Raw genomic sequence first — 226704 nt, 5'->3', positions numbered from 1 at the left:
CACCCGCTGCGCGCACAGCTCGTTGTCCGCGCCGCCGGGCACGATCAGCTGCGGCACGCCGTAGTGCAGCGCGGAGGCCGTGGTGCCCGATCCGCCGTGGTGCACGATCAGCGAGCAATCTCGCAGAATCCCGGAAAGCGGCACGAAACCCGCCGGGTGCACGTTCTTCGGCAGCGGCTCGAACTGCGACAGATCCGTCTCCGCGTCGGCGAGCACGATGTCGGCGTCCAGCTCGGCCAGCGCCTGGATCAGCGTGCCGAGCCCGCCGCCGCCCGGCAGCAGCGGCGCGACCGTGCCCAGGGTCAGGCAGATCCGCGGCCGCTGCGGGCGGCGCATCGCCCAGGACGGCAGCAGCGCGCCGCCGTTGAACGGGACGTACCGCATCGGCAGCCACGGCACACCGTCGACGGCGTCCGGTTCCTCGCCGGCCAGGCCGCCGAGGCTGGGCGCGCGCGGATCGATGCGCGCCAGCAGGTGCGGTTGCCGGTCGCCCAGGCCCAGCTCGTCGCGCAGGGCCCGCACCACCGGGGCGTCGTCGGGCACGATCCCCATGCGCGCGTTGAGGTTCTTCCCATCCCGGAACCCCTCGTCGCGCATCGACCAGGACACCCGGTTGCCGACCTCCAGCGAGGGGAGGCCCAGCGCCGTCGTGGCCAGCTTGCCCGCCGCGTGGTCGGAGCAGAAGACGACCAGATCGGCGCCGAACTCGCGGCCGGCGGCGATGGTGCCGCCCGTCATGGCCAGCGTGAACAGCTCGAACGGCCGCATCCCGCGAACCAGGTCCCAGTAGCCCGGCGGGACGGCGTCGTCATCGGCGCCTGCCTCGCCCGCCGCGCCGGCCACCAGGTCCTCACCGACGTCCCGGGCGGGGAACACGTCGGTCACCGGCAGCCCCGACTCCGCCGCCACCCTGGTCATGTAGGCGGTGGTGGCCAGCAGGACCTCGTGGCCCGCCGCCCGCGCCGCCCACGCCAGCGGAACCAGCGGCAGCATCAGCCCGTAGCCGGGTGCCGCCGGGAAAAGGATTCGCATGTCCGTTTCCTTTCCAGGGGAGTGCGCGGACCGGTCCGCTCAGCGGACCTTCTGGATGCTGCGGTAGGTGGCCTCGATGAGCCGGCGGATCCGCGCGTCCATGCTGCCCATCACCTCGGAACCGGCATTCGGGATGTAGGCGAACGCGAGGTCGTTCGCCGGATCGGCGAACGCGAACACGCCGTTCGCGCCGCTGAAGCCGAACGCGGTGCCCAGCCCCGCCGACGCCGGGAACACCGGGCTGTCGGACACCTGCACGCCCAGGCCCCAGGTGCACGGCGAGAGCATGACGAGGCAGTCGCCGGTGGAGTGCACCACGCGCATCTGCTCGGTGATCTCCGGGCTGGTCAGCCGGAAGCAGTCGACCTCGCCGATGAACGAGGCGAAGTACCTGGCCAGCGACTGCGCGCTGGCCAGCCCGCCGTAGGAGGGTTCCTCCACCGTCGGATCGGCGGGATCCTGCGACATGCTGGCCATCGTCGCGCGGTAGGTCAGCGTGGCCGCGTCGCGCAGCTCCTCGATCTCGCCCGGATCGGCGCCGGCCATCAGCTCCTCGGCCTTGCACTCGATCATGGTCGCCAGGTGCGCCGTGTCCGGGGTGGGCAGGCCGATGTAGCAGTCCAGCCCGAGCGGGTTGGCGATCTCCTTGGCGAAGAACTGCCCGACGGTCAGCCCGGTGCAGCGCCGGATCAGCTCGCTGATCAGGTGCCCGTAGGTGGTGGCGTGGTACCCGTGCGCGGTATCGGGCTCCCACTCCGGCCGGGCGGACTCCAGCGCCGCCACGATCGGCTCGTGCGCCCGCAGCTTGTCGTTGGTGATCGGGTCGTGGTCCAGGCACACGACGCCGGACCGCTGGCTGAGCACCATGCGCAGCGTGATCCCGCCCTTGCCGTTGGCGGCGAACTCCGGCCAGTGCTCGGCTATCGGGGCGTCCAGGTCGAGCACCCCGCGGTCGACCAGCAGCAGCGCCGCGCCCGTGACCAACGACTTCGTCGGCGAGGCGAGCACGCCCAAGGTGTCCGCCCGCCACGGATCGCCGCGATCCGCATCGGCGTACCCGCCCCACAGGTCCACCACCGGACGACCGCGGTGGTACACGCACACCGCGGCGCCCACTTCCGCGCCGGTGGCGAAATTCGCCCGGAAGGCCAGGTTCACCTCGGCGAAGGGATGGGTGGCCACCCCTCCCCGCGGGAATTCGTTCACTGCGCCATACCCCCATGCCCGATCTTGCCCATACTGCGATGATCCGGTTGGGACTCGGGACTCGCTCAAATCTGGGTACTGCCGCGCTCGCGACGAAAAGTAATGTGGCGCAAGAGGGTTAACCAACGGCTCGGTCTTCTGGCAGTCTCCTCGGCATGCGATTCTGCGGAAAACCCTTGTTTCGCGGAGGATACGCCGCGTTCCCGCACCGGTGGTGGCCGAATGTTCGCTGACACGGCCGAATTCCACGCCTGGTTCCAGGACCGGTGCCGCGCGCAGGACTACCGGGCGGCGAAGGTGCCGCTGGACCGGCTCGACGGCTGGCACACCGATCCGGACTCCGGGAACATCGTGCACCGCACCGGGAAGTTCTTCACCATCGAAGGGCTGGACGTGAGCCGGTCCGGCCGCGAGGTCGAGGCCTGGCGCCAGCCGATCATCGTGCAGGCGGAGCAGGGCGTGCTCGGCATCCTGGTCAAGGAGTTCGGCGGCGTCGCGCACTGCCTGCTGCAGATCAAGATGGAGCCGGGCAACATCAACGGCTTCCAGCTCTCGCCGACCGTGCAAGCCACGCGGAGCAACTTCACCGGCGTGCACGGCGGCAAGGCGGTGCCGTACCTGGAGTACTTCACCGCGCCGCGCCCCGGCCGGATCGTGTCCGACGTGCTGCAGTCGGAGCAGGCGTCCTGGTTCCTCGCCAAGCGCAACCGGAACATGATCGTGCAGGTCGAGGACGACGTCCCGGTGCTGGACGACTTCTGCTGGCTGAGCTTCGCGCAGATCGCCGAGCTGCTGCGGGTGCCGGACCTGATCAACATGGACACCCGCACCGTGCTCTCCGGCGCGGTGGTGCGGCGCGCCGGCGGCACCGATCCGGCCGCCGACACCTTCCACGGCGCGCTGACCCGGTCCTGGGACCGGGACGGCGCCTCGCTGCACGCCACGGTGGAGCTGCTCAGCTGGTTCACCGAGGCGAAGGGCCGCTGCACCCTCACCCGGCAGCTCATCCCGCTGTCCAAAGTGGATGGATGGTCGTGGCGGGACGGGACGATCTGCCACGACCGCGACCAGCACTTCGCGGTCGTCGGCGTGGACGTGCACGCCAGCAACCGGGAGGTGACCGGCTGGCAGCAACCGATGTTCGAGCCGCGCAGCCGCGGCGTGATCGCCTTCCTGACCAGGCGCATCGACGGCGTGCTGCACCTGCTGGTGCAGGCGCGGACCGAGACCGGCGCGTTCGACGGCGTCGAAATGGCCCCGACGGTGCAGTGCCAGCCGGAGAACTACCGGTTCGTGCCCGCCGACCGCAAGCCGCTGTTCCTCGACGAGGTCCTCGGCGCGCGACCCGAGCAGATCCGGTGGGACAGCATCCACTCCGAGGAGGGCGGGCGCTTCTACCACGCGCAGAACCGCTACCTGCTCGTGGAGGTCGACGACGACTTCCCGCTGGAGGTGCCGGAGAACTACACGTGGACGACGCTGCGCCAGCTCACCGAGTTCGTGCGCTACGGCAACCACCTCAACGTGGAGGCCCGGAGCCTGCTGACGTTTTTCCGCTTCTACCAGGAGGACGACCGATGACCACCTATGTCTGGGACTACCTGCCCGAGTACGAGGCGGAACGAGCCGACATCCTGGACGCGGTGCAGAAGGTGTTCGCCAGCGGCCGCCTCGTGCTCGGCGAGAGCGTTCGCGGCTTCGAGGCGGAGTACGCCGCCTACCACGGCGTCGGGCACTGCGTCGGCGTCGACAACGGCACCAACGCGGTGAAGCTCGCATTGGAAGCGGTGGGCGTGGGCCGCGGCGACGAGGTGATCACGGTCTCCAACACCGCTGCGCCCACGGTCGTGGCCATCGACGAGGTCGGCGCGACACCGGTGTTCGTCGACGTGCGCGCCGAGGACTACCTGATGGACACCACGCTGGTCGAAGCGGCGATCACCCCGCGCACCAAGGCGATCCTGCCGGTGCACCTGTACGGGCAGTGCGTGGACATGGCGCCGCTGCGGCGCCTCGCCGACGAGCACGGCCTGAAGATCGTGGAGGACTGCGCGCAGGCACACGGCGCGCGGCACAACGGCGAGCTCGCGGGCACGATGAGCGACGCCGCGGCCTTCTCCTTCTACCCGACCAAGGTGCTGGGCGCCTACGGCGACGGCGGCGCGGTCATCACCGCCGACGCCGAGGCGGACCGGGCGCTGCGCAGGCTGCGCTACTACGGCATGGAACAGACCTACTACGTCGTGGCCACGCCCGGGCACAACAGCCGGCTCGACGAGGTGCAGGCCGAGATCCTCCGCCGCAAGCTGACCCGCCTGGACGACTACGTCGAGGGGCGCCGCCGGATCGCCCGCCGCTACGCCGAGGAGCTCGGCGACCTCTGCGGGCCCGGCGGCCTGCAGCTGCCTTCGGTGACCGAGGGCAACGAGCACGTCTACTACGTCTACGTGGTCCGGCACCCGCGGCGCGACGAGATCATCCAGCGGCTCAAGGACCGGCACGACATCTCGCTGAACATCAGCTACCCGTGGCCGGTGCACACCATGACCGGGTTCGCGCACCTCGGCGTCGCGAAGGGGACGCTGCCGGTCACCGAGGCGCTCGCCGAGCAGATCTTCTCGCTGCCGATGTACCCGGCCATGCCGGAAGGCTTGCAGGACAAGGTGATCAGCGCGCTGCGCGAAGTGCTGCGCGAACTGTGAGGAAAGGGCCCGAGATGGCAACCGACACCGGAATCTACCAGCGCGCCGACATCTACCACGACTTCTACCACGGTCGCGGCAAGGACTACCGGGCCGAGGCCGAGCTGGTGCGCGACCTGGTCCGGGAGCGCACCCCGGACGCGGCGTCCCTGCTGGACGTCGCCTGCGGCACCGGCGCGCACCTGCGGGAGCTCGCCGGCTCGTTCGGCGAAGTGGTCGGTGTCGACCTCGCCCCGGAGATGCTCGCCGTGGCCGAGCGGCACAACCCGGAGCTCCAGCTGCACCAGGGCGACATGCGCGACTTCCGGATCGACCGCCGGTTCGACGCGGTGACCTGCATGTTCAGCTCCGCCGGCTACCTGCCCACCGCCGCCGACCTGGACCGCGCGGTGCAGAACCTGGCCGACCACCTGGCGCCCGGCGGCGCGCTGCTGCTGGAACCCTGGTGGTTCCCGGAGAACTTCCTCCCCGGCTGGGTCGGCGCGGACGTGGTCACAGTGGACGGACGCACGATCGCCCGGGTCTCGCACACGGTGCGCCAGGGCGGCGCGAGCCGGATGGAGGTGCACTACACCGTCGCCGCGCCGGACACCGGCATCGAGCACTTCACCGACACGCACGTGATGACCCTGTTCGACCGCGAGACCTACGAGACCGCGTTCCGCCGGGCCGGGCTGACGCCCGAGTACGTCAAGCACGACCTCGTCGCCCCCGGCATCTTCGTGGGCACCGCGGAAGGCGGCCGGGCATGAAGGTGCGCGAGCTCGGCATCAGCGGCGCGTACGAGTTCACCCCGCAGGTCTTCGGCGACGACCGGGGCGCGTTCTCCTCGCCGTTCCAGGAGCAGGCGTTCGGGGAGGCGCTGGGCCGGCCGCTGTTCCCGGTCGCGCAGGCCAGCAGCAGCCGCTCCCGGCGCGGCGTGGTGCGCGGAGTGCACTTCACCGCGCTGCCCGGGTCGATGGCCAAGTACGTCTACTGCGCCAGCGGGCGGGCGCTGGACTTCGTCGTCGACGTCCGGGTCGGCTCGCCCACCTTCGGGCGCGCCGAGGCCGTGGAGCTGTCCGCGACCGAGTTCACCGCGCTGTACCTGCCGATCGGGGTGGGACACCTGTTCGTCGCGCTGGAGGACGACACGGTGATGGTGTACCTGCTCTCGGCGGGATACGTCGCCGAGAAGGAACGCGCCGTGCACCCGCTCGATCCGCAACTGGGGTTGGCCATCCCGGACGGCCTCGACCTGGTGCTGTCCGAACGGGACCGCAATGCGCCCACGCTGGCCGCCGCGGCGGCAGATGGCCTGCTCCCGGACTACGCCGCCTGCCGGGCGGCCGAGCTCGCGATGGAGAACACCGATGCCTGACAAGCCGCTCGTCGTCGTGCTCGGCGCGTCGGGCTTCCTCGGTTCGGCCGTGACGGCGGCGCTGGCCGGGCGGCCGGTGCGGCTGCGGGCCGTCGCCCGCCGAGAGGTCGCCGCACCGGCCGGTTGCACAGCGGATTTCGAGTCCCGCCAGGCGGATCTGACCGAACCCGGAGCGCTCGCGGAGGCGGTCGAGGGCGCTGCCGCGGTGTTCCCCTTCGCCGCGCAGATCCGCGGGGCATCGGGCTGGCGGATCGCCGAGGACGACGTGGTGGCCGAACGCACCAACGTCGGCGTGATCCGGGAGCTCGCCGAAGTCCTGCACGGCGATCCCGTGCCGGTCGTGGTCTTCCCGGGCAGCAACACCCAGGTCGGCAAGCACGTCGAAGGCCGCCTGGACGGCACCGAGGAGGACCGTCCCGAAGGGACGTACGACCGGCAGAAGCTCACCGCGGAGCGGATCCTCAAGGAGGCCACGGCGGCGGGGCGGCTGCGCGGCATCAGCCTGCGGCTGCCGCCGGTGTTCGGGCCGCCCGCGGCAACCGCGGACGACCGGGGCGTGGTGTCCACCATGATCCGCCGGGCGCTGGCCGGTGAGCCGCTGACGATGTGGCACGACGGAACCATCCGGCGCGACCTGCTGAACGTCTCCGACGCGGCCCGCGCCTTCGTCGCCGCCATGGACCACGCCGACGCGCTGGCCGGGCGGCACTACCTGATCGGCACGGGGAAATCAGAGCCGCTCGGCGACGTCTTCCGGCTGATCGCCGGGGCCGTCGCCAGGCACACGGGAACCGATCCGGTGCCGGTGGTCTCGGTGCCCCCGCCGCCGCACGCGGACGGCACCGACTTCCGCAGCGTCGACGTCGACCCGTCCGCGTTCGCGGCGGCGACCGGATGGCAGTGCGAGACCCCGCTGGCGGCCGCCATCGAGCAGACCGCGGTCGCACTGGCGACCGGCTGAGCTGATTTCGCGCGAAATCACCGCTCCACGTAAGGGCAGGGCGGCGATTTCGCGCGAAATCGCCGCCCCACCGGCATCTAGTGCGAGAGCTTCTCCAGCACGGCGACCACTTCGGCCGGGGTCGGTTGCGTGGCGATCTCGTCGCGCACCGACCCCGCTCTCTCCCGGAAGGACGGCGTGGCCAGGATTTCCGCCGCCGCGGCACCGAGCCGCTCCGGCGCCTGGTCTTCGCCCAGCAAGGTGATCGCGGCCCCGCGCTCCGTCATGCGGGCACACGGCGGAACCATCTTGGGGATGTTCGGGATCAGCAGCTGCGGAACCCCGGCGTGCAGCGCGTTGAGCGAGGTCTGCCCGCCGCCGTGGTGCAGGATCAGATCGCACGTGGTGAGCAGGGTGTCCAGCGGGAACCACCCGACCCGCACGTGCTCGCCGGCGCGCAGCTCGTCGGCGACCGCCTCCGGCGCGGCGATGGCGATCTCGGCGTCGAGCGCGCCGAGGCTGCCGACGAGCTCCCGCAGGAACTTCAGGTCGGCATCATGGGCGACCCGGCTGCCCGCGGTCACGCACACGCGCGGCCGGTCGTCGCGGCGGTACATCCACGGCTGCAGCGCGCGCTGCTGGTTGTACGGCACGAAGCGCATGTCCTGGCGCTCACCCAGCCCGGGCGCGCGCAGGCTCGGCGGGCAGATGTCCACCCACAGGTCGGCTCCCGGCAACTCGCCCAGCCCCAGCTCGGAGAGCTCCGCGGCGAGTTCCGCGGCCGCCCCGGCATCGATCCCCGGCGGTTCGCCGAGATCCCACGTGTGCCGCACGAACGGCACCCCGAGCTGCGCGGCGAGCAGACCCGCCGCGTAGCAGAGCGAGCCGCCGACGATCAGGTCCGGGCGCCAGTCCGCGACGAGGTCGCGGAGCGCGGGCAGGCTCGCGGCCGCCAACCGGCCGAAGCCGCGGCCGTTGAAGAAGAGCCGCTCGTCCGGGTCCTCGGGCAACGGAAGCTTGCCGCCGTCGCGGTCGGTGAACATGAACTCCAGCATCTTCCGGTCGGTGACCGGAACCGTTGGCAGGCCCGCCGCCGCGACGAACGAGGTCATGTCCTCGGGCGAGGCCACGATGACCGTGTGACCGGCCAACCGGGCCGCGGTTGCCAACGGGGACAGGGCGAAGACCGTCGCGGGGCTGCCGCCGGTGAGGAAGAGGAACTTCACCGCGCCGAGAGTGGTTACCGCACCTAGAGAAACGCTGGACCCACTGTGGAGGGCAAGAGCAGGTGTTCCAGGCTCGTTTTGCGTGGCGGTGCGGGTGGCGGAACCTCAAACGCCGTCTGGACTGTGGGAGCCCCGACTTGCGTATGACCAATACGCGGCGTCGGGGCTGTCCTCGCCAGACGACGTCTGAGAACCCGCGGCGGTGCGAGTTGTGAGGGTGGGCTAAGCGGCTTCGCCGCTTCAAGAACCACGATCCCCCACAGCAGCTCGAACCGCCTCAATAGCCGGTGTTGAGCGCTCCTCGAGCGCGCGTTGGCAACGTGGGCATGCGAAGGCGCTGTGTCAAGGGAGGAACGGATATCCGATGTCCCGTCGTGTGGTGATAACCGGGATGGGGGTGCGCGCACCCGGCGGAGCGGGCACCGAGGGGTTCTGGGACCTGCTGACCTCGGGGCGCACCGCGACCCGCCGCATCAGCTTCTTCGACCCCGCGCCGTTCCGCTCGCAGATCGCAGGCGAATGCGACTTCGACGCCGAGGCCGAAGGCCTGAGCGCGCAGCAGGTCCGGCGGATGGACCGGGCCACGCAGCTCGCCGCGGTGTGCGCGCGGGACGCGGTCTCGGACAGCGGGCTGGACGTGCCCGGCCTCGACCCGCACCGGGTGGGGGTGAGCCTCGGCAGCGCGATCGCCGCCTCCACCAGCCTGGAGAACGAGTACCGCGTGCTCTCCGACTCCGGCCGCGACTGGGAGGTGGACCACCGGTACCTGTCGCCGCACATGTTCGACTACCTGACCCCGGGCGTGATGCCCGCGGAGATCGCCTGGACGGTCGGCGCCGAGGGGCCGGTGACGATGGTGTCCAACGGCTGCACCTCGGGCCTGGACGCGGTCGGCAACGCCGTGCAGCTCATCCGCGAGGGCACCGTCGACGTCATGGTCACCGGGGCCACCGACGCCCCGGTCACGCCGATCGTGGTGGCCTGCTTCGACGCGATCAAGGCGACCTCGCCGCGCAACGACGATCCGGAGCACGCCTCGCGCCCGTTCGACCTGACCCGCAACGGGTTCGTGCTCGCCGAAGGCGCCGCGATGTTCGTGCTGGAGAGCTACGAGCGGGCGAGCGCCCGGGGCGCCCACATCTACGCCGAGGTGAGCGGATATGCCAACCGCGCCAACGCCTACCACATGACCGGGCTGAAGAAGGACGGCCGCGAAATGGCCGACGCGATCCGCGACGCGCTCGACCAGTCGCGGCTCAACCCCGACGCCGTGGACTACGTCAACGCGCACGGCTCGGGCACCAAGCAGAACGACTGGCACGAGACGGCGGCCTTCAAGGACTCGCTGGGCCAGCACGCCTACCGGACCGCGGTGAGCTCGATCAAGTCGATGGTCGGGCACTCGCTGGGGGCGATCGGTTCGATCGAGATCGCGGCCTGTGCGTTGGCGATCGAGCGCGGTGTGGTGCCGCCGACGGCGAACTTGCACGAGAAGGACCCGGAGTGCGACCTCGACTACGTGCCGCTGACCGCCCGCGAGCAGCGGGTGGACGCGGTGCTGAGCGTCGGCAGCGGGTTCGGCGGATTCCAGAGCGCGATGGTGCTCAAACGGCCGGGAGGAGCGCGATGACCGTGGCGGTGGTGACGGGTCTCGGGGTGGTGGCGCCCAACGGGCTCGGCGTCGAGGAGTTCTGGAAGGCCACCGTCGACGGGGTCAGCGGGATCGGCGAGATCACCCGCTTCGACGCCACCCGGTACCCGGCGCGGCTGGCCGGGCAGGTGCAGGACTTCACGGCCAAGGAGCACCTGCCCGCCCGGCTGCTGCCGCAGACCGACGTCTCCACGCAGATGGCGCTGGCCGCCGCGGACTGGGCGCTGACCGACGCCGCCGCCGACCCGGCCGCGCTGACCGACTTCGACATGGGTGTGGTGACCTCGAACGCGCTGGGCGGATTCGAGTTCACCCACAAGGAATTCCGCAAGCTGTGGGCCCAGGGGCCGCAGTACGTGAGCGTCTACGAATCGTTCGCCTGGTTCTACGCGGTGAACACCGGCCAGATCTCCATCCGGCACGGCATGCGCGGCCCCAGCAAGGCGCTGGTGGCCGAGCAGGCCGGCGGGCTGGACGCGATCGGCCACGCCCGCCGCACCATCCGCGGCGGCACCCGGCTGGTGATGACCGGGGGAGTGGACTCGGCCTTCGACCCGTGGGGCTGGGTGTCGCACCTGTCCAGCGGCCGGGTGAGCCCGACCGCCTACCGGCCCTTCGCCGCGGACGCGACCGGCTACCTGCCCGGCGAGGGCGGGGCGATCCTGGTCCTGGAGGACGCCGACGCGGCGCGGGAGCGGGGCGCGGCCGGGGCGTACGGCGAGATCGCCGGGTACGCGTCCACCTTCGACCCGCCGCCCGGATCGCCGCGCCCGCCGGGGCTGCGCCGCGCCGCCGAGCTGGCCCTGGCCGATGCGGGTCTCGAACCCGGGGAGATCGACGTGGTCTTCGCCGACGCGGTCGGCGTGCCGGAACTGGACCGGCAGGAAGCCGAGGCGATCGCCGGCGTGTTCGGGCCGGGCGGAGTGCCGGTGACCGCGCCGAAGGTGCTGACCGGGCGGCTGTTCGCCGGCGGCGGGCCGCTGGACGTGGTCGCGGCCCTGCTGTCGGTGCGGGACGGGGTCATCCCGGCCACGGCGGGCGTCGACGGAGTTCCGGCGGACTGCCGGATCGACCTGGTCTGCGGGCAACCGCGCTACCAGCCGGTGACCAACGCGCTCGTGCTGGCCAGGGGCAAATGGGGTTACAACGCGGCGATCGTCGTTCGCGCCGCGGCGCACTGAGAGGGAGAAGCACGATGAGCAACCTGATAACGCTCGACGACCTTCGCCGGATCCTGGCCGGCTGCGCCGGGGCCGCCGAAGACGTCGACCTGGGCGGCGACATCCTGGATCTGACCTTCGCCGACCTCGGCTACGACTCGCTGGCCCTGATGGAGACCGCCGCGGTCATCGGGCGCGAGTTCGGAGTGGTCATCCCGGACGACGAACTGGGCGGCCTCGAAACCCCGCGAGCGATGCTCGACCGGGTCGCGGCGGTCTGACAGGCGAACCGACCGGGACGGACCGGTCTGAAGTGGACGGACAGCGGAGGGAACATGGCTGAGGTCGACCAGGTGGCGCTCGTGACGGGTGCCACCAGCGGGATCGGACTGGAGATCACCAGGCGGCTGGCGAGCAGCGGCCGGCGCGTCTACATCTGCGCGCGCAACGCGGACACGCTCGCGAGCACCGTCAAGTCCTTCCAGGACGAGGGCTTCGAGGTGGACGGGCAGACCTGCGACGTCACGTCGCAGGAGGACATCAAGGCCTTCGTGAAGGCGGGCACCGAACGTTTCGGGCCGGTCGACATCCTGGTCAACAACGCGGGCCGCTCCGGCGGCGGCGTCACCAAGGACGTGCCGGACGAGCTGTGGTTCGACGTGATCAACACGAACCTCAACAGCGTCTTCCTGATGACCAAGGAGGTCCTGAACAACGGCGGCATGTTGGAGAAGGGCTGGGGGCGCATCATCAACATCGCCTCCACCGGCGGCAAGCAGGGCGTGATCCACGGAGCGCCGTATTCGGCGTCCAAGCACGGCGTGGTGGGCCTCAGCAAGGCGCTCGGCCTGGAACTGGCCAAGACCGGCGTCACCGTGAACGCCGTGTGCCCGGGCTTCGTCGAGACGCCGATGGCCGAGCGGGTTCGCGAGGTCTACTCCGGGATGTGGGACGTGTCCGTCGAGGAGGTTCGCGAGCGGGTCAACGCTCGGGTGCCGATCGGCCGGTACGTCGTTCCCGAGGAGGTCGCCGCCATGGTCGAGTACCTCGTCGGGCCCGGGGCCAACTCCGTTACCGCTCAGGCTTTGAACGTTTGCGGGGGGCTTGGGAACTACTGATCTCTTGGCTTCTCACCCCGGCGGTGCTCCTTTGGGGCGTCGTCGGGGTTTTTGCTTTCGTGGTGGGCTGGGTTGGGGCTTTTTCTGGTTTGGTTTTGGGTGGGGCCATCCCCGCGGTTCGGTGGATTGTGGGGGCTGTGACCCGGATGTCAAGCCCGGCCTTGCGGCCGCCCCTTCGGGGGTGAACGGCTTGACATCCGGCCCACAGCCCCGTTCGGCTTCATATCGCGGGGATGGCCCGGTGTGGGATCGACATACGTCGGGATTTTGGGCGGCGGATCTTGAGGTGGCTGGTTCCGTTTCTGGTTGTGTGGCGGCTTGTTTGGTGGTTCCGGGGGCCTTGGTCGTGGGCTTGGTGGCGTTGCGGGCCGCCTGTTCTTGTCGCGGCTTGGGCTGGTCTTTCGGTCTTGGTGTAGGTCGCCTGGCGGCGTGTGGTTGTTCGTGTTGTTGGGGCGGCTTGGAGGCTTGGATTGGCTTGTGGTTTCTGAAAAATCCTTGTGTGTAGGGGGTTTTCGTCTTGATGATCACCTGATCTAGCGACCTATATTTGCTCGAAAATGCGTTCGATGCTTGGAATACTTGAAGCATGACACCGCTTCTGCACACCTCTGGTTTGGCCCTCGGCCTCAGTGCCGACGTGGCCGCGAGCTCGGCTGGCGCCGTTGCTCCGGCCGTGTCGGCAGCTGTGGCCGGCGGGTCCCTGGTAGTGCGTTCGGCGGAGTCGTACAGCGATGCCGAACTTGTTGGCGGCATTGCCGAAATTGAGCAGGCGATTCGCGCGGCACGGATGGAGCAGCTGAGGTTGATCGCCGAGGCGGAGCGTCGTCGTTTGTTCGTCGAGCAGGGCGCTCGGTCTATGAGTGTGTGGTTGCAAGGCCTGCTCAACGTCGATTCCCACGACGCCAAGACCCGGATCAGGGTGGCGGGCGACGTGCAGGAAGCGGACTCGGAGGGAGGGGCGCAGCTGCCGGATCTGCCCGCCACTGCGGCGGCTCTCGCCGAGGGATCCATCGGCCTGGAGCATGCCAAGGTCATCTCGAAGTGCAAGCAAAACCTGCTCGAAAGCTCTCGTGATCACGACCTGGCGAAGGTCGAGGCGATCCTTGCCGACCACGCCACGCGAATGTGCCCGCGAGATCTGGCGAAGCTCGCCGACCGCATCCGCTACCTGCTCGACCAGGACGGTGCCCGCCGAGACGAAGAAGCCCAGCACGAGGCGCGGGAACTGCACTACGCCACGGCCCGCGACGGAATGCTGGTGATCAAGGCGCGTCTGGACAGGGAAACGGGGGCGAAGTTCGTCGAAGCGATCCGCCCGCTCTCTGCGCCTCGTCCGGAGACGGACGGGGAGAAGGACCCGCGCACGGCGGGGCAGCGAAACGCGGACGGATTCGCGGCGATGGTCGACATCGTGCTCGACTCCGACCAGATGCCCCGCACGGGAGGCCAGCGGCCCCACCTGAACGTCACGATCGACTTCGACGACCTCAAGCGCACCCTGCTGAAGGCGGCCGACGAAGGAATGCCCGGCACGCTGGGAGCCACCGAGCAGTCCATCACGGCGGAGAACATCCGCCGTATCGCCTGCGACTGCGAGGTGCTGCCCACGGCGCTCGGCGGGGACAGCCTCCCGTTGGACGTGGGAATGTCCCAGCGAACGGCGCCGACTCATATCCGAGCGGCCCTGCTGCACCGAGACGGCGCGTGCGCATTCCCGGGCTGCGACAGGCCGCCGGGAACACCCCAGGCGCATCACATCGTGCACTGGGCGGACGGTGGCCCCACCGAGATCAACAACATGGTCATGACGTGCGCCCATCACCACAGGGTGATCCACAACCAGCACTGGAAGATCGAAATGCAAGACAGCAGGCCGGTCTTCATCCCACCAACAAGCGTGGACAGAAGCAGAACTCCCAGACCAGGAGGCAAAGCCCTGCCTGCTGCGTACCGGGACAACCTCCGAGACCTGATCCCCAAACCACGGGACCCGGAGGGCGCCCCATGATGCCCACTCGCAGGCAGCACGACCCGACCACGCCGCCTGCGAGCAGCTAAACCACCACACGCCGCCAGGCGACTCCTAGCAAGGCCCCAGCACCTTGAAAACTCAAGAGAGGAAGCAAGAACAGGTCACCAGGAGACGAGAAGCTCCCGAGGCCCCCGGATCAGAGTGTCCTTACCCCGCCAAGGAATCTCGGATGCGGGCAAAGCAAGGCGCAAACCGGGAAAGGCGCGAAGAAGAGCGGTGAGAGCAACACGGAGCTCCATCCGAGCGAGCTGAGCGCCAAGGCAGTAGTGCGGCCCGAAACCGAAGGCCAGATGAGGGTTGTGAGGCCGATCCAGATCGAGGACGTCAGGAAAGGAGAAGACGTCCTCGTCGAAGTTGGCCGAGATCATCGCGGGAAAGCAGGTGTCGCCCTTGCGGATCAGGGTGCCACCGACCTCGACGTCCTCGGTCGCAACCCGGGGCATCGCCTCGCTGCCGCCGAGCGGCACGAACCGCAGCAGCTCGTCCAGGGCGGTGTCGACGCGCTCCGGGTGAGCCACCAGCCCGGCCCACAGGTCGTTGACCAGCAGGGTGTGGACGATGTTGGCGATCTCGTTGGCGGTGGTCTCGTGCCCGGCCACCAGGATCGTCACGCCCAGGGTGACCAGCTCCTCCTCGGTGAGCCGGTCCTCGTCCTCGTCCCGCGCGGCGATCAGCTGGGAGAGCAGGTCGTCCTGGGGTTCGGCCCGGTGCCTGGCGACGTGCTCCGCGAGGTACGTCGCCAGGCTGGTGGAGGCGTTCTCGACGGCCTCGGCGGACACACCGGCGCCGCCGAACACCAGCTCGGAGAAGTGCTGGAAGAAGTGCCGGTCGGCCACCGGAACCCCGAGCAGTTCGCAGATCACCGTGATCGGCAACGGCATCGAGAACAGCTCGACCAGGTCGGCCGGCGCCCCGGCCGAGCGCACGTCGTCGATCAGGCCGTCGACGATCTGCTCGGTTCGGGGGCGCCAGCGCTCCACGTTCTTGCGGGAGAACGCCGCCGCGACCAGCCTCCTGAGCCGGGCGTGCTCGGGCGGATCCATCGCCAGCAGATCGCCGCCGCCTTCGGTCTTCCACGGCGTTGTGCGGGGAATGTCGGCGTCCACGGTGGCCGCGCGGGAGAACCGCGGGTCACCCAGGACGGTCTTGACGTCCGCGTGCTTCGTCATCAGCCAGCCGTCGCCGCCGTACGGCAGCGTGATGCGCTGCACCGGGCACTTCGCCCGCAGTTCCGCGAACTCGGCTGGGATCGTCAGGCGGTGATCGTCCTCGAACGGGTACTTCATCGGCTCGTCCTGGGGCGTGGTCACGCTGGCTCCTGGATCTTCGAGTCCTGCGGAGGAACCTGCCTGGGCTTGCGCGGCGACCCGAACCGCCGCATCAGCGGGCGTTCGATGTACTGGAACATCAGGATCCCGAGCAGCTGCGTGACGACGAACAGTGCGAACACGATCAGCAGACCGGTGCCGACGTCGAACATCTCGTTCTCGCCCACCAGGTAGCGGGTCAGGCCGAGCGCCGGGAAGTGCACCAGGTACGCGGCGTAGGACGCGTTCCCGAGCAGCACCATCGGCTTGTTGTTCAGCCAGCACGGCTTGCCCTGCAGGTCCCGCATCGCGATCACCGGCACGAACAGGCAGATCCCGATCGTCAGGATCCCGCTGATCCGGTACGTCGGCGGCAGCACGTACATCACCGCGCACAGCGGGATCGAGATCAGCGCCACCCACCACGAGTTCAGCCGCGGCCACCGCCCGGTCTGCACGATGCGGGCCAGGAACACCCCGAGCAGGAACTCCGTCATCCGGCTCAGCGGGAAGAAGTTCGTCAGGTACACCTGCGCGAAGGACATCTCGCCCCCGCCCCACAGCTCCCCGCCGACGAAGAAGTGCGTCACCGTGGGGATCGCGACGATCAGGGCCGCGATGCCGGCGAACCACGCCCACAGCCGGTCGTCCCGGATCCGCAGGATCGGCCGGATCAGCAGCGGCAGCGCCAGGTAGAACAGGATCTCGCACGAGACCGACCAGTTCACCCCGTACACGCTGAACAGGTACTGCTCGTCCGGGATCCACGTCTGCACCAGGAAGAGGTTCGCCAGGATCGGCCCCGGCCCCACGCCCTCCAGCGTGCCCATCATCGACATCGGCCCGATCACCACCAGCATCAGCAGCGTGGCGGCCCAGATGATGATGTGCCCCGGGTAGATCTTCACCACGCGCCGGCGCCAGAACAGGCCGATCGACGTGCGCCACGGCTCGCCCCAGGTCAGCACGAAACCGCTGAGCACGAAGAACGTCGCCAGCGCCGCCGTGCCGTAGGGGAGGATGGTGCCCAGCTCGTTGATCGACTGGTCGGCGAAGAAGTACCCCGCCCCCAGCGCGTGGGTCAGGAACACGGCGATGAAGAGGATCGCGCGATAGCCGGTCAGCGACGGCAGCTGCCGCACCGGCGGTGATTCAGCGGTCATTTTCCTACTCCTGAAGTGTGTGAAAACCTCTCGGTCGCCGCGAAATCAGGCGAGGTGCTCCCGGGCCCGCTCCAGCGTCGTCAGGCTGTTGCGCCGCAACAGCTCGCGCACCTTCGTGCGGGCCTGCAGGATCGTGGTGCCCGCGCCGAAGTAGTCCTCGATCTCGTCCGGGGCGAGCGCGACCTGGTGGCGGGCCACCACGCGGACACCGCTCTCGACCGGGCTGATCAGCCACTCGCCGCAGTGCGCCTGCAGCGGGCGCGGCACGGCGGTCTGCTTGTACAGGATGCGTTCGTGCGGGAAGCACAGCCGGATCGAGCGCGTGGTGTGGGTGCTGCCGTCGTGCCCCTTGGTGGTCATCGCCATCGTCTGGACCTCCGCGCCACCGGTGAGCTCGGAGGCCTCGACGGTCTCCAGGTCCAGCTCGGTGACGTGCGGCAGCCTGCTCGGCCACAGGTCCGACCGGTGCAGGAAGTCGTAGACCGCCGACGCCGACGCCGGGATCGAGACCTCGTCGCTGAACGCGAACACCAGGCCGTCGAAGTCCGCGCCGTACTCCGCCCAGGTCCGCACCGCGGCGGTCTCGGCGTTGCTGTTCTGGTCCAGCGCATCGGCGGCCCAGCGCTCGGCTTCCGGCGTGGGATCGCTGAGCGACCAGTGGTGGGCGAGCACCAGCCGGCCGTCGTCCACCCGCCAGCTGCCGCCCATCGACGCCAGCGGCGGCTTGCTGTTCTCCTGCTCGAAGTCGATCCGCGGCGCGGCCGAATCCAGCAGGCGGCGGGAGGTCCAGCTGCGCACCGAGTCCCCGGTCCGGGCCCACAACCGGATGCGGTCGAAATCGGGTCCGTGGTCGAGGACCTCGGCGTGCACGCAGGGCGCGAACATCAGCGGCCAGCGCGTCACGTCCGCGATCAGGTCGTACACCCGGGCAGGCGGTGCGTCGAGCGGAGTTTCGTGCTCGACGTGGTTGACGGAGATCTCGGTGTCGGTCATGGTCACCGAGACTTCCGCAGCCCGCTTGAGCTGACCTCAAGGTACCGTCGAATCATCCGGCCACACCGGACATTTCGAGTGCCTCCGCGGCCTTCCGGAGGATGTGCAGCCGCCCGTCGAGCGTGGTGTCGTTGGCCGACACCATGATGCTGAGCACCGTCACGCCGGCCTCGGCGAAGGCCTGCATCCGCTCGGCGATGCGGCCGAGCGGGCCGATCAGCGCGGTGCGGTCGATGAACTCCAGCGGGATCGCCGCCGCGGCGCCCCGCCGGTCGCCGCTCATCAGGCGCTCCCGGAACTCGGCGATCTCCTGCTCGAACCCCATGGTCCGCGCGAGCCCGCAGTAGAAGTTGTCCGCCGGGTCGCCGACGCCGAGCAGGAACAGGTAGTGCCCGCGCAGCGCGTCGGCGGCCGACGCGATGTCGGCGCCGTCCTCGCCCACCTGCATCGCCACGAACGGCACGACCTCGAAGCCGGCCAAGTCCAGCCCCGCCCGGTCGCGGCCGATGCGGATCTCGCCGATCGACTTCGCGACGTGCTCCGGCGTCGTGAACCCGCTCAGCCAGCCGTCGGCGAGCTCCCCGGCCAGTTGCAGGCTCTTCGGGCCGACCCCGGCCAGGTACAGCGGGATCTGGGTGCTCGGCCGTTCGGTGAACAGGTGCAGCGGCGCGTCTTCCTTGCCCCACGCGGGAAGTGCGAAGTGGTCGCCCGCGTAGCGCACCGGCCCGCCCTGCATGGCCTTGCGCACGATCTCCACGTACTCGCGGGTGCGGGCGAGCGGGTTGTCGAACCGGACGCCGTACCAGCCGTCCGAGACGTGCGGGTTGGACACGCCTAGGCCGAGCCGGAACCGGCCGCCGCTGAGCGAGTCGAGCGTGGCCGCGGTGAGCGCGGCGGTGCCCGGCGGCCGGGCCGGGATCTGCATGATCCCGGAGGCCAGGCCGATGCGTTCGGTCTGGCCGGCGACCAGCCCGAGCACGCTGGGTGCGTCGGCCCGGTAGCCCTCGGCGGCGAGCACGAGGTCGTAGCCGAGCCGTTCGGCTTCCTGCGCCAGTTTCCCGGCGCCCTGGTAGACGAGGTTCGCGCCGAGGCGCATGGCTTTCCCCTTTCGTCGTCGGTGGTTCAGAGCAGGTGTGCGCCGCCGTCGACGAGCAGCACCTGGCCGGTGGTGTAGGTCGAGTCGATGAGGGAGTGCACGGCCTCGGCGACGTCGTCGGGCCGGCCGACGCGGCGCAGCGGCGTGGTGTCCCGGACCTGTTCGACGATGGGCTTGAAGAAGTCCTTGCCCTGGATCCACGGCGTCTCGATCAGCCCGGGGGCGACGGCGTTGACCCGGACGTCCGGGCCGACGGCCTTGGCCAGCAGCCGGGTCATGTGCTCGATCGCGGCCTTGCTGACCGCGTAGGGGATCGAGCTGCCCGCGGGACGGCTGCCCGCGATCGAGGAGATGTTGACGACCACGCCGTTGCCGCTCTCGCGCAGCGCCGGCATCGCGGCGACCGTGGTCTGCCAGGTGCCGAACACGTTGACGCCGAAGATCTCCCGCCACACCACGAGATCCGCGGCTTCCAGGTCGTGGTGCGGGATCGGGCGCGACGTCCCGGCGTTGTTGACCAGGACGTCCAGCCGGCCGAAGCGCTCGACGGTCGCGTCCACCAGCTGCCGGGCCTCGTCCTGCTGCGCGATGTCGGCCCGCAGGTACACCGCGCCGGGCAGGGCGGCGGCCAGTTCCTCGCCGGCCTCGACCGATCGCGCCGAGTTGATCACGACCCGCATGTCGTCGGCCGCGAGCCTCCTGGCCACCTCGGCGCCGATGCCGGACGACGATCCGGTTACCAGCGCGACTCGTTCCTCGCTCACCACGATCCTCCAATGTGGGCTCCGCTTGCCTGGGCGAGGCTGGCGCGCGCTGTTCGAGATCTGCTAGAGCGGGGCTCCAGCCGGGTTCCACAGTGTGCGGTCAGGCTTCGCGAATGCGTTGGGACGACATCTATTTGCGCGCCTGCGCGAGCTGGCTGCCGCCGGCGATGCCCGCGGCGGAAGCGGTCGAGCGCGGACTGGTGGAGGCCGAGGCGGTGCGGCGGGCGCAGGTCACCGGTGTCACCGTGGCCGAGGAAGCCCCGCCGGACATGGCGGTGGCCGCCGCAGCGGAGGCGTTGGTGCGTTCCGGCTGCGAGCCCGACGAGATCGCGCTGGTCCTGCACGCCTGCTCGTACCACCAGGGTCACGACATGTGGGCGCCCGCGTCCTACGTGCAGCACGAGGCGGTCGGCACCCGGTGCCCGGCGATCGAGCTGCGGCAGACCTCCAACGGCGGCATGGCATCGCTCGAACTCGCCGCCGCGCACCTCACCGCGACGGGCGGCCGCGCGGCGCTGCTGACCACGGCGGACCGGTTCTGCGCACCGGGCGTCGACCGGTGGCGGTCGGATCCGGGCACGGTGTTCGCCGACGGCGCGACCGCGGCGGTGCTGGCGCGGGATTCCGGTTTCGCCCGGCTGCGTTCGCTGGTGTCGGTGGGAGAACCGGGACTGGAGCGGATGCACCGCGGCGACGACCCGTTCGGCCCGGCGCCGCTGTCGGCCCGAACGCCGATCAGCATCGACGAGACGACCAGGGCGTTCCTGCGCAGCCCGGCCGGGCAGCGGTCGGTGGTGCTGATGGCCGAGCGGCACACCGAATCGGTGCGGCGCGCGCTCGACGAGGCCGGGGCGGCGCTGGCCGACGTCGACTGGTTCGTGCTGCCGCACTTCGGGCGGCGGCGGCTGGACGTCAACTACTTCCGCCGCTTCGGCATCGACCCGGACCGGTCGCTGTGGTCGTGGAGCCGCGGCGTGGGGCACCTCGGTGCGGGCGACCAGTTCGCCGGCGTCGCGCACCTGGTGGAGAGCGGCCGGGCGCGGCCGGGGCAGTTGGTGGCGCTGCTCGGCGTCGGCGGCGGGTTCACGTGGTCCGCGGCGGTCCTGGAGATCGTCGAGGCGCCGCAATGGCGACCGCAGGAGCACCACCGGAGCTCGAGCGGGTCTGTAGCGCGGGAACGCAAAGTCGATCGTGCACAGCGCACGGAACTGGAGGGCTGAGCCACATGACCATCGACGATCTCCGGAGAATTCTCACGGAATGCGCCGGTGCGGACGAGAACGTCGATCTGCACGGCGACATTCGTGACACGCCGTTCGCCGACCTCGGCTACGACTCGCTGGCGCTGATGGAGACCGCGAGCCGGATCAAGCAGGAGTTCGGCATCGAGATCTCCGACGAGGAGATCGCGGTCGTCGAGACGCCCCGGCTACTGCTCGATCTGGTTGCCAAGTCGGCATGAGCGCACAAGGCGAACGACGCGCGGTGATCACCGGGATCGGGGTGGTGGCCCCGGGTGGGGGCAACACCAAGGAGTTCTGGGACCTGCTCACCGCCGGCCGCACCGCGACCCGGCGAATCACCGCTTTCGACGCGAGTTCCTTCCGCTCCCAGGTCGCGGGCGAATGCGACTTCGACCCGGCCGAGCACGGATTGACCCACCGGCAGCTGCGCCGGATGGACCGGGTCACCCAGTTCGCGATCGTGTGCGCGCGCGAGGCCGTCGACGACAGCGGGCTCGAGCTCGGCGCGGTGGATCCGGGCGGCCTCGGCGTGAGCGTCGGCAGCGCGGTCGGCGCGGCCACCAGCCTGGAGCAGGAGTACCTGGTGCTCTCCGACACCGGGCGGAACTGGTTGGTGGACCACGAATACGCGTCGCCGCACCTGTTCAACCACCTCACGCCGACGACCATCGCGACCGAGCTCGCCTGGGAGGTCGGGGCGGAGGGCCCGGTCGGGTTGCTGTCCACCGGCTGCACGTCGGGCATCGACGCGGTCGGCTACGCCCACCAGCTCATCGCGGAGGGCAGCGCGGACGTGATGCTGACCGGGGCGACCGAGGCCGCGGTGTCCCCGCTGGCCGCGGCGTGCTTCGACGCGATCAAGGCGACGACGCCGCGCAACGACGACCCGGAGCACGCGGCACGGCCGTTCGACCGCACCCGCAACGGGTTCGTGCTCGCCGAAGGCGCCGCCATGTTCGTCGTCGAGGAGTACGAGCACGCGCGCAAGCGCGGCGCGCGGATCTACGCCGAGATCGGCGGATACGCGACGCGCTGCAACGCCTACCACATGACCGGGCTGCGGGTGGACGGCCGGGAGATGGCCGAGGCGATCGGCGCGGCGTTGGACGAGGCGCGGATGCCGACCACGGACATCGACTACGTCAACGCGCACGGCTCGGGCACCAAGCAGAACGACCGGCACGAGACGGCGGCTTTCAAGCGGGCGCTCGGCGAGCACGCCTACCGGACCCCGGTGAGTTCCATCAAGTCGATGATCGGGCACTCGCTGGGCGCGATCGGCTCGATCGAGATCGCAGCGTGCGCGTTGGCGATCGAGCACGGTGTGGTGCCGCCGACGGCGAACTTGCACGAGAAGGACCCGGAGTGCGACCTCGACTACGTGCCGCTGGTCGCCCGGGACCACGAGGTCGGTGCCGCACTCACGGTGGGCAGCGGCTTCGGCGGCTACCAGAGCGCGATGGTGCTGCGGAAGTGGCGAGGAGTCCAGTCATGACAGCGGTTTTCACCGGACTGGGCGTGGTGGCGCCCAACGGGATGAGCGCGGCGGAGTTCTGGTCGGCGACGCTGGAGCAGCGCAGTGGCATCGCCGAGCTGGAGCGGTTCGACGCGACGCGCTACCCGTCCCGGCTCGCCGGGCAGATCCGGGACTTCAAGCCCGAGCAGTTCCTGTCCAGCCGCCTGCTGCCGCAGACCGACCGGGTCACCCGGCTCGCGCTGGTCGCGGCCGATCAGGCGCTGGCCGACGCCGAGGCGGACCCGAAGTCCTTCGCGGACAAGGAACTGGGCGTGATCAGCTCCAACGCCACGGGCGGCTTCGAGTTCACCCACCGGGAGATCCAGAAGCTGTGGACCAAGGGGCCGGAGCACGTCAGCGTGTACGAGTCCTTCGCGTGGTTCAACGCGGCCAACACCGGGCAGATCTCCATCCGGCACGGGATGCGCGGCCCGGGCAGCGTGGTGGTCGCCGAGCAGGCCGGCGGGCTGGACGCGGTGGCGCACGCGCGTCGGGTCGTCCGTGACGGCGTCCGGCTTTCGATCACGGGCGGCGTCGAATCGTCCTACGACCCGTGGGGCTGGGTTTCCCACCTGGCCACCGGCCGGATCAGCACCACGCCCGATCCGCGCCGGGCCTTCCTGCCGTTCGACGCCGCGGCCTCCGGCTACGTGCCGGGCGAGGGCGGGGCGTACCTGGTCCTGGAGGACGAGCGGTCGGCCCGCGAACGCGGGGCGCCCCAGGTGTACGGGCGGTTGGCCGGTCACGCGGCGACGTTCGACCCGAAGCCGGAATCCGGGCGGCCGCCGGCCCTGGCGCGTGCCATCCGTCGCGCCCTGGCGGACGCGGGGCTAGAGCCCGGCGAGGTCGACGTGGTCTTCGCCGACGCTGCCGGGATCCCCGAGCTCGACCGGGCCGAGGCCGCCGCCATCACCGAGGTGTTCGGCCCGCACGCGGTTCCGGTCAGCGCACCCAAGGCGCTGGTCGGCAGGCTCTACGCGGGCGGCGGCCCGCTCGACCTGGCGTGCGCCCTGCTGGCGCTGCGGGACGGCGTCATCCCGGCCACCGCGCACACCGCGGACGTGCCGCCGGAGTACCGGATCGACCTCGTGCTCGGCGAGCCGCGGGCGGTCCCGCTGCGGACCGCGCTCGTGCTCGCGCGGGGCAACGGCGGTTACAACTCGGCCATCGTCATTCGCAAGTGAAGGAGAGGGAAGTGCCCGTTTCGCTGGATGCAGCCACCATTCGGGACGAGCTGCGCTCGCACCTGGCGGAGGTCCTCTACGTGGAGGTCGCCGAGGTCGAGGACGACGCGACGTTCCAGGACCTCGGCCTGGACTCGGTGCTGGGCGTAGAGCTGGTCTCGGTCATCAACGCCAAGTACGGGCTCAGCGAGGTCGTCGACGCGGTCTTCGACCACCCGACGCTGAACAAGCTCGCCGACTACGTCCGCGAACGCGCGGCCGAGGCGGCATGATTCGCCAGGTGACGATCACGCCGCACATGTGCGGCGGCAGCTCGTCGATCTTCGCGCAGCTCGGGGACTGGACCTGGGAGGCCGTCGCGGCCGACTGCGGGACCAACGTCTACGACGCGCGCACCGCCGACGGCCACCCGGCCTACCTGTCGTTCTACTACTTCCACGTGCGGGGCAGCGCGGAGCGGCACCCGCACGGCCTCACCTTCGGCGACGAGCTGACGGTGTCCTCGCGGGTGTTCGACTTCGGTGGTGAGTCGGTGCTGACGCTGCACCGGCTGTCCACATCGGACGACGAGATCGATCCGGTCGAGTTCTACGAGAACCCCCGGCCGGACGGCATCTACGTGCAGAACTTCAACCGCTGGATATCGCGTTCGCGGCCGGACAGCAACGAGGAGCTCGTGCGCTCCGCGCCGCCGGACTTCCGGCACGAGCACCTGCCCCAGTTGCCGCCGCAGTACTCGCCGCGCGGAATCGCTTCCCAGGCGCGGAAGAACGGCACCTTCCACCCGTCGGGCGTGCCCGGCCACACCCTGGCCGAAACGTTCGACACGACCTACGAACTCGACGTCGTGCACGACTTCAACGGGGTCGGGCTCGTGTACTTCGCGTCCTACTTCTCCATCATCGACACCGCGCTGCTGCGGCTGTGGCGGCGGATGGGCCGCGACGACCGGCAGTTCCTCGCCCGCCGGGTGCTGGACCACAAGCTCGGCTACTTCGGCAACGCCGACCTCGACTCCCGGCTGCGCATCGCGATCCGGTTGTGGCGGGACGACTCCGGGGGCGGCGCGGAGGTCGCCGACGTCGCGGTCCGGGAGATCGAGTCCGGCCGGCTGCTCGCGGTGGCCGCGATCAGCCTTCTCGTGGAGGAAGCATGAACCAAGTCGAGCAGGCGGTGCGGGCGGCGATCGTCGAGATCCTGCCCGACCTGCCCGCCGCCGAGATCACCCGCGACAAGAGCCTCCGCGATCTCGGCGCGGATTCGGTGGACCGGGTGGAGATCATCAGCCTGCTGCTGCACCGGCTGGAGCGGGCGGAGCCGATCTCGAACTTCGCGCACATCCCGGACATCGGGGCCCTGATCGAGCACCTGAGCAGGGGGAACAGCTGATGGCGCACGCCGGCATCGACGGCCTCAACGCCTACTGCGGGTTCGCGCGGCTCCCGGTGCGGGAGTTGTTCGAAGGACGAGGCCTGGACACCGACCGGATCGGCAACCTCGGGCTCGAACACCGCTCGGTGCTGCTGCCGTGGGAGGACCCGGTCACCAACGCGGTCAACGCGGCCAAGCCGCTGGTGGACGCGCTCGGGGACGCGGCGGAGGACATCGAGCTGCTGGTCACCTCCACCGAGTCCGGTGTGGACTTCAGCAAGTCGATCGCCTCCTACGCGCACCGCTACCTCGGCCTGTCGCGGCGCTGCCGGATCATGGAGGTCAAGCAGGCCTGCTACGGCGCGACGGGAATGCTGCAGCTGGCGGCCGGATACCTCGCCGGATCGGCGAATCCGCAGGCCCGGGCGCTGGTCGTCGCCACCGACATCAGCCCGATGGACGAGCGCGCGAAGTACGCCGAACCGACGATGGGCAACGGCGCCGTCGCGGTGCTGCTCTCGGCCGATCCGCGGGTGCTGGCGCTGGACGCGGGCCGCAACGGGCTGCACAGCTTCGAGACGATGGACACCGCGCGGCCCGCGCCGGACTTCGACTACGTCGACGCCGACCTCTCCCTGCTGAGCTACCTGGAGTGCCTCTCGGGCAGCTACGCCGACTACCGCCGGCTCGCGCCGGGCGCGGACTTCGCCACCACCTTCGACCACCTGGTGATGCACACGCCGTTCCCGGGAATGGTGAAGGCGGCGCACCGCAAGCTGATGCGCGAGGTGGCCCCGGGCCCGCCGAAGGCGATCGAGGCGGATTTCGCCCGCCGCATCGCCCCGTCCCTGGTCTACCCGCGCACGGTGGGCAACCTGTGTTCGGGCTCGATCTACCTGGCGTTGGCGAGCCTGATCGACAACGCCTCGGCGGAGGGCACCAGGGTCGGCCTGTATTCCTACGGCTCCGGCTGCGCCAGCGAGTTCTTCAGCGGCGTCGTCCAGCCCGGTGCGAGCCGGGAGCTGGCGGCCGCGGGCATTGCGGACCGCGTGCGCAGCCGCCAGGAGATTTCGTTCGCGGAGTACGAGAAGTTGCTGCCGTGGGCCCGCGAATGCCTGCTGCCCCGGCAGCACCTGCGCACCGATCTGTCCACATGGGACGAGTACGCCGAACCATCGCGGGCGCACGGCCAGGTCCTGGTGCTGACCGGCATCGAGAACTACCACCGGAGCTACGAGTGGCGGTGAACGCGGTGTCCGTGGACGCCTCGCGGCCGCCGGTCGTCCGCGTGACGCTTTCCAGCCCCGGCACCGGAAACCGCCTCGACGAGCCGCTGCTCGCGCAGCTTTCCGCCGCGCTGACCGAGGCCGAGGCCACGCAGGGCGCGCAGGTGCTCGTGCTGGACGCCGCCGGGGACGCGTTCTGCGCCGGGATGGCGCTCGACGAGCTGGAGAGCGTCTGGCGCCCGCGGATCGAGGCGGTCGGCGAGCTGCTGGCCAGGCTCACCGCGTCGCCCCTGGTGACGGTCGCGCTCGTGGACGGGGCGGCGCTGGGCGGCGGGGTGGGTTTGGCGGCGGCCTGCGACCAGGTCATCGCCGGGCCGCGAGCCGAGTTCCGGATGACCGAGGTGCTGCTGGGACTGCTTCCGGCGACGATCCTGCCGGTGGTGGCCAGGCGGATCGGCGCACACCGCGCCTACGGGCTGGCGTTGACCGCGCGCGAGGTGCCCGGCGCGGAAGCGGTCGGGCTCGGCCTGGCCGACGCGACCGGCGGCGAGGACGAGCTGCGCCGCGTCCTGCGCCGGCTGCGCGCGGCAGACCCGGGGGCGCTGGCGGCGCTCAAGTCGTACTACGCGGAACTCTTCCCCGCGCTGCCGCCGGAAGAACTCGTCGTGGAAGCCCTAGGCCATCGGCTGGCGGATGCCCAGGTCCACCAGCGGATCGCCGGATTGCGGAACCAGGGGTTGATCCCGTGAACACGGCAGTTGTGGTCGACGACGTGGCGGCGCCGGTGGCCACGATCCGCCTGGCCGATCCGGCCGGGCGCAACCGGCTCTCGGTCGAGCTGCGCGCCGAGGTCATCGCCGCGCTGCGGGAGGTGGCCGCCGATCCGGCGGTGCGGGCCGTCGTGCTGGCCGGGCTGCCCGACATCTTCTGCGCGGGCGCGTCCGCGGAGCAGATGCTCGGCACGCGCGAGCAGCGGATCGTCGCGATGTGGGAGTTCCTGAGCGCGGTGATCGACTGCCCGGTCCCGGTGGTCGCCGCCGCGCGGGGCCACGCGCTGGGCGGCGGTTTCCTGCTCGCGCTCTACTGCGATGTCACGGTGCTCAGCGAACGTTCCCGGTACGCGGCGAACTTCCTGACCTTCGGGTTCACCCCGGTGCTGGGCGCAACCCACCTGCTGCCGGCCAAGCTGGGCCAGGCGCTGGGCACGGAGATGTTGTACGCGGGCCAGAGCTACCGGGGTGGCGAGCTCGCCGCGCGCGGTGCCGGCGTGCGGGTGGCGGCGCACGACGAAGTCGATGCCGAGGCGCAGCGGCTCGCGCTGCGGATCGCCCAGGCGCCGCGCGAGGCCGTCGAGCTGCTCAAGGCGCAGTTGCGCGAGCAGGCGCGTGCAGCGGCGGAAACCGCGCTGGCGCGGGAGATCCCGGACCACGAGGCGACGATCGGCAGCGCCGAGGCGCGCCGCCGGATCCGGGGCTTGCACGGCGAGCGGCTCGCGGCCCGCAGCGGCCGCACCAGGTTCACGGACGAGAGCTGAGGTTGTTCCCGATGACCAACGATCCGATCGCGATCATCGGCATGTCCGCGCGAGCGGCAGGCGTCGATACCCTCGCCGAGCTGTGGGACATGCTCAGCCGGGGCCGGCGACGCTTCGCCCCGGTGCCGGAGGACCGCTGGCACGGCCTCGAACCGGGCGTGGACCTGCCGAACCCGCCCACGGCGTCGCTGCTGGAGCGCATCGACACATTCGACGCGCGCTTCTTCGGCATCGCGCCGCGGATGGCGGCCTGGATGGATCCGCAGCACCGGATGATGCTGGAACTGGCCTGGCACGCCGTGGAGAACGCGGGGCTCGACCCGGACGCGCTCGACGGGGAGCCGATCGGCGTGTTCGTCGGCACGTTCCTGTCCGACTACCGGGAGCGGATCAACGCGCACGGCCTCGCCGACGGTGCGGCGTTCCCGGGCGGCATGACGGCGTTCAGCGCCAACCGGGTCTCTTACCAGTTCGGCTGGACCGGCCCGAGCATGGTGATCGACTCGGCGTGCTCGTCGAGCCTTTCCGCGCTCGGCATCGCGGTGCAGGGGCTCCAGCAGGGCGAGTACCCGATGGCGCTGGTCGGCACGGCGAGCGTGATCAGCAACGGGTTCTACGCCAACACCGCCTACCGTGGCGGCGCGCTGTCGCCGACCGGTGATTCGGTGCCCTTCGGCCCCGACCGCGACGGCTACGTGCGCGGCGAAGGTGGAGCTTGCGTGCTGCTCAAGCGCCTGGACGACGCGCTGGCCGACGGCGACCCGGTGCACGCGGTCATCCGCGCGGTCGGCACCGCGCACAACGGCCGGGGCGGCGGGCTGACCGGCACCGACGTCGAATCGCAGGTGCGGCTGCTGAGCCGGACCGCGGCGGCCGCCGGTCGTTCGGTGGGCGAGCTGGGCTATCTCGAAGCGCACGGCTCGGGAACGCCCAGCGGGGACGCGGTCGAGGTCGCCGCGCTCGCCCGGGCGCTGGCCGATTCCGGCGCGACGGAGGGAGCGGGGCCGGACGGCAAGGTGTGGGTCGGTTCGATCAAGGCCAGCATCGGCCACCTCGAAGCGGCGGCGGGCCTGATGGGCGTGGTCAAGGCCGCGCTCGTGCTGCGGCACGGCCGGATTCCGCGGATCGCGGGCCTGACCGAGGCGGACCCGCGACTGCCGATCGAGGGCACGAACGTGGCGATCGCGGTGGGCGACGTGCCGTGGCCCGCCGGGCAAGCGCCTCGCCTGGCCGGGATCAACTCCTTCGGCCTCGGCGGCGCCGTTTCCCACGTGCTGCTGGAAGAACCGACGACACCGCCGCACCAGGAGGAGCAGGCACCCGAGCCGCACTTGTTCCCGCTGTCCGGCCAGGACGAGGACTGCCTGGCGGAGTTCGCGGGCGGCCTGCTCGCCGAGCTCGACGCGTCGACGGCACCCGGCCTGCCGAGCCTCGCCTGGACGTTGCAGACGGGTCGCCACGACCACCGGGCCCGCGCGGTGATCGCGGCCGCGGCGCCCGGCGAACTGCGCTCGGCACTGTCCGAAGTGGCCGCCGGAAAGCCCGCCGGGATCCCGGAATCCGGGCTGGCACAGGCGTGGCTGCGCGGCGAAGCGGTGGACTGGGCGAGCCGCTGGGGCGGCGACCGGCCGCCCAGGAGTCACCTCCCGGGCTCGCCGCTGCGCCGCCGCTCCCACTGGTACGACAGGACGCCACCGGCCCCGGTGACCTGGTGACGGGTCACCGGGAGCCGAGGCTCTGGTAGGTGGCCTCGGTGAGCCGGCGGGCGCGGTCGTCCATGTCGCCGATCTCGCGGGCCCCGCCGTTCTGCACGTAGGCGAACGCCAGGTCGTGCTCCGGGTCGGCGAAGGTGAAGTTGCCGTTCGCCCCGGCCAGGCCGAAGGCCGTGCCGAGCCCGGCCGACGCCGGGAAGATCGGGCCGCCCGCCAGCTGGAAACCCAGGCCCCAGGCGCTCGGCAGCAGGGTGACCAGGCAGGTGCCGGTGGAGTGCACCCGGCGGGTTTCGGCGAGCGTCTCGGGGCGGATCAGGCGGTAGCCGCCCACCTCGCCGATGAACGCGGCGTACAGGCGGGCCAGCGATTGCGCGCTGGCCAAGCCGTCGTAGGACGGGTTCTCCAGCACCGGGTCGGGCGCGGTGTCCAGCGACATGCTGCCGATCACCGCGCGGAAGGTCAGCGATCCCGGGTCGCCGAGCGCGACCAGCATGGCCAGCTCGTCGCCGGGGTCGGCGCCCGCCATCAGCTCCTCGGCCTTGGACTCCACCATGGTCGCCAGGTGCGCGGACTCCGGGTCGGGCAGGCCGATGTGGCAGTCCAGGCCGAGCCGTGCCGCGATCTCCTCGGCGAAGAACCGGCCGACGGTGCGGCCGGTGCGCCGCCGCACCAGCTCGCTGATCAGGTGTCCGAAGGTGGTCGCGTGGTAGCCGTGCGCGGTGCCCGGCTCCCATTCCGGGCGCGCCGCCGCGAGCGCATCGGCGATGGGGGAGTGCGCGCGCAGGTGGTCGGCGGTGATCGGGTCGTGGTCGAGGCACACCACGCCGGAGCGCTGGGCGAGCACCATGCGGAGCGTGATCCCGCCCTTGCCCTCGGCGGCGAATTCGGGCCAGTGCTCGGCGATCGGCGCGTCGAGCTCCAGCAGCCCGCGCTCGACCAGCACCAGCGCCGCGGCGGCGACCATGGCCTTGGTCGGCGACGCCAGCACGCCCAAGGTGTCCGGCCGCCACGGATCGGTGCGCTCCGCGTCGGCGTAGCCGCCCCACAGATCCACCACCGGCCGGCCGCGGTGGTAGACGCAGACCCCGGCGCCCACCTCCGCGCCGATCGCGAAGTTCTCCCGGAAAGCTCGCGCCACCCCGGCGAAAGCGTCCTCGGTCCACCCGCCGTGCGGGAACTCGATCACTGACCCAACCTCCAGTGCGCAGGCCGCGCCGGCCCGTCCGGCACCGCACCCAGCCTGCGCGGGACGGCTAAACCACGGCTCGAGGACCGCTGTGGCGGAACCGGATCACGGTGCCGCGCAAGGGGAAGCGGGCGCGGCGTCCGGCCCGGTGGCCCAGTCGCTGGGCCGGTCGGCGAGGCGGTGCTCGATGGTGCCGCCCGACCGCAGCCGTTCCAGGTCCACGGACACCTTTTCCTGCGGGGTACCGGAGATCCGCACCTCGTCGATGTACTGCAGCTTCGAGCCGTCGGCCCCGGGCGCCTCGATCTTCAGCGGCGGACCGCCCGGCAGCTCCACGACGGCGCTGGCGAACCGAGGCGCGTTCAGCACGAACTGTCCGGTGCCCGGCGTCGTCGGGTACAGGCCCAGGGCGCTGAAGACGTACCAGGCCGACATGGTGCCCAGGTCGTCGTTGCCGGTCACGCCGTCGGCGGCGTTGGTGAACAGGGTTTGCTGCGCCCGCACCACCGCGGAGGTCTTCGCGGGCTGCCCGACGAGCGAGTACATCCACGGCGAGTGCAGGTCGGGCTCGTTGTTCGGGTTTTGACGTCCTCGCCCGCTTGAAGGCGGGTGATTCCTCGATGTCATGCTGCGGTGACATTCGAGGATGGTTCACGCAACCGGCTACCCGTGCGGGTGCCTTGCCCATGTGGACTGCGCGTGCTCTGTGAACTGCCGCGACCGCTCGCGGCAGTTCCCGCCTCCCACGCGGTGGTGGGTTTCCGTCCGGCGGTGCTGAATGCTCGAGCAAGGATGATCATGGCGGCGTTGCGGTCGGCGTGGTCGGTGTGCCCGCAATGCACGCACGCGAACAACCGGCCGCAACCCTCACGAGACTCGGGGTCTCGGGTGTGGCACTTCGAGCACGTCTGCGACGAACCCACTGCCGGAACCGCAACCAGCTCACTACCGTACCGCTTGGTCTTGTAGCCGAGCTGGCGGCGGATCTCGAACCATCCTTGGTCGGCGATGCTTCGGTTCAACCCAGCCTTCTGGCGTACACCTCGACCGGGTTGCTCGGTAGTGCCTTTGGCGGAGCGGAGCATGTTGGAGACCTTCAAGTCCTCGACCGCGATCAGGCCGTGGTTTTTGGCCAGGTCGGTTGTGAGCTTGTGGTTCCAGTCCGTCCGCCTGCGGGCCTGCCGAGCCTTCACCGCAGCTATCGCCGCGATGGTCTTGCGGAGCCTGTTGGAGTACTTTCCTGCGTTGTGCTTTTTGGCGTACTTGATCTGCCGGGCTTTGCGTTGCTCCAAGCCCCGCAGGCGCTCCCGTTCGCCGGGAGTCAGGATGTCGGGTCGTTGACGCTCGGTGTCTTCGCCTGAGACGAACACCGAGCAGGCGATTCCTACGTCCAGCCCGACCGCAGCGCCGGTGTTGACCGGGCGCTGGGCTGGTTCGGGCTGGTGGATGCCGAACGAGATGTGCCATCCCAGGCCGTCGCGGGACACAGTGGCGTTGCGGACGGCGCCGCCCAGTGGGCGAGACAGCCGGAACCGTACCCACCCCAGCTTGGGTAGCTTCACGTGCGCCATGCGTCGCGACACCCTACGGACCTGCACTGCCTGACCGGGGAACGTCACACCCTGCCGGTGATGCTTGCGCTTGAACCGCGGAAACCCAGCTGGATGGCTGGGGTTCCAGAAGTTGTCATAGGCGGTATCGAGCCGCCGGAGAACTTGCTGGGCGCACTGCGCGGGAAGATCCCGAAGCCATGCGTGTTCCTTACGTGCTTCGGTTAGCCCGATGCACTGCTCCACGGAGCGCACGGTGGCTCGCCGCGCGGACTTGTATGCCCAGATGCGCTGCGCGAGCGCAATGTTCCACACCGCTCGACAGGTATGCGACCACGCCGTGAGCCGCTCCGCCTGTACCTGGTTTGGGTACAGGCGGAACCTCGCCGCCGTGTTCGCCTTCATGCTGATCACATTACGGCTGGGGTATGACAGCGCGGTTCGCGGAAGGTCCGGCCTGCAGGCCAGCGGCCAGACTCCAGTCCTAAAAGGACGGAGGGGTCGGCAATCCGCCGTGCGTGTTACGCGCCGCGGAGCACTTCGATGCGATCCGAACCGGGCCGCGACATGACCCAGCTCGAACCGGACAGCGACTTGGCGCGCTGCTTCAGCGGCGCGAGCCTGCTGGAGGCCTCGTCGTAGCCGTGGACCGTGGTCGGCGTGCACACGAGTGTCGCCAACGAGATGGTCACGTCGAGATCACCCGCCGAGCGCGGCGGGTCGAGCACCAGGCTCGCCAGCTGCACCAGGTCGTCGAGATTGCTCACCAATAAGAAATCGTCGCCGCCGACGTGGCCGACCTGCACCGACCGCAGCGACGTCGCCGCATCGGTGAGGCTGCGGCCGATCGCGCGGATCAGGTCGTCGCCCGCGGAGAACCCGGCGGTGTCGTTGACCTTCTTGAAGCTGTCGATGTCCAGCCAGCTCACCGCGAAGATCTCGCCGGCGGCGATCCGGCGCGCCACGTCGCGGGCGATCGCGTCGCTGCCCGGCAGCCGCGTCAGCGGGTTGAGCGCCGCCGCCTCCTCCACCTTCAGCTCCGCCATGCCGCGGATCAGGTCGCCGGCCCGCACCGCGCCCAGGCAGCGGCCCGACTCGTCGACCACGATCGCGTCGTCGTACATCCGGTACTGGTCCGAGCGGGTCACCAGGCTCAGCGCTTCCATCGCCGTGGTCGCGGTGTTGACCACTCGCGGCTCGTCGGCCAGCCGCGAGGCCGCGCGCTTGGCGTGCAGCGCGTGCCCGTACGGGCCGGTCACGGCGAGCAGGAAGCGGTTGCGGTCGATGGTCCACCGCGGCCGGTTCTGCTCGTCGACCAGCACCACGCCGCTGATCTCGGGGTGGTCGGCCAGCACGCTGCGCACCTTGTCGGCGGTCGCGTCGGTCGGCAGCATCGTCGCGGGCGACAGGAACTCCGTCACCCGGGGCCCGGTCGCGAGGGTGCTGATCGACGGGCCCTGCGGGTCGGTCACCTCCGCCGCCACGCCGGGCACGCTGCTCGCCGTCGGAGGTCGCCGGGCCGCCGGGGCGAGCAGGTTCCCCTGCACCAGGCGAATGCCGTTGCGGCGCAGGGCGGTGAGCTGGCGCTCGTTCTCCACGCCCTCGGCGACCAGTTGGCTCTCGGTCGATTCGCACAGGTGGCGGACCGCCTCGACCACCGCGACCCGGGCGGGGTTGTCCGGCAGCCCGGCGACCACGGCGCGATCGAGCTTCACCACGGCGGGCCCGATGTCGGCGATCAGGGTCAGCGGCACGTCGCCCTCGCCGACGCCGTCCAGGGCGACCTGGAAGCCGTCGGCGCGCAGCTTCTCGACCCCGCTGAGCAGCTCGGCGGAGTCCAGCCGGGCGAACGGCGGGCCGATCTCCAGCGTCACCTCCTGCTCGCGTCGGCCGATCTCGCGGAGCTTCTCGCGCAGCAGGTCGAGCCGGGGGAGGTCGTGGGTGACGGTGCCGCCGAAGATGTTCAGGTGGAGGGGGAGCAGGGACTCGTGCTCCGCTGCCGAGTTCAACGCGGACGTCGCGAGTTCCACGTCCAGCTCGGTCAGCCGCCGCTGCCGGGCGGCCTCCCGGAAGAGGTCCTGGACGTGCGCGCCCACCGGCCGGGCCAACGCCTCGATCGCGACGATGGCACCGGTCTTGATGTTGATCAACGGCTGGAACGCGAAGCGCACTTCGTCAACCAACGCGAGCACGGAGTCGATGTTGCCCGGACTCATGCCGCTCCATCGACGGTGTTCACGACCTGTTCACCGACATCTCAGTTCCTCATCCCCGGCGGAGGACCGCCTCTCCCCGCGGCCCAACCTAGCCTGTTCGGCCAGCTCGAAGCATCGGCCAGTCGGCGACCCTGTGGCCATCGACACAACGAAACGAAGGGGTTTCGCTACAGGTGGTGTGCGGGTTCAGCTGCCGCCGAGTCCGTGCCGGGCGGGCGGGTGTCCCACGGTGAGGCCACCGAGCACCAGCCTGCGCCGGATCCGCCACGGCGCGTTGCGGAAGAGCGCCGACATCGCGGCCGTCGTCCCGGCGGCGCTGCCCTCGGTTGCCAGGAACGCCGTCCGGTGCGGCTCGTCCAGCCGGAAGAACACCTCGAAGAACTCCGGCACCAGGTCCGGGGGGAGTGACAGCAGGGCCTGCAGCGCCCGATGCCGCAGCGAGTGCGCGGCCACCGCGCGCGGCGGCCACAGGATCGAGAAGCTCGCCCTGGCGGCGGAGGCCGGGCCGGCTGGGAGCGCGGCGTTGATCGCCGCCGCCAGCCACGGTGCGCGTTGCAGGGAGCCCGCCACGCTGAAGCCGGTCGCCGGGTGCACGAAGCCCGCCGCCGCGCCGAAGGGGATCACCCGCCCTGGTCGGGGCAGCGGATCGTCCACCGGGAACCGGACCCGCTCCTCGCCGATCCGCTCCCGCTCGGCCACCCCGGCGGCGGCGAGCCGTCCGGCGAGCCGCCTGCGCAGCAGGGCCAGCGGCAGCGCCGGGCGGCGCGCGAGCGAGGTCTCCTCGAGCAGCACCCGGTCCGGGCCGAGGCGGACCGCGTAGAGGAACGTGGGCCAGCCGCCGCGGGTCTGCGGTGCGGGATGCCAGTCCATGAACACGCCCGCGTCCGGGTCGCAGAACGGTTCCGCGGCCGCGGCGTCGACCACCCAGCCCACCGCGGACTGCAGGGCCGCGGGGTGCGCCGGGCGTCCGCCGGAGAGGGCCCGCGCGGCGCCGGTCGCGTCGACCACCACGGCCGCCGCGATCCGCCGGCCGTCCTTGAGCACCACCGTCGAGCCCGTCGGCCCGTGCTCGGCGGCGGTCGCGCGCCCGGTCACCTCGACGACGTCGGGACGCCAGAGGTACTTCCACAACGCCGTGTTGTCCAGCACCGCGTAGGGCCGCCGCCATTCGTGCCGCTCGGTGCCGCGCACCGCCATTCGCGGCATCACTGACGCCAGCACCGCTGGTGGCACCGACGGCGGCAGCTCGTCGCGCCAGGTTCCGTAGGTGTGCGGCCAGACGCGTCGCGGTGCGGGATCGACGAGCGTCACCTGCAGGCCGGTGTCGCTGCAGGCAGCCGCCGCCGCACGACCCGCCGGGCCGCCGCCCACGACAACGACATCCACCGGAGCATCAGATCACGTCGGCCACCGATCGCGCCGCCAGGGCCGCTAACGTGAGCCCATGCAGGATGTGCAGCCAACCCGGACCGGTCGGCGCAGCGGCCGCTCCGGATCCGCCCACGGCCCAGGTGACCTCGCCGCCAGCCCGTTCCGCGCGGACCGCGACCGGGTGTCCAGCTCCGCGTTCTTTGCCCGCCTCGGCGGCGTGACGCAGGTCGTCAGCCCCAGCGGCTCCGGGCTGCTCCTGCACAACAGGCTCACCCACAGCCTGAAGGTCGCGCAGGTCGCCCGGGCGATCGCCGAGCGGCTGATGGCCGACCGGGAGAACGTGGCGCGCCTGGATCGCCTCGGCGGCTGCGACCTGGACGTGGTCGAGGCCGCCGGACTCGGCCACGACCTCGGGCACCCGCCGTTCGGGCATCTCGGCGAGAGCGTGCTGGACAGGCTCGCGCGGCAGCGGTTCTCGCTGCCGGACGGCTTCGAGGGCAACGCCCAGACCTACCGCGTGGTCACCCGCATCGACGTGCGCGGCGTCGGCGGCGAGGGCCTGGACCTGACGGCGGCGGTGCGGGCCGCGCTGCTGAAGTACCCGTGGACCCGGCTGTCCCGCCCGCAACCACACCCCCGGCACCTGGCCTCGCCGCCGCGCGGCGCGTCCGAGCCGGCGGACCAGCCGGGCACCGGATCGGCGAAGTTCTCCTGCTACAGCAGCGAAATCGCGGATCTGATCGATGCCCGCGCGGCGTTCGGCGGCCGGATCGAGGACTGGCAGCAGACCGTCGAGGCGTCGATCATGGACACCGCCGACGACATCGCCTACGCGATCCACGACCTGGAGGACTTCCACCGCGTCGGGGTCCTGCAGCACACCAGCGTCTCGCACGAGCTGACCGAGTGGCTCGGGCACGCCGCCGAGTTCGCCGCCCGCTCCGACGCCGAGCTCGCCGGCGACGGCATGCGCCCCGGCTGCTCGCTGGAGGGGCTGCGCCGCCGGCTGCACGCCAAGGACGACTGGATCGCCGACGACGAGGCGTTCGTCAGCGCGGTGAAGAAGGTCGTCGCGAACCTCGTCAACAAGCTGCTGGAGGTGCCCTTCGACCGGTCCCAGCTCGCCGAGCGGTCCATCGCGGCCTTCTCCGGGGAGTGGACGCAGCGCCTGGTCGAGGGCATCCAGGTCGACGAGCACCCGAACACCAGGTCCGGGCACGTGGCGCTCGCGGTGGAGCAGTGGCACGAGGTGCAGGTGCTGAAGTTCGTGCACCGCCGGTTCGTGCTGCAGCGCCCCGACCTCGCGCTGCACCAGCGCGGCCAGGACCGGCTGCTGAGCAAGCTCGTCGAGGCCCTGGACAACTGGCTGATCGACCGCAGCGAGGCCGCCCGGCTGCCGCACCGCCTGCGCGACCTGTTCGACCGGGCCCGCGCCGAGTTCGCGCAGCTGAGCAGCGACGACCCGGAGCTGCTGCTGGCTCCCGGCGACACGGAGCCGGTCGACGCGGAGCGCCTGGAGCGGATGTCGCGCGGCCGGGCGGTGATCGACTTCGTCGCCTCGCTGACCGACGACCAGGCCGCCGCGCTGCTGGAGGCCCTGTCGGGCCGGACCACGCAGCTGTGGAGCGACACGTTCGTGCTGTGAGCAGGAGCACCGCCGGTTGTGACCGACGTGATGAGGTCTGCGATCAAATCGGTGGACAACGCCCGATACACTGGGTTCGTGGTTAGCAAGCGCTACGTGGTTCGCGTTCCTCGCGCCACTCCATCGCTGGTTCGCCCGGTCGTCGTTTAGCGACCGAGCCGCTCAGCAGTGCCCACGCCCACCCGGCCCCGCCGGTGGGCGCGTTCATGGAATCGCTTGACCACCGACTTTCGGAGTTTCCCTTGATTTCTGCCACCGGCCTGGAACTGCGCGCCGGCTCCCGCATCCTGCTCTCCGACGCGACCCTGCGCATCCAGCCCGGCGACCGGATCGGCCTGGTCGGCCGCAACGGCGCGGGCAAGACGACGACGCTGCGCGTGCTCGCCGGCGAGGGCCAGCCCTACGCCGGTGAGGTGATCCGCCGCGGCGAGATGGGCTACCTGCCGCAGGACCCGCGCGAAGGCGACCTCACCGTCACGGCGAAGGACCGGGTGCTCTCCGCGCGCGGGCTGGACCAGCTGCTCCGCGACATGGAGAAGGCCCAGACCGCCATGGCCGAGCTGGTCGACGACCGGGAGCGGGACAAGGCGATCGCCCGCTACGGCCGGCTGGAGGAGCGCTTCGCCGCGCGCGGTGGCTACGCCGCGGAGAGCGAGGCCGGGCGCATCTGCAGCAACCTCGGCCTGCCCGACCGGGTGCTCAACCAGCCGTTGCGCACGCTCTCCGGTGGTCAGCGCCGCCGCGTCGAGCTGGCCCGGATCTTGTTCGCCGCGTCGGAGTCCGGGCCCGGCGGCGGTTCGGCCAGCACGCTGCTGCTCGACGAACCGACCAACCACCTCGACGCCGACTCGATCAACTGGCTGCGCGACTTCCTGAAGAACCACGACGGCGGCCTGGTGGTCATCAGCCACGACGTGGAGCTGCTGGCGGCCGTGGTCAACAAGGTGTGGTTCCTGGACGCCATCCGCGGCGAAGCGGATGTGTACAACATGGACTGGGACCGCTACCAGGACGCCCGCGCCGCGGACGAGAAGCGCCGCCGCCGCGAGCGCGCCAACGCCGAGAAGAAGGCGTCGGCCCTGATGGCGCAGGCCGACAAGATGCGGGCCAAGGCGACCAAGGCGGTCGCGGCCCAGAACATGGCCCGCCGGGCGGAGAAGCTGCTGGCCGAGGCCGAGACGGAGCAGTCCCAGGAGAAGGTCGCCAAGATCCGCTTCCCGGAGCCGGCCGCGTGCGGGCGCACCCCGCTGACCGCCGACGGGCTGTCCAAGTCCTACGGTTCGCTGGAGATCTTCAGCGGCGTCGACCTGGCGGTGGACCGTGGCGCCAAGGTCGTCATCCTCGGCCTCAACGGCGCGGGCAAGACCACCCTGCTGCGCCTGCTCGGCGGCATGGAGAAGCCCGATTCGGGCGAGATCGTGCCTGGTCACGGGCTGCGCATCGGGTACTTCGCGCAGGAGCACGAGACGCTGGACCACGACGCGACGGTGTGGCAGAACGTCCGCAGCGCCGCGCCGGACACCCCCGAGCAGCAGCTGCGCACCCTGCTCGGCGCGTTCTTGTTCCAGGGCGAGCAGTTGCAGCAGCCCGCCGGCACCCTCTCCGGCGGCGAGAAAACCCGGCTCGCGCTCGCGGGCCTGGTCTCCAGCGCGGCGAACGTGCTGCTGCTGGACGAGCCGACCAACAACCTCGACCCGGCCAGCCGCGAGCAGGTGCTCGACGCGCTGCGCAGCTTCGCCGGTGCCGTCGTGCTGGTCACGCACGATCCCGGCGCGGTTCAGGCACTCGAACCGGAACGGGTCATCCTATTGCCGGATGGGACCGAAGACCACTGGTCGGACGACTACTTGGACCTCGTCCAGTTGGCGTAGCAGAGGTTGCACTAGCAGTGTCCGCTACTACGGATGGATTAGTGCATTCCGGTGATCGCCGTGCGGTCATCTCGACCGTTGGCCGATCTTTTTTCCATGATCGCCTGGCGTTCCCGCGTTTCCTGTTCGATCATTGCGCTGACAGGGGTCGCGAGGCCCGACCTGCTCAGAGGGAAGGCGGGGACACCGTGGCTGAGCTGAAGAAAGGCGCGCGCATCACGGGTAGCGCGCGGGACAAGCTTGCCAGTGACCTGAGAAAGAAGTACGAGAAGGGGGCGAGCATCCGCGCTCTGGCCGAGTCGACCGGCCGGTCCTACGGGTTCGTGCACCGCGTCCTGAGCGAATCAGGCGTGCAGTTGCGGGGACGCGGGGGCGCGACGCGCTCGAAGAAGAAGTGAGCACGACGGCCACCGGCCGTCTGCACCGACGACATAGCACGACTCCAGAGATCTGCTCAGATCTGCGATGGAGGTCCGCTTGGCGGATTCGATAGTGGACGCCGGCCTGTTGGATCGTGGCGGTGTGGGGTTCACGATCCACGGGCGGCGGGCCACGATCACCTTGGACCGCCCGGACAAGCTGAATGCGCAGACACCGCACACCTGGCAGGCGCTGCGGGAGATCGGACGATCCCTGGGCCCTGAGGTCCGGGTAGTGGTGGTGCGCGGCGCGGGTCGGTCGTTCTCGGCCGGCCTGGATCGCCGGCTCTTCGGTTTCGCCGACGTCGACGGGGCGCCCGGGCTGGCGGCGCTGGCCCGGCGCCCCACCGAGCAGGCCGATGCCGAGATCGCCGGCTTCCAACAGGGGTTCAGCTGGCTGCGCGAACCCGATCGGGTGACCATTGCGGCCGTGCGGGGGCACGCCATCGGCGCTGGTTTCCAACTCGCCCTGGCGTGCGACCTGCGCGTGCTCACCACCGATGCCCGGCTGCGGATGGCGGAGACCGGCCTGGGGCTCGTGCCGGATCTTGGCGGCACGTTGCCCCTGGTCAGAACCGTTGGTTACGCAAAGGCAGTGGAAATCTGCCTGACCGGGCGGGAAATTCAGGCGGACGAGGCCCTGCGGCTCGGCTTGGCCAACTCCGTGGTCGAGCCCGACCGGCTCGACGCCGCCGTGGACCAGCTCGCCGATGCCGTCGCGCAACCGCCGAACGGCGCGGTCCGCGAGACCCTGGCGCTGCTGGTCCAGGCCGACGAGGCCGTCGACCCGGAGCAGCAGCTCGCCGCCGAACGCGCCGCTCAGCTGCGCCGCATCGCGGAACTGGCCGAGCAGCTCGGCTCGGACTAGTTCAGGCCGGGCACCCGCGCTCCGTAGTGCGCGAGGTTGGCGGCGTTGGCTTCGTCGCCGCCGACCGTGTTCGAGCTGCGCCAGACCGGCAGGTCGACGCCGGCCGCGCCGGCCAGGTCGTACATCCGCACCAGCAGCATGTTCCACAGGAACGCGTTCGCCATCGATGACAGCGGCGCCGTCACCGGCTCCGCCGGTGGGTAGCTCGCGTCGCCGCCCGGGACCAGGGTGTCCAGCACGATCTCGGCTTCTTCGGCCAGCGTCGTGCCCGCGCGCTTCGGGGCCTCGGCGCTGGCCGTCGGCGAGGTGATCGCCACGACCGTCGAGCCCGCCGCGCGGGCGAGTCTGGCCAGTTCCACCGGGTAGGGGTTCACCCCGGAGTTGGAGAACACCACCAGCGCGTCCGCGCCGCCCCGGAAACCGGCCGCGGTGAGCACCTCTTCGGCGAGGCCGGTGCGGCGTTCGGTCCTGGTGCTGGCCACCGCGCCGTGCAGGGGCAGCAGGTCCGGGTGGTACAGCGGCCGCACCGCCGCCAGGCCGCCCGCCCGGTAGTACGACTCCATCACGCCGGCCAGCGAGTGGCCCGCGCCTGCGGTGAACACGAGGCCGTCCGCCCGGACTGCGGCGAAGAGGCGGTCGGCGGCGGCCCGCAGGGCCTCGGCGTTGTGCGCGCCGATCTTTCGCAGGTGTTCCAGCGTTTGCTCGGCGTGAACCGGGCCTGTTTCCGACATCTTGCGCTCCCGTGGCGAGGTGATCGCGGACATGAGGTCTATACCAATCCGGGGAGTGCCGGTCAAGGCGTGCGGCGTGCCCCTGCCCACCACTGGTGTGGTGTGCGGGCTAGGCTGTTGATCAGCCTGCAAGATCGAACAGCCAGGGGATGCATGCCGCAACGAGGCAACCGCCGGGAACTGCTCGCCGACGCCGCCATCGAGGTGCTGGCGCGCGATGGAGGCCGCGGGCTGACGCACCGCGCCATCGATCGCGAGGCCGAGGTTCCAGAGGGCACGACCAAGAACTACTACCCGACGCGCAGCGCGGTGTTCCTGGCCGTTGCGCGCTACCTCGCCGCCCAGCACACCGAGGCGCTGCGCAGCCTGCGCAGCCAGGTTCCCGCCGACGTCACCGGCGAGGACATCGCCGCGCTGTACGCGGCGATGCTGCGGCGGATGTCGACGAGTGCGCGATCTCAGTTCCTGGCGCTGTTCGAGCTGCACCTGGAGGCGGTGCGAAACCCCGAGGTGCGCGAGGCGCTCGGGGACATCACCGAGGCCAATGTGGACACCGCGGTGCAGCTGCAGACCGCGGTGGGGCGCCGGATGAGCCGCCGCGGCGCGGGATTGCTCGACGCGGGCATGCTCGGCGTCGCGCTCTCGATGCTCAGCCTGCCCGACGATCTGGTCGAGGAACTCGGGTTCGACGACCCGGACGGGCTCGCGCGGGCGTTATTGTCCCTCGCCTCGGTGCGGGACGAACCGGCGATCAGCGTGCTGCGGGACCACGCCAGCTGATCGCCGGGCGACCGTGCGGTGGCGCTGAGGGACCGCCGGATGACGCACGGTAGCCTTTGGGGGGAACGAGATCTGGGCAGGGCGTCCTGGGGGTCGCCCACGATCGAAGTGGATGCAGGGAACGCATGTCGAATCCAGCACCGGACGAGACCGGCCCGCTCGAACCGCCTGCGGTCGTGTTCGCCCGCCTCACCGATGTCCCGGTGGACGCCTTGGACAAGCTGATCGAGGCGACGCACGAGGTGTACGCCGACCTCAACAAGGTGCTCGGCCACCCGTACTGGGGAGACCTGGTGTTCCACCAGGGCGCGGCGATCAAGGCGCTGAAGGAGGCGCGGATCTGCCTGGAAGGCCTGCGTTCCGAGGCGATCGGGGCCCGCAACACCGAACTCGGGATCACGGTCGCGACCGCGGTGGCCGACGGCGAGCGCTACTACGCGCAGACCGAGGACGACAAGGCCGAGCTGGTGGATCGGGTGCTGCGGCCGCAGCAGCCCGGCGCCAGCCACCTCTACGTCTGGGACCGCCCGCACGAGGACCCGGACGCCGCCGGGCCCTACCAGCAGATCCGGATCGTCACCGACGCGGAGGCCGAGGTCGGCGTCCTGAACTTCACCGAGGAGTCCGAGGAAGGCGACCTCGACTCCTGGCACACGCTCAACCCGGAGCCGCCGGCGGACGCGCCCGCACTGCCGTTCGACGCGGGTAGCACGCTGAAGTTCCCGCGCAACGCGGTGCTGCCGTTCCGGGAACTCCGCGCGGCGCTGGACGAATTCACCCGAACCGGGCAGCGGCCATCGGCCGTGCAGTGGCAGGCTGCGCGCTGGGGCGATCTGTAATCAGCCGTAGATGCCCTGGACGGCGCGCGCGGCGATGGTCGTCACGATCTTGAACGCCTTCATCGCCTCGGTCATGTTCGGCGCATCGAACCCGACCCGCCGCACGTCCAGCTGATCGACGGTCGGGATCACCGCGGCGGCCGCGGCGAGGTGCGCTGCGTCGAACTCCACCTCGATGCGGTGCGGGCGGGCCGCGCCTTCGGTCCGCCCGGCCCGGCGCAGGCTTTCGCTTGCCGCGGCGCGGATGTCGGCCGCGGTGCGGGCCGGCGGGCGGCAGATCGCCGCGTAGCGGCTGACGCATTCCTTCACCACGACCGTCGTCGCCGCGGGCGCGTACCCGGCGGCTTCGGCGCAGGCCCGGTCGTCGCCGGTGACCAGCAGGACCGGCACCCCGTACTCGGCGGCGAGCGCCGCGTTGAGGCCGCCCTCCCCGGCGGGCGCGCCGTCGAGCCACACCCCGGTGATGGAGTTCTCCAGGTAGGTGTGGGAAAGGACGCCTTCCTCGCCCGCCCTCGCGTGGTAGCCGACGAACGCCACACCGTCCACATCAGACTCGATGCCCTGCATCATCGACAGCGGTTTGTGCCGCCCGGTCAGCAGCACCGCCCGCTCGTCGAGGTCTTCCAGCAGCAGGTTTCGCTGGGACGAATGCGCTTCGTTCACCAGCACGCCGGTGGCGCCGGCCGCGCAGAGCCCCTCAACGCACGCGTTGACATCGCCGGTGAACAGGCGCCGGAAGCGCTGCCACTGCTCGGTTCCGGGCACCACGTCGTCGGTCCAGGTGACGCCGGTGACGCCTTCCATGTCCGCTGAGAGCAAGATCCGCACGCCGCCCAATCTATGCCTCACGACCGGACGTTCGAGGCGGGGCTCGCCGATCGGGTAACGGTTCGGTACCTGTGGGTGACGCCGCTCGGAGACAACCTTCGGTTAACCATTGACGAACAGCGCCTGAAGGTGGTTCCTTCTTCTCACTCGCCACGAAGGAGGGGTCGCCGTGGGCAGACGATTCGCCGTGCTCTGGACTGCGCTGCTGGTCGCTTTGTTGGTGCCGATGCCGGCAACCGCGCAGCAGGACGGCGCGCGTCAGGAGGGCGCGACGCTGCGGATCGGGCTGCAGCAGCAGATCGACTCGCTGAACCCCTTCCTGGGGTACACGTTGGCCTCCACCGACATCTTCCGCTCCATCTACCCGACGCTGACCACCTACAGCCCGGACGACTTCTCGGTGATGCCGGAGCTCGCCGAGAGCTGGGAGCCCTCGCCGGACAAGCTCACCTGGACCTTCCGGATCCGGTCCGGCGTCAAGTGGTCCGACGGGCAGCCGGTGACCGCCCGCGACGCGGCCTACACGTTCAACCGGATGATGACCGATCCGGCCGCGAGCACCGCCAACGGCAACTTCGTGGAGAACTTCGAGACCGTCACCGCCCCGGACGACACCACGCTGGTCGTCCGCACCAAGACGCCGCAGGCCACGATGCTGGCGATCGACGCGCCGATCGTGCCCGAGCACGTGTGGTCGAAGGTCGCCGACGTCGCGGGCTTCGCCAACGACCAGATGCCGGTGGTCGGCAGCGGGCCGTTCACGCTCACGGGTTACCGCGCGGAGCAGGACGTCACGCTGACCGCCAACCCCGATTTCTGGCGCGGCGCGCCGAAGGTCGCGGGGCTGCAGTTCATCCAGTTCAAGAACAGCGACGCCGCGGTGCAGGCGCTGCGCAAGGGCGACGTCGACGTCGTCCAGAAGCTCACCCCGGCGCAGTTCGACGCGCTGGCGGGAGAGGCCGACATCGAGCAGGTCAAGGGCCAGGGGCGGCGGTTCTTCGAGCTGTTGCTCAACCCGGGCGCGACCAACAGCGAGAACGAGGCGATCGGCAGCGGTCACCCGGCGCTGAAGGACGTGCGGGTGCGGCAGGCCATCGACCAGGCGATCGACCGGAAGGTCCTGGTGGACCGGGTGCTCGGCGGCTACGGCCAGGAGGGCGGCGGGTACCTGCCGCCGATCTTCTCCGACTACCAGTGGACGCCGCCGCAGCCGCGGACCTTTGACCCGGCCGCCGCCAACCGCAAGCTCGACGAGGCGGGTTACGCCCGCGGCGCGGACGGCATCCGCCGCACCCCGCAGGGCGAGCCGCTGGAGTTCGACCTCGTGCTGCACGGATCCCGGTCGGAGGACACCCAGGTCGGCGAGTTCGTCAAGCGGTGGCTGGCCGATCTCGGCATCAACGTCGAGCTCCAGCCGGTGTCGGACAACCAGCTCAACGACCGGACCACCAGCGCCGAGTACGACATGGTGATCAGCGGCTGGTCGGCCAACCCGGACCCGGACTACGTGCTGCGGCTGCAGACCTGCGCGTCCCGGCCGACGCCCAGCGGCGGCGGGAACCCGGACTCGTACCTGTGCGACCAGCAGTACGACGAACTGTACAACCGGCAGCTCGGCGAGTTCGACAAGGACAAGCGCGTCGACCTGGTCCAGCAGGCGCAGGCCCGGTTCTACGACCAGGCCGCCGGGCTGGTCCTGTGGTACCAGAACTCGCTGGAGGCCTACCGGGCCGACCGCTACAGCGGGTTCACCCTGCAGCCGAAGACCGATGGCGTGATCGTGGCGCAGCAGGGCTACTGGGGCTACTACGGCGCCCAGCCCACGGACAAGGCGCTGAGCGGCTCGGGCACCGACTACACCGGCGTCGCCTGGGTGCTCGGCGGGGTCGTGGTGCTGGTCGGCGTCGTCGTGGCGCTGGTGGTGGTCCGCCGCCGGGCGACCGCCGACACCCGGGAGTGAACCGTGTCCCAAGCACTCGCGACAGTCGCAGAACCGGCGCCGCCCACCGGCGGCGGTCGCCGGGCGGTCCGCTACGTGGCGGGCAAGCTGGGCGGTGGCCTGGTGAGCCTGTTCCTGGTGGCGGTGCTGGGCTTCTTCCTGTTCCGGGTGATGCCCGGCGACCCGGTGCGCACCATGACCCACGGCGCGCCGGTCACCGAGCAGCAGATCGCCGTGCTGCGCGAGCGGTTCGGCCTGGACCAGCCGCTGTGGAAGCAGTTCCTGGACTTCCTCGGCAACCTGCTGCGCGGTGACCTCGGCACCTCCTACACCTACAGCCGCCCGGTGGGCGAGCTGATCCTCGACCGCATCGGTCCGACCGTGCTGCTGGTGGGCACGGCGACCCTGATCGCCGTGCTGCTGGGGCTGTGGATGGGCTCGCGCGCGGCGTGGCAGCACGGCGGCGCCTTCGACAAGACCTCGACGTCGATCGCGCTGACGCTGTGGTCGGTGCCGACGTTCTGGCTCGGGTTGATCGTGCTGATGGCCTTCGGCGTCGGCGTCGGGCCGATCCCGGGCATGTTCCCGGTCGGCGGGATCTCCTCGCCGGACACGCCGCCGGAACTGCTGCCGCAGGTCCTCGACGTCGCCCACCACCTGGTGCTGCCCGCGCTGACGATGGTCGCGGTGATCTACGCCGAGTACCTGATGGTGATGCGCTCGTCGCTGCTGGAGGAGATGGGCGAGGACTACCTGACCACCGCGCGGGCCAAGGGGCTGCGCGAGGACATGGTGCGGCGGCGGCACGCGGTGCCCAACGCGCTGCTGCCCACCGTCACGCTGATCTTTCTGCGGCTCGGTCTGGTGGTCGGGGGCGCGATCACGGTGGAGACGGTGTTCTCCTGGCCTGGTCTCGGGTTGCTCACCTACGAGGCGCTGCGGGTGCCGGACCTTCCGTTGCTGCAAGGCATTTTCATCGTGCTTGCGGGGAGCGTGGTGGTGATGAACGTGCTGGCCGATGTGCTCTACCGGGTGCTCGATCCGAGGGTGCGGGAATCATGACGGCCACCGCAGGGCAGATCGTCCGGGCCCGCCGCCGGGCTAGGGCGGCCGAGGCGTGGCGCGTCTTCCGCGCGGACCGGGCCGGTTTGGCGGGCCTCGTGGTGCTGGTCGTGGTCGGCCTGCTGGCGCTGTTCGCACCGCTGCTCACCGACGCCGGCGGCTTGGACGTCACGCGGGCGCCGGGCCGCCCGCTGCAGGCGCCGAGCGGCGAATTCTGGCTCGGCACCGACGAATCCGGGCGTTCGGTGCTGCTGCTGACCTGGTGGGGCGCGCGGGTGTCGCTGGTCGTCGGCCTGTCGGCGGCCGTGCTGTCGGTGCTGATCGGCACCGTGGTGGGGGTGCTCGCCGCGCACTTCGGCGGCTGGACCTCCCGGGTGCTGCTGCGCTTCACCGACTTCTTCCTGGTCCTGCCGTCGCTGGTGCTGGCCATCGCGCTGTCCACGGTGCTCGCCCGCGGGCTGTGGACGATCGTGCTGGCCATCGGGGTGACGGCGTGGCCGCCGACGGCGCGGATGGTGCGCGCGCAGACGCTGACGATCGAGGCCCGCCCCTACATCGAGCGGGCCCGGGCGCTGGGCGCGGGGCACGGCCACGTCATCGGCCGCCACGTGCTGCCCGCCGTGCTGCCGCTGGTGTTCGCCAACACGACGCTGTCGGTGGCCAGCGCGATCATCGCCGAGTCGACGCTGTCGTTCCTGGGCCTGGGCGATCCGAGCATGGTTTCGTGGGGCTCGATGCTGAAGTCCGCGATGGACACCGGCGCGGTCACCGGCGGCGCGTGGTGGTACCTGCTGCCGCCGGGCCTGGGAATCGTGGTGGTGGTGCTGGGCTTCACGCTCTGCGGCCGGGCGTTGGAGGCCGTGTTCAATCCGAGGCTGCGGGGGCGCCGGTGACTCCGATTCTGCAATTCCGGGACGTGTCGGTGACCTACCGGGGCGCTCAGGAGACCTCGCCGGGAACAGCTGCCGTGTGCGGCGTCAGCCTGAGCCTCGGCGAGGGCGAAACCCTCGGCCTGGCGGGGGAATCCGGCTGCGGCAAGACGACGCTGGCGATGTCCGTGCTGCGGCTGCTGCCGAGTTCGGCGCGCATCGACGGTGAGGTCCTGCTGGACGGGCAGGACGTGCGCGAGATGACGTTCGGGCAGCTGCGCGCGGTGCGCTGGGCGAGCGCGTCGGTGGTGTTCCAGGGCGCCATGCACGCGTTGAACCCGGTGCGCACCATCGGCGAGCAGATCGCCGAGCCGATCAAGCTGCACGGCCGGGCGAACGGCGACCTGCGCATGCGGGTCGCGGAGCTGCTCGCGCAGGTGGAGCTGCCCGCGGAGCGGGCCGACGCCTATCCGCACGAGCTCTCCGGCGGGCAGAAGCAGCGGGTGATGATCGCGATGGCGCTGGCCTGCGAGCCGCGCCTGGTCATCGCCGACGAGCCGACCACGGCGCTGGACGTGGTGGTGCAGGCCCAGATCCTGGACCTGATGGGCCGGCTGGTCGCCGAGCGCGGCATCGCGCTGTTGATGATCAGCCACGACCTGTCGGTGCTGTCGGTCAGCTGCGAGCGGCTGGCGGTGATGTACCAGGGGCAGGTCGTCGAGCACGGCCCGTCGGGGCAGGTCATGACCGAGCCGCAGCACGCCCACAGCCAGGCGTTGGCGAGCGCCTTCCCGACCGTCGGCGACCCGCGGTTCCGGCTCACCGAAGGGGCGCCGAGCGGGCCCGCGCTGCTGTCGGCGGAGGCGGTGTCGGTCGACTTCACCAGCCGCTCCGGGCAGACCGTGCGCGCGGTGCGCGGGGTGGACCTGGCGGTGGGCGAGAATGAGATCGTCGCGCTGGTCGGCCAGTCCGGCTCCGGCAAGACGACGCTGGCCCGGACGATGCTGGGGCTGCAGCAGCCGACCGGCGGTGCGGTGCGCTTCGACGGCGTGCCGCTGCCGACCGGCAGCGCGGGGCTGCGCGAGTACCGCAAGCAGGTGCAGCTGGTGCTGCAGGACCCGACCGGCGCGCTCAACCCCCGGCACACGGTTTACGAAGCGGTGGCGGAAGGTCTGCGGATCCACGGCATCGCCGACGACGAGCGCGGTCGGGTCACGGCGGCGCTGGAGGCGGCGGAGCTGCGGCCGGCGGAGAAGTTCTTCGGCCGCCTGCCGCAGGAGCTCTCGGGCGGCCAGCGGCAGCGCGTGGTGATCGCGGGCGCGCTGGTGCTGGAACCGCGGGTGCTGATCGCGGACGAGCCGGTGGCGTCGCTGGACGCGACGGTGCGCGGCGAGATCCTGGCGCTGTTGCTGCGCCTGCGGGTCGAACGCGACCTGTCGACGCTGGTGATCACCCACGACCTCGGCCTGGCCTGGAACATCGCGGACCGGGTGGCGGTGATGTACCAGGGCGACCTGGTGGAGGTCGGCCCGGTGGAGCAGGTCCTGCTCGATCCCAAGCACGACTACACGAAGGCGCTCCTGGCCGCCGTGCCGTCCGTGGAGCGCCGCGTGGCGTAGCCGTCAGTCCAGGCTGTCGACGACTGCGGGGCGGCCCGGGCGGTCGACCCGGATCACGTAGTCCGCGAGGCGTTCCGGGGCGACTTCTCCGGTGTAGCGCCCGAATGCGGGCAGCGTCCAGCGGTCCGGTTCCGGGGTTCGCCGCTGGAGGGCGGCTTCCGGGAGCCAGAGGTGGATCGCCAGGTCGAAGTCCAGGCCCGCGCCGAGCAGCAGTGGTCCGTCCACAATGGCCACTCCGCGCGGCGGGAGGGCGATGCGGGCGAGGCGCGGCGAGCGGTCCGCCTCGGCGTCCCAGAAGGCCGGTAGCACCTGGCCGTTTCCGCCCGCGGACAGCGGGGCCAGCACCTCGCGGGTCAGGGCCTTCAGGTCGAACCAGCTCTCGTAGAACGAGTCCGGGTCTTGGTGGCCGTGCTCCAGCCGCAGCGAGGCCGGGCGCAGGTAGTCCGCGGTGCGCACCCGGACCACCTCGCGCCCCAGTGCCCGCAGCGGTTCCACCAGTGCGTCGGCGAATTCGCCGGTGCCGGCGGCGGGGGCGCCGTCCACCGCCACCCGCGCCCAGCGCCCCTGCAGGGCGTCGATGCGTTCCACCACCTCCGCCGCCAGCAGATCGGGGGAGATGGGGCGGACGCGCATGGGCCCGAAGGTATCAAGCCGCCTTCAGGAACTCCCGCAGGTGCGTCAGCACCGCTTCCGGGCGTTCCTCGGGCAGGAAGTGGCCGCATTCCGGGATTTCGGCGCTGGTGAGGTCCTCGGCGTAGTCGAGCCAGATCTCGCGCATCGGCAGCCGGGCGGGCAGGCCGGCCGAGCCCCACAGCGCCAGCACCGGCATGGTCAGCTTCCGGCCCGCCGCCGCGTCGACGTCGTCGTGCTCGCTGTCGTGCGGGAACGACGCCCGGTAGTCGTCGAAACCGGCGCGCAGCGCGCCGGGCGCGGAGAAGGCGCGCACGTACTCGTCGATGGCCGCCGCGTCCAGGCCGTGCCGGTTGACCGTCCAGCGCTCGAAGAAGTACCCGAGGTAGCCCGCGACGTCGGCGCCGGCCAGCCGTTCCGGCAGGTCCGGCTGCATGTGGAACAGCCAGTGCCAGTAGGCCATGGCGGATTCGGCGTTCAGCCGCCGCCACATCTCGCGGGTCGGCACGACGTCCAGCAGCGCCAGCCGGTCGACCTGCGCCGGGCGGTCCAGGCCCCAGCGGTGCGCCACCCGCGCGCCCCGGTCGTGGCCGACGACGCTGACCGACTCGAAGCCCAGCGATTCGGCCAGCGCGGCCACGTCGGACGCCATCGTGCGCTTGTCGTAGCCGGTGCGGGGCTTGTCGGTCCGGCCGTAGCCGCGCAGGTCCGGCGCGATCACGGTGTGAGTGCGGGCCAGCTCCGGGATCAGCTTCCGCCAGCAGTGGCTGGTCTGCGGCCAGCCGTGCAGCAGCACCAGGCCCGGGCCGCTGCCCGCCCGCGTGTAGTGCACGCGCAAACCGTTGATCAGGGCGACTTCTTCGGTCGGCATCCGGAAAACTCCAATTCTAACCGTCTTGGAGGGTTAGAACATAGAATGCCATATCGACGGCCGGCGGAGGAGACGAGAATGGGTGATTGGACCTGGGACGGCGGTCGTCCCAGCCTCGATCTGGTCAACACGCTGCGCGACCGCTACTGCGGAGGTCGCGAACTGCTCGTGACGCCGGATCGGCTGGCCGAATGGCTGCGCGAAGCCGGGCTCCGCGCCGACGCCGAGGCTGGGGATGTGCACGTTGAGTTCGCGCGCGAGCTGCGCGAGGCGATCGACCGGGCGCTGCAGGCGCGGGCCCGGGGGCTCGGCATCGTGGAGTCCGATGTGGACCTGATCAACGAGGCCGCCCGCGCGGAGAACCGCGCCGCGGCTCAGCTGCTGGTGCGCCCGGACGGGTCGGTGGAGGCCCGGCGACCGCCGCCGGACGACCCGGTGCGGGCCGCGCTGGCGACGGTCGCGGTCGACGCGATCGACCTGCTCGCCACCGAGCCGTTCCCGCGCGTCGCCGTCTGCGCCTTCCACCTCTGCGGGATCCGGTTCGTCGACGTTTCCCCGGCGCGGAACCGGCAGTGGTGCTCGATGGCGCGGTGCGGCAACCGCGCGAAGGCCCGCCAGCACTACGCGCGGAAGAAGGCGAACTAGAGAGACAGTTTCCAAACTCGTTCTGCGTAGCGGTGCGGGTGGCGGCCCCCCTGCGGGAGTTACAGACGCCGCCTGGTCTGTGGGAGCCCCGGCTTACGTATGTCCAATACGCGGCGTCGGGGCTGTCCTCGCCAGGCGGTGTCTGAGAACCCGCGGCGGTGCGAGTTGCGTAGGTGGGCTAAGCGGCTGCGCCGCTTCAAAGACAAGTGGCCGCGAACTAGAGCAGCGCCGGCTGCAGGATCGAGAGGCGCTGCGCGTCGGTGTCGAGTTCCGCGGCCACGCCGAGCGGGATGGTGCGCTGGGCCGTGCAGTGGCCGAAGCCCAGCTCCCACAGGATCGGCACGCCCAGGCCGCCCAGGCGGTCCGACATCACCGCGCGCACCTGCTCCAGCGGCCCGCACTCCGTCCAGGAACCGAGCGCGATCCCGGCGGCGTGGTCGAACCAGCCCGCGCGCAGCAGCTGCGTGACGAACCGGTCCAGCTGGTACGGGTCCTCCGTGACGTCTTCGAGCATGGCGATGCCGCGCTCCGGCGGCGTCGGTGCGTCCGGTGCGCCGAAGGAACCCGCGACGATGCTCAGGTTTCCGCCGTAGGTGATGCCCCGCGCCCGCCCGGGCACGAGCGCGTCCGCGGTGGAGCGCGTCAGGATGGTGACGGACTCGGGCTGGAACAGCGTGCGGCGCAGGTGCTCCCGCGCGGCCGCGTCTTCCGTGAACGCCTTCGTCGCGGCCATCGGCCCGAACACCGTGACCAGGCCGAGCTGGGTGGCGAACGCGTCGTGCAGGGCCGTGATGTCGCTGGAGCCGGTGAACACCTTCGGCCCGGCCGCGGCCATCTCGGTCCAGTCCAGGAGGTCGAGGATCCGCATGCTGCCGTAGCCGCCGCGCACGCAGAACACCGCGCCGACGTCCGGATCGCACCACGCCTCCTGCAGGTCGGCGGCGCGGTCGGCGTCGGTGCCCGCGAGGTAGTCCAGGCGCGGGTGGCGATCCCGGACGTGCTTGCCGACCCTGGTGTTGAGGCCCCAGGAGCGCAGTTGCTCCAGCCCGGTTTCGAGCAGGTCCTCCGGCACCGGTCCGGCGGGCGCGACGAGCGCCACGGTGTCCCCGCTGCGCAGCCGGCGCGGGCGACGTAGTTCGCGCATGGTCATGACTGGTCCGCCTCTCCGCGATCCACAGTGGTGGTCGCGTCCAGCCCAATCTCCCGTTGCGTGGTTTCTTGTGGCTGGCTTGCGTCACGGTCCCCTGGGGTGCGGTTGAGGAGGACTGAGGTTGAGACAGGGCTACTCATGCCTGCTCCATCCCGCGATCTTGACCACCGCCCGTGAGAGTATCCGCACCAGGCGTGACGCGCCGGAGTTCGCCGATGGCGAACAACGCTGAAACAGGTGGTCGACGGGCCTGTTCAGCGAGTAAACCGGCGGATGACCCGGCGGCAGCCGGGCCGGTTCGAAACGGTGATGAAGGAAACGGGGGCCAGCCGCGCACGCGTGGCGCGCGGTGGCCTAGGGTCGGAGGAGTCATGGCTCGTGTCATCCACGTCTTCCGTCAACCCGACCGATTCGTCGCCGGAACGGTCGGGGAACCCGGCGATCGCACCTTCTACCTGCAGGCGTCCGAGGACGTCCGCACGGTCAGCGTGCAGCTCGAGAAGCAGCAGGTGTCGGTGCTGGCCGAACGCATCGGCGCGCTGCTGGAGGAAGTGCAGCGCCGGTTCAACACCGACCTGCCCAGCCAGATCCCCGACGACCTCGTCGACACCGACCCGCTCGCGGTGCCGGTCGACGAGGAGTTCCGGGTCGGCACCATGGGGCTGGGCTGGGACGCCGAAACCGAGGCGGTGGTCGTCGAGCTCCTCGCGGTCACCGAGGAGGAGATCGACGAGTCGGTGGTGCTCGACGACACCGAGGAAGGGCCCGACGCGCTGCGGGTGTTCCTCAGCCCCGCGCACGCGCGGGCGTTCGCCGAGCGCGCCGAGCGCGTCATCAACGCGGGCCGCAAGCCGTGCCCGCTGTGCGCCGAACCGCTGGACCCCGCCGGGCACATCTGCCCGCGGCAGAACGGCTACCGCCGCTCGGAAGAGGTCTGACGGTCGTGCGCGCGGGCGATCCCGCGGTCGCGGAGCTGCTCCGGCACGGCAGGCTGGACGTGCAGGGGCGGCTGGTGGAGGCGTCCAACGCGACGCTGTTCTGCGGGATCGAGTCCGACGGTGTGTCCGCCGAGTGCGTCTACAAGCCGGTGCGCGGCGAGCGGCCGTTATGGGACTTCCCGGACGGCACGCTGGCCGGCCGCGAGGTCGCGTCCTACCTGCTGTCCGAGGCCACCGGCTGGGGGCTGATCCCGCCGACGATGCTGCGCGACGGCCCGTTCGGGCCGGGCATGGTGCAGCTGTGGGTGGACACCGAGGAGGACTCGCAGCTGGTCGACATCGTCGCCCCCGGTGAGGTGCCGGACGGCTGGCTGGCGGTGCTGCGCGCCCAGGACCACCGCGGCGACCCGGTCGTGCTCGCGCACGCCGACCACGAGCAGCTGCGACTGCTGGCGGTGCTCGACATCGTGATCAACAACGCCGACCGCAAGGGCGGGCACATCCTGCACGCCCCGGACGGCCGGGTGCTCGGCGTCGACCACGGCGTGAGCCTCAACACCGACGACAAGCTGCGCACCGTGCTGTGGGGCTGGATCGGGCAGCCGCTGCCGGACGACGTCGTCGACCGGCTGGGCGAGCTGCGCGCCCTGATGGACGGCGGATTGGCCGCTGAGCTGGCCGAACACGTCACGCCGAAGGAAGTCCAGGCGGTCAACGCGCGCATCGAGCGGCTGCTGGCGGACGCCATGTTCCCCGCGCCGTCCGGGGAATGGCCTGCCATCCCCTGGCCCGCGTTCTGACGCTGCGGGTGCGGACCCGCGGCCGCGCAGGGCAATCTGGTCGGGTGCGACCCGAGTACCAGCAGCCGATGATCCAGTCCTCCTACGCGGACCGCCTCCACGAGCCGCTGCCCAGCTTCCGAGACGTGATGCGGCTGATGTGGACCGGCGGGTTCCGCGGCCGGGTGGAGGACGCCGACCGGATTCCGGTGCTGCGCACCGGACTGCCGCCGGTGACGGCGCGGGACACCTCGGTCACCTGGGTCGGGCACGCGACGTACGTGGTGCGGATGGCCGGGGCGACGGTGCTGACCGACCCGGTGTGGTCGTCCCGGATCCCCGGCGTGCCGCGACGGCTCACGCCGCCGGGCGTCGCCTTCGGCGAGCTGCCGCCCGTCGACGCGGTCGTGATCAGCCACAACCACTACGACCACCTGGACGCGCCCACCGTGCAGCGGCTGCCCCGCGCCACACCGGTGCTGGTGCCCGCGGGGCTGGGCCGCTGGTTCCGGCGCCGCGGCTTCACCGAGGTCGTCGAGCTGGACTGGTGGCAGTCGGCGGAGGTCGCCGGGCTGACGTTCGACTTCGCGCCCGCGCGGCACTGGAGCCGCCGCGGCCCGCGGGACACCTGCCGCAGCCTGTGGGGCAGCTGGGTGATCACCGGGCCGGAGCACCGGGTCTACCACGCCGGGGACAGCGGCTACGGGCCGCACTTCGCCGAGATCGCGCAGCGCTACCCGGGCATTGACGTGGCGATGGTGCCGATCGGCGCGTACGACCCGCGCTGGTTCATGAAGCCGGTGCACATGGACCCGGAGGAGGCTGTGCAGGCGGTGGCCGACCTGGGCGCGGAGCACGCGGCGACCATGCACTGGGGAACATTCGTGCTGACCCGCGAGCCGGTCACGGAGCCGCTGATCCGGATCCGCAAGGCCTGGCGCGACGCGGGCCGCGACCCGGAGCAGCTGTGGGACCTGGCGGTCGGCGAATCCCGGGTGCTCGGCGCGTGAGGGCGATTTCGCGCGAAATCGCCGCACTCCACACCTTCTAGTCCACCAGCGCCTGGTAGACGAGTTGGTGCAGCTGGGAGCGGATGGGGTGGGTGCTCGACGGCATCAGCTGGGTCAGGAACAGCACCGTCAGGTCCTCCGCCGGGTCCACCCAGAACGCCGTGCTGGCCAGGCCGCCCCAGGAGAACTCGCCAGGGGAGCTGATCACCTTCGCCGCCATCGGGTCGTCGATCACCGCGAAGCCCAGCCCGAAGCCCTTGCCCGCGTTGGCCACCTCCGAGAACGCGCCGAGCGCCAGGGTTTCCAGGTCCGCGCCGCCGGGCAGGTGGTTGCGGGTCATGTACTGCACCGTGCGGCTGCCGAGCAGGCGGACCCCGTCGAGTTCGCCCTCGCGCAGCAGCATCTGCGTGAACCGGTGGTAGTCGTGCGCCGAGGAGAACAGCCCGCCGCCGCCGGAGAGGGCCTTGGGCAGCTCGAACGCCGCCGCGCCCAGCTCCGCCTGCTTCGGGTGCGGCCGGGCCTTGCCCTGCGGGTCGGCGACGTAGAGGGTGGCGAGCCGGTCGGCGTCGGCGCGGTCCACCGCGAAGCCGGTGTCGGTCATGCCCAGCGGCTCGAAGATGCGGGTGCGGAAGAACTCGTCCAGCGTCTGCCCGGACGCCACCTCCACGATCCGGCCCAGCACGTCGGTGGCCACCGAGTAGTTCCAGGCCGTGCCGGGGTCGAACAGCAGCGGCATGCTCGCCCACTCGTCGCAGCAGCCCGCCAGGTCGAGGTCGTCGGCCATGCCGTACTCGAAGCCGGCGCGGCGGTAGAGCTCGTCGACCGGGTTCAGGTAGTGGAAGGCGTAGGTGAGGCCGGCGGTGTGGGTCAGCAGGTGCCAGATCCGCATGTCCTCGCCCGCCGGGCGGGTCTGCGGGGCGCGGGCGGTGCCGCCGCTGTAGACGCGCAGGTCGGCGAACGACGGGATGAAGTCGCTGACCGGGTCGGTGAGCTCGAAGGCGCCCTCCTCGTGCAGCATCATGATCGCCACCGAGGTGACCGGTTTGGTCATGGAGTAGATCCGGAACAGGGTGTCGGTCCGCACCGGGGCGCCGGCGGCGACGTCGCGCATGCCGTGCGTCGACAGGTGCGCGATCTTGCCCTGCCGGGACACCAGCGCCAGCCAGCCCGGCAGCTTGCCCGCCTCGACGTACTTGGCGAAGTGCTGGTCGATTCGGTTCAGCCGGGTGGCGTCGAACCCGGCCTCGGCGGGGTCCACCTCGATCTCCAGGGCCACTTGATCCTCCTGCGCGTGCCGTCGCGGGTTACCTGGTTTTTCTACTCTCACGCAACCGCATGCGAAATCCTTTCTGCTATGGCAGCGCGTGTCGGTGCGTGCCGGTAGCGTCGAGGGGGTGACGACCCCGACTTCACCCGAAGGCCTGCCCCGCACGGCGGGGGAGCTGCGGTCCAGTGGCCACGCACCGCGCAGCGTCAAGGCGGAGCTGCGCGCCAACCTGCTGACCGCGCTGCGCTCCGGCCGCTCGCTGTGGCCCGGCATCGTCGGTTTCGACCAGACCGTGCTGCCGCAGCTGGAGCGTGCCCTGATCGCCGGGCACGACGTCGTGCTGCTCGGGGAGCGCGGGCAGGGCAAGACGCGGCTGCTGCGCAGCCTCACCGAACTGCTGGACGAGTGGACGCCGGTCATCGAGGGTTCGGAGCTCGGCGAGCACCCGCTGCAGCCGATCACCCCGGCCTCCCGCCGCCGCGCCGCCGAACTCGGCGACGACCTGCCGGTGGCCTGGCGGCACCGCAGCGAGCGGTACGTGGAGAAGCTGGCGACCCCGGACACGTCGGTCGGCGACCTGGTCGGCGACGTGGACCCGGTGAAGGTCGCCGAGGGCCGCTCGCTGGGCGACCCGGAGACGATCCACTTCGGACTGGTGCCCCGCGCGCACCGCGGCATCGTCACCGTCAACGAGCTGCCCGACCTGGCCGAGCGGATCCAGGTGGCGCTGCTGAACGTGATGGAGGAGCGGGACATCCAGATCCGCGGCTACAGCCTGCGGCTGCCGCTGGACGTGCTGCTGGTCGCCACCGCCAACCCGGAGGACTACACCAACCGCGGCCGGATCATCACGCCGCTGAAGGACCGCTTCGGCGCGGAGATCCGCACCCACTACCCGCTGGACGTCGACGACGAGATCTCGCTGGTGCGCCAGGAGGCGGACCTGCCCGCGGAGGTCGGCGACCACCTGCTGGAGGTGCTCGCGCGCTTCGTCGGCCACCTGCGCGAGTCCAACGCCGTCGACCAGCGCTCCGGCGTGTCGGCCCGGTTCGCCATCGCCGCCGCCGAGACGGTCTCGGCCGCCGCGCTGCACCGCTCCGCGGTGACCGGCGAGCACCCGGCGGTGGCGCGGCCGGTCGACCTGGCGGCGGTGCCCGCCGTGCTGCGCGGCAAGATCGAGTTCGAGGCCGGCGAGGAGGGCCGCGAAGACGAGCTGCTCGGCTACCTGCTGCGCCGCTCGGTGGCCGACACCGCCCGCGGCCTGTTCGCCGGGCTGGACCTGCAGTCGCTGGCCCGGGCCGTCGTCGACGGCCACCCGGTGGCCACCGGCGAGCGCGTCGCCGGGCACGACGTGCTCACGGCCCTGCCGGAACTGCCGGTGCTGCACCAGGTCGCGGAGCGGCTCGGCGTGCGCGCCGGGGACCCGCCGGGGCGGATCGCCAGCGCCGTCGAGCTCGCGCTGGAGTCGCTGTACCTGGCGAAGCGGCTCGGCAAGGACGCCGAGGACGACCGGTCGGTGTACAGCTGATGAGCCGCCGGTTCCGGTACGACGCGTGGCACGGCGGGTCGGATCCCCTGGCCCCGCCGGTGGATCTGCGCGCCGCGCTGGACCAGATCGGCCGCGACGTCATGGAAGGCGCATCGCCGCGCTCCGCGCTGGAGGAGATGCTGCGCACCGGAACCCGCGACACCGCAGGGCTCGACGAGCTGACCCGGCGGTTGTGGCAGCGGCGCAGCGAGCTGCAGCGGCGGCACCGGCTGGACGGGACGCTCTCCGAGGTTCGGCGGCTGCTGGACCGCGCGCTGCAGCAGGAGCGGCTCTCGCTCGCGGCCGACACCGGTGAGGACGCGCGGTTCCGCGAGCTTCAGCTCGACGCGCTGCCGCCGGACGTCGCCGGTCAGGTCGCCGAGCTGGCGAACTACGACTGGCGTTCGCCGGACGCGCGGGAGACCTTCGAGGAGATCCAGCAGATGCTGGGCACCGAGTTCCTCGAACAGCGCTTCCAAGGCATGAAGCAGGCGATGCAGCACGTGACGCCCGAGGACGTCGAGCGGGTGCGGCAGATGCTCGACGACCTGTCGGCGCTGCTGGCCGCGCACGCCCGCGGCGACGCCGACGTCCAGCAGAAGTTCGAGCAGTTCATGGCTCAGCACGGCGAGTTCTTCCCGGAGAACCCGCGCAACGTCGACGAGCTCGTCGACGCGCTGGCGGCCCGCTCGGCCGCCGCGCAGCGGCTGCTGAACTCCATGAGCGAGCAGCAGCGCGCGGAGCTGATGTCGTTGTCGCAGCAGGCCTTCGGCGATCCGCGGATCGCGCAGGCGTTGCAGCGGCTCGATCAGCAGCTGCAGGGGCTGCGGCCGGGCGAGGACTGGGCGGGCCAGGCGCGGTTCCGCGGCGACCAGCCGATGGGCCTGGCCGAGGCGACGGCGGCGATGGCCGAGCTCGGCGAGCTGGACCGGCTGGCGGAGCAGCTGGGGCAGTCATATCCGGGCGCGAGCCTGGAGGACATCGACCTGGAGGCGCTGGAGCGGCAGCTCGGGCCGCAGGCGGTCGTCGACGCGCAGCGGCTTTCGGAGATCGAGCAGCAGTTGCGGCAGCAGGGCCTGTTGCAGCGGGCACCCGATGGCAGCCTCCGGCTGTCGCCGAGAGCGATGCGGCGGCTCGGGGAGACCGCGCTGCGGTCGGTGATCTCGCAGCTGCGGTCGCGGCGCGGCGAGCGCGACACCGATCGCGCGGGCGCGGCGGGGGAGCTGACCGGCACCACGCGGCCGTGGAGCTACGGCGACGCGGAGCCGTGGGACGCCGTGCGCACGGTGCGCAACGCGGTGCTGCGGCGCGCGGGTGAGGGCCCGGATTCGGCGCTGCTGGACATCTCGGACCTGGAAGTGGCGGAGACCGAGCAGCGTTCGCGCGCTGCGGTGGTGCTGTGCGTGGACACGTCGTGGTCGATGGTGCAGGACGGCCGCTGGGTGCCGATGAAGCGCACCGCGCTCGCGCTGCACCACCTGGTCGCGACCCGGTTCCGGTCGGACGCGCTGCAGCTGGTCACCTTCGGTCGCTACGCGTCCACTGTGGATGTGGGTGAACTCGCGTCGCTGGAAGGGGTTTGGGAGCAGGGCACGAACCTGCACCACGCCCTGCTGCTCGCGGGCCGCCACCTGCGCCGCCACCCGGACGCCCAGCCCGTGGTGCTCGTCGTGACCGACGGCGAACCGACCGCCCACCTCGAACCCGACGGCGAAGCGGTGTTCCAGTACCCGCCGACGCCGCACACCCTCGGCGTGACGCTGTCCGAAGTGGACGCGCTGCACCGGTTGGGCACCACGTTGAGCGTCTTCATGCTCGGCGAGGACCCGCGCCTGAAGGCGTTCGTGGACATCGTCGCCCGCCGCGGCGGCGGCCGGGTTCTGTCGCCCACCGCGGACGGCCTCGGCGCGGCGGTCGTCGGCGACTACCTCCAGACCAAGCGCCACCGATGAACGAAGATCCGCTCCGCGCGCTGGCTTCGCTGCGAGCAACCCGGTGGTTCACCGGCGAAGACGTCGACGACGCCGCGTTGCGCCGGATCCTGGACGCGGCGCGGTGGACCGGTTCGGCACGCAACAGGCAGCCCTGGCGGTTCCACACCGTCCGCGACGCCGCCACGCGGGAAGAGCTGAGCCGCTGCGGCGCCTACGCGGTGCACCTGCGGTCCGCGCCCGTGGTGGTGCTGCTGGCGCTCGATCACGGCTGGGCCGACTCGGAGTTCGACGGCGGCCGGGTCGCGCAGAACATCATGCTCGCCGCGCACCTGCTCGGGCTGGGGTCGTGCCCGGTGACGTTCTTCCCCGCGGAGAACGCCGAACGCGTCACGGCCATCGCCGGGTGCTCGCCGCCCTGGCAGGTGCGCACCGGCATCGCGCTGGGGCATCCCGCGCCTCCGCCGCCGGGAACCTCGGCGATCCCCACCGGCCGCCACCCGCTCGACGTCCTCTGGACCTCGGACTAGCGCCGCCGCTGCCGGGCCAGGTTTTCCGATTTTGCCTAAAATTGGGAGCTCCACGCGTACCGGAAGGGCTCCAATTTTAGGCAAAATCGGGCGTCTCAGACCGGGTGCGTTCAGCCGTTGACCACGATGTCGGCGAGCGGCACCGCGGATCCCCTGGCGTGCTCGGCGTCGAATGCCTCGTCGCCCAAGGCTTTCCGGGCGGCGGACTCGATCCGCTCGACGTCCAGGCGTTCCGCGGGCGGGAGCGGCGTGCGGACGGAGTCGCGCGCTGCCGCGGCCGCACCGAGGAGGCGGGCCGCCCGCGCCGCGTGGCCAGCCAGGGCTTCGGTGCCTGCCAGGCCCTCCAAGGTCAGGGCGATCGCCCGGGGGTCGGTGCCGCGGCGGGCGATCCGGTAGGCCGACAGGTGCAGTTCGCGGGCCTTGTCCGGATTTCCGCGCTGTTCGGCGGCGAAGCCGAGTTCGGCCAGGATCAGGGAGTTCCCCGGCTCGAACTCCACGCGGCGGTGCCATTCGAGCACCCTGCGCAGGTGCCGCTCCGCCTCGTCGAACCGGCCCTCGCGGCGCGCGCCCAGCGCCAGGCCCGTTTCCGCGTACATCTCCGCCGGGGTGAAGCCGCGCTCGGCGGCCACGCGCATCGCGCGGGTGTGCAGCTCACGCGCCCGCGCGTAGTCGTGCCTGAGCAGCGCGACCCGGCCCAGCCAGGACGTTTGGTACGCCACCTCCGCCCACAGGCCCAGGGCTTCCGCGCCGCGCAGGGCTTCGGTGTGGTGGCGTTCGGCGCTTGCGTAGTTGCCGGTGATCCCCGCGACCGTGCCGAGCCCGTACGAGGCCTGCGCCAGGCCCCAGACGTCGCCCAGTTCCTGGAAGAGCTCGGCGCTGCACTCGGCGTCCCGCCGCGCTGAGGCCATGTCGCCGCGCGTCAACCGGTGAGTCGTCCGGTCGCTGAGCGCGACGCCGAGGCCCCAGCGGTCGTCCAGCTCCTGGAACTCCGCCACCAGCTCGTCGACGTCCCGCTCGGTGCTGGAGAGGTCGGCGACGGTGGTCTTCGCGTGGATGAGGAACCAGCGGGCGCGGGCGCGGTCCGTGCGATCGGTGATGGTCCGCCACGCGTCGACTTCCTCGACGGGTTCCCCGGTCAGCAGCCCGATCCCGGCGTACCAGGCCGCCGCCTTCGCCCGCGTTTCCCCGCTGCCGCCCGCTGCGAGGGCCGCGGCCAGCGAGCGCTTGGCCTCGCTGAGCCTGCCGCGCAGGAACCAGTACCAGAACAACGCGTTGACCAGTCGCAATGCCGCGTCGGGCGAGTGCTGGACGGCGTCCTCCAGCGTCGACCGCAGGTTCACCGCCTCCGCGTCGAGCCACTCCAGCCACTGCCGCTGCTCGCGACCGCGCAGCCTCGGGTCGGCTTGCTCGGCCAGCGCCAGGTAGTGCTCGCCGTGCCGCCGGCGGAGGGTTTCGTGCTCTCGGGCCTCCTCCAGCCGCTCCAGGCAGTACGCCGCGACCGATTCCAGCAGGCGGTACCGGCGGCCTCCGGCGGGCGTCTCCGTCGCGACGACCAGCGACCGGTCCACCAGCCGCGACAGCAGGTCCAGCACCTCGGTGGGGCGGACGCCGTCGCCGGAGCACACCGCCTCGGCACTGTCCAAAGTGCACCCACCGCGGTGGATCGCCAGGCGGCGCAACACGGTGCGCTCGGCGGTCGGCAGCAGCTGCCAGCTCCAGTCGATCACGTCGTGCAGCGTCCGCTGCCGCTGCGGGGCGTCGCGCGGCCCGGAGGTGAGCAGCCCGAAGCGATCGTCCAATCTGGACTCAAGGGTCTTGGCGCCGAGCACGCGCACCCGGGTCGCGGCCAGCTCCAGCGCGAGCGGGATGCCGTCCAGCCGGCGGCAGATCGCGGCGACCGATTCGGCGTTGTCGGCATCGACGTCGAAGCCGGGCGACGTCGCGGCGGCGCGGGCGGTGAACAGCCGCACCGCGCCCGATGCCCGCACGTCGTCGAGCCCGGAACCGGGCGGCGGAACGTCCAGCGGCGGCACCGGGAGCAGCGTCTCGCCCGAGATGCCGAGCGCTTCCCGGCTCGTGGCGAGGATCCGCAACCCGGGCAGCGTCCGCAGCAGGCGCGCGGCCATCCCGGCGGCGCCGATGATCAGGTGCTCGCAGTTGTCGAGGACGAGCAGGATCTCCTTGCCGCGCAACGCATCGACGAGCGGATCGGCCGGTGCGACGGGCGCTGCTCCGGTTTCCTGCACGCCCAGCTCCGCCAGCACGGCGTGCTCCAGCGAGCACGTCGCGTCCCCGTCGGCCCGGATGCCGGCCAGCTCGACGAGCCGCACGCCGTCGCGGAACGCCGCGCTGCGGGCCGATTCGATGGCCAGCCGCGTCTTGCCCACCCCGCCGGGCCCGGTCAGCGTCACCAGCCGCGACGCGCTCAGCAACGCCTTGACCTGTGCGAACTCCCGGTCCCGGCCGACCAGGTCGGTGACCGGCACCGGCAGGTCATGCACCGGCGCGGTGGGTGCGGCGAGGGCGGCGTCCTGCGTCAGGACGGCCTGCTGCAGCTCGGCCAGCTCCAGGCTCGGGTCGACGCCCAGCTCGTCGGCCAGCCGCTCCCGCAGGTCCGCCAGGCTCGCGAGCGCCTCGCCCTGGCGCCCGGCGCGGTACAGCGCCCGCACGTGCACCGCGCGCAGCCGCTCGCGCAGCGGATGCGCGCTCACCAGCTCGCCGAGCTCGCCCGCGAGCGCGGCGTGTTCGCCCAGCTCCAGCCGGGTTTCGGCAAATTCCTCTTGCGCGGCGAGGCGTTCTTCGGCCAGCCGCTGGATGGGGGCCTGCGCGAACGGCTCGTCGGCGAACTCGGCGAACGCGCAACCCCGCCACAGCGCCAGCGCGTCGGCCAGCAGCGTCCGGCGGGCCGCCGGATCGGCGGCTTGGCGGGCCTGCGCGACGAGGCGGCGGAAGCGGTGCACGTCCACCGCGTCGGGCTCGACGTCCAGTGCGTACCCGGGGGAGCGGTAGGTCACCAGGCCCCTGCCGATGGCCTTGCGCAGCTGGGAGACCTTCGTCTGCAGCGTGTTCGTCGGGTTGCCGGGCGGCTCGACGCCCCACAGGTCGTCGATCAGCCGGTCCGCCGACACCGGCCCGTCGTGCGCGAGCAGCGCCGCGAGCAGGGCACGGACCTTCGCCTCCGGTACCGCGACGGCCTCGCCGTCGGCGGTCCGCACCTCCAGCGGGCCCAGTACTCCGAAACGCACGTCCGCAACGTTAGTCCGCGCCCGTGACACCACCCCCAGCCGATCGTGCGCGGTTCGTGCGCGGCCTCCAGCAGGGTCGATGTCGACGAAGGGGAGTGAGATGACCGACCAGAAAGCAGTCAGCGTCCTCGGGCTCGGCGACATGGGCGCGGCGCTGGCCGAAGCGCTGCTCGCCGCGGGGCACCAGGTGACCGTCTGGAACCGCACCGCGGCCAAGGCCGATCCGCTGGTGGCGAAGGGCGCCGCCCGCGCGGGCACGGCCGCCGACGCGATCCTCGCGAGCCGGCTGGTGGTCGTGTGCCTGCTGGACTACGACTCGGTCAGCCAGGTGCTGGCCCCGCACACCGACGTGCTGGCCGGGCGGACGCTGGTCAACCTGACCAACGGCACCCCGGGGCAGGCCCGCGAGATGGCGACCTGGGCGGCCGACCACGGCGCCGACTACCTCGACGGCGGCATCATGGCCGTCCCGCCGATGATCGCCACCCCGGCGGCGTTCGTGCTCTACAGCGGGCCGAGCGGAACCTTCGACGCCGGGCGGCCGGTGCTGGACGCCTTCGGCGAGAGCATCTACCTCGGCGACGACCCGGGCTCCGCCGCGCTGCACGACCTCGCCCTGCTCAGCGGCATGTACGGGATGATCGGCGGCGCCCTGCACGCCTTCGCCCTGGTGAATTCGGCGGGCGTGTCGACGCGCGAGTTCGCGCCGCTGCTGAGCCGGTGGCTGCAGGGCATGAGCGGGTGGCCGGTCGGCGCGGCCGCGCAGATCGATTCGGGCGACTACGGCAAGGACGTCGTGTCCAACCTCGGCATGCAGGAAGCCGCGTACGTCAACCACTTCACGGCCGCCGACGAGGCGGGCATCAGCGCCGAACTCCTCGCGCCGCTGCACGCCCTGATGCAGCGCCGCGTCGCCGACGGTCACGCCCACGAAGACCTCACCGGCGTCATCGAACTCCTCAAGAAGTGACGATCCCGGCTCATCGACGGGATCCGCGAACCCGCGTGAATCCCGCGCAACATCCCAACGAAATCCCTTTGGAGCACAACATGAATCAGCACGTCACCCTGGTCGGTCTGGGGCCGATGGGGCAGGCGATGGTCGGGGCCCTGCTCGACGGCGGGCACCCGGTGACGGTGTGGAACCGGACCGCGAGCCGCGCGGACGACGTGGTCGCGCGCGGTGCCGTGCTCGCCGCCACCCCCGCCGAGGCGGTTGGGGCCAGCGACGTCGTGATCCTGAGCCTCACCGACTACCAGGCGATGTACGACATCCTGGGCCAGGTCGAAGACCTGGGCGGCAAGGTGATCGTCAACCTCAGCTCGGACACCCCGGACAAGACCCGCGAGGCCGCGAAGTGGGCCGAGCAGCGCGGCGCCCGATTCCTCACCGGCGGCGTCATGGTGCCCGCCCCGGTGGTCGGCACCGAAGGGTCCTACGTGTACTACAGCGGGCCGAAGGACGTCTACGACGCGCACGAGAAGACATTGGCGCGCATCGGGGAAACCCACTACATGGGCGAGGATCCCGGCCTGGCGCAGCTGTTCTACCAGGCCAACCTGGACGTCTTCCTGACCGCGCTGTCGGCCTTCATGCACGGCGCTGCGCTGCTCGGCTCGGCGGGCGTGCCGGCGAAGGAGTTCGCGCCGTGGGCGGTGAAGGTGCTCCAGCTCGCCGCCCACTTCCTGCCGGAATCCGCCGAGCAGGTCGACAGCGGCGAGCACCCCGGCCTCCTGAGCACAGCCAAGATGATGGGCGCGACCGCCGACCACATCCTGGCCGCCAGCGAGGCCGCGGGCATCGACCTCGAACTGCCGCGCGCGATCAAGGCGCACTACGACCGGGCCATCGCCGCCGGCAAGGGCGGCGACAACTGGACCCGACTCATCGACGGCATCCGGAATCCCCAGTAGCGGCAACGCGAAAGGCCGGTGGTCGCGCCCACCGGCCTTTCGCCCGCGGTGGTTTCAGGGGGTGAAGAAGTTGGCCACCACGGCCTGGTTCTCCGACACCCACTTCCGCGCCGCGTCGTCCTCCTTGCCCTTCTCGGCGCTGTTGATCGCGTTCTCCAGCGACGCCAGCTGCGCGTCGTCCAGCTTGAACTTCTTGACCATCTCGGTGACCTCGGGGAAGTCCCGGCTGAAGTTCTGGCGGCCAATCGCGTGGATCTGCTCCGCCTTGCCCATCGCGCCCAGCGGGTCCTGCAGGTCCTTGATCGGGTACCGGGCGTAGGCCCAGTGCGGGTGCCACAGCGTGACCACGATCGGCTTCTGGTCCTTGGTGGCCTTCTCCAGGGACGCCAGCATCGCCGTCGTCGACGAGGTCTGCAGGGTGAATTCGCCGCCGAGGCCGTAGGCCGGGATCGCGCTGTCCTTGGTGATGCGGGTCAGTCCGGCGCCCGGGTCGATGCCGGTGATCACGTCGCCGAACTCCGGGCCGCGGCCCTTGAGGTCGGCGATCGAGTTGACGTCGGTCATGTACTTGGGCACCGCGATGTTCAGCGTCGCCTGGTCGTACCAGACGTTGAGGTCCTCCAGCTGCGGGCCGTACTGCTTCCAGTAGTCGGCGTGCGTCTGCGGCAGCCAGCCGTCCATGAACAGGTCGATGTTGCCCTGCGCGAGCCCGGCGTACATCGGCCCGGCCTCCAGCTCCTGGGTGTTGACCTTGTAGCCCTTCTGCTCCAGGAGAACCTTGTAGAGGTGGGTGACGGCGATGTCCTCGTCCCACGCGATGAAACCGATGTTGATCGCTTTCGCCTGCTGGCCGGTCTGCGCTTCGCGGCCCCCGCACCCCGCGGCGACCAGAATCAGGGCGGCCAGCGCGGCGAGGAGAGCGAACAGCTTTCGGGATCTTCTTCCGGTCGACATTCGTGCCCTGCCTTTCTGCGACAACTGCGCCGGAGACGGGGCCGCCTCACATTGCCTTGGCCGCCGCCCGGTGCTCCGCCCGCGCCACCGGCGAGCGGTCCGACAGCACCGCGGTGATCCGGTCCAGGTAGACCGCGAGGATCACCACCGACAGGCCGGCCTCGAAGCCCAGGCTCAGCTGGACCCGGGTGACCGCCTGGTAGATGTCGGTGCCCAGGCCCTGGGCGCCGACCATGCCCGCGATGACCACCATCGACAGCGACAGCATGATCACCTGGTTGATGCCCGCCATGATCGACGGCATCGCGAGCGGCAGCTGGATGCCGGTGAGGATCTTGCGCTCCGGCGCGCCGAACGCCTCCCCGGCCTCGACGACCTCCTTGTCCACCTGCCGGATGCCCAGCTCGGTGAGCCGGACGCCCGGCGGCAGCGCGAACACCACGGTCGCCAACACGCCCGGCGTCGTCCCGATGTTGAAGAACAGGATGGCCGGGATCAGGTAGACGAAGGCGGGCATGGTCTGCATCAGGTCCAGCACCGGCCGCACGACCATGCTGACCCGCGAGTTGCGCGCCGCGAGGATGCCGACCGGGATGCCGATCAGCACCGCGATGACGCTGGCCACCAGCACCAGCGACAGGGTCTGCATCGCGGCGGTGAACTCGCGCATGCTCGAGATCAGGCCGAAGCCGATCAGGCTGAACAGCGCGAACCGCCAGCTGCGCAGCCACAGCCCCAGCGCGCTGAACAGCACCACCATGACCAGCTCGGGCAGGAAGGTCAGCGCGTAGGTCAGGCCCGAGACAGCCGAGACCACCACCAGGATGATGAAGTCGAACACCGGGCCGATGTTGTTGTTCAGCCAGTCGACCAGGGCCGTGAACATGTCGCCGATGGGAATCCGCGGCAGCTCGAACTCGGCCGCGAGCCGGAGTGCCTCAGACATCGGACGCCTCCTCGATCGCGGGCGCGGCGCCGGGCACCCTGGCCTCGCGGCACAGGGCCTCGAACACCGCGGCCGGGGTGACCACGCCGATCACCCGCTGCTGCTCGTCGACCACCGGGACCGGTGCCGCGCGGGCGCTCATCCGCACGAACAGGTCCTTCATCGGGGTGTCGGCGGGCACCGGTTCCCCGTCGGGCGGCGCGGTGCCCGGCGGCTCGGCGATGGATGCCGCGGTGAGCACCCGGCTGCGGTCGACGTCCTTGACGAACGTGGCGACGTAGTCGTCCGCGGGCTCGTTGAGGATCTGCTCGGCGGTGCCGATCTGCACGATCCGGCCCGCCCGCATCATCGCGATGCGGTCGCCGAGCCGCATCGCCTCGTTCAGGTCGTGGGTGATGAAGATGATGGTCTTGGCGAGCTTGGCGTTGAGGTTGAGCAGCTGGTCCTGCATCTCCCGCTTGATCAGCGGGTCCAGCGCGCTGAACGCCTCGTCCATCAGCAGCACGTCGGTCTGCGCCGCCAGGGCGCGGGCGAGCCCGACGCGTTGCCGCATGCCGCCGGAGAGCTGCTGGGGGTAGCGGTCCTCCCAGCCCTCCAGCCCCACCATGTTCAGCGCCTCGCGCGCCTGTTCGGCGATCTCGGGCTTGCTCGCGCCCCGGATCTGCAGCCCGTAGCCGGCGTTGTCCAGCACGGTGCGGTGCGGGAACAGGGCGAAGTGCTGGAACACCATGCTCATCTTCTGCTGCCGCATCGCGCGCAACGCCGCGGCGGACATCCCGGTGATGTCCTCGTCGTCGACGAGGACGCTGCCCGAGGTGGGTGTGAGCAGCCCGTTGAGCATCCGGATCAGCGTCGACTTGCCGGAGCCGGACAGCCCCATGACGACGAAGGTCTCGCCCTCCTTGACGTCGAACGACGCGTCCACCACCGCGGCGGTGGCGCCCGCCGCGTTGAGCTCCTGCTGGTCGGCTCCCGCCTCCAGGCGGCGAACTAGCTCCGTCGGTTGCGGCCCGAAGATCTTGTAGAGCCGTTCCACGCGTACCGATGTCACCGATCGCCTCCACTGCTTCGCCGGTGCCGGGAGCTTCGCCCGGGCGCCGGGGGCCGCGTGAATCGCCGGATCCGGCCGATCAATTCAGGCGGGCCGCGGATTCGCGTTCGAGTCCTTTCGTGCGGGCATTGATCATACGTAGTGAGTTGGCCTTGTCCAGTCATTCGGGCGCGGACTTGATCGCGGTACGGGCGTTCTATTTAGAGTTCGCGGCCGGATGGCTGGGTTATTGCCGGTCCTCTGACGTGCGAATATTCAACTTTTACAACTGAATGATCCCACCTCGGCGGCGGCGGTGCGACGCGGCGATTTCACATGATCACGGCGCGTGGATATGCGTTGTTTCGACCGGTTTCGCGGGCCGTCTAATTGATCTTTTCCGGCGTCGGATTTGGTAAGTTCCTGGCCGGAATCCGAATAGTTCCGACAAGATCTGGTTTCCGCGTCCGCGTCGGCGGGCGGCCGATCTTCCCACGATGTGATACTGCCGATGACCCGGGTGGGGGCGTCCACCGGCCCCGGGCGTTTAAGGTCGGATGCATGCAACCCTGGTCATCGGTTCCCGTGCCTCAGGTGCCGGGCACACCAAGCCCTCTGCGCCTCTTCGACACCGCCGCCGGTGAGATCAGGCCCACCGAACCCGGGCCCGTCGCGCGGATGTACGTCTGCGGCATCACGCCGTACGACGCGACCCATCTCGGCCACGCCGCGACCTACCTGGCGTTCGACCTGGTCCACCGGGTTTGGCTGGACAACGGTCACCAGGTGCACTACGTGCAGAACGTCACCGACATCGACGACCCGCTGCTGGAGCGCGCCGAGCGCGACAGCGAGGACTGGATCGTGCTCGCGATGCGCGAGACGGCGCTGTTCCGCGAGGACATGGAGGCGCTGCGGGTGGTGCCGCCGGCCGACTTCGTCGGCGCGGTCGAGTCGATCCCGGAGATCGTCGAGGCCGTCGGCAAGCTGCTGGCCTCCGGCGCGGCCTACCGGGTCGACGACGAGTACCCCGACATCTACTTCCGGCACCAGGCCTCCGGCCGCTTCGGCTACGAGTCCAACTACGACGACGCGACCATGCTCGCCTTCTTCGGTGAGCGCGGCGGCGACCCGGATCGCAGCGGCAAGGAGCACCCGCTGGACGCGCTGCTGTGGCGGGCCGCCCGCGACGGCGAGCCGTCCTGGGAGTCCGAGCTCGGCGCCGGCCGGCCGGGCTGGCACCTGGAGTGCTCGGTGATCGCGCTGAACCGGCTCGGGCTCGGCTTCGATGTGCAGGGCGGCGGCTCGGACCTGATCTTCCCGCACCACGAGTTCAGCGCCGCGCACGCCGAATCGCTCACCGGCGAGTTCCCGTTCGCCAAGCACTACGTGCACGCCGGGATGGTCGGCCTGGACGGCGAGAAGATGTCGAAGTCCAAGGGCAACCTGGTGTTCGTGTCCCGGCTGCGCGGCGACCGGGTGGACCCGATGGCCATCCGGCTGGCGCTGCTGGACGGCCACTACCGCGCCGACCGCGAGTGGACGGCGGACGCGCTGACCGGCGGCGCCGCGCGGCTGGCGCGCTGGCGGGAGGCCGTCGCGCTGGAGTCGGCTCCGGAGGCGGAGAAGACGCTCGCGCGGCTGCGCGAGCGGCTGTCCGACGACCTGGACACCCAGCAGGCGCTGAGCGTGATCGACGCCTGGGCCGACGAGGCGCTGACCGCCGGTGGTTCCGACAGCGGCGCGCCGCGGCTGATCCGCACCGCCGTCGACGCGTTGCTCGGCGTCGAGCTCTGAAACCGACGATCAACACGGAGAGTGAACGGAAGCCGGTTGTTCGGCTTCCGTTCACTTTTTGGTGGATCTGTTCGATCCGGGTTCCGCAATTCGTGAAATCCGGCAAAAGGTGCCGGTCAGCGCGTGGTATCTACCACTCGTAGAACGTTTCCGCATGCCGCATGGACTTCGCCAACCCCGTCTGGTTGGATCTTCCTCGGTTACTGGGAGCGATGGACCAATCCGCTGCGACGAATGGTGGATTGGGTCTGTTGTGCCCGGAAGTTCGGGGAAACCAAGGGAAGGTGGTCGGGGAGATGCGGAAGGTCCTGATCGTCGGGGCGGGACAATCCGGGTTGCAACTGGGGCTCAGCCTGCAGGCGCTGCGCTACGAGGTGACGTTGATCTCGGCGCGGACGCCGGCGGAGATCCGGGGCGGCCGGGTCATGTCCACGCAGGTCATGTTCCGGACCGCGCTCGGGTACGAACGGGAGCGCGGCCTGAACCTGTGGGAGGAACGGGCGCCGAAGATCACCGGGCTGCGGCTGTCGGTGGGCGGCCCGGACGGCTCCCGGGTGCTGGACTGGCGGGGCGAGCTGACGGACTTCGCGCAGTCGGTGGACCAGCGGGTGAAGCTGGCCGGTTGGCTGGAGCTCTTCGCCGAGCGCGGCGGCGCCGTCGAGTACCGCCACATCGGGGCGTCGGACCTGGACGCGCTGAGCCGGGGCTACGACCTGGTGCTGGTCGCGGCGGGGGCCGGGGAGCTCGGTCGCATCTTCGAACGGGACTCGGCGTGGTCCCCGTTCGTCGAGCCGCAGCGAGCGCTGGCGGTGTCCTACCTGCGCGGCGCCGCGTGGTCGTCCGATGTGGACGATTCGGGGCTGGTCCGGTTCAACTCGGTGCCGGGCGTGGGCGAGGTCTTCGTCATCCCCGGCTACACCGAGGGCGGGCCGTGCGACATCCTGTTCTTCGAAGGCGTCCCGGGTGGGCCGCTGGACTGCTGGGCCGATCGCCCGGGTCCGGCGGAGCACCGGGCGCGGATGCTGGAGCTGCTCCGCGCTCACCTGCCGTGGGAGTACGAGCGGTTCGCCGACGCGGAACTGACCGACGACCGGGCGGTGCTGGCCGGCGGGGTGACCCCGGTGGTGCGCAAGCCGGTCGCGCGGCTGCCCTCCGGGACGGCGGTGCTGGGCATGGCGGATGCGGTGGTGGTCACCGATCCGGTCACGGGGCAGGGCGTCAACAGCGCGAGCAAGGCGGCGGAGTCCTATTTGGACAGCATTGTGCGGCGGGCGGACCGGCCGTTCGACCGCGAGTGGATGCAGGACACCTTCGACCGGTTCTGGGACTACGCCCGGCACGTGGCGGTGTGGAGCAACGCGATGCTGAAACCGTCGCCGCCGCACGTGCTGCGGCTGCTCGGCGCGGCGGTGGAGATCCCGGCGATCCGGAACCGCTTCGCGAACGGCTTCGACGACCCGGCGGACTTCGAGTCCTGGTTCCTCGACCCGGCCGGGGCCGAGAACTACCTCGAATCGCTCACCGCATGACACCGGGCGCCTGCCGCCGAGCGGTTCGGCGGCAGGCGCCCGGCGCCCGGGTCAGTAGGCGTCGTGGGCCTTGGCGAACTCGTTGTCGTGGTAGGCGTCCCAGTTGATCGACCACGCCATCAGGCCGCGCAGGGCCGGGTAGGTGCCATGCGGCTGGTACGGGCCGCAGCCGGTGCCCGCGCGCAGGCAGTCGAGCGCCTTGTGGACCTCCGGGACCGGGGTGAAGCCGTTGCCCGCCGGGTTGGCCGCGGGCAGGCCGATGGCGACCTGTTCCGGCGCCAGCGGCGCGAAGGCGTTGTCCGGGTTCTTCGCCAGCGGGAAGCCGGTCAGCAGCATGTCGATCATCGCCACGTGGAAGTCCGCGGTGCCCATCGTGTGGTACTGGTCGTCCAGGCCCATGATCGGGCCCGAGTTGTAGTTCTGGACGTGCAGCAGGTCCAGGTCCGCCCGCAGCGCGTCGATCACCGGCAGGTACGAGCCGGCACGCGGGTCGGCGCCGGTACCGCCGCCGTAGTGCTGGTAGCCGAGCTGCACGAAGAACGTCTCCGGAGCCATGGTCAGCACGAAGTCCGGGCCGTAGCGCTCGTTCAGCGCCCGGAGCGCGGCGATCAGGTTGACCACGACCGGCGTGGTCGGGTTCTTCAGGTCCGTGTCCCCGGGGGCGAGCTCCAGCGAGTGGCCCTCGAAGTCGATGTCGATGCCGTCGAGGCCGTAGCGGTCGATGATCGCGGCGGCGGATTCGACGAAGGCGTCGCGCGCGCCCTCGGTCTCCAGCCGCACCTGCCCGTTGGCGCCGCCGACCGACAACAGCACCTCCTTGCCCTCGGCCTGCTTGGCCTTGATGCCGGCGATGAACTCCTCGTCGGTCTCGACGTTCGGGCATTCGGCGGCCGGGCAGCGGTTGAACTCCAGCCGGCCGGAGGTGGGGGAGGTGGGTTCGGCGAAGGCGAGGTCGATGACGTCCCATTCGGCGGGCACGTCGGCGATGCGCACGTAGCCGGAGCCGTTGGCGAAGCTGGCGTGCAGGTAGCCGACCAGGGAGTGGGCCGGGATGTCCGGCGCGGCGGGTTCGGGGGCGGCCGCCGCGGTGGCGGGCAGCGCCAGCCCGACCAGGCCGACCAGGGCGGCGAGCGCGGTGCGCATCCGTGGCATGGGAGTGCTCCGATCCGTTGGAAGTGATCTGGGGCACAACAAAAAATGGACTAGACCACTACGCGAGTCAAGGTCCAGTCCATTTGTCGCCAACGGTCGCGAAAGCGCCGGTCAGCCCGGTCCGGGGCCCAGCGGTCCCTTGCCGCCGGGGCCGCCCGGGCCGCGGCGGCGCAGGTAGCGCTCGAACTCCGCCGCGATCGCGTCCCCGCTGGCCTCGGTCAGCTTGACCTCGGCGTCCCCGCGCTCCTCCAGCGCGCGGACGTAGTTGCGGACGTCCTCGTCCTCCTCCGCCATCTCGCTGACGGTCTGCTCCCACTCCTCGGCCTGCTCGGGCAGGTTGCCCAGCGGCACCTCCACGTCGAGCGCCTCCTCGACCCGGTGCAGCAGCGCCAGCGTGGCCTTCGGCGACGGCGGCTGCGACACGTAGTGCGGCACCGCCGCCCAGAACGAGATCGCCGGGATGCCGGCCTGCACGCAGGCGTCCTGGAACACGCCGACGATCCCGGTCGGGCCCTCGTAGCGGGAGCGCTCCAGCCCGTAGCGGGCCGCCGACTCGGTGTCGTAGGCCGCGCCGCTGACCGGCACCGGCCGGGTGTGCGGCGCGTCCGCGAGCAGAGCGCCGAGGGTGACCACGGTGCGGGCACCGATCCGCTCGATCTGCTCGACGAGCTCGGCGCAGAACGCCCGCCAGCGCATGTTCGGCTCGATGCCGTGCACCAGCACCACGTCGTGATCGCAGCCGGGCGGGCGGCAGACCGTCAGCCGCGTGGTCGGCCAGGAGACCTGGCGGGTGATGCCGTCCACCAGCTTGACCGTGGGCCGGGTGACCTGGAAGTCGTAGTACGGGTCCGGGTCCACCTCGCTGAGCGGCTCCGCGTCCCAGATGAGCTGCAGGTGCTCGATCGCGGAACTGGCGGCGTCGCCTGCATCGTTCCAGCCCTCGAAGCCCGCAATAACAATGGGGTTCTCCAGCTGCGGAAGGTCCTGCTTCTCGCTCACGCGAACCTCCCTCCGAAGCTGCGGTTCGATCGCGTCGGTTGTGTAAGCCCAGCGTTCCAGCCCTCGAAGGCGCTGACGACGATCGGGTCGGTCAGCTGGGGCAGTTCGGCGCGCTGTTGTCCGGTGAGGTGTGCGTCGCGATCGGTCACGGCGCCAGCCTACGACGCCACGCCGACGTGAGCGCCCGACGTCCCCGCCGAACATCATCCGCCTCGCGCGAACACCCGGAAGCCCCGGTTCCGGTTTGACGAGAGGAGGTAGGGGCCAGACCCTTTACTCGAGTCACCGTGGGGTGCCAGCGGCCGAGGGAAGCCGATCCAGCCAGTGGACAGCACCGGAGCGTCACCGAGCGAGGGGACCGGGATATCCCCGAGATCCCGGCTGCGGTTGTCGATCGGCCGCCGCCCGAAGGACCTGGCCAAGCTGGGCCTCGTCGGCGGGCTGCTCACGCTGAGCGTGCTGCTGGTCCTGGTGCCGGCCAACCCCGTCGAGCTCGCCGTCTACCAGCAGCTGGAGCAGATCCCGGCGGTCACCGACCCGCTGTGGGTGGTGCTCACCTGGGTCGGCGGCTGGGCCGGGATCGCCGGGGCCACCGCGGTGGCGATGTACTTCGGCTGGATCCGGGTGGCGCTGCTGTGCGCGGTGTCGGGCGCGGCGACCTGGGTGCTGGCCGGGGTCATGCAGCACGTGCTGGGCGCTCGCCCGGTGTCCGGGCCGTTTCCCGGGCCGCCGGGCGGTTTCCCGTTCCCGGCGGGCGAAGTGGCCATCGTGACCGTGCTGGCGGTGGTCGCCGCGCCCTACCTGGGCCGCACCGCGCGGTACCTCGGGTGGGCGCTCGCCGTGCTGGTCGGGGTGGCGGTGGTGCACCTCGGCGGGCACCTGCCGCTGGACGCCGTGGGCGGCGCGCTGCTGGGGTGGGGCGTCGGCCTGCTCTGCCACGTCGTCTGGGGTGCGCCGGGGCGGAAGGTCTCCGGCCAGGTGATCCTGGGCGAGCTGGAGCTGGCCGGACTGGAACCGATCTGGATCGTCGCGCTGCGGCACCGGCTGCTGGAACCGCGGGAGTTCGCCGTGGGCACCACGGTGGGGTGGACGCTGCGCGCGAAGGTGGTGCGGCGGATGAGCCGCCGTGCCGGGCCCTGGTACAAGATCAAGCGCCTGCTCACGCTGCTCGACGTCCAGGACGAGCCGCGCCTGTCGACGCCGCACCACGAGGTGGAGCACGAGGCCTACGTTACCCTGCTCGCCGAACGGGCCGGGGTGCGCACCCCGCAGGTCGTGCTGGCCTGCGACGTCAAGCACGCCCCCGCGCTGCTGGTGGTCCGCCAGGTGCCCGGGCGCCGGTTGTCGGAGCTGCGCGGCGACGAGATCGACGACGAGCTGCTCGCCGCGATCTGGGCGCAGCTCGCGGCCCTGGCCGAGGCCCGCATCGCCCACCACGACCTGCGCGCGAAGAACGTCCTGGTGGACGGTGCGAACCGGCCGTGGCTGCTCAGCTTCACGTTCAGCCACGCGGGCGCGGACTCGGCGCGCCTCGCCCAGGACCTGGCCGAGGCGCTGGTGTCGATGGCGGCGGCGGTCGGCACCGAGCGCGCGGTGCGAAGCGCGATCGTCTCGCTGCCCGCGGAGCAGCTCGCGGCGGCGCTGCGGAACCTGGTGCCGCTGGCGCTGCCGCGACGCATCAGGAACCAGGCGCAGCGCGGGCGCTTCCTGCTGGCCGAGCTGCGCGAAACCCTGGCGGACGGGCTGGGCCTGCCGATCCCGGGCTTCCGCTCGCCGGTCCGCCCGATCACCGTGATCGGCCTGCTGCTCATCGCCGCTGCGGTGTACCTGCTGCTCCCGGAGCTGTCCAGCATGGGCGAGGTGCTCACGGCGGTGCAGCACGCCAACTGGGCCTGGCTGGCGGTGGCGGTCGTGACCGGGTTCGTCGCGATCCTGCTGTCGTCCATCTCCGTGCAGGGCTCCAGCCGGATCCCGCTGCCGTTCTGGCGGACGTTCCTGGTGCAGATGGCGGCCGCGTTCACCGGGCGCACCACGCCCGGCGGCGCCGGGTTCTTCGGCATCAACGTGGTCTACATGGAACGCCTCGGGCTGCGGCGGCCGCTGGCGGTCGGGGTGACGCTGCTGAACCAGGCGGGCACCGGGGCGGTGGCGTTCGTGGTGGCCGTGATCGGCGTGTTCGCGGTCGGCCTGTCCGGCACGTTCACCAACCTGTCGATCCCGACCGGCTGGCCGGTGCTGGTCGGCACCGCCGCGGTCGTGGTGGTCGCGGCGGCCGTGATCGCCTCGCCGTTCGGCCGCCGCCGGATCGTCGCGCCGTCGCTGGAGGTCGGCCGGGAACTGGTGGAGACGCTGCGCCACCCGGTCCGCGCGCTCCAGCTCTTCGGCGGGGCGTTGGGTTACCTCGTGGTGTCGGGGCTGGGCCTGGCCGCGTCGCTGGCCGCGCTGCACTCGGACTTCTCCTGGACGGCCGTGACGGTCGTGTTCATCATCGGCAACACCCTCGGGCACCTGGTGCCCTCGCCCGGCGGGCTGGGCGCGGTCGAGGCGGTGCTGCTCGCGGGCCTCGGAGCCATGGGCGTGCCGGCGACGGCGGCGATCACCGGAGTGCTGATCTCCCGCCTGCTGACGTACTGGCTGCCGGTCCTCCCCGGTATAGCAGTGTTCCGCTACCTCCAGCACCGAGGCCTCATCTAGGCACCGAGCCGCAGCCGTACCACAGTGTGGGAATTCGGTTGGGACGCGCTCGTACGCTGGTCGGTATGCCGCATTCTCCCTGGTCGCCACTGCTGGAGGCGCTGGAGCGCCGGGTTCTCGTCGCCGACGGTGCGATGGGCACCATGCTGCAGGAGGTGCCGCTGGGCCTCGACGACTTCGCGGGCCTGGAGGGCTGCAACGAGATCCTCAACGCCACCCGCCCGGACGTGGTGCGCGGCGTGCACCGCGGCTACCTGGCGGCCGGGGCGGACGCGATCGAGACGAACACCTTCGGCGCGAACCTGGCCAACCTCGGCGAGTACGGCATCGCCGACCGCATCCGCGATCTCTCCGAGCGCGGCGCGCGGCTGGCCCGGGACTGCGCCGACGAGTTCGCCACCGCCGGGCAGCCGCGGTTCGTGCTGGGCGCGATGGGGCCGGGCACCAAGCTGCCGACGCTGGGGCACGTGACCTTCGAGGCGCTGCGCGACGCCTACGAGGAGCAGACCGTCGGCATGCTCGACGGCGGGATCGACGCCGTGCTGGTGGAGACCTCGCAGGACCTGTTGCAGACCAAGGCTTCGGTGCTGGCCGCCAAGCGCGGCATGGCGCGGGCCGGGCGGCGGGTGCCGATCATCGCGCAGGTGACGGTGGAGACCACCGGCACGATGCTGCTGGGCACCGAGATCACCGCCGCGCTGACCGCGCTGGAGCCGCTGGGCATCGACCTGATCGGGATGAACTGCGCGACCGGTCCGGCCGAGATGAGCGAGCACCTGCGGCAGCTGGCCAAGCAATCGCGGGTGCCGCTGTCGGTGATGCCCAACGCCGGGCTGCCGCAGCTCGGCCCGAACGGCGCGGTGTACCCGCTGACGCCGGAGGAGCTGGCCGAGGCGCTCGCCGAGTTCGTCGCGCAGTACGGCGCCCGGCTCGTCGGCGGCTGCTGCGGCACGACCGGCGAGCACATCCGCCAGGTCGTCGAGGCGGTGCGCGACCTGGCGCCGCCGCGGCGCGAGCCGCAGCCCGAGCCGGGCGTCAGCTCGCTGTACCAGGCCGTGCCGTTCGCCCAGGACGCGTCGGTGCTGGTGATCGGCGAGCGCACGAATGCCAACGGCTCCAAGGCGTTCCGCGAGGCGATGCTGGAGGGCGACTACGCCTCCTGCGTCGAGATCGCCAAGGCTCAGACCCGCGACGGGGCGCACTTGATCGACCTCTGCGTGGACTACGTGGGCCGCGACGGGGCGGCCGACATGGCCGAGCTGGCCGCGCGGCTGGCCACCGCCTCGACGCTGCCGGTGATGCTGGACTCGACCGAGCCGCCGGTGCTGCGCGCCGGGCTGGAGCGCCTCGGCGGCCGGTGCGTGGTCAACTCGGTCAACTACGAGGACGGCGACGGCCCGGATTCCCGCTACCGCCGCGTCATGGAGCTCGTCCGCGAGCACGGCGCCGCGGTGGTGGTGATGTGCATCGACGAGGACGGGCAGGCCCGCACCAGGGACTGGAAGCTGCGGGTCGCGAACCGGATGATCGACGACCTGACCTCGAACTGGGGGATGGCGGAGTCGGACATCATCATCGACACCCTGACGTTCCCGATCTCCACCGGCCAGGAGGAGGTCCGCAGGGACGGCGTCGAGACCATCGAGGCGATCCGCGAGCTCAAGCGCACGCGCCCGGAAGTCCGCACCACGCTGGGCATTTCGAACGTCTCCTTCGGACTGAACGCGGCGGCGCGGCAGGTGCTGAACTCGGTGTTCCTCAACGAGTGCCGGGAGGCGGGGCTGGACACGGCGATCGTGCACGCCTCGAAGATCCTGCCGATGAACAAGATCCCGGACGAGCAGCGGGAGGTCGCGCTCGACCTGGTGTACGACCGGCGCCGCGAGGGCTACGACCCGCTGCAGCGGCTGATGGAGCTCTTCGAGGGGCAGACCGCGAAGTCCAGTCGGGCGTCGCGGGCCGAAGAACTCGCGGCGCTGCCGTTGTTCGAGCGCCTGGAGCGGCGGATCGTCGACGGCGAGCGCAACGGGCTGGAAGCCGACCTGGACGCGGCGATGGCGGAGAAGCCGCCACTGGGGATCATCAACGAGAACCTGCTGGCCGGCATGAAGGTCGTCGGCGAGCTGTTCGGCTCGGGTCAGATGCAGCTGCCGTTCGTGCTGCAGTCCGCCGAGGTCATGAAGGCCGCCGTCGCCTACCTCGAACCGCACCTGGAGCGGGAATCCGCCGCGGGCAAGGGCACTCTCGTGCTGGCCACCGTCAAGGGCGACGTGCACGACATCGGCAAGAACCTGGTCGACATCATCGTGTCCAACAACGGCTACAACGTGGTCAACCTCGGCATCAAGCAGCCGATCGGCACGATCCTGGACAGCGCGCAGCAGCACCGCGCGGACGCCATCGGCATGTCCGGGCTGCTGGTGAAGTCCACCGTGATCATGAAGGAGAACCTGGCGGAGCTCAACGCCAGGGGAGTGGCCGAGAAGTACCCGGTGCTGCTCGGCGGCGCCGCGCTGACCCGGTCCTATGTGGAGGGTGATCTCGACGAGCTCTACCGCGGCGAGGTGCGCTACGCCCGGGACGCCTTCGAGGGCCTGCGGCTGATGGACTCCATCATGGCCCGCAAGCGCGGCGGCGTGATCGTCCCGGACCAGGCCGAGGAGGCGAAGAAGGCCGAGCGCAAGGCCCGCCGGGAGAGGTCGCTGCGGATCGCCGAGAAGCGCAAGGCGACGGCCGAACCCGCGCCGGTGACCCGCTCGGACGTGGCCGCCGACGTGCCGGTGCCCACGCCGCCGTTCTGGGGCGGGCGCGAGGTGCGCGGCGTGCCGGTCGGCGAGTACTCCGCCTACCTGGACGAACGGGCCACGTTCTTCGGCCAGTGGGGGCTGCGCGGCGCGAAGGGCGGCCCGACCTACGAGGAACTCGTAGAGTCCGAGGGGCGGCCGCGGCTGCGGTACTGGATGGACCAGCTCGCCACCGAGGGGATCCTGCAGCACGCGGCGGTGGTCTACGGCTACTTCCCGTGCGTGTCCGAGGGCGACGACCTGGTCGTGCTGGAGGACGCCGCGGCGGACGCGCCGGAGCGCTGCCGCTTCGCGTTCCCGCGCCAGGCCCGCGACCGGCACCTGTGCCTCGCGGACTTCTTCCGCTCGCGGAAACGCGCCGAGGCATCCGGGCAGGTGGACGTGCTGCCGCTGCAGCTGGTCACGATGGGCCAGCCCATCGCCGACTTCGCCAACGAACTGTTCGCCCGCAACGCCTACCGCGACTACCTGGAGATCCACGGCCTCGGCGTGCAGCTCACCGAGGCGCTGGCGGAGTACTGGCACCGCCGCGTCCGCCAGGAGCTGCTGTTCGCCTCGGGCGTTCCGGTGGCGGCCGACGATCCGTCCACTGTGGAGGAGTTCTTCCGGCTGGGCTACCGCGGCGCCCGCTTCTCCCTCGGCTACGGCGCCTGCCCGAACCTGGAGGACCGCGCCAAGATCGTCGAGCTGCTGCGGCCGGAACGCATCGGCGTGACGCTGTCCGAGGAGTTCCAGCTGCACCCGGAGCAGTCCACCGACGCGATCGTCGCCCACCACCCGGAGGCCAAGTACTTCAACACCTGAGCTACCGCTCGTCGTTCCGGTTCACCGCCTCGTAGGCGGTCTTGACCGGGGCCCAGCCGCGCGTCGATTGCTCCGATCGTGGCCGGTGGGGCGGGGGGCGACGAGGGATTGGACACTTTCGCTGGGGAGGCCGGACCTCGGGTGCTGTACTGGTAGCGGTCCTGGCCCACACCTCTTCCCGGAACGGAGATCTCTGAGTGACCCGCGACGCCGGTCAGAACTCGCCCGCCGCAGTGCTGTTCGACATGGATGGCACGCTCGTCGACTCCGAGAAGCTGTGGACCATCGCGCTGGACGACTACGCAAGGCATCGCGGGGGCGCGCTCACCGACGCCACCAGGGAAGCGATGGTCGGCTCCAACATGACGCGCAGCATGCGACTGTTGTTGGTCGACGTCGGGATCGCGGGCGTCCCAGAAGACGTCAGCACCGAGGAAGTCGACGCGGCGGCGAAGTGGGTCGCGGCCCGCATGGAGGAGCTGTTCGAGCTGGGCCTGCCGTGGCGGCCGGGCGCGCCGGAGGCGCTGCGCGAGGCCCGCGAGCTGGGCATCCCCACCGCGCTGGTGACCTCCACGATCCGCTCCCTGACGGAGCTGGCGCTGGAAACTCTCGGCCGGGACTCGTTCGACGTGACGGTCTGCGGCGACGAGGTGGACGGCAAGAACAAGCCCGAGCCGGAGCCGTACCTGAAGGCCGCGCGCCTGCTCGGCGTCGACCCGGCGCGGTGCGTCGCGATCGAGGATTCCCCGACCGGGGTTGCCGCGGCGGAGGCCGCCGGCTGCCTGGTGATCGCCATCCCCTGCGAGGTGCCGCTGCAGCCCGGCCCGCACCGGGTCCTGCGCGACTCGCTGGCGGACGTGGACTTCGCCGCCCTCGGTGAGCTGTTCGCCCGGGCGGCGTGATGATCGACGTGCCGATCGTGCTGGCCGGGTACGGGCCGGTGGGGCGGGAGTACGTCGAGCTGATCCGGCGGCATCGCGCGCGCTGGCGCGACACCTACGGCGCCGACCTGCACGTCGTCGCGGTCCGCGGCCGGCAGTCGCAGGTCCGGGTCGACGGCGCCGTGCCGTCCCGCGGGCAGTGGGATCCCGCCGGTGAGTTCGCCGAACTGCTCGCCGGCGCCCGGGTGCTGGCGCAGGCCGTGCCCTCGGACGGCAGCGACCAGCCCGCGCTGGACGCCCTGCAGGCGTTGCAGCAGGGCGCGCACGTCGTGACCGCGACGAAGTCGCACCTGCTCACGCATTGGCGGAAGCTCGACGAGGCCGCGCGCCGGGCCGGGCGGTCGGTGCGGATCTCCGGGGCGACCGGCGCCGCGATGCCCGCCGGTGACCTGGCCCGCTCGGTGCTGCGCGGCTTCGACGTCCGCGCCGTGCAGGGCTGCCCGAACGGCACCGCGACCTTCGTCCTCGACCAGATCGCCGCAGGTCACGGCCTGGCCGGCGCGGTCGTCGACGCCCAGCGGCAGGGCATCGCCGAGGCCGACCCCACCGCCGACCTCTCCGGCAAGGACGCCGCGACCAAGCTGCGGCTGATCACCGGCCTGCTGTGGGGCTGGGACCCGGCGGACGTCGCGGTCGCGGCGGAGCCGATCCGCGAACCGCTGCCGCCGGTGCCGGAAGGCCACCGGCTCCGGCAGGTCGCGAGCGCGCAGCGCGAGGAGCCGGGCCTGGTGCGCGTCGAGCTGCGCGCCGAACCCGCGGCGAGCACGTTCGGCGCGCTGCTCGGGCCGGAGAAGGCGATCAGCTACGACTGCGGCGAAGCCGGGACGGTCGCCGTCTCCGGCGGCCGGTCGAGTCCGCGCGGCGCGGCGCTGGCCATGGTCAAGGACACGCTGGGTGCGGTGCTGGAGGCGACCACCGGGTTCCACTGAGGTGTCCGGCGGGTGACGCGCCGTGATGAAACCCGCAAACGAGCGGGTCCGCCTTCTGGTTCGGCGGCCCGGGATGCAAGGATCGTGGACTGTGAAGACCTTCGACGAGTTGTTCGCCGAACTGCAGGAACGAGCCCGGACCCGTCCGGAGGGCTCGGCGACGGTGGCCGCGCTCGACGCCGGGACGCATGCCCAGGGCAAGAAGGTCCTCGAAGAGGCCGGCGAGGTGTGGATCGCCGCCGAGCACGAATCGGACGAACAGCTCGCCGAGGAGATCTCGCAGCTGCTGTACCGGCTGCAGGTCATCATGCTGGGGCGCGGACTGTCCCTTGAGGACGTCTACCGCTACCTGTGAACCCAACCCAGGAATAAACCGAGGAGAACAAGTTCCATGCTGCGTGTGGCTGTGCCCAACAAGGGCACCCTCGCCGGTCCCGCATCCGAGATGCTCGCGGAAGCCGGGTACCGGCAGCGCCATGAGCAGCGGGACCTCACCGTCCTGGACACCACCAACGACGTCGAGTTCTTCTTCTTGCGCCCCAAGGACATCGCGATCTACGTCGGTTCCGGCGAGCTCGACCTCGGGCTCACCGGCCGCGATCTGGCCCGCGATTCCGGCGCCCCGGTAGAGGAGCGGCTCGCGCTCGGCTTCGGCGGTTCCACGTTCCGCTACGCCGCCCCGGCGGGCCAGCACGACTGGACCGTCGCGGATCTGCAGGACAAGCGGATCGCCACGTCCTACCCGAAGCTGGTCACCAACGACCTCGCGCAGCACGGCGTGACGGCCGACGTCATCCGGCTCGACGGCGCGGTGGAGATCTCCATCCAGCTCGGCGTCGCCGACGCCATCGCCGACGTGGTCGGCTCCGGCCGCACGCTGCGCCAGCACGGCCTGGTCGCCTTCGGCGAGCCGATCTGCAACTCCGAGGCGGTGGTGATCGAGCGCCGCGGTTCGGACGACGAGCAGGCCAAGAACCAGCTGATCGCCCGCCTGCAGGGCGTGGTGTTCGCCCAGCAGTACGTGATGCTGGACTACAACTGCCCGCGCGACCTGCTCGACGACGCCACCGAGGTGACGCCGGGTCTGGAGTCGCCGACCATGTCGCCGCTGGCCGATGACCGCTGGGTGGCGGTGCGCGCGATGGTCTCGCGCAAGGACGCCCCGGCGATCATGGACCGCCTGTCCGCCGTCGGGGCCAAGGCGATCCTGTCCTCCGACATCAGGGCCTGCCGCCTCTGACAGCCTGTTTCCGGGCTTGTTTTGCGTGGCGGTGCGGGTGGCGGCCCCCCTGCGGGAGTTACAGACGCCGCCTGGTCTGTGGGAGCCCCGACTTACGTATGTCCAATACGCGGCGTCGGGGACTGGCCTCGCCCAGTAGCCCAGAAGGGCGGGCACAGCCTGAGAACCGCGGCGGTGCGAGTTGCTTAGGTGGGCTAAGCGGCTGCGCCGCTTCAAAAGCGCCCGTGTCGCGCCACAGCCTGTCAACGCGCTGGTCTGGTTCCAGGCGAACGCCACGTCCACCCGGTCCGCGCCGTGACCGGGTGGGCGTGGCGTTTTCGCCCGGTGCTCCGGCGGGCGTCGCGTTCTTCGCGAGCTTGTCCTTTATGTCTGGTTGCTCCACCGGATTGTGATCCAAGTGCACCGAGCCGGCTGTGCCGATTGCGGATAATGGAATTCGAGACGATCTTGGACGAGCCGGTGGGGGTGAGGAAATGGCCGTCGTGGTACCGGGAACTACCCCGCCGCGGTGGGAGCTCTACGAGGGGATGCCCTGCTGGATAGAGCTGATCACCACGGATCTCGAGCGGGCCCAGGAGTTCTACGCCGGGCTGTTCGACTGGACGTACGAAACCCATCGCGACCCGGTCTCCGGCGAACACGTGATCGCCATGCGCGAGGGATTCCCGGTGGCCAGCCTGCGCGCCGCCTCCGGTGACCAATCGAGCTGGCGGCTCTACCTGGCTACCGCGGACTGCGAGGCCTTCGCCGAGCAGGCCGTGGCGCTGGGCGCGACGGTGACCGTGCCGCGCAACGAGGTGCCCGGGCTGGGCGCCAAGACGGTGCTGGTCGGGCCGGCCGGGGCCGAGTTCGGGCTGCTGGAACCCGAGGAGTCCTGGCAGTTCGACGTCGGCCTGCCGGGCACCCTGATGTGGGCCGAGCTGGTCACCATCAAGGCGCAGACCGCGGACCACTTCTTCCAGGAGCTCTTCGGCTACAGCGCCGAGCAGTTCGGCACCGAGAACCGCTCGGACTACTCCGTCTGGTACCTCGGCGACGAGTCGGTGTGCGCCCGGGTCAGCATGATCCGCGACTTCATCACGGAGTCCACCAAGCCGCACTGGCTGCTGTACCTCGGCGTCGACGCGGAGGTCGGCACCGACGAGCTGGTCCGCCGCGCGATCGGCCTCGGCGGCCGCGTCCGGGTGGACCCGTACGACTCCAGCATCGGCCGGGTCTCGGTCCTCCGGGATCCCACCGGCGCCCGATTCGCGGTCATCGACCCAACGCAGGCCGGCGACTTCGGCACCGCCGCCAACTACGACCCCTACGAGGACTGACCGCCCGCTGGGGGGTCAGTCGGTCCGGTCGAGGACGGATTCCGGGCCCGGGTCGGGCTCCGGCCAGCCCGGGTACGGCGGCGGGGTGCCGCCGAAGGCCGGGCACAGCGGCTTGTGGTCGCAGTAGTCGCACAGGCGGCTGGGGTTCGGCCGGAAGTCACCCGTCTTGCCCGCCCGCAGGATCGCCCCCCAGATCGCCTCCAGGGTGCGCTCGAAGCGGCGCAGCTCCGTCTCGTCCGGCGTGTAGGCCAGCCGCTGCTTGCTGGCCAGGTACATCAGCAGCAGCTGGCGGGGGATTTCGCCGCGGGTGCGCCACAGCACCAGGGCGTAGAACTTCATCTGGAACATCGCCTTGGCCTCGCCGATCTCCCGCGGCGCGGCGCCGGTCTTGTAGTCGACCAGCCGGATCTCGCCGGTCGGGGCCACGTCGACGCGGTCGATGAACCCGCGCAGCAGCACCCCGGAGTCGAGTTCGGTCTCCACCCGCAGCTCGCAGGCCTCCGGCTCCAGCCGCCGCGGGTCCTCCAGCTCGAAGTAGGCGTCCAGCAGCACGTTCGCCGATTCCAGCCAGCCCGCCAGCTCGGGATCCTCGGGCCCGTCGAACAGCTCGCCGAGCTCGGGCTGCTGCGCGAGCAGCTCCTCCCACGCCGGCTGCAGCAGCGCTCGCGCCTGCGCCTGGTCGCGCTCGGCCGTCGGCAGCCCGAACAGCCGCTCCAGCACCGAATGCACCACGGTGCCGCGCACCTGCGCCTTGCTGGGCGTCTCCGGCAGCCGGTCCACGGCGCGGAACCGGTAGAGCAGCGGGCACTGCTTGAAATCGCTCGCGCGGGACGGGGACAGCGCCGGCCGCCTGGGCCCGCCGTCCTGGAGTGTCCCGCCTGTCGCCTGCGCAGGTTCCGCCATGGCCCGAGACCCTAATCGAGCCGACCGACACGCGATCACCCCCTGCACGGATCACGACTGCCTCACGGGTGGGGCACTACCCTGCGTGCATGCCGTCGACCGCGTCTCCTCCCGTCCGGCCCAAGTTGAACGACGGTGGCCTGCTGCTGTTCCGCATCGCCGGGGTGCCAGTGCTGCTGTCGCCGTCGTGGTGGCTCGGGGCGGCGCTGATCGTGCTGCTCTACACGCCGCTGGTGGGCCGGATCCTGCCGGGCGCGGGGATCTGGGAGAGCGCGCTGCTGGCGGCGGTGTTCACCGTGCTGCTGGCGGTTTCGGTGCTGCTGCACGAGCTCGGGCACTGCATCGTCGCGCTGCGCCTGGGGCTGCCGGTGCGGCGCGTTCGCCTGTTCCTGCTCGGCGGCCTGTCGGAGATCTCCCGCACGCCGCCGAAACCCACCCAGGAGGGCCTGATCGCGGCGGCCGGGCCCGCGGTGTCGATGGTGCTGGCGCTGGTGACCGGCATCGGCTGGTTCGCGCTGGTGCCCGGCGGCGCGATCTGGCTGCTGGTCGCGCAGACCTGCGTGGCGAACCTGGCGGTGGCGGTGTTCAACCTGCTGCCGGGCCTGCCGCTGGACGGCGGCCGGATGCTGCGGGCGCTGACCTGGCGGCTCACCGGCAAGCGCGCCACGGGCACCACGGCGGGCGTGATCGGCGCGGGAGCGGTGGCGGCGGTGCTGATCGGCTGGGCGCTGGTCGGCCTGCTCAACAACGCCCAGGACCAGTGGCTGCGGCTGGGCGTGTGCGTGCTGATGGCGTGGTTCGTGGTGGCCGGTGCGAGCGCGGAGCACGCGGCGGAGCAGCGCAAGCGCTGGCCGGCGGGCCTGGCGCTGGGGGACCTGGTGCGCCCGGTCCTGCAGCTCCCGGCGGAGAGCCCGGTGGGCGATGCGCTGCTGGCGGCGGCGGGCCGGGGCGTGGTGCTGGTGCGGGCCGACGGCATCGCGGTCGGGCTGCTCGACCAGACCGCGGCGGAGCGCCTGGCCACCCACACGCCGAACGAACCGGCCGAGCGCGCGGCCGAACCGGTCGACCCGGACACGATCCTGCTCGACAGCGAGACCCCGGACGCGATCCTGGAGCGGGTGCAGTCGGTGCTGGCCTGGCAGTTCCTCGTGGTCGACGGCGAGGGCAGGCCCAGCGGCGTGCTGCGCCGCGAGGACCTCCGCAACGCGCTCCGCTCCCGTCGCGGGTGAGCTGGAAGCCTTCTGCGACGATGGTGCGTTGTACCAGCGTGGAGAAGGTAGGCAGCACTTGAGCAGCACCGTCAGCGGTGAGTTCCAGCCCGGCGACCGGGTTCAGTTGACCGACCCGAAGGGCCGGAAGTACACGGTCGTCCTGGAACAGGGAGGCGAGTACCACACGCACCGCGGTGCCCTCGCGCACGACGACCTGATCGGCAAGCCGGAGGGCTCGGTGGTGACCTCGGCGGGCGGCACGTCGTTCCTGGCGCTGCGGCCGCTGCTGGCCGACTACGTGCTGTCGATGCCGCGCGGCGCCCAGGTCATCTACCCGAAGGACGCGGCGCAGATCCTGATGTGGGGCGACATCCGCCCGGGCGCGCGGGTGCTGGAGGCCGGTGCCGGATCGGGCGCGCTGAGCTGCTCCCTGCTGCGCGCGGTCGGCCCCGAGGGCAGCGTGACGTCGTTCGAGGTGCGCGAGGACCACGCGGAGCACGCGGAGCGCAACGTGCGGCGCTTCTTCGGCGACAAGCCGGACAACTGGACGCTGCAGCTGGGCGACGTCAAGGAGTACGGCGGCGAGCCGGTCGACCGGGTGGTGCTCGACATGCTCGCGCCGTGGGAAGTCCTGGACAAGATCCACGAGAAGCTGCTCCCCGGCGGCGTCCTGGTCGTCTACGTGGCCACGACGACCCAGCTGTCCCGGATCACGGAGGCGATCCGCGAGCAGCAGAACTGGACGGAACCGCAGTCCTGGGAAACGCTGCTGCGCCCGTGGCACGTGGTGGGCATGGCGGTCCGCCCGGACCACCGGATGGTGGCGCACACGGCGTTCCTCCTGACGACCCGCCGCCTGGCGGACGGCGTGACCCCGCCCCGCGTCCAACGCCGCCCCAGCAAGGGCTGAACCGCGAAACGGCCCGCCCCGATGACATCGGGGCGGGCCGTTTCGCGGTTCAGGCGTCGATCAGCAGAGCTTCCAGTCGCCGCCTTCGACGACCATCTTGAATTCCTGCTCCTCGGTCTGGGGAGGCATCTCGCTGAGGTCCCGGCCCATGATCGTGCCCGAAGCGGACATCGTGATGCTGACCTTGGCGGTGGCGGTGTTGTCGCCGTTGTCCTTGACCTCTCCCAGCTTGGCGTCGAACTTCAGGCTGTCGATGAACTTCTTGATGTCTTCCTGGCTGAGGCCGACTTCCTCGAGGCCCTCGAAGTCGCCGCCCTTGCCCTCCATGCCGTCGATGATCTTCTGGAACTCTTCCTTGTCCTTCTGGCAGGCCAAGGTCTGGAGGGTGGCGAAGTCCTTCTGGTTGATCGCGTCAACGCCTTCCTGGGCGGTGTCGCGGGGGTCGCCGGGGCCGCCGGTGAAGACGATCACCAGGGTGATCACCAGGCCGATCACGAGGAGGCCGCCGACGCCGCCCAGGATCCACGGCAGCGGGGACTTCTTCTTCGGCGCGTCGAAGCCCGGCTGGCCGAAGCCGCCGCCCTGCGGCGGGTACGGGGGCTGCTGGCCGAAGCCCTGCTGCGGCTGCGGGCCGCTCTGCGGGTACGCGCCGCCCTGCTGGGGCTGGCCGCCGCTGGGCGGGTAGGCACCGCCCGGCTGGCCGCCGAAGCCCTGCTGGGGCTGGCCGCCGCTGGGCGGGTAGGCACCGCCCGGCTGGCCGCCGAAGCCCTGCTGCGGCTGGCCACCGCTGGGCGGGTACTGGCCGCCGGGCTGCTGCCCCCAGCCGTCCTGCCCGGGCGGCTGCTGCGGTGGGTACGTCATGGGTCCTCCCCCTTGCTCACATGCTCTTGCTGTGGGCTCACTGGTCGAGCTGGCAGACCTTCCAGGTCCCGTCCTCCACGACCAGGCCCATCGTCTGGTCCACCGGTGTGGACGATCCGTCGGCCTCGTAGGTTCCGGTCAACTTTGCGGTGGCCTGGTCGCCACGCTCGGTCACCTCGCCGAGCCTGACGTTGAACTTCCACTGGCGGAGCTGGCTCATCGCCGTGTTCAGCTCGGCCTTGTTGGAGTCGCAGAACAGGCTGCTCACGCCGTTGAAGTCGCCGGCGTTGACCTTCTGGACGACCTGCTGCGCGATCGGCCGGGCCTCACCGGGCCCGCTGTTCAGCCAGAAGAACACCCCGACACCGGCCCCGGCGAGGACGACGAGCGCCCCGACCAGGCCGAGGATCAGCGGCAGCTTCGACTTCTTCCGCTGCGGCGGCTCGATGTCGGCGAAGCCGTTGGGCTCCTGGATCCAGGAGCCGGGGCCGAACTCGCTGCCCCACTGGGGGGCCATGGGCGCCTGCTGCGGCTGGTCCGGCCCTTGCTGGCCCCAGCCGGTGTGCTGGTTGCCGTAGAAGGCGGGCTGCTGCTGCGGGGCTTCCGGCGGGCCCTGCTGAGGGAACCCGTTGCCCGCGGGTTGCTGGCCCCACCCGCCCTGTCCAGGCTGCTGCGGCGGATAGGTCATAGCTCCTCCCCGGAGTGGTGCGTTGCTGCTTTCGGCGGCCGTAAGTAGATCAGAGCCAGTGACGGGTGGTGCACGGAGTGGACTTTTCGGCACTCAATCGTCATGGGGAATTCGCCGGGCGGAAGTGGCACGCGAGGGCAGTTGTTCCAAATGATGGGAGAAGTGCCGGATGCGCTCGCAGCAGGGGGTCGCAACGCCACCCGGTTGCCGGATCGGTTAACCCGGTTGCCCGCCGACCGCCCCGATCCGCGTGGCGCAACGGAAAACCGGTGCTCGCGGGGCCGCGTCGCCCGATCGGGAACGTATCGAACGGACCATGATCGTCAACGCAACGTGTCCGCCCCGCCCGGCCGAAAAGCGACCGGCTGGCGCCAACCTGGCCCGCCTCATGGGTATTCGCGGATTTTTGTGGCACGCTGGGCGATCCGGCGGGCATCAACGACGCCGCCGTCGTCGGTGATCGCCGGTACCGTGGTGGTACGAGCACGGGAGGAGGGTGCCGACATGCAGCACGACCGTCCCGGCAGCCGGCCTGAGGAGGGCGGCGAGCAGTACAGCGGTGGCTCCGCAGAACTCCGCAGCCAGATTCGTCTCCTGGAAGACGAGGTTGCACTGCTGCGCCGCAGGCTCAACGAGTCTCCCCAACAGGCCCGGTTGCTGGAAAAGCGGCTGGCCGAGGCATCCGAGAGAGTGAGCCAGCTCACCGAACGGAACGCCAAACTCACCGAGACCCTGAAGGAAGCGCGGGGCCAGCTGATGGCGCTGCGCGAAGAAGTCGACCGCCTCGCGCAGCCCCCCAGCGGTTACGGGGTCTTCCTGCGCGGTTACGAGGACAGCACGGTCGACGTGTTCACGTCTGGTCGCAAGATGCGGGTGGCGGTGTCGCCCAACGTCGAGACGGAGGAACTGAGACTGGGCCAGTCAGTGCGCCTCAACGAGGCCCTGACGGTGGTGGAGGCTGGCGCGTTCGAGCGAACCGGTGAGGTCTGCACCTTCCGGGAGCTCCTGTCCAGCGGTGCCGGGGAGAGCCCCCGGGCGCTGGTGCTGGGCCACACCGATGAGGAACGCGTCGTGTGGGTCACCGAACCGCTGGCCGCGTCCGGGCTGAAGGCCGGCGACTCGGTGCTGATCGACAGCAAGGCGGGCTACGCCTACGACGTGGTGCCGAAGGCCGAGGTCGAAGACCTCGTGCTGGAGGAGGTGCCCGACGTCGGGTACCAGGACATCGGTGGGTTGGCCGGCCAGATCGAGCAGATCCGGGACGCGGTGGAGCTGCCGTTCCTGCACTCCGACCTCTACATCGAGTACCAGCTGCGGCCGCCGAAGGGCGTGTTGCTGTACGGCCCGCCGGGCTGCGGCAAGACGCTGATCGCGAAGGCCGTCGCCAACTCGCTGGCGAAGCAGGTCGCCGCCGCGCGCGGCGACGACGACGGTCACGCCAAGTCCTTCTTCCTGAACATCAAGGGCCCCGAACTCCTCAACAAGTTCGTCGGTGAAACCGAGCGGCACATCCGGCTGATCTTCCAGCGGGCGCGGGAGAAGGCCTCCGAGGGCACCCCGGTGATCGTGTTCTTCGACGAGATGGACTCGATCTTCCGGACCCGCGGCAGCGGCGTCTCCTCCGACGTGGAGACGACCATCGTGCCGCAGCTGCTCAGCGAGATAGACGGTGTCGAAGGGCTCGAGAACGTCATCGTCATCGGCGCCTCCAACCGCGAGGACATGATCGACCCGGCGATCCTGCGGCCGGGGCGGCTGGACGTGAAGATCAAGATCGAGCGTCCGGACGCGGAGTCGGCGAAGGACATCTTCTCCAAGTACCTGACCAAGGCACTGCCGATCCACGAGGAAGACCTCAAGGAGTTCGGCGGCGACAAGGGCGCGTGCGTGGAGGCGATGATCCAGACCACGGTCGAGCGGATGTACGCCGAGACCGAGGAGAACCGGTTCCTGGAGGTCACCTACGCCAACGGCGACAAGGAAGTCCTGTACTTCAAGGACTTCAACTCGGGCGCGATGATCCAGAACATCGTGGACCGGGCGAAGAAGGCGGCCATCAAGGCGGTGCTGGAGACCCGCCAGCCGGGCCTGCGCGTGCAGCACCTGCAGGACGCCATCATCGACGAGTTCGCCGAGAACGAGGACCTGCCCAACACCACCAACCCGGACGACTGGGCCCGCATCTCCGGCAAGAAGGGCGAGCGGATCGTCTACATCCGCACCCTGGTCAGCGGGAAGAACCAGGAATCCGGCCGAGCGATCGACACGGCCACGAACACCGGCCAGTACCTGTAAGGCCGAGCTCGGGGCCGCCATCCCAGCGAGGGTGGCGGCCCCGAGCTGTGCGGCGGGCCGACAGAGGTTAGGTTCCAGGCATGCTCCCAGCGCAACGATCGGTGCAGCGCCTAGGACTCGGCCTCGCCGCGCTCGGCAGGCCCGCGTACATCAACGTCGGCCGTGCCGCCGTGCTGCCCGTGCAGCGCACCGCGCAGGCGATGCGGGAACGCACCCGGACGGTGCTCGACGCCGCGTACGCCAACGGGATCCGCTGGGTGGACACGGCCCGCTCCTACGGCAGCGCCGAGCAGTTCCTCGCGGACTGGCTGCGGGAACGCGGCCACCAGGACGTCGCGGTGTCCAGCAAGTGGGGCTACGCCTACGTCGCGCAGTGGCGCATCGAAACCGAGGTGCACGAGGTCAAGGAGCACTCGGTGGAACGCCTGCGCACCCAGTGGGCCGAGACCCGGACGCTGCTCGGCGACCGCATCGACCTCTACCAGGTGCATTCGCTGACCACCAGCAGCCCGCTGTTCGACGACCTGGCGCTGCAGCACGAGCTGGCGCGGATCCGGGACGCCGGGGTGCAGCTGGGCTTCTCCACCAGCGGCGCGGCGCAGGGCGAAACCATCGAGCGCGCCTGGGAGATCGAGGTGGGCGGGCGGCAGCTGTTCAGCGCCGTGCAATCCACTTGGAACACCCTGGAGCCGTCCGCGAGCCGCTTCCTGGCCGAGGCGCACACCGGCGGCTGGCGGGTGCTGGTGAAGGAAACCCTGGCGAACGGGCGGCTCGCGGTGGATCCGCCCGCGGAGCTCACCAGGGTCGCCGACCGGCACGGCGTGGGCACCGATGCCATCGCGCTCGCGCACGTGCTGCGGCAGCCCTGGGCCGACGTGGTGCTCGTCGGCGCGGCCAGCGTCGAGCAGCTGGAGTCGAACCTGGCGGCCAGCCGGGTGGAACTCACCGAGCGGGACCTCGACGCGCTGAGCCGGCTGGCCCGCGACGCCGCGACCTACTGGGGCGAACGCGCCGAACTCCCTTGGCACTGAGCCAAGGGCTGTTTCCAGGCTCGTTTTGCGTGGCGGTGCGGGTAGCGGCCCCCCTGCGGGAGTTGCTGTCGTCTTCTCGCTGTGGGATCCCCGACATCATGAATGCCAATTCACCACGTCGGGGCTGTCCTCGCGAGAAGACACCTGAGAACCCGCGGCGGTGCAAGTTGCGAGGGTGGGCTAAGCGGCTGCGCCGCTTGAAAAACGAAGATCAAAGAATCGGTTCACGACCGGGCGAACCACTCTTCGGTGAACTGGCGGCCGTCCGGCACGAACGGCCACCCAGGATCGTTCAGGCGCTCGCGGAGCTCGTCCAGGGGCATCCACCAGCCATCGGCGACTTCTTCGGGCTGGTGGACGATCGGGCCGTCCCACAGCGCCTCGTGGAGGAACGCGTGGAACCGCACGCTGCCCAGTTCGTGCAAGGTCTGGAACAGGGGCCGGATCGACGCCTCGTGCACCCCGAGCTCCTCGGCGAGCTCGCGCTTCGCGGTGACCTCCGGGGCCTCCCCGGCGGCGACCACACCGCCCGCCCAGCAGTCGTGCATGCCGGGGTAGATGTCCTTGGTGTCGGTGCGGCGGTGCACGTAGACCTGGCTGCGGTCCGGCGACAGCACGAGCACCTCGCCGACCGCGTGCCAGAGGCCCTCGGCGCGCATCCGCCGTCGCGTCGCGCTGCCCACGACACGCCCGGCCGCGTCGTACACCGCCACTGCTTCATCGCCCGCGCTCATGGCCCAATCGTCGCACCCTCCCTTCGAGGCACACGCGTTGCGCCGAATCGGGTCGACTCGGATCCCTGTGGCGTGCGGCACTCCGCTTGGTCGGTGAGACCCCGTACGCTGCGAGGTATGCGGCGGATCATGGGAACCGAGGTGGAGTACGGCATCGTCGTGCCGGGCGATTCCAGCGCCAACCCGGTGCTGACCTCCACGCACATCGTGCTGGCCTACGCGGCGGCGGCCGACATCCCGCGAGCGCGGCGCGCGCGCTGGGACTACGAGGTCGAGTCGCCGTTGCGCGACGCCCGCGGTTTCGACCTCAGCACCGCGGCGCAGCAGACCAACGGATCGGACGGCGACGACCTCGGGGCGGCCAACGTCATCCTCACCAACGGCGCGCGGCTGTACGTCGACCACGCGCACCCCGAGTACTCGGCGCCCGAGGTGACCAACCCGCGTGACGCGGTCATCTGGGACAAGGCCGGTGAGCGCGTCATGGAGGAGGCGGCGATCCGGGCCGCCAGCGTGCCCGGCAGCGCGCCGATCCAGCTGTACAAGAACAACGTCGACGGCAAGGGCGCCAGCTACGGCACCCACGAGAACTACCTGATGGCCCGCAGCACCCCGTTCACCTCGGTGATCGGCGGCCTGACCCCGTTCTTCGCGTCCCGCCAGGTGATCTGCGGTTCGGGGCGCGTCGGCATCGGCCAGGCGGGGGAGAAGGCCGGCTTCCAGCTCTCCCAGCGCTCCGACTACATCGAGGTCGAGGTCGGCCTGGAGACGACGCTCAAGCGCGGCATCATCAACACCCGCGACGAGCCGCACGCCGACGCGGACAAGTACCGGCGGCTGCACGTCATCATCGGCGACGCCAACCTCGCGGAGACCTCCACCTACCTCAAGCTCGGCGCCACCGCGCTGGTGCTGGACATGATCGAGTCGGGGCAGCGCTTCGACGACCTGAAACTGTCCGACCCGGTGCAGGCGGTGCACCTGATCAGCCACGACCCGACCCTCAAGCAGACCGTCGAGCTCACCGACGGGCGCCGGTTCACCGGTCTGGACATGCAGCGCGCCTATCACGAGCGCGCCGCCCGGTACCTCGACGAGCACGGCGGCGAGCGCGTCGCCCACGACGTCCTGAACACCTGGGGCGAGGTGCTGGACCTGCTCGGCGGCGACCCGATGGACTGCGCCGACCGGCTGGACTGGCCCGCCAAGCTCCGGCTCATGGAGAGCTACCGGGCGCGCGACGGCCTGGGCTGGGCGTCGCTGCGGCTGCACATGGTCGACCTGCAGTACTCCGACGTCCGCCTGGACAAGGGCCTGTACAACCGGCTGGTCGCGCGCGGCTCGATGAAGCGCCTGGTCAGCGAGGAGGAGGTGCGGGATGCGGTGACCACGCCGCCGGAGGACACCCGCGCCTACTTCCGCGGCCGGTGCCTGGAGCGCTACCCGTCCGAGGTGGCGGCGGCGTCCTGGGATTCGGTCATCTTCGACCTGGGCCGGGAATCCCTGGTGCGCATCCCGACGTTGGAACCGCTACGCGGCACCAAGGCCCACGTGGGAGCCCTGCTGGAGGCGGCGGCCAGCGCCGAAGAGCTGGTCGACTCGCTGACGAAGGGCTGATCCACCGGTCCGTGAACACGTTTCGTGCACGTCAGCCCGGTGCGGATGATCGAAAAGACGCCCGGCTGGACGTGGGCGAACGGGTGTCGGATGGGTAGTGTTCACAGCAGGGTGTCCCCATTGCCGGGAGAGCACCCGGAAGGCGAGCACCGGGAGGCAAGATGTCCCAGGAAAAGGTTCAGCGGCACGGCGGGGGCGAAGGCGACGAAGAGCAGGGCCCGGAGGCCGCCGGTCAGGAACGTCGCGAGAAGCTCGGCGACGACGTCGACGCCATGATCGACGAGATCGACGACGTCCTGGAGGAGAACGCCGAGGACTTCGTCCGCGCCTACGTGCAGAAGGGCGGCCAGTAGCCCGCGGGCCCGGTCGTGACGCCGACGCCGGGCCGGAAACTCCGGCCCGGCGTTGTCGGCTGCGCGCCGGATCATGACTAAAGTGCTGTTGAAGTCGCAAGCCCTTCGATCGGGAGACGATGTCGCTGATGGATCCGAGCTCGGGCCAGGCCCTGCCCGCCGCCTACCTCACGCCGGGGTCTTACTCGTTCACCGACTTCCTCCGCGCGACCGCGCCCGAACTGCTGCCCGGCGGCCGCGGCTTGCCGGAGGGCACCGTGCAGGCCCCGCACGGCACCACGATCGTCGCGGTGACCTTCCGCGGCGGCGTCCTGCTGGCCGGTGACCGCCGAGCCACCATGGGCAACCTGATCGCCCAGCGGGACATGGAGAAGCTGTTCGTCACCGACGCCTACTCGGCCGTCGGCATCGCGGGCACCGCCGGGGTCGCGCAGGAGCTCGTCAAGCTGTACGCGGTGGAGCTGGAGCACTACGAGAAGCTCGAAGGCGTCTCGCTCTCGTTGGACGGCAAGGCGAACCGGCTGGCCAACATGCTGCGCGGCAACCTCCAGGCCGCGATGCAGGGCCTCGCGGTGGTGCCGCTGTTCGCCGGGTACGACCTCGACGCCGATGACCCCGACCGGGCCGGCCGGATCGTCTCCTACGACGTCGTCGGCGGCCGGTACGACGAGGTCGCCGGTTACCACGCGGTCGGTTCGGGTTCGCTGTTCGCGAAGTCGGCGCTGAAGAAGCGCTACGACCCGGACGCCGACGCCGACGCCGCCGTGCGCGCGGCGGTCGAGGCGCTCTACGACGCGGCGGACGACGACTCCGCCACCGGTGGCCCCGACGTGTCCCGGCGCATCTTCCCGTCGGTCATCACCATCACCGCCGCGGACGGCGCCGTGCGGGTGCCCGAGGAGCGGACGGCCGAGGTCGCCACCGAGGTGATCAACGGCCGGTTGGAGAACCCCGGCGGCTGACGCCGTGGCCCGGTGCCGCCGGGCCCCGATCACGCCTGCCCGAGCGAGCAGATTCGAACCAGGAGTGCACAGCCGTGACGATGCCGTTCTACACCTCTCCCGAGCAGTTGATGCGGGAGCGTTCCGAGCTGGCCCGCAAGGGCATCGCGCGGGGCCGCAGCGTGGTGGTGCTGAAGTACGCCGGTGGCGTGCTGTTCGTCGCCGAGAACCCGTCTCCGACGCTGCACAAGGTCTCCGAGATCTATGACCGCATCGGATTCGCCGCGGTGGGCCGCTACAGCGAGTTCGAGGCGCTGCGGGTGGCCGGCGTGCGGATCGCCGACGTCCGCGGGTATTCCTACGACCGCCGCGACGTCACCGGACGGTCGCTGGCCAACACCTACGCCCAGCACCTCGGCGCGATCTTCACCGAGCAGATCAAGCCGTTCGAGGTGGAGATCTGCGTGGCGGAGGTCGGTTTCACCGCCGAGACGGACCAGCTGTACCGGCTGACCTACGACGGGTCCATCGTGGACGAACCGCAGTTCGTCGTGATGGGCGGCCAGGCCGACGCGATCGCCGGCACGCTGAAGGATTCCTTCAGCGACGGGCTGGAGCTCGCCGACGCGACGAAGCTCGCGGTCGAGGCGCTGTCCTCGGGCGGGGACAGCACCCGGGAGCTGGGCATCGGCCAGCTCGAGGTGGCGGTGCTCGACCGCGTCCGGCCGCACCGCACCTTCCGCCGCATCACGGGCGCGGCGCTGACGGCGCTGCTCCCGGTCAAGGAGCCGGAGTCCGAAGCGGAGGAGTCCGCCGACGGCGATTCCGCGGACGAGACCAAGAAGGACAAGTAAGTCCCTTCGGTCACCGGTGGAGGGCATCTTCCAGCGAGGAGGTGCCCTCCACCGCTGTCCGGGCTCCCCGGACGGCCGCCCGCCGCCCGTGCCGGGCCCGGATTCGGTTGGTGGCCACAAGATGCTGTGGTTTCTGGTGCTGTTGAGCACCTCTGATGCGATGTGGGCCGGCTTCGCGGTGGCCGCGCGCTGAGCTGGGGCGGGTCGGCAGGTGGGCGTGATGACGCGGTGCAACCGGTCGCGCGCGAGAAAAGCATCACCGGTGCCCGAACGGCGGACCGCCGAGAAGCCCCGTTTGCGCCTAGTGTGGAAGCATGCAGCGGCGGATCTTCGGCATCGAAACCGAGTTCGGGGTCACCTGCACGTTCCACGGGCAGCGGCGACTGTCCCCGGACGAGGTGGCCAGATACCTGTTCCGGCGGGTCGTGTCGTGGGGAAGGTCTTCGAACGTCTTCCTCCGCAACGGGGCCCGGCTCTACCTCGACGTGGGCTCGCATCCGGAGTACGCCACGGCGGAATGCGACGACCTCGTCCAGCTCGTCACCCACGACAAGGCGGGCGAGCGGATCCTGGAGGACCTGCTCATCGACGCCGAACGCCGGTTGACCGACGAGGGCATCGGCGGGGACATCTTCCTGTTCAAGAACAACACCGACTCGGCGGGCAACTCCTACGGCTGCCACGAGAACTACCTGGTCGGCCGGTCCGGGGAGTTCTCCCGGATCGCGGACGTGCTGCTGCCGTTCCTGGTGACCCGCCAGCTCATCTGCGGCGCCGGGAAGGTGCTGCAGACCCCGCGCGGTGCCGTGTACTGCCTGTCGCAGCGCGCCGAGCACATCTGGGAGGGCGTCTCCAGCGCGACGACCCGCTCGCGGCCGATCATCAACACCCGCGACGAGCCGCACGCCGACGCCGAGCGGTACCGCCGGCTGCACGTCATCGTCGGTGACTCCAACATGTCCGAGGTGACCACGCTGCTCAAGGTCGGCTCGGCGAACCTGGTGCTGGAGATGGTCGAACAGGGCGTGCAGTTCCGGGACTTCAGCCTGGACAACCCGATCCGCGCGATCCGCGAGATCAGCCACGACCTCACCGGGCGGCGCACGGTCCGGCTGGCCGGCGGCCGGGAGGCGTCCGCGCTGGACATCCAGCGGGAGTACTACGGCCGGGCGGTCGACCACGTGGCACGGCGCGGTTCGGACCCGATGACCGAGCGGATCCTGGAGCTGTGGGGCCGCACGCTGGACGCGATCGAGCAGCAGGACTTCTCGCTGATCGACCGGGAGATCGACTGGGCGATCAAGCACCGGCTGCTGGAGCGGTACCGCAACAAGCACGGCCTGGAGCTGTCCAGCCCGCGCATCGCCCAGCTCGACCTCGCCTATCACGACATCCGCCAGGGCCGCGGGCTGTTCGACATGCTGCAGCGCAAGGACCTGGTGGACCGGGCGACCGAGGACGGCGAGATCGAGGCGGCCAAGGACACGCCGCCGCAAAGCACGCGGGCGAAGCTGCGCGGTGACTTCATCGCCGCCGCGCAGGCCGCGGGCCGGGACTTCACCGTGGACTGGGTGCACCTGAAGCTCAACGACCAGGCGCAGCGGACCGTCCTGTGCAAGGACCCGTTCCGGGCGGTCGACGAGCGGGTGGAGCGGCTGATCAGCTCGCTGTGACCGGACGAGGGCGCCCCGCACCGAGTAATTCGGTGCGGGGCGCCTCTGCTGCGGCGGGACTCAGCGGTTCGGGTCTTGGCCGACCGGGCGGATGACCACTTCGTTGACGTCGACGCCGGGGGACTGGCCGAGGGCGTAGAGGACGGCGTTGGCGATGTCCTCCGCGCGGAGCTTCGGGACGCCCTGGGTGGACGCCGTCATCTCGGTTTCGACCATGCCCGGCTGGACGAGGGTGACCCGGACGCCGGTGCCCACGCATTCGGCGCGAATGTTCTGCGCCAGTCCCGTGACCGCCCACTTGGTGGCCGAGTAGAGGCTTCCGGGGCGGATGCCGCGGCCGGCGTTCGAGCCGGTCAGCAGCAGGTGGCCGCTCGTGCGGGTGAGCGCGGGCAGCGCCGCGCGGGCGGTGATGGCGGCGCCGTAGACGTTCGTCAGGACCATGTCGCGCCACTGCTCGGGGTCCGCGCCGCCGTTGCCCAGGAACGACGTCTCCAGGCTCAGCCCGGCGTTGGCGAACGCCGCGTCCAGGCGCCCGAAGTGGTCCTCGACGTGTTGGACGGCGGCGGAGAGCGCGGGCCAGTCGGTGATGTCGCAGGGCAGGGCCAGCGCGTCGTCGCCCAGCTCGTCGACCAGCGGGGCAAGGGCGTCCGCGGAGCGGGAGAGCAGGGCGAGGCGGTAGCCGGCCGCTGCGGCGGCGCGGGCGGTGGCCGCGCCGATGCCGCGCGACGCACCGGTGATCAACATGACGGGTTCGGCCATGCCGCCACCCTACGCTCAGTGAATATCTTTCATGTCTGCGAAGGCTTCAGTGTCGATCGAAATCAACGCGCGGGTCGATCAAGCAAGGCACGAGAAGAACACCGCCACCGCACCGCCATATCGTCGAGCACGAGTTCTCCCACGTCGCCGGTTCCACCGCACGGAGGTGCCCGATGGTCGAAGAGGACAACGAGCGGCTGTTCCGCCGGTTCGTCGCCGCGATGAATCGGGGCGACCAGGAGGAGGTGCTCCGGGTCTGGTCGCCCGAGATGGTCCACCACGGCCGGTTCGGCACCTACGGCCGCGACGAGGTCACCGAGCTGATGGGCGGCTTCCGCACCGCGTTCCCGGACCTCGCCTTCGAGATCGAGGAGCTCGCCGCCGACGGCGACCGGCTGTTCGTGCGGATGACCGCGACCTGCACGCACCAGCAGGACTTCCAGGGCGTCCGGGCCACCGGCCGGCGGGTCCGGGTGCAGGTGATGGGCCAGGTCCGGATCGTCGACGGCAAGATCGTCGAGCACTACAACGTGATGGACGAGCTGCACTTCCTCAACCAGCTCGGACTGGTGCCGGACGACCTGCTCGTCACGATCCTGGCATGACCGGCCGACCGCGGGTGGCCGTCATCGGCGCCGGACCCGCCGGGCTGGCGACCACGATCGCGCTGCGCCGGGCGGGCCTGGAGGCCATCGCGTACGAGCGGGTCGAAGCGCTCCGCCGCCACGGCAACGGCCTGACGCTCTGGCCGAACGGATTCGCCGCCCTGGACGCCTTCGGCGCCGGTGACTCGGTGCGCGGGCGGGCCCATCCGGCGGCCGGGATGGCGATGCGCGCAGCGGACGGCCGGACGCTCTACGAGGTCTCCGAGCAGGAGATGAAATCCATCGGCGGCAACGGGATGGCCGTGCACCGCGCGGAGCTGCTGGCCGCGCTCCGCGGGCTGCTAGAGCCGGATGCCGTGCGGTTCGGGGCACGCTGTGTACGGGTGAGCGACGCCGGCGAGCACGCCGTGGTGGAGTTCGCCGATGGCAGCTCGGTGCGGGCGGACCTGGTGGTGGGGGCCGACGGCCTCCGGTCCGCCGTGCGGGAATCCGCCGGGCTGGGGCGGCGGCTGCGGCACTGCGGGGTCGTCGTCTGGCGGGCCACCATCTCGTTCGAGCTCCCGGAAACGCCCGGCCTGCTCTCGATGGGCGGTGCGGACGCGTTCGGCATCTGGAAGCTCGCCGGGGACCGGGTGTACTGGTTCGCCTCCGCGCCCTCCGCCGATGTCCGGCAGGGCGGTCCGGACTGGCTGCTGCGGCGGTTCGGGGACTGGCACGAGCCGATCCCGGAGCTGCTGCGAGCCACCGATCCGACGGAGGTGGTGGCCACCGAGATCTTCGACTGCCGCCCGCTGCGCGCCTGGAGCCGTGGCCGGGTCGCGCTGGTCGGCGACGCCGCGCACCCGAGCATGCCGAACATGGGCCAGGGCACCTCGCAGGCGTTCGAGGACGCCGCGGTGCTCGCGGCCCGGCTGGCCGCGGCGCCGAGCGTGCCCGAAGCGCTGCGGGCGTACGAGCGGCAGCGGCAGGGGCGCGCGAACGCCGCGACGTCGCAAGCCCGGATGCTGGCGCGGATAGGCGGCTGGCCCGGGCCGGTGGCCGGGCGGCTGCGGGAGTGGATGCTCGGCCACGCGCCGCAGCGCGCCCAGCTCCGGCAATTGCGACGGATGTTCGAGTTCCGGATCTGATCAGGAGGTCGCCGTGTCCACTGCCGCCGTCGAACCGGCGCTCCCGCCCGAAGTGCGCGGACTGCCGCTGCTGGGAAGTTTCCTCGAGTGGCGCAAGGACCAGCACGCGACGTTCATGCGGGCCTACCGGGAGCACGGGCCGATCTTCACGATCCGGCTCGGGCCGATGAAGGGGGTCATGCTGATCGGGCCCGAGCACCACGAGTTCTTCTTCCGGGAGGTGGACCGGAAGCTCTCGGTGCCGGAGATCTACCGGTTCACCGTCCCGATGTTCGGCGATCTGCTGATGGCGGCGACCGACACCGAGCGGCGGCGCCGGCACGTGTCGATGCTGCAGTCGGCGTTCCAGAGCGGTCGGCTCGCCGCTTACACCGAGGTGATGGCCGAGGAGACCGAGCGGTGGCTGGCCGGGTTGGGGCGGTCGGGCGAGTTCGAGCTGTGGGACACCTTCGAGCCGCTGGTGATGCGCATCGCCGCCGGCGCGCTGCTCGGCCCGGAGATCCGGGCGCGGATCGACGAGTTCCGGCCGCTGCTGGTGGACCTCGCCCGGGGCATGGAGTTCATCCTGCCGCCGAACCTGCCGTTGCCCCGCTTCCGCCGCCGGGACCGGGCGCGGCGGCGGCTCGGCGAGATGCTGCGGCCGGTCCTCGCCGAGCGGGCCCGCTCGGGCGGCTACGACGACTTCCTGCAGTCGCTGGTCGACGACGCGGCGCTGCGGGCCGAAGGGCCGGACGTGCAGGTCGGGATGGCGATGGCGACGTTGTTCACCGGCTATCTCACCACCGCCGCGCAGGCCTGCTGGACGCTGGTGCAGTTGCTGCAGCACCCGGCGCAGCTGGACGCGGTGGTCGCGGAGATCGATGCGGACACCGGTGGTACAGCTCCGGGGTGCCCGCACGCGGGAGGGCGGCTGCCCCGGTTGGAACGCGCGTTCAAGGAGTCGCTGCGGATGCGGCCGGTGATGAGCCACTACGCGCGCACGACAGCGGTGGAGTACGAGATCGGCGGCTACCGGGTGCCCGAGGGATGGCTGACCATGCTGTGCCCGAGCGTCGCGCACCGGTTGCCGGAGGTGTTCGCCGATCCCGACCGCTACGACCCGGACCGGTTCGGTCCGGAACGCGCCGAGGACAAGCGGAATCCGCACGCGTTGATCGGTTTCAGCGGCGGGTTCTACCGGTGCCCGGGACAGGCTTTCGGCACGAACGAGACCAAGGTGCTGCTGAGCGGGCTGCTGGCGCGCTACCGGCTGAACTTGTCCGTGCCGGATCCGCAGCCGGACGTCGACCTGGGTGTCACCCGTCCGGGCTCGCCGTGCCGGATCCGCTACGAGCGTCGCTAGGCTGCGCAATCTGGGCGAACATCGGCTCGCGCCGGTCTGGCACCGTGGGAGTCCGCGGCTAGGAAGGGTGAGCACGGCATGGCGCAACGCGACGGGATGAATCTGGTCGGCTGGCAGTCGATGATGGATCACGCGGCCGGCTTGCTGGCGCAGCGCACCGGTGCGGATCTGGCGGAGTGGAAGGAGCGGGTCGCGGCGTCCGGGACGACGTCGGAACCGCGGTTGCGGGCGTGGCTGGGCGAGCAGGGCGTCGGGGGCTATTCGCAGGACCTGCTGGTGTACGAGACCTACGGCTACCCCGAGTTCATGCGGACCGATCCGGCGGAGCTCATCGACGAGCAGTTCGCCGACCGGCAGGCGCTGCGGCCGGTGTTCGACGAGCTGCTGGAAGCCGTGGTGGACCTCGGCGTGGTCACGATCCAGGCCCGCAAGACCTACGTGTCGCTGGTGTCGCCGAAGCGGACGTTCGCGATCGTCAAACCCAGCACCAAATCCAGGCTCGACATCGGGTTGCACCTGCCGGGCAGGCAGCCCGCCGGGCGGTTGCTGCCGGCGAAGAGCCTGCCGAAGGGCAACGTGCGCATCGCGCTGACCGCCGAGTCGGGAGTGGACGACGAGGTGGTCGCGCTGCTGCGGGAGTGCTACGAGGCCAATTCCTGACGTTCCCGGCGCGCGTCAGCCCAGCAGCGGCAGCGCCAGCACGACCGGTGGATCCGTGGGACGCGGGCGGCGCAGCCGCAGGTGGCAGGGTCGCCCGCCGGGCACCGTGATGGAGCCCGCGGCGACCACCCGGCAGTCGTGCCGGTGGTCCAGCGATTCCGCGATGCGGACGTCCGGGTCGAAGCAGACCGCGAGTACGTGGTACTCGCCGTCGCGGGGACGGCGCAGCCGCACCGGCCCCGGGGTGGACCGGACCGCGCAGCTGACCGGAGCGCCCTGCGGGATCCCGTGGTGGAACAGGCCGACGAACAGGATGCCGTCGTCGGCGCCGTCGACGAGGACGGGCACCTCGTCGTGGCCGGACGGCGCGGCTGGGGCCCGGGCCGCGAGCGCGGCCAGCGGCCGGTCGCCGAACTCGATGGCCATGGCGCGGAACTGGCGCGGTGACAGGCCCACCAGGCGGGCGAACTGGGTGGTGAAGGTGCTCAGGCTCGAATAGCCGACCCGCGCGGCGATGTCGGTGACCCGCAACGGGGAGCGGATCAGCAGCCGCTGCGCCTCCGCGATCCGCAGCGCGGCCAGGAACCGGCCCGGCGTGGCGGCCGTGACGTTGCGGAACACCCGGTGGAAGTGGAACGGGCTGAACAGCCCGGCGCGCGCGTGGTCGGTCAGGTACTGGGGATCGGAGAGGTTCTCGCGCATCTGCTGCACGGCCCGCTCCACCGCGGTGTGCCAGCTGGTGGCGGCCGACGCCGGCTCGGTCTGGGCGAGTTCGGTCCGGCCCATCCCGATGGCGTCGTCGATCCTCCTGGTCACCCCACGTCCTTCCCCAGTCCGCCCTACCGCGTCGCCCAGGATACGCCGGGCGCGGGGAACTCCGGTGTCGCGGCCGCAATTCGCGGTGGGCATTGGCAACTTGGGAGAAGGGCGAGTTCGGGTGGCTCGAATAGGTTTGGAAATGCCGATGAGTGGTCGTTGTTCGCCGTCAGGTGGGAGGAAACCGTGCTCGCAGGGCTGGCCAGCGTGACGATTTTCGTAACCGATCAGGACAAAGCCGTCGACTTCTACACGAACAAGCTCGGCCTGGAACTCCGGCGGGACGACGCGTTCGGGCCCATTCGCTGGATCGAGGTCGGAGTGACTGGCGGAGGCACGTCCATCGTGCTGTTCCCGCAGGACAATCCGCTGTACCAGGAAGATCTGATGCGCGAGTTCACCGGTTTGCAGTTCGTCACCCGCGACATCAAGGCGACCTACGAGGAATTGAGCGCGCGGGGTGTTCCGTTCACCCAGCCGCCGATGCAGTTGCCGTTCGGGTGGACCGCGGTGTTCACGGACGAGGACAAGAACCAGTTCTCGCTGTTGCAGGTGGACGCTCCACAGTGAGCCCTTTTCCGCCGGCGGGGGGCACGGATCGCGATCCGTGCCCCCCGCGTTCGTCCGTGCGGCGATGTTCAGAAGCTGCTTGGGATGCATTCATGAGGTCGGGGATCCCACCGCGAGAAGACGCCTGAGGTTCCGCCACCCGCACCGCCACGCAAAACGAGTTCTGGAACAGCTCGTCAATCCCGCGGCGACCACACCGCTGGTAGGGCCTGCACGCAGCGGATCATTGGCGCGGGCAGGTGGTATTCGGCCTGGAAGCCGTCCTGCAGCCGCAGATCCGGGATGCTTTGCAGCAGGGCCTCGAGCCCGATGCGGATCGCGGTTCGCGACCAGCCGGCACCGACGCAGTAGTGGATGCCGCGGCCGTGCGCGACGTGCCGGGCGCCGGTGGTGGTCACGCCGCGGCGCTGGATGCGGAACTCATCGGGTTCCGGGAAGTCCTTCGGGTCCCGGTTGGCCGCCACGTAGGAGACCATCACCGTGGAGCCCTTCGGGATCTTCGTGCCGCTCAGTTCGACGTCCGCGGCGGCTTCCCGGGACAGCCACTGCACCGGGCCGTCCAGCCGCAGCCCTTCTTCGACGGCGTGCTCCACCGCGCTCGGGTCGGCGAGCAGGTCCTCCCAGAGTTCGCGCTGTTCGAGCAGCAGGTTGAGGATGTTCGACAGGCCCTCGGTGGTGTTGCCGTAGCCGGCGCCGTAGAGCTCCATCAGGCCCCACACCAGTTCCGGCATGGTCAGCGCGTCGCCGTCCTCGGTCCTGGCGTGCACCAGGGCGGAGGCGAGATCGTCCCTGGGGTTGTTGCGGCGCTCCTCGAACAGGTCTTCCAGATACCGTTGGTAGGTCACGATTTCGGCGGCCGCCGACCGCTGGTCCTCCAGCGGGTGGCCGGGGATGAAGACCTTCACCCAGAGCTTGTCCCAGTGCTTGATGCGTTCGTGGTCCTCGCGCGGGATGCCCATGAAGTCCAGGATCGCCGTGTTCATCAGCCGATCCGCGTAGTCCTCGACCAGTTCGGCGGAACCGCGCGGCGCGAGTTCTTCGACGAGTTCCCGGGCGGCTTCCCGGATCCGGGGTTCCCAGCGGGCGATGCGGCCGGGTGTCCACGCGGACTGGATGAGCGAGCGCAGCCGGGTGTGCTCGGGCTGGTCGGACTCGTAGAGCGTGGTGGCCTTCGGCAGGCCACGGGCGAGTTCGGCCTGGACCTCGGGCGGGTCTTCGGGGCCGGTCTTGTTGCCGGAGGGGAACAGCTCCGGGTGCTCCAGCACGAAGGCCAGGTCTTCGTAGGTGGTCACCACGAAGACCTGGCTCGCGTCGTCGCTGACCATCCACATGTCCGACGACATGGAGCTGAGGAAAACGGGGCAGCTGCGCCGCATTCGGTGGTAGAAGGAATGCGGGTCGGTGGCCATCTCGGCGGCGAACGGATCGAATTCGACGGCATCGTTGACGGTCATGGCGCTCCCTGCGTTCGGCGGATGCGGAACTGCCGTCGTTCGACACGACGGTCATGGGGGAAAGGGACCAGTGACCGCGACATTACCGATCGGGTGCGGGTGTTTTCTTCTCACGAATTGCGGTGAGTTCTCATTCCGATGGGCGGGCGGTGGTGCGCCGGAAGCGGTGCGCGGTGAGCCAGCCCAGGACCGCGATGATGCCGATCAGCCAAGCCGCGCTGTACCACGGCGAAGCGCCGGCGGGCTGTCCGGCCAGCCAGGCGCGCAGCGCGTCGCCGGTGTGCGAAGCCGGATTGAGCTCGGCGAAGACCCGCAGCCAGGACGGCATGGATTCCGGTGTGGCGTAAAGGGAACTGACGAAACCGAGCGGCCCGGACACCGCGGTGCCGATCATCTGCGCGGCCTCGCCGCCGCGCGTCACGACCGCGAGGAACGCGGCGATCCAGGCCATCGCGAACCCGTAGAGCAGGAGCAGGGCGAGCGAGGCGACGGCCCGCCCGAAGCCCAGTGCGGTGAGGTCGATGCCGGTGATCGCGCCGAGCAGCACCAGCACCACGATCCCGATGATGTTGCGCGCGCCGTCCGCCGCGGTGCGCCCGGTGAGCACGGCCGACGGGCTGGTCGGCAGGGCCCGGAACCGATCGGTGATCCCGCTGCGCAGGTCCGCCGAGACGGCCGCGATCACCGCGGGCATCGTGCTGAAGGTGATCGTGGCGACCAGCAGGCCCGGGAACAGGTAGGTCGGGTAGTCCTGGCCGGGTGGCCGCATCATGCCGCCGAGCACGTAGCCGAAGAAGACGAAGAAGATGACCGGCATCGCGGTCATCGTGAAGATGGTGTCCGGTGCGCGGAAGGTGCGGCGCACGCTGCGGCTGGTCAGCAACCAGGCGTCCAGCCACCACCAGGTGAGTTCGCGGACGGCCGGTGTCACGGGGTGGGTCCTTTCGTCGGTGCGGCAGTGGTTTCGGCTCCGGTGACGGCGAGGAAGACGTCGTCGAGGGTGGGCTGTCGGAACACCAGCTCGGCGACCGCGATGCCGTTCTCCTGCAGCGCGGCCAGCAAGGCCGGGATCACCGCGTCGTCGTCGGCGCGGACGGGTACCACGAGGGTGCCGGTCCGCTCGTCGGGCTGCGGGCTGCCTTGCACGGCCTGCTCGGGCAGCGCGTGCACGGCGGCCGGCAGCGCGGTGGGATCGGTCAGCCGCAGTTCGATGCGCGGTCCACCGAGTTCGGCCTTCAGCTCGCCGGGGGTGCCGGAGGTGATGGCGCGGCCTCGGTCGAGCACCACGATCCGGTCGCTGAGCCGGTCGGCTTCCTCCAGGTACTGGGTGGTCAGCAGGATGGTCGTGCCGTCGGCGACGAGTTCGTCGATGACCGTCCACAGTGCACGGCGGGATGGCAGGTCCAGGCCGGTGGTCGGTTCGTCCAGGAACAGCACGCGGGGGCGGCCGATGATGCTGGCGGCCAGGTCGAGGCGGCGTTGCATGCCGCCGGAATAGGTCCGCACCTGCCGGTCGGCGACGTCGGCGAGTCCGAGCCGTTCGAGCAGTTCCCGGGCCCGGCGGCGGGTTTCGCGGCGGCCGAGCCGCCCGAGCCGGCCGATCAGCTCCAGGTTCTCGAGTCCGGTCAGCATGCCGTCCACGGCGGCGAACTGGCCGGTCAGGCCGATCATCCTGCGGACCTGCCGGGCCTGGCCGACCACGTCCAGCCCGCAGATCCTGGCGTGCCCGGAATCCGGTTCGAGCAGCGTGGCCAGCACCCGCACCGCGGTGGTCTTGCCCGCCCCGTTGGGTCCGAGCAGGCCCAGCACCGACCCCTCGGCGGCCGCCAGGTCGAGGCCGTCCAGCGATTTCACGTCGCCGAAGCTCTTGTGCAGGTCTTCGGCGCGAAGCGCATCAGGCACCGGTTGCGATTCCTCCTCGTTCCTTCGCCGCGGTGACGACGTCGATGAGCTGGTCGAGGATGTGCTCCAGCGGCGGCATCACGCCCAGCGCCGGCCGGCGGTCGGCGAGCTGGACGCCGATCGCGGGATCGATCACCGAGTAGCCGAGTTCCCGGGCGTGCGCCACGTTGCGCTGCACCGCCCTGCTGCGCCACATCGCCTCGTTCATCGCCGGTACCAGGACCACCGGCGCGGTGCTGGCGACCATCGCGGTGGACACCAGGTCGTCGCAGATGCCGTGCGCGGCCTTCGCGATCGCATTCGCGGTGGCCGGCATGACCAGCATCAGATCGATGCCGTCGGTCAGGTCCAGGTGCGGGATGGGCGCGTCGTCGCGGGCCCGGTGCGTCTCGGTGTGCACCCAGCCGCCCGCGAACAGCCGCATCGTGTAGGGCGGCAGGAACCGGCACGCCGATCGGGACATCATCACGCGCAGTTCCCGAACCAGCGACTGCCGCATCAGCAGCACCGTCTGGGGCATCGTCAGCAGCGCCGGTGAACCGGTCACCGCCAGCAGCATCCGGTCGCACAGCAGCGCGGTGTTCGTGGCCATCGTCGGCTCCTACCCCGGTCGCGGCACGGGTTCGCGCGGGCGCGGCGTTTCCGCCGCGGCCCGCGCGAACCACCTTCGGTCTTCGGACAACCAGTTCTCCCCGTCAGCACATGATCGCCGGGATGAAGCCGATCTCCTGCCAGGCCCGGGCGTCCGCGAAGACGTCCCAGAACCTCTCCAGGATCACCACCTCGCCTCGCTGGTCACGGCCCACCGTGGCGATGTCGACGCTCTCCCAGGCGATCGGGCGGTTCGTCGGCGGCTTGTTCAGGTACGAGCCGGTGTGCGTGCCGGTGCCGACGATGCGCGACACCACCCGGTCGCCGTCGACGCGCATGTCGCGGATCTCGAACCGCAGGTCCGGGAGCACCCCGCGCAGCAGGCGGAACAGCACCTGCACGCCCTCCGGGCGGTAGTTCGAAATCCGCCCGTGGTGCACCGAATCCGAGGCCAGCCGGTCGATCGCGGCCGGGAGGTCATCGGCGTTGACCGCGGCGATGAACTCGCGGACCGGGGCGGTCAGCTCCTCGGTGGCCGGTTTCTCGTTGCTCGCTAACAGGATCTGTGACATCTCGTTACTCCCGTCCGATGTTGTTCATCCGGTTCTCAGGACATCTGCGCCAGGAACGGCTCCGGCAGCGCGCCGATCTGGGCGAGCAGGTGGAGTTCGTCCAGGACGCCGCGGTGTTCGATGAACCGGCCGTCGCGCACCCGGGCGATGTTGATGGAGTAGAAGCTCACCTGCTTGCCGGTGTCGACCAGGCCGAGGTAGTCGCCGCGGTGGGTGCCCTCGTAGTGGATGAGCGTGCAGACCCGGTCGTCCTCGGCGACCATCTCCACGATGTTCCAGCGCAGGTCGGGAAAGGCCTTCAGGGTCAGGTCGTAGACGAACGCGACGCCGTCCTTCGGGTAGTCCGAAAGCCGCGCGTGGTGCACCAGGTCCTGGTGGAAGAAGTCCATGATCCGGTCCAGGTCGTGGCTGTTGCAGGCGTCGAAGAAAGCGCGCGCGACGCGCTTGGTCTGCTCGGTCGTGTCCACGTCGGCTCACCTCGGTCGCTGGCGGGCAAGTGGTGGTTCCATCGTGCGCGGCGGCGGGACCGGTGGGCTTCTCCGACCTTGCCGCATGCGGCCTCAGGCCGCTTCCGGTCGGAGCGCGGTCATCACCAGGTAGTTCGGCTCGCCGGTGGCGATGCAGTTCTGGCACACCGCTTCGAGCGCGGCGATGGCCTCGGCGCCGTAGTCGCCCGCCAGCTCCGACGCCTTCTCCCGCAGCAACTTCACCATCTCCGGGTAGTGCCGGGAGACCTGCTCGCTGAGGTCGGCGATCTCGACTGGGTACAGGCCCGCGTCGCGCACCATGCCGGCGAGGCCCGCGATCGTGGGGAACGGGCTGTTGAGCGTCATCCGGCGGAACATCTCGTTCATCGCCAGCCGGTCACCGGTGAACGGGAACCGCTCGTAGAAGTCGGTCAGCACCAGCCGGCCGCCGGGCTTGAGCACGCGTGCGATCTGCTGGACGGCCGCCTGCCGGTCGGCCATGTGCACGAACGACTCGACGACCCAGGCGGCGTCGAAAGTACCTGGGGCGAAGGGGAGTTCGGCCATCGCATCGGCCTGCGAGAAGCGGACCCGGTCGGCCAGGCCGGCTTCGTCGGCGCGCCGACGGGACTCCGCGATCATCGCCGAGCTGGCGTCGATGCCGTCGACCGCGGCGCCGGTAGCCGCGGCCAGCCGCAGAGCCGGGCCGCCGAGGCCGCTGCCGACGTCGAGCACGCGGTCGGCCGGGCCGACCGGCAGGCGTTCGATCAGCGCGTCGGTCAGGGCGTCGGCGGCCTGCCGCAGGTCGCTGGCGTCCTGCGCGGAACTCCAGTAGCCGCTGTGCGAGTTGTGCCCGGCCGTCTGGCTGATCAGCGGGATCGACTGGTCGTAGAAAGCGGTCACGTCCTCTTGCGTCGGCACGAACGGAGCGGTCATCTGCGTCGCCTCCCAGCGGTTACCACTGCGCGGTCGGAACCTCGATGCCCAGCTGGCGCGGGATGGTGTCCATTTCGTACAGTCCCCAGTGCTCGGAGATCAGGCCGTCGCGGATCTTGAACGCGGCCAGGCCGGGAACGGAGATCCGCTTGCCGGTGGCCGGAATCCCCTGGTACTCGCCGGTGTGCTCGAAGTGCAGCTCGATGAGCTGGAACACGGTGTCGTCGTCGGCGAGCATCATCTTGACCTCGATGCCGCTGCTGGTGAACCAGGTGGTGCACTCCAGGAACCAGGAGAACGCGTTCTCCCGGCCCTGCTGGACGGCCCCGCTGGGCAGGTGGATCACGAGGTCGGGGGCCAGGTACCGGTCCATCAGGTCCACGCGCTGGGCGTGCATGCAGTCGCGCTGGAAGTGGCGGACCAGTTCCATGTTGCGTTCCGGGGTGCTCTTCGCTGCGGTGGTCATGCACCGGCCTCCTCGTGAGCTGGAGTTGACTCACGGCGCCGACCCGGCGGCGACGCCGAGGAGTCGGCTCCTGCCGCCAAGGTAGGCACCCGCGGCCCCCGGATTCTTCTTCCGCATTGCCCGCTTGGGCACGATCAACCGACCGAGGAGCCCGCCTTTCAGGCCGGCTGGAATACGAAGAACTCGTTGTCGTCCTGGTCGACGAACGCCGCGAACCACTTGCCGTAGGGCTGCAGCTCCGGTTCGACGGTGAAGCGCACGCCGCGCTGGCTTAGCGTTTCGTGCAGGGCTTTGATGTCCGCGGTTTCGAAGGCGATATCGGTGAAGCCGCCGATTTTGGATTCGGTGCCGACCGGGAAGTCCTTGGTGGCCAGCGAGATGGTGGTCGGCGAGCCCGGCGGGGCGACCTCGATCCACTTGAAATCGCCGCCATCCTGCAGTTTTCGCACCTCGAAGCCTAGTTTCTCGGTGTAGAAGCTCAGCGCGGCGTCCTGGTCGGTGACGTAAACACCGATCTGAGAAATGTGGGAGATCACGTGTCCTCCGGGCAATTGACGCAAGATGAATTCCGGGCGTTCGTCGCCGACCGCTCCGCCGCGCAGCTTTCCACATCGCGCGGATGCCCCGCCAGCTCGTCGATTAGCTGAGCAATCTGGGATAAACCGCTTCATCGCCATCCGCGCGCCCGGCCTTTAAAATGGGTGCAACATTCACCCGACCGAACCAACTGCGCGCCGCCGATCGCGGCATCGCGTCCGGGCGGCGTTCTTCGTGGATTCGTCGGCATTCCCAGGAGGAACTTCATGATCTTGGTAATCGGAGCGACCGGGCCGGTGGGCAGCCAGGTCGTCGGCCAGCTCGTCGAGCGCGGTGCCGACGTGCGGGCGCTGACCCGCGATCCGAAGGGTGCGCGGTTCTCGTCGGCGGTCGAGGTGGTCGGCGGCGATCTCGGCAAACCGGAGACACTGGCGGACGCCTTCGCCGGCGTCGACCGGGTCTTCATGCTGATGCCGACCTTCGGCGCGCCCGAGACCCGCACCTACGACGGGCACGTCGCGGACGCCGCGAGCAGGAGCGGGGTCTCGCACCTGGTGCGGCTCTCGGTGATCGCCGCGGCGGACGATTCCGCCGACGACCCGCACACCGACTACCACCGGCACGGCGAGCAGGTGGTCCGCGACAGCGGTGTCGGCTGGACCTTCCTGCGGCCGGGCCAGTTCATGACCAACGCGCTGTCCTGGGCCGAGACGATCAAGGAAGGTTACGTGCGGGAACCCTACGCGCACGTCAAGCAGACCCCGATCGACCCGCGCGACATCGCGGCCTCGGCGGTCGCGGTGCTCACCTCCGACGGTCACGAGGGCGAGGCGTACTCGCTGTCCGGGCCGGATGCCATCAGCATCGAGGAGCAGGTCGCGATCATCGCCGAGGTCACCGGGCGAACCATCCGCACCATCAACGTGCCGCCGGGCGTGGCCCGCGCGGAGTGGCTCAACGAGGGATACCCGGCGGGCATGGTGGACGGGATCATGAAGCACATGGCCGACGAGACCGGCATCCACTCGCAGCTGTTCGGCACCGTTGCGGAGCTGACGGGCCGCCCCGCGCACACCTTCGCCGAGTGGGCGGAGGACAACATCGAAGCCTTCCGCTGACCGCACGAAGGTGGGGCGGCGCCGAACGCCGCCCCACCTGGTGGGCCACCGGTAGGTGCTCTCCTACGCGTTGTGCAGATCGGTCGGCCGGCCCGCCGCCCCGACCTGCTGGAAGTCCAGGTCCGGGCTGATGCCGCGGGCGGTTCCCTCCAGGACCAGCAGCGACATCAGCGGGAAGGCGAAGTCCGAGGCGGCGTAGATGCCGAAGCGCTGCTGCAGTTCGAACACCGCGTTGCCGAACTCGGCCATGTCGAACCGGTTTCCGGGCCCGGCCGCGCCGGCCACGAGCTCGGTCATCGCCGCGATGAAGCCGTCGGTGTCCACCTGCGGGCCGACGTCGACCGCGCTTTCGAGGACGATCTCGCCGCAGCGCCGCCCGTTGCCCGCGACCAGCTGCGCGAAGAACTCCGCCAGCAGCGCCCGCACCCGGTCCGGCAGCTGCACGCAGTAACCCGCGTCGAGGAGCACCACCTGCGGTTCCGGTGTCACGTAGAGGTTTCCCGGGTGCAGGTCGCAGTGCACGAAGCCGTCCACGAACATCATCCGGTAGGCCGCGGCCAGCACCGTGGCGGCCAGGTCGCGCCGCGTCTGCGCGGGCAGCGAATCCGGGGTCGTCGCGTCCAGGTCCGGGATGTAGTCGAAGACCAGGCATTGCGGGCCGGACGGCTCCGGGTGCAGGGCCGGCACCCGCACCGCCGGGATGCCGGCCAGGCAGCGGGCGAGGTGCCGCACGTTGGCCGCCTCGCGCTCGAAGTCGAGCTGCCCGAGGATGGCGCGGCTGACGTAGCCGACCAGGTCGGCCATCGGCATGCCGCGCATCTTCGGCATCCGTTGCGAGACTTTCACCAGCAGGCGCAGCAGCTCCAGGTCCGCGCGCATCCGGTCGTCGATGCCCGGACGCTTCAGCTTCAGCGCGACGACCTGCCCGTCTTCGAGCACCGCGCGGTAGACGCAGGCGATGCTGCCGCTGGCCACGGCATCCGGCTCGACCTCGGCGATCGCCAGCGCGGGACGGGCCAGTCGCGCTTCGCGCAGGGCCGCTTCGGCGTGCTTGCGGCGCATCGGGCGGACCGCGTCGTGCAGGTCGGCCATCGCGTCGCACAGCTCGGCGGGCATGGTGTCGCGCCGGGTGCTGGAGATCTGGCCGAACTTGACGAAGGTCGGACCCAGGTTCTGCAGCGCGCGGACCAGGCCGCGATAGCCGTGCCGGCGCGCGTCGGACCGGCCGCGCGCGATCCGCCTGAACAGCGTCGCGGGCCCGGTTCGGGCGGATTCCCAGCCGACGATCGAGAGGATGACGACCAGGCGGATCAGCAGTCGCCAACCGGGCACCGGTCGGTCGGTGGAGGTGTCGTCCTGGCGCTCAGCTTCCATGGTCCGACGGTGCGCCCACCGGTGGTCGCCGGACTTCTCGCAGCTTGTCGATTTTCGTGGCGGTGGGAGCGCCGGGTGCTCCGCCCGGCGGCGCCGGACGTCCGCCGTTCGCCGCTCCCGCCGGGTGTCGGCAACGACTAGATTACTTAACAATCACATAGTTTGATTTGGTCCGGCGAAGGGGGACGACGTGACCGCTGAAACGGCCGCCGATCATCGGACCGCCGCGGTGCTGCGCTCCATCCGGTGCATCCGGCAGAACGTCGGCGACGCGCACCTGCTGCCGGACCTGGCGCAGACCGCGCTGCTGAGCCCGTTCCACTTCCACCGGGTGTTCCGGCGCGTCACCTCCGCGACGCCGGCCCGGTTCCTGGCCGCGGCGCGGATGGTGGAGGCCAAGCGCCTGCTGGCGCGCACTCCGATGAGCGTCACCGACATCTGCATGCGGGTCGGCTATTCCAGCCTCGGCACCTTCACCACCCAGTTCACCAGGCTGGTCGGGGTGCCGCCGCGCCGGTTCCGCAAGCTCCTCGAGCCCTACGCCGACCAGCCCGTCGGCGAGATCCTCGGGCGGCTGAGCGCGGTGCTCCCGGAACCGGTGCGGGCGCAGGTGGCGGGCTGGGTTTCCTGTGCGCCGGACGGTGCGCTGGCCGCGGTGGGACTGTTCCGCTCCGGTATCCCGCAGGAGGTGCCGGCGGCCTGCGCGATCGTGCGACCGCCGGGCATCGCCGCCCTCGGCGGGTTGCCCGACGGTGATTTCCACGCGCTGGCAATGAGTTTCGACCTGCGGGCGAGCGTCGCTGATGCGCTGATCGGGGAGGACGAGGAGCTCTGCCACGTGGGCGCGGCCCCGCAGGTGGTGCAGATCCGGGACGGCCGCGCCGTCGCCGCGGCCCCGCTGCGCATCCAGCTGCGCCCCCAGGCCCCGGTCGACCCACCGCTGGTGCTGGCCACCCCGATCCTCCTGGCGGCGGACCTGCTCGCCCCGGCGGGCTAAAGCACCGTCAGCGCTGCTTGCGGCCCTGCTTGAGCAGCGCGACGACCTCGGCGGCGCGGGACGCGCGGGTGTCAGCCGATTTCGCTCCGGCGATCCAGCCGGCGTACTGGCGCTGGTAGAAGCCGGAGAGGCCGTCGAAGAACGTCGCCGCGTCCGGTTCTCCCCGCAGCGCATCGGCGAGTTCGGCAGGCGGCCGCACCGGTTCCGGGTCGGCAGGCTCGAATGCGACCGCCACCTCATCGCCGGGCTCGACGCCCGCGGCCTCGCGCAGCTACTTGTTGACCGGGAAGAAGAACTCCCCGCCGCTGCTGCCGAGGGAGCCCTCGAACTCGGTGCCGTTGATCGTGCCGCGGACGTAATGCCTGGGGCGCTTTCCCCACTCCACGGTCGGATCGAAGGGCATGCGGACCCGGACGTGACCGCGCTCGCCGGTCTCCAGCCGGGCGCTGAACTCCTTGCGTCGCACGATGTTCTCCTGCCTGTGCCGGTGGGTCGCCAGCGTACGACGGGTATCGGCGGTGGCGCGGCGGATCGCCCGGTCGCCGGTGAAGACGGCAAGCTGGAAGAAGTCCGGGCCCCGCCCGGCCGAGAGACTGGACCGCGTTCGCCCGCGGCGGGTGACCCGCGGGCCGGGGGATCTCACGGTCTGGGGGAAGTAATCGGGATGGCCCTGTCCGACCAGCAGCGTCAGGTGATCGCACGACAATGGCTTGACGCCGCCCACAGCGGCGACCTGCAGGCCCTCGAAAAGCTCATGTCCGGTGCGGTGATCGACCACTCCGGCCTGATCGACGCCTACGGCGGCGGCGCGCGCGGCTGCATGGGGCTGATCGGGGAACTGCGCAACAGCCTGCCGAACTACAACGGCGCGGTGCAGTCGGTGGAGGTCGACGGCGAACGCGTGACGATCCGGCACCGCGGCACGGCCGACGCGCCCAACCGGGCCGGCGCGCTCGCGCCCGCCAGCGGGTGGACTTCCAGATGACCTCGGTGGTGCGCATCGACGACACCGGCCGCATCGTCGAGCACTGGGCCCCGGAAGGCCCGTTCGGGCAGATCGGTGCGCCGCCGACGCAGGATCCGGGCGAGCCGCAGACCGGCACGCCGGAGCAGAACAAGCGCTACATGCAGAAGTTCGTGCGCAACGTCATCGACGCGGAATCCCCGGAGAACGCCGGGTACTACTTCGTGGAGAACTTCCGCAACCACGACCCGGCGCCCGGCGAGAAGCCCGGGCTGGCCGGCGCCACCGACTTCCTGCGCAGCATCTACGCCGCCTTCTCCGGATTCCGGACCACATTGGACCAGCAGGTCGCCGAGGACGACCTGGTCGCGGGCCAGTGGTCGCAGACGTTCGTCAACACCGGGCCGTACCTGAACTTCCCCGCCTCCGGGAACCGGATCGACATCGGCGGGATCACCATCACCCGGGTGCGCGACAACCGCATCCTGGAGCAGTGGGAGGCGCGTGACGCCGTGAGCCTGGTGTCCCAGATGGGGGTGCCCTCGCCGCTCGGGCCGCTGGAGGACGACGAGCCGGCCACCGACCGCGACGAGGCGAACAAGGCACTGGCCCGCCGGTTCTTCTACGACGTGTGGAGCAACGGCAAGCTGGAGCTGATCGACGAGCTGTTCGCGCCGGAATTCACCAACGGCCTGCCGCTGCCCGGGCAGCGCCCCGGCGTGGCCGGTGTCCGGCAGCTGGTCCGCCGCATGCGCTCGGCCTTCCCGGACGGATCGGTCAGCGTCGACCTGCAACTGGCCACCGAGGACCGGGTGGTCAGCCGCTACACGTTCCGCGGGACGCACCAGGGCACCTTCCGCGGTGTGCCCGCCACCGGCAAGACCGTCGAGGTCACCGGGATCGGCATCCACGCCGTCGGCCCCGGCGACCGGATCACCGCGCACTGGGGCTACTTCGACGACATGACGCTGATCATGCAGCTCGGGCTGCTCACCCTGCCGACCGAGCCGCCACCGCCGCCGGGAGGGAAGCCGCCGGGCGGTGGCCCGCCACCGGGCACGGGCTATCCCCAGAGGCAGCAGGCCCAGCAGCGTCCGGACGTCACGCAGCGGATCACCGTGCAGCAGCCGCCCGGACAGCAGCCCCCGGGGCAGCAGCAGCCGCCGGGCGGGCAGCAGTCGTCGTGGTAGCCGGTTCCCGTCGGCGGCCGGTCACTCCAGCCACCGATGTCGTGCGCTCGCTGATCCGCCGGGTGTACCGCGGCCGGGATCGCGCCGCCTTGGAGCTGCTCGTCGCCGACGACGCCGCCGAGGTCCGCGCGGAGTGCCTGCGGATCCTCGACCTGCTGGCCAGGTTTCCCGATGCTCGTCTGGCGCTGGAGGACCTGATCGACGACGGCGGCTGGATCGTCGCCCGGATGACGGTGCACGGCACGCACCTCGCCGCCGGGCCCGGACCGGACGCGGCGGAACCCACCGGGCGGCGGATCGCCGCGCCGCTGTTCGGCATGTTCCGGGTCGACGACGGCCGGATCGTGCAGTCCTGGCAGCGGCTGGACGAGCAAATGGTGGCGGCCGGGCTCGCCGATCCGGCGAATGCGGTCGAACCGGCGCTAGAGCTCGACGAGATCCAGGGCAACGTGCTGCCCGGGTTCCGCAAGGACCACTTCGCCTTGGCATACCTGGAGATCCGGGACCTGGCGCGGGCCCGCTCCTGGGTCGCCCGGCAGGCGGACGTCGTCGCCACCGCCGCCGAGGTGCTCGACTTCATGCGCTTGTTCGGCGCGGCGACCCGCCGCCGCGGTCACCGGCCCGGGCTGACGGCCACCTGGCGCAACCTGGCCTTCTCCTACGATGCCCTGCGCCGCTTCGCCCCCGACGCCGATCAGATCGACGCCCCGGCCTTCCGGGCGGGAATGCACTCCCAGTCCGCCACGCCGGCGGCGGACTGGGTGGTCGGATCGCCGGGCTCCGTGCCCGATGTCATCGTGCTGCTCGCCGCCGACGACGAGCCGGGCCTGGCCGCTGAATGTGCGGCGCTGCAGGCGGAACTGGGCGGCGGATTCGACGTGCGCGGCATCCAGCGCGGTGCCGCGCTGCCCGGCGAGCGCGAGCACTTCGGCTTCCGCGACGGGGTTTCGCAGCCCGGCATCCGCGGGCACCGGGCCGCCCCGCCGTTCGACCCGATCACGCCGCGCCGGGATCCGCGGGACGTGCAGCGCGGCCATCCGGGCCAGCGCCTGGTGTGGCCGGGGGAGTTCGTGCTGGGGTACCCGGCGCAGGACGCCGCCGATCCGGCCCTGCCGGGCCCGGTGGCCGACATCGGTCCACAATGGACCAGGAACGGCACCTTCCTGGTGTACGCCCGGTACCGGCAGGACACCGAGGGATTCGCGGACTTCCTCGACAGGGCCGCGGCATCGATCGCGGAGCGGGAGCCGGAGCTGGCCGACCTCACCCCGGACCGCCTGGGAGCCCTGTTGGTCGGGAGGTGGCGCAGCGGCGCGCCGGTGATGCGCGCGCCCGACGCCGACGTGCCGGAACTGGGTGAGAACGGCCGTCTCAACAACGACTTCGCTTACCAGCAGGCGACCGCGCCGCTGCCCGCGTCGGCGGCCTGCCCGGTCGGGCACCCGCCCGCGCCGGCTGATCCGGCGGGCCTGCGCTGCCCGCTCGGCTCGCACATCCGCAAGGCGTACCTGCGCGACGACACCCCGTCCGGTGTGGTCGTGGGCGATGTGCAGCTGCATCGTATGCTGCGCAGGGGAATCCCGTACACCGACGAGACCCCGGCGGGCGTCGAGCGCGGCCTGCTGTTCCTGTCCTACCAGGTGTCGATCGAGCGGCAGTTCGAGTTCGTCCTGCAGCAGTGGCTGCGCAACCCGTCCTTGCGGGTGCCGGGCGAAGGCGTCGATCCGCTGCTGGGTGTCGTGCCGGGCGGCCCGACGACCGTGCGCATCCCGGTTCGCGACGGCGGCCGGGCCGTCGAGGTGGATCTGGAGCGCTCCTGGGCCGAGCTCACCGGTGGGGGCTACTTCTTCGTGCCGTCGGTCTCCGCGCTGCACTACCTGGCCGGCCGCTGAGCGCCGGTCAGCTCGCGGTGGTGGACAGCCGGAGCATCCGGACGCAGCGCTGGATCGCGTCCGGGTCGCCGTCGATCTTCAGGCCGCCGGTGATGATGGCGTCGAAGGGGCTGAGCATGCGGGCGCCGATGCGGATGAAGGTCTCCGGGTCCGCGCCGATCACGATGGCCGGCGGCAGCTCCCCGGAGCCGCGGCGAACGTGCACCTCGCCGTCGGCGACCTCGACGGTGAAAATCCGCTCGCCGACGCGGAATTCGTAGTTCTCGTCGCGATCCGGCAGGTCGGCGGCGGAGATCATGGCCTGCACGGCGAGGAAACCCCACTCGGCGCGGCTGATGCCCGCGCTGTCCTCCTCGCTGAGGAACTGCATGCCCCAGTGCGCCAGCGCCAGGATGGGCTCGCGCAGCTGCTCGCCCCGTTCGGTCAGCCGGTACTGCTTGCCGCGGCCGTCGCCGGGCACCGCGTGCTGCTCGATCACGCCGTGCTCGGCGAGGGTGCGCAGCCGCTCGGCGAGCAGGTTCGGGCCGATGCCGGGCAGGTTCGGGGGCAGCTCGTTGAACCGCGCGGGACCGATCAGCAACTCGCGCAGGATCAGCATGGTCCAGCGCTCGCCGATGACGGTGAGCCCGGCGGCGAGCCCGCAGAACTGGCCGTAGTCGCGTTTGCGCGCCATCGCTCAGCCGCCCGTCCTCTGGCTCGTCACTCCAGGATGACAATCGCAAATGATAGTAACATCATGGCCCGGGCGAGCCGTTCGCGATCGCGTGGAGTCCGCCTCACAACGGTGCTTTTTCGGGCAGAGTCGCGGATTTCCCGGCCGTTGCGGTGCGGTGGCGGCGGCCGATGTACCAGGAGAGCAGGCCGCTGCAGAGGGCCAGCACGGCCACTGCCACTAACACGTCCGATACCGATGCCACCAGAGCGGCCAGGACCAGCGGCCCGGCCAGCCCGCCGAGCCGGTTGCAGAACGAGATGTTGCCGGCCACCCCGGCCCGGCGTCCCGACTCGGCCAGGTCGGCGGCGACCGGGAGGAAGACCGCGGCCATGGTGTTGACCGCGAACAACGCCGCCACCAGGGCGCCCGCCGAGACCCAGGCGGCGCCGTCGGCCACGCCGGAGAAGGTCAGCGCGAACAGCATCGCCGCGGTGAGCACGGCCAGGCCGAGGCAGATCGGCACCGGGCCGAACCGGCGGTAGCACCAGGCCAGCAGCACCGCGCAGGGCACCATCGCCAGCGCCGCGGCGGTCAGCAGCGCGTTGGCGGTGCCCGCGGGCAGCCCGTCGGCCCGGGACAGGGTGGGCACCCAGGTGGTGAGCCCGAAGGTGAGGATGCCGGTCAGCGCGGCGTAAACCCGCTGCAGCCCGGTGCTCAGCGTCGAGCGCGCGACGGCGGTCCGCACCTCGGGCGCGGCCGGTGCGGAGCCCGGCGCGCGCTCCGGCACCAGGAAGGTCACCGCCACCAGGACCAGCCCGGTCGGCGCGCCGATGAGCCACAGGATCCGCCAGCCGAACACCGGCTCCAGCCACAGCGCCGATCCGGCGGCGACCAGGTAGCCGATCGCGGTCGCCACCACCGACAGCGCCACCACCGCCGGGCCGCGCACCCGGGTGCCGAACACGTCGGCCAGCAGCGTGACCAGCAGCGGCGCCAGCCCGCCGACGGCGACACCCATCAGCAGGCACATCACCACGTTGCCCGTGAAGGTCGGCATGCACCCGCACATGCTGGTGGCGGTGAAGCCCAGCGTCGCGATCAGGTAGCAGCGGCGGCGGCCGTACCGGTCGGCGAGCCGGCCGAACAGCAGCGCGCCGGTGGCGGTGCCGGTGAGTCCCGCGACGGCCAGCAGCGAAGCGGTGCCGGGCGAGATGCCGTACTCCTCCCGCATGCCGGGGATGACGAACCCGAGCGTGGAGGTCTTGCTGATGTCGATGGTCAGCGCGGCGGTGGCGACGACGGCGACCAGGCCCGTCCGACGCCGGGAGAGCGCGTCCGCCGCGACGGGCCGGCGCGCGGGGTGCCAGGGCGCGGCGGAGAGCACGAGGAGGATGCCGACGGCGGCGACGAACATCTCGGGCATCTCCGACAGCGGCATCCCGTGCAGCCGGGACATCGGGAAATCGCCGGTCATGTCCGGCATCGATGCGGGCATCGTCATCGCCCGCGCGAAGCCGATGGCGGAGGCGATCAGCGTGATGGCGGTGCCGACCGCCACCACGGCGGTACCGCGGGTGGGCGCCACGACGGACATGGGTATCTCCTCCGGTCAGCTGAAGGCCCTTAGTGCGTGCGCGAGTTCGTCGGGGATCGGGGTGGGGCGCACCGCGTCGCCGGTGCGGCGCATGCAGGCGACCGTTTGGCTGCCGCGGGCGACCGGGCCGTCGTCGCGGCGGAAGTCGAAGTCCATCGCGATCCGGTTGCCGGACGCCGCCCGCAGCGTCATCGCGATGTCCACGGTCTCCAGCGCGAAGCACTCCGCGTGGTACTGCATCGAGCAGGACAGCGTGACCAGCGCCAGTTCGCCGGTGCTCAGCGCGGTGAGCACCCCTGGCGCGTGGTCGGCCAGGAACCGTTCCCGGCAGTGGCCCTGCCAGTGCAGGTAGTGCGCGAAGTAGACGTTCCCGACCAGGTTCGTCTCGTCGAGCGTGACCGTGTGCCGGTGGTGGTAGGCGCGCACGGCTCACTCCGCGGGCACGGCGACGGCCAGGGCCGCGTCGCCGAGCTCGTCGATCGGTGCGCGGGCGATGACCACCCGCACCTGCCCGGCGCGGACCACGACCAGGCCGTCCTCGGTGACGTGGTCGATGTTCAGCGGATGTCCCTGCTCGTGCCCGAGCTTGACCACCGCCTCCCGCGCCGTCCACACCCGCGCAGCGGCCGCCGCCGGGTCCTCGCCGACCTTGTCCGCCACCTCGTCGACCAGCCCGCGGTCGACGCGTTCCAGCACGGCCGGCCGGATCGGTTCGGTCGGCGAAATCCGTTGCCAGTCCAGGCCGATCGGCGTTCCCGCGACTCCGAGCAGCAGGCAGCCCCCGGTGTAGGCGGCGCTCGCGTGCCCGCCGGGCACGTGCAAGGCACCGCGCGGGTCGTGCCCGGCCGGCGCGCCGAGGACGCGGGTGAGGAGTCCGGCGGCGTCGCCGCGGGCGCCGACGGCGGTGATCAGCTCGATCCCGTCGGCCAGCCCGGTTTCCACGAGTCGCCGCGACAACCACGGGCCCGCCAGGCGCAGCGGGAGCTCGCTGGCTCGGTGCTCGCCGGTGGCGCGCAGCCGCAGCCCTTCCCAGCGGGCGACCGCCGCGCCGCCGGGATCGACCACGTCGACGTCGAAGCAGTACGTGTCGGCGGTGTGCTCCCGTTCGTCGGCGATCACCCGCAGGGGGCCGCGCGGTTCCCGCCACACCGTCATCCGGTCCACCCCGGTCGGCAGCGCGAGCCGGTGGGGCACGCAGGCCAGCAGCACGTGCAGCGCCGCGTCGTGCGCGCCCGGGTCGCCGAGGAGCAGGTCGCCGCTGTGGAACTCGGAGAACCAGTCCTGGTCGGTGGCCTGGATCCACGCCCGCACGCGGAACGCCGACAGCACGTCGTAGCGCAGCAGCCGCCGAAAACGTCCACTGTGGAACAGGATTTTCCCGTAGTACGGATGGGGTGGCTGCGCCTGCTCGGGTGGTTCGGCCGCGTGGATCGCGGCCGGCTCCGATGGCGCGGCGGTGATCCGGGCGGTGAACTTGTCGGCGCGGAAGCCGTCCCGCGCCTCGCGGATCACCGCCTCCGCGCCCCCGCCGCCGGTGAGCGCGGCGATGCGGATGGTGGCCTCGTCGTCCACCGCGATCGGCTCGCGCAGCTCCACGTCGGTGAACGAGCGCGCGCAGTCGGCCCCGGCCACGCTCGCCACCTGCGCCATCGCCTCCAGGCCCAGCACCGCGGGCAAGATCGGGGTGCAGGCGATCCGGTGGTCGTCGAGGTAGCGGTCGGCGCCCGGGCTCAGGTGCGCGTCGCTGACGGCCTCGACGCCCGGTGTGCGCGTCAGCCGGTCCTCGTCGAAGCGCAGCAGCGGCTCCGGCCCGGTGCCGAACGACGCCGTCGGCATCGCCGGGAACCGGGAGGTGACCAGCAGCGACACCGGGGCGTCCGGGGTAGCGAGCACGTCCAGCAGCGCGGAGTTGCCCTGCTCCGGGCCGATCGGCACCACGCCTTGCGCGCGCAGCGATTCCAGCACGCCGAGATCCACCCCCATGCCGATGCCCGACCACAACGACCACTCCAGCAGGTGGACCCGGCGGTCCGGCGCGGCCCACGCCTCCAGGCGGTGCCGCAGCACGTCGTTGGCCAGGCAGTACTCGGCCTGGCCGGGAAGGCCGAACCGGCCGATGATCGAGCCGTAGCCGACCACCAGCCGCAGGTCCTCGCACGCCGACAGCAGGGCCTCCAGCCCGTCCACCTTGGGCCGCATCGTCGCCGCCAGCGATTCGCCGGTCACGTCGGCCAACCGGCGTGGCTCGTTGACACCGGCGCCGTGCAGGAGGCCCCGGACCGGCCCGTGCGCGCTCGCTGCGGCGGCCATCGCGGCCACCGCCGCCCGGTCGGCGACATCGCAGCTGAGGTAGTGCGCGTCCACCCTGGTGCGGATGTCCCGCACCGCCGCCGAGATCTCCGGGTCGTCGGCGGCGGTGCGCCCGAGCAGGACCAGCGTGCAACCGGTGCGTTCGGCCAGCGCGAGGGCGGAATGCGCCGTGATGCCGCGGACTCCGCCGGTCACCAGGCACACGTCCCCCCGCTGCAGCGGAAGTGGTTGCCCGCCAACGAGTTCTCGGTGCCGCAGCGCGGTGCGCGTGATACCGCCGGCGGCATCGACGTGCAGTTCGGCGTAGTCGTCGCGGATCGGGAGCCGATCCGGATCGAAGCGCGTTCCGGGCTCGTCGAGCCCGACCACTCCCACCCAGTCCGGGTGCAGCTCCGCCGCGACGCTGCGGCCGATGGCCGCCGCCGCTTCGTGACCACTGTGGACGATCAGCAGCCGGTCGGGTGCGGTCTTCGCGATGTCCCGCAGCAGGGCGGCGATCCCGGAGCGGGGGAGCGGCTCGTCGAGCACGACCGCCAGGTTCCCGGCACCGTCGTCGTGGTGGTCGAGCAGCCAGTGCCCGGCGGGTGCCCGCACCGACCAGCGCAGCCCGCCGCCTTCGGCCGGTGCTACCGGGAGCCGGGCCGCGGCGAAGGCGCGCACCCAGCCCCGGACCCCGGCCGGTGCCTCGGCGTCGCCGTCGGCGGTATCCGCGTCGAGCTCGGCGAGCACGGCGGCCGCTTCGCCGACCGTGGCATCCGCCAGCGACAGCGGGGAGTTCGGCGGCCGCTTGCCGAGCGCGCCGGCCACCCTGCCGACGATCTGCACCACCTGCAGGGAGTTCAGGTGCAGGTCGCCGAGCAGCGAACTGCCCGGGCCGATCGATTCGGCGGGCAGCTCCAGCTGCGCCGCGAGGTGCTCGATGAGCGCAGGCAGCGGCTCGGCGGGCAGCTGTGGGTGCTCGGGCGGGGCACCGAGAACGGCAGTTTCAATTGAAACTGCCGCCAAGACGGCGCCTTCGACGCGGTCGGCGGGTTGCTCGCAGGGGTTGGCCAGCAGCCGGGGCATCGCATCCGCCCGGACCGTCCGGAACCGCCGGTCGGCGAACCACGGGCCGAGATCGGCCGCGCCACCGGCGGCGAGCACGGCGGTCGCGAACGCATGCCGCCGGGCCGGGCCGCCGCAGTCCAAGCTGATCGCCGGGATCGCGGTGGCGGACCGGGCCAGGCCGGACAGGATGGTGCCGGGACCGGTCTCGACCAGCAGGTCGCAGCGGGCCGCGAGGCGTTCGAGCGCGGCGGTGAACCGCACCGGCCGGGTCAGCTGCTCGACCAGCAGCTCGGGAATCGCCGCGCCGGCGGGAAGTTCGGCGCCGGTGATGGTGGACAGCACGGTGCCTGCGAGCGCGTCGAACTCGAAGTCCCGCAGGGCCCGCCGCAGCGGCTCGACCGCGCCCAGCATCGCGGGGCTGTGGAACCCGTGCGAGACGGGTAATCGCGTCGCGGCGATGCCGTGCTCGGCGGCCCGCCGGACGACGGCCAGCACATCGGGAGTGGGGCCGGAGATCACGATCTGCTCCGGGCCGTTGTAGCCGGCGATCACCGCAGCGGTGCCGTCGAGCAGCCGTTCGGCCTGCTCGGCGGTGGCCGTCAGCCCGGCCATGCCGCTGTCCGGCGTGCCGTGCTCGGCCATGATGCGCCCGCGCTCGGCCGCGAACCGAAGCCCCGCTCCGGCGGTGAACGCGCCGGCCCAGACGAGCGCGCTGATCTCGCCGAGGCTGTGCCCGGCCACGGCGGTGGCCCGGCAGTCCAGCCGGTTGAGCCAGGCCAGCCCGGCCAGCGACTGCCGGACGATGGCGGGCTGCGCCAGCCGGGTGTCCACTTCGGACTCGTCCACCGCGGGCAGGTCCGGGACCAGCATCCGGGCCGCCCAGCCGGGCAGCTCGGTTCGCACCGGCGCCGCCTGCCCGGGGAACAGCAGGCCCACCCGGATCTCGTCGGCACCGAGCGCGTAACCGGCCTGCTCGTCGAAACCGAGCCGCCGGTCCCAGCCCCGCAGCCCGCGGCGGGCGGCGCGCGCGGCATCGGCCAGCGCCGCCGGATGGTCGGCGACCAGCGCCGCGCGCACCGCGCCCACCTCCTGCCGCTGGGTGGCCGCGAGGTCGTGCAGCTCGGCATCGCTGAGCCGCTCGGCGATCGGGGCGAGGACGTCGAGCCGGTGCGCGAGTTCGGTTTCGTCGCGGCCCGCCACCAGCACGATCTCGTGCTCCGGGAGCGGCGCGGACCACTGCAGCACCTCCGGTGGCATCCGGCGCCGCGTGCGCCCGCCGCCGGCTTCGAGCACGACGTGCGCGTTGATGCCGCCGAACCCCATCGACGACACCGCCGCCAGCCGCTTCGGCGAATCCCACGGCTGCGCCCCGGTGAGCACCCGCAGCGGCGTGGTCGCGCGATCCAGCAGTTCGTGCGGAGCCTCGCAGCCGGTGGTCGGCGGCAGCACGCCGTGGTGCGCGGCGAGCGCGGCCTTGATCAGCCCCGCGACCCCGGCGGCGGCCTTGGTGTGGCCGATGTTGGCCTTCACGCTGCCCAGCGCGGCCTTTGCCGCACCGGCCCCGCGCACCTCGGTCAACGCGGCCAGCTCCACCGCGTCGCCGACCGCGGTGCCGGTACCGTGCCCCTCCACCATCTCGACCGCATCGGGCCGGATCCCGGCCATCCGGTAGGCGCGGCGCAACGCCAGCGCCTGCCCGTGCTCGGCGGGCCGGGTGAGCCCGCCCGCGCCGTCCGACGAGCTGCCCCAGCCGGCGACGCGCGCGTACACGCGCATGCCCAGCCGTTCGGCGTCGGCGGCGCGCGCCAGCGCCACGATGCCGCAGCCTTCGCCGGGCAGGAAGCCCGTTGGCGCGCGGTCGTAGATGCGCATCCGATCGGTGGCCAGCGCGCCCAGCCGGGCGAAGCCCACCAGCTCGAACGGATCGAGGCTCAGGTCCACGCCGCCGGCCAGGGCGAAGTCCAGCTCTCCGGTGCTCAGCGCCCGGCAGGCCGCCATGACGGCCAGCAGGCTCGACGAGCACGCACCGTCCACTGTGTACCCGGTGCCGTGGAAGTCGAAGTGGTTGCAGATCCGTCCGGCGATGGTGTTGCTCAGCGCCCCGGCCAGCGACTCGTCGCCGGGCACCGGGAACGGCGACTTCACCAGCTCCGCCAGCCGGCTCACGACTTCGGCGGCCACGTCGTCGGCGACCCCGCTGCGGTGCAGCGCCGTCGCCGCGGCGTCCCGCACGAACGGCCACCGCGTCCGCAGGGTGCCCGCCCTGGTGAACTCGCCGGTCAGCGAATTGCCGATGATCACGCCGGTCGTGGCGCGGTCCAGCCCGTCGCCGTCCGGGCGGGCGGCGTCGGCCAGCGCCGCGGCGGCGGTCTCCAGCGCCAGCCAGTGGGTGTGGTCCGCCGCCCGGTGCAGCGCGCCCGGCACCCCGAAGCGGCTCCGGTCGAATTCCCAGTCCCGCAGCAGGGCGGCCCGGTCGACGTAGGTGAGATCGGGCTCGTGCGGGCCGCCGCGGTAGCCGGCCGCCAACCGCTCGCCGGGCAGCGCGCGGAACGCCCTGCGGCGGCCGAGCACGTTCTGCCACAGCTCTTCCGGCCCGGTGGCGTCCGGGTACCGGCAGCCGATGCCGACCACGGCGATCCCTTCCATGCCAACCTCCCGTTCGGTGCTCAACGGACCGGGTCGAGCGGCTGCCGCTCGCGCACCGGCGCGGGCCGCTCCCGGGTCGCGGCGGCCCGCGCCAGCAGCAGGACCGCGCCGCGCAGGACGCAGGTGATCACCAGCGCGAAGAAGAGCCCGAACACCACGCCGGAGACGACCAGCACGCCGTAGACGAGCGCGGTGCAGGCGCCGAAAAGGGCCTGGTTGCGGGACTTCACCGGAGTGGTGCCCGGATCGGTGATCATGTAGTTCGTGTAGAGGACGAATGCCACGCCGGTCATCGGCAGCAGCGCCGCCACCAGCGAGTGGTCCAGCAGCAGCCAGCGCAGCACGGCCTGCGCGGCGAACCCGCCGACCCAGCCGAGGATCAGCGGGACCTTGCCCGTGAGCTTGGCGTTGATCATGGTGCCGAGTATCAGCACGCCCAGCGGGATCAGCCAGTCGACGGTGCCGGTGGGGAAGTTGGTGAAGTGGTACGGCGGCGCGATCCCCACCCACGGGAACAGCAGCAGCGTCACCACGATGCCGAAGTTGGACGGGTTGAGCACGTGCCGAAGCCGGCCCGCCACCTGGATGCGCACGACGTACTTGCTCGTGTTGGCCACCACCACGGCGAACAGGTACGGCCACAACGAGCTGTTGCCGTACAGCAGCATCGCGCAGGCCAGGGCGGTGATGTGGGCCGGCAGCAGGAAGTTCACCGCGGCCTGCGTGCCGCCCAGGTAGGCGGGCCGGACGTCGCGCGCCCGGCTGTCCAGGAACTCCAGCAGGAACGCGACGGCGTAGCTGGTCAGCACCGCGGCGACCGGGGTGATCGGGGACTGCTCGAACCCGAGCACGGTGTGCCCCGCGATGTTGAAGACGGTGATCGAGACGGCGAACCGGCGCAGGGCCTTGATCCGCTTGTCCACCGGTGGCGGCGGCGCCGGATCGGGCTCGTCGAGGGAGGGCTGGCGGGTGGTGGTCGGTGCGGTGCTCGTCATCGGATGACCGCCGTTCCGTCGGGGTTCAGCAACACGGTGTGCGTTCCCGGACCGATGTCGATCCGGGCGGTGTGCACGGCGGTGCCGTCGCGCCAGGTGATCGCGGCCGGCACGGCGCGGCCGTCCGGCAGCCCGAAGTGCAGCGTCGAGTCGGACACCCCGGCGTGCCCGTTGGCGGGGTAGAGCTGTGCGCGCTGTTCGCCGTCGGGGAAGGAGAGCACCGCTTCGGCGCCGATCGCCGGGGTCTGGCCGCCGGCCGCGGCGGGCCGCAGCAACCGCAGGTCGGCGGCCGGTGGGGCGCCGCGCGCGGTGTTGAGCAGCAGGCGCGAATCCTCCCACTGGTTGGCGACCAGCGCGTCCAGCAGGCCGTCGCCGTTGACGTCGCCGAGCGCGAAACCGCGCGTGACATCCGGCGCGCCGATGCCCGCCGCGACGGCGAGGTCGTGGAAGCGGCCGTCGCCGGCGCGGACCCAGAACGGGTTGTGCTCGTGTCCGGAGATGTCGTCGCCCGCCCGGAACTTCGGCCACGCCCCCGGGTACCGCAGCAGCTCGTCGTTGCCCATCGCGAGTTCCTGCAGCTCGGGCCACCGGTCGCGCTCGCCCTTGAGGAACCCGGTGGCCTGCAGCAGCTCGTCGGTGCCGGAGTTGTCGAAGTCCCCGACCTTGATGTCCCACGACCAGCCGCCGCGGGCCAGCCCGAGCTCCTCGGCGCGCTCGTCGAAGGGCAGCTCGCCGCGCCGCAGGTCCGCCGGCTCGCCGGTCGGGATGAACGCGAAGTTGCTCTCCTGCAGCGCGAACGGGGTGGTGATGTTGCTGACCACCACCATCGGCAACCGCTGCCCGCGGGAGTAGCTGTAGTTGACCCCCATGCCCTTGAAGGAGTCGTGGCCGAGCACCTCGGAGCGCGGCGTGGTGACGTCGCGCCGCCCGTCGACCTGGGTGAGCCGGACCTGGCCCGGCGTCGAGGAGTTGACCAGCAGCTGGTCGGGCCCGAAGTCGTTGGCGAAGTACAGGTCCGGCAGCATCCGGTCGGCGAGGTTCTGCAGCCCGATCGACAGCGTCCAGGACCGCGCCGAGGCGTCCGGCAGCGCGTTGCTGGCGTCGACCAGCCGCGGCTTGTCGTCGGGTCGGCCGGTCGGCGTGGTCAGCAGCAGCTTGTTGGTCCCGGCGTTGCGCGCCTTGCCCATCGAGTCCTGCATCCGCATCCGCGGATCGTCGGCCGCCGCCGGGTCCAGCACCTTGGCGCCGTCGGGGAAGTAGTTGCCCACCAGGACATCCAGGTGGCCGTCGCCGTCGACGTCGCCGACGTTGACCGCGGTGGAGTTCCAGACCTCCATCGGGTCCACCAGCTCCACCGGGCGGAACCCGGTCGGATCCAGCCGGCCGGTGTTCAGGAACAGCACCGGCGAGCGCCCCCAGTAGTAGACCAGGATGTCCTGGTCGCCGTCCTCATCCAGATCCGCCGGCACGCAACCCATCGGGGCCATCGTGGCGTCCTGGCGGAGCCCGTCCGGCCGCAGCCGGAACGGCTCGTACTGCGGGCCGCCGCTGCGCGGCACCGGGAAGACGGTCACCGAGTCATCGCGCGGATCGACCAGGCAGGCGTCTCCGGAGCGGCCCAGCCCGCGCAGATCCGCCAGGCCCACGGAGGCGCCGACGGCGGAGATCCAGCCGCGGATGTGCTCCAGGCCGGGAGCCACGGTGCGGTCCGTGCGCGCGTTCGGCGGTGGCGCGTTGATCGGCACCGATTCGAAGCCGAAACCCCCTGATAGATCGCGAGTGTCGGCGTCGCTGAGAGCTGGGCGGACGGTGAGCAGTCCGAGTGCGAGGCAGAGCAGCAGGCCGACGGCGGCCGGAAGCGCGCGGCGCAGCGAGCTCGGCATGGGCGTAAACCTCCAAGGTCGGGTGCCGGGTCAGGAGTTGTCGAGCACTGCGCGCCGCAACCGCGTTTTCCACTCGGTGTAGGCCGCGATCGCGGTGCTGCCGTCGAGACCGTCGGCGGCCAGGTCGGTCCACCCGGCGGCGCTTTCCACGTCGGCGGCGAACAGGGTCCTGGCGCCGAGCGCGGTGTGTTCGGGCACGATGCCCGATCGCGCCCGAGCGGCGATTCCGAACAGGCAGCCCTGTCCGAAGTGCGCCCAGTGCGGGCCGCTGGCCTCCCGCAGCGCGCGGAATCCGGCCGCGTCGAGGCCGCCCGCGTAGCAGGAAGCCAGGCCGACACCGGACCACAGGTGCGGCCGGGCCTTTTCGTCCACAGTGGATATCCGGTGCCGGATTCCGTCCAGATCGGCGCATTCGATGAACCACAGTGCCCGGCCGCAACCGGCGATGCGGGCCTGGCGGCGTTCGTCGTCCGGGTTCGCGCAGGCCTTGCGCAGCCTGGCCGGACCGGCGAAGAAGCACTCCGCGAAGCCCGCGCCGTCCAGCGCCAGCCAGCGCAGCAGCGGCGTCGCGGGAACCGGCACCGGCAGCGGGATCCGCAGCGGTGCCAGCGCCCAGCCCACTCCTACGTGGATCAGGTGGACGTAGGCGGCGCCGGGGCCGGCCAGCAGCCGGTGCAGCGCGCGCGCCCGGCCGAAGGTGGCGAGATCCCGGATCCCGGCGTGCATCGCCGCGCCCTCGTAGGCGAATCCCCTTTCCTCATCGGGCAAATCGGCCAATGCCGGATGCGGGTACCGCCAGTTCGACACGGCCAGGTTGAAGCCGCGCAGGAAGGATCGCGCGTGTTCTTCCAGCAGCGCTCGGTTTTCCGGGCGGTCCACTCGGAAACCGCGGTGGGCGAAATCGGCCATGCCCATCGGCAGCCGCAAGATCCTGGGTGGCCGGCGATGGTCCGGCGCGGATCGATCGGTGTCCTCGGGTAGGTGCGAACGGGTGCGGTCGGGCGGAGAAATCACGTATTCCTCCAGCGCGGCAATGAAGGAGTGCGTCCCAGTGTGCGGAGCTCGCGGTCGCGGCCGCTGTCCCGGAGTTCGGCTTCGCCGATAGTCGCGTGCCTCCCGGGCGCGGCGGGCCCTGCGGGCCGTGCGCCCGTTCTCGCCGGGATCCGGAGCAGATATCAACTGCTCCCAGTCACTACTATTTCCTACATTGGTGTTCGCGGGGGTGTCAAGGGGTGATCAGCCCTGCTGGGGAAGGCCCTTGTCGGCCTAGTCGATGCGCTCCGCCGGCGGCGCCGATGTCGCGCAGCGCATTCGCCGCCGAGCTCTGCGGCATCGGCGCAAGCGGCTCCGAGTCCCCTTGAGGAGTCGTGAAGTGCCAGCAAATGCGGATGATTTCAGTCGGATGGAGGTACTGGATCGGTTGCGTCCGAACGGCGCTCGACGCGAGCTGTGACGGTGCGCTACGTTACCGCGAGTGTCCGGATCGCATCTGCTCTGGGGTGTGCCGAAGGCGTGACGGGACAGGGGAGGTCTCGTGGGGGACTGTGCTCGGTGGCCGGTGCTGCCCGAGAATGATTAGTAAAAGTAAAGCGATTTCTGCCATTGCTCGACATTGACGACATCCGTCCCGCGTTGCGCGGCGGATTCCGGGGAGTCGGGAGGTAGCGGTGTCAGACGATCGGGACGACGTCCCCGCGCCGGGAGTGCGAAAGCGGCACCTCGCGTTGCGGTCCGCCGTGATCGCCGCAACGGCTTTGCGGCACGGCGGCCGGGTGCTCGCGCGCCGCACGCTGGCGCGGCAGGAGCCGAACGGTTCCGGCGGGCTGGCCGAGCTGGTCGCCGACCTCGGCCCGGCGTTCGTGAAGGGCGCCCAGCTGCTCAGCACCCGCCGTGACCTGCTCGCCCCGAAGTGGTGCGACGCGATGGGCGGCTTGCACGACCAGGTGCGCCCGATGTCCCGCCCGCAGGCGGTGAAGGCGCTGCACCGCGCATACCCCGTCCAGCGGGAATGGCCGTTTCGCCGGTTCGACGCCACGGCGGTCGCCAGCGGCAGCATCGCCTGCGTCTACCGGGCGGAACTGCACGACAGCACCGAGGTGGCGGTCAAGCTGCGCCGGCCGGGCCTGCACCGGCTCATCGGTGCCGATCTGCGGCTGGTCGCCGCCGGCGCCGGGCTGGTGCAGCGGCTGCCCGCGATGCGACGGGTGCCCGCGGCCCGCATCGTCGACCAGGTGTCCCAGGCGATCCGGCGGCAGCTCGACCTGGATCTGGAGGCGCAGGCGCTGCGGACCCTGCGCGCGAACCTGGGCGACTTCGCGCGGCTGCGGATTCCCGCTCCGATCCCCGCCGCCTGCGGAGACGGTGCGCTGGTCATGGAGTTCGTGCCCGGCCTGCGGCGTTTCGGTCCGGACAGCTTCACCCGCGAGCAGCGGCGCGAACTGGTGCGCCAGGTGCTGCACGCCGTCTACCGGATGCTGTTCGTCGACGGCCTGGTGCACTGCGACATGCACCCCGGCAACCTCTACCTCAATCCGGACGGGAACGTCGTGCTGCTCGATGCGGGCTTCGTCGTGCCGTTGCAACCGCGCGTGAAGCGGCTGTTCGCGGAGTTCTTCCTGAACATGTCGCTGGGGCGCGGGCCGGAGTGCGCCGATGTCGTGCTGCGCAGTGCCGAACACGTGCCGCCGGAAGCCGATCTGCCGGGATTCCGCGCCGGCATCGTCGACCTGGTGGCGACCACCGCCGGGCGCCGGGCCGGTGACTTCCGGCTCGCCCCGTTCGCCACCCGGCTGTTCGACCTGCAGCGCCGCTCCGGGGTGGCGGCGGCACCGGAGTTCGTGTTCCCGCTGCTGTCGATGCTGGTGCTGGAAGGGATGATCAACGAGTTCGACGTGGACGTCGATTTCCAGGCCGAAGCCATCCCGACGCTGCTGCCCGCGCTGAACCGGTGAACCGGATCGCGGTGTGGCGGGCGCACCGGGTGCCGGTCGCGCCCGAGCGGTCGGTGGCGCGGCAGTGGTTCGTGATCGGAACCGGCCCGGCACCGCTGCGCGCCGTCCTGGACGCATCGACCCCGGGCCCCGGCCCGGCCATTCCGGTCGTCGTGCTGGGCGACGGATTTCGCCCGGACGACAACGAATTCCTGCTCCGCGGACTCGCGGTGGCCCGAGCCGGATCCGGGCGGCTCGCACTGGTGCACACCGGCTCCGGCGGCGGGAGCCTGCTGAACTGCGCGGTGGCCGAGGACGACCGGCTGTCGGCGATCGAGATCGAGCTGACCGGCGGCGCGACCCCGCCCGCTGTCGAAGCGGCGATCGCCTTCGCCGGTCGGCACGCCGACGGCTTCCGCCACGTGGAGATCGACGGCGCGGGCAATGCCTGGCGCACCGGATGGTCCGATGTGGACGTCCCGGGTGCTGATCCGGCACGGCTGGCCGGCGAGGTGCTGATCACCGGCGGGCTCGGCGGGTTGGGTGTCCGGGTGGCCGGGATGTTGCGGGCCCGCACCGGAATCCGGCCGGTTCTGCTCGACGATCTCGGCCGCGGCGAGATCTCCGGCGACGTCCGCGCAGCGCTGGCGAGGCTGAAATCCTCCGGCGGCACAACGATCCTCGACGCGGACGTCACCGACGGGGCTCAGGTGCGCGCGGCGCTGGCGGGGCGGCAGGTGACCGGGATCGTGCATTGCGCGGGCGACGTGCGAGGCGGTTTCGTCGCGAACGCCACGGCGTCCCGGCTCGCCGCGCTGCAAGCCCCGAAGGTGACGGGCCTGCGCAATGTGCTAGCAGCGGTGGATCGCGGCGCGCTGCGGCGGCTGATCACCTTCGGCTCGATCACCGCCCGGGCGCCGCACCCGAACATGGGCGCCTACGCGCTGGCGAACGAGCTCCTCCGCCGCGGCACCACCGCCGCTGCCGGCGGCCTGCCGGACTGCGGCTGCACGGCGGTGGAGTGGTCGCTGTTCAGCGGCGCGGGCCAAGCGCACCGGATGGGCGCGGTCCGCCAGGCCAGGAGCATGGGAATGCCGCCGGTCCCGCTCCGAGCGGGCATGGAAGTCCTGCTGCGCCTGTTCACCGACCCGCGCCACGGCTCGCTGGCGGTGACCGGGCTGGGCGACCGCACCTTCCCGCCGGTGCCGTGAGCCTGCGGGCTGCGAAGGCCCACGGCACCGGGCGGATTCAGGGCCGCAGCACGTACAGCGCGTTCATCGGGCTCGGCATCGGAATCCTCTCGACGCTGCGGAAACCGGCAGCCGTCGCCAGCTCGCGCAGCTTCCCCGTCGGTAGCCCGAGCGTTCCCAATCCGGGTGCACCCTGCGAAAGTGCCGACGGGAGGCAGTAAAGCGTGCTCGTCGCGTAGAGGATCGTCGCGCCCGGGCCGGTGTTGTCCGCCGCATCCTCAGCGCAGTTGGTCTCCAGCACGAGCACCGCGCCGGTGTCCTCCCGCAGCGCGCCGCGAACCGCCCGGAGCAACCCTCCCGGGTCCGGCGCATCGTGCAGCACGTCGAACATCGTGACCAGGTCGACCTGCGCGGGCAGCCCATCGGCGGCGTCCTGGTGCTCGAACCGCACCCGGTCGGCGACCCCGGCTTCCACTGCCGCCGCCCGCGCCCGGTGCACGTTCGGCTCGTGCAGGTCGAATCCGACGAAGTCGGCGGCCTCGAAGGCCTGCGCCAGCCGGAGCACCGCGTGCCCGCCGCCGCAGCCGACGTCGACGACCGTGCCGCCTCGGCCCAGCACCTCGGAAAGCCCGTCCACGGCCGGAATCCACTGCGGCACCAGCATGGTGTCCAGCCAAGTCCGGCTCATCCGCTCCATGGCGAGGAACAGCTGCTGCGGATAGCGGTCGTGCGGTACGCCGGCGCCGGAGCGGAACGCCTCCTCCACCTCCCGGACCGCGCCCACCAGCGGCGGCACGAGCTCGTAGCCGGCGGCGAGGCTCATCGGCGAGTCGTCGGCGAGCACGGCGGCCGCGCCGGCCGGTAGCGAGAACCGCTGCCCGCCATGCCGTTGCAGGTAGCCGGCGCTCGCCATGCCGTGCAGCCATTCGAGCAGGTACCGCTCGTCGCAGCCGGCGAGCTCGGCCAGCTCGGCGGCGGTGGCGCGACCGGCGCCTGCCAAGGCCCGGAACAGCCCCAACCGCAGGCCGAGCACGCACAGCACGCTGGTCATCGCGCCGCCGAGATCGGCCATCGCCCGCCCGGCGAAATCCATCGCGGACGAATCCGCGGGCACGGCGGCCGGCGCCGGGCCGTGCCCGTTGGTCCGGCCCGCCTCGGCCCCGCCGCCGCTGATCGACCAACCGTGCGGCCCCACCGGCGGGCCCTCGGCCGGGCCCTGCTGCTGCAACAACATCTGCGCCCGAGCGGCGGCCGACACCCAGTATCCGGTGACGATCTTGCGCTCGGTCACCGCGTCCGGGATGCCGAGGTTCTCCCAACCGTCGTGGAAGACCTGCAGCAGGCTCTCCCGCAGCCCCACCGGCTCGATCCAGATCCGGCCGCCCAGCGCCGCCGGCCACGACGCCCTGCGCAGCTCGAACCCCAGGTGCGGCAGGTAGGACGGGAACTCCTGCCCGCTGTCGACCAGCTCGGTGATCCGCAGCAGCGCGCGGCCGCTGGCGTCGCCCATCACCACGGTCATCTCCTCGCCGACCGCCAGCGACCCGGCGCACGGCTGCAGCCAGTGCCGCACCGCGCCCGGGGCGGTGAGCGCCTCCCAAGCCTGGAACGGCGGCGCGGGCAGCGGGATCTGCAGGTAGGGGCCCATCCGGCGCCATGGCCACCGCCACTCGGTGCCAGTGCGCAGGTGCGCGGCGAGCTGGTCGAGGATGCCGGGCCAGCCCATGCCGTTCCAGGACCGCCAGTCCGACGGCGGGTTGACCGCCTCCTCGACCACCGTCACCGAGGTGCCCGCCCCGGCCGGTTCCACGGTCCAGGTCACCGAGGTCGCCGGCCCGATGCCGACCCACCGCCACAGGTAGCGCAGCACCCCGGGGCGGCCGTCGCCCGGGGCGGCGCTCTGCTGGGTGCGGCACCAGAAGAACTCGCCGTCCTCGAAGTCGAGCATCACCTCGGCGCCGGTGCGGGCCCAGTTCCCCCGGCACACCCCGAACCACTGGGAAACCCGGTCCGGGTCGGTGAGCGCGGCCCACACCGCCCGCGGCGGCTCCGGGATGGCGACCGTGCTGACCAGCCGTTCCCACCGGTCCTGGGCGATCGGCACGGCGCTGCCCCGCAGCGGTGCGAAGCCCGCGGCCTCGTCGGCGACCGGTACGCCCAGGCCGGGCGGACCGCCGACGTGTAACTGTTCGGTGCTCATCTGACTTCTCCCTTGCCACGTCGACGAAAACCAGGCGGACACCACTGAGGCTTTTCATCCTCGGTTTGCGTGGCGGTGCGGGTGGCGGAACCTCAGCGTCCGCCTGGACTGTGGGTGCCCAACCTGATGTATGTCCGATACACGGCGGTTGGGCCGTCCTCGCCAGGCGAACGCTGAGAACCCGCGGCGGTGCGAGCTGCGTAGGTGGGCTATGCGCCTGCGGCGCATGCGACTGCTTTCGGGATACGGTCCGTTGGCTGTCGCGGCTGCGGTCACCAGCCAAGATGAAAAACGCTCACTGGAAGCCGGTGGTCGTGACCACCGGCTTCCAGCTGGTTTCGCCAATCACGCGATCTGTTCTTCGGGGAGGTAACCGCCCATCGTGAAGCGCAGGCTCGTCACGTAGGCGACCGGTTCGGCATCCGGACGCCGGATGTCGTGCAGCGGCAGCATCCGGTAGATCTGCCCCTTCCCCGGCGAACCGGCCGGCGGGATCTGCCGGACGTCGTCGATGGTCAGGATGATCGGTTCCTTGTTGATCAGCTGCAGGCCCAGCTTCGGCATGTCGAAGATCGCGCCGACCGCCATCCGGCAGGCCTTCGCCGCCGGCCCCTCGCCCGCGTACGGGTCGAACGGGGTCCGGATCTGGCCCGCGGACAGGCATTCCGGGTTGAGGGTCACGGTGATCCGGCCCAGCTCCTCGGACTCGCCGGTCATCCGCATCTCGATCAGGTTCGTGTAGACCTCGGCGTCGGCCCACTCGGTCGCGGTCGGCTCCGAGCGCACCACGCGCACGTAGCCGTCGAACGGCACGGTGTACTCGCCCACGCCCGGCACCGCGAAGGTGTCGATCGAGGAGATGCCGAGGTTGTCGATGCCGGGTTCCGGCGTCGTCCACGGCTGCACCTCGGTACCGGAGTAGCGGTTGGGCACGCCGTCCGTGGTGACCGGGCGGCCGTAGACCACGGACGGCTTCTGCGTCGGTGTGGACATGGTGGTCGTCCCTTCGGCGTCGGGTGGTTCAGGGCATCAGGGCGGTGTGGTCGCAACAGGTCAGGCCGGGCCGGTCGGCGACGCCGTCCTGGTCCATGTCGATTTCGCCGTCCACAGTGGAGTAGACGTCGCGCGAGTTGAGGTCGATCACGCCGTCGCCGTCCCAGTCGTTGAGCTTGCCCTTGAACGTGCCGAGGATGAAGGCGTTGGTCATCGGCCCGACCTCGGGATCGTGCAATGTGGACAGCACGCCGTTGCCGGGTACCAGCACCTCTTCCAGCGACTTGCCCGCGATCCGGCTCAGGTCCACGTAGCCCCAGCCCTGGAACCGGCCGCGCACGTAGCGGATCGCGGCCTCCTGCCGCACCTGGAACCGCGGCTCCAGGTGCCAGGTGCCGTAGCGGGCGAAGCCGATGTTGGCCTGCCGCACGCCCTGGCTCGGGTCATCGGCCTGCCCGGACTTGAAGAACGTCCGGGGCACCAGCGACTCGAAGAAGAAGTTCCCCCGGTCGCGGCGGGTGCGGTCGGTGAACCCGCGGAACAGGTAGTTGTCGCAGTGCGGCGAGCCGTCCTGGTGCAGCCCGTCGATGGTCTTGGCGATCACCAGCTGCTTCTCCCTGGTGGCCACGTTCGGGCAAGCGTGCGCCTGGCCGTAGATGCGCGCGAGTCCCTGCGGTGCCAAGGAGATCTTGCCCCAGTGCGTGTTGGACGGGTCCAGACGCACGTACAGGTCGCAGTGGATCAGCAGGAAGATCGTCTCGTCGAAGGTGCGGTCCGGTGTGTACAGCCCGGCGCGCCCGTCGAACGCCGGGTCGCCGGTCTGCAGCTCGCTGATGAACAGCTTCGCCCACTCGGCGATCTCCGGGTCGTCGTCGGTCAGGAACTCGCCGAGCGCCGCGATCGCGGTGGGCCCGCCGAGCTTCTCGATGGCCCACAGCGCATCCCACCGCACCTGGCGGTCGCGGTCGGTGCGGGCCGCTTCGGCCAGCAGCGCCACCGCGTCCTCGTGGTCGCGGTCGGCGTACTCGAACAGGGCCTGCTCGCGCATCGCCGGGTCGGGGTGCTGGAACGCCTGCTCCCGCAGCTGTTCGTTGCTGCGGTTGTCCAGCCGGATGGCGACGCGGTCGAGGGCGTAGCCGAAGTCGCTGGCCCACGCCGCCGGGTCGCCGGCGACGAACCGCGGGTCGACGTTGCTGAGCGTGGTGCGGTACGCGAAGTTCAGCGCGTCCTTCTGCTCGGTCGCCAGGTCCTCCAGCGCCTTCGGATCCGGGACGGCGGCGTCCCAGCTGCCCGGGTGGCGCTCGGCGAGTGCGCCGGGCGATTTGTTGCACAAATCGATCGCCATTGCACTGATTCCTTTCGGCGTCGGGCTGTTTCGACCCTTCCGAAGGTATTGACGACCGGGCCCAACGGGCTTCTCCCAAGTTGCCGACTGGCGTGGTGGAAAAGCTCGTGAGCGTTTTGGATCGCTATGGCGATCCAAAACGCTCACGACTCACCCGGCGCGGGTGCGGGCGGACTCCAGGGCGGCGATCCAGGTGGCGGCGAACCGGCGGCGCACCGATTGCGCGCGCTGCGCGGACCAGCCCAGCCGGGTCCAGCCGGTGTGGGCGAAGCCCAGTTTCCTGATCCCGCCGTCCATTTCGCGCACCCGCACGGTGCACATCGGACTGTGCCGCGCGTCCGGGATCTCCACGGCGAAGGTCAGCAGCCGGTCCGGCGTCAGCGCCCAGTCGCGGATCCGGAACCGGCGCGGGCCCTCCTCGTCGAGCACGAAGAACCAGCTCGGTTCGAAACCGTCGCTGGCGATCGGCAACCACTCGTACAGCTCGGACTCGCGCAGCGGGTGGAAACCGCCCGCCGGCAGCTCCACCGAACCGTCGATGTCGTCGCGCCATCCGTAGCGGGTGTTCTTGCCGGTGCGCAGGTGCCTTTCCAGGCGGGACAGGAAGTCCGTCCACCCCTCCAGCATTTCGGCGGCCTCGGCCGGGGACCGGCGGTCGTCGTGGTCGCGGACGGTCACCGACACGCCGTCCGCGGTCGGTGCCAGCCGCCAGGTGATCAGCTCTTGGCGGGCGACGCCCAGGAAGCTCCACTCGAAGTCCAGCTCCGGTGGCTCGATCCGCCGCGGTACCAGCACGAAGAAGTCCCCGTCGCCGAAGTCGACGCGGTTCTCCGCGCCGACGCGCAACGGCCCGGCGAGGTGGCCGAACCACTGCTCGACGTGCGCGGGTTCGGTGATCGCCGCCCACACCCGGGGCAGCGGCGCGGCGCAGTGCACCCGCACTTCGACGTGCCCGCTGGTGACCCCGCCCTGCGGCACGGCGGCTCGGTCGTCGGTTCCCATGCCCGGCCTCCCGGTCGCTCGGCGGGGACGCGATCGCTCCAAGTTGCTGACGAATACTATAGTGATCTGGTCAAGGCGGAATCACCGTCAGGACCGCCGCAGTCGCCGCAGCCGCCGCCACAGCGAGGCGCGCGGGCCAGCGGGCTCGTACCGGCTTCGGGTGTAGCGGAGATCCGGTTCGTCGACGAGGGTTTCGGCCCACGCGGCCGCGTGGCGCAGCGCCGGCGAACCGCTCAGCTCCGCGGCGGCCAGGCCCGCCGGGTGGGACGCAGCCTCCCGCAGGATGTCCCACTGGCGCTCGTTGAGCCTGAGGTGGCGCACGCCGTCCAGTTCGGTCAGCACGGCCACGTCGCCGATCTCGGCCCGCGCCAGGTCCAGCCCGTACAGCCGTGGGCAGTCGCGCAGCGGGCTCAGGTCGACCGGCCGGCCGGTGGTCAGCCGGAGCACGCGCAGCGTCGGGTGACCGGCCAGCGGCGCGAGATCGATGCTGTCGAGCTCGGCGGTCAGCACCTCGACCGGGGTGGCCCGCAGTGCGGAGAGGTCGGCGCCCGGGCAGTCGATCAGTTCCACTTCGAGCAGCGACGGGACACCGCGCAGCGGCGCCAGGTCGACCCGGTCGGCGTTGGCGACGACGAGCCGCTGGACCTCCGGGGGAATGTCGCGCAGCTCGCCCTCCACCCGCAGCTCGCGGCCTTCGGCGGGCTCCGGCTGCTCCGCCATGAACAACCGCAGCTCGCCGCCGCGGTACTGGTAGGAGTAGTCCGCCAGCGCGTCGACGTGGCGCTGGAGCAGGCTGGTCACGGAGTCGGCGACGTAGACCGGACCGTCGTCGTGGCGCATGCCGACGCGGATCACCTGCCCCGGCCGGCCGTTGGGGCCGGGATCCATGTCCACCGCCAGGAACGCGCCGCCGGTGTCGTGCGCGAACGGGAGCCAGCCGGGGCGGTCCACCGCCCGGCGCACCGCGCCGGCCGGCCGGGAGTCGTAGCGGAGCTCCCGGAACAGCAGCCGCTCCCAGTCGCGCGCCGCCCACCAGCGGTCCGCCGGGTCGCTCAACGCGACGACCTTGTTCAGCCCCAGCCATTCGTGCCCGTGCAGCAGGCCGGCACGGCGATCGCCGTTGATCCGGCCGTACAGCGCCCGGAGATCCGCGGGCAGCGGCACCGGCAGCCGGTCTTCGAGGAACTCCCGCTCGTCGGCGCCCAGCGGTTGCGGCAGCCGCTCGGTGCGGTCGAGAATCTCGGCGCGCCGCGCGAGGTAGCCGTCCAGCAGCTCCAGCGCCCGCAGCGGGTCGCCGGCCTGCGTCGGGTCCGCGGGCCCCGGCTGGAAGTCGGCGGGCTCGGCGGGCAGTTCGCCGGGGTGCAGCAGGTAGGTGAAGCCCGTGCGGTCGGACCGGGGCGGGCGCCGCAGCGATTCGCTGGTGAGCGCCTCGAACCTGCCGTTCGGGCGGACCACCAGCTCGATGGTCAGCCGCTCGCCGGCCCGCTCCAGCTCGTGCACCCGGCACAACGCCTCGTGCAGGTCGAGCTCGCCGGTGTCGCCGGACGGCTCCGGCTCGTACCAGAACCCGTGATGACCGGAACCGCTCCCGCCCGTGGCGAATCCGCGCAGCACCGCGTGCCGCCAGCCCTTGGGCGCGGCGGCGGCGATCTGTTCGGCGATCGCGCGCAGCGCCGCGAGCGTCTCGGCATCGTGCTCGGTCGGCAAGGACGGCTCCGCCTTCCGGTCGGGGTGCGTGCGGGGGCAAGTCTTCTTACCGCACCGCCGCCACATCGGTCCCGTCTGCACCGCTGGATGCATCGCGCACCGGACCCAAACACATGATCGAATACAGCGGGGCTAGGCTTTCGAAGTGGCCACTGTGCGTGCTGAACGCTTGGTGAACCTGGTGCTGTGCCTGCTGTCGACGCGCCAGTACCTCACCGCTGAGCGGATCCGGGCGATCGTGCCGGGTTATGCCGGCGCGCCCACCGACGAGGCCTTCTTCCGGACCTTCGAACGCGACAAGGCCGAGCTGCGCGACCTGGGCATTCCACTGGAGACCGGGCGCAACTCAGCTTTCGACGCCGCCGACGGCTACCGGATCGCCCGCCGCGACTACGAACTCGGTGACATCGATCTGGAGCCCGACGAGGCCGCTGCGGTCGCCCTCGCGGTGCGGCTGTGGGACTCCCCGGAGTTCACCTCGGCGGCCCGGGGCGCGCTGCTGAAGCTGCGCGCCGCCGGGGTCGACGTCGACGAGCGCTCCTCGGCGGCGGTCGAGCCGAAGGTGCGCACCAGCGATCCGGCGTTCGCGCCGTTGCTGGCCGCGGTGCAGGCGGGCCGGGTGGTGGAGTTCGACTACCGGCGCCCGAGCAGCCCCGACGTGCACCGCCGCACCGTCGAGCCGTGGGGCGTGGTGTCCTGGCGCGGCCGCTGGTACCTGGTCGGGCACGACCGCGACCGGCAGGCGCCGCGCTGCTTCCGGCTGTCCCGGATCCAGGGGCAGGCCAAGGCGGTGGGCCCCACCGGGCAGGTGCAGCGCCCGCCGGACACCGACCTGCTGCGGCTCGTCGCGGGCGAGCACCGCGAGCCGCCGCCGGCCACGCTGGCCCGGGTGTGGGCCGCGGCCGGCCGCGCGCAGGGGCTGCGGCGCCGGGCGACCGTCGTGGACCGGATGGAGCTCGGCGGTGACGAGGGCGACGTGCTGGAGATCGACCTGAACTACCCGGAGTCGGCGGCGAGCTGGCTCGCCGGGTACGGGCCGGACGTCGTGGTGCTGGAGCCGGACACGCTGCGCAAGACGGTGCACGAGATCCACCTGGACGTCGTCGACCAGGTGGGGGAGAACCGATGACGAGCGCGACCCAACGGCTGCCCAGGCTGCTGGCGCTGGTGCCGTACCTGCTGAGCCGGCCGGGCATCCCGATCGCCGACGCCGCCGCCGACTTCGGCGTCACCGAGCAGCAGCTCCGCAAGGACCTGGAGCTGCTCTGGATGTGCGGCCTGCCCGGCTACGGGCCCGGCGACCTGATCGACCTGTCCTTCGAGAGCGACTCGATCACCGTCACCTACGACGCGGGCATGCGGCGGCCGCTGCGGCTCACCGCGTCCGAGGCGACGGCGCTGCTGGTGGCGCTGCGGGCGCTGGCCGACACCCCGGGCATCGCGGACACCGACGCGGTGCAGCGCGCCCTGGCGAAGGTGGAGAACGCGGTCGGGCAGGCGCGCCCGGCCGGCGTGGTGGTCGGGCTGGAGGGCCGGGAAGGCGCGGTGCGGCCGGGCGTGCGGTCGGCGGTGCAGGACGCGACGACGCGCCGCCGGGCGCTTCGGATCCGCTACTACACGGCCTCCCGCGACGAGATCAGCGAGCGGACCGTCGACCCGATGCGGCTGCTGCTCATCGACGGGCGCAGCTACCTGGAGGCCTGGTGCCGCAGCGCGACCGGGGTGCGGATGTTCCGGCTGGACCGCATCGACGACGTCGCGGTGCTGGCCGAGGCCGCGCAGCCGCCGTCGGAGGCCGAGCCGACCGACGTCTCGGAAGGGCTGTTCCGGCCGGCGCCGGACCAGCTCGTCGCCGAGGTGGAGCTGGAGCCCGACGCGCGCTGGGTGGCCGAGTACTACCCGGTCGACGAGCTCGTCGAGCTGCCGCAGGGCCGGGCCCGGGTCCGGATGCGCTACTCGGACCGGTCCTGGATGACCCGGCTGCTGCTGGGACTGGGCGGCCAGGCTCGGGTGCTCAGCCCCGACGAGCTGGCGTGTGACGTGCGTCAACGTGCAGAAGACGCGTTGACGCGGGCGCGTCACCTTCCGTCCACCTGAGCGGGATACCGTTACCGACGTGCCGTACGTGTGGAGTCTCGTCCTGCTGGTTGTGGGCCTGGTCCTGCTCGCGCTGCTGCTGGTCCGGTTGTTCCGGGAGCTGCGCAGGTTCAAAGTCGTGCAGCGGCAGGTGTTCCACGACCTCGACGACCGCAGCGGCCTGGTGAAGGCTCGCGTGGCCGGTTTGAAGGTGGCGTTCGCCCAACGTCGCAACCGGTGACGCGCAACGGCCCTATTTGTCGACTCCCGTCTTGCGTACCATTGCGCCTGCAGGGACATCACGAAAGGTTGGACACGAATGGGTTTGCCAGGTGGCTGGGAACTGATCCTCATCGTCTTGGTCTTGGTGCTGCTCTTCGGTGCCACCAAGCTCCCGCAGATGGCCCGTTCGCTCGGCCAGTCGGCGCGTGTTTTCAAGGCTGAGGCGCGTGGCATGAAGCAGGACGAGGAAGCGGCCAAGAAGGAGAAGGCCGAGCGGGAGCAGAAGCCGGAGCTGACCTCCGGTGAGTCGAGCGCGCCCCCGGTCACGTCCACGGTCGACGAGAAGCAGCGCAACGACTCCAAGAACTGACTGAGGACGGGAACAACAAGGTGGGTGCCAGTGCACTGGGGCGCCTGAACCCGTTCCGCAAAGGTCGCCGTCGGTGGGGACGCAGGCACAACCCCGACGGCACCATGACGCTCGTCGATCACCTCTACGAGCTGCGGTACCGGTTGGGCGTGGCCGTGGTGGCGGTGACGGTCGGCGCGATCTTCGGGATCTGGTGGTTCTCCAACTCGATTTACGGGCTGCCCACGCTCAGCGATGTCCTGCTGGAGCCGTACTGCCAGCTGCCCGTCACCCAACGGCTCAGCCCGAACGGGACGTGTCAGCTGCTGCAGACCGAGCCGTTCGAGATCTTCATGCTGACCCTGAAGGTCGGCGTGTCGGTGGGTGCGGTGCTGTTCAGCCCGGTGTGGCTCTACCAGCTGTGGGCGTTCATCACGCCCGGGCTGTACGCCAAGGAGCGCAGGTTCGCCCGGCTGTTCGTCGCCTGCGCGACCGTGCTGTTCGTCGCGGGCGCGGTGCTCGCCTACTACATCTTGCCGACCGCGCTGGGGTTCATGTCCGGGTTCGGCGGGGACGCGTTCTTCACGGCGCTCACCGGTGGCAAGTACATCAGCTTCATGCTGCTCCTGCTGGTGATCTTCGGCGTGAGCTTCGAGCTGCCGCTGGTCCTGGTGATGCTCAACCTGGCCGGGATCGTCAGCTACGCCAAGCTGAAGAGCTGGTGGCGCGGCCTGGTCTTCGCGCTGTTCGTGTTCGCCGCGATCGCCACGCCGGGGCAGGACCCGTTCTCGATGCTGGCGTTGGCCGCCGCGCTGTGCGTGCTATTCGCCGTCGCGATGACGATCTGCAAGTTCAACGACAAGCGCCGGGCCAAGAAGCTCGAGGGCCAAGGGCTGGAGGGCCTGAGCCCGGACGAGGCTTCGAAGGTCGACTTCCGGGCCTCTGATCTGGACACCACGCCGTCGCAGAGCCCGAAGCAGCACGACGACGTGACCTGATCTTGCTGGCCAACCGGGGCTCGGTGCACGAGGATGCTCCCTCGTGCGCTGTGTCCTGGTGATCAACCCTGCTGCCGGTGGTGGACTCTCCGCGAAGGTGGTCGGCGAACTCGTCGGCCACCTTCGCGGCGTCTGTGACGTGAAGACCGTGCTCGCCGCCGATGCCCGCGGCACCGCCGACGCCGCGAAGCGGGCGGTGGCCGACGGCGCCGATGTGCTCGCGGTGGTGGGCGGCGACGGGGTCGCGCACCTGGCGGTGCAGGCGTGCGCGGAGTCGGCGACGGCGTTGGCCCTGATCCCGGCGGGTACCGGCAACGACCTGGCCCGCGGGCTCGGTGTGCCGCGCGACCCGGTCGCGGCGGCGCGGGCGGTGGCGGAGGCGTTGCGCGCCGGCGAGCGGCGCCGCATCGATCTGGGCAAGGTCGCGGGCGGCGGCTGGTTCGCGACGGTGCTGTGCGCCGGATTCGACTCGCGGGTCAACGCGCGGGCGAACCGGATGCGCTGGCCGCGCGGACAGCGCCGGTACGACCTGGCGGTGGTGCGCGAGCTGCTGGGCCTGCGGCCGATGCCGCTGCGAGTGGAGACCGACGCGGGCACGACGGAGCTGATCGCCACGCTCGTCGCGGTCGGCAACACCGCCTGCTACGGCGGCGGCATCCCGGTCTGCCCGGACGCCGACGCGGCCGACGGGCTCCTCGACCTGACGGTGGTCGGCGAGGTCACCCGGCGCGACCTAGTGCGGATCCTGCCGTCGCTGCGGACCGGGCGGCACGTCGAGCACCCGGCGGTGCTCACGCTGCGGGCGCAGCGCGTGCGGCTGGGCGGCGAGAACGGCTGGATGGCCTACGCCGACGGAGAACCGCAGGCCCGCCTGCCGCTGAGCATGCGCTGCGTCCCCGGCGCGCTCACCGTGGTGGGTTCGTGAGCCGGTCGTCCCAAAGGCCGGTTTCGTTTTGTTTTTGAAGCGGCGCAGCCGCTTAGCCCACCTATGCAACTCGCACCGCCGCGGGTTCTCAGGGGTTTTCTCGCGAGGACAGCCCCGACGTGGTGAATTGGCATTCATGATGTCGGGGATCCCACAGCGAGAAGGCGACAGCAACTCCCGCAGGGGGGCCGCTACCCGCACCGCCACGCAAAACGAGCCCGGAAACAGAGAGAATCAGCCAATCGCGACGGCGGTCGGGGGGATGTGAAAACCTTGGGGTGTGGCTGCCAGCCGTTCCAACCCCACCAAGCTGTCCCCGGCCGACGCCTTCAAGGCGCACACCCGCCGCAGCGCGCATCCCGCGCTAGCGGAGTTCGCCGGGGGGATGTCCTTCGAACTCGACCCGTTCCAGCGCACCGCCTGCCAGGCCCTGGAGGCCGGGCGCGGTGTCCTGGTGTGCGCGCCCACCGGCGCCGGCAAGACCGTGGTCGGCGAGTTCGCCGTGCACCTCGCGCTCAAGGAGGGCCGGAAGTGCTTCTACACCACGCCGATCAAGGCGCTGTCCAACCAGAAGTACGCCGACCTGTGCGAGCGGCACGGTAGCGACGCGGTCGGGCTGCTGACCGGCGACACCTCGATCAACGGCGAAGCCCAGGTGGTCGTGATGACCACCGAGGTGCTGCGCAACATGCTCTACGCGGGTTCCCGCAGCCTCGACCAGCTCGGTTACGTCGTGATGGACGAGGTGCACTACCTCGCCGACCGCTTCCGCGGCGCGGTGTGGGAGGAAGTGATCCTGCACCTGCCGGAGTACGTGCAGGTCGCGAGCCTGTCGGCGACGGTGAGCAACGCCGAGGAGTTCGGCGAGTGGCTGCAGGAGGTGCGCGGCGACACGACGGTGGTCGTCGACGAGCACCGGCCGGTGCCGCTGTGGCAGCACATGCAGGTCGGCTCCCGGATGTTCGACCTCTTCGGCGGCGAGACCGCGGACCGGGAACTGCAGATCAACCCCAACCTGCTGCGGCACACCCAGCAGCTCGCCCGCGTGCACCTGCCCTATGGCGGCCGGCGCGGCGGCCCGAACGCCAAGCGCAAGGGCCCGCGCCCGCCACGCTTCTCCCCGCCGTCGCGGGTGGAGATGCTGACCAGCCTGGACGCGGCGGGGCTGCTGCCGGCGATCGTGTTCATCTTCAGCCGCAACGGCTGCGACCAGGCCGTCGCCCAGTGCATGCGATCGGGCCTGCGGCTGACCACCGAAGCGGAGATCGACGAGATCCGCGAGGTGATCGACGAGCACACCGCCAACCTGCCGGAGAGCGACCTGGCGGTGCTGGGCTTCTGGGAGTGGCGGGAGGCGCTGGAGCGCGGGCTGGCCGCGCACCACGCGGGGCTGCTGCCGGCGTTCAAGGAGACCGTCGAGGAGCTGTTCGTCCGCGGCCTGGTCAAGGCCGTGTTCGCCACCGAGACGCTGGCGCTGGGCATCAACATGCCCGCCCGCACGGTGGTGCTGGAGCGGCTGGTCAAGTTCAACGGCGAATCGCACGTGGACCTCAGCCCCGGCGAGTACACGCAGCTCACCGGCCGGGCCGGGCGGCGCGGCATCGACATCGAGGGCCACGCGGTGGTCGTCTGGCAGCCGGGCGTCGACCCGAAGCAGGTCGCCGGGCTGGCCTCCACCCGCACGTACCCGCTGCGCTCGTCGTTCCGGCCCGGCTACAACATGGCGGTCAACCTCGTGCAGCGCGTCGGCCAGGACGCCGCGCGGGAACTGCTGGAGCAGTCGTTCGCGCAGTTCCAGGCCGACCGGTCGGTGGTCGGGCTGTCGCGGCGCGTGGACCGCAACAGCGAGGCGCTCACCGGCTACGCCGAGTCGATGCACTGCCACCTGGGCGACTTCGCGGAGTACTTCGACCTGCGCCGCCGCATCTCCGAGCGGGAGAAGAACCTGGCCAGGCAGAACCGGCAGTCGCGGCGCGCGGAGGCGGCCAAGTCGCTGGAGAAGCTGCGCAAGGGCGACGTCATCTCGGTGCCCGCCGGGCGGCGCTCGGGGCTGGCGGTGGTGATCGACCCGGGCCTGGAGCCGATGGGCGAGCCGCGACCGCTGGTGGTCACCGAGGACCGCTGGTCGGGGCGGCTGTCGGTCGCCGACTTCACCTCGCCGGTGGAGCCGCTGGGCAAGATGAAGCTGCCGAAGCACGTCGACACCCGCTCGCCGAGGTCGCGCCGGGATCTGGCGTCGTCGCTGCGCAACACCGGCATCGAGGCTTCCGGCGGCCGCGGCAGGCGGCGTTCGGACGCGACCGACGACGCGGAGCTGGCGACGCTGCGGCGGGCGCTGAAGGCGCACCCGTGCCACGGCTGCGACGAGCGCGAGAGCCACGCCCGGTGGGCCGAGCGCTACGAGCGGCTGCGCGGCGAGAACGAGAACCTGCGGCGCAAGGTCGCCGCGACCACGCACTCGCTGGCCCGGTCCTTCGACCGGATCGTCGCGCTGCTGACCGAACGCGACTACCTGCCGGAGGCGGGCTCGTCGGAGGGCCAGGTCACCCAGCACGGGCGGCGGCTGTCCCGGCTCTACAGCGAGTCGGACCTGCTGGCCGCCGAGTGCCTGCGGGTCGGGACGTGGCGCGGGCTGGGCCCGGCCGATCTGGCGGCCGTGGTGTCGTCGCTGGTCTACGAGTCGCGGCGGGAGGGGCTGGCGCCGCAGGTGCCGTCCGGCCCGATCAGCGACGCGCTGGCCGCCACCTGGCGGCTGTGGGCGGAGCTGGAGGACGACGAGCGGCGGCACAAGCTGGACCGCACGCGCGAGCCGGACGCCGGTTTCGCCTGGCCGGTGTTCCGCTGGGCGCGCGGCGAGTCGCTGGAGAAGGTGCTCACCGCCGCCGAGTCCAGCGGGCACGAGCTGTCGGCCGGCGACTTCGTGCGCTGGTGCCGCCAGGTCATCGACCTGCTCGACCAGGTCCGCGAGGTCGTCGGCGTGGCGGACCCGGTGGGTTCGGCGGCGGCGAAGGCGGTCACCGCGATTCGGCGCGGTGTGGTCGCCGCCGGCGGGGTGTGACGCGGCGGCCGCCCGGCCGATTCGGGCGGCCGATCGGTTGTGGTTGGATTTCCTGGCGTCGGGAACGTCGGTCAGGTGAAGAATCGTCCGGAGGTAAAGATGTCGTCCCCTTACGGTCCGCCGGGGGGCTATCCCCAGTGGGGGCAGCAACCCCAGGGCCCTGGGATGCAGCCGGCGGCGCCGGGCTATCCGCAGCCGGGTGGTTTCGCGCCGCAGCAGCCGCCGCAACCACCGCAGCCGCCGCCCCAAGCGCCGCCGCAGCAGCAGCAATACGGCTACGGTCAGCAGTACCCGCCCGGTGGCGCCCAGTTCCAGCAGCAGGGCGGCTTCGGCCAGTTCGACGAGTTCGGGCCGAAGAAGCCGAAGAAGAAGCGCTCGGCGCTGCCGTGGGTGTCCGCCGGCATCATCGTGGTGATCCTCGCCCTCGTGGTGCTGGTTCTCGGGTTCATCACGCCGGGCTGGTTCGTGAAGCCGGTCTTCGACTCGGCCAGCGTCGAGAAGGGCGTTTCGCAGACGCTGCGGAGTTCCTACAGCCTGACCGGGGTCGGCCAGGTCAGCTGCCCCGCCGGGCAGCAGGTGACCGTCGGGCACCGCTTCGACTGCAAGGTCACCATCGATTCGCAGCCCAAGACCGTGACCGTGACGGTGAAGAACGTGAAGGGCGTCTACGAGGTCGGCCACCCCAGGTGAAAACCGGTCGACCTGGACGGATCCGACCGGGAAGATCGTGGGCGTGACCGGTCATCAAGTGCGGCCCCTGGCCGAAAGCGAGTTCCGCGAAGCCCACGATCTGTTCCGTCGCGCCCTGCTGCTGCGCTCGTCGAAGGACGAGGAGTGGGAGCAGAGCGTCGGGCGGTACGAGCCGGGGCGGGTGCTGGGCGCATTCGTCGACGGTGCGCTGGCCGGCACGGCGATGGCGACGACGAACGTCGTCGCGGTGCCCGGCGGGCGCAGGCTCCCGGTCGGCGCGGTGACCGGGGTCGGCGTTCGCGCCGACCGGACCCGGCGTGGGCTGCTCACGTCGTTGATGCGGGCGCAGCTCGACGACGCGCGGCGACGCGGCGAGGCGGTGGCGATGCTGCACGCCTCGGAGGCGGTGATCTACGAGCGGTTCGGCTACGGCGTGGCCAGCCGGTCCCGCACGGTGGAGCTCGACCGCCGCCGGGCGGCGCTGCGCGCGAGCGCGCCGGTGGGCGGCCAGGTGCGGGTGCTGGACCAGGACGAGGCGGCGCCGATCCTGTCCGCGCTCTACCAGCGCTGCGATCAGGACCGGCCGGGGCAGATCGGCCGGGACGACGCGTGGTGGGCGGGGCAGCGGTCGTGGCTCGGCGACGGCGTCATGGTCGCGGTGCACACCGACGGCGACGGGCTGGACGACGGTTTCGCCCTGTACGAGGCGAAGAACGACAAGGACGTCAGCTCGCTGCAGGTCCACGACCTGAAGACGGCGAATGCGGCGGCGGCGACCCAGCTGTGGCGGTTCCTGCTCGGCGTCGACCTCGTGGACCGGGTGGTGGGCCGCAATCGGCCGTTGGACGAGCCGTTGGAGTGGTGGCTGACCGATCGTCGCCAGTGCCAGGTCACCGGCGTCGGCGACGATCTGTGGCTGCGCCTGGTGGACGTGCTCGAAGCGCTGCGGGCGCGGACCTTCGGCCCGGGCGATCCGGTGGTGATCGAGGTACGGGACGAGTTCCTGCCGCACAACGACGGCCGCTACCAGGTCGGTCCGGACGGCGTGGACCGGTGTTCCGACGAACCCCAGCTCGTCCTGGAAGTCGCGGTGCTCGCGGCGCTGTACCTGGGCGACCAGACGGCGTCGGGGCTGGTGGCGGGCGGCCGGATCGAGGCGCGTGACCCGGCGGCGGTCGCCGCGGCGGACCGGCTGTTCGCCGCGGCCGAAACGCCTTGGTGCGGCACCAACTTCTGACCGCTCGCGGGTGCTTCGGGCTGCTGCGGCGGCCCGAAACACCGCGGTGCGGCGCGTCCGGCTTGAAAATATGTAGACCGAGTGTCATATTTTCTGCGTGAGGAAAGGTGCGCAGACGAAGCAGCAGATGCTCGACACCGCGATGGAGCTGTTCCGGCGGCAGGGCTACCACGCCACGGGCGTCAACCAGGTGCTCGCCGAAGCCGAGGCTCCGCGGGGCTCGCTGTACTTCCACTTCCCGGGCGGCAAGCAGCAGCTCGCCGCCGAGGCCGTGGAGGCGTCCGGGCGGCAGGTGGCCGAGCTGCTGGCGGCGGTGCTGGCGGAGGCGAGCGGGCCGCGCGAAGCCGTCGCGGCGATGATGGCGCACTTCGCGCATGCCCTGGAGGAATCGGACTTCAGCAGGGGATGCCCGGTGGCCACCGTGGCGCTGGAGGCGAGCGCGGACAGCCCGGACGTCAGGTCGGCGTGCGACGGCGCGTACGGGACCTGGCTGGTGGGCCTGACGGCGGCGTTCACCGGCTGGGGCATTCCGGCGGCGCGGGCCGAGGAGCTCGCGGTGATCGCGTTGTCGATGCTCGAAGGCGCGCTGCTGCTCTGCAAGGTCCAGCGCGACGTCGCGGCGCTGCGGACGGTGGGCGATCAACTGGCCGACCTGCTGGAGCGCGTTCGGGCGGAGCAGGCTTGATGCGGATCCACCACCTGAACTGCGGGACGATGCGGCCGCTCGGCGGCCGGCTGGTCAACGACGGCGGCGGGGTGTTCGGCGCGGCGCGGCTGGTCTGCCACTGCCTGCTGATCGAGACCGAGCAGGGGCTGGTGCTGGTCGACACGGGGCTCGGCGTCCCGGACGTCACCACGCACGTCGAGAACCTGGAGCGGAGCTGGCTGCGGCTGACCCGCCCGGTGCTGGACGTGGCGGAAACGGCTGCGGCGCAGGTCGAGGGCCTCGGGTACCGCACCGAGGACGTGCGGCACATCGTGCTGACCCACCTGGACCGCGACCACGCCGGCGGCCTGCCGGACTTCCCGCACGCCCAGGTCCACGTGCACGACGTGGAGCACCAGGCGATGCTCAACGGCCCGGAACGGGCGCGCTTCCTCGGCCACCAGCGGCAGCACGGTCCTAAGTGGAACCTGCACGGCAGTGCCGGCGGGGAGCGCTGGTTCGGCTTTGAAGCGGTGCGCGATCTGCCCGGCCTGCCGCCGGAGATCCTGCTCATCCCGCTGGCCGGGCACACCCGCGGGCACACCGGCGTGGCGGTGCGGCGCTCCGATGGCCGGTGGCTGCTGCACGCCGGTGACGCCTACTTCTTCCACGGCGAGATGGCGGAGCAACCTCGATGCACGCCGGTGTTGAGCCGTTTCCAGAACCGGGTGCAGGTGCTCGGCCCGCAGCGGCGGCGGAACCAGGACCGCCTGCACGATCTCGTGACCGCGCACCGGGGTCAGGTCGACGTGTTCTGCGCGCACGACCCGATCGAGTTCGACCGGCACCTGCGGCAGAGCTCCACAGTGGAATCCTGACGATGACGAAGGGCGTCTTCTCCTCGCTGTGCAAGAGGAAGACGCCCTTCGGTCGTTGGGGCTATTCGCTGAGCGCGGCGATGAGGCGGTCGATGCTCGCGCCCAGGCCCCAAGTCTGCTGGAGCGCTCGCAACCGGTCGATGTCCACCGGGGACTGGGGGAGCGCGTCATCCGCGCGGTCCATGACCACCGGGGCGTCGCGCGCCACCCGGACCACCGACGGGGCCGCCGCGAGGTAGTCGGCGGCGTCCGCGAGCTTGCCGCGGACTCGCGGCGTCAGGCGGGAGTCGCCGCCGTCGGCCGCCGCCAGCAGCGCTTCGAGCGAGCCGAACTGGGTGATCAGCTTCGCCGCCGTCTTCTCGCCGATGCCCGCCACCCCGGGCAGCCCGTCCGACGGATCTCCGCGCAGCACCGCCATTTCCGCGTAGTCGTCCCCGGCTCGGTCGGCCGAGAGGGCGTACTTGTCGGCGAGTTCCGCGGGGCCGTAGTCCTGGGCCTTCGCCAGGCCCGCGCCGACGTAGATCACCCGCACCGAGGTGGGCCGGTCGCGCACCAGCTGGAACAGGTCCCGGTCGCCGGTGACGACCTCCACCGCGTCCTTCTCCTCGCGATCGGCGAGCGCGCCGATGACGTCGTCGGCCTCGTAGCCCTCCGCCTCGGCGGTGGCGATGCCCGCCGCGTCGAGCACTTCGAGGATCACCGGAACCTGCGGGGACAGCGAATCCGGCACCTCTTCGGCGTCGGGATCGTCCTCGGCGACGCGGTGCGCCTTGTAGGACGGGAGGGCGTCGACCCGGAACTGCGGCCGCCAGTCGTTGTCCAGGCAGGCCACCAGCCGGGACGGGCGCCGGTCGGTGATCAGCTTGGCGAGCATGTCGCAGAAACCGCGCACCGAGTTCACCGGCGTGCCGTCCGGCGCGGTCAGCGAGTCCGGCAGCGCGTAGTACGAGCGGAACCACAACCCTGCCGAATCGACGAGCATCAGAGGACCAGTCACAGTGCGCCAGCTTGTCACGTCGGTGCTCGCCGATGTGCGCGACCTGCCGGGGCCGACCCGCGGATGTGCGCGCACCTCCGAAGAGAAATGGGTGGAAAAGTGCGAACGGCCCGTTCGCGCCGTTGGGCGAGGTGAACGGGCCGTTCGCCGCGGTGGGTCAGCCCCGTTCGAGGCTGCGGCCGGCCCGGCTGCGCGCCTCGGCCGGGTCCGGTGCCGCGACGGCCTGCCGGGCGGCGTCCTGCCAGTCGGACAGGGTGCGTTCGGCCAGCGCAGCTCCCACTGCCGCCAGCGCCGTCGCGGTCATCGACAGGCTGGTGACGCCGAGGCCCGCCAGGACGCCGGCCAGCAGCGGGTCCGCCGCCGCTTCACCGCACACGCCGACGGGTTTGCCGCGCTCCCGGCCCGCCCGGCCGAGCCCGGCGATCAGGCGCAACAACGCGGGCTGCCACGGGTCGTTCAAGGCGGCCAGCGCGCCGGTCATGCGGTCCGCCGCGCATGTGTACTGCGCCAGGTCGTTGGTGCCGATGCTGACGAAGTCCACGACGTCCAGGATCTCGTCGGCGCAGAGCGCGGCGGCGGGCGTTTCGACCATGACGCCGACGCGCTCGACGCCCGCATCCCGGGCGCGCTCGGCGAACCACGCCGCCTCGCCCGCGGTCGCGACCATCGGCGCCATCACCGACACCACGGCCCCGGTCTCGGCGGCCGCGGCGACGATGGCGGTGAGCTGCCGGTCCAGCAGCTCCGGCCGGTCGAAGGCGACCCGGAGGCCCCGCACCCCGAGCGCGGGGTTGGGTTCGTCGGCGATGTCCAGGAACGGCAAGGGTTTGTCCGCCCCGGCGTCCAGGGTGCGAACCACGACCGGCTTGCCCGCGAACGGCCGCAGCGCGGCGGCGTACGCCTGCCGCTGGGTTTCGGCGTCGGGTTCCACCGCGGCGTCCAGGAAGCAGAACTCGGTGCGGAACAGTCCCGATCCTTCGGCGCCCGCGTCGACGCCGGCCCGGGCGTCGGCGGCGGAACCGATGTTGGCCAGGAGCTTGATCGGGTGCCCGTCGGCGGTGCTGCCGGAACCGTGCCACCGCGCTCCGGCGCGGTCGGCGGACTCGGGCGCGACGGCCTGCTCCAGCAGTTCGACGGTGCCCGCCGCGCCGTCCACGCGCGCTCCCGCCGCCGCTGCCGAGAGCACGCCGCGCACGGCGACCACCGCCGGAATTCCCAATGCCCGCGCGAGAATCGCGGTGTGGCTGGTCGGGCCGCCCTCCTCGGTCACCAGCGCCAGCACGAGGCCGGGATCCAGATCGGCGGTGTCGGCCGGGGCCAGATCGCGGGCCACCAGCACCGCCGGGCCGGTCAGCTCGGGCACGCCCGGCGGGGCGGTGCCGGTGAGCTCGGCGACCAGCCGGTCGCGGACGTCGTGCACGTCCCGCACCCGTTCGGCGAGGTATCCGCCGGAGGCGGCGAGCAGTTCCGCGAACTCCCCGGCCGCCTCGAACACCGCGCGCGGCGCGGGCAGGCCCCGCTGCGCGACCGCCTTCTCGGCGTTGCCGAGCAGCGCCGGGTCGGCGGCCATCGCGGCGGTCATCTCCAGCACCGCCCGCGCTTCGCCGGTCGCGGCTTCCGACCGGGCGAGCAGCCGCTGCGCCACCGCTTCCGCGGCCGGGCGGATCCGCGCCGCCTCGGCCGCTGGATCGGCCGGTGCCGGACCGGGCGCCGGATCGGGCAACCGGTCACGAACCCACAGGACCGGGCCTGCCGCCTCGCCGGGGCTGACCCCGACGCCCTGCAGCGTGGACATCGACCACTCCCATCGTGCTGGAGGTTTCCCTCGCGTTCTCGAAGCCTTGACAATATGGCAACAAGAGGCACAATCAGGCAACACCAAACATTAACCGGAGGACAACGGGCATGTACGGGGCGGAGCGCCAGCAGCTCCTGGCGCAGCGAGCACGACGCGACGGGCGCATCGACGTCACGGCCGCGGCGGCCGAGTTCGAGGTGGCACCCGAGACCATCCGCCGCGACCTCGCCGCGCTCGAACGCCAAGGCCTGGTGCGGCGCGTCTACGGCGGCGCGATCCCGGTCGAGCGGCTCGACTTCGAACCGGGCGTCTCGCTGCGCGACCAGACCAACGCGGGGGAGAAGGAACGCATCGCGCGAGCCGCGCTGGACCGGGTGCCCAGCCGCGGCACCGTGCTGTTCGACGCGGGCACCACGACCGCGCGGCTGGCCGGCCTGCTGCCCGCCGACCGCGAGCTCACCGTCGTCACCAACTCCCTGCCGGTGGCCAACCAGCTCGCCACCCGCAACAACTACAACCTGCACCTGCTCGGCGGCCGGATCCGCGGCACCACGCTGGCGACGGTGGAGTCCTGGGCGCTCGACGTGCTGCGCGGCCTCACCATCGACGTGGGTTTCTTCGGCACCAACGGCTTCTCGGCCGCCCGCGGCTGCACCACCCCGGATCCGGCGGAATCCGCGGTCAAGGCGGCGATGGTGCGCGCCTGCCGCAAGCGGGTGCTGCTGGCCGACCACAGCAAGTACGGCGACGACCAGTTCAGCCGGTTCGCCGAGCTGTCCGAGATCGACGTCCTGGTGACCGACGAGGGCCTCGACGAGGCGGCGCTCGACGAACTGAAGCAGATCGAAGCGGAAGTGGTGCTGGCGTGATCGTGACCGTGACGCCGAACCCGAGCCTGGACCGCACCGTCCAAGTGGACCGGCTGGTGGCCGGTGCGGTGCACCGCACCCTCCGGACGCGCCTGGACCCGGGCGGCAAGGGTGTGAACGTGGCCCGCGCGCTGGCCGCGGCCGAGGTGCCGACGCTCGCCGTGCTGCCCTCCGGCGGCGCGGCGGGCGCGCGGCTGGCCGAGCTGCTGGCGCCGGAGGCGGTGCCGGTGGTGGAGGTGCCGGTGCAGGCCCCGACCCGCAGCAACATCGCGGTGGTGGAAGCCGACGGCACCACGAGCAAGTTCAACGAGCCAGGCCCGGAACTCACCCCGGCCGAGGTCGCGGCGCTGGAGCGCGCCGCCGCCGAGCAGGCCGGCCGGGCGGACTGGCTGGTGACCTGCGGCAGCCTGCCCGCCGGTTGCCCGGACGACCTGCACGCCCGGATCGTCGCCGCCGCGCGCCGCGCCGGGGCGCGAGTCGCCGTCGACACCTCGGGACGTCCCCTCGAACTGGCCTGTCAGGCCGCGCCTGACCTGGTCAAACCCAATCTCGTCGAGCTCGCGGAGCTGACCGGTGGCCCGCTGCGGGACCTCGGCGACGTGCTGGCCGTCGCGCACCGGCTGCGGGCCGGCGGCGTGGCGACCGTGCTGGTGAGCCTCGGGCAGCTGGGTGCGGTGCTGGTCGCAGAGACCGGCACCTGGCACGCCACGAGCAGCGCGACCGAGGTGCGCAGCACCGTCGGTGCGGGCGACGCGATGCTCGCCGGATTCCTGCGGGCGGGCGGCATCGGGCCGGCCGCCCTGCGCACCGCCGTCGCCTACGGGACGGCGGCGGTCGGGCTGGCGGGCAGCCGGATGCCCGGCCCGGACGACATCCACCCGCTGCGGGTGCGGATGGATGCAGTGGACAAGACAGTGAGCCTCAGCGGAGTGGCGGCATGACTAGCGAACTGATCACCTCGGACCTCGTCGAACTGGACCTGGCGGGCACCGACCGGCGGGCCGTCGTGCGCGACCTCGCCGAGCGGCTGGTCGCCGCCGGTCGCGTCACGGACATCGACCGGTTCCTGGCCGACATCGAAGCCCGCGAACAGCAGATGCCGACCGGGCTGGAGGGCGGCATCGGCATCCCGCACTGCCGCTCCTCGGCGGTGACCGCGCCGACGCTGGCCTTCGGTCGCAGCACCAACGGCGTCGACTTCGGCGCCGAAGACGGCCCGGCGAAGCTCATCTTCCTCATCGCCGCGCCGGAAGGCGGCGGCGCCGACCACATGACCGTGCTCGCCGCGCTGGCCCGGCGCCTGGTGCGCGCCGAGTTCAAGCAGACGCTGCTGGACGCCACCGACGCGGCCGAGCTCGCGAAGTACGTCCGCGAGGAGGTCGCGCCGTGAAGTACGTAGCCGTCACCGCCTGTCCGACCGGTATCGCGCACACCTACATGGCGGCCGAGGCCCTGGAACAGGCCGCCAAGTCGGCCGGGGACGAGATGCTGGTCGAGACCCAGGGCTCGGCGGGCTCGACGCCGCTGTCGGCGGCGGACATCGCCGCGGCCGACGCGGTGATCTTCGCCGCCGACGTCGGGGTCCGGGACCGGGAGCGCTTCGCGGGCAAGCCGGTCGTCGAGGTCCCGGTGAAGCAGGCCATCAACGACGCGGCGGGCCTGCTGGCCCAGGCCGCCGACGCCGCGCAGCGAGAACCGGCCGCCGCGCCGGAGCCGACCGCCGCCGCGCCCGAACTGGCCAGCAAGGTCGTCGCGGGCGCCGGTTTCGGCACCCGGCTGCGGCAGTGGCTGATGACCGGCGTCAGCTACATGATCCCGTTCGTGGCCGCCGGCGGTCTGCTGATCGCGCTGAGCTTCGCGCTCGGCGGCTACCAGATCACCGACGCGCCGCCGGTCACCGAGGTCTTCGACCCGGCGAGCCTGCTCAGCTGGGCGGCGCTGGCGAACCAGATCGGCACGACGGCGTTCGAGTTCCTGGTGCCGGTGCTGGCCGGGTTCATCGCCTTCGCCATCGCCGACCGGCCCGCGATCGCCCCCGGCTTCGTCGGCGGCGCGGTGGCCGTGACCGTCGGCGCGGGCTTCCTCGGCGGCCTCGTCGCCGGTCTGCTGGCCGGTGCCGTGATCGCCGGGCTGAAGCAGGTGAAGGTGCCGCGCGGGATCGCCGGGATCATGCCGGTGGTGGTGCTGCCGCTGCTGGGCTCGCTGGTGGTCGGCGGGCTGATGTTCGTGGTGCTCGGCAAGCCGATCGCGCTGGCCATGGCGGCGCTCACCGGCTGGCTCACCGGCCTGTCCGGCGCCAACGCGGCGCTGCTGGGCGCCCTGCTCGGCGCGATGATCGCCTTCGACATGGGCGGGCCGATCAACAAGGTCGCCTACACCTTCGCCGTCGGCGGCCTGAGCATCGGCACGACGGCGTCGCTGGAGATCATGGCCGCCGTGATGGCCGCGGGCATGGTCCCGCCGCTGGCGCTGGCCCTGGCCTCGGCGGTGCGCAGCAAGCTGTTCAGCCCGGCCGAGCGGGCCAGCGGCCGCGCCGCCTGGCTGCTCGGCGCGTCGTTCATCACCGAGGGCGCGATCCCGTTCGCGGCGGGCGACCCGCTGCGGGTGATCCCGTCCATCGTGCTCGGCTCGGCGACCACGGGCGCGCTGTCGATGACCTTCGGCGCCACGCTGCGCGCCCCGCACGGCGGGATCTTCGTGACGCCGCTGGTGGGCAACCCGCTGCTGTACCTGGTCGCGATCGTCATCGGCGTCGTGGTCGCGGCGGCGGCGGTGCTGTTCGCCAAGCAGCTCGGCCGCCAGGACGCCGGGGAACCGGCCCCCGAGGCCGCGTCCGCCGTCCCGGCCTGACAGCACGTCGTGCGCGGTTTTGGCCGCCACCGCAACCATTTCCGCTCACGCCCCCGAACCAATCCGGATCCGGAGGAACAGCAATGCAACGTCGAGTCCGCATCGCCGCCTCGGTCGGCCTGCACGCCCGCCCCGCCGCGCTGCTCGCCAAGGCCGCGGCGGCGCAGGCCGCGCCCGTCACGATCGCCAAGGTCGTCGATGGCGTGGCCGGCGACCCGGTCGACGCGAGCAGCATGCTCGGCCTGATGTCGCTGGGCGCCCAGCACGGCGAGGAGGTCGAGCTCTCCGGCGACGAGGCCGCCCTGGGCGAGCTCGTCGCCCTGCTCGAACAGGACCTGGACAAGGCTCCGGCCTGAGCCGTCGGGGCACGATTTCGGCCGCCGGCGGGGTCGTGAGTGCTGTGGAGCGCTACCGCAGCCCAAAGCACTCACGACCCCGGTGGCGTGAACCGGACCGGCCGGGAGTCGGGCAGCCGCCCCAGGATTAGGCTTGGGAGCTATGGCCACCGTCTCGATCAAGCAGGATCCATCCGTGCTCGCGGCCCGCCTCACCAAGGCCGCCGAAACCGCAGCCGCGGCGAAACTCGACGCGCTGCTGATCTCGCCCGGTTCCGATCTGCGCTACCTCCTCGGCGCGGGCGGTGAGTCGCACGAGCGGCTGACCTGCCTGGTGCTCCCGGCCGACGGCCGGCCCGCGCTGGTCGTGCCGAAGCTGGAGGAGCCCGGCTTCGCCGACATCCCGCTGGCCGAGCTCGGCATCGAGGTCGTGACCTGGGTCGACGGTCAGGACCCGCACGCGATGGTGGCCGACCTGGCCGGTCGCGGCGGCGCGCCGTCCCGGCTGGCCGTCGCCGACGTGATGCCCGCGCTGCACACCATCCCGCTGCGCGCCGCCCTGCCCGGCGCCGAGCAGGTGCTGGCCGGGACCGTGCTGCGCGAGCTGCGGATGCGCAAGGACGCCGCCGAGATCGAGGCGCTGCGCAAGGCCGGGGCCGCCATCGACCGGGTGCACGCCCGGATGGCGGAGTTCCTCAAGGCGGGCCGGACCGAGGCCGAGGTCGGCGCCGACATCTCCGCCGCGATCATCGAAGAGGGCCACACCGAGGTGGCGTTCGTCATCGTCGGCTCGGGGCCGAACGGCGCCAGCCCGCACCACGACGTGTCGGACCGGGTGATCGAGCGCGGCGACGTGGTCGTCATCGACATCGGCGGCCCGATCGCGGAGGGCTACAACTCCGACTGCACCCGCACCTACAGCGTGGGCGAGCCCGCCCAGGCGGACGTCCGCGAGACCTACGCCGTCCTGGAGGCCGCGCAGCGCGCCGCCGTCGAGGCGGTGCGGCCGGGCGCGACCGCCGAGTCGATCGACGCCGCGGCCCGCGAGCCGATCGCCGCCGCCGGGTTCGGCGAGTACTTCGTGCACCGCACCGGGCACGGCATCGGCCTGGACGTTCACGAGGAGCCCTACATCGTCGCTGGCAACGCCACGCCCCTGGAGCCGGGCATCGCCTTCAGCGTCGAGCCGGGCATCTACCTGCCGGGGCGCTGGGGCGCGCGGATCGAGGACATCGTCATCGTCACCGAGGACGGCGTGGAGAGCGTGAACAACCAGCCGCACGAGTTGGTGGTGCTGCCGGCGTGAGCGAGCGATCCGCAACCCCGGGCGGGCTGGAGGCCACCGACCGCGCCATCCTGCGCGAGCTGGCGCGGGACGGCCGGTGCAGCTTCACGGACCTGGCCGAGCGCGTCGGCTTGAGCGTTTCCGCGGTGCACCAACGGGTTCGCCGGCTGGAGCAGCGCGGCGCCCTGCAGGGCTACACGGCCAAAGTGGACGGTGACCAGATCGGGTTGCCGCTGACCGCGTTCATCTCGCTGACGCCGATCGACCCGGCCGCACCGGACGACTACCCGCAGCGGCTGGAGCACCTGCCACAGATCGAGTCGTGCTATTCGGTGGCGGGTGACGAGTCCTACATCCTGCAGGTGCGGGTGACCTCGCCGCTGGGCCTGGAAGAACTGCTGCGGCAGATCCGGGAGGCCGCGAAGGTGTCGACCCGGACGACGGTGGTCCTGTCCACCCCGTTCGAACACCGGCCCCCGGCGATTTGATACGGAATTCCAGGCTCGTTCTGCGTAGCGGTGCGAGTAGCGGAGCCTCAGAGGCCTTCTCGGCCGTGGGAACGCGAGAAGGCCTCTGAGAACCCGCGGCGGTGCGAGTTGCGAGGGTCGGTTAAGCGGCTGCCTTCAAAGACAAACCAAGCCGGCTTCTCAAAGACGCTCTACAACGCCGAAGTGCTCACCGGCTCTGCTTGCGGGGATCAGGGGTGGGCTTGGGCGGCCGCGGCGTGTTCCGGCACCGCGTGCAAGTTGCCCTGTTCGTCCGGCAAGCACAGGGCCTTCGGGTCCTCCGTCACCATGAACTCGCCGAGGCAGCGGCCCAGCTGGGCGTGCCCGGCGGCGTTGGCGTGGAAGGACTCCTGCATCGCGTGCGCCGCGCGCTGCTCGTCCTGCAGGCTCGCCCAGTCGACCGTCAGCCTCGTGAACCACTCGCCGTCCGCGGTCCTCGGGTTGCCCGTGCACGCCTCGTGCCCGATGCCCGCCCGGGACAGGTCCAGGAACCGGGCGTTCGCCTGCCGCGCGACGTCCTGCAGACCGGCGGACAGCTGTGGCACCCCGGTGCTCCGGATCCACTCCAGGTCACCGGTCAGGAACGGGCAGCCGGACAGGTCCTGCAGCTCGGGCTTGACGCCGGGGCCGACCGGCGAGGCGTAGGACTGCACGATGAGCGAGTAGCTGCTCGGCGTGTAGCCCGCGCTGTCCATCGCCGCGCGGATGTCGTTCAGCGCGCCCAGCACCTTCGGCTTCATCCGCTCCACCCGCTGCGGCCACGCGGTGCGCAGCGATGCCGCGCACCCCTCCGGCGTCTGCCGCACCCAGGCCTCCACGCACTGGTTGACGACGTCGGTGAAGCCCGGGTCGTCGTTGGCGCCGATCTGCACCACGACGTCGGTGATCCGGTACTGCTGCGCCAGTTCCGCCAGCCGCCGGGACTGGGAGCCTTCGGCGTGGCCGGGTTCCGGGTTCGCGCCGATCAGGTCCGTCCGCGCGCCGGAGCAGGCCAGGTTGATGCGGGTCACCTCGGGTGGGAGCCGGAGCTGGTTGATCGGCGCGGCCGCCGACCGGTGGCACCAGTTGTCCTGCTCGCCGTTGGTCCCGGCCTCGTACCGGCCGCCGCCCTCGCCGGACAGCGTGCTGTCGCCGAGGGTCACGACCGCGGCCGGGAGCTGCTTGGGTTGCAGCGGCAGTCCGGGCAGGTACTGGTCGCTGATCAACACCGCGAGGGCCAGCACCATGCTGGCCAGCAGGAGGATTGTTGTTTTCGACTTGTGCGCCCGCATCGGGTGGAAGTCTATGGGGCCGAGGACCGGCGGCGTTCATCACCTCTGCGGGTTTTGGGAGCATTTGCGGGGCCTCGTTCGTTGAACCGGGTGACTACCACCGACAGGAGGTCTTCGCGCCGTGCCGATCCTCGTTCTTCTCCTCGTCGCCGGTGTGGTCGAAATCGCCGTGCTGGTCGCCGTCGGCCAGGCCATCGGGGTGCTGCCCACCATCGGCCTGCTGATCGCCGCCGCCGTGCTGGGAACCTGGCTGGTGCGCTGGCAGGGCCGCCGCACGCTGCAGGAATTCCGCGAAGCCGCGCGCCAGCGCCGGCCCCCGGAGAAGGAGCTCTCCGACGGCGTGCTCATCGCCGCCGCCGGGCTCCTGATCATCATGCCCGGTTTCCTCAGCGACATCGCCGGGCTGCTGTGCCTGTTCCCGCCGACCCGCGCCCTGCTGCGCAACCGGATGCTGCGCGCGGCGGAGCGGCGGTCGAAGGCGATGCAGGACCAGATGTGGCTGCACACCCAGCAGGCCTACCGCAGGCAGGGCGCGACCGCGCCCGGCGACGACGTCATCGACGGCGAGGTGGTCTCGGTCACCGACGACGAGCCGACCGCGGCCGGGCCGGAATTGCTGCCGCCGCAACGATCTGCGCAGGCAGAACGGCCGGACGGCAGCCCGCGCAGGTGATCGGGTCGGCGTGCCGTCGGCGGGTCCCGGGCGGCGGGTAAGCTCGCCAGAACGATCGCGGCCGGGGTTCGCCGGGGGCGTGCGACGACCCGCTTCGCCGATCTCGACCTGCGCAGTTGGAAACCCGGAACGGGGAAGCACGAAGGACATGTCCGAGACCACGTTGTTGCTCGGTGGGCGAATCCACTCGCCCGCCGACGCCGGTGCCACCGCGATGGCCGTGACCGATGGCACCATCGCGTGGGTCGGCACCGACGAGGTCGGCCGTGCGCTGCATCCCGACGCCGAGGTCATCGACCTCGAAGGCGCGTTCGTGGCGCCTGCCTTCGTCGACGCGCACGTGCACGCGACCTCCACCGGCCTGCTGCTCAACGGCCTCGACCTGACCGGTTGCGCGTCGCTGACGGAATTCCTGCACGCACTGCGGGATCACGTCGCCGAGTACCCGGGCACGCTGGTGTGGGGCCACGGCTGGGACGAGACGTGGTGGCCGGAGCGACGGCCCCCGACCCGCGACGAGATCGACCGCGCCGCGGCGGGCGCGCCGGTGTACCTGTCCCGGATCGACGTGCATTCCGCCCTGGTGTCCACGACGTTGGTGGACCGGGCGCCGTTGACCCGCGGCGCCGAAGGCTGGAGCGAGCACGGCCCGTTGACGCGCGTCGCGCACCACCACGTGCGCCGCGCCGCGCGGGAGGCTCTTGGTACCGCGCAGCGCAAAGAAGCCCAGCTGGCCTTCCTGCGGCACGCCGCGTCGCAGGGCGTGGCGTGCGTGCACGAATGCGGCGGGCCGGACATCTCCGGGGCCGATGACCTGGCCGACCTGCTGGCGATCTCCGCGCAGGGCGGGGTGCCCGAGGTCGTCGGCTACTGGGGCGAGCTGGGCGCGGTGGACCGGGCCCGCGAGCTCGGCGTCCGCGGCCTGGCCGGTGACCTGTTCGTCGACGGCGCGGTCGGTTCGCGCACCGCGGCGCTGCGCGAGCCCTACTCGGACGACCGGACGACGGTGGGCGTGCTCTACCTCGACGCGCACGCGGTGGCCGAGCACCTGGTGGAGTGCACGAAGGCCGGGATCCAGGCCGGGTTCCACGTGATCGGCGACGCCGGGGTGGCCGAGGTCTGCGACGGTTTCCGCAAGGCGGCGGAGATCGTGGGCGTGCCCGCGCTGGCGAGCCTGCGCCACCGGCTGGAACACCTGGAGATGGTCGACGAGCAGCAGGCCGCGGAACTCGGCAGGTTCGGCGTCGTGGCGTCCGTCCAGCCCTCCTTCGACGCGGCCTGGGGCGGTCCCGGCGACATGTACGCGCGGCGCCTCGGCGTCGAGCGCGGCACCCGGCTCAACCCGTTCTCGAAGCTCGCCGCCAACGGCGTGCTGCTGGCGTTCGGCTCGGACGCGCCGGTGACGCCGGTCGATCCGTGGCGCGCGGTGCGGGCGGCGGTGCACCACCGCACCGCCGGTTTCGGCATCTCGCCGCGGGCGGCGTTCACGGCGCACACCCGGGGCGGCTGGCGGGCCGCCGGCGTCGACGACGGCATCACGGGCACGTTGGTGCCCGGCGCGCCCGCGACCTACGCGGTGTGGGACGCCGGGGAACTCGTTGTGGCGGCGCCGGATTCGCGCGTGCAGCGGTGGTCCACCGATCCGCGAGCGGGAGTGCCGGGCCTGCCCGACCTCTCCCCGGGCGCACCGCGGCCGCGCTGCCTGCGCACGGTCTTGCGCGGCGAAACCATCTACACCCGGACCTCCGAGGACGACGAACTCGTCTGATTCGACTCGGGGAGCGGCGATTTCGCGCGAAATCGCCGCCTGCTCCCGAGTCGCCGCGGGCCGTTCGGCGTAGTGGGTTCGGGCTGGTGGCCGATGAGTTTTCCGGCGGTGTTGTGCTTCCGCGGAATGGAGGTGCTCCGCGCCGTCGGGAGGTGCGCCGGTGATCGCCCATGTGCTCAAAAGGCAGCTGCAGTCCGCTATTTCCCACACCGAGCGGCTCGCTTCCCCGGTCCGGCCGCTGGCCGCGCCGCCGCCCGGGTCGGGGCTGAAACCGGTGCTCGGCGATTACGGGCTGCCCGTCATCGGGCACACCATCAGCGTGCTGACCGATCTGCTGGAGCGCATCCTGGCCAAGCGCGGGACCGGCCCGATGCCGACCGACGGCCTGCCGATCCGCCTGCAACGCCTCTCCTGATCCGCGGGGTCCGGGTTCGTCCTGAAGCCGGACCCCGCGAATGTCGTCACGCGTTCAGCGGCCTGCCCAGGGCTGCCAGGACCGATTCGTGCACGGCCTCCGACAGGGTCGGGTGCGCGAAGACGACCTCGGCGAGATCGTCGGCCGTGGCCTCCAGCGAGCCGGCGATCCCGAAGCCCTGGACCAGTTCCGTGACGTCCGGGCCGACCAGGTGCGCGCCCAGCAGTTCGCCGCTGGCGGCGTCGAAGATGGTCTTGACGAAGCCGTCCGCCTCGCCGATGGCCATCGCCTTGCCGGAGGCCTGCAGGTCGAACCGGCCGACCTGCAGCGGACGTCCGGTCTCCCGGGCCTGGGCTTCGGTCAGTCCGAGGCGGGCGACCTGCGGTCGTGCGTAGGTGCAGCCCGGAATTCCGCCCGGGTCCAGCGGTTTCACGTGCTCGACCCCGGCGAGCCGCTCGACGCACACCACGCCTTCGTGGCTCGCCTTGTGGGCGAGGCACGGGGCACCCGCCACGTCCCCGATCGCGTAGATGCCGAACACGTTGGTCCGGCACCAGGGGTCGGTGCGGACGAATCCGCGTTCCACCTCGACCCCGAGTTCTTCGAGCCCGAGACCGGCCACGTTGCCCTCGACGCCCGCCGCGACCAGGACGCGCTCCGCGGTGAGCCGCTCCGCCGCGCCGTCGGCGAGGTTCAGCGTCGCGGTCACGTGATCGGCCGCCACCGCGACCTCGGACACTGATGCGCCGGTGTGCACCCGGATGTCGCGCTTCTCGAACTTTCTGCGCACGTGCTCGGCGACCGCGGCGTCCTCGGCAGGCATGACCTGCGGGGCCATCTCGACGAGCGTGACCTCGCTGCCGAGATCGTTGTAGAGGCTGGCGAATTCGACCCCGATCGCGCCGGACCCGATGACGAGCAAGGACTTCGGGACTTCCGCAGGCACCAGCGCCTCGAAGTACGTCCAGACCCGGTCCCCGTCGGGCACCACCCCGGGCAGCGCCCGGGGCCGCGCGCCGGTCGCCAGGATCACGTGGTCCGCGCGCAGCGTCGTCGGGTGCTCCCCGGAGACCTCGACCACGCCCTTGCCGACCAGCCGCGCGGACCCGTTGACGACGTCGATGCCGTTCTTCCGCATCAGGTATTCGACGCCACTGGCGAGGCGGTCCGAAACCGAGCGGCTGAACGCCACGAGCTGAGCCATGTCGAACTCCACGCCGCTCGCGGTGAACCCCAGCGGTCGCAGGTTCGCGAGCGTGTGGGCGACGTCCGCGCCGTGCAGCAGCGCCTTGGTCGGGATGCACCCCCAGTTCAGGCAGATGCCGCCGAGCCGGTCGCGTTCGACGACGGCGGTGCGCAGCCCGAGCTGGGCGGCGCGGATGGCCGCCACGTAGCCGCCGGGGCCGCCGCCGATGACGAGCACGTCGTACTTCTCGCCCATCGCTTTCTCCTTGTGTCCTGGGTCCATGAACCTCGATCGGGGGATTGCGCCGATTTCGCGTGAAATCGCCCTGCGGCGCGGCTCTAGACCAGCATCAGGGCCGGTGATTCGACGAAACGCTTGAGCTCCCGCAGGAACGTCGCGCCGAGAGCACCGTCGATCACGCGGTGGTCGCAGGAGAGCGTCACCGTCAGCAGCGTCCGGGCGATGACCTGTCCGTCGTCGACGAACGGGCGCTGCTCGCCGGATCCGACCGCGAGGATCGCCGCCTGCGGCGGGTTGATGATCGCGTCGAACTCCCGCACCCCGAACATGCCCAGGTTCGAGACCGTGAAGGTGCCGCCCTGGAACTCCTCGGGCTTGAGCCGGCCGGTCTTGGCCTTGGTCACCAGGGCGTGCACCTCGCCGGAGATGTCGGCCAGGGACTTGGTGTCGGCCCCGCGCACGATGGGCGTGATGAGGCCGGAGGGCAGAGCCACCGCGACGGAGATGTCGGCGGCGGAGTACCGCAGCACCGCCTGGGACTCCTCGTCGAACTGCACGTTGACGTCCGGGACCTTGCGCAGCGCGGCCGCGCACGCCTTGACGATGAAGTCGTTCACCGAGAGCTTGACCGCCGGCACCGTGGCGTTGATCTGCTTCCGCAGGGCGAGCAGGGCGTCGATCTCCAGGTCCGCGGTCAGCCGGAAGTGCGGGGAGTTCTGCTTCGAGGCCTGCAGCCGCCGGCCGATGGCCTTGCGCATCGAATCGAGCGGAACGGTCTCGAATTCCGGTGCGGTCAGGGTTGTTTCGCGGACTTCGGGTTCGACGGCGGGCAGGAACTTCCGCTCCGCTTCGCGGACGTCCGCGACGCACACCCGGCCGCGCGCACCCGTGGCCCGGCAGTCGTGCAGGTTGATGCCGAGGCTCGCCGCGAGGCGCCGGGCCACCGGGGTGGCGTTGACGTCGCTGTCGTCCTGTGTGGACCGTGCGGGTGCGCCGCCGCGTTGCGGAGCCACCGGTTCGGCGACCGTGCCGCCCGCCGCGCGGATGGCGGTGTGGATGTCGGCCACCGAAACCCGGCCGATGCGACCGGTTCCGGTCACCTTGCCGAGATCGACCTGGAGCTTCGTCGCGAGCTTGAGCGCGTGCGGCGTCGCGAAGACGTCGCCGTTCGTCGAGCCCGCCAGCGATTCCGGGACGCCGGTCGTGCCGGGCGATGCGGCGGCCGCTGGCGCCGCAACGGCTGCGGCGGGCGAAACTGCCTTCACCGAAACGGGTTCAGGTGCGGGAGCCCCGTTCGTCGACAGGAAGTCCTCGATCGCTGCGTCCGGGACGCCGGCGTCCGCCGACACCGCCATCGGGGCTCCCACCGGCAGCGTTTCGCCCGGCTTCGCGAGGATGCGGCGCAGCACCCCGTCGAAGGGCGCCTCCATCTCGTTGGTGATCTTGCTGGTCTCGACCTCGCAGATCGCGTCGCCCTTGCGGAACCCGGCACCCTCGTCGACCAGCCACTTGGTGATGGTGCCCTCCTCCATGGAAAGGCCCCACTTCGGCACTTCGATCAGATTGATGTCGCTCATGATCAGTTCGCCACCAGCCTGCGGATCGCGGTTTCGATGCGGGCCGCGTCCGGCAACCAGGCCTTCTCCAGCTTGGGGGAGAACGGCACCGGCGTGTGCGGCGGCGTCACCAGCTCGATCGGTGCCCGCAGCGAGTCGAACGCCTTGGTGGCGATGAGCGCGGCCACGTCGTGGCCGAAACCGCAGCGCGCCGCCGACTCGTCCACGACGACCACCCGGCCGGTGGCGGCCACCGATTCGAGGATGCCCTCCTCGTCCAGCGGTGAGACGGTCCGCGGGTCCACGACCTCGACCGAGATGCCCTCCGCGGCCAGGCTGTCGGCCGCATCGTTGGCGGCGTTGACCATGGCGGACAGGGCGATCACCGTCACGTCCGTGCCCTGCCGGGTGTAGTTGGCCACCCCGAACGGGATCGCGTAGGGCTCGTCCGGCACCTCGGCCTTGGTGTCGTAGAGGGTCTTGTGCTCGCAGAACACGACCGGGTCGTCGTCCCGGATGGCCTGGATCAGCAGCCCCTTCGCGTCGTAGGCGTTCGACGGCGCCACGACCTTCAGGCCGGGTACGGCGGCGAACACGTTGTACGGCGACTGCGAATGCTGGGCGGCAGCGGAGAACCCGGCGCCGATCATGCCGCGCATCACCATCGGCGTGCGCGCCTTGCCGCCGAACATGTACCGGAACTTCGCCGCCTGGTTGTAGAGCGCGTCGTAGCAGACCCCGAAGAAGTCCATGAACATCAGCTCGGCCACGGGCCGCAGACCGGTCAACGCCGCCCCTGCCGCCATGCCGATGATCGCGGACTCCGTGATCGGCGTGTCGATGACGCGCTCGGAGCCGAACTGGGTCCACAGGCCCTTGGTGACGCCGAGGACGCCGCCGAACGCCTCGACCTTCTTCGTCTCCAGGTCCGGGTTGGTGCCGGCGTGGCCGCCGCGCAGGTCTTCGCCGATCTGCACGACGGTCTCGTCGCGCTCCATCTCCTGGCAGAGGGCGTCCTTCACGGCCTCGCGGTACGTCTTCTTCGACGTGGTCATCGTTGCCTTCCCTTCAGTAGGAGACGTAGACGTCGGTGAGCAGGTTCTCGATCGGCGGGTACGCGGCGGCGCGGGCCCGGGCGACGGCGTCGCCGACGAGCTCCCGGGATTCCTCGTCGATGGCGTCGAGTTCCTTCGCGGTTGCCTTCTTCCGGTCCACCTTGTCCCGGAAGTTCTGCAGCGGATCCCGCGTCCGGCGCAGCTCCGCGACCTGTTCCGGGGTCCGGTACAGCTGCGCGTCGCCTTCGAAGTGGCCCCAGAAGCGGTTCGCCCGGGCCTCGATGGTGGTCGGCCCGCCGCCGTCGCGGGCCCGCTCGGCGGCCTGCCGGGTGGCCTCGTGCACCTCGAAGAAGTCCGTGCCGTCGACCTTCACCGCGGGCATGCCGAACGCGGCCGCCCGGGCGGCGATGTCCGGCGCGCCGACCGCGTAGTCGGTGCCGGTGGCCTCGCCGAACCCGTTGTTCTCGATGACGAAGATGATCGGCAGCTTGAGCACCACCGCCATGTTCATGGCCTCGAAGGCGGTGCCCTGGTTCGAGCCGCCGTCACCGGTGAACGAGGCGGCGATACCGCCGTTGCGCAGCGTCTTGGCGCTCAACGCGGCGCCGATCGCCAGCGAAGGCGCGCCGCCGACGATCGCGTTGGCGCCGAGCATGCCGACCGACAGGTCGGCGATGTGCATCGACCCGCCCTTGCCGTGGCACAGGCCGTCGTCCTTGCCGAAGATCTCCGCCATCATCCCCCGGATGTCGCAGCCCTTGGCGATGCAGTGCCCGTGGCCGCGGTGCGTGGAGCCGATGTAGTCGGTGTCCAGCAGGTTCTCGCACACACCGACGGCGATCGCCTCCTGCCCGGAGTACAGGTGGATGAACCCGGGGATGTCGCCGGTGGCGTTCTCCTCGTGCAGGCGGTCCTCGAACGCGCGGATCTCGGACATCTTTCGATAAGCGCGCAGCAGCTCTTGCTTGTTCAAGGCCATCTCGCTCCTCTTCCGCGTGCGGTCCGGCGACCTGGCGATGTGCAGACCCGCCGTGGCTCTTGGTCGGCAAACGTAAGCGGATCTCGGAAGCGCGGACCAGCGTTGCAACAGGTTGCATGTGGGATGCCGCCCAGTGGCAACGATCTTCTCGTGAAGTCAGTAGTCCTCTGTGGATCCGAGATCGTTTCGGTTGCGCGGAGACTCGAAGGCCTCGACGCGGGATGCAACCCTGTGCAACTCTTGCGCATCCGCCCGGCTCGGTCGTCTCCTATGGCGACGTGATGCGGGAGACACCGCGTTGTTGCGGGAGCGACAGGAGTTGACATGCGGACCCATCGCCTCGACGAGACCGCGCTCCCCGTGGCGACGGACCCGCGGCAGTACGCCCGCGTGGTCGCCCGCGCGCACGACGCCGTGGTGAGCGGTTGCCGCCCGGCTGTTTCGCCGCGGCAGCTGATCGTCGAGTCCTGGCACCGCGCGCGGAGCCAGGGCGTCAACCCGGACCACGGCGCGGAGAGCCGACCGGTGTCCGCCGGTGAGGTTGAGCGCCGCCGCGTCACCTGCGGCATCACCGATGACGCGCTGCTGGTGCTGCGCGGTGGCCTGGTACCGGCGGCCGAGAGCGGCGGGCACATCGTGGTCATCGTCGACGTCGAGGGACGAGTCCTGTGGCGGGACGGGCACCCGGGGGTGTTCCGCCAGGCCGACCGCCTCGGGTTCGTCGAGGGCGCGTGCTGGCTGGAGAACACGGTGGGCACGAACGCCATCGGCACGGCGCTGGTCGAGGGCGTACCGGTGCAGGTCCAGTCGGCCGAGCACTACGTGCGCAGCCACCACGCGTGGACCTGCGCGGCCGCGCCGATCCGCGACCCGCGCGACGGGCTTCTGCTCGGCGCGGTGGACGTCAGCGGGCCGGCCGGCACCATGCATCCCAGCACTCTCGCGCTGGTCCGGGCGGTGGCCGGGCTGGCGGAGGCGAAGTTGCGCGATGCGCACCGCACCCGCCTGGACCGGCTGCGCGCCGTGGCCGCGCCGCTGCTGGCGAAGATCGACGGGCAGGCCCTGGTGGTCGACCCGAACGGCTGGGTGGCCGCCTCGACCGGCCTGCCGCCGATGGACCGCATCGCGCTGCCGGATCGGCTGGATTCGCAGGAGGCGTGGCTGCCGGCGTTCGGCGCCTGCTCGCTCGAACCGCTGCCGGAGGGGATCCTGCTGCGCCCCTGCGCGCCGGACGCGCCGTCGGCGGCCCGCGTGGTGGTCGACGTGCGGCGGTCGGGTCGCCCCGCCCTGACCGTGCACCGGACGTCCGGGAACTGGACGTATCGGCTCAGCGGGCGCCACGCGGAGATCCTGCTCGACCTGGCCGAGAACCGGGCGGGGCGGACCGCCGCCGAGCTCGCCGAGCAGCTGTTCGGGGACCGGACCCGGACGATCACGGTGCGCGCGGAGATGTCCCGGTTGCGCAAGCGGTTCGGTGATCTGCTGGACCACCGGCCGTACCGCTTCCTGGCCGACCTGGACGTGACCGCGGTCCGCTGACTTCCCCGTGACAGCCTTCGAGGGGCGCCGGTGCGCGGCGCCCCTCGAAGGCTTTCCGGTGCGATCAGGTCGTGATCACGCCGAGGTCACTGACCCATCATGTTGGCCCAGCCGCCCGAGAGAGCCCACTCCGAGGGGCTGGACTCCTGCTGAGGCTGCTGCTCGTCCTGAGGCTGCTGCTCCTCCTGCTGAGGCTGCTGCTGCTCCTGCTGGGGCTGCCCGAAGGGGGATTCGTCGGCGCTGGCGAGGCCCTGGGCACCCAGCATGAGGCCGGTGGACGCGGCGGCGGCGAGGACGAGCTTGGCAGTCGTGCGCATTTCTCATCTCCTACTACTAGAAAGGGGTGGTGCGACTGGGAACTTGCCTTGCCCATCGGAATCCAGCAGGGCCTGCGCCCCGAATGTGTGTCACCCCCGGCCGCCGTGCTTCGGGCTGTGTTCGATCGTGCCCCGTTCGGGCTGCGTGCAGGGTCCCCCAGACGCTGAAGAGATCGCGGTCGGGGCATCGCGCGCCAGTCCGCGCGAGTTGTCCAGTCCACTGAGGAGGATTCGGCTCTTGTCCTTCGCGGCAAGCGAAAACTCGAGATGCTGGTCGATCACCACTCCGCGAAGGAGCCGTCTTCGTTGCGCCACAACGGGTTTCGCCAACGCTGGCCGATCTCCGCGGCCCGGCGCACCGCCGCCTCGTCGACCTCGATGCCCAGGCCCGGTCCGGTGAGCCGGTCGACGTGGCTGTCGTGGAAGTCGAAGACGCTCGCGTCGACGAGGTAGTCCAGCAGGTCCGAGCCGGTGTTGTAGTGGATGCCGAGGCTGGTCTCCTGGATCAGCGCGTTCGGGCAGGCGAAGTCGATCTGCAGCGACGCCGCGAACGCGATCGGCCCCAGCGGGCAGTGCGGGGCCAGGGACACGCCGTGCGCCTCCGCCATCGCCGCGATCCGGCGGACCTCGGAGATCCCGCCCGCGTGCGACAGGTCCGGCTGCGCGACCGCGATCCCCGAGCCGAGCACGTCGCGGAAGTCCCACCGCGAGTACAGCCGCTCCCCGGTGGCGATCGGCACGGTGGTGGACGCGCAGATCCGCCCGAAGTCGGCGGTCAGCTCCGGCACGATCGGTTCTTCCACGAACAGCGGGTGCAGTGGTTCCAGCAGGCGGCAGGCCTCGCGGGCGAGCGCGGGGGAGACCCGGCCGTGGAAGTCGATGGCGATGTCGGCGCGGTCGCCGATGGCCTCCCGCACCGCGGCGACGCGACCCACCAGGAGATCGAGCTCGGCCTTGGACTCCAGCGCGCGCACCCTGCCGGTGCCGTTCATCTTGACCGCGTCGAAGCCCTCCTGCATGCGTTCCCGGGCGTGGTCGGCGACCCGGTCCGGCTCGTCGCCGGCGATCCACGAGTAGGTGCGGACGCGGTCGCGCACCGCGCCGCCGAGCAGCTCGTGGACGGGCGCGCCGAGCGCCTTGCCCTTGATGTCCCACAGCGCCTGGTCGATGCCGGCCACCGCGCTGGACAGGATGGGCCCGCCCCGGTAGAAGCCGCCTTTGGTCATGACCTGCCAGTGGTCCTCGATGCGGAACGGGTCCTGGCCGATGAGGTGGTCGGAGAGCTCCTCGACGGCGGTGGCGACCGTCGCGGAGCGGCCCTCCACGACCGGCTCGCCCCAGCCGGTGATGCCCTCGTCGGTGTGCACGGCCAGGAACAGCCAGCGGGGCGCGACCGAAAAGGTCTCCAACGAAACGATCTTCATCGAACCGCCTTCCGGCAACCGCTGCGCGCGGTCGCTCTCCGTGTCCATAACACCTGATGGCGTCGGGTGTGCGGGCCGGGCGTTACCACAACGACCTCATGTTGCACAATGGTTAAAGCAGCGCTTGTCCGACCGCTGCGTTCTTGAGCCGAAACCACCATTCTCGGGGTGAGGATTGTGCCCAGTCACGCCACGTCCGACAACGACGTCGTGCTTCACCGGCCGGTCGAAGGCCGCCGCGCCTGCCCGGTGCCGAGCGACCGAATCGCGATCCGCGGCCCGTGGGGGACCCGGCGGCCGCGGCGGCAGCTCGGGACGACCGGCCTCGTCTCCGCCGACGTCGTCCGGATCTGACCCGGCACTACCGCCCCGACCTGCGGAGCATCCTGGTCATCGCGTAGGCGATCACGCCCCCGGCGACGAGTGCGAGCGCCAGCAAGGGCTTCGCGGTTCCGCGCGCCAGTCGAGCCGCGCGGTCGCCCGTGCGTGCGACGGCATCGTGCAGGGCCCGCCTCGACCGGCCGCGGATGTCCGCGCGGTGCACGAGCTCGTCGAGGGTGTTGCCCAGTTCGTGGAGGGTCAGGTCGTGCTCGGCCCGGAGCCCGGCGCGCTCCCTTTCCTCCTCGCGACGTCCGGTCATCGCTTGAGCGCCTTGCCCAGCTCGCGGTAGTCCTGCTTGATCGACTCCAGGGATTCCGGCAGCGCGGCCGAAGAGCGCTTCAGCCGTGATCGACCCACCAGCGCCGCGACACCCGCGACCGCCAGCAGCGCGACCGCCACGATGAGGGCGGCGAGCCAGGCCGGGAGCACGATGTTCAGCGCGAGCACCGCGGTCGCGATGAGCATGGCGCCGCCGAGCAGCCCCAGCACGCCTCCGGCGCTGATCAGCGCCGCCCCCACGCCTGCCTGCTTTCCCTTGCTGCGCAGCTCGATCTGCGCCAGCCGCACCTCGGTGCGGACCAGGCGCGAGAGCTGCTCGCCGACGTCGCGGACGAGCTGCGCGGTGGATCGTTGCGACAGGTCCGGCGCGTGCACGGGTTCGGTATGCATCGTTCGGCGTCCCTCCACACAACTTCGGGCGTGCACCGGCAATACCCGTTCCGCGCGGTGGTCATTCCTGCGTCACGGCTGGTGGTGGCCGTTGCCGCCGCGTTCCGGGGGCGTGGCCTGCTCGTGCAGGGTGCGGACGACGGTGTTCGCCGTGGCGACCAGCGGCACCGCCAGGACCGCGCCGCCGACGCCGGCGAGGGTGAAGCCGGCGGTCACGCTGAGCACCACGGCCAGCGGGTGCAGCCGCACGGCGTGCCCGAGCAGCAGCGGCTGCAGCACGTGCCCTTCCAGCTGCATCACGCAGACGACCACGGCGAGCAGGATCAGCGCGGTGATCACGCCGTTGGCGGCCAGCGCGACCAGCACCGCCAGGCCGCCGGTGACGACCGCGCCGATGTAGGGCACGAAGGCACCGAGGAAGATCAGCACGGCCAGCACGAACGGCAGCGGCACACCCAGCACCGTGGCACCGATGCCGATCAGGGCGGCATCGATGAACGCCACCGCCGCGGTCGCGCGGACGTAGGCGACGAGCGTGGTGAACCCGTCCTCGCCCGCGGTGCGCACCCGGAACCGGATCGCGCGCGGAGTCGTGACCCGCACCAGGAACCGCCAGATCGAGTCGCCGTCGCGGAGGAAGAAGAACAGGGTGAACAGGCCGAGCAGCACGCCGGCGAGGAACCGCAGCAGGGTGCCGGTGGTCGCCAGCGCGGTCGTCGGCAGGCCGCCGCGGTCGATCCGCAGTGCCTCCGAAAGCTGTTGGAAGACCTGGTTGAGCTCCTGCTGGCTCAGGCTCAGCGGGCCTCGGATCAGCCACGTGTGGATCTGCTCGAAGCTGGCGACCAGCTGCTCGCTCAGCCCGGCCAGCCCCGCGACCAGCGTGTTGATCACCACGGCCAGCACGGCGCCGAGCGCGGCGAGCCCGCCGACGAGCACCGCGGTCGTCGCGAGCGTGCGGTTCAGCCCTCTGCGGATCAACCAGCGCACCGCAGGCGACATCAACGCGGCGAGCAGCGCCGCCACCGCCACCGACATGACTTCGCCGTAGAGCAGGCTGAACACCTGCCACAGCACCCAGCCGACGGCCACCAGCACCAGCAGCCGCCATCCCGCGGCGGCGGCGACGCGCAGGCCGCGCGGGACCGACGCCGCGACACCGCCCCGCCCCGAACCGTCCACCTCCCGTGGTTGGCCCGCGGTGCTGATCATCAAACGTGCCGGTGATCTTCGCTTGCGGAGGGGGGAATGCGTCCGCGTTCGGCCTGCGTGGGCGATGCCCCGTTCGTACGGTCGGTTCGGGTGCGCGCACCCGAACCGTGAAAGTCGTTACCGAGGAGCAAGAGATGGCGCCCAAGCTTCCGAATCTGGAGGAAGCTCTGCGAACGAGCGTGGGGGAGACGGTGGAGGGCGGGAGCATCACGCTCACGGGTCTGGTCGGCCAGCTCCGGGTGGAGCCGGACCCGGCGAAGCTCCGGGATATTCCGCTGTTCAACATCCGGTTCTCCGAACACGAGAGTGGCCTCAGTCCCGGGGAGGCGACCAAGGCGCTCTTCGGCGCGCTCGCTGCCCTCGCTCCGGAGGAGCAGCACCGGAGGCTCGCGACGCTGTGCAACAGCATCATCGCGTCCGTGGCCACGTCTGTCCGCCCGTCCACCGATCGCGACGACGATCGCGACGACGAGCGCGACGACGAGCGCGGCGGAAGCACCGGCTACGACGAGGCGTTCAAGCTCCTCTCCGCGATCTACCAGGCGCTCACCTTCGAGGATGCGAACGCACTGCGACGGTCCTGACACGACCTGGTTGTGCGGCAACACTTTTCCAGTGCCGCGCAACTCCGCGCCGGCGCGGATCGGCGGTCGATCCGCGCCGGCTCCCCCGGGTGTGGTCAGGCGACGATGCTGAAGACCAGGGCCGCGCCGCAGGCGACGAGCATGCCGGTGCAGTTGAGGAACAGGTTCCGGCCGAGGTCCTTCGCGCGGACGTGCGAGGAGAACGCGATCAGGAAGTACAGCACCAGGGCCGCGCAGGTCAGGATCGCCAGCGGGCGGAACCAGATGCCGATGACCAGCCCCGCGGTGGCCGCGACCTTCAGCGTCGGGAGCAGCCACCAGAACCGCTCGGGGAAGCCGACGTCGATGAGGCACTGGCGGACGAAGTCGACGGGCTTGATGCACAGGAGTGCATCGCCGAACTGGACGACGGCCAGCACGGCCAGCGGCCACCACGGTTCGATCATGTTCGCTCCCTGCTCGGTCGGGGAAAGGTGCTTTCGCCGATGGGACGTGGGAGCGCCCCGAGTTGTGACAGGCCCGGTCCTCAGGCGTTCGCGGCTCGCCATTCCGCCAGGCGACCGTGGAGATCGCGCAGGGCCGCGTGCGAGCCGCGGTACGCCTCGTACAGGGGAGCGAGGCGGTCGGCGCCGGGTGCGGGGTCGAAGACGCGGTCCACCGCGACGGTTTCGGCGGCCGCGGTCTCGATGTCCGGGAAGAGGCCCGCGCCGACGGCGCCCAGCAGGGCCGCGCCGAGCACGGCGCTGTCGTGCACCCGCAGCCGCTCGACGGGCCGCTGGAGGACGTCCGCGTGGATCTGCGTCCACAGGTCGCTTCGCGCGCCGCCGCCGGAGAAGGTCAGGGACGACAGCTGGTTTCCGCAGGCCCGCTCCACCGCGTCGAGCACGTGCCTGCCGGACATCGCCACGCCCTGCAGGACCGCGATGGACATGTCGGCCGTCGAGGTCGCCGAGCTCAGCCCGAAGAAGCTGCCGCGCACGTCGGAATCCCACAGCGGGGCGCGTTCGCCCATCAGGTGCGGTGTGAAGACCACTCCCGGGGTTCCGGTCGCCGCGGCGGCGAGCACCTCCTCGATGCTCAGGCCCGCGACCTCGCCCCACCAGCGCAGCGCGTCGCCCGCGGCCTGCGTCGGCCCCGCGTGCACGAAAAGCCCGTTCCGCGGCGGGAACGTGACGACTTCCCCGACCGGCACCGACTCGTGCGACGCGCCGGCGACCACCAGCGACGTCCCGCACAGCACCATGCCGCGCCCGGCCTCGGTCGTGCGGCTGCCGAAGACGGCGCTGAACGCGTCCATCGTGGCGACCGCGACCTCGTCCGCGCCCAGCGCGGGATGGGTCGCGCGACCGACCGGGGCCTCGGGTTCGAGGATTTCCGGCAGCTTCTCGGCGAGCCCGTCGACGACCCCCACGGCTTCCGGGAGGTATCCGGCGGAGCCGGCCACGCGGACCCCGGAGAGCTGGTCGGTCGCCAGCCGCCCGGTGAGCTTCGCGATCACGAAGTCCTTGGGGCTGAGCACCCACCGCGTGCGGGCCCACTTCGCCGGTTCGGCGCGCGCGAACCACTCCGCGCGGGCCCCGACGAACGACGCGTCGAGCACGATCGGCCCGCCCCAGATCCGGGTCTTCTCCGCCGGCGTGAACCGCGCGTCGAGCTCGCGGGCGATCTCGGCGCAGCGCTGGTCCTGCCAGATGATCGCCGGCGCCAGCGGTCGCAGCTGCTCGTCGGCGAAGACGTGGGTGTTCACCTGGCTGACGACGCCGACGGACCGCACCGCGCCCGCCGGGAACCCGGCGAGGACGGCGCGGATGCCCGCCTCGCAACCGCGCCACCAGTCGAGCGGGTCCTGCTCGGCCCAGCCCGGCCGCGGCCGGGCGATCGGGTAACCCGCGGTGTGCGCGGCGACCGGTGTCCCGTCCAGGCCGAAGGCGGCGACCTTGACGGCCGTCGTCCCGACGTCGATCCCCAGCATCAGCTCCGGTGCGCGCATGAGCAACAACTACCACCGGCCCCGCGCGGCCCGTTCCGGCACCCGCGGGTCGTGAACTGCGATTTGAAGGTTTGCGCGCATCGAACTCAGGCCTCTCCGGCTCGTTCTCGTAAAAGCCTCAAAAGGAACTTCAATGAGAAACTTGAAGGACCAAGACCGGCGAGAACGAGGAGGCCGTTGGTGGAAGCCACCGCCGCGAAGCGATACATCGAGGAGACCTTCGACGGGGTCCGAGCCGTCGAGCACGCCGGGGACACCTTCTTCGCCCACGACCCGGACGGCGATCTCCCCGACGACCGCTGGCTGCCGTTCGCGACGATCGTGACCGGCGACCACTACGACGCGGTATCCGACCTCGACCACCCGGGCGCCTACCGGATCAACATCGGCCTGACCAAGGACTCGTACGTCGAGCGGTTCGGCCCGGCGCCCACGACCCGCGACGAGAGCGGCGTGCTCGTCACGGAGTTCGACTACGCGGCTCGGGACCAGGTGATGCCGCATCCGCACTACGCCTCCCAGTACTGGGTGTGCGTCGTGAACCCGGGGCCGGGAACCGCCGACGAGGTAAGGAGATTGCTCGACGAGGCGCACCGCTTCGCGGCCCGCAAGCACGTGAACCGGAAGGCCCGGAAGGCCAGGTCCTGACGGGTGCCGGCGCGGCTCAGGTGGCTTCGGCCGCCGAGCCGGTGAGGTGGAGCTTGCGCTGCACGCGCTGGTAGTACGTGGTGCGACCGAGCCGCACCACCCGGGCGGCGGCGGGCTCGACGGTGATGTCCAGCGCCGCCCCCGCCGACCGGTGCGCGACCAGCTGCCCGTCCACCTCCACGCCCAGCTCGCTGCTGGTGGGCAGGACGCGCAGCGCGAGCTTCTCCCGGTGGGACAGGAAGAGCGCGCGGTTGAAGACCGAGTGCGGCGCCACCGGCGTGACCAGCAGCCCCTCGACGTCGGGGGAGATGATCGGGCCGCCGGCCGAGAAGCTGTAGGCGGTCGATCCGGTGGGCGTGGCGACGACGACGGCGTCCGCGGCGTAGTTGACGAAGGGGTGCCCCTCCACCTGCACCTCCACCAGGGCCATGCCGTGGCCGGGCACCCGCACCAGCGCGATGTCGTTGAACGCGACCACCTCGCGGTCGGCGGTGCTGATGCGCAGCCCGGAGCGGGTCTCGACGGTGAACAGGTCCTCGTCGATGGCGCACAGCGCCTGGTCCAGCTCGGGCACGTCGATCTCGGCGAGGAAGCCGAGCCGCCCCAGGTTCACGCCGAGCACCGGGGTCCGGGTCTCGCAGCCGAGCCGGAGCGCCCGGAGCATGGTGCCGTCGCCGCCGAGGCTGACGAGGAGGTTCGCGCGCCGGACCAGCTGCGCGGGTGGCACGGCGGTGACCGGCCGGCCGTAGCCGGCGACCTCCGCCGGGGTGCCGAGCACCTCGATGTCCCTGGTGCGCGCCCAGGTCGCGATCGTCTCGATCACCTCGGGGCACTGCCGCGCGGGGTGCAGAACTAGGCCGACCGCCTCGATCAGTCCCATCGTCAGCCGCCTTTCGCTCCGGTCGTGCAAGTCCACTGTAGATTCTCGCGTGCATCGGTCCACTGTGGTGCGTCGCCCCTCGTGGGTGCTCGGTGCCGATGCGCCCGTCACCGGACCGGATGGTTTGCGGCCGGTTCCCCGGGGCGGCGCCCGACATCCGGGGCGGCGCGATGTGATCATCGAATCGTTCCATTCGTTCCACCACAACGATTCGCCGGAAGCCGGTCGCCCGCAAGTGGCGCCGGACCGGACCTGCACATCGACCTTCGAGGCATGCCCTGGCATCGAACGGGGCGCGATGCCGCAGCCGCAACGGCCCGACCGTCGGCGATCACCATTCCCACGCCGGCCGCTCGCCGCGCAGACCGCACGGAGGTCCCAGATGATTTCGCGACTCGATCCCGCAACGCCGGTGCCGCAGGCCAGCGCCGCGGCGGGCCTGCGAACCGCCCCGCCGCGCTTCGTGCACCTGGTGGGTTCGCTGCCGAGTGGCCTCGACCCCGACCCGCGGACGCGGATGCGGTGGGTGCTCGACCACTCCGTCGGCGCTCGGCTGAGCGCGGTGCCGTGCGACGTCGACCCGCGCTGGATCGTCGGCTTCCTGATGTCGCGGGCGCAGGTGCCCGCGTTCGAGGTGGTGCGGTCGGGCGAGTGCGCGAACTACGCGGACATGCCGTTCTACCGGGTGCGGCGGGGGCACCGGCTGACGGTCGAGGACGTCGAGCTGGGGCGCCCGGCGGAGGTCTCCCCGGCGGTCGCGTCCCGGCGGGAGCTGGACACCGGCTCCGGGCCGCTGCCGCCGGTGCAGGTCAGCGTGCCGTCGCCGCTGGACCTCGCGATGTTCACGCTGGGCGCTCCGGCGCGGGCGCTGCGGCACTTCCCGGTTTTCGAGCGGATGATCTCCGCCGAGGTGGCCGCCGTCGCGCAGCGCCACGGGACGGACGAAGTGGCGCTCCAGCTGGAATCCCCGGCGGTCCTCTACGCCCTGCACCGCGCGCCGGAACCGGCGCGGCCGGTGATCGCGCACCTGCTGGCGTTCCAGCTCGCGCGCGTGATCGTTTCGGCGCCGAGCAGCGCGCGGTGGACGCTGCACCTGTGCCACGGCGATCTCGGGCACGTGTCGCTGTTCGGCCCCGAGGACCTTGGGCCGGCGGTGCTGGTGATCAACGCGCTGGCCGCGCGCTTGCGCGCCTTCGGCCGCCGGATGCCCGCCGTCCACATCCCGATGGCCCACGGCGACCAGCCGCCGCTGGCGGACACCGCCGCCTACGCACCGCTCCGCGGGCTCGTTCGCGGCATCGAGGTGATCGCCGGTTGCGTGGACGAGCGGCAACCCGAGTTGTCCGCGCGAGCGTTGTCGCTGGCGGAGGCCGCGCTCGGTCAGCGCGTCGCCGGGGTCGCGGCGGCCTGCGGGCACGGCCGGCGCACCCCCGCCGAGGCCGTGGCGAACCTCGAACTGGCGGCGCATCTGGCGGGCAGCTGATCGGCCGGCGGGAACACGCACCGTCGCCGGATCGTTCGCTCTGCGTGGACTCGGTGCCCCGGCTTTCCAGCGGAACGAATCGTGTTGCCGGACAAGGGTTCTGCGGGTCATTCGGGCAGATCATCGCGGCCGCGCCCGATGCGCAGGTGCAGGACGCGACGCGCCGCCGGTCCGGCGCGGTGCCGGTTGCGGCCCGCCCCGTAGGCGAGCACCCCGACTGCCGCGGCGAATGCCAGCGCCAGCAGCACCTGCACCAGCGGGTCGGGACCTGAGCGACGGCTACTGGTCGGCCGGGGGCTGGACCAGGCGGTGCAGCAGGGCGAGGAACTGCTCGCGCTCCTCGTCCGTCAGCGACGACAGCATCTGGTCGCTCACCGAGATGACTGCCGGGGCCAGCCGGCCCGCCAGTTCCCGGCCGTCGTCGGTGAGGCGCACCAGCTTGCGCCGCTTGTCGGTGTCGTCCTTGGCGGTCTCCACCAGGCCCCGTCGTTCCAGCCGGTCCAGCAGCGGCGCCGCCGTGGACTTGTCCAGGTGGGCCAGGCCGCCCAGCGCCCCCTGGTCCAGGTCGCCGTGCATGTGCAGCAGGCTGAGCACGGTGAACTGAGGGCCGGTGAGGTCGCGGTCCACCTGCTCGTGCCACAGCCGGGTGTGCACCTGGTTCAGCCGGCGCGCCAGGGGGCCGAGCCCGCCGATGGCGGTGGCCAGGGTTTCGGCGAGGTCTGCCTCGGTCGGCACCGTTCGTTCACCTCCGCTTGAACAAGGACGCACACGAACTATATCCCGGCCGTCACGCGCGGAACGCCGCTGACGAGCCGGGGCGCTCCGCCGCAGCGGAGCGCCCCGGCTCGTCAGCGGACGAAGGCCGGCAGGTTCGCGACGGCGTCGGCGGCGCAGTCGATCAGGGCGTGCGCGCGCAGCGTTGCCATGACTCTCCTGTCGTGGTGGGTGGCGGTCAGCCGTCGGCGAAGAGCTTGCCGGCGCGGGCCCAGTTCTCCTTGTCCACATCGGTGAACACGATCCCGACCGCGTCGGGCTCGCAGCGGCCGATCCGGCAGATCTCGCGGGTCAGCACCTCGGCGAGCTCCCGCTTCTGCTCGGCGGTGCGGCCCTGGAACCAGTCGATCCGAACATGAGGCATGGGATTCCTCCTGGAGTTCGCGGAACTTCTCAGCCGAACAGGTCGGCCACGCGCCGGGCTCGTGCCCGGTACGCGCGGCGGGCGTCCAGAGCCTCGTCGAGGCCGACCTCGACGAACCTGGTCCGGGTGTTGGGCGCGGACTGGGCGACCACGTCGAGATCGCCGCTGATCACGGTGGCGACCATCATGTAGCCGCCGCCGGAGACGGCGTCCCGGTGCAGGATGATCGGCTCCACGCCGCCGGGGACCTGGATCGAGCCGATCGGGTAGGGGGCGTCGACGATGTTCGACGGGTCCTGACCCGCGCCGAACGGCGGCGTGCGCTCGACGAGCTCCAGCTCGGAACCCGAGTAGCGGAAGCCGACCCGGTCGGCCACCGGCGTCAGGGTCCAGGTGGTGGTCAGGAAGTTCTCGCGGCCGGCGGGCGCGAGGATGTGGTCGTAGAGGCCCATCACCACCCGGACCTCGACGTCCTTGCTCAGCACCGGCCGCAGCTCGGCGGGCAGCACCCGCCCGGCCGCGCCCCGCCGGGCGTCGCCGATGGCCAGCACGTCGCCCGCCGCGAGCGGCCTGCCTTCCACCCCGCCGAGGCCGCCGACCGCGTGGGTGGACCGGCTGCCGAGGACGGGCGGCACGTCGATGCCGCCGGCCACCGCGACGTAGGCCCGGGCCCCGGCCGCGACGAAGCCGAAGTCCAGCACGTCCCCCGCATCGACCTCGAAGGACTCCCACAGCGGGCGTTCCGCGCCGTTGATCCGCGGCGGCAGCTGCGCGCCGGTCACCGCGATCACCGCGGGTTCGGTGAAGCGCAGTTCCGGCCCCAGGTAGGCGCATTCGAGGACCGCCGCCGACGCCGGGTTGCCGACGAGGTGGTTGGCGGCGGCGAAGGAGAACTGGTCGAGCGCGCCCGAGGGCGGGATCCCGACGTCGTAGTAGCCGTTTCGCCCCGCGTCCTGCACGGTGGTGGACAGGCCTGGTGTGCGCACTTCAATCGGCACGGAGCACCTCCAGCAGGCGGGCGTTGAAGCCGTCCGGGTCGTCGAGGAAGGCCTTCGGGCCGAAGTCGACCCGCCGCGACCGGATCCGGTACTCCCCGGCCTCGACCTCCTGCACGTGGTCGTCGTAGCGATCCCGGTCGATGGGCGTGAACTTCACGATGTCGCCGGGGCGGAAGTAGACCATGAAGTCGTCGAAGTCCGGCATGGTCTGGGCGGGGTCGTAGATCGGCGCCGGCGTGACGCCGAACATCTGGTACCCGCCCGCGCCGCGGACCGAGTAGATGCAGCCGAAGCAGCCGCCGTGGCCGACGGTCTGCTTCGGGGTGTCGGTCCGGGGGCGCAGGTACTTGGGCACGACCAGCTGCCGCTGCCGGGGAACCATCTGGAACATGAACGGCAGGCCGGTCACGAACCCGACCATCGAGGTGAACCACGGCGACCCCGAATGCGCCCGGATGAACTCCTCGGGCCCGGCGAGGCCGTTGATGCGGGCCGCGTACTCGATGTCGGTGGCGTCCGGGTCCTGGTGCCGGTCCCGGAAGCGCATCAGCGTCTCGGTGGTCCACGGATCCCGGTAGAGGACCGGGATTTCGACCACCCGGGTGGCGAGGCTGAAGTCGCCGGCGTCGCCGATCTCCCGCTCGATGTCCTGCAGGTGCTTCAGGAGCGCGCGCGGCTCGATCACGTCCGGGTCGTAGCGGACCTGGTAGGAGGCGTTGGCCGGGCAGATCTCCAGGATCCCGTCCGGCCGGTTCGCCCGCAGCGACGTGGTGATGGCCATGGCCCGGATGCTCGCGGGCAGGCTCATCGACTCGGCGAGTTCGACGAAGATGTGCTCATCCCCGCCCCAGCTGTACCTCGCGGTGGTGTCGGCGGTCATGTCGTCGCTCCCGTCGGGCTCGGGTTCGCGCGCTGCTCCAGCCAGGTTTCGAGCGTGCCGGTGTCGAACCGCGCATCGGCGAACCACGGCTGGTCGATGATCTCGGTCAGCAGCGCCGTGGTGGTGGGCACGCCGTCGACCACGAACTCGCCGAGCGCGCGTTTCGCCCGCCGCAGCGCGGACATCCGGTCCTCGCCCCACACGATCAGCTTCGCCACCAGCGAGTCGTAGAACGGCGACACCTGGCTTCCGGAGGCCAGCCAGGTGTCCGTGCGCACCCACGGGCCGCCGGGCAGCTCGACGTGCTCGATGCGGCCGGGGCAGGGCATGAACCCGCGCTCGGGGTCTTCGGCGCAGATCCGGAACTCGATGGCGTGGCCGCGCTTCGCGACGTCGGCCTGGGCCAGGCCCAGCGGTTCGCCCGCGGCGATGCGCAGCTGCTGCGCGACCAGGTCGATGCCGGTGATCAGCTCGGTGACCGGGTGCTCGACCTGGATCCTGGTGTTCATCTCGATGAAGAAGAACTCGCCGGTGTCGTCGTCGACGAGGAACTCGCAGGTTCCCGCGCTGCGGTAGCCGACCTGCTCGCACAGCCGCACCGCGGCCTCGGTCATCGCCCGGCGGATGCCCTCGTCGATGCCGGGCGAGCCGGCCTCCTCGATCACCTTCTGCCGCCGGCGTTGCAGCGAGCACTCCCGCTCGAACAGATGGATGGCCCGCTCGCCGTCGCCGAGCACCTGCACCTCGACGTGCCGAGCGCTGCGCACGAAGCGTTCGAGGTACATGCGCCCGTCGCCGAAGGCGCTGGCGGCCTCCCGCGAGGCCGCGGGGAAGGCGGTCGCCAGCTCGGACTCGTCGGAGACGACGCGGATGCCGCGGCCGCCGCCCCCCGCCGCGGCCTTCAGCATCACCGGGTAGCCGATCTCGGCGGCCGCCTCGACCGCGACCGCCACGTCGTCGATGCCGCCGGGAGTGCCGGGCACCGTCGGAACACCCGCGGCGGCGGCGACCTGCCGGGCCCGCACCTTGTCGCCCATCTGCTCGATCACCGGCGCGTCGGGGCCGACGAACGTCAGCCCCGCGTCGGCGACGGCAGCGGCGAAGTCCGCGCGCTCGGACAGGAAGCCGTACCCGGGGTGCACGGCGTCGGCCCCGGACTCGCGAGCCGCCGCGACGACGGCGTCGGTGACGAGGTAGCTCTTGCTCGCCTGCGCGGGTCCGATGTGGACCACCGAGTCGGCGAGCCGGGCGTGCTTGGCCCCGGTGTCGGCGTCGCTGGCCACGGCCACCGTCTCGATCCCGAGATCGCGGGCGGCGCGGATGATCCGCACGGCGATCTCGCCTCGGTTCGCGATGAGCAGGCGCTTCATCCGTCGACCTCGATGACCACGAGCGACTGCCCGGCGTCGACCACGGACTCGCTCTCGGCGACGACCTCGACGACCGTGCCTGCGACGCCGGCGGGAATCTGGTGGAACGACTTCATGATCTCCACCAGGCCGACGGTGTCCTCGGCCGCGACCTGCTGGCCGACTTCGACGTACTCGGGGGTGTTGGGATCGGGCCTGCGGTAGAAGACGCCGGGAATGGGCGACACCACGTCGTGCCGAGCCATCTGCGCACCTCGCAATCGTTGGTTCGTCCGATCGGGAGGCGGCGGCCCCGCGCGGGACCGCCGCCGGTTCGCTCAGGTCAGGTAGGGCTTGAGGGCCGCGTGGACCGCCTTCGCGAGGTCCACGGCGCCCGGGGTGTCGGAGTGGATGCAGATGCAGTCCGCCCGCATCGGGATGTCCTTGCCGCTGACGGAAGTCGCGACGTTCTCCGTCACGGCCCGCACCGAACGCTCCGCGGCGAGGGCCGGGTCGTAGGCGGCGTGCTCGCGGGTGATGATCAGCGAGCCGTCGTCGCGGTAGTCGAGATCGGTGTAGTACTCGGCGATGAAGCCCGCGTCCCGCGCGCCCCACACCCGCTCGTGCATGGAGTTCGCCATGCCCATCAGCGGGACGCCGAAGACCTCGGCGGCATCCGCGATGGCGCCCGCGACCTCCTCGTCGCGGGCGGCCAGCCCGTACAGCGCGCCGTGCGGCTTGATGTGGTTCAGCGGCATCTCCTCCTCCTGCAGGAAGGCGGCCAGCGCGCCGACCTGGTAGATGACGGACGCGGTGAGCTCGTCGCGGCCCATCTTCATCTCACGGCGGCCGAACCCGTCGCGGTCGGGGAAGGACGGGTGCGCCCCGACCTTGACGGAGTGCTCCTTGGCCAGCGCTACGGTCTTCCGCATCACGACGGGGTCGGCCGCGTGGAACCCGCAGGCGACGTTCGCGACGGTGATGTAGGGCATGATGCCCTCGTCGTCGCCGCACCGGTAGATGCTGTAGGCCTCGCCCATGTCGCAGTTGATGGCAACCATCGTTCGTTCCTCGTTCTCTCCCGGACCCGGGTCTCGTCGTTGAAGCGGCAGCCCACCTGCCGGACTTTCAGCAATGGGCGACCTTCGGGGTGTCGCCGTCCGGATCGATGTAGACCTCGTCGCCGTCGACCTTGACCGGGTAGCGGGCCAGGCGCGCGTGGCCCGGGTTGATGCCCTCGAAGCTCGTGAAGCCGATGTCGGTGCCCGCCACCGAGATCTGGTGCTCCACAAGGGTCTCCATCGTCGTCAGCTGCCCAGTCCGAGCTGCCGCTGGAACGCCTTCACCGCGCCGATGGCATTGTCCGCCGCCTCGGCGTTCTCCGGGATCTCCTCGCCGTACGCCCGGATCGCGGTGTCCGCCAGCGGCTGCCACTTCGCGACCCACTCGGTGAGCTGCGGCAGGTTGGCATCGACTTCGGACATGTGCGCGACCAGCGCCGAGGTCCACCGGCGCGAGCGCTCGCTGTCGCGCAGCGCGGCCTCCGCCAGCAGCGCGTGCAGCGTGTCGCCGTGCCGGCGCGCGCTGAGGCCGAGCTGCCTGAGCACCAACTCGTCGAAGGCGGGCTTGGCGACGACGTTGAGCGCGACGAAGGCCTCGGCCCAGTCGAACGTGGTGAGCTGCCGCTCCATGAGCTCGCGGAAGCCCTGCCAGACGGGCAGTTCCTCCCAGAGCTCCCGCTCGCGCTCGCCGAATCCGATGCTGGGGTGCGCCAGCCCGAGCTCCGCCGTCCGGTAGGCCACATTGGACAGCCAGCGCAGCGAGTCGGCCGCCTGGAACGCGGCGCAGTTCGCGATCGTGCTGGCCGGTGACATGTGCACCAGGTAGGCGCTGGCCATCTGGATGGTGTGCAGCAGGTAGCGGCTCGGCGTGTAGAGCTGCACGAGCGCGGCGGTCCACTCCGGCGCGAGCCCCTTGTCGTGGCCCTCGGAGTTGTGCTGGTCGAGCAGGCCTTCGACGTACGTCTCCTGGCCGTCCTGCAGGATGTTGTAGGTGCGGTAGACCAGCTCGTCGGGGTCGCGGAAGCCGTCCCAGTCCTCGTGGGTGACCGGGCTCTGGTTGCGGTACTTCCGGTAGAAGTCGGCCATGAAGCCGGTGTGCCCGACGTCCCACGGCTGCTCGGCGTCCCGGGTGTGCCACAGCAGCTTCGTGGAGACGATCTCGTACTCGCTGGGCTTGCGGCGCCGGGCCGCCAGGTGGCCCCAGGTCTTGAGTGGTTTCATCGGTGCGCTCATGCGTGGGCCTCCCCGGGCTTGGGGCTCTTCGCCTGCTCGAAGGTGTGGAAGAAGCGGTAGACGTCGCTGCCGGTGTCGATCCGGCCGACGAACGACGGCATGATCAGTTCGAGTTCGGACATCTTGAAGGGCCGGCCGAGCTCCTCGGCGATCGTGGCGCGGTGCAGCACGCACTCGCCGCCCTCGACCTCGATGCGCAGGTAGGAGCCGCGGTCCCGGACGTCGACGCGGCGCCCGGGGTTGTCGATCACCGCGGCGTCGGCGACCGCGCGGGCCACCTCACCGGACTGGAGGACCGGGCCGACGGGGTCGACGATGGGATCGGTGTCGCTCATCGGAGTTCCTCACTCGAAGTAGATTTCAACGCACTCGGTCGGTTCGAGCGCCGCGTCGGCGACCGTGGTGCCGCGCCCGTACGGCGCTTCGGCGCCCTGCTTGCGGACGCGCAGGACGCGGCCCGGCTGATCGGGGACGTGGATGCCGACCGAGTTCGCGGCGGCGGCCGCGGCCACCTCGTCCATCGTGTTCCCGGAGTCGACCGGGAGGAGCTTGATGACGAAGTCGCCGGCGAAGTTCGCCGCCAACGGGATGACTGCCATGACTGGACCTCCTCGATGCGCCGGTCAGCCGACGTTGGAGAGCTTGTTGCGGTAGGTGTCGACCCAGGCGAAGCCGTGCGCGTCCTCGCCGCCGGGGCCGACGGTGCCGAGCCCCATGTACTCCAGGACGCCGCCGAGGTCGGCGGGCTGGATGTCGCCGCCGAGGAACCGGTCGACGAGGTTCTTGTGGTGGCGGTAGCGCTCCGGGTCGTCCTCGAAGATCCACCTGTCCACTTCGGACGCGAAGTGGTAGCGGCGTCCTTCGTGGACGATCGAGATGTCGCGCAGCGTCTGCGAAGGGGTGCCGACGATCGGCAGCTGGGAGACGTTGCAGATGACCGGCAGGGTGCCCGGGACCGTCTTCTCGGTGCGGCCGCCTGCGAAGTTGTCGATCAGGACGTCCCACACCTTGCCGAAGGTGTCGTTCCAGCCGGGGTACTTCTGCTCCAGCCAGTCCCGCTCGTCGGGGCTGACGCCGGCGGCCGGGTTCCACCACAGGGTGGGGCGCCACGAGTAGGTGCCGAGGTGCTGGCCGTGGTGGTGCTCGGAGATGTCGCGCAGGAAGATGTCCCAGTACCAGGGCTTGGACAGGCCCAGGTCCTCCAGGGATCGCATGAACTGCGTGACGATCCACTCCTGCATGAACTCCTTGAAGGACTCGCCGCGCACGTCCAGCGGCACGTAGTAGTCCATCGGGATGCCGGAGAGGATGGTGAACAGCCGGTAGGAGCGCCAGAAGGCGATGTCGATCTTCTTCTGCGCCTCGGCCTTCTGCCCGTTCTCGATCAGCATCTGCAGCAGCGGCGTGCCGAGCTGCGCGTGCCGGGCCTCGTCGGACTGGATGCTCTGGATGAGCTTGGCGAAGGTGAAGTCGCCCGCGTTCGCCGCGTCCCCGGACAGGCCGATGAACTGCAGGTTCGTGAAGCCCGTCTCGAACGCGAAGTTGGCGAAGATCGACGTGGACAGGGCGTCGCGGGTCATCATCACGTCGTCGAAGAAGTGCCGCGCGCCGAGCGTGACCCAGTTGTCGGTGAACATGGCCGCGTGCGACCACTCGAACTGGCGGTCCTTGTTCACGTACTCGTGCGGGAAGAACAGCTGGATCTGGCCGTGGCGGATCTCGTCCAGCATGCCGAAGGTGGCCATGTTGCGCATGCCCGGCGCCTTGGACCAGCGCACGAAGCGCGCTTCCTGGAACGAGGCGCCGTACTCGACGAGCGCCACCGCGGCGTAGTGCTCCTTGAGGATGGAGATCCAGCCGGGGTCGGCCTTGTTGTACAGGTCGGCCCGCTCCAGCGCCGCCTTCACCGAGTAGGCGCCCGCGTCCTTCTGCCGCTGCACGTCCACGTACTCGCGGTAGCTGATCTTGTAGGGCTCGTCGTAGGTGGACCACACCGCGTCGGGCAGGCCCTCGCCGCCGCTGAGCTCCGGCGGGAAGAGCTCGTCCACCGTCACGTACCGCGGGGTCCACTCGGTGTTGCGCGCGATGTCGTACCACTGCGCGCGTTCCAGCAGCGCCATAGGTCGCTCCTCAGCGATTCGTTGCCGTGCAGGGGTTTCTGGCTGGATCAACTGCCGTGCTCGGAGCCCAGCGGCCCTTCGCAGCCGGGATAGCAGAACGTCATGGAAGGCGCGCAGAAGCCGAACGTGACCGTCCGCGGATCGGCGGGCCGCAGCAGGTAGGTCGGGTGGTCCGGGAGTTCGTGATCAGCTGCGGGGGGTGCAGCGACGTGCCCATTGGTGCCTCCTGGCTCACCGTGCCGATCTCGGCGTGACTTGCGCCTCAGATCTTGTTCGGCCGCCGCCGCAGGGGGCAGTGCGCATTCTGGACAACGGCCGCGCGAACCTCGCCAGGTTGGAGCGCCGGAACCGGTAGGTGCTGGTCAGAGCCGGTCGTCGAGCTGCAGCGCGATCCACAGCTCCGCCCGCGTCGTCGGGTCGTCGATGTCGCGGCCCAGCACCTCGGCGACCTTGCCCATCCGGTGCCGCAGCGTGTGGCGGTGGATGCCGAGGGCGGAGGCGGACGCGTCCGACTGCCCGTTGTTCGCGAGGAACGTCCGCAACGTGTGCCGCAGATCGATCTTCGAGTTCCGGGCCCTGTCGCTCAGCGGCGCCAGCAGCGCTTCCGCCCAGCCGCGCGCCTCGGCGTTGTTCAGGTGCTGCAGCACGCCGGCCGTCACGACGTCGCTGGCGAGCGCCAGCTTCCCGGCCGTGCCCGACGCGCTGGTGAACACGGCGCGAACCTGCTTCCACGCTTCGGGAAGCTCGTGCGGGCTCGTCGGATCGCTGACCGCGCCCCGCGCGTGCGGGATCCGGCGCAGCAGCGATTCCAGGGTGCGGATGTCGCCTTCGGCGGGCGGCATGACGACGACGACCCGGCCGCGTTCCCACTCGGTGACCAGCGCGCACAGGCTGCGCAGCCCGTGGTCGTTCTCGGCGTGTTCGAGCAGTTCGGTCTCGTACCCGGTCGGCGCGCCCAGGAGCGCGACGCGCAGGTTTCCCGCGGGGAAGTCGGCGTCGAGCGCTTCGGCGATCGACGACGCGAGCTCGGCGTTCCCCGCGACCGCCGTCTGGAACACCGCCCGGCGCTGCCGGCGTCGGCTGTCGAGGATTCCCCAGGCGCTGTGCAGGTCTGCGCACAGCAGGGACACAGCCGTCGCCAGCACCGACTGCTCGGCGAGGCTGAACCGCGTCGATCGGCCCACCGCCAGGTAGCCCCGGATGCGTTCGCGTACGGTCAGCGGGAACAGCACCACGGATTCGCCCGCGACCGTCATGCTCAGGCTCGACGAGTTGTCCTGCTCCCGCAGCCGGGGCAGGTCGATGCGGATCCGGGCCAGGTGCATGCGCGCGGCCGGGACTCCGGCACGTAGCCCGCCGTCCTGGTCGAGCAGCAACACCCAGCTGTGGGTGGCCTTCGCCAGCCGCTCGACCATCGCGCGCGCCGCGTACGGCGACAGCGAGGCGCGGGTGAGGTCGCGCTGCGCGGCGACCGCGTACTGCCACTCCTTCTGCCGCTCGTCGGAGATGCGGGCGGCCACGAAGCGGCTGATGGCCCCGAAGCGGGTCTCGGCCGGGACGGAGAGCAGCGGGAGGCCCGCTTCTCCCGCCGCCGCCACGAGATCCGCGGGCACGTTCGAGTAGTAGGCGGTGGTGCCGAATCCGAGCGCGACGGCGCCGGCCGCGGCCAGCCGGTCGACGTACTGCTTCCGGGCCTCCACACCCTGCGGGATCCGGGAGCCGGTTGTCAACACCAGTTCGCCACCGTCGACATAGGACGAAGGATCCGGCAGCTCGCTGATGAGCGCCCACGTCAACGCCTTCCGCATCGCGGGCGCGTCGCCGCCCGCCACCACGGTCAGGTTGAGGTCGGACCTGTCGACGAGCGCCTGGACCGTCAGCGTCGACATCGTGCCTCCTGATCGGGTTTCGCGCGGGTCGGCGCCGAAAATGGGAGAGCGAACCGCGCTTTCGGCAGCGGGGGAGCGTCCCACCGGGCCGGATACGGCGGCGGGCCTGCTGGAGGAGCGGACGTTAGCACGGCGGGAGCGGCGATGAGCCGGGCTGGACAAGGGGCTCTGGATCTCTGTACAACTTGTGCATCGCGTTCACCGGCAGGTATGTGGAGACTGGCTAGCCACCCCAGCAGGCAAGGGATTTCGGGAGGCCGTCGTTCATGGCAGCGATAATCGCGACCGCCGAGCTGCGTACCAGCGGGCTGCGCGCGACCTACCGGACCGCCGGTGATCGCGGCGTCTTGATCGAGTACGGGCAGCAGTTCCCGGTCGACCTCGGCGTCAACTTCTTCGTGCACGCCGCGGCCCGGCACCTGAACACGCACCCGGTGCGCGGGATCCTCGAAGTGGTGCCCGGACTCCGGTCGCTCCTCGTCTACTACGACCCCACGGTGATCGAGCAGGCCGGGGTCGTCGCGGAACTGGAGGCGTGCCACCAGGACATCCCCGCGCCCGCGTCGCTCGTGCTGCCGAGCCGCCGGCTGCGGTTGCCGATCGCGTTCGACGATTCGACGTCGCGGGAGGCGGTGAACCGCTACCGGATCAGCACCCGGCCGGAGGCGCCGAACGTGGTCGACGGCAACAACATCGACTACATCGTGGCGTGCAACGGCCTGCCGGACCGCGAGAGCTTCTACGCGCGAATCCTGGAAACCGAGTGGTGGAACGCCTTCACCGGGTTCTACCCGGGGTTGCCCTCGCTGCTGCCGCTGGATCCCCGGTCCGAGGTGTCCGCGCCGAAGTACAACCCGGCGCGGGGCTGGACCCCGGAGGGCGCCGTCGCCCTGGGCGGGCCGTGCCTCGTCATCTACCCGATCGAATCGTCGGGCTCCTACCAGATCTTCGGCCGGACGCTCCCGATCAGCGCGCTGACCCGGCGGCCCCGCGCGCACCGGATCGACCCCATCCTCATCTACCCGTGCGACCGGATCTCCTTCTTCCGCACCGGCGAAGCCGAGCTGATCGAACTGCGCAGGCAGGTGTTCGAGGGGCGGTACGACTACGACATCGAGCCCGGCGAGTACGCCGTGGCGGAGCACTTCACGACCGCGAAGGACGAGCGGGTGGCGGCGGAGACCGAGCGCCGCCGCGCGGCTCGCCAGGCGGCCCACGAGCTGGTCAAGATCCCGTGACCGCGCGCGCGGAGGACGCGGCCACCCAGGCGCTGGAGGTCGTGGAGCCGGGCCTGCAGACGACAGTCCAGGACCACCCCGGGCGGCTCGGCAGGCAGTCGCTGGGGTTCTTCCCGTCCGGCCCGGTCGATCACCTGGCGTTCCGGCTGGCGAACATCCTGGTCGGCAACCGCCCGGGCGCGGCGGCGCTGGAGATCCCCCTCGGCCGCTTCCAGGCGAGCCTGCTGTGCGCCGGCACCATCGCGGTGTGCGGCCCGGAGGCGGACGTCTCGCTCAACGGCGAGCCGATCCCGATGTGGGAGTCGGTGCCGGTGCGGGCGGGCGATCAGCTCGGCTGCGGCGTCATCCGTGGCGCCGGGTACCGGCTTTACCTCGCGGTCGCGGGCGGCATCGTCGTCCCCGCGGTGTTCGGGTCGAAGTCGACCTTCCTAGTGGCCGGGATCGGCGGCCACGACGGCCGGGCGCTCGAACGGGCCGACATCCTGCGGATCGGCGCGCCCGACGGCGATCCGCGGCGCCGCCGCCGGGTGCCGGCCTCGCTGCGGCCGGTCTACTCGGACAGCTGGGAGATCGAGGTCCTCCGCGGCCCGCACGCCGACCCGGACTTCCTGACGGCCGAGGACTTCGCCGAGTTCCTCGGGACGGCGTGGCGTTGCGACCTGAGCTCCGATCGCGTGGCCGTGCGGTTCAACCCGCACCGGTTCCGCTGGGCGCGCGACGGCGGGGACATCGCCGGCGGCCATCCGTCGAACATCCTCGACGGGAGTTACCCGCTCGGCGGGATCCTGGCGTACGGCGACGTGCTCACCATCCTGGGCCCGGACAGCCACACGTCGGGCGGGTTCGCGGTGATCGCCACGGTGGCGTCCGCGTCGCTGTGGAAGGTCGGCCAGCTCCGGCCGGGCCGCGACGCGGTGACCTTCCGGGAGGTCGACCTGGAGCAGGCGGCCGCCCTCGACGCGCACACCCGGCGGCTGCTCGACTCGCGGACCCTGGAAGTGCGCTGACCGGCCCGTTCGCCGCCGGTCTTGAACAAGGACGTGCGCGGACTATACCCTCTTGAACGCCTTAGGACGCACACGGAATAAAAGTCGCCGACGAGTCTTGCGGACCGCGAAATCGTCGTATACAACTAGTACACCGCTTGTTCAAGTGAGGGGCTTCACAGCCGGAAATCGAGGCGTGAAGCAAGAAGGCTCGGCGGTTGCGCCAACAACCACCGAGCCGGGCAGCACCATCTGCGCATTCGTCGAGTTCGTCTACGGCCAGGTAGACGGGCGATGTGCAGCACGTCAGATCGCGACGGTTCGACCCAGGAGTCGACTATGGCAACTGCCAGGCAAAATTCTAGCAGCCGAAGAACGCACACCAGCCTCCCCGTGATCGCCGGATCGAGCCTCGCCGGCACGGCCGTGGAGTGGTACGACTTCTTCCTCTACGGCACGGCTGCCGCACTGGTCTTCAACAAGCTCTTCTTCCCCGCGGAAGACCCGATGGTGGGCACGCTGCTGGCGTTCGCCACGTACGCCGTCGGGTTCATCGCCCGCCCGCTCGGCGCGGCGATCCTCGGGCACTACGGCGACGTGAAGGGGCGCCGCGCGACGCTGATCGCCAGCCTGATGCTGATGGGCGTCTCGACGTTCCTCATCGCGTTCCTGCCGTCGTACGAGTCGATCGGCGTCGCGGCGCCGATCATCCTCGTCGTTCTCCGCCTGGTGCAGGGCGTCGCCCTCGGCGGCGAATGGGGCGGGGCGGTGCTGCTCGTGTCCGAGCACGGGGACTCGACGCGCCGCGCCTTCTGGTCCGCGTGGCCGAACCTGGGTCCACCGCTGGGAAATCTCCTCGCCGCCGGCGTTCTCGCCATCCTCAGCGGGATCCTGCCGGAGGACGCGTTCCTGGCGTGGGGCTGGCGCGTCGCGTTCGGGCTGTCGGCCCTGCTGGTCGTGATCGGCCTGGTGCTGCGGCTCTACGTCGCGGAAACCCCGCTGTTCGAGCAGAAGCGCGAGAAAGCGGTGGACGGGCCCAAACCGATGCCGCTGGGCCTGGCCGTGCGCGGCTACTGGCGGCAGATCCTCCTGGCCGCCTTCACCAGGTTCGGGGAGAACGCCGGGTTCTACATCTTCTCGCTGTTCGTCATCACCTACGTCACGCAGATCCAGGGGATGGACCGCGCCACCGGGCTGAACGCCGTGATGGTGGGCATGGTCGTCGCCCTGCCGGCGATCCCGCTGTTCGCGATCCTCGCCGACCGCATCGGCCGCCGCCCCGTCTACATCGGAGCGTCGATCGCCACCATCGGCTGGGCGTTCGCCTTCTTCGCCTTGCTGGACACCAGGAATCCGGCGGCCGTCATCGCCGCCGTCGTCGGCGGGCTGCTGATCTTCAGCGCCTACAGCGCGGTCATCGGCGCCTTCTTCTCGGAGCTCTTCCCGACCGAGGTCCGGTACTCGGGCGTCTCGCTGGCCTACAACCTCGCGTCGGTCCTGGCGGGCTCCCTGGCGCCGATCATCGCGATCGCCCTCTACTCGGCGTTCGGCACCGGCTACGCCATCGGCGTGTACCTGGCGGTGATGGGCGCCATCTCGCTCGGCGCGTCACTGCTCGCCACCGAAACCCGGTCGGTCGACCTGGCCGAGATCGGCGCGGCCGAGCCCGCGCAGGGAGATCCGGCGGCGCGCGTTCGCTGAACCTGGCGGAGGAGATCTCATGAGCACGACGAGGACCACCGCGGCCACGGCACCCGAGCTGGCCTACGAGTGGCTCAAGAACACCATCATCACGTTGCCCCGCGACGAGGAGATGTTCCTGACCGAGGCGCAGGTCGCGGACGCGTCCGGCATCTCGCGCACGCCCGTCCGGGAAGCCCTGCTCCGGTTGCAGGCCGAGGGCTTCATCCGGCGGGTGCCGCGCAAGGGGGCGTTCATCCCGGCGCTGTCGGACAGCGACGTCGAGGCGGTCGTGCAAGCCCGCCGCGTCGTCGAGGAGTGGTCGGTCAACGAGGTCGCGCCGCAACCCGGCGCGGTCCCGGACAAGCTGTACCGGATCCTGCAGGACCAGGGGCAGGACGCCGATCCGGTCGACTTCATCGCGCACGACCTGGAGTTCCACACGACGATCATCCGCGCGGCGGGGAACCCCTTGATGAACGACTTCTACAGCTCGCTGCGGGAACGGCAGATGCGGATGGGCGTGCGCATCGTCATGGCCGACCAGGCCCGCAAGAAGCAGGTGCTGATCGAGCACCGCGCCATCGCCGACGCGCTGGCCGCCGGGGATGCCGAGTCGGCGGTCCGGGCGGTGCGCGACCACCTGCGCACGACGCTGCGCTCGATGACGCAGCCCACGCGCTGATCGCCCGGCACCGGGTCGATCACCAGAACGCTTGCAATGCAACGGAAAGGTCACCTCCATGCTTGACGCCTCCACGGACGTCCTGGTCCTGGACCGGCTGGAATCCGGTGAACCGCTGCGGTTCCGGGACTTCCACGCCCTGGTCGCCGGGTACACGGGACGGGACGAGAAGGCCGTGCGGCACCACATCGACGAGCTCGCCGCGATCGGCGTCGCGCCGCCCGAACAGGTCCCGATGTTCTACCGCGTCGCGGCGAACACCATCTCCACCGCCGGGAGCACGCCGATCGCCGCCACCAACACCTCCGGCGAGGTGGAGCCCGTCATCCTGCGGCACGGCGGGAAGTACTTCCTCGGCATCGGCTCCGACCACACGGACCGGGCGCTGGAGACCGTCGACGTCGGCGACTCCAAGCGCGCCTGCCCCAAGCCGATCGGGCCGGTCGTCGTCGAGATCCCGGACTGGTCGGACTTCGACTGGGATGCCTGCCGGGCCCGCAGCCGGGTCGACGGCGAGCTCTACCAGGACGGCACGCTCGCGAACCTGCGCACCCCGCGCGAACTGCTCGGCATCTTCGCCGAACGGCACGGGGACGACGGCGGCGACCTGATCTGCTTCGCCGGCACCCTGCCGCTGCTGCGCGGCGAGTTCACCCCCGGCGACCGGTGGGATCTCGAACTCGCGCTGCCCGACGGCCGCACGCTCACCCACACCTACCGCACGACCGGAAGGAACTGATCATGCGCACCGGAGCCGACTACCTGGCATCGCTGCGCGACGGGCGCGTGGTGCTCGTCGACGGCGAGCAGGTCGACGTCGCCACCCACCCGGCCTTCGCGCCGGTGGCCCGCACCGTCGCCGAACTCTTCGACATCGCCGCCGACCCGGCGAGCGGAATGCAGTACACCGCACCGGAAACGGGCGAGACCGCCAACCGCGCCTTCGGGATTCCCCGCAGCCAGGAGGAACTCCGCCTGCGCCGGGAGGCGATCGAGACCTGGGCGCGGCACACCCACGGCTGGGTCGGGCGCAGCCCCGACCACGTCGGCACCTTCCTCGCCTCCTTCGCCGCCCACCCCGAGGTCTTCGCCGGCGGCGACCGCGACTTCTCGGCCAACGTCGCCGCCTTCCACCGGCGGCTGCTGGCGGAGAACCTCTACGTCTCCTACGCGATCATCCCGCCGCAGGTCTCCCGCGCCACCACGGCGTCGGGCTGGGACGGTGAGTACCTGCAGGTCGGCGTCGTGCGGGAAACCGAGGAGGGCATCGTCGTCCGCGGCTCGCAGATGCTCGCCACCGGCGCGGCGATCGCCGACGAGATCTTCGTGTCGTGCATCAAGCCGCTCGGGCCGGACGACCAGGACTTCGCCGTCGGCTTCGTGGTCCCGACCGCCGCGCCGGGGCTCAAGCTGTACTGCCGGCGACCGTACGCGCCCGCCGCGACGAGCGCGTTCGACTACCCGCTCACCAGCCGCTACGACGAACCGGACGCGCTGGTCGTGTTCGACGACGTGCTGATCCCGTGGGAGCGCGTCTTCGTCAACCGGGACACCACCGGGGTGCGCCGCCAGTTCTTCGACACCGGCGCGCACGCGCTCGGCAACTGGCAGGCCCAGATCCGGTTCGCCACCAAGCTGAAGTTCATCGCCGGCGTGGCGCGCCGGGTCACGCAGGTCAACGGCGTGGACAAGATTCCCAGCGTGCAGGAGAAGCTGGGCGAGCTGGGTGCGCTCGTCTCCGGCGTCGAATCGGCCGTGCTCGCCGCCGAGTACACCGCCGCTCCCGACGACGCCGGGCAGTGGCTGCCGGGCAAGCGCGCGCTCTACGGCTCGATGGGGCTGCAGTCCGAGATCTACCCGCGGGTGTTGGCGATCCTCCGCGATCTCGTCGGCGGCGGCGTGCTGCAGCTGCCGTCGAGCGTCCGCGACCTCACGAGCCCGGTGACCGCACCCGACATCGAGCACTACGTGCAGTCCCCGGGCGTGGCCTCGGAGGAGCGCGTGAAGCTCTTCAAGCTGGCCTGGGACATCGTCGGGTCAGAGTTCGCCGGGCGGCACCAGCAGTACGAGATGTTCTACGCCGGGGCGCCGTTCGTGGTCAAAGGCGTTTACAGCTACCGGAACTACGGCTACGAGCAAGTGCTCGAGGACGTCGAGCAGTTCCTGGGTTCCTACAAGATCGAAACGGTGTGAGAGGTCAGCATGGCTAAGCCCGAGTACGAGTTCTTCCCCGTCAGCGACGTCGACTTCACGGTCTGCCCCGGCGACGACCCGAAGATCACCGAGCGGATCCTCGCCAAGGACGCGGAGTCCGGCGTGGCCACCCGGATCCTGCGCTACGAGCCCGGCGCCGACTCGACGCCGATGGGCGTGCAGAAGCACGACTTCTGGGAGGAGGTGTACATCCTGGAGGGCTCGTTCACCGACCTGACGCTCGGCGAGACGTTCTCGGCAGGCATGTTCGCCTGCCGCCCGCCGGGGATGCCGCACGGACCCTGGCGCACCGACGAGGGCGTCGTCACCTTCGAAGTCCGCTACTACGACAAGTAGGTCCGCCATGTCGCTTCCAGCTTTCCAAGCGGCGAACGCGGTCGACATGCGCACCAGCATGGGCCGCTTCACCACCGGGGTGGCGATCGTGACCAGCGGGTCCGGAGACCAGGCCTGCGGCATGACGATCAGCTCGCTGACGTCGATCTGCCTGGACCCGGCGATCCTGCTGATCTCGCTCACCGAGGGCTCGCGGACCACCGACATGGTCACCGCGACCGGGCGGTTCGCCGTCTCGATCCTCGGGGCCCGCCAGGAGGCCATCGCCCGCCGCTTCGCCACCCGCGGTGGCGCGCGGTTCGAGGGATTGGACTGCGAGCACGGCGAGTTCGGGCTGCCGATGATCAAGGACGCCCTGGTGCAGGCCGAGTGCGACGTCCACAGCGCGCACGACGTCGGCGACCACCGGGTCGTCTACGGGCTCGTGCGGAACCTCCGCTGCCGGGAGGGCGCCGGTCTGGCGTTCTACTCCGGCCGGTTCGGCGACTTCCACGACTTCGGTCACGAGGAGATGCCCTGGATGTTCTGATCCCGGCTCGTCCGGTAGTCCGATCGGGCTATTGCGGGCGAGAACTACCCGGTCGTGTGACAGGACCGGGCTGCGCTGGGCCAACGCCGTTCGCCGCCGCCGGGCGGGCTTCGGCGGCGACGGCCGGCCGGACCGGGATCCGGCGCGGTGCGCCGGGCGGCGCTCGATCAATTTGAGCAGCTCAGCGCTTTGCGCCGGGGAGCGCGGGTGGCCGTGCCCGACCGGCGAACGCCCCGCACGAGCGAGGGGGCGTTCGCCGGTCGGCGCCACGCACGACCGCACGCCTGGCGCGCCGCGCGCGCCGCGCGGGCATACCTTGTGCCCGGAGTGATCGCGGACCTCCCCCCATGCAGCCGCGGTGCCGCGATCGCCCCGCCGGTGGCCTGCTTCCCCGACCTCCCCAAATCCCTCCGGGGGAGCGGGCCACCGCACCACTTTCCCCGGCCACCCGGCGATGGTTGCCCGGACAACTTGGGTCCGCAACCGTTCGCCGCCGGGGTCACTCCACCGTTGCGGTTCAGGGCTCCAGGGTCAGGAAGTTCCAGCGGGCTCCCGGGGCCAGGCCGCTGAGCGACCGGCCGCAGTTCTGCAGGACGACGGCGCCGGAGGTGACGTGCTGGGTGCCGGTGCCGAGGTCCCGGTGGAACCGCTGGATCGGGCCGCGCCGCAGCGCCGCGGTGCCCGCCCACTTGTGGACCGCCTGCCCGACCGCGTGGGCGGACCAGGTCGCGTTGTTCAGCGCCAGCCGGGCCAGGGTTTCCTGTTCGGTGCTGGGCATCCCGCCGCCGGCCAGGGTCTGCTCGATGTCGGCCCAGACCTGCTTCGCCCAGGCGTGGGCGGACCGCAGCTTGCTCTCCGCGGTCGCGTACTCCGCGTGGAACTGCTGGGTGTCGACCGCGGCGTTCGGAGAACCGGTCTTCTCGGCGGCCAGGGCCTTGAGCTCGTCGAGCAGCCGGCGGCCGACGCCGATCGCCCAGCCGGCGTGCGAGATCCCGGACAGGGTGGCCAGGCCGATGCGGTAGACCGCGCCGCCGTGCTGGGCCTGCCTGGTGGCGGGGTCGAAGGTGTGCGTCTCGGGCACGAACACGTCTTCGCAGGTGTAGTCGATGCTCCCGGTGGCGCGCAGGCCCAGCACGTCCCAGTTGTCGATCAGCGTCGCCTGCTCCTTCGGGAAGGTGCAGATCAGCGCCTGCTCGGTCTCCGCGCACCAGGCCCCGGAGTGGATGTGCCCGGCGAGCGCGATGCCGGAGGCGAACTGCCAGCGGCCGCTGACGAGGAAGCCGCCGTCGACCCGCTTCGCGGTGCCGAGCCGGGTGCCGTGCCCGGCGATCAACGCGAACCGGCCGCCGGCGACGTCGGGGAACAGGTCCGCCGCGGCGTCGGCGCCGAGGTAGGCCGCGGTCGTGCCGGTCACCAGTTGCAGCGCCATGGACGTCCAGGCCACCGAAGCGTCCAGATAGGACAGTTGGGCGATCGTTTCCAGCTGCTGGGTGGGCGAGAACTCGTAGCCGCCGAGTTCTCGCGGGATGCCGGTCTTCAGCACGCCGGAGTCGTGCAGGGCCTGCACGACCTCGTCGGCGAGGCGGCCGGACTCGTCGTTGTGGTCGGCGTGCTCGGCCAGCAGCGGGCCGAGCGCGGCCAGCCGTTGGCGGAGCGGGGTGAACTCGTCGCTGATGTAGAGCTCGGAGGTTTCGGTGGTCATCCTCGTGACTCCTTGCCGAGTTGCCTGCCTTGATCAAGTTCCGGTCGGCAGCCTATGCCGCCGGCCCGGCCCGCGGTGCCGGCTCCCGCCGCCGTCGTCAATTTGTGACCGGCATGCGTGACGATGTGGTGAATTTCCAACCTATCCCCGAATGGGTGAGGCAAATCTTGGCGCCGGACGATATGGTTTGGGCAGGTGCGCACCAAGATGTCGATCGGCAGACTTCCCCGATTCGATTCGGGGATCAAAAAATGGGGGCGAGGGATCGGGAATTCGCGGTTGCGCGGGTTCCCGGTCGCTCGATGGCCACGGGAGTGGTCTGAAATGGATCTGCTTACGAGGTGCAGCGACCTCCCGTACGAGCAGTTGTGCGAGGAGATCCGGATTGCCGGGCGGGCGCGCAAGGAGGCATTGGGCCGAGGCGCGATCGCCGACGTGGAGGCGGCGGAGTCGGTGCTGGACTGGTTCCTGGACGAACTGGCCGACCGGCTCAGACGGGGGGTACGTAACGACGAACTGCCGCGGCCCGACCCGGTTCCGCAGTGACCGGTCAGCCGTGGTCGGAGTTGGGGATCGCGTCGATGAGCAGTTCGCCGGGGTCCCGGCGCGGCGTCGCCGGAACGGGCTCGCCGTAGCCGATCAGCAGCCAGGCCTGGGGGTGGGGCGCGTCGCCGAGCAGCCGGCTCAGCGCGTCGCGGATGTCCTGGCCTCCGGCGAGCGGCAGCGGTGTGGCGGCCAACCCGCGCGCGGTCGCGGTCAGCCACACCCGCTGCCAGGCCTGCCCGGCCTCCAGCTCGCTCTTCGCATCGCTACCCGTCGTGCACAGCACGGCCAGCAGCGGCGCGGGTTCGGCGTCGCTCTGCAGGGCGTGGCGCAGCAAGCCCGCCAGCTCGTCGTGCTCGGCGGGCCGGACGAGGTGCAGCCAGGCGCCTTCGGCGCGTGCCGCGATCCGCAGGTCGTGCTGGATCGAGACGGCGACGGCGGTCGGCTGGAGCGGGCGCCGCTGCGTGCGGCGTGCCGGAATCGCCTCGTACAGCGCGATTTGCTCAGCGTCGGGGCGCTGGTGGCCGCCGCTGCGGATCTCCGCCAGCACGGTGGGGGACGACAGTCGCGGCAGCAGCGTCACGACCGGCCGGACCCCGGCGTGCGCCAGCGCGAGCCGGAGGTTCAGCAAGGCCGCGCCGCAGGCCAGCCGCAGGTCGTGGTCGCCGGGATCGCCGGTCGGCAGCAGCTGGGCCGGGGCGGCGTGCAGCTCGATGACGTTCGGCAGCACCCGGAACCGCCACGGCTGGCTGTTGCGCGGCGAGGGGGCGAGACCGGCCTGCTGGACGATTTGCGCGACCTGGTCCGGTACGAGATCGAAAACAGCGGGAAACCGTCGCATGTCGACTCCTCGACTGCAACGCTGCCAGTGCCGCCCGGGGGCGGGCAGGGGCGAACGACCCGCACGGGATCACGGGGATACCGGGCCGGATCGGCGGTTCAGCCGGTGTTGCGGGAGTTCAGGCGGGAGCCGGGAGCGGCGAGTTGGCTGCGGGCGGCCACCAGGGCGGTGCGGGCTTCGTCGCGAGATCCCTCCGCCAGGCGATCGGCGGCGGTGCGGACCGCGTTCGCGGCGTCGGCGGGGATTTCGATGTGCGGGTGCTGGTCGAGGAGACCGACCGCGCGGGCCAGCTCGCGGTGGGCTCGGTCGGCGGGATTGTGCTGCGCGGTGAGTAGGTCGATCAGTGCTGTGTCCACCGCGTCGCGCAGGGCTGCCTCGGTCGAGGAGTGCGGTACTGCAGTCACGGGGCGGAAGTCTAAGCGCTGCAACGGATGTTCAGCACCCTTCAACATCACCCACACGGGTGGACATTGGCCACAATAGTCACACCATGAACAGAAGTGTTCGGGATCTTGCCGGGCCGGGGCGTGGTCAGCGGCGCTCGAAACGGGCAGCATCACCGCGACCCGGAGTGCACCCGGCCGGTGGGACTTTTGCCCCTTGAACCCTCCGGAAGCGGTGGTACTCACAGAAATGTGGCCGCATCGAACCACACGGGAGAGTCTGCCATGGACGGTGTCGTGAACAATTCGCTGGATGCGTGGCGGACCGGGACGATCGGGCCCCGACTGGTCCAGATCGCCGACCGGCCGTGGGTACGCGACGAGATGCGAGGATTGCGGGACGCCCGGTCCCGCAGAACCGCCGTGAACCTGGCGCTGTTGCGCGCCCCGCTCAACGGCGTCGACCTGGACAGCGACGATCACGCGATGCTGACCTGGCTCGCCGATCGCGACGCCGACATCGTGGCGGGAGTGCACAGCCTGCTGGATCGAGCCCGGGCGGCCCCACCCGTTCCCGGCGCGGCCGAGGCCGGTCACGAGTGACCGTACGCGCGCTAGGACACCGTCGACGCTTCGCTCTCGGCGCGTTCTTCCAAGCGCTGCATGGCGGTCGCGCGGGCTGAGTGCACGTGGTGCAGGGCGGCTTGGCGGGCCGCTTCGGAATCGCCCGCGAGCAGCGCGTCGAGGATCCGCTGGTGGTCTTCGCGGGCCGCCTCGACCCGGCCTGGCACCATCAGCGTGGTCTGCATGCCTTGGTGCAGGATCTGCTGCAGGACGCCGAGGGTCTGCTGCAGGAACTTGTTGCCGGCCGCTTCCACGATGGCCAGGTGGAACGCCTCGTCGAGCTGCTGCAGGCGCTCGAAGTCGCGCGGCACCTGCTCGGTTGCCTCGGCCATGCTCTGCAGAACGCTCGAAACCCGTTGCAGCGCCTCGGCATCCTGCCGCTCGGCGGCCCAGCCCGCGGCGGGGACTTCGAGCACCTCGCGCATCGCGAACAGCTCGCTGATCGAATGGCGTTGCGTGGCCAGGGCCTCGCGGAGCTCCCGGGCGGTCTCGGGCTCGGCGATGAAGACGCCGCGGCCGTGCACCACCCGCAGCACGCCCCTGGCCTTCAGCGCGCCGATCGCCTCGCGCACCGTCGGCCGGCTCACCCCGAGCAGCTCGGCGAACTCGCGCTCCGGCGGAAGCCGGTCGCCCGGGCTGTACCGGCCCGATTCGATCGCCTGCGTGATCTGCTGCTCGACCTGGTTGGCGACCGACCCCGGTGACAGCCGCTCCCACATGTCCCATCCACCTCCGCGAGACCATTCCTGGCCACGAGTCTACGTTCGGCGTTCTTCCCGGCCGGTGGAGCTGCTCGATCCCGGGTTCCTGGCGATGTGGCCGAGGCGTCACCCGGCGGAGTTAAGTAGGCCTACTCAGGATCGGCGCGCGTTCGGCGGGGTACCGTCGCTCGGGTTTCGGGGGAAGGACCGACTGCATGAGCGCGCACTTGGCCGGGGTTGCCGTTCACCTGCCGGAGCGGGAGGTCGGTACCGCGGAGGTGGAGCGGCGGATCGCGGCGGAGAGCGCGGCGTTCGTACCACCGGCCGGGATCATCCGGCGGCTGACCGGCATCGAGTCGCGCCACGTGCTCGGCGACGAGGAGCAGGCCTCCGACCTGGCCGCGGCCGCGGCGCGCAAGCTGCTCGCGGAGACCGGCACCCCGGCAGAGGACGTCGACCTGCTGCTGTTCGCCTCGGCCAGCCAGGACATGGTCGAGCCCGCCACCGCGCACATCGTGGCCGCCAAGCTGGGCCTGCGCTGCCCGGTGATGGACGTCAAGAACGCCTGCAACAGCGTGCTCAACGGCATCGAGGTCGCCGATGCGCTGATCGGCGCGGGCCGGTACCGGCGGGTGCTGCTGGTCAGCGGCGAGTCGCCGTCGCGGGCGATCCGGTGGAACGTGCCCGACATCGGGACCTTCCTGCGCGCCTTCCCGGGCTACACGCTCTCCGACGCGGGCGCCGCGATGCTGCTGACGGACGGGCCCGCCGGAGTGCTCGGCAGCGGGTTCAGCGCCGATTCGTCGCAGTGGGACGTCGGCACGCTGCCGTGCGGAGGATCGGCGCATCCGCGCGATCCCGAGTACACCTACTTCGCGATGGACGGCGGGCGGCTGAAGTCGGCGTTCCTGCGGCTGGGCACCGGCGTGCTGGACGAAACGCTGGCGCGGCTCGGGCTCGGCTGGCAGGACTTCGCCGTCGTGTGCGTGCACCAGGTTTCCCTGCCGTACCTGGACGTCTTCGCCGAACGGGCCGGGGTTCCCGCCGACAAGCTGGTGGTGACGATCCGCGAGCACGGCAACGTGGCCTCCGCGAGCCTGCCGCTGCAGCTGGCCGTCGCGCAGCAGCTCGGCCGCTGCGGGCCCGGTGATCTGGTTGCGCTGGTGGGCATGGCCGGCGGGGTCAGCCTGGGGATCGTGGTGATCCGGCTGTGAGCGGGCTGTGGGTGGTGGTGCCCGCCTACAACGAGGCGTCCGGCATCACTGCGACGCTGGAAGCGCTTGACGCGCAACGGGATTCGGACTTCGAGCTGGTCGTGGTGGACAACGGGTCGACGGATTCGACGGCGGGCGTTGTCGCGGGCTTCGGCCGGACGCGCCCGTGGGTCCACCTGGTGCACGAGCCGGAGAAGGGCACCGGGGCGGCCGCGGACACCGGCATGCGCTTCGCGGTGGAGCGCGGCGCGGCCCGGCTGGCCCGCACCGACGCCGACTGCCTGCCCGCGCCGGACTGGACCCGGCGGATCAACGCGGCGTTCGCGTCGGGGCTGCGCATGGTGGCCGGGCAACTGCTGCCGCGCACCGACGAGGGCGTGCCCGCCTGGCAGCGGTCGCTGCTGGTCGGCGCCGTCGAGGTGGCCAGCGCGTTCGGCAAGATCCGGTCCGGCAACCGCGATCCGCGCTACCGGGGCCCGTACGTGATGGCGCCCGGCTGCAACATGGCCATCACCGGCGAGCTCTACGTCCAGGCCGGCGGATTCCCGCGCACCAAGATCGAAGACCTGCACGAGGACCGCGCCCTGGTCAACGCCGTGCGGCTGCTCACCGCCGATTACGGCCTGCGCCGCGACGTCGTGGTGCGCGGCTCGGTGCGGCGGGTGCGTGCCTGGGGGCTGCTGAAAACCCTCGCCTGGTACGCGGATCACCGCTACCGGCCGGAGCTGGTGGACATCAGGTGACCGCCGCGAGGTGGGAGCGGCGGGTGCAGCTCGGCGCGCACCCACTGGCGTACCCGCTGGTGCGCGGCATCGGGCGGATCGGGCCGGTGGTGCGGGTGCCGCGCGTCGGCGTGGTGGTCAGCGAAGCCGCGCCGGCCCGCGAGGTGCTCACCGACACCGAGAGTTTCACCAAGACCGGGCCGGGTTCCCCGGCGGACCTGTGGACGCCGGTGGTAGGGCCGTCGGTGCTGCTGAACATGGAAGGCGACGACCACGCCCGGCTGCGCCGGAAGCTGTCCGGGCTGTTCACGCCGCGCTTCGTCGAGCAGCTGTGCGAGCGCGTGGCGGCGGAGCCGATGGCGGCGCTGCGCGCGGAGCTGGCCGCGGGGCGCGCCGTGGACCTGGTGCCCGTGGTGCGCGACCTGGCCGGCGCGGTGATCTGCGAGCTTGTCGGCTTGCGGGCCGACCGGGCGGACTTCGCCCGGGCCTTCGCCGCGGCGACGGCGGTGACGTCGATGGTGCGGCTGGGGCGTTCGCGGCTCACCCCGGCGCAGGTGGCGCGCGGGCGGAAGGCCTTGTCGGAGCTGACCGGACCCGCCGCCGTGGCGTTCGCGCACGGCGGCCCGGAGTCGGTTCCGGGACGGATGCGCGAGCTCGGCCTGTCCGAGCAGGAGGCGCTGGGCGCGGTGGCGGCCTTCGTGCTCACCGGCACCGAAACGCTCGTCTCCTACGTGCCGCGGCTGATCGCCCTGGCGCACGACACCGGCTGGTTGCCCCGGCTGGTCGCCGAGCCCGGGCGCGCCGACGACGTGGTGTCGGAGGCCCTGCGGTTCACCGTGCCGTCGCCGGTGATGCTGCGCAGCGTCGCCGCCGAGCGCACGATCGGCGGCGTGCGGGTGCGGCCGGGGGACCGGGTGGTGATCGCGACGATCTCCGCGGCCAAGGGCCTCGGCGGCTTCGACCCCGATCGCCCGCACCCGCCGGCGGTGCAGCGGCTGTGGTTCGGCGCGGGCCCGCACTTCTGCCTCGGAATGCCGTTGGCCGGCGCGGAGATCCGGGCGGTGCTGGACGCCGTGCTCGCCGCGGGTGGCGCGGCCGTCGTGGACCGGAAGGTCGCCCGCCGAGTGTTGATCCCCGCCTACCGGAGCCTGGTGGTGCGCCGTGCCTGACCTGCTCGCACAAGTCCTCGACGCCGGCCGGCGGTACGGCGACGCACCGGCGCTGACCGGACCTGCGGGCCGCACGCTGAGCTATGCAGACCTGTTCCGGCGCATTACGGCTACCGCGGATCGACTGCGCGGCAAGGGTTTTCGCACAGGTGACCGGATGCTGTTCTCGGTCCGTCCCGGGCCGGAGGCCGTCGTGCTGGCCCTGGGTGCGGTGGCGGCGGGCGGCACCGTGGTGTTCATCGACCCGGGCTCCGGCCCGGAGCTGTTCGCCAGCCGGCTCGACCTGGCCCGGCCCGCGTGGGCGGCCGCGGAATCGCTGCTGTACGCGGCGAGCGCGCCCGGCCCCGGCCGGGCGCTGGCCCGGCGGCGCGGCGTGCTGCTGCCGGACTACTCGTCGCTGCCGGTCCGGCACGTGCGGTCCGGGCCGTGGCTGCCCGGCGTCCCGCTGCGCGCCGTGTCGGCGAAAGCGCTGGCCAAACCGGCCGAGCCGGGGGCGGACTGGTCTCCCGCGCCGGACCAGGACGCCGTCGTGGTGTTCACCGCCGGGACCACGAGCGACCCCAAAGCCGTTGTGCACACGCGGGGTTCGCTCGGCGCAGCCCTGGAAGTGCTGGCCACGCGCTGCGCACTCGCACCCGGCGCGCGGGTGCACACCGACCAGTTCCTGCTCGGGTTGCCGAGCCTGGTGGCCGGTGCACATTGGACGATGCCGCGCTTCGGATTCTCGCCCACCGCGGACCTTTCTTCGGTGGCGAGCGGACTTTCGGAAGCCACGCACACCTTCTTCGTCCCGGCGGATTTGGCCGCGCTGCTCGACGCCGCCGAGCGCGGGGAGGTGGCGCTGCCGGGCTCGTTGCGCCAGGTGTGGCTCGGTGCCGCCCCGGTGCTGCCGCCGCTGCTGCGCCGGGCCGAGGCCGCGCTTCCCGGCGCCGAGTTTCTGGCGATCTACGGGATGACCGAGATCCTGCCCATCGCGGTGGCCACCGCCGCGGAGAAGCTCGCGCACGACGGCGACCTGCTCGGCAAGCCGCTGCCCGGGGTCCGCGCGCGCGTCGCCGACGACGGCGAGCTGCTCGTCTCCGGGCCGAACATGTGCCGCGGATACCTCGGGCAGCCGCCGTTGGCCGAGCACGCGACGGGCGACCTGGCGCGCATCGAGAACGGCTCGATCGTGCTGGTCGGCCGGAAGAAGGACATGATCCTGCGCGGCAAGACCAACGTGTACCCCGGGCTCTACGAGCCGTCGATCGCCGCGCTGCCGGGCGTCGAGGGCGCGGCGATGATCGGGGTGCCGGACGAGATCGGCGACGAGCGGATCGTGCTCGTCGTGGCCGGAACGCGGCCGGGGCTGGCGGAATTGGTGCGGGCGGAGCTGCCGAGGCTCATCGACGCGGCGGCGCTGCCGGACGAGGTCGTGGTGGTGCCGGAGCTACCGGTGTCCGGGCGGACCCGGAAGCTGGACCGGGACGCGTTGCGGGAGATGGTGGCCGGATGAGGATCGCGGTGACCGGCGCGACCGGATTCGTCGGCGGCGCCGTGTGCCGCGCGGCGGAGGCCCGAGGCTGGCAGGTGCACGCCTTCGGCAGGCGGCCGGGCGTGCGGCACTGGGACATCGCGAGTGGTCCGCTCGCGGACCCGCCCGAGGTCGACGCGGTCGTGCACGCGGCCGCCGCGGTCGCCGACGAGACCGCCTCGGCGATGATGTGGCGGACCAATGTGGACGGTACGCGGCACGTGGCGGACACCTTCCCCGGCGCGCGCCTGGTGCACATCTCGACCGCGAGCGTCTACGACCCGTTCACCGCGACGGTCGATGCCGACGAGGCGGCGGCGCCGGTCGCGCGATACCTCAATGCCTACGGCGAATCCAAGGCCGCTGCCGAACGACTGCTCACCTACCGGCCCAACACCGTCGTGCTGCGCCCGCACGCCGTGTACGGGCCGGGCGACACGACGCTGCTGCCGCGGCTGCTCGACGCGATCCGGGGGCGCAGCCTGGTGATCGTCGGCGACGGCCGCACCCGGCATTCGCTGACGTCGATCGACAACCTCACCAGCGCGATCCTGCTGGCCTGCAACGGAAAACCCGGCACCTACAACATCGCCGACGCCGCGCCGATGGCCCTGGCGGACGCGCTGCGGGAGATGTTCCGCGAGCGCGGCCTCCGGGTGCGCATCCGCCACCTCCCGGTGCGGCTGGCCTGGAACCTCGCGGCCATCGCCGAGAACACCTGGCGTCCACCGAGGCTGGCGCAGCTGAGCCGCTACGCGGTGAGCCACCTCGGGTTCGAGCGCACCCTGGACATCACCGCGGCGCGCCGCGACCTCGGCTACCGGCCGGAGCCGACGTCGTTCACCGGGGCGGCGCGGTGGTGATGCCGAGCTCGGCGTAGGACGGGATCAGCACGCCGCGAGCGGGCCGCCGGGACACCACCCGGATCGGCCCGGCATCCAGGATCGCCTGCAGCAGGTGGGAAATCTCCGCGCGGGCCAGCGCGGCGCCGAGGCAGAGGTGCCGCCCGGCGCCGAACCAGAGCTGCCGGGTCTCGGGCACGTAGGGCCGGTTGACGTCGAAGCGCCCGACCCGGTTGTTGGCGACGTAGGTCAACAGCATCACGCGCTCACCAGCCCGCATCGAGGCCCCGCCCACGGTCACGTCGTTGCTGACGCTGCGCCCGATCAGTGGTGCGGGCGTGGTCACCCGCAGGCCCTCCCGCACGGCGTCGGGCAGCAGCTCGGGAGACTCGCGCAGCTGGTGCTGCTGGCCGGTGTCGTGCAGCAGCGCGACGGTGCGGGCCATCGCGGTGGCGGCCGTCTCGGTGCCGGCGACCATGAGCAGCGCCGCGATCCCCGAGGTCTCCTCCAACGACAGGCCCAGCTCCCGGCAGCGGCCCAGCAGCGTCTCGGCGGGAGCCTCGGCGAACGCCGCGGGCACGTTGCGCGTGAGATCGGCGATGATCGGCTTGGCCTGCGCGACGACTTCGGGCGGCAGCTCGGTCGACGCGGCGCTGCCCAGCGCCAGCTTCGCCAGCCGCTCCCCGGTGCCGAACACCGCACGGTAGTGCTCGTCCTCCGGCGGCAGGTCGAGCCCGAGCAGATCGGCCATCATCCGCCCGACCAGCACCCGGGACAGATCGGCGAGATCGACGACTTCACCGGCCCGCAGCCGCTCCACGGCGGGCTGCAAGGCCGGGTCGAAGACCCGCCGCACCAACGGACGGGCGGTGGCGTCGGTGAACAGGTCCCGAGCCCGCGAGCGAAGATCGGCGTGCCCGGGGCCGTCGAAGATGCGGTAGACGTAGTCGCCGAGCACCTGAGCCCAGAGGTGCCCGACGCCGCCCTCGCCGAGCAGCGTGAAGTGCGCGCCGTCGTTGAGGATCCGGCGAGCGACCACGGGATCGTTGACCACCCACCCGAGCCGTGGCACCCGCCGGATCGGCCCGCCCCGAGAGGAGAGCCGGAGCAGCAGGTACAGCGCGGGCCGGCTGGCCCAGAGCAGCCGAGCCTCATGCCGCTGAGCGGGATCCCGACGCCCAAGCAAATCGATCACACGGCCGACTATTTCAGAGTCGTGAGCACTTTGGTCCGCCATAGCGGCCCAAACCACTCACGACCCTGGCGCCCCGCGCGAGTTGAGACCGGTGGCCGGGCGCGGGCTGGGGGCCAATGAAGACTGTTCGCGATCAATCGCTGCAGGAGGTCTGATGCCTGGGGTAACGCCGACGATGGGGCGACGCCGTTTGGGAGGTGTGCTGAAGTCGTTGCGGCTTGGCGCTGGGCTGAGCAACGAGCAGGCGCGCCAGCGTGCAGGCATGTCGACCGCGAAGCTGTCCCGGCTCGAAGCCGGCCACAACGTGGTTGCGCAGAAGGACATTCGAGCTCTGCTGGACGCCTACAATGCAGACAGCCAGACGCGCGACAAGGTGTTGAGGCTTGCTCAACTGGCTGAGCATCGCGGTTGGTGGCAGGAGTTCGACGATGTACTGCCTGCCGACTTCGACCTTTACCTCAGCGTTGAGGAGGCAGCGGCTTCGCTGCTGGTGTTTCAGACCTCTGTGGTCCACGGGCTGCTGCAAACCGAGGACTATGCAAGGGCCTGGCATCGCGCAGAAGATCCAGGAAGGCCCAACGCCGAACTGGAACGGCTCGTCGGTCTGAGGATGGCCCGCAAGCAAGCCTAGGTCCGGGAGGACGAGCCGCTGATCATTTGGGCTGTCCTTGACGAGGCGGTTGTGCGCAGGAAGGTCGGCGGCCCGGACATCATGAGGGCGCAGCTGGGACACCTGCTGTCGATGAGTGAACAGCCCAACGTCACCATCCAGATCTTGCCCTTCGAGGTTGGCGCGCACGTGGCGGCCAGTGGTTCCTTCACGCTGGTCGAGTTCGCCGAGCCGACCGATCCCGAGATCGGTTACGTGGACTGCGCCGCCGGGAATGTCTACCCGGAGAAGCCTGCGCAGGTGCGCCGGATGAAGACGCACTTTCATCACCTGACGAGTTCGGCCTTGCCCGCGATAAAGTCGCTGTCGTTCATCCGCAAGGTGCAGAAGGAGTTGACGTGAGCCACGTTGACCGGGCGTCCGACTTAGCAATCCGGTGGCGCAAGAGCAGCCGCAGCGCGCAGGGCTCGGAGTGCGTTGAGGTAGGCGCCACCGCGGAGTTCGCCGCCATCCGGGATTCGAAGAATCCCGCAGGGCCCGCATTGCTGATCGTGCCTGGCGTGTACGCCGCGATGGTTCAGGCGATCAAGGCCGGGCGGTTCGACCAGGCCTGACTTTTCTACCCAAGATTTGCTGCTCCGCCTTGTTTGGGCTGGTCAACGACCGTGAGTACTTTGTGTTGCTATAGCAGCACAAAGTACTCACGGGGCTGGAGCCAGGCCGTCGTCCATGTCAGTGCGCCGGGATTGCTGCTGTGGCTTCGACTTCTACCGCTAGTTCCGGGGTTGCCAGCGCCGCTACGACTATCAGCGAGTGCGTCGGCCAGTCTTCGTTCGGGTACCACCTGGTCAGCGCTTCTTGCAGGGCCTTGCGGTAGCCCGCGAGGCGGTCCGTGCTCGACAGCATCGCGAACAGCTTCACCAGGTGTTTCAGCTCCGCACCTGCCGCTTTCAGCAGGTTTTCGATGTTGGTCAAGGCCGCGCGGGTTTGCGATTCCGCGTCGGGGCCCGCCAGCTCGCCGTTCGGCGACGTGCCCACCTGGCCCGAGATGATCAGGTACTCGTGTCCGGCCGGTACCCGGGCCAGGTGGCTGTACCTCCCGATCGGCGGGGCCACGCCTTCAGGGTTCCAGCGCTTGATCATCGTTGTTTCCTCCTCGGGGCCGTCGAGCCTCGGACGATGAGTTCCGGGGCCAGTTCCGTGATGATCTCGTGGCGGGCCGGGCTGCCTTCGAGCTGGCGGAGGATCGCCGCCACCGAGCGGCGGCCGAGCTCGCGCAGCGGGAGGCGGACCACTGTCAGCGGCGGCGACAGGTGGCGGGCGAAGAAGACGTCGTGCATGGCCACAATGGACAGATCTTCCGGGATTCGCAGCCCCGCTTCGCGCGCCGCCGTCATGGCGCCCACTGCCGCCAGCACGTTGCTCACCACGATGCCCGTCGGCGCCGCTCCGCTCGCCAGCAGGCGGGGTAGCGCCGCCGCGCCTTCCTCGGGCGTGTGGCCGCCTCGCAGTTGCGGGCCGTCCGGTAGCCCGGCCTCGTGCAGCGCTCGTCGCCAGCCTCGCGTGCGTGCTTCGGAGCGGGCCTTCGGGTTGCCCAGCTTGAGGTGTGCGATCGCGGTGTGCCCGAGCTCGACCAGGTGTCGCGTCGCGAGGTACGTCGCGTCGTCGTCGTCCAGCGCCACGCTGCCGATCTCGCCGCGCGTGCGGTCATTGACCAGCAGCAGCGGGAGCCGGGTGGCCGCGATCTTGGCGATCGTCTCGTCCGCCGTGCTGCTGCCGCGCTGCAGGAGGAGGCCGTCGATGCGGTTGCCGCGCACGATGCGCTCGAAGGTCCGGTCGCTGCGGGCCAGTTCGTCGGCGTCCGCGAGCAGCAGGGCGTAGCCGGAGGCGCTGGCCTCCTCCTGCGCGCCCGCCATGATCTCGCTGTACACCGGGTTGCTGGTGTCGTGCACCGCCATCCCGAGGATGCCCGACTCGGCGCGGCGCAGCGCCCGCGCGACCTCGTTGGGCGTGTACCGCAGCTGCGCCGCCACCTCCAGGACGCGGTTGCGCGTCTCCTCCCTGATCCGCAGCGTTTCGTCGCCGCGGAGCAGGCGGGAGACCACCGCCTGGCTGACGCCGGCGATCCGGGCCACGTCGCTCATCTTGGCCCGGCCGGTGGCCGGTGTCGGCGGATCGGCGGGTTGACAGCTCTCGGACACGGGGGTAAGCATACCGGCACGGTAAAACGATTTACTGATTACTCCGGACGCCCTGAGGAGATCGGGACGATGAGGTCTTCCAACGATCCCGCCGCGCGGAGATCCGTCGGCACCGTCGCGGCGGTGGCCGCGATCGGCGGTCTGCTGTTCGGCTACGACACCGGGGTCATCTCCGGTGGGCTGCTGTTCATCCGCACCGAGTTCGGCCTGTCCGCCCTGATGGAGGGCGTGGTGGTCAGCTCGCTGCTGGTGGGCGCGACCATCGGCGCGCTCGTGTCCGGGCGACTGGCAGACCGGTTCGGGCGGCGGACCGTCCTGCTGGTCACCGCGGGCATCTTCGCCGTGGGCGCTCTGATCGCCGGGCTCGCGCCGGACGCGACCGTCCTGGTGCTCGGCCGCTTCGTGCTCGGCCTGGCCATCGGCCCGGCCTCCGCGGTCGTGCCGCTCTACATCGCCGAGATGGTGCCCGCCGACCGGCGCGGCGCGCTGGTCAACAGCAATCAGCTGATGATCACCATCGGCATCGTGGTGTCCTACGCCGTCGGTTTCCTGTTCGCGCCCATCGAGGGCTGGCGGTGGATGCTCGGGCTGGCCATTGTGCCCGCCGTGCTGCTGGCCGCGGGCATGGCGGTGCTGCCGGAGACGCCGCGCAACCTCGTCAGCCGCGGGTTCCCGGCGCGGGCCGAGGACGTGCTGCGGTCCATCCACGGCAAGGCCGACGTCGCCGCCGAACTCGCCGAGATCGCCGCCGCCGACGAGCGCGACCGGCAGAACCGCTCGGCGCGCGGCGTGCTGCGTGATCCGGCGCTGCGGCCGATGCTGGTGGTGGGCATCGGGCTGGCGGTGTTCTCGCAGATCGCAGGCGTGAACACGATCATCTACTTCGCGCCGTCGGTGCTGGAGACCTCCGGCTTCGGCACGTCCGGGTCGATCCTCGCGCAGGTCGGCGTCGGTCTGATCAACGTGCTGATGACGGTGGTCGCGATGCTGCTGATCGACCGGCTCGGGCGGCGGCCGATGGTGATCGCCGCGTTCGCCGGGATGGGCGTGAGCATGGCCGCGCTCGGCCTGGTCTACCTGATGCCGAGCCAGAGCGGCCTGGTCGGCTGGTTCGCGCTGGTCTGCATGGCCGCCTACATCGGCTGCTTCGCCTTCGGCGTCGGCGCGATCCTGTGGGTGCTGATCGCCGAGATCTACCCGCTGAAGGTGCGCGGCGCGGCGGTCGGCATGGCCACGATGGCGCACTGGCTGGCGAACTTCGTGGTGGCGCTGACCTTCCCGCTGCTCATCGAGGGCGCCGGGGCCACCGCCACGTTCTGGATCTTCGCGGTGGTCTGCGCGGCGGCGACGGTGTTCTGCGTGCGGCTGGTGCCGGAGACGAAGGGGCGTTCGCTGGAGGAGATCTCCGAGGCTCGCGAGGAGGCCGCCCGATGACGGTGTTGCGCGGCATGGCGTGGGGCCACCAGCGCGGCGTCGGCTGCCTGCGGGAGGTTTCGGCCGCGTACGCGCGTCGGCATCCCGGGGTGCGGGTCAGCTGGGATTCGCGGTCGCTGCGGGAGTTCGAGGACGTGCCGATCGTCGAGCTGGCCGCCCGCTACGACCTGATCGCGATGGACCACCCGTACGTCGGCCAGGCGCACGCCGGTTCCGCCTTGGTGCCGCTGGAAGAGCTGCTCCCGGAGTCGTTCCTGGCGCAGCAGCGGGCGAACAGCACCGGCCCGAGCTTCGCGAGCTACACCTGGGCCGGCAGCCAGTGGGCGGTGGCGATGGACGCCGCGGCCCAGGTTTCGGCCTACCGCCCCGAAGCGCTCGACAGCGCGCCGACGTCCTGGGAAGACGTGACGGCCTGCCTGAAGGAGCTACCCCGCCACCGGGCGCTGCTGCCCGCGAACCCGACGCATTTGATCTGCGGCCTGCTGACGCTGTGCTCGCAGATCGGGGGGAGCGGCTGGCTCGACCGGGCCGGGCTCGACCCGGAGGTGGCGGTGCCCGCGGCCGAGCGGCTGCTGGGCCTGCTGGCGCTGGTCGACGCGCGGTCGCTGGACCTCGACCCGATCGAGGCGCTGACCGCGATGTCCGCCGGCGACGTGGCCTACTCGCCGATGGTGTTCGGCTACGTGAACTACGCGCGCGACCACGCGGTCCGCTTCGCCGACATCCCATCGCCGGACGGCGCGCCGGCCGGGTCGCTGCTCGGCGGCGTCGGCCTGGCGATCTCGGCGAAGTGCGCGGAACCCGTTGCGGCGGCGCGGTTCCTGTCGCACGTCGTGAGCCCGGAGTGCCAGCGCGGCGAGTACGCGGCGGCGGGCGGCCAGCCGGGCAACCGGGCTGCGTGGACCGATCCGGCGGTGGACGCGGCATCGGGCGGGTTCTACTCGGCGACGCTGCGGACGCTGGACCGGGCCTTCGTGCGGCCCCGGCACATCGCTTACCCCGTGGTGCACCGCCGGGCGGCCGAGGAGATCCACCCGCTGGTGCGGCGCGGGACGACGGCCGGGGAGATCGTGCGCCGGTTCAACGAGGTCTGCGCGGCGACGTACGCGGAGCTGGAGCCGTGACGACGCTCGCCGAGCTGGTCGCCGCCGCGCACCGGACCTTCGCGGCGCGCCCCGCCGTCGGCGCGCTGACCTTCGGCGACCTGGGCGCGCAGGCCCGGGCCGCGGCGACGGCGTTGCGGCGGCTCGGCCTGCGGCCGGGCGATCGGGTGCTGATCGCGCTGGACAACCGGCCGGAGGTGCTGGCGCTGGAACACGCGCTGTGGCTGGGCGGATTCGTGCGCGTCGCGGTGAGCACCCGGTTGCACCCGGCCGAGATCGCCGCGATCGCCGACGACTGCGCTGCCGCCGCGATCGTGACCGAGCTCGATGTGCCGGGGCACCGGGCGATCGCGCCGGGAGCGGAGCTGTTCTCCGGCCCGGCCGACGACTTCGAGCCGCGCCGCGATTCGGACGACCTCGCCGCGCTGATGTACACCTCGGGCAGCACGGGACGGCCCAAGGGCGCGCGGGTGACCAGCGGCGCGTGGGTCGCGATGGTGGAGGCGATGTGGCAGGAACTGCCGCCCATCGGGCCGGACGACGTCGTGCTGCACGTCGCGCCGATGAGCCACTTCAGCGGCTCCGTCGGCTCCGCCTACACCCTGGCGGGCGCGGCGGCGGTGCCGCTGGCCAGGTTCGACGCCGTCGAGGCGGTCGCGGCGATCGAGCGGCACCGGGTGACCGCCGTGACGCTCGTGCCGACCATGCTCGAACGGCTCGCCGAGGCCGTCGACCGGCCGACGAGCCTGCGCGCCGTCGTCTACGGCGCGGCCCCGATCTCGGTCCCGGTGATGCGCCGCGCGCAGGAGGCGCTCGGGACGGTGCTGTACCAGTTCTACGGCCTGAGCGAAGCGCTCGCGCCGCTGACTGTGCTGTCCGCGGCTGACCACGCCACCGGCGACCCGCAGGTGCTCTCCTCCATCGGGCGGCCGGTCGACTCGGTGGACTTGTCCATCGTGGACGGTGAGATCGCCGTTCGCGGGCCGCAGATCATGCCCGGCTACTGGGGCGGCGAGCCGCTGCGGGACGGCTGGTTCCGCACCGGCGACCTCGGCCGCCTCGACGCCGCCGGGCGCGTCCACCTGGCCGGGCGGCGCAGCGAGCTGATCGTGACCGGCGGCTTCAACGTCCACCCGGCGGAGGTCGAGCAGGCCATCGCCGTGCTGGACGGCGTCGCCGAGGTCGCCGTGCTCGGCGTCCCGGACGCGCGCTGGGGCGAGGCCGTTTCCGCCGTCGTGGTCCGCGGGCCCGGAAGCGAACTGTCCGAAGAGGACGTTCGGCGGGCCTGTGCGAGCCGGCTCGCCGGGTACAAGAAGCCCCGGCGCGTCGTGTTCCTGCCCGAGCTGCCGCAGACCAGCACCGGCAAGCCCGACCGCAAGCGGCTCCGCGCCGCCTTCAGCTGACCCCGAAACCCGAAAGGCAGGTGCGAAAGTCATGCCGGAGCAGGCATTGCAGGGGATCCGCGTCCTCGACTTCACCCAGATGATGCTCGGCCCCTACGGCACCCAGCTGCTGGCCGACCTCGGCGCCGACGTCATCAAGGTCGAGCGGCTCGACGGCGAGTGGGAGCGCGGCCTGCACCTGCAGGGCGAGCTCGTCGGCGGCGACTCGGCGGCGTTCCTGGCGATGAACCGCAACAAGCGGTCGGTCGCGGTGGACCTGCGCTCCGACGCGGTGCGCGACGCGCTGCTGGAGATCGGCAAGACCTGCGACGTGGTGGTGGAGAACTTCCGGCCCGGCGTGCTGGCCCGCCGCGGCCTCGGCTTCGAGGACTTCCGCCGCGTGAAGCCGGACATCATCTACTGCTCCGGCTCCGGCTGGGGCCAGGACACCCGCTACGCCAGGGAGAACCGGCCCGGCCAGGACCTGCTGATCCAGTCGATGTCCGGGCTCGCCGCCAACGGCGGCCGGGCGGGTGACCCGCCGACCCCGGCCGGCACCGCGATCGTCGACGCGGCCACCGCGCTGAACCTGGCCAACGGCATCCTCGCCGCCCTGGTGGCCCGGCTGCGTCACGGCGTCGGCCAGCGCGTCGAGGTGGACCTCTACTCGACGGCGATCTCCCTGCAGTGCCAGGAGATCTCGTCGATAGTCAACCAGGGCGCGGAGTTCGCGCGCTCGGCCGAAGGCGTCGGCCAGGCGTGGCTGGACGCGCCGTTCGGGATCTACCGCACCGCGGACGGCTGGCTGGCCGTGGCGATGGCACCGCTGGACGTGGTCGGCCCGCTGTTCGGCGTGCCGCAGGTCGCGGAGCTGGACGCCTGGACGGACCGCGACGAGGTCAAGCGGACCCTGGAAGCCCGCACCGCGCAGCGGCCCACGCAGGACTGGCTGGACGCGCTGCTGCCCGCGGGCGTGTGGTGCGCGCGGGTGCGCAGCACGAAGGAAGCGGTGGACGAGCTGCGGGCCGACGGCTCGGACCTGATCGTGCGCACCCGGCACGCGAAGGCCGGGGACATCGAGCTGATCGGCTGCCCGATCCGGCTGTCGGAAACGCCGTGGCAGCTGCGCTACGCGCCGCCGGCGGTGGGGGAGCACACCAGCGACGTCCTCGGCGAGGTGCTCAGCGCCGAGCAGATCGAGCAGCTGCGCGCGGACGGAGCCGTGGCATGAAGGTGCACGAGAACCTGGTGGAAACGCGGCAGGACGGCGTCGCCGTGCTGCGCATCGACCGGGAAAGCGCGCTCGGCGCGCTGTCGCGGGGCATGGTCGAGGCGCTGGGCGAGTACCTCGCGCGCCTTCGCTCCGACGACGAGGTGCGGGTGCTGGTGCTCACCGGCACCGGGCGCGGGTTCATCGCCGGCGCGGACATCAACGAGTACTCCGGCGTCGGCCGCACCGCCTTCGACGACTACCAGAAGCTCTCGCGCGGCGTGTTCGACCAGCTCGCGGCGCTGCCGCAGCCGACGATCGCGGCGGTCAACGGCTACGCGCTCGGCGGCGGCTTCGAGGTGGCGCTGTGCTGCGACTTCATCGTCGCCTCCACCGCGGCCCGGTTCGGGTTGCCGGAGGTGTCGCTCGGCCTGCTGCCCGGTGGCGGCGGCACGGTGCGGCTGGCCCGGGCGGTCGGGGCACGCGTCACGAAGGAACTGGTGCTCACCGGTCGGCGGGTGAAGCCCGACGAGGCGCACCGCCTCGGCCTGCTCACGGCGCTGGTGGAACCGGACGAGCTGGTCCCGCGCGCGGTGGAGCTGGCGACGACGATCGCCGGGCAGGCGCCGCTGGCGGTGCGGGAGGGCAAGCGGCTGGTCGACGACGGGCTGGAGACCGGGCTGGCCGCCGCGCTGACCCGCGAACAGCAGGTGTTGTCCTGGCTCTACACCACCGATGATGCACGGGAAGGCGTAGCGGCATTCCTGGAGAAGCGATCGGCGGTGTTCCGTGGCCACTGACCTCGAACTGCGAAACGACCACCTGGCGGTGCGGTTGACGCCCGACCGGGGCGCGGACATCACCGCGCTGACCGATGCCCGAACCGGCGCGCAGCTGCTCTACCGCACGCCGTGGGCGGATTCGGCCCAGCCCGGGCCGTGGGCACCGGAATCCCGCCAGTCGTGGCAGGCGCTGTACCAGGGCGGGTGGCAGCTGGTGTGCCCGAACGCAGGCGATGCGTCGAACGTCGCGGGCGGCACCTGGGGCTTCCACGGCGAGGCGTGCCTGCTGCGCTGGCGGGTCGCGGAGTCCACTTCGGACTCCGCGGTGCTCTCGGTGCGGTTGAGCCAGGCGCCGCTGCGGATCCGCCGCCGCGTCGAGCTGGCCGGACCGGTGCTGCGGGTGGCGGACGAGTTCCACAACGAAAGCCCCGACCCGGTCTCGGTGACGATCGTGCACCACCCGGCCTTCGGCGCGCCGCTGGTGACGCCGGGGACGCGGATCGCGGCGGGCGCGCAGAAGCTCGCGGTCGATCCGACGTCCGGCATGGAGCCCGGCGCGACCCTCGCGTGGCCCGTCCCGGCGCTCTCGACGCTGCCACCCGGCGGCCCCGGGCAGGCCGCGCTCGCCTACTTCGAGGACTTCACCGAGCACTGGGTGTCGATCACCAGCGCCGACGGCGACCTCGGCGTGGCCATGGCCTGGAACGGCGACGTGCTGCCGAACGCCTGGCTGTGGTTCGAAGGCCGTGCGACACCCGGATTGCCCTGGTACCGCACGGAATACGTGTTCGCGGCCGAGCCCGCCTCGACGATCCCGGCGGGCGGCGTCGAGCACGCGAGGGCGACCGGCGGGAACCTCGTCGAGATCGGCCCGCGCGAGTCGGTGGCCACCGAGGTGTGCCTGGCGGTGCACCACGACCCCCGCCCGGTCACCGGCACGGACCTGACCGGCCGGATCACGTTCGAAGGAGACGACCGATGACGTTCGACGGCAAGGCCGCGCTGGTTTCGGGCGCGGGCAGCGGAATCGGCGCGGCGACGGCGCGGCTGCTGGCCGAACGCGGCGCGGCGGTCGGCGTGACCGACCTCGACGGCGCCGCGGCGGCCCGGGTGGCGGCGGAGATCGCCGCCGCCGGCGGCACCGCGACGGCGGTGGCGTGCGACATCCGCGACGCGGGCTCGGTGGAGTCGGCGGTGCGCGCGGTGGCCGATGGGCTCGGCGGGATCGACGTGCTGGTGCAGTGCGCGGGAATCGTGAAGTACGGCCAGGTGGTGGACTCCCCGGAGGCCGACTGGGACGCGGTCGTGGAGACCAACGTCCGGGGCCTGTTCCTGCTGGCCAAGCACGTGATCCCGGTGATGCGCACGCGCGGCGGCGGAGCGATCGTGTCGGTCTCCTCGGCGCAGGCGTTCGCCAGCCAGCCGCTGGTGGCCAGCTACTCGGCGAGCAAGGCGGGGCTGGTGGCGCTGACGAAGACGATGGCGATCGACCACGGCCCGGACGGCATCCGGGTCAACTGCGTGGCGCCGGGCTCGGTGCGCACGGCGATGCTGGAGGACAGCGCCCGCCAGTTCGCCGGCGGCGACACCGAGCGGGCGTTCGCGGAGTGGGGCGCCCAGCACCTGATCGGCCGGGTGATCGAGCCGGCGGAGGTGGCGTCGGCGATCGCCTTCCTGGCGTCCCCGGAGGCCAGCGCGATCACCGGCACGACCCTCCTCGTCGACGGCGGCCTCACGGCCCGCCTCGCCGTCTGACGCGGCGCCGTCCTGCTGTGGACGTGCGCCTCGCGGGTGGGGTGTGCAGTTTCAATTGAAACTGCACACCCCGCAGGTCACAGGTGGGCGAGCAGCGAGGCCACGAGGGCTGCTCGCTCCGGTAGGGAGGCCGCGACGATCTGCTCGTCCGGGGCGTGGGCGCCGCGGCCGACCGGGCCGAGGCCGTCGAGGCTGGGAACGCCGAGGGATCCCGTCAGATTGGTGTCCGCCGCTCCCGCGGCCGGGCGGCCCGAGGCCTCCTGCCCGACCGCTCGTGCCGCGCGGGCCAGCGTTTCGGCGAGTTCGCCGGGCCCCGGATCCGTCCACACCGGACGGCTGGTGAGGATCTCTGCGGTGACGGTGGCGCCGGGGCGGATCGGGCTCAGGTCCCGCAGGGCCGCCAGCACGGCGCGTTCGGTCGAGGTGTCGGTGAAGCGCATGCCGATCTCGCACCATGCCTCGCCCGGGACCACGTTGGTCCGGCCGCCGCCGGCGATGGTGCCGACGTTGCACAGCATGTCCGGGTGCGCCGCCGCGATCCGGCGCACGGCCAGCAGCTGGTCGATCAGCTCCTCGATCGCCGACGCGCCGTCCTCCGGCGCCAGCGCCGCGTGCGATTCCCGGCCGGTCACGCGGATGCGCGCGCGGGTGCTGCCCCAGCGGGCGGTCTTCACCGCGCCGTCCGGGTGCGGCGGCTCGAAGCCGAGCGCCGCCACCGCGTCCGCGCAGTGCTCGGCGATCAGTTCGCGCGCCGATGGCGAGCCGACCTCCTCGTCGGCCACCACGATCATCGTGATCGGCCGGTGGGCGGCCCGGGCAAGCATTTCCACGGCGGTCTCGAAGACGACGAGCCCGCCCTTCATGTCGTAGACGCCCGGCCCGTGGATCCGGCCGTCGCGCTCCAGCCACGGCACCGCGCCGTCGAGCGCGCCGGCCGGCCACACCGTGTCGTGGTGCCCCAGGCACAGGATCGGCCGTTCGCCCTGCCTGCCGCCGGTGCCGGGGAAGTGCGCGAGCAGGTTCGCGCCGGTGGCGTGCGCGTGTCGTTCGGTGCGGGCACCGAGCTCGGCGTAGCGCTGCTCCAGCAGGTCGAGCAGGGCGTCGAGCGCGGGCGCATGGCCGCTCGGCGTCTCCAGCCGGACGTAGCGGTGCAGCCGGTCGCGCATCCGCGCGGCGTCGGCGGGCCGGGCATCGATCAACGCATCAGTCACGGATACGGAACGTATAACTTGAGATCCGGCGAGACAACCCTGTTGACAAAAAGGACTAAGCGACTCATCTTGTCCAAGTTACGTTTCATATGTTCGGTCGCTGCGGGTGTTCATCCCGATGCGCCGGGCGAGGAGGAGTCGTGGGGCGCGGACCGGAATCGGCTGTCCTGGCCGGCGACTTCGTCGTGCAGAACCTGGACACCGCCGAGCTGCAGCGGCAGGCCGCCGCGCTGTACCGGCGCGTCTTCGGCTACCGGAATCCCGACGTCGGGCTGAGCCCGCCGCTGCTGACCGGGCTGCTGCGCAACGGCGGCTCCGCCGTCGGTGCCGTCGCCGCCGACGGCACCCTGCTCGGCTTCGCCTACGGGATGCGGGGCGGCGACGAAGAAGGCATGTACCACTACTCGCAGGCCGCGGTCGTCGCGCCGGAGAGCCAGGGCCTCGGGCTGGGCCGCCGGCTGAAGCAGGCGCAGGCGGCCGTCGCGCGCGACACCGGCATGCGCTTCATGCGCTGGTCCTACGACCCGCTGATCTCCCGCAACGCGCACTTCAACCTGGACGTCCTCGGCGCGTCCGGCCGCTGGTACGTCGACGACTTCTACCTGCACGAGCGCTCGGACCGGGTGGTCGTCGAGTGGGATCTCGAACGGCCGCCCGCCCCGGCCGCGCCGCCCGGCCCGAACCCGCCCGTCACCCGCGCCGACTGGGGCCGCGGGCAGCAGCGGGGCGCGCACGGGTGGCTCGCGCTGCCGACCGATCCGACGCTGCTGGACCCGGCCGAGGACGCCGCCGTGCGCGCCGCGGTGCGGGCGGGTTTCCACGAGTTCCTGGCGCGCGGGCTCGTCGCCCGGTCCTGCCGTCCGGTCTCGGCGGAGACCTCGGTTTACTGGTTCGCCCCACCGACCGACGATCGGAGCCGAACGTGACCGCCCGCAACGCCAACCGCGACCTCGCCAGCCCCCGCCAGCGCTTCGACGCGCGGGTGCAGCGCCGCTCGGCGGCCGTCTTGCAACAGCGCGTGGTCGAGCAGGAGATCCGGTCGCTGGACGCGGCGATGGCGTCGATCGGCCACGACGGATCGGTGGAGCGGGCCGCCGCGCTGGTGGTCGGCGCCCGCCGCCGGTTCATCCTGGGCGCGGGCAAGTCCTTCGGCTACGCGTGCCTGCTGGCCGCCGACCTGGGCGCGTCGCTGTCGAACGTGACCACCATCGACGGCCGGATCGTGCAGGCCATCGACGTGCTGACCGAGGTGCGCTCCAGCGACGTGCTGGTCGTCTTCTCGCTGCGCCGCTACCGCCGCGAAAGCATCGAGGTGGCCCGCCAGTTCGCCGCCGCCGGCGGCGCGCTGGTGGTGGTCACCGACGCCGAGGACGCGCCGCTGTCCGCCGTCGCCGACGCGGTGATCGTCGTGCCCACCGAGAGCGCGTCCTATTCGGACTCGCCGACCGCCGTCGCCGCCGTCGCGCACGTGCTGGCCACCCTGACCACCGCGAGCGCCAAGGGCGCCCAACGCCGTCTCGGCGAGCGGGACCGCTTCTCCCGCTCCCTGGGCATCTACCTGGACGAGGCCGACAACCCCGAATCGGAGAACCCGTGAAGATCGACAGCGCGACGCTGCACCGCGTTCGGCTTCCGCTGAAGCACAGCTTCCAGACCAGCTCGCACCGCAAGGACCACCTGGAGCACGTCCTGGTGCGGCTCACCGACGAGACCGGCGCGGTGGGCTGGGGCGAGATCGCCTCGCCGTCCGACCCGTTCTACGCGCCCGACACCGTCGAGACCAGCTGGCTGATCGCCACCGAGTACCTGCTGCCCGCCATCCTCGGCCGCGAGGTCGAGCACCCGGGCCGGCTCGGCGAGCTCTACGGGAAGGTGCGCGGGCACCGATTCGCCGCCGCCGGTGTCGACGCCGCCGGATGGGCGCTGTGGAGCCGGTTGCAGGGCGTACCGCTCGCGAAAGCGCTTGGCGGCGAACGGGAAACCGTGGTGGCCGGGGTGTCGCTGGGCATCGAGCGCACCATCGACGAACTGCTGGAACAGGTGCAGCGGCAGGTCGACGCCGGGTATCCGCGGGTGAAGCTGAAGATCGCGCCGGGCTGGGACGTCGAGCCGGTGAAGCAGGTCCGCGCCGCGTTCCCGGCGCTGAACCTGCACGTCGACGCCAACGGCGCCTACCTCGACATCCCGGAACACCGGTCGCTGCTGCGCGAGCTGGACCACTTCGAGCTCGCCATGATCGAGCAGCCCTTCGCGCCGCGCGCGCTGCTGCCGTCCGCGCAGTTGCAGGAGACCATCGAAACCCCGGTGTGCCTTGACGAATCCGTCGACACGCTGGACGATCTGCGCACCGCGATCTCGCTGCGGGCCGGGCGCATCCTCAACATCAAGGCGTCCCGGATGGGCGGGCTGACCACTGCGGTCGCCGCGCACGACCTGGCCCGCGACGCGGGCTGGCCGGTGTGGTGCGGCGGGATGCACGAGTTCGGCATCGGCCGCATCGCCAACGTCGCGCTGTCCAGCCTGCCCGGTTTCACGCTGCCATCGGACGTTTCGGCGTCCGACAAGTACTACGCCCGCGACGTGGTGTTCCCGCCGCTGGTCGCGCGGCACGGGGCCGTCGCCGTGCCCACCACCCCGGGGCTCGGCGTCGAAGTCGACGAGGACTTCATCGCCCAGCACAGCCACCAGACCCACAGAAAGCAGTCCTCATGAGCAATGTGGACAGTGCCGACGCCTCGCCGGGCGCGGACGCCCCCGCCGGACGGTCCCGCGTCCGCTCCCTGACCATCACCTGCAGCGCCATCGCCGGGCTCGTGCTGTCCGCGGCCGTCGGGCCGTTCGCGCAGGCGCCGACGCTGTGGGGCCTGGTGCCGATCGTGCTCTACGCGGTGCTCGCGCTCATCGGCATGGACATCATCGTGGCGACCGTCGTGGCGGTGATCTCCGCGCTGCTGATCATGCTGCCTACGCCCGCCGCGGTCGGCGAGCTGCTCGGCGAATCCCTCGGCGAGCAGGTCACCGTGATCGGCCTGGTGATCATGCTCGGCGCCGGGGTCGGCGAGATCCTGCGCAGCACCGGCATCGCGGCGACCATCGTGCGCGGCGTGATGCGCGTGGTCGGCGACCGCAGCCGCACCGCCGCGACGCTCGGCGTGATGGTCTCCTGCCTCATCCTCGTCGCGAGCCTCGGCACCCTCGCCGGTGCGCTGGCCATCGCCGCCCCGCTGCTGCTGCCGATCGTCGCCCGGCTCGGCTTCACCCGCTCCGCGACCGCCTCGATGATGTTCATCGGCGGCTGCGCGGGCCTCGCGCTCGCGCCGTTCGCCGGCTCCAACGTCGCCATCATGAGCGCGGCCGAGGTCGGCTACCTGCAGTACCTGCTGTACGGGGCGGGGCCGCTGGCGGTGCTGTCGCTGGTCGCCGGGCTGCTGA

General features: G+C 71.4%; 215 protein-coding genes and 2 pseudogenes (2 of these 217 running past the window's edge). 124 read left to right on the top strand and 93 right to left on the bottom strand.

The window, feature by feature from the left end; all coding sequences use genetic code 11:
• Both BLW84_RS01340 and BLW84_RS01335 read right to left on the bottom strand, forming a co-directional pair.
• Nucleotides 1–1032, bottom strand: partial view of a nucleotide disphospho-sugar-binding domain-containing protein gene (locus tag BLW84_RS01340; RefSeq protein ID WP_177226204.1) — the 5' portion only. 189 nt of this gene lie to the left of the window's left edge; only the first 1032 of its 1221 coding nucleotides appear in the window; the start codon lies at nt 1030–1032; its stop codon lies beyond the left edge, outside the window.
• A gap of 39 nt (nt 1033–1071) precedes the next feature.
• Nucleotides 1072–2214, bottom strand: a complete 1143-nt coding sequence (locus tag BLW84_RS01335; RefSeq protein ID WP_093260333.1) for a serine hydrolase domain-containing protein — start codon at nt 2212–2214, stop codon at nt 1072–1074.
• A gap of 246 nt (nt 2215–2460) precedes the next feature.
• On the opposite strand from BLW84_RS01335, the gene BLW84_RS01330 reads away from it, so the two are divergent.
• Genes BLW84_RS01330 through BLW84_RS01310 form a run of 5 tightly spaced genes read left to right on the top strand, consistent with a single transcriptional unit; the run spans nt 2461 to nt 7261 of the window.
• On the top strand, nt 2461–3819 hold the full coding sequence (locus tag BLW84_RS01330) for an NDP-hexose 2,3-dehydratase family protein (RefSeq protein WP_093260331.1): 1359 nt from the start codon (nt 2461–2463) through the stop codon (nt 3817–3819).
• Nucleotides 3816–4940 (top strand): DegT/DnrJ/EryC1/StrS family aminotransferase, encoded by a 1125-nt coding sequence (locus BLW84_RS01325; RefSeq protein WP_093260329.1) that lies wholly within the window; start codon nt 3816–3818, stop codon nt 4938–4940. The genes BLW84_RS01330 and BLW84_RS01325 overlap by 4 nt, the downstream gene beginning before the upstream one ends.
• A 14-nt stretch (nt 4941–4954) precedes the next feature.
• The gene (locus BLW84_RS01320; RefSeq protein WP_093260327.1) at nt 4955–5692 is read left to right on the top strand and encodes a class I SAM-dependent DNA methyltransferase; all 738 of its coding nucleotides are present in this window, start codon (nt 4955–4957) and stop codon (nt 5690–5692) included.
• Entirely contained in the window at nt 5689–6300 is a 612-nt protein-coding gene (locus BLW84_RS01315; protein WP_093260325.1) for a dTDP-4-dehydrorhamnose 3,5-epimerase family protein, read from the top strand. The genes BLW84_RS01320 and BLW84_RS01315 overlap by 4 nt, the downstream gene beginning before the upstream one ends.
• Nucleotides 6293–7261, top strand: a complete 969-nt coding sequence (locus tag BLW84_RS01310) for an NAD-dependent epimerase/dehydratase (protein WP_093260323.1) — start codon at nt 6293–6295, stop codon at nt 7259–7261. The genes BLW84_RS01315 and BLW84_RS01310 overlap by 8 nt, the downstream gene beginning before the upstream one ends.
• A gap of 77 nt (nt 7262–7338) precedes the next feature.
• Here BLW84_RS01310 and BLW84_RS01305 read toward each other — a convergent pair whose 3' ends face one another.
• Nucleotides 7339–8466, bottom strand: coding sequence for a nucleotide disphospho-sugar-binding domain-containing protein (locus BLW84_RS01305; protein ID WP_093260321.1), 1128 nt, complete (start codon nt 8464–8466; stop codon nt 7339–7341).
• A gap of 364 nt (nt 8467–8830) precedes the next feature.
• Between BLW84_RS01305 and BLW84_RS01300 the strand changes: the two genes are divergently transcribed.
• The 5 genes from BLW84_RS01300 to BLW84_RS01280 all read left to right on the top strand — a co-directional run bounded on the left by BLW84_RS01300 (nt 8831) and on the right by BLW84_RS01280 (nt 14403).
• Entirely contained in the window at nt 8831–10096 is a 1266-nt protein-coding gene (locus BLW84_RS01300; protein ID WP_093260318.1) for a beta-ketoacyl-[acyl-carrier-protein] synthase family protein, read from the top strand.
• Nucleotides 10093–11298 carry a ketosynthase chain-length factor gene (locus BLW84_RS01295; RefSeq protein WP_093260316.1) on the top strand — a complete coding sequence of 402 codons (1206 nt, stop codon included), beginning with the start codon at nt 10093–10095 and terminating at the stop codon, nt 11296–11298. Before BLW84_RS01300 ends, BLW84_RS01295 begins: the two co-directional genes overlap by 4 nt.
• 14 nt (nt 11299–11312) lie before the next feature.
• Complete coding sequence (locus tag BLW84_RS01290; protein WP_093260313.1) at nt 11313–11558, top strand: acyl carrier protein; 246 nt, start codon at nt 11313–11315, stop codon at nt 11556–11558.
• A 54-nt stretch (nt 11559–11612) separates the two neighbouring features.
• Nucleotides 11613–12395, top strand: coding sequence for a 3-oxoacyl-ACP reductase FabG (fabG, locus tag BLW84_RS01285; RefSeq protein WP_093260311.1), 783 nt, complete (start codon nt 11613–11615; stop codon nt 12393–12395).
• A gap of 637 nt (nt 12396–13032) precedes the next feature.
• Complete coding sequence (locus tag BLW84_RS01280) at nt 13033–14403, top strand: HNH endonuclease signature motif containing protein (protein WP_342743083.1); 1371 nt, start codon at nt 13033–13035, stop codon at nt 14401–14403.
• Between the two features lie 125 nt (nt 14404–14528).
• On the opposite strand, the gene BLW84_RS01275 is transcribed toward BLW84_RS01280, so the two are convergent.
• From BLW84_RS01275 to BLW84_RS01255, 5 genes are read right to left on the bottom strand one after another with little or no spacing between them, the layout of a single operon-like run.
• The gene (locus tag BLW84_RS01275; RefSeq protein WP_093260307.1) at nt 14529–15737 is read right to left on the bottom strand and encodes a cytochrome P450; all 1209 of its coding nucleotides are present in this window, start codon (nt 15735–15737) and stop codon (nt 14529–14531) included.
• Entirely contained in the window at nt 15734–16897 is a 1164-nt protein-coding gene (locus BLW84_RS01270) for an acyltransferase family protein (RefSeq protein ID WP_093260306.1), read from the bottom strand. Before BLW84_RS01270 ends, BLW84_RS01275 begins: the two co-directional genes overlap by 4 nt.
• Before the next feature lie 45 nt (nt 16898–16942).
• Nucleotides 16943–17890, bottom strand: a complete 948-nt coding sequence (locus BLW84_RS01265; protein ID WP_093260521.1) for an aromatase/cyclase — start codon at nt 17888–17890, stop codon at nt 16943–16945.
• A gap of 52 nt (nt 17891–17942) precedes the next feature.
• The gene (locus BLW84_RS01260; RefSeq protein ID WP_093260303.1) at nt 17943–18986 is read right to left on the bottom strand and encodes an LLM class flavin-dependent oxidoreductase; all 1044 of its coding nucleotides are present in this window, start codon (nt 18984–18986) and stop codon (nt 17943–17945) included.
• A gap of 26 nt (nt 18987–19012) precedes the next feature.
• Nucleotides 19013–19750 (bottom strand): SDR family NAD(P)-dependent oxidoreductase, encoded by a 738-nt coding sequence (locus BLW84_RS01255; RefSeq protein WP_093260301.1) that lies wholly within the window; start codon nt 19748–19750, stop codon nt 19013–19015.
• A gap of 113 nt (nt 19751–19863) precedes the next feature.
• Here BLW84_RS01255 and BLW84_RS01250 point away from each other — a divergent pair, with 113 nt between their 5' ends.
• From BLW84_RS01250 to BLW84_RS01200, 11 genes are read left to right on the top strand one after another with little or no spacing between them, the layout of a single operon-like run.
• On the top strand, nt 19864–20970 hold the full coding sequence (locus tag BLW84_RS01250; RefSeq protein WP_093260299.1) for a ketoacyl-ACP synthase III family protein: 1107 nt from the start codon (nt 19864–19866) through the stop codon (nt 20968–20970).
• 5 nt (nt 20971–20975) lie between these two features.
• Nucleotides 20976–21212 (top strand): acyl carrier protein, encoded by a 237-nt coding sequence (locus BLW84_RS01245; protein WP_093260297.1) that lies wholly within the window; start codon nt 20976–20978, stop codon nt 21210–21212.
• Nucleotides 21209–22489: a beta-ketoacyl-[acyl-carrier-protein] synthase family protein gene (locus BLW84_RS01240; RefSeq protein WP_093260295.1), complete on the top strand. Its 1281-nt coding sequence runs from the start codon at nt 21209–21211 to the stop codon at nt 22487–22489. The genes BLW84_RS01245 and BLW84_RS01240 overlap by 4 nt, the downstream gene beginning before the upstream one ends.
• On the top strand, nt 22486–23694 hold the full coding sequence (locus BLW84_RS01235) for a ketosynthase chain-length factor (RefSeq protein WP_093260293.1): 1209 nt from the start codon (nt 22486–22488) through the stop codon (nt 23692–23694). Before BLW84_RS01240 ends, BLW84_RS01235 begins: the two co-directional genes overlap by 4 nt.
• Before the next feature lie 11 nt (nt 23695–23705).
• Nucleotides 23706–23966: an acyl carrier protein gene (locus tag BLW84_RS49785; RefSeq protein WP_218157176.1), complete on the top strand. Its 261-nt coding sequence runs from the start codon at nt 23706–23708 to the stop codon at nt 23964–23966.
• 8 nt (nt 23967–23974) lie between these two features.
• The gene (locus BLW84_RS01225; RefSeq protein ID WP_218157175.1) at nt 23975–24850 is read left to right on the top strand and encodes an LnmK family bifunctional acyltransferase/decarboxylase; all 876 of its coding nucleotides are present in this window, start codon (nt 23975–23977) and stop codon (nt 24848–24850) included.
• On the top strand, nt 24847–25083 hold the full coding sequence (locus BLW84_RS01220; RefSeq protein WP_093260287.1) for a phosphopantetheine-binding protein: 237 nt from the start codon (nt 24847–24849) through the stop codon (nt 25081–25083). Before BLW84_RS01225 ends, BLW84_RS01220 begins: the two co-directional genes overlap by 4 nt.
• Complete coding sequence (locus BLW84_RS01215) at nt 25083–26312, top strand: hydroxymethylglutaryl-CoA synthase family protein (RefSeq protein ID WP_093260285.1); 1230 nt, start codon at nt 25083–25085, stop codon at nt 26310–26312. Before BLW84_RS01220 ends, BLW84_RS01215 begins: the two co-directional genes overlap by 1 nt.
• Complete coding sequence (locus tag BLW84_RS01210; RefSeq protein WP_177226203.1) at nt 26309–27040, top strand: enoyl-CoA hydratase/isomerase family protein; 732 nt, start codon at nt 26309–26311, stop codon at nt 27038–27040. The genes BLW84_RS01215 and BLW84_RS01210 overlap by 4 nt, the downstream gene beginning before the upstream one ends.
• Nucleotides 27037–27825 carry a polyketide synthase gene (locus tag BLW84_RS01205; RefSeq protein WP_177226202.1) on the top strand — a complete coding sequence of 263 codons (789 nt, stop codon included), beginning with the start codon at nt 27037–27039 and terminating at the stop codon, nt 27823–27825. The genes BLW84_RS01210 and BLW84_RS01205 overlap by 4 nt, the downstream gene beginning before the upstream one ends.
• 11 nt (nt 27826–27836) lie before the next feature.
• Complete coding sequence (locus BLW84_RS01200; RefSeq protein ID WP_143060831.1) at nt 27837–29540, top strand: polyketide synthase; 1704 nt, start codon at nt 27837–27839, stop codon at nt 29538–29540.
• 4 nt (nt 29541–29544) lie between these two features.
• Here the strand turns inward: BLW84_RS01200 and BLW84_RS01195 are convergent, their stop codons facing one another.
• The 5 genes and pseudogenes from BLW84_RS01195 to BLW84_RS01175 form a co-directional block, all read right to left on the bottom strand.
• Nucleotides 29545–30723 carry a serine hydrolase domain-containing protein gene (locus BLW84_RS01195; RefSeq protein WP_177226201.1) on the bottom strand — a complete coding sequence of 393 codons (1179 nt, stop codon included), beginning with the start codon at nt 30721–30723 and terminating at the stop codon, nt 29545–29547.
• A gap of 105 nt (nt 30724–30828) precedes the next feature.
• Nucleotides 30829–31311: pseudogene (locus BLW84_RS01190) on the bottom strand (glycoside hydrolase domain-containing protein); the annotation flags it as partial.
• A 35-nt stretch (nt 31312–31346) separates the two neighbouring features.
• Entirely contained in the window at nt 31347–32678 is a 1332-nt protein-coding gene (locus tag BLW84_RS01185; RefSeq protein ID WP_143060830.1) for an RNA-guided endonuclease InsQ/TnpB family protein, read from the bottom strand.
• Between the two features lie 116 nt (nt 32679–32794).
• Nucleotides 32795–34489, bottom strand: coding sequence for a GGDEF domain-containing protein (locus BLW84_RS01180; RefSeq protein ID WP_093260273.1), 1695 nt, complete (start codon nt 34487–34489; stop codon nt 32795–32797).
• Nucleotides 34490–34675: 186 nt separating this feature from the next.
• Nucleotides 34676–35875, bottom strand: coding sequence for a lycopene cyclase family protein (locus BLW84_RS01175; protein WP_177226200.1), 1200 nt, complete (start codon nt 35873–35875; stop codon nt 34676–34678).
• A 58-nt stretch (nt 35876–35933) separates the two neighbouring features.
• On the opposite strand from BLW84_RS01175, the gene BLW84_RS01170 reads away from it, so the two are divergent.
• The 4 genes from BLW84_RS01170 (at nt 35934) to BLW84_RS01155 (ending at nt 40663) form a co-directional block, all read left to right on the top strand.
• Complete coding sequence (locus BLW84_RS01170; RefSeq protein WP_093260269.1) at nt 35934–37505, top strand: deoxyguanosinetriphosphate triphosphohydrolase family protein; 1572 nt, start codon at nt 35934–35936, stop codon at nt 37503–37505.
• A gap of 242 nt (nt 37506–37747) precedes the next feature.
• Nucleotides 37748–39376, top strand: a complete 1629-nt coding sequence (locus tag BLW84_RS01165) for an ABC-F family ATP-binding cassette domain-containing protein (RefSeq protein ID WP_093260267.1) — start codon at nt 37748–37750, stop codon at nt 39374–39376.
• Nucleotides 39377–39564: 188 nt separating this feature from the next.
• Nucleotides 39565–39774, top strand: coding sequence for a helix-turn-helix domain-containing protein (locus tag BLW84_RS01160; protein WP_093260265.1), 210 nt, complete (start codon nt 39565–39567; stop codon nt 39772–39774).
• A gap of 67 nt (nt 39775–39841) precedes the next feature.
• A complete protein-coding gene (locus BLW84_RS01155) occupies nt 39842–40663 on the top strand; it encodes an enoyl-CoA hydratase/isomerase family protein (protein WP_093260254.1) in 822 nt (273 codons plus the stop codon).
• On the opposite strand, the gene BLW84_RS01150 is transcribed toward BLW84_RS01155, so the two are convergent.
• A complete protein-coding gene (locus BLW84_RS01150) occupies nt 40660–41394 on the bottom strand; it encodes a sugar isomerase domain-containing protein (protein ID WP_093260517.1) in 735 nt (244 codons plus the stop codon). The two genes, BLW84_RS01155 and BLW84_RS01150, sit on opposite strands and share 4 nt — an antisense overlap.
• 153 nt (nt 41395–41547) lie before the next feature.
• On the opposite strand from BLW84_RS01150, the gene BLW84_RS01145 reads away from it, so the two are divergent.
• Together BLW84_RS01145 and BLW84_RS01140 are read left to right on the top strand one after the other, a co-directional pair.
• Entirely contained in the window at nt 41548–42174 is a 627-nt protein-coding gene (locus BLW84_RS01145) for a TetR/AcrR family transcriptional regulator (protein WP_093260251.1), read from the top strand.
• A gap of 125 nt (nt 42175–42299) precedes the next feature.
• Nucleotides 42300–43013, top strand: a complete 714-nt coding sequence (locus tag BLW84_RS01140; RefSeq protein WP_093260249.1) for an Imm1 family immunity protein — start codon at nt 42300–42302, stop codon at nt 43011–43013.
• Here the strand turns inward: BLW84_RS01140 and BLW84_RS01135 are convergent, their stop codons facing one another.
• Nucleotides 43014–43841, bottom strand: coding sequence for a M55 family metallopeptidase (locus tag BLW84_RS01135; protein WP_177226199.1), 828 nt, complete (start codon nt 43839–43841; stop codon nt 43014–43016).
• Between the two features lie 169 nt (nt 43842–44010).
• Between BLW84_RS01135 and BLW84_RS01130 the strand changes: the two genes are divergently transcribed.
• The 4 genes from BLW84_RS01130 to BLW84_RS01115 are packed head-to-tail and all read left to right on the top strand — an operon-like array spanning nt 44011 to nt 49330.
• Nucleotides 44011–45801 (top strand): ABC transporter substrate-binding protein, encoded by a 1791-nt coding sequence (locus tag BLW84_RS01130; RefSeq protein ID WP_093260244.1) that lies wholly within the window; start codon nt 44011–44013, stop codon nt 45799–45801.
• A 3-nt stretch (nt 45802–45804) separates the two neighbouring features.
• Nucleotides 45805–46842 carry an ABC transporter permease gene (locus BLW84_RS01125; RefSeq protein WP_093260242.1) on the top strand — a complete coding sequence of 346 codons (1038 nt, stop codon included), beginning with the start codon at nt 45805–45807 and terminating at the stop codon, nt 46840–46842.
• Nucleotides 46839–47735: an ABC transporter permease gene (locus BLW84_RS01120; RefSeq protein WP_093260241.1), complete on the top strand. Its 897-nt coding sequence runs from the start codon at nt 46839–46841 to the stop codon at nt 47733–47735. Before BLW84_RS01125 ends, BLW84_RS01120 begins: the two co-directional genes overlap by 4 nt.
• Entirely contained in the window at nt 47732–49330 is a 1599-nt protein-coding gene (locus BLW84_RS01115) for a dipeptide ABC transporter ATP-binding protein (protein WP_093260240.1), read from the top strand. The genes BLW84_RS01120 and BLW84_RS01115 overlap by 4 nt, the downstream gene beginning before the upstream one ends.
• 3 nt (nt 49331–49333) lie before the next feature.
• Here the strand turns inward: BLW84_RS01115 and BLW84_RS01110 are convergent, their stop codons facing one another.
• Both BLW84_RS01110 and BLW84_RS01105 read right to left on the bottom strand, forming a co-directional pair.
• Nucleotides 49334–49963: a nucleoside/nucleotide kinase family protein gene (locus BLW84_RS01110; protein WP_093260239.1), complete on the bottom strand. Its 630-nt coding sequence runs from the start codon at nt 49961–49963 to the stop codon at nt 49334–49336.
• 13 nt (nt 49964–49976) lie between these two features.
• A complete protein-coding gene (locus BLW84_RS01105; RefSeq protein ID WP_093260238.1) occupies nt 49977–50831 on the bottom strand; it encodes an alpha/beta fold hydrolase in 855 nt (284 codons plus the stop codon).
• A 78-nt stretch (nt 50832–50909) separates the two neighbouring features.
• Here BLW84_RS01105 and BLW84_RS01100 point away from each other — a divergent pair, with 78 nt between their 5' ends.
• Nucleotides 50910–51476 carry a CGNR zinc finger domain-containing protein gene (locus BLW84_RS01100; RefSeq protein ID WP_093260237.1) on the top strand — a complete coding sequence of 189 codons (567 nt, stop codon included), beginning with the start codon at nt 50910–50912 and terminating at the stop codon, nt 51474–51476.
• A gap of 217 nt (nt 51477–51693) precedes the next feature.
• Here the strand turns inward: BLW84_RS01100 and BLW84_RS01095 are convergent, their stop codons facing one another.
• On the bottom strand, nt 51694–52626 hold the full coding sequence (locus BLW84_RS01095) for a S66 peptidase family protein (protein WP_093260236.1): 933 nt from the start codon (nt 52624–52626) through the stop codon (nt 51694–51696).
• A gap of 371 nt (nt 52627–52997) precedes the next feature.
• On the opposite strand from BLW84_RS01095, the gene BLW84_RS01090 reads away from it, so the two are divergent.
• The 3 genes from BLW84_RS01090 to BLW84_RS01080 are packed head-to-tail and all read left to right on the top strand — an operon-like array spanning nt 52998 to nt 55353.
• Nucleotides 52998–53564 carry a DUF3090 domain-containing protein gene (locus tag BLW84_RS01090; RefSeq protein ID WP_093260234.1) on the top strand — a complete coding sequence of 189 codons (567 nt, stop codon included), beginning with the start codon at nt 52998–53000 and terminating at the stop codon, nt 53562–53564.
• A 5-nt stretch (nt 53565–53569) separates the two neighbouring features.
• Nucleotides 53570–54364 carry an SCO1664 family protein gene (locus BLW84_RS01085; protein ID WP_093260232.1) on the top strand — a complete coding sequence of 265 codons (795 nt, stop codon included), beginning with the start codon at nt 53570–53572 and terminating at the stop codon, nt 54362–54364.
• Between the two features lie 44 nt (nt 54365–54408).
• Complete coding sequence (locus BLW84_RS01080) at nt 54409–55353, top strand: MBL fold metallo-hydrolase (RefSeq protein WP_245760852.1); 945 nt, start codon at nt 54409–54411, stop codon at nt 55351–55353.
• Nucleotides 55354–55390: 37 nt separating this feature from the next.
• Here BLW84_RS01080 and BLW84_RS01075 read toward each other — a convergent pair whose 3' ends face one another.
• Nucleotides 55391–56629: a serine hydrolase domain-containing protein gene (locus tag BLW84_RS01075; RefSeq protein ID WP_093260228.1), complete on the bottom strand. Its 1239-nt coding sequence runs from the start codon at nt 56627–56629 to the stop codon at nt 55391–55393.
• A gap of 118 nt (nt 56630–56747) precedes the next feature.
• Between BLW84_RS01075 and BLW84_RS01070 the strand changes: the two genes are divergently transcribed.
• The 3 genes from BLW84_RS01070 to BLW84_RS01060 are packed head-to-tail and all read left to right on the top strand — an operon-like array spanning nt 56748 to nt 60609.
• A complete protein-coding gene (locus BLW84_RS01070) occupies nt 56748–58148 on the top strand; it encodes an ATP-binding protein (protein ID WP_093260226.1) in 1401 nt (466 codons plus the stop codon).
• Entirely contained in the window at nt 58148–60100 is a 1953-nt protein-coding gene (locus BLW84_RS01065) for a vWA domain-containing protein (protein ID WP_093260224.1), read from the top strand. Before BLW84_RS01070 ends, BLW84_RS01065 begins: the two co-directional genes overlap by 1 nt.
• Nucleotides 60097–60609: a nitroreductase family protein gene (locus tag BLW84_RS01060; RefSeq protein WP_093260222.1), complete on the top strand. Its 513-nt coding sequence runs from the start codon at nt 60097–60099 to the stop codon at nt 60607–60609. Before BLW84_RS01065 ends, BLW84_RS01060 begins: the two co-directional genes overlap by 4 nt.
• Nucleotides 60610–60719: 110 nt before the next feature.
• Here the strand turns inward: BLW84_RS01060 and BLW84_RS01055 are convergent, their stop codons facing one another.
• Nucleotides 60720–63854 carry an ATP-binding protein gene (locus BLW84_RS01055; protein WP_093260220.1) on the bottom strand — a complete coding sequence of 1045 codons (3135 nt, stop codon included), beginning with the start codon at nt 63852–63854 and terminating at the stop codon, nt 60720–60722.
• Between the two features lie 100 nt (nt 63855–63954).
• On the opposite strand from BLW84_RS01055, the gene BLW84_RS01050 reads away from it, so the two are divergent.
• Together BLW84_RS01050 and BLW84_RS01045 are read left to right on the top strand one after the other, a co-directional pair.
• Nucleotides 63955–64824 carry an NAD(P)-dependent oxidoreductase gene (locus BLW84_RS01050; RefSeq protein ID WP_093260218.1) on the top strand — a complete coding sequence of 290 codons (870 nt, stop codon included), beginning with the start codon at nt 63955–63957 and terminating at the stop codon, nt 64822–64824.
• An 80-nt stretch (nt 64825–64904) separates the two neighbouring features.
• A complete protein-coding gene (locus BLW84_RS01045; RefSeq protein ID WP_093260515.1) occupies nt 64905–65768 on the top strand; it encodes an NAD(P)-dependent oxidoreductase in 864 nt (287 codons plus the stop codon).
• A gap of 54 nt (nt 65769–65822) precedes the next feature.
• Here BLW84_RS01045 and BLW84_RS01040 read toward each other — a convergent pair whose 3' ends face one another.
• From BLW84_RS01040 to BLW84_RS01030, 3 genes are read right to left on the bottom strand one after another with little or no spacing between them, the layout of a single operon-like run.
• On the bottom strand, nt 65823–66722 hold the full coding sequence (locus tag BLW84_RS01040) for a glycine betaine ABC transporter substrate-binding protein (protein ID WP_093260216.1): 900 nt from the start codon (nt 66720–66722) through the stop codon (nt 65823–65825).
• 46 nt (nt 66723–66768) lie between these two features.
• Nucleotides 66769–67668 carry an ABC transporter permease gene (locus BLW84_RS01035; RefSeq protein ID WP_093260214.1) on the bottom strand — a complete coding sequence of 300 codons (900 nt, stop codon included), beginning with the start codon at nt 67666–67668 and terminating at the stop codon, nt 66769–66771.
• A complete protein-coding gene (locus BLW84_RS01030; RefSeq protein ID WP_342743082.1) occupies nt 67661–68719 on the bottom strand; it encodes a quaternary amine ABC transporter ATP-binding protein in 1059 nt (352 codons plus the stop codon). Before BLW84_RS01030 ends, BLW84_RS01035 begins: the two co-directional genes overlap by 8 nt.
• A gap of 540 nt (nt 68720–69259) precedes the next feature.
• On the opposite strand from BLW84_RS01030, the gene mshC reads away from it, so the two are divergent.
• Nucleotides 69260–70495, top strand: a complete 1236-nt coding sequence (gene mshC / locus BLW84_RS01025) for a cysteine--1-D-myo-inosityl 2-amino-2-deoxy-alpha-D-glucopyranoside ligase (RefSeq protein ID WP_093260210.1) — start codon at nt 69260–69262, stop codon at nt 70493–70495.
• 296 nt (nt 70496–70791) lie between these two features.
• Nucleotides 70792–72024: a styrene monooxygenase/indole monooxygenase family protein gene (locus BLW84_RS01020; protein WP_093260513.1), complete on the top strand. Its 1233-nt coding sequence runs from the start codon at nt 70792–70794 to the stop codon at nt 72022–72024.
• A 51-nt stretch (nt 72025–72075) separates the two neighbouring features.
• On the opposite strand, the gene BLW84_RS01015 is transcribed toward BLW84_RS01020, so the two are convergent.
• From BLW84_RS01015 to BLW84_RS47165, 3 genes are all read right to left on the bottom strand, one after another.
• Nucleotides 72076–73167 carry a chitinase gene (locus BLW84_RS01015; RefSeq protein WP_245760851.1) on the bottom strand — a complete coding sequence of 364 codons (1092 nt, stop codon included), beginning with the start codon at nt 73165–73167 and terminating at the stop codon, nt 72076–72078.
• Nucleotides 73168–73287: 120 nt separating this feature from the next.
• Entirely contained in the window at nt 73288–74175 is an 888-nt protein-coding gene (locus BLW84_RS01010) for a PAC2 family protein (RefSeq protein WP_093260206.1), read from the bottom strand.
• Nucleotides 74172–74324, bottom strand: a complete 153-nt coding sequence (locus BLW84_RS47165; RefSeq protein ID WP_177226197.1) for a hypothetical protein — start codon at nt 74322–74324, stop codon at nt 74172–74174. Before BLW84_RS47165 ends, BLW84_RS01010 begins: the two co-directional genes overlap by 4 nt.
• A gap of 175 nt (nt 74325–74499) precedes the next feature.
• Here BLW84_RS47165 and BLW84_RS01005 point away from each other — a divergent pair, with 175 nt between their 5' ends.
• The 7 genes from BLW84_RS01005 to BLW84_RS00975 all read left to right on the top strand — a co-directional run bounded on the left by BLW84_RS01005 (nt 74500) and on the right by BLW84_RS00975 (nt 84906).
• Nucleotides 74500–76869 (top strand): lysylphosphatidylglycerol synthase domain-containing protein, encoded by a 2370-nt coding sequence (locus BLW84_RS01005; protein WP_143060829.1) that lies wholly within the window; start codon nt 74500–74502, stop codon nt 76867–76869.
• A gap of 65 nt (nt 76870–76934) precedes the next feature.
• Entirely contained in the window at nt 76935–80477 is a 3543-nt protein-coding gene (gene metH, locus BLW84_RS01000) for a methionine synthase (protein ID WP_093260202.1), read from the top strand.
• A gap of 197 nt (nt 80478–80674) precedes the next feature.
• Nucleotides 80675–81379, top strand: a complete 705-nt coding sequence (locus tag BLW84_RS00995; RefSeq protein WP_281247347.1) for an HAD family hydrolase — start codon at nt 80675–80677, stop codon at nt 81377–81379.
• Complete coding sequence (locus tag BLW84_RS00990) at nt 81379–82347, top strand: homoserine dehydrogenase (RefSeq protein WP_093260200.1); 969 nt, start codon at nt 81379–81381, stop codon at nt 82345–82347. The genes BLW84_RS00995 and BLW84_RS00990 overlap by 1 nt, the downstream gene beginning before the upstream one ends.
• A 91-nt stretch (nt 82348–82438) precedes the next feature.
• A complete protein-coding gene (locus BLW84_RS00985) occupies nt 82439–82702 on the top strand; it encodes a phosphoribosyl-ATP diphosphatase (RefSeq protein ID WP_093260198.1) in 264 nt (87 codons plus the stop codon).
• A gap of 36 nt (nt 82703–82738) precedes the next feature.
• Nucleotides 82739–83587, top strand: coding sequence for an ATP phosphoribosyltransferase (gene hisG / locus BLW84_RS00980; RefSeq protein WP_093260196.1), 849 nt, complete (start codon nt 82739–82741; stop codon nt 83585–83587).
• 473 nt (nt 83588–84060) lie between these two features.
• The gene (locus tag BLW84_RS00975; RefSeq protein WP_093260194.1) at nt 84061–84906 is read left to right on the top strand and encodes a VOC family protein; all 846 of its coding nucleotides are present in this window, start codon (nt 84061–84063) and stop codon (nt 84904–84906) included.
• Between the two features lie 15 nt (nt 84907–84921).
• Here BLW84_RS00975 and BLW84_RS00970 read toward each other — a convergent pair whose 3' ends face one another.
• A complete protein-coding gene (locus BLW84_RS00970; protein ID WP_093260192.1) occupies nt 84922–85809 on the bottom strand; it encodes a RecB family exonuclease in 888 nt (295 codons plus the stop codon).
• Between the two features lie 89 nt (nt 85810–85898).
• On the opposite strand from BLW84_RS00970, the gene BLW84_RS00965 reads away from it, so the two are divergent.
• Entirely contained in the window at nt 85899–87038 is a 1140-nt protein-coding gene (locus BLW84_RS00965; protein ID WP_093260190.1) for a site-2 protease family protein, read from the top strand.
• A 58-nt stretch (nt 87039–87096) separates the two neighbouring features.
• On the top strand, nt 87097–87930 hold the full coding sequence (locus BLW84_RS00960) for a tRNA (adenine-N1)-methyltransferase (RefSeq protein ID WP_093260188.1): 834 nt from the start codon (nt 87097–87099) through the stop codon (nt 87928–87930).
• Between the two features lie 60 nt (nt 87931–87990).
• On the opposite strand, the gene BLW84_RS47160 is transcribed toward BLW84_RS00960, so the two are convergent.
• Together BLW84_RS47160 and BLW84_RS00950 are read right to left on the bottom strand one after the other, a co-directional pair.
• Entirely contained in the window at nt 87991–88791 is an 801-nt protein-coding gene (locus tag BLW84_RS47160) for a hypothetical protein (protein ID WP_093260186.1), read from the bottom strand.
• A gap of 37 nt (nt 88792–88828) precedes the next feature.
• The gene (locus BLW84_RS00950) at nt 88829–89479 is read right to left on the bottom strand and encodes an Rv0361 family membrane protein (RefSeq protein ID WP_093260184.1); all 651 of its coding nucleotides are present in this window, start codon (nt 89477–89479) and stop codon (nt 88829–88831) included.
• A 504-nt stretch (nt 89480–89983) separates the two neighbouring features.
• Between BLW84_RS00950 and arc the strand changes: the two genes are divergently transcribed.
• Nucleotides 89984–91774: a proteasome ATPase gene (arc, locus tag BLW84_RS00945; RefSeq protein WP_093260182.1), complete on the top strand. Its 1791-nt coding sequence runs from the start codon at nt 89984–89986 to the stop codon at nt 91772–91774.
• Nucleotides 91775–91854: 80 nt separating this feature from the next.
• Nucleotides 91855–92805, top strand: a complete 951-nt coding sequence (locus BLW84_RS00940; RefSeq protein ID WP_093260180.1) for an aldo/keto reductase — start codon at nt 91855–91857, stop codon at nt 92803–92805.
• Between the two features lie 224 nt (nt 92806–93029).
• On the opposite strand, the gene BLW84_RS00935 is transcribed toward BLW84_RS00940, so the two are convergent.
• Nucleotides 93030–93539: an NUDIX hydrolase gene (locus BLW84_RS00935; protein WP_093260178.1), complete on the bottom strand. Its 510-nt coding sequence runs from the start codon at nt 93537–93539 to the stop codon at nt 93030–93032.
• A 117-nt stretch (nt 93540–93656) separates the two neighbouring features.
• Between BLW84_RS00935 and dop the strand changes: the two genes are divergently transcribed.
• The 5 genes from dop to pafA all read left to right on the top strand — a co-directional run bounded on the left by dop (nt 93657) and on the right by pafA (nt 98977).
• Nucleotides 93657–95156: a depupylase/deamidase Dop gene (dop, locus tag BLW84_RS00930; protein WP_093260176.1), complete on the top strand. Its 1500-nt coding sequence runs from the start codon at nt 93657–93659 to the stop codon at nt 95154–95156.
• Nucleotides 95157–95317: 161 nt separating this feature from the next.
• Nucleotides 95318–95509, top strand: coding sequence for a ubiquitin-like protein Pup (locus BLW84_RS00925; protein ID WP_093260174.1), 192 nt, complete (start codon nt 95318–95320; stop codon nt 95507–95509).
• A gap of 128 nt (nt 95510–95637) precedes the next feature.
• A complete protein-coding gene (gene prcB / locus BLW84_RS00920) occupies nt 95638–96471 on the top strand; it encodes a proteasome subunit beta (RefSeq protein ID WP_093260509.1) in 834 nt (277 codons plus the stop codon).
• A gap of 74 nt (nt 96472–96545) precedes the next feature.
• Nucleotides 96546–97304, top strand: coding sequence for a proteasome subunit alpha (gene prcA / locus BLW84_RS00915; protein WP_093260172.1), 759 nt, complete (start codon nt 96546–96548; stop codon nt 97302–97304).
• A gap of 314 nt (nt 97305–97618) precedes the next feature.
• Entirely contained in the window at nt 97619–98977 is a 1359-nt protein-coding gene (gene pafA, locus BLW84_RS00910; protein ID WP_093260170.1) for a Pup--protein ligase, read from the top strand.
• A gap of 60 nt (nt 98978–99037) precedes the next feature.
• Here pafA and BLW84_RS00905 read toward each other — a convergent pair whose 3' ends face one another.
• Nucleotides 99038–99736, bottom strand: coding sequence for an SDR family oxidoreductase (locus BLW84_RS00905; RefSeq protein ID WP_093260168.1), 699 nt, complete (start codon nt 99734–99736; stop codon nt 99038–99040).
• A gap of 173 nt (nt 99737–99909) precedes the next feature.
• On the opposite strand from BLW84_RS00905, the gene BLW84_RS00900 reads away from it, so the two are divergent.
• The 4 genes from BLW84_RS00900 to BLW84_RS00885 all read left to right on the top strand — a co-directional run bounded on the left by BLW84_RS00900 (nt 99910) and on the right by BLW84_RS00885 (nt 103470).
• A complete protein-coding gene (locus BLW84_RS00900; RefSeq protein ID WP_093260166.1) occupies nt 99910–100341 on the top strand; it encodes an ester cyclase in 432 nt (143 codons plus the stop codon).
• Nucleotides 100338–101468 (top strand): FAD-dependent oxidoreductase, encoded by a 1131-nt coding sequence (locus BLW84_RS00895; RefSeq protein ID WP_093260164.1) that lies wholly within the window; start codon nt 100338–100340, stop codon nt 101466–101468. The genes BLW84_RS00900 and BLW84_RS00895 overlap by 4 nt, the downstream gene beginning before the upstream one ends.
• Before the next feature lie 13 nt (nt 101469–101481).
• Nucleotides 101482–102810: a cytochrome P450 gene (locus BLW84_RS00890; RefSeq protein WP_093260162.1), complete on the top strand. Its 1329-nt coding sequence runs from the start codon at nt 101482–101484 to the stop codon at nt 102808–102810.
• Between the two features lie 78 nt (nt 102811–102888).
• Nucleotides 102889–103470, top strand: coding sequence for a DUF5655 domain-containing protein (locus BLW84_RS00885; protein WP_245760850.1), 582 nt, complete (start codon nt 102889–102891; stop codon nt 103468–103470).
• Nucleotides 103471–103485: 15 nt separating this feature from the next.
• Here BLW84_RS00885 and BLW84_RS00880 read toward each other — a convergent pair whose 3' ends face one another.
• Nucleotides 103486–104286 (bottom strand): helix-turn-helix transcriptional regulator, encoded by an 801-nt coding sequence (locus tag BLW84_RS00880; RefSeq protein ID WP_177226196.1) that lies wholly within the window; start codon nt 104284–104286, stop codon nt 103486–103488.
• Between the two features lie 207 nt (nt 104287–104493).
• Between BLW84_RS00880 and BLW84_RS47155 the strand changes: the two genes are divergently transcribed.
• Nucleotides 104494–104856: a VOC family protein gene (locus BLW84_RS47155; protein ID WP_177226195.1), complete on the top strand. Its 363-nt coding sequence runs from the start codon at nt 104494–104496 to the stop codon at nt 104854–104856.
• Between the two features lie 176 nt (nt 104857–105032).
• Here the strand turns inward: BLW84_RS47155 and BLW84_RS00870 are convergent, their stop codons facing one another.
• From BLW84_RS00870 to BLW84_RS00830, 9 genes are all read right to left on the bottom strand, one after another.
• Entirely contained in the window at nt 105033–106310 is a 1278-nt protein-coding gene (locus BLW84_RS00870; RefSeq protein WP_093260158.1) for a cytochrome P450, read from the bottom strand.
• 130 nt (nt 106311–106440) lie between these two features.
• Nucleotides 106441–107241 (bottom strand): ABC transporter permease, encoded by an 801-nt coding sequence (locus BLW84_RS00865; protein WP_093260156.1) that lies wholly within the window; start codon nt 107239–107241, stop codon nt 106441–106443.
• Nucleotides 107238–108212 carry an ATP-binding cassette domain-containing protein gene (locus tag BLW84_RS00860; RefSeq protein ID WP_093260154.1) on the bottom strand — a complete coding sequence of 325 codons (975 nt, stop codon included), beginning with the start codon at nt 108210–108212 and terminating at the stop codon, nt 107238–107240. The genes BLW84_RS00865 and BLW84_RS00860 overlap by 4 nt, the downstream gene beginning before the upstream one ends.
• Complete coding sequence (locus tag BLW84_RS00855) at nt 108205–108804, bottom strand: flavoprotein (protein WP_093260152.1); 600 nt, start codon at nt 108802–108804, stop codon at nt 108205–108207. Before BLW84_RS00855 ends, BLW84_RS00860 begins: the two co-directional genes overlap by 8 nt.
• Nucleotides 108805–108907: 103 nt before the next feature.
• Nucleotides 108908–109375 (bottom strand): ester cyclase, encoded by a 468-nt coding sequence (locus tag BLW84_RS00850; protein WP_093260150.1) that lies wholly within the window; start codon nt 109373–109375, stop codon nt 108908–108910.
• Nucleotides 109376–109410: 35 nt separating this feature from the next.
• Nucleotides 109411–109842, bottom strand: a complete 432-nt coding sequence (locus BLW84_RS00845; protein ID WP_093260148.1) for an ester cyclase — start codon at nt 109840–109842, stop codon at nt 109411–109413.
• Nucleotides 109843–109935: 93 nt separating this feature from the next.
• Nucleotides 109936–110778, bottom strand: a complete 843-nt coding sequence (locus BLW84_RS00840; protein WP_093260146.1) for an SAM-dependent methyltransferase — start codon at nt 110776–110778, stop codon at nt 109936–109938.
• Nucleotides 110779–110797: 19 nt separating this feature from the next.
• Nucleotides 110798–111244 carry an ester cyclase gene (locus tag BLW84_RS00835; RefSeq protein ID WP_093260144.1) on the bottom strand — a complete coding sequence of 149 codons (447 nt, stop codon included), beginning with the start codon at nt 111242–111244 and terminating at the stop codon, nt 110798–110800.
• A 158-nt stretch (nt 111245–111402) separates the two neighbouring features.
• The gene (locus tag BLW84_RS00830; RefSeq protein WP_218157174.1) at nt 111403–111921 is read right to left on the bottom strand and encodes a VOC family protein; all 519 of its coding nucleotides are present in this window, start codon (nt 111919–111921) and stop codon (nt 111403–111405) included.
• A gap of 126 nt (nt 111922–112047) precedes the next feature.
• Here BLW84_RS00830 and BLW84_RS00825 point away from each other — a divergent pair, with 126 nt between their 5' ends.
• A complete protein-coding gene (locus BLW84_RS00825; RefSeq protein WP_093260140.1) occupies nt 112048–112899 on the top strand; it encodes an NmrA family NAD(P)-binding protein in 852 nt (283 codons plus the stop codon).
• A gap of 63 nt (nt 112900–112962) precedes the next feature.
• On the opposite strand, the gene BLW84_RS00820 is transcribed toward BLW84_RS00825, so the two are convergent.
• Entirely contained in the window at nt 112963–114273 is a 1311-nt protein-coding gene (locus BLW84_RS00820) for an ABC1 kinase family protein (protein WP_093260138.1), read from the bottom strand.
• Nucleotides 114274–114463: 190 nt separating this feature from the next.
• Between BLW84_RS00820 and BLW84_RS00815 the strand changes: the two genes are divergently transcribed.
• Nucleotides 114464–115270: a helix-turn-helix transcriptional regulator gene (locus BLW84_RS00815; RefSeq protein WP_093260136.1), complete on the top strand. Its 807-nt coding sequence runs from the start codon at nt 114464–114466 to the stop codon at nt 115268–115270.
• A gap of 7 nt (nt 115271–115277) precedes the next feature.
• Here BLW84_RS00815 and BLW84_RS00810 read toward each other — a convergent pair whose 3' ends face one another.
• A complete protein-coding gene (locus BLW84_RS00810) occupies nt 115278–115505 on the bottom strand; it encodes a YdeI/OmpD-associated family protein (protein ID WP_177226194.1) in 228 nt (75 codons plus the stop codon).
• A 36-nt stretch (nt 115506–115541) separates the two neighbouring features.
• Nucleotides 115542–115736: a DUF1905 domain-containing protein gene (locus BLW84_RS47150; protein ID WP_177226193.1), complete on the bottom strand. Its 195-nt coding sequence runs from the start codon at nt 115734–115736 to the stop codon at nt 115542–115544.
• A 198-nt stretch (nt 115737–115934) separates the two neighbouring features.
• Between BLW84_RS47150 and BLW84_RS47145 the strand changes: the two genes are divergently transcribed.
• From BLW84_RS47145 to BLW84_RS00795, 3 genes are read left to right on the top strand one after another with little or no spacing between them, the layout of a single operon-like run.
• A complete protein-coding gene (locus BLW84_RS47145) occupies nt 115935–116255 on the top strand; it encodes a nuclear transport factor 2 family protein (protein ID WP_177226192.1) in 321 nt (106 codons plus the stop codon).
• Nucleotides 116252–117424: an ester cyclase gene (locus BLW84_RS00800; RefSeq protein ID WP_093260130.1), complete on the top strand. Its 1173-nt coding sequence runs from the start codon at nt 116252–116254 to the stop codon at nt 117422–117424. The genes BLW84_RS47145 and BLW84_RS00800 overlap by 4 nt, the downstream gene beginning before the upstream one ends.
• Before the next feature lie 41 nt (nt 117425–117465).
• Nucleotides 117466–119316: a Dyp-type peroxidase gene (locus tag BLW84_RS00795; protein ID WP_177226191.1), complete on the top strand. Its 1851-nt coding sequence runs from the start codon at nt 117466–117468 to the stop codon at nt 119314–119316.
• A 7-nt stretch (nt 119317–119323) separates the two neighbouring features.
• On the opposite strand, the gene BLW84_RS00790 is transcribed toward BLW84_RS00795, so the two are convergent.
• The 7 genes from BLW84_RS00790 to BLW84_RS00760 form a co-directional block, all read right to left on the bottom strand.
• Nucleotides 119324–119989 carry a winged helix-turn-helix transcriptional regulator gene (locus BLW84_RS00790; protein WP_093260126.1) on the bottom strand — a complete coding sequence of 222 codons (666 nt, stop codon included), beginning with the start codon at nt 119987–119989 and terminating at the stop codon, nt 119324–119326.
• Nucleotides 119990–120092: 103 nt separating this feature from the next.
• Nucleotides 120093–121565 (bottom strand): MFS transporter, encoded by a 1473-nt coding sequence (locus BLW84_RS00785; protein WP_093260123.1) that lies wholly within the window; start codon nt 121563–121565, stop codon nt 120093–120095.
• A gap of 15 nt (nt 121566–121580) precedes the next feature.
• Nucleotides 121581–121991: an acyl-CoA thioesterase gene (locus tag BLW84_RS00780; protein ID WP_093260121.1), complete on the bottom strand. Its 411-nt coding sequence runs from the start codon at nt 121989–121991 to the stop codon at nt 121581–121583.
• Between the two features lie 3 nt (nt 121992–121994).
• A complete protein-coding gene (locus BLW84_RS00775) occupies nt 121995–127568 on the bottom strand; it encodes a type I polyketide synthase (RefSeq protein ID WP_093260119.1) in 5574 nt (1857 codons plus the stop codon).
• Nucleotides 127569–127588: 20 nt separating this feature from the next.
• Nucleotides 127589–128563, bottom strand: a complete 975-nt coding sequence (locus tag BLW84_RS00770) for an enediyne biosynthesis protein UnbU (protein WP_218157173.1) — start codon at nt 128561–128563, stop codon at nt 127589–127591.
• Entirely contained in the window at nt 128560–130446 is a 1887-nt protein-coding gene (locus tag BLW84_RS00765) for a CRTAC1 family protein (RefSeq protein ID WP_093260117.1), read from the bottom strand. Before BLW84_RS00765 ends, BLW84_RS00770 begins: the two co-directional genes overlap by 4 nt.
• Nucleotides 130447–130476: 30 nt before the next feature.
• Nucleotides 130477–131460 carry a DUF1702 family protein gene (locus tag BLW84_RS00760; RefSeq protein WP_281247344.1) on the bottom strand — a complete coding sequence of 328 codons (984 nt, stop codon included), beginning with the start codon at nt 131458–131460 and terminating at the stop codon, nt 130477–130479.
• 653 nt (nt 131461–132113) lie between these two features.
• Between BLW84_RS00760 and BLW84_RS00755 the strand changes: the two genes are divergently transcribed.
• The gene (locus tag BLW84_RS00755; protein ID WP_143060826.1) at nt 132114–133397 is read left to right on the top strand and encodes an ABC1 kinase family protein; all 1284 of its coding nucleotides are present in this window, start codon (nt 132114–132116) and stop codon (nt 133395–133397) included.
• Entirely contained in the window at nt 133394–134587 is a 1194-nt protein-coding gene (locus BLW84_RS00750; protein ID WP_093260111.1) for a KR domain-containing protein, read from the top strand. The genes BLW84_RS00755 and BLW84_RS00750 overlap by 4 nt, the downstream gene beginning before the upstream one ends.
• A 37-nt stretch (nt 134588–134624) precedes the next feature.
• Here the strand turns inward: BLW84_RS00750 and BLW84_RS00745 are convergent, their stop codons facing one another.
• The 5 genes from BLW84_RS00745 to BLW84_RS00725 form a co-directional block, all read right to left on the bottom strand.
• Complete coding sequence (locus tag BLW84_RS00745) at nt 134625–136766, bottom strand: SRPBCC domain-containing protein (protein ID WP_093260109.1); 2142 nt, start codon at nt 136764–136766, stop codon at nt 134625–134627.
• A 345-nt stretch (nt 136767–137111) separates the two neighbouring features.
• Nucleotides 137112–137759 (bottom strand): DUF6073 family protein, encoded by a 648-nt coding sequence (locus BLW84_RS00740; RefSeq protein ID WP_093260107.1) that lies wholly within the window; start codon nt 137757–137759, stop codon nt 137112–137114.
• 28 nt (nt 137760–137787) lie between these two features.
• On the bottom strand, nt 137788–139104 hold the full coding sequence (locus BLW84_RS00735; RefSeq protein WP_093260105.1) for a HEAT repeat domain-containing protein: 1317 nt from the start codon (nt 139102–139104) through the stop codon (nt 137788–137790).
• 150 nt (nt 139105–139254) lie between these two features.
• Complete coding sequence (locus tag BLW84_RS00730; RefSeq protein ID WP_093260103.1) at nt 139255–140106, bottom strand: SRPBCC family protein; 852 nt, start codon at nt 140104–140106, stop codon at nt 139255–139257.
• Between the two features lie 87 nt (nt 140107–140193).
• Nucleotides 140194–141813, bottom strand: a complete 1620-nt coding sequence (locus BLW84_RS00725; RefSeq protein ID WP_143060825.1) for an SMI1/KNR4 family protein — start codon at nt 141811–141813, stop codon at nt 140194–140196.
• A gap of 145 nt (nt 141814–141958) precedes the next feature.
• Between BLW84_RS00725 and BLW84_RS00720 the strand changes: the two genes are divergently transcribed.
• The 11 genes from BLW84_RS00720 to BLW84_RS00670 all read left to right on the top strand — a co-directional run bounded on the left by BLW84_RS00720 (nt 141959) and on the right by BLW84_RS00670 (nt 152892).
• Nucleotides 141959–142942, top strand: coding sequence for a helix-turn-helix transcriptional regulator (locus BLW84_RS00720; protein WP_093260099.1), 984 nt, complete (start codon nt 141959–141961; stop codon nt 142940–142942).
• On the top strand, nt 142939–143910 hold the full coding sequence (locus tag BLW84_RS00715) for a helix-turn-helix transcriptional regulator (protein ID WP_093260097.1): 972 nt from the start codon (nt 142939–142941) through the stop codon (nt 143908–143910). The genes BLW84_RS00720 and BLW84_RS00715 overlap by 4 nt, the downstream gene beginning before the upstream one ends.
• Before the next feature lie 19 nt (nt 143911–143929).
• Nucleotides 143930–144130 carry a bacteriophage holin gene (locus tag BLW84_RS00710; protein ID WP_093260095.1) on the top strand — a complete coding sequence of 67 codons (201 nt, stop codon included), beginning with the start codon at nt 143930–143932 and terminating at the stop codon, nt 144128–144130.
• A 78-nt stretch (nt 144131–144208) separates the two neighbouring features.
• Complete coding sequence (gene tatA / locus BLW84_RS00705) at nt 144209–144481, top strand: Sec-independent protein translocase subunit TatA (protein ID WP_093260093.1); 273 nt, start codon at nt 144209–144211, stop codon at nt 144479–144481.
• A gap of 20 nt (nt 144482–144501) precedes the next feature.
• On the top strand, nt 144502–145458 hold the full coding sequence (gene tatC, locus BLW84_RS00700; protein WP_245760848.1) for a twin-arginine translocase subunit TatC: 957 nt from the start codon (nt 144502–144504) through the stop codon (nt 145456–145458).
• 43 nt (nt 145459–145501) lie between these two features.
• Nucleotides 145502–146383, top strand: a complete 882-nt coding sequence (locus tag BLW84_RS00695) for a diacylglycerol/lipid kinase family protein (protein WP_093260091.1) — start codon at nt 145502–145504, stop codon at nt 146381–146383.
• Nucleotides 146384–146663: 280 nt separating this feature from the next.
• Nucleotides 146664–149441 (top strand): DEAD/DEAH box helicase, encoded by a 2778-nt coding sequence (locus tag BLW84_RS00690; RefSeq protein ID WP_093260089.1) that lies wholly within the window; start codon nt 146664–146666, stop codon nt 149439–149441.
• Nucleotides 149442–149606: 165 nt separating this feature from the next.
• Nucleotides 149607–150131, top strand: a complete 525-nt coding sequence (locus BLW84_RS00685) for a DUF4333 domain-containing protein (RefSeq protein WP_245760847.1) — start codon at nt 149607–149609, stop codon at nt 150129–150131.
• A gap of 43 nt (nt 150132–150174) precedes the next feature.
• Complete coding sequence (locus BLW84_RS00680) at nt 150175–151368, top strand: GNAT family N-acetyltransferase (protein ID WP_093260501.1); 1194 nt, start codon at nt 150175–150177, stop codon at nt 151366–151368.
• Nucleotides 151369–151465: 97 nt separating this feature from the next.
• Nucleotides 151466–152053, top strand: a complete 588-nt coding sequence (locus tag BLW84_RS00675; protein WP_245760846.1) for a TetR/AcrR family transcriptional regulator — start codon at nt 151466–151468, stop codon at nt 152051–152053.
• Nucleotides 152053–152892, top strand: coding sequence for an MBL fold metallo-hydrolase (locus BLW84_RS00670; RefSeq protein ID WP_093260083.1), 840 nt, complete (start codon nt 152053–152055; stop codon nt 152890–152892). Before BLW84_RS00675 ends, BLW84_RS00670 begins: the two co-directional genes overlap by 1 nt.
• Before the next feature lie 61 nt (nt 152893–152953).
• Here the strand turns inward: BLW84_RS00670 and BLW84_RS00665 are convergent, their stop codons facing one another.
• On the bottom strand, nt 152954–153874 hold the full coding sequence (locus BLW84_RS00665) for a 5'-3' exonuclease (protein WP_093260081.1): 921 nt from the start codon (nt 153872–153874) through the stop codon (nt 152954–152956).
• 172 nt (nt 153875–154046) lie between these two features.
• Nucleotides 154047–155684, bottom strand: a complete 1638-nt coding sequence (locus tag BLW84_RS00660) for a phosphoenolpyruvate--protein phosphotransferase (protein WP_093260079.1) — start codon at nt 155682–155684, stop codon at nt 154047–154049.
• A 110-nt stretch (nt 155685–155794) separates the two neighbouring features.
• Between BLW84_RS00660 and BLW84_RS00655 the strand changes: the two genes are divergently transcribed.
• The 7 genes from BLW84_RS00655 (at nt 155795) to BLW84_RS00625 (ending at nt 161514) form a co-directional block, all read left to right on the top strand.
• Nucleotides 155795–156556, top strand: coding sequence for a DeoR/GlpR family DNA-binding transcription regulator (locus BLW84_RS00655; RefSeq protein ID WP_093260077.1), 762 nt, complete (start codon nt 155795–155797; stop codon nt 156554–156556).
• Nucleotides 156553–157497 (top strand): 1-phosphofructokinase, encoded by a 945-nt coding sequence (pfkB, locus tag BLW84_RS00650; protein ID WP_093260075.1) that lies wholly within the window; start codon nt 156553–156555, stop codon nt 157495–157497. The genes BLW84_RS00655 and pfkB overlap by 4 nt, the downstream gene beginning before the upstream one ends.
• Entirely contained in the window at nt 157494–157946 is a 453-nt protein-coding gene (locus BLW84_RS00645; protein ID WP_093260073.1) for a PTS sugar transporter subunit IIA, read from the top strand. Before pfkB ends, BLW84_RS00645 begins: the two co-directional genes overlap by 4 nt.
• The gene (locus BLW84_RS00640; RefSeq protein ID WP_093260071.1) at nt 157943–159406 is read left to right on the top strand and encodes a PTS fructose transporter subunit IIC; all 1464 of its coding nucleotides are present in this window, start codon (nt 157943–157945) and stop codon (nt 159404–159406) included. The genes BLW84_RS00645 and BLW84_RS00640 overlap by 4 nt, the downstream gene beginning before the upstream one ends.
• A gap of 83 nt (nt 159407–159489) precedes the next feature.
• Nucleotides 159490–159762 carry an HPr family phosphocarrier protein gene (locus tag BLW84_RS00635; RefSeq protein ID WP_093260069.1) on the top strand — a complete coding sequence of 91 codons (273 nt, stop codon included), beginning with the start codon at nt 159490–159492 and terminating at the stop codon, nt 159760–159762.
• Nucleotides 159763–159904: 142 nt separating this feature from the next.
• The gene (locus BLW84_RS00630; RefSeq protein ID WP_093260067.1) at nt 159905–161047 is read left to right on the top strand and encodes a M24 family metallopeptidase; all 1143 of its coding nucleotides are present in this window, start codon (nt 159905–159907) and stop codon (nt 161045–161047) included.
• Nucleotides 161044–161514 carry an Lrp/AsnC family transcriptional regulator gene (locus BLW84_RS00625; RefSeq protein WP_281247343.1) on the top strand — a complete coding sequence of 157 codons (471 nt, stop codon included), beginning with the start codon at nt 161044–161046 and terminating at the stop codon, nt 161512–161514. Before BLW84_RS00630 ends, BLW84_RS00625 begins: the two co-directional genes overlap by 4 nt.
• A 209-nt stretch (nt 161515–161723) precedes the next feature.
• Here the strand turns inward: BLW84_RS00625 and BLW84_RS00620 are convergent, their stop codons facing one another.
• Nucleotides 161724–162803, bottom strand: a complete 1080-nt coding sequence (locus BLW84_RS00620; RefSeq protein WP_093260065.1) for a GDSL-type esterase/lipase family protein — start codon at nt 162801–162803, stop codon at nt 161724–161726.
• A 121-nt stretch (nt 162804–162924) separates the two neighbouring features.
• Here BLW84_RS00620 and BLW84_RS00615 point away from each other — a divergent pair, with 121 nt between their 5' ends.
• The 3 genes from BLW84_RS00615 to BLW84_RS00605 all read left to right on the top strand — a co-directional run bounded on the left by BLW84_RS00615 (nt 162925) and on the right by BLW84_RS00605 (nt 165659).
• Nucleotides 162925–163476 carry an FxsA family protein gene (locus BLW84_RS00615; protein WP_093260062.1) on the top strand — a complete coding sequence of 184 codons (552 nt, stop codon included), beginning with the start codon at nt 162925–162927 and terminating at the stop codon, nt 163474–163476.
• A 148-nt stretch (nt 163477–163624) separates the two neighbouring features.
• Entirely contained in the window at nt 163625–165244 is a 1620-nt protein-coding gene (locus BLW84_RS00610) for an amidohydrolase (RefSeq protein ID WP_093260060.1), read from the top strand.
• Nucleotides 165245–165404: 160 nt separating this feature from the next.
• Nucleotides 165405–165659, top strand: a complete 255-nt coding sequence (locus BLW84_RS00605; protein WP_093260058.1) for a hypothetical protein — start codon at nt 165405–165407, stop codon at nt 165657–165659.
• A 46-nt stretch (nt 165660–165705) separates the two neighbouring features.
• On the opposite strand, the gene lpdA is transcribed toward BLW84_RS00605, so the two are convergent.
• The 4 genes from lpdA to BLW84_RS00585 form a co-directional block, all read right to left on the bottom strand.
• On the bottom strand, nt 165706–167100 hold the full coding sequence (lpdA, locus tag BLW84_RS00600) for a dihydrolipoyl dehydrogenase (RefSeq protein WP_093260056.1): 1395 nt from the start codon (nt 167098–167100) through the stop codon (nt 165706–165708).
• Nucleotides 167101–167183: 83 nt separating this feature from the next.
• Nucleotides 167184–168662, bottom strand: a complete 1479-nt coding sequence (locus BLW84_RS00595; RefSeq protein WP_093260054.1) for a 2-oxo acid dehydrogenase subunit E2 — start codon at nt 168660–168662, stop codon at nt 167184–167186.
• Between the two features lie 2 nt (nt 168663–168664).
• Nucleotides 168665–169696: an alpha-ketoacid dehydrogenase subunit beta gene (locus tag BLW84_RS00590; protein WP_093260052.1), complete on the bottom strand. Its 1032-nt coding sequence runs from the start codon at nt 169694–169696 to the stop codon at nt 168665–168667.
• A gap of 13 nt (nt 169697–169709) precedes the next feature.
• Nucleotides 169710–170675 (bottom strand): thiamine pyrophosphate-dependent dehydrogenase E1 component subunit alpha, encoded by a 966-nt coding sequence (locus tag BLW84_RS00585; RefSeq protein ID WP_093260050.1) that lies wholly within the window; start codon nt 170673–170675, stop codon nt 169710–169712.
• A 324-nt stretch (nt 170676–170999) separates the two neighbouring features.
• Here BLW84_RS00585 and BLW84_RS00580 point away from each other — a divergent pair, with 324 nt between their 5' ends.
• Entirely contained in the window at nt 171000–172214 is a 1215-nt protein-coding gene (locus BLW84_RS00580; RefSeq protein WP_093260048.1) for a helix-turn-helix domain-containing protein, read from the top strand.
• Between the two features lie 86 nt (nt 172215–172300).
• Here the strand turns inward: BLW84_RS00580 and BLW84_RS00575 are convergent, their stop codons facing one another.
• Both BLW84_RS00575 and dgoD read right to left on the bottom strand, forming a co-directional pair.
• Nucleotides 172301–172531, bottom strand: coding sequence for a hypothetical protein (locus BLW84_RS00575; RefSeq protein ID WP_093260046.1), 231 nt, complete (start codon nt 172529–172531; stop codon nt 172301–172303).
• Nucleotides 172532–172809: 278 nt separating this feature from the next.
• A complete protein-coding gene (gene dgoD / locus BLW84_RS00570; protein ID WP_093260497.1) occupies nt 172810–173955 on the bottom strand; it encodes a galactonate dehydratase in 1146 nt (381 codons plus the stop codon).
• A 168-nt stretch (nt 173956–174123) separates the two neighbouring features.
• Between dgoD and BLW84_RS45950 the strand changes: the two genes are divergently transcribed.
• Nucleotides 174124–174309, top strand: a complete 186-nt coding sequence (locus BLW84_RS45950) for a hypothetical protein (RefSeq protein WP_143060824.1) — start codon at nt 174124–174126, stop codon at nt 174307–174309.
• Between the two features lie 7 nt (nt 174310–174316).
• Here BLW84_RS45950 and BLW84_RS00565 read toward each other — a convergent pair whose 3' ends face one another.
• The 3 genes from BLW84_RS00565 to BLW84_RS00555 all read right to left on the bottom strand — a co-directional run bounded on the left by BLW84_RS00565 (nt 174317) and on the right by BLW84_RS00555 (nt 176214).
• Complete coding sequence (locus tag BLW84_RS00565) at nt 174317–174595, bottom strand: DUF3618 domain-containing protein (protein ID WP_093260044.1); 279 nt, start codon at nt 174593–174595, stop codon at nt 174317–174319.
• On the bottom strand, nt 174592–175005 hold the full coding sequence (locus BLW84_RS00560) for a phage holin family protein (RefSeq protein ID WP_093260042.1): 414 nt from the start codon (nt 175003–175005) through the stop codon (nt 174592–174594). Before BLW84_RS00560 ends, BLW84_RS00565 begins: the two co-directional genes overlap by 4 nt.
• A 72-nt stretch (nt 175006–175077) precedes the next feature.
• Nucleotides 175078–176214, bottom strand: a complete 1137-nt coding sequence (locus BLW84_RS00555) for an AI-2E family transporter (protein WP_093260040.1) — start codon at nt 176212–176214, stop codon at nt 175078–175080.
• A gap of 134 nt (nt 176215–176348) precedes the next feature.
• Between BLW84_RS00555 and BLW84_RS00550 the strand changes: the two genes are divergently transcribed.
• Complete coding sequence (locus tag BLW84_RS00550) at nt 176349–176798, top strand: hypothetical protein (RefSeq protein ID WP_093260038.1); 450 nt, start codon at nt 176349–176351, stop codon at nt 176796–176798.
• A 95-nt stretch (nt 176799–176893) separates the two neighbouring features.
• Here the strand turns inward: BLW84_RS00550 and BLW84_RS00545 are convergent, their stop codons facing one another.
• Both BLW84_RS00545 and BLW84_RS00540 read right to left on the bottom strand, forming a co-directional pair.
• Entirely contained in the window at nt 176894–177244 is a 351-nt protein-coding gene (locus BLW84_RS00545; protein ID WP_093260036.1) for a DoxX family protein, read from the bottom strand.
• 80 nt (nt 177245–177324) lie between these two features.
• Nucleotides 177325–178788 carry a xylulokinase gene (locus BLW84_RS00540; RefSeq protein ID WP_093260034.1) on the bottom strand — a complete coding sequence of 488 codons (1464 nt, stop codon included), beginning with the start codon at nt 178786–178788 and terminating at the stop codon, nt 177325–177327.
• 180 nt (nt 178789–178968) lie between these two features.
• Here BLW84_RS00540 and BLW84_RS00535 point away from each other — a divergent pair, with 180 nt between their 5' ends.
• On the top strand, nt 178969–179436 hold the full coding sequence (locus BLW84_RS00535) for a DUF6194 family protein (RefSeq protein WP_093260032.1): 468 nt from the start codon (nt 178969–178971) through the stop codon (nt 179434–179436).
• 16 nt (nt 179437–179452) lie between these two features.
• On the opposite strand, the gene BLW84_RS00530 is transcribed toward BLW84_RS00535, so the two are convergent.
• On the bottom strand, nt 179453–180316 hold the full coding sequence (locus BLW84_RS00530) for an NAD(+)/NADH kinase (protein WP_093260495.1): 864 nt from the start codon (nt 180314–180316) through the stop codon (nt 179453–179455).
• A 382-nt stretch (nt 180317–180698) separates the two neighbouring features.
• Between BLW84_RS00530 and BLW84_RS00525 the strand changes: the two genes are divergently transcribed.
• Nucleotides 180699–181799, top strand: coding sequence for a hypothetical protein (locus BLW84_RS00525; protein ID WP_093260030.1), 1101 nt, complete (start codon nt 180699–180701; stop codon nt 181797–181799).
• Between the two features lie 107 nt (nt 181800–181906).
• On the opposite strand, the gene BLW84_RS47140 is transcribed toward BLW84_RS00525, so the two are convergent.
• The 14 genes from BLW84_RS47140 to BLW84_RS00460 all read right to left on the bottom strand — a co-directional run bounded on the left by BLW84_RS47140 (nt 181907) and on the right by BLW84_RS00460 (nt 192467).
• On the bottom strand, nt 181907–182053 hold the full coding sequence (locus tag BLW84_RS47140; RefSeq protein WP_177226190.1) for a hypothetical protein: 147 nt from the start codon (nt 182051–182053) through the stop codon (nt 181907–181909).
• A 25-nt stretch (nt 182054–182078) separates the two neighbouring features.
• Entirely contained in the window at nt 182079–182534 is a 456-nt protein-coding gene (locus BLW84_RS48300) for a MarR family winged helix-turn-helix transcriptional regulator (RefSeq protein WP_218157172.1), read from the bottom strand.
• A gap of 217 nt (nt 182535–182751) precedes the next feature.
• The gene (locus BLW84_RS00515) at nt 182752–182937 is read right to left on the bottom strand and encodes a tautomerase family protein (RefSeq protein WP_093260026.1); all 186 of its coding nucleotides are present in this window, start codon (nt 182935–182937) and stop codon (nt 182752–182754) included.
• Nucleotides 182938–182966: 29 nt separating this feature from the next.
• On the bottom strand, nt 182967–183935 hold the full coding sequence (locus tag BLW84_RS00510) for a 5-oxoprolinase subunit C family protein (RefSeq protein ID WP_093260024.1): 969 nt from the start codon (nt 183933–183935) through the stop codon (nt 182967–182969).
• Nucleotides 183925–184815 (bottom strand): 5-oxoprolinase subunit B family protein, encoded by an 891-nt coding sequence (locus BLW84_RS00505; RefSeq protein ID WP_093260022.1) that lies wholly within the window; start codon nt 184813–184815, stop codon nt 183925–183927. Before BLW84_RS00505 ends, BLW84_RS00510 begins: the two co-directional genes overlap by 11 nt.
• Entirely contained in the window at nt 184812–186185 is a 1374-nt protein-coding gene (locus BLW84_RS00500) for an acetyl-CoA carboxylase biotin carboxylase subunit (RefSeq protein WP_093260020.1), read from the bottom strand. The genes BLW84_RS00505 and BLW84_RS00500 overlap by 4 nt, the downstream gene beginning before the upstream one ends.
• Nucleotides 186182–186430, bottom strand: a complete 249-nt coding sequence (locus BLW84_RS00495) for an acetyl-CoA carboxylase (RefSeq protein WP_093260018.1) — start codon at nt 186428–186430, stop codon at nt 186182–186184. The genes BLW84_RS00500 and BLW84_RS00495 overlap by 4 nt, the downstream gene beginning before the upstream one ends.
• A 72-nt stretch (nt 186431–186502) precedes the next feature.
• Nucleotides 186503–187225 carry a LamB/YcsF family protein gene (locus tag BLW84_RS00490; RefSeq protein WP_093260016.1) on the bottom strand — a complete coding sequence of 241 codons (723 nt, stop codon included), beginning with the start codon at nt 187223–187225 and terminating at the stop codon, nt 186503–186505.
• A gap of 67 nt (nt 187226–187292) precedes the next feature.
• The gene (locus BLW84_RS00485; protein WP_177226189.1) at nt 187293–187466 is read right to left on the bottom strand and encodes a Rieske (2Fe-2S) protein; all 174 of its coding nucleotides are present in this window, start codon (nt 187464–187466) and stop codon (nt 187293–187295) included.
• A gap of 5 nt (nt 187467–187471) precedes the next feature.
• Complete coding sequence (locus BLW84_RS00480; RefSeq protein WP_093260014.1) at nt 187472–188458, bottom strand: ferritin family protein; 987 nt, start codon at nt 188456–188458, stop codon at nt 187472–187474.
• A complete protein-coding gene (locus tag BLW84_RS00475) occupies nt 188455–188793 on the bottom strand; it encodes an MmoB/DmpM family protein (RefSeq protein WP_093260012.1) in 339 nt (112 codons plus the stop codon). The genes BLW84_RS00480 and BLW84_RS00475 overlap by 4 nt, the downstream gene beginning before the upstream one ends.
• A 9-nt stretch (nt 188794–188802) precedes the next feature.
• Nucleotides 188803–189057 (bottom strand): toluene-4-monooxygenase system B family protein, encoded by a 255-nt coding sequence (locus BLW84_RS00470; RefSeq protein WP_093260010.1) that lies wholly within the window; start codon nt 189055–189057, stop codon nt 188803–188805.
• A 24-nt stretch (nt 189058–189081) separates the two neighbouring features.
• Entirely contained in the window at nt 189082–190578 is a 1497-nt protein-coding gene (locus BLW84_RS00465) for a YHS domain-containing protein (RefSeq protein ID WP_093260008.1), read from the bottom strand.
• Nucleotides 190579–190940: 362 nt separating this feature from the next.
• Nucleotides 190941–192467 (bottom strand): PucR family transcriptional regulator, encoded by a 1527-nt coding sequence (locus BLW84_RS00460; protein ID WP_093260006.1) that lies wholly within the window; start codon nt 192465–192467, stop codon nt 190941–190943.
• 266 nt (nt 192468–192733) lie between these two features.
• On the opposite strand from BLW84_RS00460, the gene BLW84_RS00455 reads away from it, so the two are divergent.
• From BLW84_RS00455 to BLW84_RS00420, 8 genes are all read left to right on the top strand, one after another.
• Nucleotides 192734–193705, top strand: coding sequence for a 5-oxoprolinase subunit B family protein (locus BLW84_RS00455; protein ID WP_093260004.1), 972 nt, complete (start codon nt 192734–192736; stop codon nt 193703–193705).
• The gene (locus BLW84_RS00450; RefSeq protein ID WP_093260002.1) at nt 193702–194712 is read left to right on the top strand and encodes an acetyl-CoA carboxylase biotin carboxylase subunit family protein; all 1011 of its coding nucleotides are present in this window, start codon (nt 193702–193704) and stop codon (nt 194710–194712) included. Before BLW84_RS00455 ends, BLW84_RS00450 begins: the two co-directional genes overlap by 4 nt.
• A 372-nt stretch (nt 194713–195084) precedes the next feature.
• Nucleotides 195085–196392 (top strand): MFS transporter, encoded by a 1308-nt coding sequence (locus BLW84_RS00445; RefSeq protein ID WP_245760844.1) that lies wholly within the window; start codon nt 195085–195087, stop codon nt 196390–196392.
• 19 nt (nt 196393–196411) lie between these two features.
• The gene (locus BLW84_RS00440; protein WP_093259998.1) at nt 196412–197056 is read left to right on the top strand and encodes a GntR family transcriptional regulator; all 645 of its coding nucleotides are present in this window, start codon (nt 196412–196414) and stop codon (nt 197054–197056) included.
• Nucleotides 197057–197114: 58 nt separating this feature from the next.
• Nucleotides 197115–197795, top strand: a complete 681-nt coding sequence (locus BLW84_RS00435; protein ID WP_093259996.1) for a DUF2848 family protein — start codon at nt 197115–197117, stop codon at nt 197793–197795.
• A 2-nt stretch (nt 197796–197797) separates the two neighbouring features.
• Nucleotides 197798–199249, top strand: coding sequence for a 4-hydroxyphenylacetate 3-hydroxylase family protein (locus BLW84_RS00430; protein WP_093259994.1), 1452 nt, complete (start codon nt 197798–197800; stop codon nt 199247–199249).
• A 9-nt stretch (nt 199250–199258) separates the two neighbouring features.
• Nucleotides 199259–199606 (top strand): cupin domain-containing protein, encoded by a 348-nt coding sequence (locus BLW84_RS00425; RefSeq protein WP_093259992.1) that lies wholly within the window; start codon nt 199259–199261, stop codon nt 199604–199606.
• A gap of 7 nt (nt 199607–199613) precedes the next feature.
• Nucleotides 199614–200135, top strand: coding sequence for a flavin reductase family protein (locus BLW84_RS00420; RefSeq protein ID WP_093259990.1), 522 nt, complete (start codon nt 199614–199616; stop codon nt 200133–200135).
• A gap of 517 nt (nt 200136–200652) precedes the next feature.
• Here BLW84_RS00420 and BLW84_RS00415 read toward each other — a convergent pair.
• Nucleotides 200653–201837: an acyl-CoA dehydrogenase family protein gene (locus BLW84_RS00415; protein WP_093259988.1), complete on the bottom strand. Its 1185-nt coding sequence runs from the start codon at nt 201835–201837 to the stop codon at nt 200653–200655.
• A 324-nt stretch (nt 201838–202161) separates the two neighbouring features.
• Here BLW84_RS00415 and BLW84_RS00410 point away from each other — a divergent pair, with 324 nt between their 5' ends.
• Nucleotides 202162–202383 (top strand): hypothetical protein, encoded by a 222-nt coding sequence (locus BLW84_RS00410; RefSeq protein ID WP_093259986.1) that lies wholly within the window; start codon nt 202162–202164, stop codon nt 202381–202383.
• A 4-nt stretch (nt 202384–202387) separates the two neighbouring features.
• Here BLW84_RS00410 and BLW84_RS00405 read toward each other — a convergent pair whose 3' ends face one another.
• The gene (locus BLW84_RS00405; RefSeq protein WP_093259984.1) at nt 202388–203221 is read right to left on the bottom strand and encodes a nitroreductase family protein; all 834 of its coding nucleotides are present in this window, start codon (nt 203219–203221) and stop codon (nt 202388–202390) included.
• Between the two features lie 98 nt (nt 203222–203319).
• On the bottom strand, nt 203320–203625 hold the full coding sequence (locus BLW84_RS00400; RefSeq protein WP_143060823.1) for a hypothetical protein: 306 nt from the start codon (nt 203623–203625) through the stop codon (nt 203320–203322).
• 264 nt (nt 203626–203889) lie between these two features.
• Between BLW84_RS00400 and BLW84_RS47135 the strand changes: the two genes are divergently transcribed.
• On the top strand, nt 203890–204207 hold the full coding sequence (locus tag BLW84_RS47135; protein WP_177226188.1) for a hypothetical protein: 318 nt from the start codon (nt 203890–203892) through the stop codon (nt 204205–204207).
• Between the two features lie 11 nt (nt 204208–204218).
• Here the strand turns inward: BLW84_RS47135 and BLW84_RS00390 are convergent, their stop codons facing one another.
• Nucleotides 204219–204947, bottom strand: a complete 729-nt coding sequence (locus BLW84_RS00390; protein ID WP_093259980.1) for a FadR/GntR family transcriptional regulator — start codon at nt 204945–204947, stop codon at nt 204219–204221.
• 197 nt (nt 204948–205144) lie between these two features.
• Between BLW84_RS00390 and BLW84_RS00385 the strand changes: the two genes are divergently transcribed.
• From BLW84_RS00385 to BLW84_RS00365, 5 genes are read left to right on the top strand one after another with little or no spacing between them, the layout of a single operon-like run.
• The gene (locus BLW84_RS00385; protein WP_093259978.1) at nt 205145–206143 is read left to right on the top strand and encodes a 3-oxoacyl-ACP synthase III family protein; all 999 of its coding nucleotides are present in this window, start codon (nt 205145–205147) and stop codon (nt 206141–206143) included.
• On the top strand, nt 206140–206886 hold the full coding sequence (locus tag BLW84_RS00380; protein ID WP_093259976.1) for a glycosyltransferase family 2 protein: 747 nt from the start codon (nt 206140–206142) through the stop codon (nt 206884–206886). Before BLW84_RS00385 ends, BLW84_RS00380 begins: the two co-directional genes overlap by 4 nt.
• Nucleotides 206883–208034, top strand: coding sequence for a cytochrome P450 (locus BLW84_RS00375; RefSeq protein WP_093259974.1), 1152 nt, complete (start codon nt 206883–206885; stop codon nt 208032–208034). Before BLW84_RS00380 ends, BLW84_RS00375 begins: the two co-directional genes overlap by 4 nt.
• Nucleotides 208027–209529 (top strand): class I adenylate-forming enzyme family protein, encoded by a 1503-nt coding sequence (locus tag BLW84_RS00370; RefSeq protein WP_093259972.1) that lies wholly within the window; start codon nt 208027–208029, stop codon nt 209527–209529. The genes BLW84_RS00375 and BLW84_RS00370 overlap by 8 nt, the downstream gene beginning before the upstream one ends.
• On the top strand, nt 209526–210410 hold the full coding sequence (locus BLW84_RS00365) for an NAD-dependent epimerase/dehydratase family protein (protein WP_093259970.1): 885 nt from the start codon (nt 209526–209528) through the stop codon (nt 210408–210410). The genes BLW84_RS00370 and BLW84_RS00365 overlap by 4 nt, the downstream gene beginning before the upstream one ends.
• Here the strand turns inward: BLW84_RS00365 and BLW84_RS00360 are convergent.
• On the bottom strand, nt 210388–211584 hold the full coding sequence (locus BLW84_RS00360) for a cytochrome P450 (protein WP_218157171.1): 1197 nt from the start codon (nt 211582–211584) through the stop codon (nt 210388–210390). The genes BLW84_RS00365 and BLW84_RS00360 overlap by 23 nt on opposite strands.
• Before the next feature lie 154 nt (nt 211585–211738).
• Between BLW84_RS00360 and BLW84_RS48825 the strand changes: the two are divergent.
• Nucleotides 211739–212596, top strand: a pseudogene (locus BLW84_RS48825) (helix-turn-helix domain-containing protein).
• Nucleotides 212593–212808 (top strand): DUF397 domain-containing protein, encoded by a 216-nt coding sequence (locus BLW84_RS00345; protein WP_093259962.1) that lies wholly within the window; start codon nt 212593–212595, stop codon nt 212806–212808. The pseudogene BLW84_RS48825 and the gene BLW84_RS00345 overlap by 4 nt, the downstream one beginning before the upstream one ends.
• Before the next feature lie 118 nt (nt 212809–212926).
• On the opposite strand, the gene BLW84_RS00340 is transcribed toward BLW84_RS00345, so the two are convergent.
• Both BLW84_RS00340 and BLW84_RS00335 read right to left on the bottom strand, forming a co-directional pair.
• Nucleotides 212927–213337 (bottom strand): RidA family protein, encoded by a 411-nt coding sequence (locus tag BLW84_RS00340; RefSeq protein ID WP_093259960.1) that lies wholly within the window; start codon nt 213335–213337, stop codon nt 212927–212929.
• Nucleotides 213334–214395, bottom strand: a complete 1062-nt coding sequence (locus BLW84_RS00335; protein WP_177226186.1) for a LacI family DNA-binding transcriptional regulator — start codon at nt 214393–214395, stop codon at nt 213334–213336. The genes BLW84_RS00340 and BLW84_RS00335 overlap by 4 nt, the downstream gene beginning before the upstream one ends.
• Before the next feature lie 69 nt (nt 214396–214464).
• On the opposite strand from BLW84_RS00335, the gene BLW84_RS00330 reads away from it, so the two are divergent.
• The 7 genes from BLW84_RS00330 to BLW84_RS00300 are packed head-to-tail and all read left to right on the top strand — an operon-like array spanning nt 214465 to nt 222061.
• Entirely contained in the window at nt 214465–215829 is a 1365-nt protein-coding gene (locus BLW84_RS00330; RefSeq protein WP_093259956.1) for a sugar porter family MFS transporter, read from the top strand.
• Nucleotides 215826–216953, top strand: coding sequence for an ABC transporter substrate-binding protein (locus BLW84_RS00325; protein WP_093259954.1), 1128 nt, complete (start codon nt 215826–215828; stop codon nt 216951–216953). The genes BLW84_RS00330 and BLW84_RS00325 overlap by 4 nt, the downstream gene beginning before the upstream one ends.
• Nucleotides 216950–218335 (top strand): class I adenylate-forming enzyme family protein, encoded by a 1386-nt coding sequence (locus BLW84_RS00320; protein ID WP_218157170.1) that lies wholly within the window; start codon nt 216950–216952, stop codon nt 218333–218335. The genes BLW84_RS00325 and BLW84_RS00320 overlap by 4 nt, the downstream gene beginning before the upstream one ends.
• A 31-nt stretch (nt 218336–218366) precedes the next feature.
• Entirely contained in the window at nt 218367–219545 is a 1179-nt protein-coding gene (locus BLW84_RS00315) for a CaiB/BaiF CoA transferase family protein (protein ID WP_093259951.1), read from the top strand.
• Nucleotides 219542–220324, top strand: coding sequence for an enoyl-CoA hydratase/isomerase family protein (locus BLW84_RS00310; protein ID WP_093259949.1), 783 nt, complete (start codon nt 219542–219544; stop codon nt 220322–220324). The genes BLW84_RS00315 and BLW84_RS00310 overlap by 4 nt, the downstream gene beginning before the upstream one ends.
• A complete protein-coding gene (locus BLW84_RS00305; protein ID WP_093259947.1) occupies nt 220314–221288 on the top strand; it encodes a DUF4432 family protein in 975 nt (324 codons plus the stop codon). Before BLW84_RS00310 ends, BLW84_RS00305 begins: the two co-directional genes overlap by 11 nt.
• Nucleotides 221285–222061: an SDR family NAD(P)-dependent oxidoreductase gene (locus BLW84_RS00300; protein WP_093259944.1), complete on the top strand. Its 777-nt coding sequence runs from the start codon at nt 221285–221287 to the stop codon at nt 222059–222061. The genes BLW84_RS00305 and BLW84_RS00300 overlap by 4 nt, the downstream gene beginning before the upstream one ends.
• Nucleotides 222062–222138: 77 nt before the next feature.
• Here the strand turns inward: BLW84_RS00300 and BLW84_RS00295 are convergent, their stop codons facing one another.
• Nucleotides 222139–223272, bottom strand: a complete 1134-nt coding sequence (locus BLW84_RS00295) for a M20/M25/M40 family metallo-hydrolase (RefSeq protein ID WP_245760843.1) — start codon at nt 223270–223272, stop codon at nt 222139–222141.
• Nucleotides 223273–223412: 140 nt separating this feature from the next.
• Between BLW84_RS00295 and BLW84_RS00290 the strand changes: the two genes are divergently transcribed.
• The 4 genes in view from BLW84_RS00290 to BLW84_RS00275 are tightly spaced (each overlapping or abutting the next) and all read left to right on the top strand, a layout consistent with a single transcriptional unit that may run on beyond the window.
• Nucleotides 223413–224198 carry a GNAT family N-acetyltransferase gene (locus tag BLW84_RS00290; RefSeq protein WP_093259942.1) on the top strand — a complete coding sequence of 262 codons (786 nt, stop codon included), beginning with the start codon at nt 223413–223415 and terminating at the stop codon, nt 224196–224198.
• Nucleotides 224195–224869, top strand: a complete 675-nt coding sequence (locus BLW84_RS00285) for a MurR/RpiR family transcriptional regulator (RefSeq protein WP_093259940.1) — start codon at nt 224195–224197, stop codon at nt 224867–224869. Before BLW84_RS00290 ends, BLW84_RS00285 begins: the two co-directional genes overlap by 4 nt.
• The gene (gene menC / locus BLW84_RS00280; RefSeq protein WP_093259938.1) at nt 224866–225984 is read left to right on the top strand and encodes an o-succinylbenzoate synthase; all 1119 of its coding nucleotides are present in this window, start codon (nt 224866–224868) and stop codon (nt 225982–225984) included. The genes BLW84_RS00285 and menC overlap by 4 nt, the downstream gene beginning before the upstream one ends.
• Nucleotides 225981–226704: the 5' portion of a Na+/H+ antiporter NhaC family protein gene (locus BLW84_RS00275; protein ID WP_143060822.1), read on the top strand. Its footprint extends 710 nt past the window's final position; the window shows 724 of its 1434 coding nt (coding positions 1–724); the start codon lies at nt 225981–225983; the stop codon falls past the right edge of the window. Before menC ends, BLW84_RS00275 begins: the two co-directional genes overlap by 4 nt.

Origin of the sequence: Saccharopolyspora shandongensis, assembly GCF_900106995.1 — a bacterium.
GTDB lineage: Bacteria > Actinomycetota > Actinomycetes > Mycobacteriales > Pseudonocardiaceae > Saccharopolyspora > Saccharopolyspora shandongensis.
This window is presented reverse-complemented; position numbering and strand designations above follow the sequence as displayed.

Excerpts from the sequence above, each read along its gene's own strand:
- BLW84_RS01330 (WP_093260331.1), top strand. The coding sequence starts at position 2,461 with ATGTTCGCTGACACGGCCGAATTCCACGCCTGGTTCCAGGACCGGTGC.
- BLW84_RS01325 (WP_093260329.1), top strand. The coding sequence starts at position 3,816 with ATGACCACCTATGTCTGGGACTACCTGCCCGAGTACGAGGCGGAACGA.
- BLW84_RS01320 (WP_093260327.1), top strand. The coding sequence starts at position 4,955 with ATGGCAACCGACACCGGAATCTACCAGCGCGCCGACATCTACCACGAC.
- BLW84_RS01315 (WP_093260325.1), top strand. The coding sequence starts at position 5,689 with ATGAAGGTGCGCGAGCTCGGCATCAGCGGCGCGTACGAGTTCACCCCG.
- BLW84_RS01310 (WP_093260323.1), top strand. The coding sequence starts at position 6,293 with ATGCCTGACAAGCCGCTCGTCGTCGTGCTCGGCGCGTCGGGCTTCCTC.
- BLW84_RS01300 (WP_093260318.1), top strand. The coding sequence starts at position 8,831 with ATGTCCCGTCGTGTGGTGATAACCGGGATGGGGGTGCGCGCACCCGGC.
- BLW84_RS01295 (WP_093260316.1), top strand. The coding sequence starts at position 10,093 with ATGACCGTGGCGGTGGTGACGGGTCTCGGGGTGGTGGCGCCCAACGGG.
- BLW84_RS01290 (WP_093260313.1), top strand. The coding sequence starts at position 11,313 with ATGAGCAACCTGATAACGCTCGACGACCTTCGCCGGATCCTGGCCGGC.
- fabG (WP_093260311.1), top strand. The coding sequence starts at position 11,613 with ATGGCTGAGGTCGACCAGGTGGCGCTCGTGACGGGTGCCACCAGCGGG.
- BLW84_RS01270 (WP_093260306.1), bottom strand. The coding sequence starts at position 16,897 with ATGACCGCTGAATCACCGCCGGTGCGGCAGCTGCCGTCGCTGACCGGC.
- BLW84_RS01265 (WP_093260521.1), bottom strand. The coding sequence starts at position 17,890 with ATGACCGACACCGAGATCTCCGTCAACCACGTCGAGCACGAAACTCCG.
- BLW84_RS01260 (WP_093260303.1), bottom strand. The coding sequence starts at position 18,986 with ATGCGCCTCGGCGCGAACCTCGTCTACCAGGGCGCCGGGAAACTGGCG.
- BLW84_RS01250 (WP_093260299.1), top strand. The coding sequence starts at position 19,864 with ATGCGTTGGGACGACATCTATTTGCGCGCCTGCGCGAGCTGGCTGCCG.
- BLW84_RS01245 (WP_093260297.1), top strand. The coding sequence starts at position 20,976 with ATGACCATCGACGATCTCCGGAGAATTCTCACGGAATGCGCCGGTGCG.
- BLW84_RS01240 (WP_093260295.1), top strand. The coding sequence starts at position 21,209 with ATGAGCGCACAAGGCGAACGACGCGCGGTGATCACCGGGATCGGGGTG.
- BLW84_RS01235 (WP_093260293.1), top strand. The coding sequence starts at position 22,486 with ATGACAGCGGTTTTCACCGGACTGGGCGTGGTGGCGCCCAACGGGATG.
- BLW84_RS01220 (WP_093260287.1), top strand. The coding sequence starts at position 24,847 with ATGAACCAAGTCGAGCAGGCGGTGCGGGCGGCGATCGTCGAGATCCTG.
- BLW84_RS01215 (WP_093260285.1), top strand. The coding sequence starts at position 25,083 with ATGGCGCACGCCGGCATCGACGGCCTCAACGCCTACTGCGGGTTCGCG.
- BLW84_RS01200 (WP_143060831.1), top strand. The coding sequence starts at position 27,837 with ATGACCAACGATCCGATCGCGATCATCGGCATGTCCGCGCGAGCGGCA.
- BLW84_RS01185 (WP_143060830.1), bottom strand. The coding sequence starts at position 32,678 with ATGAAGGCGAACACGGCGGCGAGGTTCCGCCTGTACCCAAACCAGGTA.
- BLW84_RS01180 (WP_093260273.1), bottom strand. The coding sequence starts at position 34,489 with ATGAGTCCGGGCAACATCGACTCCGTGCTCGCGTTGGTTGACGAAGTG.
- BLW84_RS01170 (WP_093260269.1), top strand. The coding sequence starts at position 35,934 with ATGCAGGATGTGCAGCCAACCCGGACCGGTCGGCGCAGCGGCCGCTCC.
- BLW84_RS01155 (WP_093260254.1), top strand. The coding sequence starts at position 39,842 with ATGGAGGTCCGCTTGGCGGATTCGATAGTGGACGCCGGCCTGTTGGAT.
- BLW84_RS01150 (WP_093260517.1), bottom strand. The coding sequence starts at position 41,394 with ATGTCGGAAACAGGCCCGGTTCACGCCGAGCAAACGCTGGAACACCTG.
- BLW84_RS01145 (WP_093260251.1), top strand. The coding sequence starts at position 41,548 with ATGCCGCAACGAGGCAACCGCCGGGAACTGCTCGCCGACGCCGCCATC.
- BLW84_RS01140 (WP_093260249.1), top strand. The coding sequence starts at position 42,300 with ATGTCGAATCCAGCACCGGACGAGACCGGCCCGCTCGAACCGCCTGCG.
- BLW84_RS01120 (WP_093260241.1), top strand. The coding sequence starts at position 46,839 with ATGACGGCCACCGCAGGGCAGATCGTCCGGGCCCGCCGCCGGGCTAGG.
- BLW84_RS01110 (WP_093260239.1), bottom strand. The coding sequence starts at position 49,963 with ATGCGCGTCCGCCCCATCTCCCCCGATCTGCTGGCGGCGGAGGTGGTG.
- BLW84_RS01105 (WP_093260238.1), bottom strand. The coding sequence starts at position 50,831 with ATGCCGACCGAAGAAGTCGCCCTGATCAACGGTTTGCGCGTGCACTAC.
- BLW84_RS01100 (WP_093260237.1), top strand. The coding sequence starts at position 50,910 with ATGGGTGATTGGACCTGGGACGGCGGTCGTCCCAGCCTCGATCTGGTC.
- BLW84_RS01095 (WP_093260236.1), bottom strand. The coding sequence starts at position 52,626 with ATGACCATGCGCGAACTACGTCGCCCGCGCCGGCTGCGCAGCGGGGAC.
- BLW84_RS01090 (WP_093260234.1), top strand. The coding sequence starts at position 52,998 with ATGGCTCGTGTCATCCACGTCTTCCGTCAACCCGACCGATTCGTCGCC.
- BLW84_RS01065 (WP_093260224.1), top strand. The coding sequence starts at position 58,148 with ATGAGCCGCCGGTTCCGGTACGACGCGTGGCACGGCGGGTCGGATCCC.
- BLW84_RS01060 (WP_093260222.1), top strand. The coding sequence starts at position 60,097 with ATGAACGAAGATCCGCTCCGCGCGCTGGCTTCGCTGCGAGCAACCCGG.
- BLW84_RS01050 (WP_093260218.1), top strand. The coding sequence starts at position 63,955 with ATGACCGACCAGAAAGCAGTCAGCGTCCTCGGGCTCGGCGACATGGGC.
- BLW84_RS01045 (WP_093260515.1), top strand. The coding sequence starts at position 64,905 with ATGAATCAGCACGTCACCCTGGTCGGTCTGGGGCCGATGGGGCAGGCG.
- BLW84_RS01040 (WP_093260216.1), bottom strand. The coding sequence starts at position 66,722 with ATGTCGACCGGAAGAAGATCCCGAAAGCTGTTCGCTCTCCTCGCCGCG.
- BLW84_RS01035 (WP_093260214.1), bottom strand. The coding sequence starts at position 67,668 with ATGTCTGAGGCACTCCGGCTCGCGGCCGAGTTCGAGCTGCCGCGGATT.
- mshC (WP_093260210.1), top strand. The coding sequence starts at position 69,260 with ATGCAACCCTGGTCATCGGTTCCCGTGCCTCAGGTGCCGGGCACACCA.
- BLW84_RS01020 (WP_093260513.1), top strand. The coding sequence starts at position 70,792 with ATGCGGAAGGTCCTGATCGTCGGGGCGGGACAATCCGGGTTGCAACTG.
- BLW84_RS01015 (WP_245760851.1), bottom strand. The coding sequence starts at position 73,167 with ATGCGCACCGCGCTCGCCGCCCTGGTCGGCCTGGTCGGGCTGGCGCTG.
- metH (WP_093260202.1), top strand. The coding sequence starts at position 76,935 with ATGCCGCATTCTCCCTGGTCGCCACTGCTGGAGGCGCTGGAGCGCCGG.
- BLW84_RS00990 (WP_093260200.1), top strand. The coding sequence starts at position 81,379 with ATGATCGACGTGCCGATCGTGCTGGCCGGGTACGGGCCGGTGGGGCGG.
- hisG (WP_093260196.1), top strand. The coding sequence starts at position 82,739 with ATGCTGCGTGTGGCTGTGCCCAACAAGGGCACCCTCGCCGGTCCCGCA.
- BLW84_RS00975 (WP_093260194.1), top strand. The coding sequence starts at position 84,061 with ATGGCCGTCGTGGTACCGGGAACTACCCCGCCGCGGTGGGAGCTCTAC.
- BLW84_RS00970 (WP_093260192.1), bottom strand. The coding sequence starts at position 85,809 with ATGGCGGAACCTGCGCAGGCGACAGGCGGGACACTCCAGGACGGCGGG.
- BLW84_RS00965 (WP_093260190.1), top strand. The coding sequence starts at position 85,899 with ATGCCGTCGACCGCGTCTCCTCCCGTCCGGCCCAAGTTGAACGACGGT.
- BLW84_RS47160 (WP_093260186.1), bottom strand. The coding sequence starts at position 88,791 with ATGACGTACCCACCGCAGCAGCCGCCCGGGCAGGACGGCTGGGGGCAG.
- BLW84_RS00950 (WP_093260184.1), bottom strand. The coding sequence starts at position 89,479 with ATGACCTATCCGCCGCAGCAGCCTGGACAGGGCGGGTGGGGCCAGCAA.
- arc (WP_093260182.1), top strand. The coding sequence starts at position 89,984 with ATGCAGCACGACCGTCCCGGCAGCCGGCCTGAGGAGGGCGGCGAGCAG.
- BLW84_RS00940 (WP_093260180.1), top strand. The coding sequence starts at position 91,855 with ATGCTCCCAGCGCAACGATCGGTGCAGCGCCTAGGACTCGGCCTCGCC.
- BLW84_RS00935 (WP_093260178.1), bottom strand. The coding sequence starts at position 93,539 with ATGAGCGCGGGCGATGAAGCAGTGGCGGTGTACGACGCGGCCGGGCGT.
- dop (WP_093260176.1), top strand. The coding sequence starts at position 93,657 with ATGCGGCGGATCATGGGAACCGAGGTGGAGTACGGCATCGTCGTGCCG.
- BLW84_RS00925 (WP_093260174.1), top strand. The coding sequence starts at position 95,318 with ATGTCCCAGGAAAAGGTTCAGCGGCACGGCGGGGGCGAAGGCGACGAA.
- prcB (WP_093260509.1), top strand. The coding sequence starts at position 95,638 with ATGGATCCGAGCTCGGGCCAGGCCCTGCCCGCCGCCTACCTCACGCCG.
- pafA (WP_093260170.1), top strand. The coding sequence starts at position 97,619 with ATGCAGCGGCGGATCTTCGGCATCGAAACCGAGTTCGGGGTCACCTGC.
- BLW84_RS00905 (WP_093260168.1), bottom strand. The coding sequence starts at position 99,736 with ATGGCCGAACCCGTCATGTTGATCACCGGTGCGTCGCGCGGCATCGGC.
- BLW84_RS00900 (WP_093260166.1), top strand. The coding sequence starts at position 99,910 with ATGGTCGAAGAGGACAACGAGCGGCTGTTCCGCCGGTTCGTCGCCGCG.
- BLW84_RS00895 (WP_093260164.1), top strand. The coding sequence starts at position 100,338 with ATGACCGGCCGACCGCGGGTGGCCGTCATCGGCGCCGGACCCGCCGGG.
- BLW84_RS00885 (WP_245760850.1), top strand. The coding sequence starts at position 102,889 with ATGGCGCAACGCGACGGGATGAATCTGGTCGGCTGGCAGTCGATGATG.
- BLW84_RS00870 (WP_093260158.1), bottom strand. The coding sequence starts at position 106,310 with ATGACCGTCAACGATGCCGTCGAATTCGATCCGTTCGCCGCCGAGATG.
- BLW84_RS00855 (WP_093260152.1), bottom strand. The coding sequence starts at position 108,804 with ATGGCCACGAACACCGCGCTGCTGTGCGACCGGATGCTGCTGGCGGTG.
- BLW84_RS00850 (WP_093260150.1), bottom strand. The coding sequence starts at position 109,375 with ATGTCACAGATCCTGTTAGCGAGCAACGAGAAACCGGCCACCGAGGAG.
- BLW84_RS00840 (WP_093260146.1), bottom strand. The coding sequence starts at position 110,778 with ATGACCGCTCCGTTCGTGCCGACGCAAGAGGACGTGACCGCTTTCTAC.
- BLW84_RS00835 (WP_093260144.1), bottom strand. The coding sequence starts at position 111,244 with ATGACCACCGCAGCGAAGAGCACCCCGGAACGCAACATGGAACTGGTC.
- BLW84_RS00830 (WP_218157174.1), bottom strand. The coding sequence starts at position 111,921 with ATGGCGATGAAGCGGTTTATCCCAGATTGCTCAGCTAATCGACGAGCT.
- BLW84_RS00825 (WP_093260140.1), top strand. The coding sequence starts at position 112,048 with ATGATCTTGGTAATCGGAGCGACCGGGCCGGTGGGCAGCCAGGTCGTC.
- BLW84_RS00820 (WP_093260138.1), bottom strand. The coding sequence starts at position 114,273 with ATGGAAGCTGAGCGCCAGGACGACACCTCCACCGACCGACCGGTGCCC.
- BLW84_RS47145 (WP_177226192.1), top strand. The coding sequence starts at position 115,935 with ATGGCCCTGTCCGACCAGCAGCGTCAGGTGATCGCACGACAATGGCTT.
- BLW84_RS00800 (WP_093260130.1), top strand. The coding sequence starts at position 116,252 with ATGACCTCGGTGGTGCGCATCGACGACACCGGCCGCATCGTCGAGCAC.
- BLW84_RS00790 (WP_093260126.1), bottom strand. The coding sequence starts at position 119,989 with ATGGCGCGCAAACGCGACTACGGCCAGTTCTGCGGGCTCGCCGCCGGG.
- BLW84_RS00785 (WP_093260123.1), bottom strand. The coding sequence starts at position 121,565 with ATGTCCGTCGTGGCGCCCACCCGCGGTACCGCCGTGGTGGCGGTCGGC.
- BLW84_RS00775 (WP_093260119.1), bottom strand. The coding sequence starts at position 127,568 with ATGGAAGGGATCGCCGTGGTCGGCATCGGCTGCCGGTACCCGGACGCC.
- BLW84_RS00770 (WP_218157173.1), bottom strand. The coding sequence starts at position 128,563 with ATGACGAGCACCGCACCGACCACCACCCGCCAGCCCTCCCTCGACGAG.
- BLW84_RS00765 (WP_093260117.1), bottom strand. The coding sequence starts at position 130,446 with ATGCCGAGCTCGCTGCGCCGCGCGCTTCCGGCCGCCGTCGGCCTGCTG.
- BLW84_RS00745 (WP_093260109.1), bottom strand. The coding sequence starts at position 136,766 with ATGAGCACCGAACAGTTACACGTCGGCGGTCCGCCCGGCCTGGGCGTA.
- BLW84_RS00740 (WP_093260107.1), bottom strand. The coding sequence starts at position 137,759 with ATGTCCACACCGACGCAGAAGCCGTCCGTGGTCTACGGCCGCCCGGTC.
- BLW84_RS00735 (WP_093260105.1), bottom strand. The coding sequence starts at position 139,104 with ATGGCGATCGATTTGTGCAACAAATCGCCCGGCGCACTCGCCGAGCGC.
- BLW84_RS00730 (WP_093260103.1), bottom strand. The coding sequence starts at position 140,106 with ATGGGAACCGACGACCGAGCCGCCGTGCCGCAGGGCGGGGTCACCAGC.
- BLW84_RS00715 (WP_093260097.1), top strand. The coding sequence starts at position 142,939 with ATGACGAGCGCGACCCAACGGCTGCCCAGGCTGCTGGCGCTGGTGCCG.
- tatA (WP_093260093.1), top strand. The coding sequence starts at position 144,209 with ATGGGTTTGCCAGGTGGCTGGGAACTGATCCTCATCGTCTTGGTCTTG.
- BLW84_RS00685 (WP_245760847.1), top strand. The coding sequence starts at position 149,607 with ATGCAGCCGGCGGCGCCGGGCTATCCGCAGCCGGGTGGTTTCGCGCCG.
- BLW84_RS00670 (WP_093260083.1), top strand. The coding sequence starts at position 152,053 with ATGCGGATCCACCACCTGAACTGCGGGACGATGCGGCCGCTCGGCGGC.
- BLW84_RS00665 (WP_093260081.1), bottom strand. The coding sequence starts at position 153,874 with ATGCTCGTCGATTCGGCAGGGTTGTGGTTCCGCTCGTACTACGCGCTG.
- BLW84_RS00660 (WP_093260079.1), bottom strand. The coding sequence starts at position 155,684 with ATGTCCACGCTGCAGGGCGTCGGGGTCAGCCCCGGCGAGGCGGCAGGC.
- BLW84_RS00655 (WP_093260077.1), top strand. The coding sequence starts at position 155,795 with ATGTACGGGGCGGAGCGCCAGCAGCTCCTGGCGCAGCGAGCACGACGC.
- BLW84_RS00645 (WP_093260073.1), top strand. The coding sequence starts at position 157,494 with ATGACTAGCGAACTGATCACCTCGGACCTCGTCGAACTGGACCTGGCG.
- BLW84_RS00635 (WP_093260069.1), top strand. The coding sequence starts at position 159,490 with ATGCAACGTCGAGTCCGCATCGCCGCCTCGGTCGGCCTGCACGCCCGC.
- BLW84_RS00630 (WP_093260067.1), top strand. The coding sequence starts at position 159,905 with ATGGCCACCGTCTCGATCAAGCAGGATCCATCCGTGCTCGCGGCCCGC.
- BLW84_RS00620 (WP_093260065.1), bottom strand. The coding sequence starts at position 162,803 with ATGCGGGCGCACAAGTCGAAAACAACAATCCTCCTGCTGGCCAGCATG.
- BLW84_RS00610 (WP_093260060.1), top strand. The coding sequence starts at position 163,625 with ATGTCCGAGACCACGTTGTTGCTCGGTGGGCGAATCCACTCGCCCGCC.
- lpdA (WP_093260056.1), bottom strand. The coding sequence starts at position 167,100 with ATGGGCGAGAAGTACGACGTGCTCGTCATCGGCGGCGGCCCCGGCGGC.
- BLW84_RS00595 (WP_093260054.1), bottom strand. The coding sequence starts at position 168,662 with ATGAGCGACATCAATCTGATCGAAGTGCCGAAGTGGGGCCTTTCCATG.
- BLW84_RS00590 (WP_093260052.1), bottom strand. The coding sequence starts at position 169,696 with ATGACCACGTCGAAGAAGACGTACCGCGAGGCCGTGAAGGACGCCCTC.
- BLW84_RS00585 (WP_093260050.1), bottom strand. The coding sequence starts at position 170,675 with ATGGCCTTGAACAAGCAAGAGCTGCTGCGCGCTTATCGAAAGATGTCC.
- BLW84_RS00580 (WP_093260048.1), top strand. The coding sequence starts at position 171,000 with ATGCGGACCCATCGCCTCGACGAGACCGCGCTCCCCGTGGCGACGGAC.
- BLW84_RS00575 (WP_093260046.1), bottom strand. The coding sequence starts at position 172,531 with ATGCGCACGACTGCCAAGCTCGTCCTCGCCGCCGCCGCGTCCACCGGC.
- dgoD (WP_093260497.1), bottom strand. The coding sequence starts at position 173,955 with ATGAAGATCGTTTCGTTGGAGACCTTTTCGGTCGCGCCCCGCTGGCTG.
- BLW84_RS00565 (WP_093260044.1), bottom strand. The coding sequence starts at position 174,595 with ATGACCGGACGTCGCGAGGAGGAAAGGGAGCGCGCCGGGCTCCGGGCC.
- BLW84_RS00560 (WP_093260042.1), bottom strand. The coding sequence starts at position 175,005 with ATGCATACCGAACCCGTGCACGCGCCGGACCTGTCGCAACGATCCACC.
- BLW84_RS00555 (WP_093260040.1), bottom strand. The coding sequence starts at position 176,214 with ATGATCAGCACCGCGGGCCAACCACGGGAGGTGGACGGTTCGGGGCGG.
- BLW84_RS00550 (WP_093260038.1), top strand. The coding sequence starts at position 176,349 with ATGGCGCCCAAGCTTCCGAATCTGGAGGAAGCTCTGCGAACGAGCGTG.
- BLW84_RS00545 (WP_093260036.1), bottom strand. The coding sequence starts at position 177,244 with ATGATCGAACCGTGGTGGCCGCTGGCCGTGCTGGCCGTCGTCCAGTTC.
- BLW84_RS00540 (WP_093260034.1), bottom strand. The coding sequence starts at position 178,788 with ATGCGCGCACCGGAGCTGATGCTGGGGATCGACGTCGGGACGACGGCC.
- BLW84_RS00530 (WP_093260495.1), bottom strand. The coding sequence starts at position 180,316 with ATGGGACTGATCGAGGCGGTCGGCCTAGTTCTGCACCCCGCGCGGCAG.
- BLW84_RS00525 (WP_093260030.1), top strand. The coding sequence starts at position 180,699 with ATGATTTCGCGACTCGATCCCGCAACGCCGGTGCCGCAGGCCAGCGCC.
- BLW84_RS00515 (WP_093260026.1), bottom strand. The coding sequence starts at position 182,937 with ATGCCTCATGTTCGGATCGACTGGTTCCAGGGCCGCACCGCCGAGCAG.
- BLW84_RS00505 (WP_093260022.1), bottom strand. The coding sequence starts at position 184,815 with ATGACCGCCGACACCACCGCGAGGTACAGCTGGGGCGGGGATGAGCAC.
- BLW84_RS00500 (WP_093260020.1), bottom strand. The coding sequence starts at position 186,185 with ATGAAGCGCCTGCTCATCGCGAACCGAGGCGAGATCGCCGTGCGGATC.
- BLW84_RS00495 (WP_093260018.1), bottom strand. The coding sequence starts at position 186,430 with ATGGCTCGGCACGACGTGGTGTCGCCCATTCCCGGCGTCTTCTACCGC.
- BLW84_RS00490 (WP_093260016.1), bottom strand. The coding sequence starts at position 187,225 with ATGGTTGCCATCAACTGCGACATGGGCGAGGCCTACAGCATCTACCGG.
- BLW84_RS00485 (WP_177226189.1), bottom strand. The coding sequence starts at position 187,466 with ATGGAGACCCTTGTGGAGCACCAGATCTCGGTGGCGGGCACCGACATC.
- BLW84_RS00480 (WP_093260014.1), bottom strand. The coding sequence starts at position 188,458 with ATGAGCGCACCGATGAAACCACTCAAGACCTGGGGCCACCTGGCGGCC.
- BLW84_RS00475 (WP_093260012.1), bottom strand. The coding sequence starts at position 188,793 with ATGAGCGACACCGATCCCATCGTCGACCCCGTCGGCCCGGTCCTCCAG.
- BLW84_RS00470 (WP_093260010.1), bottom strand. The coding sequence starts at position 189,057 with ATGGCAGTCATCCCGTTGGCGGCGAACTTCGCCGGCGACTTCGTCATC.
- BLW84_RS00465 (WP_093260008.1), bottom strand. The coding sequence starts at position 190,578 with ATGGCGCTGCTGGAACGCGCGCAGTGGTACGACATCGCGCGCAACACC.
- BLW84_RS00460 (WP_093260006.1), bottom strand. The coding sequence starts at position 192,467 with ATGTCGACGCTGACGGTCCAGGCGCTCGTCGACAGGTCCGACCTCAAC.
- BLW84_RS00455 (WP_093260004.1), top strand. The coding sequence starts at position 192,734 with ATGGCAGCGATAATCGCGACCGCCGAGCTGCGTACCAGCGGGCTGCGC.
- BLW84_RS00440 (WP_093259998.1), top strand. The coding sequence starts at position 196,412 with ATGAGCACGACGAGGACCACCGCGGCCACGGCACCCGAGCTGGCCTAC.
- BLW84_RS00435 (WP_093259996.1), top strand. The coding sequence starts at position 197,115 with ATGCTTGACGCCTCCACGGACGTCCTGGTCCTGGACCGGCTGGAATCC.
- BLW84_RS00430 (WP_093259994.1), top strand. The coding sequence starts at position 197,798 with ATGCGCACCGGAGCCGACTACCTGGCATCGCTGCGCGACGGGCGCGTG.
- BLW84_RS00425 (WP_093259992.1), top strand. The coding sequence starts at position 199,259 with ATGGCTAAGCCCGAGTACGAGTTCTTCCCCGTCAGCGACGTCGACTTC.
- BLW84_RS00420 (WP_093259990.1), top strand. The coding sequence starts at position 199,614 with ATGTCGCTTCCAGCTTTCCAAGCGGCGAACGCGGTCGACATGCGCACC.
- BLW84_RS00415 (WP_093259988.1), bottom strand. The coding sequence starts at position 201,837 with ATGACCACCGAAACCTCCGAGCTCTACATCAGCGACGAGTTCACCCCG.
- BLW84_RS00410 (WP_093259986.1), top strand. The coding sequence starts at position 202,162 with ATGGATCTGCTTACGAGGTGCAGCGACCTCCCGTACGAGCAGTTGTGC.
- BLW84_RS00405 (WP_093259984.1), bottom strand. The coding sequence starts at position 203,221 with ATGCGACGGTTTCCCGCTGTTTTCGATCTCGTACCGGACCAGGTCGCG.
- BLW84_RS47135 (WP_177226188.1), top strand. The coding sequence starts at position 203,890 with ATGGACGGTGTCGTGAACAATTCGCTGGATGCGTGGCGGACCGGGACG.
- BLW84_RS00390 (WP_093259980.1), bottom strand. The coding sequence starts at position 204,947 with ATGTGGGAGCGGCTGTCACCGGGGTCGGTCGCCAACCAGGTCGAGCAG.
- BLW84_RS00385 (WP_093259978.1), top strand. The coding sequence starts at position 205,145 with ATGAGCGCGCACTTGGCCGGGGTTGCCGTTCACCTGCCGGAGCGGGAG.
- BLW84_RS00365 (WP_093259970.1), top strand. The coding sequence starts at position 209,526 with ATGAGGATCGCGGTGACCGGCGCGACCGGATTCGTCGGCGGCGCCGTG.
- BLW84_RS00340 (WP_093259960.1), bottom strand. The coding sequence starts at position 213,337 with ATGATCAAGCGCTGGAACCCTGAAGGCGTGGCCCCGCCGATCGGGAGG.
- BLW84_RS00330 (WP_093259956.1), top strand. The coding sequence starts at position 214,465 with ATGAGGTCTTCCAACGATCCCGCCGCGCGGAGATCCGTCGGCACCGTC.
- BLW84_RS00325 (WP_093259954.1), top strand. The coding sequence starts at position 215,826 with ATGACGGTGTTGCGCGGCATGGCGTGGGGCCACCAGCGCGGCGTCGGC.
- BLW84_RS00315 (WP_093259951.1), top strand. The coding sequence starts at position 218,367 with ATGCCGGAGCAGGCATTGCAGGGGATCCGCGTCCTCGACTTCACCCAG.
- BLW84_RS00310 (WP_093259949.1), top strand. The coding sequence starts at position 219,542 with ATGAAGGTGCACGAGAACCTGGTGGAAACGCGGCAGGACGGCGTCGCC.
- BLW84_RS00300 (WP_093259944.1), top strand. The coding sequence starts at position 221,285 with ATGACGTTCGACGGCAAGGCCGCGCTGGTTTCGGGCGCGGGCAGCGGA.